This is a genomic window from Gimesia aquarii, from assembly GCF_007748175.1.
In the GTDB taxonomy this organism is placed as follows: Bacteria; Planctomycetota; Planctomycetia; order Planctomycetales; family Planctomycetaceae; genus Gimesia; species Gimesia aquarii_A.
In genome coordinates this window covers 4,995,047-5,225,732 of the sequence record NZ_CP037422.1, presented here as the reverse complement: position 1 = coordinate 5,225,732, position 230,686 = coordinate 4,995,047, and the positions used below count along the sequence as shown (strand labels likewise).

At 44.9% G+C, this 230,686-nt stretch carries 167 protein-coding genes (2 of these 167 cut by a window edge); 90 read left to right on the top strand and 77 right to left on the bottom strand.

Annotation, left to right across the window (positions count from 1 at the left end; genetic code table 11):
• Positions 1–1,191, top strand: the 3' portion of a protein-coding gene (locus V202x_RS19895; protein WP_145178592.1) for a serine hydrolase domain-containing protein. Its footprint begins 60 nt before the window's first position; only the last 1,191 of its 1,251 coding nucleotides appear in the window; its start codon lies beyond the left edge, outside the window; its stop codon occupies positions 1,189–1,191.
• A 25-nt stretch (positions 1,192–1,216) separates the two neighbouring features.
• On the opposite strand, the gene V202x_RS19890 is transcribed toward V202x_RS19895, so the two are convergent.
• Positions 1,217–2,677: a DUF1501 domain-containing protein gene (locus V202x_RS19890; RefSeq protein WP_145178590.1), complete on the bottom strand. Its 1,461-nt coding sequence runs from the start codon at positions 2,675–2,677 to the stop codon at positions 1,217–1,219.
• A 4-nt stretch (positions 2,678–2,681) separates the two neighbouring features.
• Complete coding sequence (locus V202x_RS19885) at positions 2,682–5,738, bottom strand: PSD1 and planctomycete cytochrome C domain-containing protein (protein ID WP_232098588.1); 3,057 nt, start codon at positions 5,736–5,738, stop codon at positions 2,682–2,684.
• A gap of 342 nt (positions 5,739–6,080) precedes the next feature.
• Here V202x_RS19885 and V202x_RS19880 point away from each other — a divergent pair, with 342 nt between their 5' ends.
• The gene (locus V202x_RS19880) at positions 6,081–7,196 is read left to right on the top strand and encodes an alpha/beta hydrolase family protein (protein WP_145178586.1); all 1,116 of its coding nucleotides are present in this window, start codon (positions 6,081–6,083) and stop codon (positions 7,194–7,196) included.
• A gap of 11 nt (positions 7,197–7,207) precedes the next feature.
• Here V202x_RS19880 and V202x_RS19875 read toward each other — a convergent pair whose 3' ends face one another.
• The 4 genes from V202x_RS19875 to V202x_RS19860 form a co-directional block, all read right to left on the bottom strand.
• On the bottom strand, positions 7,208–8,131 hold the full coding sequence (locus V202x_RS19875) for a hypothetical protein (RefSeq protein WP_145178584.1): 924 nt from the start codon (positions 8,129–8,131) through the stop codon (positions 7,208–7,210).
• A 24-nt stretch (positions 8,132–8,155) separates the two neighbouring features.
• Positions 8,156–9,400: an exo-alpha-sialidase gene (locus tag V202x_RS19870; protein WP_145178582.1), complete on the bottom strand. Its 1,245-nt coding sequence runs from the start codon at positions 9,398–9,400 to the stop codon at positions 8,156–8,158.
• A gap of 282 nt (positions 9,401–9,682) precedes the next feature.
• A complete protein-coding gene (gene trhA / locus V202x_RS19865; protein ID WP_145178580.1) occupies positions 9,683–10,348 on the bottom strand; it encodes a PAQR family membrane homeostasis protein TrhA in 666 nt (221 codons plus the stop codon).
• Positions 10,349–10,472: 124 nt separating this feature from the next.
• Complete coding sequence (locus tag V202x_RS19860; RefSeq protein WP_145178578.1) at positions 10,473–13,088, bottom strand: PVC-type heme-binding CxxCH protein; 2,616 nt, start codon at positions 13,086–13,088, stop codon at positions 10,473–10,475.
• Positions 13,089–13,457: 369 nt separating this feature from the next.
• On the opposite strand from V202x_RS19860, the gene V202x_RS19855 reads away from it, so the two are divergent.
• From V202x_RS19855 to V202x_RS19820, 8 genes are all read left to right on the top strand, one after another.
• Positions 13,458–15,131, top strand: coding sequence for a sodium:solute symporter family transporter (locus V202x_RS19855; protein WP_145178575.1), 1,674 nt, complete (start codon positions 13,458–13,460; stop codon positions 15,129–15,131).
• A 307-nt stretch (positions 15,132–15,438) separates the two neighbouring features.
• The gene (locus V202x_RS19850; RefSeq protein WP_145178565.1) at positions 15,439–16,269 is read left to right on the top strand and encodes a radical SAM protein; all 831 of its coding nucleotides are present in this window, start codon (positions 15,439–15,441) and stop codon (positions 16,267–16,269) included.
• Positions 16,270–16,547: 278 nt separating this feature from the next.
• Positions 16,548–18,212, top strand: a complete 1,665-nt coding sequence (locus tag V202x_RS19845) for an AAA family ATPase (protein ID WP_145178563.1) — start codon at positions 16,548–16,550, stop codon at positions 18,210–18,212.
• 87 nt (positions 18,213–18,299) lie between these two features.
• The gene (locus tag V202x_RS19840) at positions 18,300–18,758 is read left to right on the top strand and encodes a DUF1257 domain-containing protein (RefSeq protein ID WP_145178561.1); all 459 of its coding nucleotides are present in this window, start codon (positions 18,300–18,302) and stop codon (positions 18,756–18,758) included.
• An 11-nt stretch (positions 18,759–18,769) separates the two neighbouring features.
• The gene (locus tag V202x_RS19835) at positions 18,770–18,976 is read left to right on the top strand and encodes a DUF2997 domain-containing protein (RefSeq protein WP_145178559.1); all 207 of its coding nucleotides are present in this window, start codon (positions 18,770–18,772) and stop codon (positions 18,974–18,976) included.
• Positions 18,977–19,008: 32 nt separating this feature from the next.
• Positions 19,009–20,019 carry a hypothetical protein gene (locus V202x_RS19830; protein ID WP_145178557.1) on the top strand — a complete coding sequence of 337 codons (1,011 nt, stop codon included), beginning with the start codon at positions 19,009–19,011 and terminating at the stop codon, positions 20,017–20,019.
• Positions 20,020–20,043: 24 nt separating this feature from the next.
• On the top strand, positions 20,044–20,814 hold the full coding sequence (locus V202x_RS19825) for a tetratricopeptide repeat protein (protein ID WP_145178555.1): 771 nt from the start codon (positions 20,044–20,046) through the stop codon (positions 20,812–20,814).
• Positions 20,815–20,917: 103 nt separating this feature from the next.
• Positions 20,918–22,000: a type IV pilus twitching motility protein PilT gene (locus V202x_RS19820; protein ID WP_145178553.1), complete on the top strand. Its 1,083-nt coding sequence runs from the start codon at positions 20,918–20,920 to the stop codon at positions 21,998–22,000.
• A gap of 32 nt (positions 22,001–22,032) precedes the next feature.
• Here the strand turns inward: V202x_RS19820 and V202x_RS19815 are convergent, their stop codons facing one another.
• On the bottom strand, positions 22,033–23,202 hold the full coding sequence (locus V202x_RS19815; protein WP_197992986.1) for a substrate-binding domain-containing protein: 1,170 nt from the start codon (positions 23,200–23,202) through the stop codon (positions 22,033–22,035).
• Between the two features lie 143 nt (positions 23,203–23,345).
• Between V202x_RS19815 and V202x_RS19810 the strand changes: the two genes are divergently transcribed.
• Both V202x_RS19810 and V202x_RS19805 read left to right on the top strand, forming a co-directional pair.
• Positions 23,346–25,931: a PSD1 and planctomycete cytochrome C domain-containing protein gene (locus V202x_RS19810; protein WP_145178549.1), complete on the top strand. Its 2,586-nt coding sequence runs from the start codon at positions 23,346–23,348 to the stop codon at positions 25,929–25,931.
• A gap of 17 nt (positions 25,932–25,948) precedes the next feature.
• A complete protein-coding gene (locus tag V202x_RS19805) occupies positions 25,949–27,355 on the top strand; it encodes a DUF1501 domain-containing protein (RefSeq protein ID WP_145178547.1) in 1,407 nt (468 codons plus the stop codon).
• Between the two features lie 198 nt (positions 27,356–27,553).
• Here the strand turns inward: V202x_RS19805 and V202x_RS19800 are convergent, their stop codons facing one another.
• Positions 27,554–28,459 (bottom strand): helix-turn-helix domain-containing protein, encoded by a 906-nt coding sequence (locus V202x_RS19800; RefSeq protein WP_145178545.1) that lies wholly within the window; start codon positions 28,457–28,459, stop codon positions 27,554–27,556.
• Between the two features lie 140 nt (positions 28,460–28,599).
• On the opposite strand from V202x_RS19800, the gene V202x_RS19795 reads away from it, so the two are divergent.
• From V202x_RS19795 to V202x_RS19760, 8 genes are all read left to right on the top strand, one after another.
• Positions 28,600–29,679 carry an SMP-30/gluconolactonase/LRE family protein gene (locus V202x_RS19795; RefSeq protein WP_145178544.1) on the top strand — a complete coding sequence of 360 codons (1,080 nt, stop codon included), beginning with the start codon at positions 28,600–28,602 and terminating at the stop codon, positions 29,677–29,679.
• Positions 29,676–30,716, top strand: coding sequence for a peptidyl-alpha-hydroxyglycine alpha-amidating lyase family protein (locus V202x_RS19790; RefSeq protein ID WP_145178541.1), 1,041 nt, complete (start codon positions 29,676–29,678; stop codon positions 30,714–30,716). The genes V202x_RS19795 and V202x_RS19790 overlap by 4 nt, the downstream gene beginning before the upstream one ends.
• On the top strand, positions 30,713–31,852 hold the full coding sequence (locus V202x_RS19785) for a malate/lactate/ureidoglycolate dehydrogenase (RefSeq protein WP_145178539.1): 1,140 nt from the start codon (positions 30,713–30,715) through the stop codon (positions 31,850–31,852). The genes V202x_RS19790 and V202x_RS19785 overlap by 4 nt, the downstream gene beginning before the upstream one ends.
• A complete protein-coding gene (locus V202x_RS19780) occupies positions 31,842–32,675 on the top strand; it encodes a cupin domain-containing protein (RefSeq protein WP_197992985.1) in 834 nt (277 codons plus the stop codon). Before V202x_RS19785 ends, V202x_RS19780 begins: the two co-directional genes overlap by 11 nt.
• Positions 32,676–32,683: 8 nt before the next feature.
• On the top strand, positions 32,684–34,156 hold the full coding sequence (locus V202x_RS19775; RefSeq protein WP_232098587.1) for an Nramp family divalent metal transporter: 1,473 nt from the start codon (positions 32,684–32,686) through the stop codon (positions 34,154–34,156).
• A 56-nt stretch (positions 34,157–34,212) separates the two neighbouring features.
• The gene (locus V202x_RS19770; protein ID WP_145178535.1) at positions 34,213–37,179 is read left to right on the top strand and encodes a PSD1 and planctomycete cytochrome C domain-containing protein; all 2,967 of its coding nucleotides are present in this window, start codon (positions 34,213–34,215) and stop codon (positions 37,177–37,179) included.
• Positions 37,180–37,229: 50 nt separating this feature from the next.
• Positions 37,230–38,684, top strand: a complete 1,455-nt coding sequence (locus V202x_RS19765) for a DUF1501 domain-containing protein (RefSeq protein ID WP_145178533.1) — start codon at positions 37,230–37,232, stop codon at positions 38,682–38,684.
• A 129-nt stretch (positions 38,685–38,813) separates the two neighbouring features.
• On the top strand, positions 38,814–39,218 hold the full coding sequence (locus V202x_RS19760; RefSeq protein WP_197992984.1) for a DUF1353 domain-containing protein: 405 nt from the start codon (positions 38,814–38,816) through the stop codon (positions 39,216–39,218).
• A gap of 15 nt (positions 39,219–39,233) precedes the next feature.
• On the opposite strand, the gene V202x_RS19755 is transcribed toward V202x_RS19760, so the two are convergent.
• The 8 genes from V202x_RS19755 to V202x_RS27590 form a co-directional block, all read right to left on the bottom strand.
• Positions 39,234–39,692 (bottom strand): hypothetical protein, encoded by a 459-nt coding sequence (locus V202x_RS19755; protein WP_145178529.1) that lies wholly within the window; start codon positions 39,690–39,692, stop codon positions 39,234–39,236.
• Between the two features lie 196 nt (positions 39,693–39,888).
• A complete protein-coding gene (gene eutB, locus V202x_RS19750; protein WP_232098586.1) occupies positions 39,889–42,201 on the bottom strand; it encodes an ethanolamine ammonia-lyase subunit EutB in 2,313 nt (770 codons plus the stop codon).
• Positions 42,202–42,330: 129 nt separating this feature from the next.
• A complete protein-coding gene (locus tag V202x_RS19745) occupies positions 42,331–43,761 on the bottom strand; it encodes a DUF1501 domain-containing protein (RefSeq protein ID WP_145178527.1) in 1,431 nt (476 codons plus the stop codon).
• Between the two features lie 5 nt (positions 43,762–43,766).
• Positions 43,767–46,727 carry a PSD1 and planctomycete cytochrome C domain-containing protein gene (locus V202x_RS19740; protein ID WP_145178525.1) on the bottom strand — a complete coding sequence of 987 codons (2,961 nt, stop codon included), beginning with the start codon at positions 46,725–46,727 and terminating at the stop codon, positions 43,767–43,769.
• Positions 46,724–47,488, bottom strand: a complete 765-nt coding sequence (locus V202x_RS19735) for an IclR family transcriptional regulator (protein WP_145178523.1) — start codon at positions 47,486–47,488, stop codon at positions 46,724–46,726. The genes V202x_RS19740 and V202x_RS19735 overlap by 4 nt, the downstream gene beginning before the upstream one ends.
• Positions 47,489–47,599: 111 nt before the next feature.
• A complete protein-coding gene (locus V202x_RS19730) occupies positions 47,600–48,376 on the bottom strand; it encodes a hypothetical protein (protein ID WP_145178521.1) in 777 nt (258 codons plus the stop codon).
• Positions 48,377–48,488: 112 nt separating this feature from the next.
• Positions 48,489–51,008 carry a GGDEF domain-containing phosphodiesterase gene (locus V202x_RS19725; protein WP_145178519.1) on the bottom strand — a complete coding sequence of 840 codons (2,520 nt, stop codon included), beginning with the start codon at positions 51,006–51,008 and terminating at the stop codon, positions 48,489–48,491.
• Between the two features lie 371 nt (positions 51,009–51,379).
• Positions 51,380–51,535, bottom strand: a complete 156-nt coding sequence (locus V202x_RS27590) for a hypothetical protein (RefSeq protein WP_197992983.1) — start codon at positions 51,533–51,535, stop codon at positions 51,380–51,382.
• 162 nt (positions 51,536–51,697) lie between these two features.
• Between V202x_RS27590 and V202x_RS19720 the strand changes: the two genes are divergently transcribed.
• Positions 51,698–55,210, top strand: a complete 3,513-nt coding sequence (locus V202x_RS19720; RefSeq protein WP_145178517.1) for a mechanosensitive ion channel domain-containing protein — start codon at positions 51,698–51,700, stop codon at positions 55,208–55,210.
• Positions 55,211–55,219: 9 nt separating this feature from the next.
• On the opposite strand, the gene V202x_RS19715 is transcribed toward V202x_RS19720, so the two are convergent.
• Both V202x_RS19715 and V202x_RS19710 read right to left on the bottom strand, forming a co-directional pair.
• Complete coding sequence (locus tag V202x_RS19715; protein ID WP_197992982.1) at positions 55,220–55,678, bottom strand: YiiD C-terminal domain-containing protein; 459 nt, start codon at positions 55,676–55,678, stop codon at positions 55,220–55,222.
• A gap of 150 nt (positions 55,679–55,828) precedes the next feature.
• Positions 55,829–56,635: a hypothetical protein gene (locus tag V202x_RS19710; protein WP_145178513.1), complete on the bottom strand. Its 807-nt coding sequence runs from the start codon at positions 56,633–56,635 to the stop codon at positions 55,829–55,831.
• Positions 56,636–57,119: 484 nt separating this feature from the next.
• Between V202x_RS19710 and V202x_RS19705 the strand changes: the two genes are divergently transcribed.
• From V202x_RS19705 to V202x_RS19695, 3 genes are all read left to right on the top strand, one after another.
• Positions 57,120–57,854, top strand: a complete 735-nt coding sequence (locus V202x_RS19705; protein ID WP_145178511.1) for an alpha/beta hydrolase — start codon at positions 57,120–57,122, stop codon at positions 57,852–57,854.
• A gap of 210 nt (positions 57,855–58,064) precedes the next feature.
• Positions 58,065–60,374 carry a hypothetical protein gene (locus V202x_RS19700; RefSeq protein ID WP_145178509.1) on the top strand — a complete coding sequence of 770 codons (2,310 nt, stop codon included), beginning with the start codon at positions 58,065–58,067 and terminating at the stop codon, positions 60,372–60,374.
• Positions 60,371–61,297 carry an ABC transporter ATP-binding protein gene (locus tag V202x_RS19695; protein ID WP_145178507.1) on the top strand — a complete coding sequence of 309 codons (927 nt, stop codon included), beginning with the start codon at positions 60,371–60,373 and terminating at the stop codon, positions 61,295–61,297. Before V202x_RS19700 ends, V202x_RS19695 begins: the two co-directional genes overlap by 4 nt.
• 13 nt (positions 61,298–61,310) lie before the next feature.
• Here V202x_RS19695 and V202x_RS19690 read toward each other — a convergent pair whose 3' ends face one another.
• Positions 61,311–62,117, bottom strand: coding sequence for a prolyl oligopeptidase family serine peptidase (locus tag V202x_RS19690; RefSeq protein ID WP_197992981.1), 807 nt, complete (start codon positions 62,115–62,117; stop codon positions 61,311–61,313).
• Positions 62,118–62,481: 364 nt separating this feature from the next.
• Between V202x_RS19690 and V202x_RS19685 the strand changes: the two genes are divergently transcribed.
• From V202x_RS19685 to V202x_RS19675, 3 genes are all read left to right on the top strand, one after another.
• Positions 62,482–65,376, top strand: coding sequence for a HEAT repeat domain-containing protein (locus V202x_RS19685; protein WP_197992980.1), 2,895 nt, complete (start codon positions 62,482–62,484; stop codon positions 65,374–65,376).
• A 122-nt stretch (positions 65,377–65,498) separates the two neighbouring features.
• Entirely contained in the window at positions 65,499–65,864 is a 366-nt protein-coding gene (locus V202x_RS19680) for an STAS domain-containing protein (RefSeq protein WP_144985492.1), read from the top strand.
• 61 nt (positions 65,865–65,925) lie between these two features.
• Entirely contained in the window at positions 65,926–66,987 is a 1,062-nt protein-coding gene (locus V202x_RS19675; protein ID WP_144985491.1) for a TIGR00730 family Rossman fold protein, read from the top strand.
• 104 nt (positions 66,988–67,091) lie between these two features.
• Here V202x_RS19675 and V202x_RS19670 read toward each other — a convergent pair whose 3' ends face one another.
• Positions 67,092–67,712 (bottom strand): RNA polymerase sigma factor, encoded by a 621-nt coding sequence (locus V202x_RS19670; RefSeq protein ID WP_145178503.1) that lies wholly within the window; start codon positions 67,710–67,712, stop codon positions 67,092–67,094.
• A 212-nt stretch (positions 67,713–67,924) separates the two neighbouring features.
• Here V202x_RS19670 and V202x_RS19665 point away from each other — a divergent pair, with 212 nt between their 5' ends.
• A complete protein-coding gene (locus tag V202x_RS19665; RefSeq protein ID WP_145178501.1) occupies positions 67,925–70,162 on the top strand; it encodes a serine/threonine-protein kinase in 2,238 nt (745 codons plus the stop codon).
• Between the two features lie 117 nt (positions 70,163–70,279).
• Positions 70,280–71,293: a hypothetical protein gene (locus V202x_RS19660; protein ID WP_145178499.1), complete on the top strand. Its 1,014-nt coding sequence runs from the start codon at positions 70,280–70,282 to the stop codon at positions 71,291–71,293.
• 100 nt (positions 71,294–71,393) lie between these two features.
• On the opposite strand, the gene eno is transcribed toward V202x_RS19660, so the two are convergent.
• Both eno and V202x_RS19650 read right to left on the bottom strand, forming a co-directional pair.
• Positions 71,394–72,752, bottom strand: coding sequence for a phosphopyruvate hydratase (eno, locus tag V202x_RS19655; RefSeq protein ID WP_145178497.1), 1,359 nt, complete (start codon positions 72,750–72,752; stop codon positions 71,394–71,396).
• Positions 72,753–72,867: 115 nt separating this feature from the next.
• On the bottom strand, positions 72,868–73,914 hold the full coding sequence (locus V202x_RS19650; RefSeq protein ID WP_145178495.1) for a phosphotransferase family protein: 1,047 nt from the start codon (positions 73,912–73,914) through the stop codon (positions 72,868–72,870).
• Positions 73,915–74,312: 398 nt separating this feature from the next.
• On the opposite strand from V202x_RS19650, the gene V202x_RS27585 reads away from it, so the two are divergent.
• The 4 genes from V202x_RS27585 to V202x_RS19635 all read left to right on the top strand — a co-directional run bounded on the left by V202x_RS27585 (position 74,313) and on the right by V202x_RS19635 (position 81,217).
• The gene (locus V202x_RS27585) at positions 74,313–75,200 is read left to right on the top strand and encodes a hypothetical protein (RefSeq protein WP_197992979.1); all 888 of its coding nucleotides are present in this window, start codon (positions 74,313–74,315) and stop codon (positions 75,198–75,200) included.
• A gap of 155 nt (positions 75,201–75,355) precedes the next feature.
• Positions 75,356–76,294, top strand: coding sequence for a PIG-L deacetylase family protein (locus tag V202x_RS19645; protein ID WP_145178493.1), 939 nt, complete (start codon positions 75,356–75,358; stop codon positions 76,292–76,294).
• Between the two features lie 268 nt (positions 76,295–76,562).
• Positions 76,563–79,676: a DUF1553 domain-containing protein gene (locus V202x_RS19640; protein WP_197992978.1), complete on the top strand. Its 3,114-nt coding sequence runs from the start codon at positions 76,563–76,565 to the stop codon at positions 79,674–79,676.
• A 62-nt stretch (positions 79,677–79,738) separates the two neighbouring features.
• A complete protein-coding gene (locus V202x_RS19635; RefSeq protein ID WP_145178489.1) occupies positions 79,739–81,217 on the top strand; it encodes a DUF1501 domain-containing protein in 1,479 nt (492 codons plus the stop codon).
• Between the two features lie 48 nt (positions 81,218–81,265).
• Here the strand turns inward: V202x_RS19635 and V202x_RS19630 are convergent, their stop codons facing one another.
• Positions 81,266–82,633 carry a BBP7 family outer membrane beta-barrel protein gene (locus V202x_RS19630; RefSeq protein ID WP_197992977.1) on the bottom strand — a complete coding sequence of 456 codons (1,368 nt, stop codon included), beginning with the start codon at positions 82,631–82,633 and terminating at the stop codon, positions 81,266–81,268.
• A 302-nt stretch (positions 82,634–82,935) separates the two neighbouring features.
• Positions 82,936–83,493: a TMEM43 family protein gene (locus tag V202x_RS19625; protein WP_145178485.1), complete on the bottom strand. Its 558-nt coding sequence runs from the start codon at positions 83,491–83,493 to the stop codon at positions 82,936–82,938.
• Positions 83,494–83,798: 305 nt separating this feature from the next.
• Between V202x_RS19625 and rhaB the strand changes: the two genes are divergently transcribed.
• The 3 genes from rhaB to V202x_RS19610 all read left to right on the top strand — a co-directional run bounded on the left by rhaB (position 83,799) and on the right by V202x_RS19610 (position 88,229).
• Positions 83,799–85,292, top strand: a complete 1,494-nt coding sequence (rhaB, locus tag V202x_RS19620) for a rhamnulokinase (protein ID WP_145178483.1) — start codon at positions 83,799–83,801, stop codon at positions 85,290–85,292.
• A 128-nt stretch (positions 85,293–85,420) separates the two neighbouring features.
• Positions 85,421–86,359, top strand: a complete 939-nt coding sequence (ftsY, locus tag V202x_RS19615; protein WP_145178481.1) for a signal recognition particle-docking protein FtsY — start codon at positions 85,421–85,423, stop codon at positions 86,357–86,359.
• Positions 86,360–86,777: 418 nt separating this feature from the next.
• Positions 86,778–88,229 carry a porin gene (locus V202x_RS19610; protein ID WP_145178479.1) on the top strand — a complete coding sequence of 484 codons (1,452 nt, stop codon included), beginning with the start codon at positions 86,778–86,780 and terminating at the stop codon, positions 88,227–88,229.
• An 87-nt stretch (positions 88,230–88,316) separates the two neighbouring features.
• Here V202x_RS19610 and purH read toward each other — a convergent pair whose 3' ends face one another.
• Both purH and V202x_RS19600 read right to left on the bottom strand, forming a co-directional pair.
• A complete protein-coding gene (gene purH / locus V202x_RS19605) occupies positions 88,317–89,900 on the bottom strand; it encodes a bifunctional phosphoribosylaminoimidazolecarboxamide formyltransferase/IMP cyclohydrolase (protein WP_145178477.1) in 1,584 nt (527 codons plus the stop codon).
• Between the two features lie 207 nt (positions 89,901–90,107).
• Positions 90,108–91,385, bottom strand: coding sequence for a PQQ-binding-like beta-propeller repeat protein (locus V202x_RS19600; protein WP_145178475.1), 1,278 nt, complete (start codon positions 91,383–91,385; stop codon positions 90,108–90,110).
• Positions 91,386–91,912: 527 nt separating this feature from the next.
• Between V202x_RS19600 and V202x_RS19595 the strand changes: the two genes are divergently transcribed.
• Positions 91,913–93,250 (top strand): HEAT repeat domain-containing protein, encoded by a 1,338-nt coding sequence (locus tag V202x_RS19595; RefSeq protein ID WP_145178473.1) that lies wholly within the window; start codon positions 91,913–91,915, stop codon positions 93,248–93,250.
• Positions 93,251–93,284: 34 nt separating this feature from the next.
• On the opposite strand, the gene V202x_RS19590 is transcribed toward V202x_RS19595, so the two are convergent.
• From V202x_RS19590 to V202x_RS19580, 3 genes are all read right to left on the bottom strand, one after another.
• A complete protein-coding gene (locus V202x_RS19590) occupies positions 93,285–94,634 on the bottom strand; it encodes a tetratricopeptide repeat-containing sulfotransferase family protein (RefSeq protein WP_145178471.1) in 1,350 nt (449 codons plus the stop codon).
• A gap of 53 nt (positions 94,635–94,687) precedes the next feature.
• A complete protein-coding gene (locus tag V202x_RS19585) occupies positions 94,688–96,910 on the bottom strand; it encodes a hypothetical protein (protein WP_145178469.1) in 2,223 nt (740 codons plus the stop codon).
• Between the two features lie 65 nt (positions 96,911–96,975).
• Complete coding sequence (locus V202x_RS19580; RefSeq protein WP_145178467.1) at positions 96,976–97,923, bottom strand: efflux RND transporter periplasmic adaptor subunit; 948 nt, start codon at positions 97,921–97,923, stop codon at positions 96,976–96,978.
• Between the two features lie 681 nt (positions 97,924–98,604).
• Between V202x_RS19580 and V202x_RS19575 the strand changes: the two genes are divergently transcribed.
• The gene (locus tag V202x_RS19575) at positions 98,605–100,626 is read left to right on the top strand and encodes an HlyD family efflux transporter periplasmic adaptor subunit (RefSeq protein ID WP_145178465.1); all 2,022 of its coding nucleotides are present in this window, start codon (positions 98,605–98,607) and stop codon (positions 100,624–100,626) included.
• A gap of 91 nt (positions 100,627–100,717) precedes the next feature.
• Here V202x_RS19575 and V202x_RS27580 read toward each other — a convergent pair whose 3' ends face one another.
• From V202x_RS27580 to V202x_RS19545, 6 genes are all read right to left on the bottom strand, one after another.
• A complete protein-coding gene (locus tag V202x_RS27580; RefSeq protein ID WP_197992976.1) occupies positions 100,718–101,359 on the bottom strand; it encodes a hypothetical protein in 642 nt (213 codons plus the stop codon).
• A gap of 137 nt (positions 101,360–101,496) precedes the next feature.
• Entirely contained in the window at positions 101,497–102,888 is a 1,392-nt protein-coding gene (locus tag V202x_RS19565) for a POT family MFS transporter (RefSeq protein WP_145178463.1), read from the bottom strand.
• A gap of 50 nt (positions 102,889–102,938) precedes the next feature.
• The gene (locus V202x_RS19560) at positions 102,939–103,631 is read right to left on the bottom strand and encodes a DNA repair protein (protein WP_145178461.1); all 693 of its coding nucleotides are present in this window, start codon (positions 103,629–103,631) and stop codon (positions 102,939–102,941) included.
• Between the two features lie 29 nt (positions 103,632–103,660).
• Positions 103,661–103,966, bottom strand: coding sequence for a hypothetical protein (locus V202x_RS19555; protein WP_145178459.1), 306 nt, complete (start codon positions 103,964–103,966; stop codon positions 103,661–103,663).
• Positions 103,953–104,903 (bottom strand): metallophosphoesterase, encoded by a 951-nt coding sequence (locus V202x_RS19550; protein ID WP_145178457.1) that lies wholly within the window; start codon positions 104,901–104,903, stop codon positions 103,953–103,955. The genes V202x_RS19555 and V202x_RS19550 overlap by 14 nt, the downstream gene beginning before the upstream one ends.
• A complete protein-coding gene (locus V202x_RS19545; RefSeq protein WP_145178455.1) occupies positions 104,893–106,236 on the bottom strand; it encodes an AAA family ATPase in 1,344 nt (447 codons plus the stop codon). The genes V202x_RS19550 and V202x_RS19545 overlap by 11 nt, the downstream gene beginning before the upstream one ends.
• Positions 106,237–106,420: 184 nt before the next feature.
• Between V202x_RS19545 and V202x_RS19540 the strand changes: the two genes are divergently transcribed.
• The 3 genes from V202x_RS19540 (at position 106,421) to V202x_RS19530 (ending at position 109,067) form a co-directional block, all read left to right on the top strand.
• Positions 106,421–107,602, top strand: coding sequence for a lactonase family protein (locus V202x_RS19540; protein WP_145178453.1), 1,182 nt, complete (start codon positions 106,421–106,423; stop codon positions 107,600–107,602).
• Between the two features lie 162 nt (positions 107,603–107,764).
• Complete coding sequence (locus V202x_RS19535; RefSeq protein ID WP_145178451.1) at positions 107,765–108,424, top strand: phosphoribosylanthranilate isomerase; 660 nt, start codon at positions 107,765–107,767, stop codon at positions 108,422–108,424.
• A 208-nt stretch (positions 108,425–108,632) separates the two neighbouring features.
• The gene (locus V202x_RS19530; RefSeq protein WP_145178449.1) at positions 108,633–109,067 is read left to right on the top strand and encodes a response regulator transcription factor; all 435 of its coding nucleotides are present in this window, start codon (positions 108,633–108,635) and stop codon (positions 109,065–109,067) included.
• 26 nt (positions 109,068–109,093) lie between these two features.
• Here the strand turns inward: V202x_RS19530 and V202x_RS19525 are convergent, their stop codons facing one another.
• On the bottom strand, positions 109,094–109,588 hold the full coding sequence (locus V202x_RS19525) for a DUF420 domain-containing protein (RefSeq protein ID WP_145178447.1): 495 nt from the start codon (positions 109,586–109,588) through the stop codon (positions 109,094–109,096).
• A 217-nt stretch (positions 109,589–109,805) separates the two neighbouring features.
• Here V202x_RS19525 and kdsB point away from each other — a divergent pair, with 217 nt between their 5' ends.
• From kdsB to V202x_RS19505, 4 genes are all read left to right on the top strand, one after another.
• The gene (gene kdsB / locus V202x_RS19520; protein ID WP_232098583.1) at positions 109,806–110,597 is read left to right on the top strand and encodes a 3-deoxy-manno-octulosonate cytidylyltransferase; all 792 of its coding nucleotides are present in this window, start codon (positions 109,806–109,808) and stop codon (positions 110,595–110,597) included.
• A gap of 240 nt (positions 110,598–110,837) precedes the next feature.
• On the top strand, positions 110,838–112,472 hold the full coding sequence (locus tag V202x_RS19515) for a CTP synthase (RefSeq protein ID WP_144985460.1): 1,635 nt from the start codon (positions 110,838–110,840) through the stop codon (positions 112,470–112,472).
• Positions 112,473–112,534: 62 nt separating this feature from the next.
• On the top strand, positions 112,535–113,461 hold the full coding sequence (gene truB / locus V202x_RS19510; protein ID WP_145178443.1) for a tRNA pseudouridine(55) synthase TruB: 927 nt from the start codon (positions 112,535–112,537) through the stop codon (positions 113,459–113,461).
• A gap of 19 nt (positions 113,462–113,480) precedes the next feature.
• Entirely contained in the window at positions 113,481–114,056 is a 576-nt protein-coding gene (locus V202x_RS19505) for a Maf family protein (RefSeq protein WP_145178441.1), read from the top strand.
• 105 nt (positions 114,057–114,161) lie between these two features.
• On the opposite strand, the gene V202x_RS19500 is transcribed toward V202x_RS19505, so the two are convergent.
• The 3 genes from V202x_RS19500 to V202x_RS19490 all read right to left on the bottom strand — a co-directional run bounded on the left by V202x_RS19500 (position 114,162) and on the right by V202x_RS19490 (position 117,381).
• A complete protein-coding gene (locus tag V202x_RS19500) occupies positions 114,162–114,713 on the bottom strand; it encodes an RNA polymerase sigma factor (protein WP_144985457.1) in 552 nt (183 codons plus the stop codon).
• A gap of 271 nt (positions 114,714–114,984) precedes the next feature.
• Positions 114,985–115,278 carry a hypothetical protein gene (locus tag V202x_RS19495; RefSeq protein WP_145178439.1) on the bottom strand — a complete coding sequence of 98 codons (294 nt, stop codon included), beginning with the start codon at positions 115,276–115,278 and terminating at the stop codon, positions 114,985–114,987.
• A 378-nt stretch (positions 115,279–115,656) separates the two neighbouring features.
• Positions 115,657–117,381, bottom strand: coding sequence for a hypothetical protein (locus tag V202x_RS19490; RefSeq protein WP_145178437.1), 1,725 nt, complete (start codon positions 117,379–117,381; stop codon positions 115,657–115,659).
• Between the two features lie 493 nt (positions 117,382–117,874).
• On the opposite strand from V202x_RS19490, the gene V202x_RS19485 reads away from it, so the two are divergent.
• Positions 117,875–119,161: a hypothetical protein gene (locus V202x_RS19485; RefSeq protein WP_145178435.1), complete on the top strand. Its 1,287-nt coding sequence runs from the start codon at positions 117,875–117,877 to the stop codon at positions 119,159–119,161.
• 175 nt (positions 119,162–119,336) lie between these two features.
• Positions 119,337–120,002 (top strand): hypothetical protein, encoded by a 666-nt coding sequence (locus V202x_RS19480; RefSeq protein ID WP_144985453.1) that lies wholly within the window; start codon positions 119,337–119,339, stop codon positions 120,000–120,002.
• A 22-nt stretch (positions 120,003–120,024) separates the two neighbouring features.
• Here V202x_RS19480 and V202x_RS19475 read toward each other — a convergent pair whose 3' ends face one another.
• Both V202x_RS19475 and V202x_RS19470 read right to left on the bottom strand, forming a co-directional pair.
• On the bottom strand, positions 120,025–121,275 hold the full coding sequence (locus tag V202x_RS19475; RefSeq protein WP_197992975.1) for a PmoA family protein: 1,251 nt from the start codon (positions 121,273–121,275) through the stop codon (positions 120,025–120,027).
• 16 nt (positions 121,276–121,291) lie between these two features.
• On the bottom strand, positions 121,292–122,614 hold the full coding sequence (locus tag V202x_RS19470; protein ID WP_145178431.1) for a Gfo/Idh/MocA family protein: 1,323 nt from the start codon (positions 122,612–122,614) through the stop codon (positions 121,292–121,294).
• Between the two features lie 1,030 nt (positions 122,615–123,644).
• Here V202x_RS19470 and V202x_RS19465 point away from each other — a divergent pair.
• A complete protein-coding gene (locus V202x_RS19465; protein ID WP_145178429.1) occupies positions 123,645–125,120 on the top strand; it encodes a sulfatase in 1,476 nt (491 codons plus the stop codon).
• Positions 125,121–125,237: 117 nt separating this feature from the next.
• On the opposite strand, the gene V202x_RS19460 is transcribed toward V202x_RS19465, so the two are convergent.
• The gene (locus V202x_RS19460; protein WP_145178427.1) at positions 125,238–126,497 is read right to left on the bottom strand and encodes a sulfate adenylyltransferase; all 1,260 of its coding nucleotides are present in this window, start codon (positions 126,495–126,497) and stop codon (positions 125,238–125,240) included.
• 162 nt (positions 126,498–126,659) lie between these two features.
• Entirely contained in the window at positions 126,660–127,481 is an 822-nt protein-coding gene (locus tag V202x_RS19455; protein WP_145178425.1) for a sugar phosphate isomerase/epimerase family protein, read from the bottom strand.
• Positions 127,482–127,627: 146 nt separating this feature from the next.
• On the opposite strand from V202x_RS19455, the gene V202x_RS19450 reads away from it, so the two are divergent.
• Positions 127,628–128,437: an SDR family NAD(P)-dependent oxidoreductase gene (locus V202x_RS19450; RefSeq protein WP_145178423.1), complete on the top strand. Its 810-nt coding sequence runs from the start codon at positions 127,628–127,630 to the stop codon at positions 128,435–128,437.
• A 96-nt stretch (positions 128,438–128,533) separates the two neighbouring features.
• Here the strand turns inward: V202x_RS19450 and rpsT are convergent, their stop codons facing one another.
• The gene (gene rpsT, locus V202x_RS19445; RefSeq protein WP_145178421.1) at positions 128,534–128,803 is read right to left on the bottom strand and encodes a 30S ribosomal protein S20; all 270 of its coding nucleotides are present in this window, start codon (positions 128,801–128,803) and stop codon (positions 128,534–128,536) included.
• 198 nt (positions 128,804–129,001) lie between these two features.
• Entirely contained in the window at positions 129,002–130,402 is a 1,401-nt protein-coding gene (locus V202x_RS19440; protein WP_145178418.1) for a tetratricopeptide repeat protein, read from the bottom strand.
• Between the two features lie 365 nt (positions 130,403–130,767).
• On the opposite strand from V202x_RS19440, the gene V202x_RS19435 reads away from it, so the two are divergent.
• The 5 genes from V202x_RS19435 (at position 130,768) to V202x_RS19415 (ending at position 134,592) form a co-directional block, all read left to right on the top strand.
• On the top strand, positions 130,768–131,778 hold the full coding sequence (locus V202x_RS19435; protein ID WP_145178416.1) for a DUF1080 domain-containing protein: 1,011 nt from the start codon (positions 130,768–130,770) through the stop codon (positions 131,776–131,778).
• A gap of 65 nt (positions 131,779–131,843) precedes the next feature.
• On the top strand, positions 131,844–133,238 hold the full coding sequence (locus tag V202x_RS19430) for an MFS transporter (protein WP_145178414.1): 1,395 nt from the start codon (positions 131,844–131,846) through the stop codon (positions 133,236–133,238).
• A complete protein-coding gene (locus V202x_RS19425) occupies positions 133,238–133,471 on the top strand; it encodes a hypothetical protein (RefSeq protein WP_144985442.1) in 234 nt (77 codons plus the stop codon). The genes V202x_RS19430 and V202x_RS19425 overlap by 1 nt, the downstream gene beginning before the upstream one ends.
• 265 nt (positions 133,472–133,736) lie before the next feature.
• Positions 133,737–134,192 (top strand): Hsp20/alpha crystallin family protein, encoded by a 456-nt coding sequence (locus V202x_RS19420; RefSeq protein ID WP_144985441.1) that lies wholly within the window; start codon positions 133,737–133,739, stop codon positions 134,190–134,192.
• A gap of 16 nt (positions 134,193–134,208) precedes the next feature.
• Positions 134,209–134,592, top strand: a complete 384-nt coding sequence (locus tag V202x_RS19415) for an Hsp20/alpha crystallin family protein (protein WP_144985440.1) — start codon at positions 134,209–134,211, stop codon at positions 134,590–134,592.
• 35 nt (positions 134,593–134,627) lie between these two features.
• Here the strand turns inward: V202x_RS19415 and V202x_RS19410 are convergent, their stop codons facing one another.
• From V202x_RS19410 to V202x_RS19400, 3 genes are all read right to left on the bottom strand, one after another.
• Positions 134,628–135,749 carry a tetratricopeptide repeat protein gene (locus tag V202x_RS19410; RefSeq protein WP_145178412.1) on the bottom strand — a complete coding sequence of 374 codons (1,122 nt, stop codon included), beginning with the start codon at positions 135,747–135,749 and terminating at the stop codon, positions 134,628–134,630.
• A 2-nt stretch (positions 135,750–135,751) separates the two neighbouring features.
• Complete coding sequence (locus tag V202x_RS19405; RefSeq protein ID WP_197992974.1) at positions 135,752–137,290, bottom strand: CRTAC1 family protein; 1,539 nt, start codon at positions 137,288–137,290, stop codon at positions 135,752–135,754.
• Between the two features lie 211 nt (positions 137,291–137,501).
• Entirely contained in the window at positions 137,502–138,305 is an 804-nt protein-coding gene (locus V202x_RS19400; protein ID WP_197992973.1) for a creatininase family protein, read from the bottom strand.
• Between the two features lie 195 nt (positions 138,306–138,500).
• Between V202x_RS19400 and V202x_RS19395 the strand changes: the two genes are divergently transcribed.
• A complete protein-coding gene (locus V202x_RS19395) occupies positions 138,501–139,451 on the top strand; it encodes a DUF1559 domain-containing protein (RefSeq protein WP_145178408.1) in 951 nt (316 codons plus the stop codon).
• A 60-nt stretch (positions 139,452–139,511) separates the two neighbouring features.
• Complete coding sequence (locus V202x_RS19390) at positions 139,512–140,267, top strand: DUF1559 domain-containing protein (protein ID WP_145178406.1); 756 nt, start codon at positions 139,512–139,514, stop codon at positions 140,265–140,267.
• On the opposite strand, the gene V202x_RS19385 is transcribed toward V202x_RS19390, so the two are convergent.
• The 3 genes from V202x_RS19385 to V202x_RS19375 form a co-directional block, all read right to left on the bottom strand.
• A complete protein-coding gene (locus V202x_RS19385; RefSeq protein WP_145178404.1) occupies positions 140,264–141,022 on the bottom strand; it encodes a 5'-methylthioadenosine nucleosidase in 759 nt (252 codons plus the stop codon). The two genes, V202x_RS19390 and V202x_RS19385, sit on opposite strands and share 4 nt — an antisense overlap.
• Positions 141,019–142,104, bottom strand: coding sequence for a 3-phosphoserine/phosphohydroxythreonine transaminase (gene serC / locus V202x_RS19380; protein WP_145178401.1), 1,086 nt, complete (start codon positions 142,102–142,104; stop codon positions 141,019–141,021). Before serC ends, V202x_RS19385 begins: the two co-directional genes overlap by 4 nt.
• A gap of 152 nt (positions 142,105–142,256) precedes the next feature.
• Positions 142,257–142,448, bottom strand: coding sequence for a hypothetical protein (locus V202x_RS19375; RefSeq protein WP_144985433.1), 192 nt, complete (start codon positions 142,446–142,448; stop codon positions 142,257–142,259).
• Between V202x_RS19375 and V202x_RS19370 the strand changes: the two genes are divergently transcribed.
• The 4 genes from V202x_RS19370 to V202x_RS19355 all read left to right on the top strand — a co-directional run bounded on the left by V202x_RS19370 (position 142,447) and on the right by V202x_RS19355 (position 148,767).
• On the top strand, positions 142,447–143,385 hold the full coding sequence (locus tag V202x_RS19370; RefSeq protein WP_145178399.1) for a ribose-phosphate diphosphokinase: 939 nt from the start codon (positions 142,447–142,449) through the stop codon (positions 143,383–143,385). The genes V202x_RS19375 and V202x_RS19370 overlap by 2 nt on opposite strands.
• Positions 143,386–143,412: 27 nt before the next feature.
• Positions 143,413–146,013 (top strand): DNA mismatch repair protein MutS, encoded by a 2,601-nt coding sequence (gene mutS / locus V202x_RS19365; RefSeq protein WP_145178397.1) that lies wholly within the window; start codon positions 143,413–143,415, stop codon positions 146,011–146,013.
• Between the two features lie 139 nt (positions 146,014–146,152).
• The gene (locus V202x_RS19360; RefSeq protein WP_145178395.1) at positions 146,153–146,554 is read left to right on the top strand and encodes a hypothetical protein; all 402 of its coding nucleotides are present in this window, start codon (positions 146,153–146,155) and stop codon (positions 146,552–146,554) included.
• Between the two features lie 212 nt (positions 146,555–146,766).
• Positions 146,767–148,767 (top strand): ArnT family glycosyltransferase, encoded by a 2,001-nt coding sequence (locus V202x_RS19355; RefSeq protein ID WP_145178393.1) that lies wholly within the window; start codon positions 146,767–146,769, stop codon positions 148,765–148,767.
• A 12-nt stretch (positions 148,768–148,779) separates the two neighbouring features.
• On the opposite strand, the gene V202x_RS19350 is transcribed toward V202x_RS19355, so the two are convergent.
• On the bottom strand, positions 148,780–154,965 hold the full coding sequence (locus tag V202x_RS19350) for an alpha-2-macroglobulin family protein (protein ID WP_145178391.1): 6,186 nt from the start codon (positions 154,963–154,965) through the stop codon (positions 148,780–148,782).
• 222 nt (positions 154,966–155,187) lie between these two features.
• Here V202x_RS19350 and cls point away from each other — a divergent pair, with 222 nt between their 5' ends.
• Positions 155,188–156,618, top strand: coding sequence for a cardiolipin synthase (cls, locus tag V202x_RS19345; RefSeq protein ID WP_145178389.1), 1,431 nt, complete (start codon positions 155,188–155,190; stop codon positions 156,616–156,618).
• A 34-nt stretch (positions 156,619–156,652) separates the two neighbouring features.
• Here the strand turns inward: cls and V202x_RS19340 are convergent, their stop codons facing one another.
• Positions 156,653–157,897: a c-type cytochrome gene (locus tag V202x_RS19340; protein WP_145178387.1), complete on the bottom strand. Its 1,245-nt coding sequence runs from the start codon at positions 157,895–157,897 to the stop codon at positions 156,653–156,655.
• Between the two features lie 162 nt (positions 157,898–158,059).
• Between V202x_RS19340 and V202x_RS19335 the strand changes: the two genes are divergently transcribed.
• From V202x_RS19335 to V202x_RS19325, 3 genes are all read left to right on the top strand, one after another.
• A complete protein-coding gene (locus V202x_RS19335) occupies positions 158,060–158,707 on the top strand; it encodes a TlpA disulfide reductase family protein (RefSeq protein WP_197992971.1) in 648 nt (215 codons plus the stop codon).
• Between the two features lie 28 nt (positions 158,708–158,735).
• Positions 158,736–159,770, top strand: a complete 1,035-nt coding sequence (locus tag V202x_RS19330) for a hypothetical protein (protein WP_145178383.1) — start codon at positions 158,736–158,738, stop codon at positions 159,768–159,770.
• A 336-nt stretch (positions 159,771–160,106) separates the two neighbouring features.
• Positions 160,107–160,640 carry an HPP family protein gene (locus V202x_RS19325; RefSeq protein WP_145178381.1) on the top strand — a complete coding sequence of 178 codons (534 nt, stop codon included), beginning with the start codon at positions 160,107–160,109 and terminating at the stop codon, positions 160,638–160,640.
• Between the two features lie 23 nt (positions 160,641–160,663).
• Here the strand turns inward: V202x_RS19325 and V202x_RS19320 are convergent, their stop codons facing one another.
• Both V202x_RS19320 and V202x_RS19315 read right to left on the bottom strand, forming a co-directional pair.
• A complete protein-coding gene (locus V202x_RS19320) occupies positions 160,664–161,557 on the bottom strand; it encodes a uracil-DNA glycosylase family protein (protein ID WP_145178379.1) in 894 nt (297 codons plus the stop codon).
• A gap of 17 nt (positions 161,558–161,574) precedes the next feature.
• Complete coding sequence (locus V202x_RS19315) at positions 161,575–162,903, bottom strand: leucine-rich repeat domain-containing protein (protein WP_197992970.1); 1,329 nt, start codon at positions 162,901–162,903, stop codon at positions 161,575–161,577.
• A gap of 323 nt (positions 162,904–163,226) precedes the next feature.
• Here V202x_RS19315 and V202x_RS19310 point away from each other — a divergent pair, with 323 nt between their 5' ends.
• The 4 genes from V202x_RS19310 to V202x_RS19290 all read left to right on the top strand — a co-directional run bounded on the left by V202x_RS19310 (position 163,227) and on the right by V202x_RS19290 (position 169,553).
• Positions 163,227–167,192: a PQQ-binding-like beta-propeller repeat protein gene (locus V202x_RS19310; RefSeq protein WP_145178375.1), complete on the top strand. Its 3,966-nt coding sequence runs from the start codon at positions 163,227–163,229 to the stop codon at positions 167,190–167,192.
• Between the two features lie 50 nt (positions 167,193–167,242).
• A complete protein-coding gene (locus V202x_RS19305) occupies positions 167,243–168,043 on the top strand; it encodes a TPM domain-containing protein (protein WP_145178373.1) in 801 nt (266 codons plus the stop codon).
• A gap of 38 nt (positions 168,044–168,081) precedes the next feature.
• A complete protein-coding gene (locus tag V202x_RS19300) occupies positions 168,082–168,759 on the top strand; it encodes a TPM domain-containing protein (protein ID WP_145178371.1) in 678 nt (225 codons plus the stop codon).
• Positions 168,760–169,292: 533 nt separating this feature from the next.
• Positions 169,293–169,553 (top strand): hypothetical protein, encoded by a 261-nt coding sequence (locus V202x_RS19290; protein WP_145178367.1) that lies wholly within the window; start codon positions 169,293–169,295, stop codon positions 169,551–169,553.
• Positions 169,554–169,735: 182 nt separating this feature from the next.
• Here V202x_RS19290 and V202x_RS19285 read toward each other — a convergent pair whose 3' ends face one another.
• From V202x_RS19285 to V202x_RS19255, 7 genes are all read right to left on the bottom strand, one after another.
• Positions 169,736–171,316 (bottom strand): right-handed parallel beta-helix repeat-containing protein, encoded by a 1,581-nt coding sequence (locus V202x_RS19285; protein WP_145178365.1) that lies wholly within the window; start codon positions 171,314–171,316, stop codon positions 169,736–169,738.
• A 148-nt stretch (positions 171,317–171,464) separates the two neighbouring features.
• Positions 171,465–173,264 (bottom strand): arylsulfatase, encoded by a 1,800-nt coding sequence (locus tag V202x_RS19280; protein ID WP_145178363.1) that lies wholly within the window; start codon positions 173,262–173,264, stop codon positions 171,465–171,467.
• Positions 173,265–173,314: 50 nt separating this feature from the next.
• The gene (locus V202x_RS19275) at positions 173,315–174,256 is read right to left on the bottom strand and encodes a sugar phosphate isomerase/epimerase family protein (protein WP_145178361.1); all 942 of its coding nucleotides are present in this window, start codon (positions 174,254–174,256) and stop codon (positions 173,315–173,317) included.
• 37 nt (positions 174,257–174,293) lie between these two features.
• Entirely contained in the window at positions 174,294–175,052 is a 759-nt protein-coding gene (locus V202x_RS19270; protein WP_145178359.1) for a phytanoyl-CoA dioxygenase family protein, read from the bottom strand.
• A gap of 62 nt (positions 175,053–175,114) precedes the next feature.
• Entirely contained in the window at positions 175,115–176,443 is a 1,329-nt protein-coding gene (locus V202x_RS19265; protein ID WP_145178357.1) for a Gfo/Idh/MocA family protein, read from the bottom strand.
• 37 nt (positions 176,444–176,480) lie between these two features.
• Positions 176,481–177,044 carry a DJ-1/PfpI family protein gene (locus V202x_RS19260; protein ID WP_144985411.1) on the bottom strand — a complete coding sequence of 188 codons (564 nt, stop codon included), beginning with the start codon at positions 177,042–177,044 and terminating at the stop codon, positions 176,481–176,483.
• Between the two features lie 172 nt (positions 177,045–177,216).
• Complete coding sequence (locus V202x_RS19255; RefSeq protein WP_145178354.1) at positions 177,217–178,374, bottom strand: XylR family transcriptional regulator; 1,158 nt, start codon at positions 178,372–178,374, stop codon at positions 177,217–177,219.
• 199 nt (positions 178,375–178,573) lie between these two features.
• Between V202x_RS19255 and V202x_RS19250 the strand changes: the two genes are divergently transcribed.
• Positions 178,574–179,035 carry a GNAT family N-acetyltransferase gene (locus V202x_RS19250; RefSeq protein ID WP_145178352.1) on the top strand — a complete coding sequence of 154 codons (462 nt, stop codon included), beginning with the start codon at positions 178,574–178,576 and terminating at the stop codon, positions 179,033–179,035.
• A gap of 19 nt (positions 179,036–179,054) precedes the next feature.
• Positions 179,055–180,752, top strand: coding sequence for a glycerol-3-phosphate dehydrogenase/oxidase (locus V202x_RS19245; protein WP_145178350.1), 1,698 nt, complete (start codon positions 179,055–179,057; stop codon positions 180,750–180,752).
• A gap of 324 nt (positions 180,753–181,076) precedes the next feature.
• Here V202x_RS19245 and V202x_RS19240 read toward each other — a convergent pair whose 3' ends face one another.
• Positions 181,077–183,644, bottom strand: coding sequence for a bifunctional serine/threonine-protein kinase/formylglycine-generating enzyme family protein (locus tag V202x_RS19240; RefSeq protein WP_145178347.1), 2,568 nt, complete (start codon positions 183,642–183,644; stop codon positions 181,077–181,079).
• Positions 183,641–184,270 carry an ECF-type sigma factor gene (locus V202x_RS19235; protein ID WP_197992968.1) on the bottom strand — a complete coding sequence of 210 codons (630 nt, stop codon included), beginning with the start codon at positions 184,268–184,270 and terminating at the stop codon, positions 183,641–183,643. Before V202x_RS19235 ends, V202x_RS19240 begins: the two co-directional genes overlap by 4 nt.
• Before the next feature lie 220 nt (positions 184,271–184,490).
• Between V202x_RS19235 and V202x_RS19230 the strand changes: the two genes are divergently transcribed.
• From V202x_RS19230 to V202x_RS19220, 3 genes are all read left to right on the top strand, one after another.
• Positions 184,491–185,414 (top strand): hypothetical protein, encoded by a 924-nt coding sequence (locus V202x_RS19230; protein WP_145178345.1) that lies wholly within the window; start codon positions 184,491–184,493, stop codon positions 185,412–185,414.
• Positions 185,415–185,581: 167 nt separating this feature from the next.
• The gene (locus tag V202x_RS19225) at positions 185,582–187,879 is read left to right on the top strand and encodes an FAD-dependent oxidoreductase (protein ID WP_145178343.1); all 2,298 of its coding nucleotides are present in this window, start codon (positions 185,582–185,584) and stop codon (positions 187,877–187,879) included.
• Positions 187,880–187,984: 105 nt separating this feature from the next.
• Positions 187,985–189,304 carry a 4Fe-4S binding protein gene (locus V202x_RS19220; RefSeq protein ID WP_145178341.1) on the top strand — a complete coding sequence of 440 codons (1,320 nt, stop codon included), beginning with the start codon at positions 187,985–187,987 and terminating at the stop codon, positions 189,302–189,304.
• 8 nt (positions 189,305–189,312) lie between these two features.
• On the opposite strand, the gene V202x_RS19215 is transcribed toward V202x_RS19220, so the two are convergent.
• Positions 189,313–192,567 carry a PAS domain S-box protein gene (locus V202x_RS19215; RefSeq protein ID WP_145178339.1) on the bottom strand — a complete coding sequence of 1,085 codons (3,255 nt, stop codon included), beginning with the start codon at positions 192,565–192,567 and terminating at the stop codon, positions 189,313–189,315.
• Between the two features lie 208 nt (positions 192,568–192,775).
• Here V202x_RS19215 and V202x_RS19210 point away from each other — a divergent pair, with 208 nt between their 5' ends.
• Together V202x_RS19210 and V202x_RS19205 are read left to right on the top strand one after the other, a co-directional pair.
• Positions 192,776–195,394: a PVC-type heme-binding CxxCH protein gene (locus V202x_RS19210; protein ID WP_145178337.1), complete on the top strand. Its 2,619-nt coding sequence runs from the start codon at positions 192,776–192,778 to the stop codon at positions 195,392–195,394.
• A 159-nt stretch (positions 195,395–195,553) separates the two neighbouring features.
• Complete coding sequence (locus V202x_RS19205; protein WP_145178335.1) at positions 195,554–197,335, top strand: HEAT repeat domain-containing protein; 1,782 nt, start codon at positions 195,554–195,556, stop codon at positions 197,333–197,335.
• Between the two features lie 29 nt (positions 197,336–197,364).
• Here the strand turns inward: V202x_RS19205 and V202x_RS19200 are convergent, their stop codons facing one another.
• From V202x_RS19200 to V202x_RS19190, 3 genes are all read right to left on the bottom strand, one after another.
• Entirely contained in the window at positions 197,365–198,645 is a 1,281-nt protein-coding gene (locus tag V202x_RS19200) for a hypothetical protein (protein WP_145178333.1), read from the bottom strand.
• Between the two features lie 56 nt (positions 198,646–198,701).
• Positions 198,702–200,297: a DUF2339 domain-containing protein gene (locus tag V202x_RS19195; protein WP_145178331.1), complete on the bottom strand. Its 1,596-nt coding sequence runs from the start codon at positions 200,295–200,297 to the stop codon at positions 198,702–198,704.
• Positions 200,298–200,597: 300 nt separating this feature from the next.
• A complete protein-coding gene (locus V202x_RS19190) occupies positions 200,598–201,866 on the bottom strand; it encodes a rhomboid family intramembrane serine protease (protein ID WP_145178329.1) in 1,269 nt (422 codons plus the stop codon).
• Positions 201,867–202,055: 189 nt separating this feature from the next.
• Between V202x_RS19190 and V202x_RS19185 the strand changes: the two genes are divergently transcribed.
• The 5 genes from V202x_RS19185 to V202x_RS19165 all read left to right on the top strand — a co-directional run bounded on the left by V202x_RS19185 (position 202,056) and on the right by V202x_RS19165 (position 208,546).
• Positions 202,056–203,174: an FtsW/RodA/SpoVE family cell cycle protein gene (locus V202x_RS19185; protein WP_145178327.1), complete on the top strand. Its 1,119-nt coding sequence runs from the start codon at positions 202,056–202,058 to the stop codon at positions 203,172–203,174.
• 212 nt (positions 203,175–203,386) lie between these two features.
• On the top strand, positions 203,387–204,961 hold the full coding sequence (locus V202x_RS19180; RefSeq protein WP_145178325.1) for a pyridoxal phosphate-dependent decarboxylase family protein: 1,575 nt from the start codon (positions 203,387–203,389) through the stop codon (positions 204,959–204,961).
• 148 nt (positions 204,962–205,109) lie between these two features.
• On the top strand, positions 205,110–205,325 hold the full coding sequence (locus tag V202x_RS19175) for an RNA polymerase subunit sigma (RefSeq protein WP_145178323.1): 216 nt from the start codon (positions 205,110–205,112) through the stop codon (positions 205,323–205,325).
• 80 nt (positions 205,326–205,405) lie between these two features.
• A complete protein-coding gene (locus tag V202x_RS19170) occupies positions 205,406–206,998 on the top strand; it encodes a DUF6798 domain-containing protein (protein ID WP_145178321.1) in 1,593 nt (530 codons plus the stop codon).
• 27 nt (positions 206,999–207,025) lie between these two features.
• Complete coding sequence (locus V202x_RS19165; protein ID WP_232098580.1) at positions 207,026–208,546, top strand: PQQ-binding-like beta-propeller repeat protein; 1,521 nt, start codon at positions 207,026–207,028, stop codon at positions 208,544–208,546.
• A 50-nt stretch (positions 208,547–208,596) separates the two neighbouring features.
• On the opposite strand, the gene murA is transcribed toward V202x_RS19165, so the two are convergent.
• From murA to V202x_RS19145, 4 genes are all read right to left on the bottom strand, one after another.
• Positions 208,597–210,033 (bottom strand): UDP-N-acetylglucosamine 1-carboxyvinyltransferase, encoded by a 1,437-nt coding sequence (gene murA / locus V202x_RS19160; RefSeq protein ID WP_145178318.1) that lies wholly within the window; start codon positions 210,031–210,033, stop codon positions 208,597–208,599.
• Positions 210,034–210,093: 60 nt separating this feature from the next.
• Positions 210,094–211,011 carry a peptide chain release factor N(5)-glutamine methyltransferase gene (gene prmC / locus V202x_RS19155; protein ID WP_232098578.1) on the bottom strand — a complete coding sequence of 306 codons (918 nt, stop codon included), beginning with the start codon at positions 211,009–211,011 and terminating at the stop codon, positions 210,094–210,096.
• A 51-nt stretch (positions 211,012–211,062) separates the two neighbouring features.
• On the bottom strand, positions 211,063–212,145 hold the full coding sequence (gene prfA, locus V202x_RS19150) for a peptide chain release factor 1 (RefSeq protein ID WP_145178316.1): 1,083 nt from the start codon (positions 212,143–212,145) through the stop codon (positions 211,063–211,065).
• Between the two features lie 168 nt (positions 212,146–212,313).
• A complete protein-coding gene (locus V202x_RS19145) occupies positions 212,314–212,601 on the bottom strand; it encodes a type B 50S ribosomal protein L31 (protein WP_144985391.1) in 288 nt (95 codons plus the stop codon).
• A 604-nt stretch (positions 212,602–213,205) separates the two neighbouring features.
• On the opposite strand from V202x_RS19145, the gene V202x_RS19140 reads away from it, so the two are divergent.
• From V202x_RS19140 to V202x_RS19110, 7 genes are all read left to right on the top strand, one after another.
• Entirely contained in the window at positions 213,206–214,897 is a 1,692-nt protein-coding gene (locus V202x_RS19140) for a dihydroxy-acid dehydratase (RefSeq protein WP_145178314.1), read from the top strand.
• A gap of 42 nt (positions 214,898–214,939) precedes the next feature.
• A complete protein-coding gene (locus V202x_RS19135) occupies positions 214,940–216,361 on the top strand; it encodes a UTP--glucose-1-phosphate uridylyltransferase (protein ID WP_145178312.1) in 1,422 nt (473 codons plus the stop codon).
• 79 nt (positions 216,362–216,440) lie between these two features.
• Entirely contained in the window at positions 216,441–217,520 is a 1,080-nt protein-coding gene (locus tag V202x_RS19130; RefSeq protein ID WP_145178309.1) for a mannose-1-phosphate guanylyltransferase, read from the top strand.
• Positions 217,504–217,992: a Holliday junction resolvase RuvX gene (ruvX, locus tag V202x_RS19125; RefSeq protein ID WP_145178307.1), complete on the top strand. Its 489-nt coding sequence runs from the start codon at positions 217,504–217,506 to the stop codon at positions 217,990–217,992. Before V202x_RS19130 ends, ruvX begins: the two co-directional genes overlap by 17 nt.
• A gap of 86 nt (positions 217,993–218,078) precedes the next feature.
• A complete protein-coding gene (locus tag V202x_RS19120) occupies positions 218,079–218,942 on the top strand; it encodes a hypothetical protein (protein ID WP_197992967.1) in 864 nt (287 codons plus the stop codon).
• 311 nt (positions 218,943–219,253) lie between these two features.
• The gene (locus V202x_RS19115; protein WP_144985385.1) at positions 219,254–219,712 is read left to right on the top strand and encodes a hypothetical protein; all 459 of its coding nucleotides are present in this window, start codon (positions 219,254–219,256) and stop codon (positions 219,710–219,712) included.
• 173 nt (positions 219,713–219,885) lie between these two features.
• The gene (locus V202x_RS19110) at positions 219,886–220,665 is read left to right on the top strand and encodes a class I SAM-dependent methyltransferase (protein ID WP_144985384.1); all 780 of its coding nucleotides are present in this window, start codon (positions 219,886–219,888) and stop codon (positions 220,663–220,665) included.
• 73 nt (positions 220,666–220,738) lie between these two features.
• Here the strand turns inward: V202x_RS19110 and pyrH are convergent, their stop codons facing one another.
• The 3 genes from pyrH to rpsB form a co-directional block, all read right to left on the bottom strand.
• The gene (gene pyrH, locus V202x_RS19105; RefSeq protein WP_145178305.1) at positions 220,739–221,506 is read right to left on the bottom strand and encodes a UMP kinase; all 768 of its coding nucleotides are present in this window, start codon (positions 221,504–221,506) and stop codon (positions 220,739–220,741) included.
• 114 nt (positions 221,507–221,620) lie between these two features.
• Complete coding sequence (gene tsf, locus V202x_RS19100) at positions 221,621–222,457, bottom strand: translation elongation factor Ts (protein ID WP_145178303.1); 837 nt, start codon at positions 222,455–222,457, stop codon at positions 221,621–221,623.
• Between the two features lie 149 nt (positions 222,458–222,606).
• A complete protein-coding gene (gene rpsB, locus V202x_RS19095; RefSeq protein ID WP_144985381.1) occupies positions 222,607–223,359 on the bottom strand; it encodes a 30S ribosomal protein S2 in 753 nt (250 codons plus the stop codon).
• A gap of 367 nt (positions 223,360–223,726) precedes the next feature.
• On the opposite strand from rpsB, the gene V202x_RS19090 reads away from it, so the two are divergent.
• Together V202x_RS19090 and V202x_RS19085 are read left to right on the top strand one after the other, a co-directional pair.
• Positions 223,727–225,637, top strand: coding sequence for a GTPase domain-containing protein (locus V202x_RS19090; protein WP_145178301.1), 1,911 nt, complete (start codon positions 223,727–223,729; stop codon positions 225,635–225,637).
• 19 nt (positions 225,638–225,656) lie between these two features.
• The gene (locus V202x_RS19085) at positions 225,657–227,504 is read left to right on the top strand and encodes a GTPase (protein ID WP_145178299.1); all 1,848 of its coding nucleotides are present in this window, start codon (positions 225,657–225,659) and stop codon (positions 227,502–227,504) included.
• Position 227,505: 1 nt separating this feature from the next.
• Here the strand turns inward: V202x_RS19085 and V202x_RS19080 are convergent, their stop codons facing one another.
• Positions 227,506–227,907 (bottom strand): thioredoxin family protein, encoded by a 402-nt coding sequence (locus tag V202x_RS19080; protein WP_145178297.1) that lies wholly within the window; start codon positions 227,905–227,907, stop codon positions 227,506–227,508.
• Positions 227,908–228,208: 301 nt separating this feature from the next.
• Between V202x_RS19080 and V202x_RS19075 the strand changes: the two genes are divergently transcribed.
• On the top strand, positions 228,209–228,976 hold the full coding sequence (locus tag V202x_RS19075) for an undecaprenyl-diphosphate phosphatase (protein WP_145178295.1): 768 nt from the start codon (positions 228,209–228,211) through the stop codon (positions 228,974–228,976).
• A gap of 16 nt (positions 228,977–228,992) precedes the next feature.
• Here the strand turns inward: V202x_RS19075 and glgX are convergent, their stop codons facing one another.
• Positions 228,993–230,686: the 3' portion of a glycogen debranching protein GlgX gene (gene glgX, locus V202x_RS19070; RefSeq protein WP_144985376.1), read on the bottom strand. Its footprint extends 403 nt past the window's final position; 1,694 of the gene's 2,097 nt are visible here — the last part of the coding sequence; its start codon lies off the right edge, out of view — the gene reads right to left on this strand; the stop codon is at positions 228,993–228,995.

Here is a 230,686-nt window from a genome sequence, read left to right as displayed (position 1 = left end):
GGGCTCGATCAAAATCAGGCTGAAGATTTACCTGTCGTTAGTCCCATTGAAGTAGGCATGTCAGCCGACAAGCTTACGAAAGTTGGAACTATTGTCAATGAACTCATCGCCAAGAAACGCCTGGCGGGGGCATCCGTGATGGTAGCACGAAATGGACAGGTTTGTTTCTTTGAAACGTACGGTAAGATGGATGTCGAACGTGATAAAGAGATGCAAAAAGATACCATCTTCCGCATCTATTCGATGTCGAAAGCGATCACAACTGCTGCCGTGATGCAATTAATAGAGCAAAGAAAAATCTCGCCAGATGATCCCATTGGCAAGTACATTCCTGAACTAAAAGCAATGACCGTTTTCACAGAGGAAGGAATCAGGCCAGCGAAAAACCCGATCACTGTCGCACAGCTGATGACGCACACAGCGGGTCTGGTCTATGGGGCAGCTGGTGAATATGGCAAGCTTGTCAAAAAAGAAGATGCCATTAATCGAGACAATACGCTGCAGGAGATGACTCAAAAAATGGGACAAACCCCCTTAATGTACGAACCCGGAACAGATTGGGTGTATGGAACGTCGATTGATGTTCTGGGTCGACTTATCGAAGTTGTGTCCAGACAACCATTCGATAAATACCTGCAGGATAATATTTTTACACCTTTGGATATGAGCGATACAGGGTTCTTCGTTCCGAAAGAAAAGCGAGCTCGGTTTTCCGCAAACTACAAGCCGGGTGGCGAATTAATCGATGATCCAGCGACCAGTCGCTATCTGAAAAAACCGAATCTGCTTTCCGGTGGCGGTGGTCTGGTTGGTACGATTTCCGACTATATGAAATTTCTCATTGCACTGCGTAATGGAGGTCAATTAAATGGAAAACGAATCTTAAAACCCGAAACGGTTAAGCTTATGACTCAAAATCATGTTCCCAAAGAGGTCGGCTGGATTAAATTCGGAAAGTCAGTCCGCGATGGTGTTGGTTTTGGCTATGGGTTTTCGGTTTGTGTTGAGCCAAGTCAGTTTGATTCTGCTCGCAAAGTCGATGATTATGGTTGGGGAGGTGCTGCCAGTACGCACTATTGGTCATCTCCCAAAGACGATCTAATCGTCGTGACGATGGAACAAACGATGCCTTTTTCATTCCTGCTCGAAACGGCTTTGAAACCAGTGATTTCGGCAGCGGTTGAAAAATAAACCAGGTATTTTAAGAATGTAAAAGTCACTGCAGAATATCTTTTACTACGGTTCCATGCACGTCAGTGAGACGGTAATCACGGCCTTGAAAACGATGTGTCAGGCGCTCATGATTGATGCCGAGGCAATGTAGAACTGTGGCGTGAAAGTCGTGTACATGTACGGGATTCTCTGTGATATTATAACAGTAGTCATCAGTTTGTCCGTAGCTAATTCCCGGCTTAATACCACCGCCGGCCATCCAAATCGAAAAACAACGTGGGTGATGATCGCGACCAAACGACTTAGGATTACCTTGCGAATAAACAGTGCGACCGAACTCTCCCCCCCAAATGACAAGTGTTTCGTCGAGCATGCCGCGCTGTTTTAGATCAGCAATGAGCGCTGCAGAGCCTTGATCCGTCTGTTTGGTCAGCGTCGGTAAATGTTTCTGTACATTGCTATGATGATCCCAACCACGATGAAATATCTGAATGAATCGCACACCACGTTCTGCCAACCTCCGGGCCAGCAGACAGTTTGCCGCATGTGATCCAGGCTCCTTGACATCGTCTCCATACAGTTTCAGAGTATTGGCTGACTCATTAGAAATATCAGCCAACTCTGGTACCGATGTTTGCATGCGGTATGCCATCTCATATTGGGCAATCCGAGAAGTAATTTCCGGATCTCCGATCTCTTGTTCTCGTAATTGATTCAGCTTGGAAAGACGGTCAAGCATCATGCGTCGATTCGCATCACTTCCGCCGGCAGGATCGTTTAGATATAAAACCGGGTCTCCCTGACTACGGAATTTCACCCCTTGGAATTTCGATGATAGGAATCCACTGCCCCATAATCGGTCATATAACGGCTGCGCCTGATGAAAAGAATTCTTACTCAGTAACACGACAAATGATGGTAGGTTTTCAGTTTCACTACCCAATCCATAACTGAGCCAGGCACCGATACTCGGACGACCGGGTTGTTGATGTCCCGACTGAAAAAAAGTAATCGCAGGGTCATGATTAATCGCTTCTGTATGCATTGATTTCACAACACAAATATCATCGACCACCCCCTGCATATGTGGCAATAGTTCGCTCAACCACGTTCCTGAGTCTCCATGTTGCTGGAATTTCCAGGGTGATTTGATAACAGGGAATTTCTTCTGCCCCGCTGTCATTCCCGTCAGCCTTTGTCCCTTACGCACACTATCTGGTAAGTCGCTCATGTGAAGTTGATCGAGCGATGGCTTGTAATCAAACAAGTCAACTTGAGAAGGAGCACCTGACTGCAGCAAATAGATCACACGTTTGGCTTTGGAGGCAAAATGAGGAACTCCCGGTAATCCACCTACGCGCATTTGATTGGTGGGTGTCTCTTTCGAAAATAAATCACGATTCAGTAATGATCCCAGCGCCACAACACCAATGCCGGTGCTTGAACGGCCGAAGAACTGCCGCCGGTTTTCGAGAAATTGTAAATCTGAAAGCGGATGAGACATTCTATTATTCCTTGGTAATTGCTTCGTCCAGGTTCAGGAACAAACGAGCGAGGCTCGTGCAGGCAGCCAACTTGGCGGTATTCAATTTCGTATCAAAAGATGAATCACCAACCTGTAGCAGTCTGATTGCTGCTGCCTGATCATTCGTGTAATTTTTCAAATCCGTATCATATGATTCACGGAATACAGCAAGTTCTGCCTTACTGGGATTCCGAGCCGTTACCAGTCTGAATCCGTACTTAATATGTCCATCGATGTGCGAACCACCTTCAGTCAGCATCCGCTCTGCCAATTTTCGAGCAGCTTCGACGAATTGTGGACCATTCATTAACAACAGCGCTTGCAAGGGTGTGTTGGTCCGTGACCGACGGATCGTACAAAACTCACGTTCAGGAGCATCAAGTGTTTTCAACATCGGTGAAGGCACTGTGCGCTTCCAGAATGTATACAGACTCCGCCGATAGAGATCCTCTCCAGATCCCCGCGCGTATTCCCTGGAATAATTAGGACGGTTGTTCAATTCAAGCCAGAGTCCTTTTGGCTGATAAGGGTAGACACTTTTCCCACCCAAGCGTTGCACAAGCAAACCGCCAATCGCTAACGTGGCATCCCGAATCTGCTCGGCATCCAGCCGCATTCTCGGTCCTCGGGCGAGCAATCGATTTTCCGGATCCTGTGCATAAGCAGCCGCACCGACGTGAGAGGTCTGTCGATAGGTCGCAGAATTAACGATCAATCGTTGCATATGTTTGATATCCCAACCACTGCGTATAAACTCCAACGCCAACCAATCCAGCAATTCCGGATGGCTGGGTAATTCTCCTTGCACTCCAAAATCTTCAGACGTTTTGACTAAACCCATACCAAATATTCGTTGCCAGTAGCGATTCACAGCAACACGAGCAGTCAACGGGTGATTGGGATCGACGAGCCATTCGGCAAATCCGAGTCGATTCTTTGCTGCTGTCGTTGGCATTGCCGGGAAAATCGCGGGAACATTGGGAGCGACTTGATCCCGTGGCTCATTATATTGCCCGCGACCAAGAAGGTAGGTCGTGCGCGGCTGGGCCAGATCCTGCATGATCATTGTCTCAGGAAACGCTGCCACTTTTTGTTTTTCCAAGTCAGTGATGCGTTGCTCCAGCTTTTGTTTCGGGCTGTGATGGGTCAGAAAATATTCGCGAATTTGTTTTTGTTCATTAGAACTGCGTTGATTTCGTTTTTTAGCCGCAATTTGCCGAATCTTAGCTGGAATACCATGTAATTCTAGCGTTTTATCGGAATCCCCAGTAATGGAAAATCTAGAACGTCCGATACCGTGTGTTGCAAAACCCGCCTCGTGACGAAGACGGAATCGTAGTTCGGTGCCACCTTTATAGCCAAAAGGAGTGGAGGCAATGAACATTCCTGTCGCTGGTAGTTTACGAGTCGGACCATCCACGGCCCAGCCATTGTTGCCCGCTACACTACCATCAATGGCTTTTGCAATTTCATAGTTTGCTTGTGAATAATCGGCAATGGCGTGATGGAACTTCACTTCTTGCCGTTGCGACGGATCCGCTATGGAAATCGCTGTCAATTCGAATTCACTTAAGACAAAATTAGAGTTGCTGTGCCGTCCTGGGCCTCCGCCAGGGAGTGACTTATGTGTCAGTGCTTCCAACCTGACGGCAGTCATACCAGTTGCATCAGTTTGGGCTGTCAATTCATAGACATCTTTTTGTGGATTCGCTCCGTTGGCGAGAATCGAATGATCGACAAGTTTTGTGAGCGTTGTTCCGCCAGATGATTTCATTGTCAAAGGTTCTACGACAGTCCAACCGCGAACAGACTGCCTGGAGATGTCTTGCGACCATATATCCAATTGCTTGTCGAGATCAATTGGCTTCCTTAACTCTGCCTTGAGACGCGCTAACTTCGTTTCTATTTCTTGCTGTATTGAATTAGCCAGTGGCGAAGGAATACGCTCTTTAGGAGCAAACCCGCGCATGCCTCGTTCTGGGACCTGATTGAAAAAAGCGTAAAGCTGATAGAATTCTTTTTGCGAAATCGGATCGTATTTATGTTCGTGACAACGTGCACAACCAATTGTGAGTGCCAACCACACTTCCCCCGTGGTGACCAGTCGGTCCATCACATACTCAGTACGATACTCTTCATCAATGATCCCCCCTTCGATAGTAATTCCATGATTTCGATTAAAGCCGGTCGCCAACCTTTGCTGACCAGTCGCATTTGGTAATAAATCACCGGCAAGTTGCTCGACTGTAAATTCATCGAATGGTTTATTTTTGTTATAGGCATTAATGACCCAGTCACGCCAGACCCATTGTTCTCGTTCTGTATCATATTGATAACCGTTGCTGTCTGCATAACGAGCTAAATCGAGCCAGTGTTTTGCCATGTGTTCGCCATAAGCGGGTGAATTGAGATAGCGATCAACCATCTTCTCATATGCTTTGGAAGATTTATCAGCAAGTAAGGTATCAATTTCTTTAAGTGTGGGAGGCAGTCCCGTTAAATCAAAGGCAACACGTCGAATCAACGTCTCACGACTCGCTTCACGAGCAGGTTTCAGTCCGGCACGTTCCATTTCCATACATACAAAGAGATCAATCTCATTCTTTGGCCAAGCGGTATTCAGTGGCTTGGGTCTCTCCGGTTGTTTCGGTGCTACGAACGCCCAATGCAGTTGATACTCAGCGCCTTGCGCAATCCATGCTTTCAGTATCGCAATCTGAGCTGCATTGAGCCGTTTAGGTCCGTCAGCGGGTGGCATCTGCTCGTTCTCATCTTCGGTCGTGATGCGGTGGATGAGTTCACTGACTTCGACATTGCCGGGTGCAATTGCTCTTTTGCCAGACTCTGCCTTTCCTGTAGCAGATTCTCGTTGATCTAACCGCAAGCCAGCTTCACGAGTCGCTGAATCTGGTCCATGACAAATAAAACAATGATTGGAAAGAATCGGCAAGACATCACGATTGAATTCGATTTTTTCTTCTGCTGCAGCAACAGATGTGATGAAAGTAGCCAGCGAGGCAATCAGAAATAGCTTTGTCATATTTAACATGAGCACCCTCTAAGCAGCGCATTCTTTACCACTGTCGGCTTGACAGATACGTTTAGACTTCTTACACAACTATATCATGAACACCATGGAGATGATAGCAAAAGTTACACCCTTCAATACACAAACCAATCCACTTCACAAGTAATTCATAAACAATACTAAAAGACTACTTCTTCCAGTTTACATTCCCAAAAACAAAAATGATCTGAGTTCGAACTCTCAATAGACGTAAGGGATGAGCAATGGATAGAATGAACCGTGTTTGAAAAGATTCTGACCTAACAAAAAAATAACTGCTTTAGAAATCAGCGCACATCGAAAGGATAGACCCTCATGAAGTTGGCTCAGATACTCGTCGTGATCAATATTGCCATCCCATCACTGGCAAACGCACAATCAGAACCTGCAAAACCAAAATACTTTAACCAGAACGTTGCAGACTCGAATCCATTGCGCACAGAACAGGCACGAGAACTGGATGAATACATCCAAACGATTGCCGCAGACAGATCACGCTTCCACCAACTTTTTCAACCCGATTACTCAACCACGCAGGCATTCGAGAAATCGGCTGCACCACTCCGAAGCGCATTTTGTGAGAGTATTGGATATCCACCACCTGGCAAACGTCCTACCAAAGCCGCTACATTCCAGCAGATTGGTGAAGACTCTATTGGAACGTATTACAGAGCAATGTTCCCGATCCTGCCAGGAGTTCACTCCGAAGGCATTTACATTGTCCCAAAGTCAGCCAAAGGGAAAACTCCACTTATCATCTCAATGCACGGTGGCGGAGGGTCTCCCGAAGTAGCGTTGTTCAACGGGGGAGCGAATTACAACGATATGGTCCGTGGGGCTGTCAAGCATGGCTATCTAGTTTACGCACCACAGCATCTGTTTCGAGCCGATGGTTATCCCAAAGAGATTCGCAGACAGATTGACGACCGCATGCGTCTCGTTGGAACGAGTATCACAGCAGTGGAAATCGCGAAGATCACATATGCCTTAGATGAACTGATTCAACGCCCGGAAGTCGACTCAAACCGAATCGGAATGGTCGGCCTCTCGTATGGCGGATATTATGCGCAGGTAACTCCCGCAATCGATACGCGCATCAAAGTCTCTGTATCGAGCTGTTACTTTGGAGTACAGGAAGGCCGGTATGTACAGAATGAATTGTCTGTTCCGACAGACTTCCGGTTCATGAATCGTATGACACTGTTTAACGATGCAGATCTCGTTGCACTCATCTGTCCTCGTGCGCATCAAATTCAAGCAGGTTCTAAGGACAAAGCTTCGCATCGGGAAATGGGGAAATCGATAGAACCACGGTCTGCAGCATATTATAAAAAACTTAAACTGCAAGATCGATTCGAACATGTCGTGTTTGATGGCGGACATGAATTCGATGATAGATCGGCTTGGGCGTTTGTCAAAAAACATCTGTAAAAACAGATTAATTAGACATTACTTTTTACTGAGCGACTTACAAACCAACGCATCGAATGTCTGGTAGATGATTTCTCAAATTGCAGTGTATAAGGATTACAGAACCAGCGTGCCAGGTGACCATCGGTACGTGGCATGACCCAACCGAAATCCCAGCAAGAGGTACCGTAACCGAGGGGAATCCTGGGGCGCGTCCTCACTACGGGATTCGCAGAAGCCATGAATTGTTTTCTTTCTGTGTAATAATAACCCGCACCAACATGCACAAATACGTCATGCTCTAGTTGAGTTTCTTCCGGACTACCCAGATCGGTACAGAGATTATGAATGGCGACCTTAATCTCACCCCCCTCGGTAAACGCATCAATTAATACCTCTAACGAGCCAGATTCAATCTGTCCTTCTGCGTTATGTGAGAGAACTTCTTCCCAAGCATCGTGCACGAAATAACGAAAGTATTCAAACTCATAAATAAAATTACTGCTCGGCGCATTCGTGTCAGCATCCCAACTGGCCAGTTCATGACACTTGGGCATTTCGGCATGTGAGGCAACGGGAGATGGTCCGAGTTCACCATGTGCAGGTTGTCCATCCAGATGCGGTCTCGCTATTGCTTGATGCCCATCCTGATTGTAGATAAAAAAAGACATCGATGCCCTTGGTCCAAAACCATCTGGCAATGAGATTGGCATGCGCAACGTTTCGATCCCGGCGACCCAGTGGCTGTCTAACAGATAGGTCACTCGAAAGTCCATGACTTCACGGATGAGTTCATTACTGTCGGAGGTGGTATCGATATGCTCATTGTGCCGAAATCCGGTTCCTACACGCAGGTCCGCCCCGGCACAAATCGATTTCTGCAACGCAACTGTACTGCCTGAGACATGCTGACGCTGACGGTCCAACTCCAGTACACAATTCCATTTTGTTGTCATCAGTGATCTCTTCCTGGGTGAATTCTAGTTCTCACAGTTCGGTTTAGACCATTTGATTTTGACGAGATACACCGAATTGGGCTTCCACTGATCTTGTGGAATCTTTTTAAAGTTGCGGCGCTCTCCTACCGTGACCCAGGATTCCTTTTCATTGATCTTGGCCGCTCCAAAATTACCGAGTAGAGCACCTTCTTCCGGAACGAGTATCTTCTCAGTCTTTTGAAGTACCGTCAGTTTCTCTGGGTCAATCTGAGCCATAAACAGCGGGGCACGATGCCGGACGATGTGATCGTTGTTCGCACCACGCCGCGTATAAACAAGAAACAAACCGTCACTATGGGCGACCCAGTGCTGTTGCGTGTTATAGCTTCCCAGATCTGCTCCATCATCAAAAGTCCAGGCTTTGATTGGTTTGAAATGTAGACCGTCTTTGCTGGTTGAGACATAACTTTTTAGATCGTTTCTGAGTGTCAGAAAATAGCGGTTTTGAAATTGAATCAAAGAAGGTTCGAATAAACCACGTGCGATATCAAGTTCTAGAGTATTTCCCTCATTCTTGAATTGAATCTCTTTTCCATCAAATGTGCATCGCACAACTGTAACAGAGAAGGGAGTTTTGCTGTTTGGGCCGTGATAGAAAGGAAGTAGAAGCGTTCCATCCGGCTCCACTAGCCATTGGGCGCACGCACTGCAGGCATAATTATATTTTTCATCCTGAGGCATTTGTAGAACCTTCCAAGAAGTCCAATCCCTGGTTTCAGGGTCATAAATGGCATACGCGGTTTGGTGTGAACGCGTTTGATCATCCAGTTGATGCCCCTGTTGGTTATACCGAACTTGTGTGCCAACGGCGATCACCTTTTGAAGCTGAGGATGCCAAACGGGTGTAACATCGGCAACAGCGATATCGACATCCCCTGCTCCTTTCTTCCAACCCAGTTCAGGAGGCGTAATCGGTTTGCCCCATTGATTCGATCCCGAAGAGAACAACATCCAACTCATTCCAGAAAAATAGTCAGACACTGGTAACAGTTTCTGTAAAGTCATCAATACCGTTGACAGTTGATTGGAATCTGGTTCTATAATCGCAGCAACACGTGGGTGAAACCAGGTATGATCATTCGGTTTCGATTGCAGCAACACCTGCCGCGAAATGGTATAAGAGAGCGGTTTCTCATCTTCCCCAGCGCAACTGGTCTTACATTGTAAAACCAGGACAATGCCACTCAAACAGCAAAGCATCATCTGTAATCGATTTAATACAAGCATCTTTATTTCTTTCAATTGAGTCAATTTGGAGTTACTCTGCTTCGCATTTACATGCACTTGCTCTTTTGATAATCAGATAGTATGCCCAGAAAATCAAGCATTTGTCTATAGTACGTCCAAGATAAGCATAGCGGCTGCAAAGTAACGATACGAGATCCAAACAATCCTGAAGACGCTACAATAAATCTGGACACAGGCTAAAATCTGGACACAGGCTAACGTGACATGTCTAATTGAAAAATCCGCTTTGATTTCGGTATCTGAATTTCTCTAACAATTGCGTTAGATCACAAATAACAAAAGTGCGATATAGTGGCAGGTACTGCCGGCGATGACAAATGTGTGCCAGAGAGCGTGGAAATATCGAACACGTCGATCGAGCAACAGGAAGACCGCGCCTATAGAATAAAAGAACCCACCAGCAATGATCCATGCAAACACTTCAGATGGAGTCACTTCGTACAATGTTTTTAGAGAGATGACAGGCAGCCAGCCAAGCAAGCCGTAAGTGAGCATCGCGGTCGGTGTCAGGTTCCGCATATATAAAACGAGGAGAATACCAAATAGTGCCAGAATCCACATCACAACGAGCAGAAGCGGCCACCATTGATGCCACAGGAAAACCACAGCAAATGGTGTGTATGATCCCGCGATGAGTAAATAAATACAGACCTGATCCAAGGTACGAAAAAAACGACGCCAGGCGAGGTCGTAAAACATGTGTGAGAGAGTCGATGCCGCATATAACCCTATCAGAGAGCAACAATAGATGCTACAGGCTATGATATTAATCGTCTGATGATCTTTCACTACCAAGGTCATCAGTACAACTGATGCAACGACGCTCAGTAAAAACCCAAGACCATGTGTGATGAGATTAGCGCACTCGTCCACGGGCCGATGCTCAGGCATTCTTGTCGTCGAAATATCGTTGGAGTCCATTACCATGACTTAGTTATGCCAGCAGGATGTTAAAGCGAAGAGTATAGTGAAATACACTAAGATCCCCAACAATCAAAGCATGCGCTATTTTTTTTACTGCTGAATCGATGAGATCTAAAAAAAATAACAGTCACTCTTTCCGATGAGAATTACTCTCGAGATAAGCAATCAAATCTTTCAACTCACGGTCAGTCAACCTATGAACCAGACCAGACGGCATGAAGGAAGTCGGCGATTCTACCATCATCTCAATGTCGTTACGGTCAAACGTGCGATTCTGGCCATTGGCATCTCGTATCGTCTCTTTCACGTAGGACCGGAGTCGAATGCCAGTAAAGGTGCGGCCATCATTGAGGATGATAGTACGTGGCTGGTATTCCGGAGCCATCTCCCGACTGGGCTCAAGGATTGACCTCAGCACCCACATACGGTCTTTACGATTACCCAGGCTACTTAAGTCCGGGCCGACTACATTTCCTCGGCCACCATGTCGATGGCAGTGAGAACAGCTCGCCAATCGGGCATGATGAAAGATACGACGGCCACTCTCCAGGTCTGCCGGATCCTTTACTGCTTCAATTGCCTGTAACCATGCCTGTGTGTCAGTCAGCGCTGGTCGACCAGTGGTGAGACTTTTGGGAGCCAGTGCAGCTTGAAATAGATCCGCAGATTCAGGGTGCTGACTGGCAAGCATTTTCAAAGCCAGCACATCCTCAGACGTGTGTTGAACGGACCTGAGAGAACGTAAAGCTTCCTCCCGCACAATGCGTTCCTTATCACCAGCCAATTTTAATAAAAATGCGCTATTTTGTTCTGCCACAGATGCCAGCCCGGCAATTGCTTCAGCACGTAGTGACACACTTTGCTTTGGATCGGCAGCTATTTTGACTAAAAGTTTTTGAGACATAATCGAGTTAGCAGCCAGAGTGCGAACGACTTCCAGCGAAAGGACCTCATCCCTGAGTTCAAGAAGTTGCTGGAGGAGCTCCAGTGTCAACTCTTTGGGAAAGGAATGTACCGGCTGAACTCCTTCTTTGGGAGCAGAACGTGGCTGAGTTGGTAGTAGACGTAGAGCATAAGCCCGTATTCGTGGTGCACTATTCGCATCCTTGACCTTGGCCAACAGTAGCGTTGGGTTACGGATACCCGCTTCAGGTTTTCCTTTCAGCGTGTTCCAGGTTGCAATGGCAGCTTCGAATCGCCGATAATCGAGGTCACTCTGAGATAGTTTCTGTTCCACTTCTGGCAGAAAAGTTTTTAACCGGGCATCAGAGATCCAGCGTAATGTTTCAAATTGCACATCCACGCTTTTGTCTGACAGTAATAATTTGATCCATTTCTGTGGAGAAGCATTGGCCAGTTTCAGCGCCAGCACCGCCTGAACCCGGTCAGCAGCCGACCAACCAGTTACGTCTTCCGGGGTCCATATTGATGCTTCCCGAGATAGCGAAATTAACGCAGATTGAGCGAGAAACGGGTCTTCATCTTGAGCGAACCGTAGCAGTTCTTTGCGATTATGTTTGACCTTTCCGCTACGTAAGTCCGCCGATAGCTGCGCTTTCTGTGTGGGTGGTTCCAAATCCAAGTTCCCCACCCAGGGAGCCTGTTGCAAATCAACCTCCAGTTTCCATAAGCGTCCATAACCATGTGTCTGATATCGACCATCGACCCAATCGCTTAAGTACCAGATGCGTTTTTGTCCCTGGGCACCAGGGTCTTTAGCGATGCAACTGGGTCGGAAGTAACGTCCTCCTTTGACTAAAGTGATGGGTTTGCTCTCGTAAGTTGCTCCTTTTTGAGTGAGCGGAAAAAAGTCAATGCGGTGATCACTCCACGAAGGCACCAGTAAACCGCGTCCCAGAGGTAACAGCCCACAGGGCGCTTCCCCCGAAGGATGGATCATAGGCAGCGTGCCGCGCAACTCTCCATTCCAACTGACGAAGGGATGATGTGCTTCTGCTCCATAAGACCGTTCATAGCCGTAGTCACCACCTTCGACAATGTGAAGTACTCGACAGGGAGGCCTTTCGCCAGGATCGTTTTCTGCGGCGAAAATCTCACCATCAGCGCGAACACAAACACCAAACGGATTCCAGAATCCAGACGCAATTCGTTTCAGTTTTTTGCCGTCGGCAGTACAACGGAATATCCCCCCCCTACCAGCCCCGTTGATTGAAGTGCCATCGGTTCCTTTCAGTGTCCACGGCTTAGCATAATTCTCACCGAGTGCAAACACCAGATCCCCATCCGGATGCCACGCCATCCCTTCGAGTCCATTGTGTGGATAATTGGCCTCTGTTTTCAGGGTGGCGATATTCTCCTCGATATCGGCCTTTCCATCTCCATCAGTGTCCTTGATACGCAGGATGCGGTCCCGCTCCGCCAGATAGACCCAACCATCTCGGCCAAGTTCAAGATCCATTGTCGCATCGGTCGCATTGTAAAAAACCTGCCGTTGTACGGTGCTACCATCTCCATTGCGATCGGTGAAGACCAGGATCTCATCATGTTCCGGTCCGACATAATCGTCGGGTCGAAAATGAGTATGCGTGGCAACGACCCAGATACGACCTTGTTCATCAACGTCAATGCCTGTCGGTGTTGATAGGTCAGGATGTTCGGCAACAAGTGAAATCCGAACACCCGGCCGTAACGATTTTACCTGAGGCTTCCGCTCGGCAGCGATGAGAGAGCTGACTGCGAGAAGACAACCTGTAGTCAAAGAACAAATTGTGAAATACTTCATTGCTGTTGTTTCTTTTCAAATGGTGAGGCGCTGCATTTCGACTATGTGGTTTTTGAGTTCTTGATTAATCCTGAAGTATAAATCCAGTTAAACATTGATACGTTAAATTTTATCAAAGCTTGCTCTGTCTGTCTTCCAATCAAGAGTTTTAAATTCAATGATGCCACCTGTACTCATTCCGATTAGATAACGATGCAAAAAAGGAAGGTACATACATCTCACATTAGTAATCTAGAATTACAGTTCGTTGTGATTTTGTTTCTGTTACGGTAGGATTTTGTTTTCTTGACTGAAACTTCGAGGATAGGCTAGATCTCAATTTTGCCTTTTATCCATTAATATCAGACTTCCATGAGAGCCACAACAAAAATGAGATTCATCCTGTGTCGAAAATCAATTCTCGGAGTCAAATGGAGTTTACCACTACTTGCTTTTAAGATCTTATTTTTAATTTCATTATTTTGTAGTACATCAGTACTGTTTGCTGCTGACGGAGATAGTACTGCGCCCGAATCTGCGCAAGCGAATTCCGTGGAACCTCCTGCCGGTCTGGAGGCTGTCGACTGGACAATCATCGTCATCTACGCAGCATCGACCATCTTGCTCGGATGGTATTTCAGCCGCAAGCAGGAAGACACTTCTGAGTACTTCATCGGTAGCGGCCAAATGAATCCAATCTTGATTGGAGTTTCACTCTTCGCGACCTTATTGAGCACGATCACCTATCTTTCACTGCCAGGCGAAGTAGTCGGAAAAGGCCCTATCTTCTTAGCCAGTTACCTGGGGCTGCCCATCGTTTTTTATGTCGTTGGTTATTGGCTGATACCAGTTTATATGCAACATCGTGTGACCAGTGCGTATGAACTGCTGGAGACGAAACTCGACTTGAGTATCCGGCTGTTGGGAGCCGCGATGTTCTTACTACTTCGGTTAGTCTGGATGTCACTGCTGATTTATTTATCAGCAAAGGCGTTGACAACCATGCTCAATCTGGATGCTTCCTATATCCCCTGGATCGTCTTAGTAACCGGTGTGGTTTCCATCACCTATACCTCTCTAGGGGGACTGCGCGCGGTTGTCATTACCGATCTGATCCAGACAATTCTGTTGTTTGGTGGTGCCTTGCTGGTCATTGCCACAATTTCCTGGAAGATGGGTGGCTTTGGCTGGTTCCCCACTCAATGGGACACCAACTGGGACACGCAACCCATTTTCGACTTTAATCCAGGCACGCGAGTCACTTTTGTTGGTACAATTATCTCAGTCGTTATCTGGTATATTGCGACAGCGGGGGGAGACCAGGTTTCAGTTCAACGCTTCATGTCGACGAAGGATGCGTCAGCTGCGCGTCGTTCACTTGCAATTCAGCTTTGTATTTCACTAATTGTGGGAATCACATTATCGCTGGTTGGTTTCTCTATGCTTGGTTATTTCCAGGCATTCCCCTCTGAACTTCCCGCATCAATTGACTTAAAACAAAATGCAGACGATATTTTTCCTTATGTGATTTCGTATCAACTCCCAATCGGAGTATCGGGATTAGTCGTCGCCGCGATGTTTGCCGCCGCCATGTCCAGCGTCGACTCGGGAGTGAACTCGATCACGGCAGTGGTCGTGACCGACTTTTTTGACCGGTTCGGAATCGAATTTCAATCCGAAAAGTCACATGTCCTGTTTGCACGTTGTCTGGCGTTCGGAATTGGAGGAATCGTGGTATTCTGCAGTTCCTTTATGGGGCTGATTGAAGGCAACATCACTGCAGTCACTGGTAAAACCGCAAATTTGTTGACGACCCCTATTTTCTGCTTGTTCGTTTTTGCCTTGTTCATACCCTTTGCCAAACCACTCGGAGTTTGGGTGGGTGCCATTTGCGGAACGACAACTGCGGTCTTAATCGCGTTTTCTGGTTTCTTTTTTGGGTTTGATGAAAAAACGAATCTCGATCCAATCAGCTTTCAATGGATTGCTCCCAGTGCCGTGATCGTCAACCTTGCGACCGGAAGTCTGGTTAGCCTGCTGCTACCTGATCAAAACAAAAATTGAGTTGATTGAATCGATCACAGTAAGGTCTTTCATTCGCCTGGAAATTGTAGCCTGTTTGGCCTCACCGCGTAACGTCCTGGATGCAACCTCTATATCGCGTCTGAACTCTCCATGAAATTGAAAATGCATTAATTTTATCATTTTTCAGATTTCTTAAACAAATCTCTTTTAGATTTAGACTCTCTATATCTAGCGTCGTTCTTAAAAGAACAGTCAGACTCACAAATAGAGTGACAACGGCCAGTTTGCCTGGTGGAGTTGAGGCATTTCTTCTTTTGTATTTAATCTCAGGATTGGACTATTGGTCATGCGGTTGCATACGATCAATAAAAATTTAGTTTCTTTGGCTCAACAACAATATTTGCACTGCCATTTGTGTGAACATCACTGCGGATCGAATCGAGCCAAAGGAGAACGTGGAAAATGCAAGGCAAGTGCGGAGGCACGGGTTTTTCGACATCGTGTGGAATATGGCGAAGAAATAGAGCTTGTTCCTTCTCATCTGTTTTACTTGTCTGGCTGTGATTTACGATGTGCTTTTTGCATCGCGGAAGAAAAGGCATTTAACCCTCGTATTGGAACGATTCTTTCAACAGACTTTCTTGAAGCTGCGCTTGAGCAAGGAATATCTAAAGGAGCTCGTAATCTTCAATGGGTTGGGGGTGAACCAACCATTCATCTTCCTGCAATTCTGGAAGCTATGAGTGGCTGTGCTAACTTACCGCCGGTTGTCTGGAAGTCTGACTTTTATGGCACTCCAGAAGCATTCCAGCTATTGGAACAAACTGTCGATGTATTCGTAGCAGATTTCAAATTCGGAAATGATGTTTGTGCCAAACGAATTGCCAAAGTCGACTCTTATGTCAAAATCCTCCAACGCAATCTCAAACAGGTATTTCATTATTCCGATTTGATTGTGCGTCACTTGCTATTACCTGGACATGAGGAATGTTGTTTTCGTCCTATTGTCGATTGGATCGCCTCCACTTTACCTGACGTCAAATTCAGTATTCGAAACGGTTATCTCCCGAGATGGCAAGCCAAACAATATGAGGAGCTTTCAATGCCGCTAGTTAAGGGAGCATCAGAATCAGCGAAAGTTTATGCTGAAAATAAAGGGCTTAATTTAATCACTTGAATTAGAAATCAACCAAGTTGTTTAACAATGAAATTTGGTTAATCCATGCAAGCCGAAGATGAATCAAATATCACTGAATTAGAGATCTTGCCTGACGGACGGATTTGTGTCTTTGGTGCTTCCCGGGAAGTCCTGGAGATCTTTCAAACAATGCAGATCGAGTCTCAGTCAAAGTTGATACAACGCCTGAAACAGGACAGCGTTTCTGGCACTGCTGATATTTCATCAATCATAAGTACAGATCAGCCTGCCATAGTAAAGAAACAAAGGAATCATTCATGAGCGAAGAGCAGCTTAAAAGTGAGATTAAGAATAAAGTTGCAACGAAGAAGATAAAACAAACAGTTTCTTCACCGGAGAAATCCAAAAAACTACCACGTACATCGGAAGCCCAGCAGGAACTGGATGTCCTTATTCGTGCCAGATATCCCATCATTTATGTCGTGACTTGGGAAGAAGAACGGGTGGAAAGGGCATTACGCCACATCGCCACATCGAGAGAAAAGAAGCTCTTTACCTGGACGATCACTCAGGGAATTATCAAATCAGGAGCAGAACCGCAGAAAAGCAAATCGGGCTGTGGAAACACTTCTGATCCCTTGGCAGCATTGGATGATGTCATCCATCAGGTTGAACCAGCAATTTATTTATTCAAGGACTTTCATCGCTTTACTGTAGACGAACGTGCCAATCTTTCAGTTATCAGACGTTTGCGAGATGTTGCCTACCACTTAAGAGATACCTACAAAACGATTGTCATCACCTCGCCTCTGATGCAAATCGCTCCGGAATTGTCTAAGGATATTACGCTGCTGGAATTTGGGCTACCTGAGACAAATGAGTTCAACCAATTACTGGATCGCATAATTGACGACGTTAAGGAGAATCCGAAGGTCTCAATCAACTTAGATGGACTTTCACGTGAAAAGATTGTGAGGGCTGCAAGAGGCTTAACGCTAAAAGAAGCAGAGAATGTCTTCGCAAAAACATTAGTAACCGATGGAAAAATCGACGCGGATGACATCAATATTGTATTCAGTGAGAAAGAACAAATCATCAAGAAAAGCGGACTGCTTGAGTATTGCGACACCAAAGAGAAATTTAATAATGTGGCCGGTCTTGAAAACCTGAAATCCTGGCTGAACAAAAGAGCAATCGCCTTTACCGACAAAGCCAAAAAATTCGGTTTACCGTCCCCGCGTGGAGTCTTATTACTGGGAGTCCAGGGATGTGGGAAAAGTCTTTGCGCCAAGTCGGTATCACAGTTATGGAGGCTGCCGTTACTACGCTTTGATCTTGGGAGAATGTTTAGCAGTCTGGTTGGCTCAAGCGAAGAAAATGTGAGACAAGCGATTCAAATCGCAGAAAGTGTAGCTCCTGTCATCTTATGGATAGATGAAATTGACAAAGCCCTTGCCGGCTCCACTGATTCAGCAGGGAGTGATGGCGGCACCTCAGCACGCGTTTTTGGAACTCTGCTAACCTGGTTGTCTGAAAAAACGTCTTCCGTTTTTGTAATCGCTACTGCTAACGATATCAGTAATTTACCGCCCGAGTTATTACGCAAAGGCCGCCTGGATGAAATCTTTTTCATTGACCTGCCTAACATGAGTGAACGTCGCGATATTTTCAAAATTCATATTACCAAACGCGGACGCGAGATAAAACAGTTCGATTTAGACAAACTTGCAGAGGCGACCGAAGGCTTCAATGGTGCTGAAATAGAAGAATCTGTCGTTTCTGCCTTGTTTGATGCCTTCAGTAATCAGTCGAATTTATCGACAGAACACATTATCCAGGCTATATCCGAGACGGTACCACTCTCGAAAACGATGAGTGAAGAAATAAATGGGTTACGCACCTGGGCATCGGGACGTGCCCGTCCAGCAACAAGAGGCAACACACAAAATAAGAACGAATCACGCCGAAAAATTGAATTTTGAATCGTAGCAAAATAAGCGATCTGTTTTTGAAACGAGATAAAAGGCAAGGAATAAGTATACATCCCGATTAATCCGAGGAGATTTATCATGAGTTCAGTCATTGTTGTGGCTCCCATCATTATCGCCAACTGGCCTGTCATCACGGCAGCGGTAGCGGCAGGTGTGGGCTCTTTAGGATTTTCAGTTGTCAATACAGCTGAACTCGAATCAGCGTTCAGTGAGAACATGACTCGCGAAGAAATTGAAGTCGAAAATAGTGAAGTTCTCGATGGTTCAGCAGGAACGGGAGAACAGATGGTTGTTGTAAAAGATGGTATCAAAGCAACCTTCACACGTGATGCACGAGGAGCACTGAAACTTTGTATGGAAGGCAAAGGGAAGTCTAAATCTGAGCTGCGTCAAATTGGTGAAGAATTAATGGGCCGTGTTACACAACAATACGCCTATCACCGTGTTGTCACAGAATTAAAAGAACGAAATATGACAATCGTTGAAGAAGGTATGACCGAAACGGAATCCGTTAAAATTCGTATTCGAAACTGGTAAAGGACTAAAACATGGCTCAAGAAGAACTTGAGATAGAAATCGATAAATTCGGTAAAGTCACCGTTAAAACAGTTGGTATCAAAGGCCCTCGCTGCCTGGATGTAGCTGAATCATTCGCTCAAATTCTAGGACAGGAAGAATCCCGTGAACTGACTAGTGAATATTATGAAACCGAACAACAGGTGCGATCTCATATCGATGTAAAACGAAAATACTAATTTTTTTTAATCATTAACCGCAGACTTTTTAGATGCAATGTCCAAGCTGTCAATTTGAAAATATGCCAGGGAGCGCCCTTTGTGCACGCTGTCGTACTTCTTTGAAGCTGGCAGACGCGACAATTGATGTAAATCCCCCGCGTGCTAAACCCAATTCGTTGCGCTTACCGGGCTGGGCACGATTAAAAATTGCATTATCAGAACGATTCTCGGGTCAAATAGATACTTCCATTGACTTTTTGTCTTACGGGGGAGCATTAAAGTTCAACAGGAGCATGCTATTTCGCTGGATCATCCCAGGCTGGTTGCAATTGACATTCAATCGCCCTCGACGGGCTTGCTTCTTTTTCTTTGGATACCTCTTCTTTTTATCTTCAGGTATTCTGCTTATGGGAACCCTTTTGGGGGCCTGGTTGATAGGTTTTGCTTTTGCTTTGCATTTCGGATCAATTACTGATGTTGTTTTTGCTGCCAAGACATCAGTCCAAGAAAGAATTAGTTCAGGATTCCTGATCGGCCTCTGCCTCTACTTACTATTTTATCTCCCTGTTGGATGGGGAATATCTCAAATCATACGCCCTCAAACCATGGTGAACGACTATGGCTCCTTTCGAGCAGAAGACATCTTGTGGGTCAGGCAGAACATACAACTAGCTCCAGGAGAATATGTTCATTATGTAAATTCAGAGGCCTTAATAAATAACACAACTCGTGAGCGAGTCCCCCAGTATCGAGTTACCGATACTGGAGTGAGCCGCGTGCTTGCAGGACCGGGACAAGAAGTGACTATCAAAGAAGGTGTTCTCTTTGTCGATGGTGAGATCAGCCCATTTCCAACTAGTAAGCGATTTGCCAAAGATCTCACGATTAGAGTAAGAGTTCCCTCAGATTCCTACTTTATTGATCCGACAGGACGGATTCCCGTAACCAATGCCTTAATCAGAGCGCAGAACATTAGACAAGTGTGTCTGATCCAATCCGGAAATGTGCGCGGCCGTGTGATATACCGTTCTTATCCGTTTTCGCGGATCACCTTATTCTAATCCTCGTTTACGAAAGCTGAAGTAGTGCGATTTGATAAATTGGAATTTGATTCAACTCCCGAAGAATCTGGTCGAGAGAATTCCGCTCCCATTGAGAAAGACTTTTCCCATTGGGTACGAGAGGCTGATCATAATCGTCGCATTGGCCAGTATGAAAACGCGTTACGCTATTATTCCCGCGCGTTAGAAGAAGATAAAACACACGTAATGGCATGGGTGGGACAAGTACAAATGCTGGTTCTACTCTCTGAGTACCCACAAGCCAAAATGTGGAGTCAGAAAGCACTGGAACTGTTTCCCAACAATCCAGATTTATTATCAGGACAATCTCAAGCTGAGTGCCGACTTGGTAATATCAAAGCGGCACATACTTTAAGCGATGCCGCAATCATGCAAAGAGGTGAATCTGCTTATCAATGGCAAGTTCGAGGTGAGCTCTCTGTCGCAACCAAAAAAACAGGTGATGTTATGAGTTTCGATAAGGCTTTTCTTGCCAATAATGATTGGTTGGTTTCTTTGGAAACTGCTCTGATCTACTTGTTTTATCGTTCTTATAGTAAGGCACAACAGCGGGCTAGAGTGGCTGTCGAGAAATCACCTGACTCATTTTATTGTTGGTACATTTTAGGAGTCTGTGGACAGAAGTTGGGATTCACTTCATCTGCCGAAATGAATTTTACACGTTGTTTAGAGCTTTGCCCAAACCACGTTGAAGCAGAACAACGCTTATTCGAGATCAATCAAAGTAGCTGGAGTGTAGGACGATTTCTTAAACGAATGATTGGTCGAAAATAGGAACGCAAAATGACGAACCGATTTTTATTGCATTCGATTCAATAAAGTTATGGCCAATGTTGGCTGAAAAATAAGATATTTGAAAAGCATTAGAAAGAATCCGATGAGTTGGACTCTGGAAAAGATCCTTAAAGGAGCACGCTCTTTTAAAGCAAGCGATATCCATCTGGTACGTGGGTTGTCTCCTTCACTTCGGATTAATGGTGATATCCGACCTCTTGAAGGTCACCCTCTCCTCAAAGAAGACCTGCTTGAACTCTATAACTCAATCATGAACGAGAAACAGAAAAAGTTCTTTGAGGAACACTGGCAAATTTGTTTTTCTGAGTATACCGAAGGTATTGGACGCTATCGTGTGAGTGTTTACTATCACTCTGGAGTTCCCGAGTTCTCGATCCGACTATGTGAATCTGATGTAAGAACAAAGGATGAATTAGGGCTTCCTCCCGTTATCGACGAACTGACGCGGATACCTAGCGGATTAATTCTGGTGACTGGACCAACGGGAATGGGAAAAACCACCACACTCAACTACATGATTCACTCGATTAATCAACAACGTCGCGCTAAAATAGTCACGATTGAAGATCCGGTTGAATATACTCATGACAATATTCGCAGCATTATTATTCAGCAAGAGGTATTAGGAGATGTGCTGAATTTCCAAAGTGCCTTAAGACACGTTCTACGGCAGGATCCCGATGTCATTGTCATTGGTGAAATGCGTGATTTAGAAACGATTGAAACCGCATTGATAGCTGCAGAAACAGGACATCTGGTTATAGCAACTCTGCATACTCCAGACTCAGTGCAAACCATCCAGAGAATTTATAGCGTCTTTCCCGCAGAACAACAAAATTCTATTACAGTCCAATTGGCCAACAGTATCCAGGCAATCATTTCACAAAAACTTCTTCCACATGCGACAGGTTCTGAGCGTTTACTTGCCTGCGAGGTTTGTATCGCCACCTCGGCTATCCGAAATCATATCCGGGAAAGACAGGTTCACCACATCTATAGTGAAATACAGACAGGTCGCAAATTTCAAATGAAAACGATGGACCAGATCTTAATGGAACTTTATCAAAGTGGTGACATCACTTACGACGTAGCCATTTCCAATGCGCGTGAACCAAAGGCGATTATGTCAGCATCAGCTACTTCTAGTGCAGGCGAATTCCATTAAAGCTCTGCCAAACAGCGAAAGAAGGAATTCGATTAAACAACCTTGCCACTTCGTGTCGAACGGCGGTACTGCGTTGGTGTTTGTTGTAGCTCACGGCGAAAGACACGGTTCATCGTTTCGACTTGTGAAAAACCACTCGCTGCGGCGACTTTCGGCATAGACCAATTTGTATTTGTGAGTAAATCTTGCGCTTTGGTAACGCGCAACCAGCGCAGCTCGGCGGCTGGGGAGCGACCAAGCACCTGACGGAATCGTAATTCCAAAGCACGACGTGATAACGGTACCTGACGTAAAACATCACGAACTTGTAATGGACCATAGGCATTTTTACGCAGAAATTCCAGAGCTTGCGCCAGTTCCCGATCATCCATAGCCAGTACATCAGTTGAATGGCGGGCCAACATACCAACCGGAGTGACAAGTTTCGGCTTTGTTTTTAGCTGCTTATTTGCTAAACAACGCGCTAGTAGAGCAGCCGCTTCATAACCAATACGCTCTGGTCCACAATCGACGGCCGATAAAGGAGGGTAAGAAATCTGACAGAAAAGCTCATCGTCTTCCCCACAAACGATTGCCACTTCCTCAGGAATCCGGAATCCGGCTGAGACACATGCTTCACAAAGGAGGTGGCCATGTACGGCATCCCAGGCAAGAATACCAACTGGTTTAGGAAGCGTTTGTAACCAGGCGCCCAATTCTGCAAGTGTCACATTTTGGCTGGAACGTTTACGACGCCACTGTTTGAAGTACTTACAAGTTCCTCCCCAACTGTGTACGACTTCCGCAAAAGTAGGTTCCATCTGATCTTCGTAATGAGGATGCTCTGGTACGCTGTAATATGCAAGTGAGCGAAATCCTCGTTCCAATAGATGTGTCGCAGCCAATCGCGCCGATTCACATTCATCAATCCGAACTTGTGGTATCGAAAATCCTGGTACGACACTTCGAGAAACATTGATTACCGGAATACCCAACCGTTTTAAGGCTGCAGCTTGTGTGCGGTGTGTCACACGTGTAATTACCCCCTCCACTTCCCAATGCCGGGGGACGCTGGAATGTTCACGAACTCCCCGTGGCTGTAAGAAAATCTGCCAGGAAGGTTGTTCGCGTGCAAATTGAGCCACCCCACGAATCACAAGGCTACTGAAAGTAACTGAAGTGTCAATCAATAAAGCAATTCTTTGTGGTTGGCTAGTTGACATACAAAGCTCGACCAGAAAAAAGCGTTTGCGCAAAACATCAAAATATTTGCGCATTATATCCTGTCTGATGTATCAGGTCTACATTATAGTTTATTCAAATGAGTGCTATGCCTCTTTTGACACAATTACTGGAGTAGATTGTCATGACACCCTTTCCCCGCTTTGTATCCAGCCAATTCTGGACTGCCTGGCTCGCCATTGTTGCTACAGTGATGATGGTTTTAATTCAAGACAGATCATCTATCGCTCAAGAAGTGCGATACAATCGAGATGTACTGCCCATCCTTGCGGAGAATTGTTTTACCTGCCATGGCTTTGATAAAACAAAACGCGAAGCCGGGTTACGGCTCGATTCTGAGAAGGGTGCTTTGGCAACGCTGGAATCCGGAGCACGGGCTATCATACCGGGGAAGACAGGTCAGAGTGCGCTCATTCAACGCATTTTCACCAAATACACTGATTTACTAATGCCACCCAAAGAGTCAGGGAAGCAACTCACAGCAGACCAACAGGAAATATTACGCCGTTGGGTAAAGCAAGGCGCTCAATACGAAGCACACTGGGCATTCATTCCTCCCCAATACCAAGAGCCGCCTGTAGTAGCTGGGGTTGATCATGCCATTGATCGCTTCATTCAGACACGTTTGGCGCAGGAAAAGATTACCCCCTCACCGGAAGCAAATCGATCGACGTTAATCCGCCGTTTGAGTCTCGATCTGATCGGCCTCCCCCCTTCACCATTGGAAGTTGACGCGTTCGTTAATGATCGTCGGACCGATGCCTATGAGCGAGTCGTTGACCGCTTGCTCGCTTCCGAGCATTTTGGTGAGCGTTGGGCACGCTGGTGGTTAGATCTCGCGCATTATGGGGACAGCGATGGCTATCTTCAAGATTTCCTTCGCCCTGTTGCCTGGCGATACCGGCAATGGGTGGTGGACGCGTTTAATCGTGATATGCCCTTTGATCAATTTACAATCGAGCAACTTGCAGGCGATCTGTTTCCGAATGCCACCGTTTCACAACGGACCGCTACCGGTTTCTTGCGTAACACATTGAGTAACCGTGAAGGAGGTGCAGGGCTCGAAGAATTTCGTGTGCGGCAAGTAATCGATCGTACTTCGACTGTGAGTACGACCTGGCTCGCACTCACTTTTGCTTGTGCTGAATGTCACGATCATAAATTCGATGCCATTTCACAGCGCGAATTTTACCAATTCTATGACTTCTTCAATAATGCAGATGAAGTAAACTTCAATGCGCCGCTACCCGGTGAACTGAAGCCCTGGCTCAAAGCAAAGCAGGTCTACGATCAAAAGCGAGGCAAGCGACTCGCACCGATTTCTGAGCCCCTTGCCACACTTCAGGCGGACTGGGAAAAACAAATCCTGCATGCCGAAGCACATCCGGGTGATGACTTTTCCTGGGATCGTAAACTGGAACTGTTAGGACTTCAGTGGGGGCAAAATCTGGGTGAAGGACAACTGGAAGGACTCAATATTATAAAGACACCTCTCGCACAAAGGACACAGGATCAACAAGATCGATTACTTGACTATTTTCTGGACAACATCCCTTCTGTTTACAATGCCAAAGCCAAGGAACTCAAACTGAGTGAAGTTCGTGCTCAGATCAAAACATGGAAAAACGAACTTCCAAAACTGACACGTGCTCCCGGGATGATGCAGTCGATCATTCCTAGGGCAACGCACATTCATATTCGAGGAAATTATCGTCGTCATGGTGAAAAAGTGAACGCAGGCACCCCAGCAGCTTTACCTCGACTTAACGCACACAAGAGTCAGCCAGACCGTCTCGCACTGGCACGTTGGCTGGTTTCACCAGAACATCCACTCACAGCGCGTGTCACAGTAAATCGTCTTTGGCAGGAGCTATTTGGTCGCGGTATCGTGGCAACGTCAGAAAATTTCGGGGTGCGTGGAGATCGGCCCTCTCATCCTGAGTTACTCGACTGGCTGGCTCTAAAGTTTCAGCAGCATAATTGGAGTACTAAAGAAGTACTACGTGTGATCGTGACTTCTCAAACTTACAAGCAGTCCTCACGTGCTCGACCGGAACTCGTAACACACGATCCTGATAATGAATTACTCGCACGACAGTCACGACTCCGTCTTTCTGCCGAAATGGTACGAGATTCGATACTCGAAATAAGCGGGCTACTTTCTCATACGGTTGGTGGCCCTAGTGTAAAACCACAACAACCCGATAGCGTCTCTAAAGCTGGCTATAGTAACGAGTGGAAGACAAGCTCGGGGGCAGATCGCTATCGTCGTGGTCTTTACACTTTCATTCAACGTACTTCCCCTTTTGCCCAATTCGTCACTTTTGATCTGCCAGATACCAGTAGCAGCTGCACGCGACGTGAACGTTCCAATACACCGTTGCAGGCGCTTAATCTATTGAACGACCCTGTTTTCCTTGAAGCGGCACGGTCGCTTACATCACGTGTCATGCGTGAGTCAAGAAGTTCCAATGAGAGCCGTCTCAACCATACGTATATGCTGGTCCTTGCGCGTCCTCCGCAACCAGCAGAATCGAAGAGACTACTCAAGTATCTTGAACAGCAGAAAACGCTGTTCAATAACGAACCATCTTCGATGCGCGAGCTACTACTGGAATCGACGCCCCAGGGTGATCCTGTGGAATATGCAGCGTGGATTGCGCTTTCCAGTGTATTACTGAACCTTGATGAAACGATTACTCGTGAATAACCATAGGAACCTAATCGATGTTTACTTCTAATTTCTCGCGCCGCGACTTCCTGACCCGGAACTCCCATGGATTTGGCGCAATGGCACTTTGGCATTTGCTTACGCAAGAAGGCCATACAGTCGCTTCTCAGACACACTTTAAACCTCGTGCGAAAAACGTGATCTTCATCTTCATGATGGGAGGTCCTTCACATATCGATCTATTCGATCCAAAACCAAAGATGGCTCCCTTACACGGCGAGCCGATCCCAGAGTCGCTCGTACAAGCTAAAAAGAGCGCTACCGGGGGAATACTCGAAAGAGTGATGGCCAGTCCCCGCAAATTTCAACGACGGGGACAAAGTGGAGTTGAGATTTCTGAACTGCTGCCACACACTGCGAAAATGGCAGACGAGATATGCCTCATTCGTTCGATGCACAGTGAGCAGAGCAATCATGATCCCGCACAATTATTGATGCACTGCGGTACGCCACTGTTTGGTAATCCAAGCATTGGTTCGTGGGTCAACTACGGACTTGGTAGTGCCTGTAAGAACCTGCCGGGCTATATGGTCCTCACATCGGATGATGGTCACGGCTTGGAAGGTGCTGGCAGTTCGCTTTGGTCCAGTGGGTTTATGTCTTCGACCTATCGTGGCGTCAGGTTCCGTAACTCCGGCGATCCCATTCTCTATCTCAAACGTCCAGATGGCATCAGTGCTTCAACACAACGCGCTCGACTTGACGTATTAAGTGATGTCAATCAAATGCATCAACAGTCTACAGGTGATACCGAGATTGCCTCACGCATCGCCTCCTATGAGATGGCCTTCCATATGCAAAGTGCCGCCCCAGAGTTGCTCGATTTCAGTAAGGAGACTGCTGCTACGAGAACCATGTATGGGATTGATGCTGAAAAAACGCGTTCCTTCGGAACGAACTGTTTGTTAGCACGTCGTATGGTGGAACGGGGCGTGCGTTTCGTGCATTTAGTTCATTCAACATGGGACCATCATAGTTCTTTGGATAAGCGTCTCGAGCTCAATTGCGGTATGACGGATCTGCCTGCCGGTGGCTTGCTCAAAGACCTGAAGCAACGCGGCTTGCTCAATGACACACTCGTTGTTTGGGCGGGTGAGTTTGGCCGTACTCCCATGGGTGAAGTCCGCCGCGGTAGCACCGCTGGTAAAGAAGGACGCGATCATCATCCGAATGCCTTCAGTCTCTGGATGGCAGGCAGCGGATTGAAACGCGGTCACGTCCATGGTCGTACCGATGACTTTGGTTTTAACATCGAAGAGAACCCCGTTCACGTTCACGATCTCCAGGCCACCATTCTCCATCTCCTGGGCGTCGACCACGAAAAGCTGACGTACCGCCACAGTGGTCGCGATTATCGTCTCACTGATGTGGCTGGAAATGTAGTGAAGGAAATCATTGCTTAAATTGAGGATCGCCTCAGAGTGATTTACAAATCACCTACAGTTTTTTTGCAAGAGAATGGATTGTCCAAATACTGTTCCGGTTTCTGATCAGGTAAACGGGAATAGGAATCTGCTACTGATAACATTGTTATCAGTATTTTTTTGATAAATGAAAAGCTTTCCTGAAGAACTGCCGCCTGGCATCATCATTCCAATGACTTACCGCTGCTTGCGAAAGTCGGACGGTGTTTCCCCCGTGTGTTTTCGAAATGTCTGACTAAAGTAGGTTGGTGAAGAAAATCCCAGCTTGCTGCTTACCTGATCGATAGTCAGGTTAGGATCACAGAGCAGTCGTTTGGCTTGCCAGATTTTGAGTTCGTTGAAGTAGGCCATGATTCCACAACCAAATGTGGTTCGAAAAACTTCTTTGGCTTGTGTTGCGCCCACATGAACTGCTGCAGCCACTTCAGCAATTGTTAATCGATCATTCACTCGACTGAGCAAAAGACGCCGAATCTGCTGTGCCACATCATGTTGGGATTCGTTGATTAATTCTGGTGACAAACGTTCGAGAATAATCGATAAAAATGTCCACAGTCGCCCGGTCACTCCCAGCTTTTTCCAGGGACGCTCAATCGTAAGCTGGTCAGCAATTTGCCAGAAGGCATGTTGCAGGTCTGGATCACCCGAGGAACTGAAACAATGAACGTCTTGAACTAACTGACCTAACTCACCACAGGCTTCAACAACACCCGAACCGGCTGACCAGCGGCCTGGGTGATCGGTATCAATCAGAAACGAAATGGTCGCCGCTGTGTGTGTCCCAGAATTAGACCAGAAGTGATGAGTTCCAGGAGCAAGAATGCAGAAGTCGCCGGCATCAAGTGTGTAATCACCAATAGAAGTCTTTAATGTAAGTGGGCCTTGAAGGCTTCCGTGCATCGCCATAATGGAGTGACTGTGTTTTTGAGTGATTGTCCCCGCAGGAAAGTGTCCCGACCTGAAATGGACAAACGGTCGTGTCACAGGAAGTGAGTATGCTAAATAGCTCTTGTCGACGTCAATCAAGAGATCTGCGTGATTTGAAGATTCTTTTTGCGATCCAGAAACGCGTGATTTCTTCATTGTGGTGTGCCTGGGTATTTTATCTCTCGTCCGATTTCAACTGACATTCGGCTGATTCTGATTTCACAGTATATGCTGAGCAGACCTAGAATAACATTCTGTTACAACTTTAAGTATATCAGCTTCCAGAGGACTCCGAAATGCGCTGGATTGTTTTAACTATTACCATTCTGATTTGCAATTGCGTAACCTCACCATTCATTCGAGCTGACGGAATTAAGCAGAACCCTATCTTTCCCGACAATGTGAAACTGGAATTGCTATTTACTCGTCAAGCAAAAATCAACAGCGGCTTGACAGAAGGACCTGCAGTCGCCCCCGATGGGAGCATTTATTTTACCGATATGCCTTTTGGGAAAGCGGATCATGGTATGATTCTCCGCTTTGATCCCAAAACACAACGAACAACAGTATTCACGAATGATAGTGGTAAATCAAACGGACTGGCCTTCGATACAAATGGGTTCCTGATTTCATGTGATGGAGCAGACGGGGGCGGTCGGCGCCTGATTCGCTGGGATTTAAAAACAGGCAAAGGCACAACTCTCGTTGATCGCTTTCATGCAAAACGCCTCAATGCACCCAATGATCTGTGTATCGATTCACAAGGTCGAATCTATTTCACAGATCCCCGCTATATTGGTGATGAACCACGGGAACTTAAATATCGTGCAGTATATCGTCTCAACAAGGATTTAAGCATTATCGAAATCACACGCGATGTGGAAAAACCAAATGGCATCACACTCAGCCCGGATGAACGGACCCTTTACGTGGGAGACCATAATAACGGCAGTGATGGAATCAACGTTGCCCCCAATGCCCCACCACCCACCAAAGGTGCGATGAAGGTTTATGAATTTCCACTCGACAAAAACGGATTGATTTCGGGACCGCGACGCACTCTGGTCGACTTCGGCAAGCAAGCCGGATGCGATGGGATGACCGTCGATGCGCATGGCAATATTTATCTTACGTGTCGAAGTCTCAAAAAGCCCGGACTGATGGTCATTGATCCGCATGGAAAGGAACTTGCATTTCTACCAACCGGACCGACCGACCAAAGCGGTGAGTTTGAAGACTGGAGAGGCATCCCCAGTAATGTCGAGTTTGGAATCGGCGACGAGAAGAATATTCTCTATGTGACAATTGATAAGAGTCTGTACCGAGTGCGAGTAAAAACAGAAGGGCATCACCCTACACTGCGGAGAAAACAATGACGATTGACACATCTAAGGATCAAAATGGCGCGACAGTTGAAGTCGGTGAGAATGCGTTCCGCTATCGGGTCTCAACGAAGTGGCCAAGTTTGCCCTCAGACTTAGATCTGGTCGAAGTCACTGCGGTGGCAACGGATTCACAGGACCAAGTCTATGTGTTTAATCGAGGTAAGCATCCTGTTGCCATCTTTAGCCCGGAAGGCGAGTTCATCGAATCTTGGGGGGAGGAAGTTTTTGCCCGGGCACATGGGATCACGATTGGCTCGGATGACACGGTTTACTGCGTTGATGATCTGGATCATACAGTGAAACAATTTTCAACTGATGGTCAGTTACTGATGACATTGGGAACCAGCGGACTTTACTCTGATACCGGTGCAACCAGCGTCGATTATCGAAACATTCAACGTGCCGGCCCCCCTTTTAATTTTCCGACCAATCTGGCAATCTCTCCCAGCGGCGACCTCTACATAACCGATGGTTATGGTAACGCACGAATTCATCGATTTTCCGCTGATGGTAAATTGCTACTCTCTTGGGGAGAACCTGGAGATGGTCACGGGCAGTTTCAAATCCCACATGGTATCGCCATCGATCGCAATGAAAATGTTTATGTTGCCGATCGAGAGAACAGTCGCATTCAGATCTTTACGGCCGATGGTCAATATAAGGATGAATGGAATGATGTCGCCAGACCATGTGAAGTTTTTATCGGTGACGATTCCAACGTGTATGTTGCCGAACTTGGTTTTCGTGCGGGAATGTGGTCAGGCACACATCCACCAATTCCGAATGCCACAGGCGGGCGAATGAGTATCTTTAATTTAAGAGGAGAGCTACAGTCCCGCTGGGGAGGTGGTAAGACTCCCTGCGCGCCGGGAGACTTCTTTGCCCCGCATGACGTTTGGGTTGACTCGCACGGTGATGTTTATGTTAGCGAAGTGACGATGTCTGCGGGCGGCAATCGTGGACTTGTTTCCCCCAACTGTCATAGTCTCCAGAAATTCATTCATCAATCTAAAAAGGTTCCACAATGAAATTCCAACACGAACAGCTGATAACACTCGCTGAAGAGATTTTTATCAAAGCTGGCTGCAAACACGACGTGGCGCATCAAGTTGGAAAACGCCTCGTCGAAGCCAATCTGGTAGGACACGATTCGCACGGAGTGATTCGGATACCTTCGTACGTGGAATGGTTGCACGATGGCAAGGTTCTTGCGAATCAGTCCATTCGAATTATCTCTGAAAATGATGTGATCGCTGTTGTCGATGGACAATTCGGCCTGGGACAAATCGTCGGCGAAGAAGCGATTCAACTGGGCATCAATAAAGCAGCCCAACATGGTGTCACCGTCATCGCCTTGCGAAATTCAGGGCATCTGGGACGCATTGGCGACTGGGCGGAGATGGCGGCAGAAGCTGGAATGCTCTCCTTGCATTTTGTCAACACCAGTGGTGCAGGGATGTTGGTTGCTCCCTTCGGTGGAATTGACCGTCGGCTCTCTGCGAATCCCTTCACCGCAGGCGTGCCTACCGGAGACAGCAAACCGATCATCCTCGATATGTCAGCGTGTACGGTCGCGGAAGGGAAAATTCGTGTCGCACTCAACCAGGGAACAATGGTTGAAGATGGTTGTTTGATTGATTCAGCAGGAAATCCAACCAACGACCCCAGATGCTTTTATGGAGATCCTCCCGGTGCGATTCTTCCAATCGCCGGCCATAAAGGCTCCGGCCTTTCACTGATTATTGAAATGCTCGCGGGCGCCCTCACTGGCAGTTCCTGCACAAATCCGAAAAATGCTTCGCGCGTAGCCAATGGTATGTTGTCCGTAATCATTGACCGTCGTTTCTTTGGATCTGATAATGAATTCTTTCCAGAAGTAGAGCGTTTTATATCATTCGTAAAGAGTTCACGAACCATCAACCACAATGGTGAAATTCTTATGCCAGGCGAACTGGAACAGCGCACCAAAGCCCAGCGTTTAGAACAGGGAATCGAATTGGATGAGATCACCTGGAAACAGATCTGTACCACTTGTCGATCACTCAATATCGAGCATGGTTTTATTGAGTCCAACGAGACAAATCCAGCATTCCATGACAGTCAGATTTCCATTCCGGGCTGTGAACCAGTTTCGAGCAAGTCGGGGAGTCGAGATGAAAGATAGAACGCTACAACAGGAACGCCTGGAAGCCATTATCTCAAGCAATGAGTCAGCAACCGTTCCCTTGGCTGATGGTGTTGAGCTCAGGCCTCTCGTTTCGAGCACTCTGGGAGCACGAGGACTTTCTACGGGGATTGTTACTTTTCAATCGGATGCGATGCTTCCAGCTCATCGTCACCCAGTCAGCGAAGTCATAATACCGATTACGGGAAATATACATGTCATTGTTGAAGGACGACGTTACAAGATTGGTCGGTATGATGCTTTCCATGTGCCAGCGGGCGTAGCACATTGGGTTCAAAATGATTTGAGTGAACTGCCTGTTTCCTGCTTCAGCGTGTTCGCCAGCGAGGAGCCAAAACGCGAATGGGTAGAAACCAGTTTTATAAACAAAGATTGTACTGAAACCGATTCCTCTGTAACGGAAGACTTAATCCGGTTTGAGTCTGCCCCTGATTATGAATTAGCACAAAACGCACTCTTTCGCGATCTGTTTGCTGGCCGGTTTGGATCACGGGGTATTTGTGGTGGTTACGGTATTTTCCAACCCGGAGCTTCGCTACCCTGCCATATCCATGGTTTTGATGAATCGATTACAATCGTCGAAGGGACGGCCGTTTGTCAGGTAGCGGGACGTGAATATGGACTGTCAAATTGTGATACAGCTTGTATTCCTGAAGGACGACCCCACCGATTTATCAATCGTTCGGATCAAGCGATGGCAATGATCTGGGTCTACGCCGGTGATGAGCCAGATCGGACGGTATTAGAGCAATGTTGCTGCGAAGAATCATTCATCAAACAAGCTTGTGAGTCAGACAATTAGAAAAGGACATGATGAATTCAGATTCTCATCAACAACCGAAATCAATGCGATTCGGGAACCTTGCTCCCTGGAATGAAAGCGATTTGCCTGCACCACCGCCGTTCTCGGTACGCAACCTGTTTCGTACAATTGGGCCGGGAGCAATCTTGCTTGCCGGATCAATTGGCGGCGGTGAGTGGCTCATCGGTCCTACCATTACGGTGAAGTATGGTATGGACATTCTCTGGATCGCAACCGTCGCCATCGCATTGCAACTTCTCTTTAATCTGGAAGCCATTCGTTACACGTTATACACGGGCGAGCCAATTCTGGTGGGAATTATGCGATTGCGACCGGGTTCTAAATTTTGGGCCTCTGGTTACATCTTCGCCACAATTGCTCAACTAGGTGTCCCGGCATTGGCCGCAGCTTGTGCATCGGTGCTTTTTGCCTCTTTTGCAGGTCGTATGGCCGGTGATGGGGATACAACCATTCTCCATTACCTTACTTATACCGTGATTTTGATAACGGTCGGCATTCTGCTCTCTGGCAAAACTATTGAACGCATGTTGGAATATTTTTCATGGATCATGATCTCATTCATTTTTTCGTTCCTCACGCTCGTCAATGTCTTATTTGTACCCTTTGAGCATTGGATGAAGACACTCACAGGATTCTTTCAGTTTGGAAGTCTCCCGGCTGATGTCGATCTGTTATTACTGGCGACCTTTGCCGCAACGGCCGGTTCCGGAGGCATTGGAAACCTAGTGATCACCAACTGGTATCGTGATAAAGGATTCGGAATGGGAGCCAAAGTCGGATCGATTACGAGCGCTTTCAGCCACAGTGAAATGAAACTCTCTCCCGTTGGTAAGGTATTTCCGATCAATAAAGAGAATCTTCATAACTGGAATTCCTGGTGGAAGTATGTCTCAGCCGATCAGATCTGGCTGTGGGGAATGGGATGTCTTATTGGAATGTTTCTGAATGTAAATCTGGCAACAGCAGTCATTCCCGAAAACACGAATATGGATCACATGGCAGCTGGTGCTTTTCAGGCACGCTACATGGCAGATCAGCTTTGGAGCGGATTCTGGATTCTGGCTCTCTTGAACGGATTCTGGGTGTTGATGTCAACTCATTTGAGTAACACGGACGTCCTGATTAGAACGGTTACAGACATCGTCTGGGTGGCGAGTCCCCACTTGCGTGAGCGTCGCAAGATGAGCGTCAGTCGTCTCTATTACTCTTTTCTGGCAATCGCGACTGTCTGGGGCCTCTTTGCCGTCCACTGGGGGCATGCCATTACCTTGTTTAAAATCCTGGGTGCAATTGCTGGCCCGGTCCTGGCAATTGCCGCCATTCAAATCTTGATCTTGAATACAAAACTCCTGCCTCTGGAGTTACGTCCCCCCATTTGGCGTCGATGCGCTTTGGTGGTTTGTGCTCTTTGTTATGGATGTTTGTCTGCTGCACTCCTATGGAATTTGTTTTTTGAGTGAATTGAGTAAATCTTTTTCGTATAATGAGATAGTTCGTAGAGCCTCGGAGAAGAATCATGATTGATAAACTGCTGGCATATTTAGATCGCCCGCTGTTTTTTCATCCTAATATGGTGATTAGTCAGACGATCGCCCTCTGTTTATTTGCATTTAACTCCAGTCACCTCACAGCCAGTGAAGATACAACAATCAGGGACAGCATTTTTTATGAAAGTGCTGTCAAATCAATTATTACTGAAAAATGTCTTCGTTGTCATAACTCAAAAACAAAAAAAGCGGGCCTTGATCTCAGTTCTGCGCAAGGCATTCAAAATGGAAGCGAATCGGGTCGTATCGTGCAAGCCGGAGATCCGGACGAAAGCCTCTTAATCGAAATGATCAACGCAGGCGAAATGCCACCAGATGGGAAAGACCATCTGAGTAAAAAAGAATTGAATGAGATTCGCAACTGGATTTCTGCTGGTGCGAAGTTTCGTGAAACAGTTCAAACCAAACCTTCAGTGACACAACATGATATTATTCCCCTGCTTCACTTACGATGCGTTGCCTGTCATGGAGGCCGACGCAAGGAAGCGGGGCTCGATCTCAGAACAAAAGAGTCGATTTTAAAAGGTGGAAAATCAGGACCAGCAGTTGTTCCTGGTGAACCAGAAAAAAGTCTTCTCATCCAGCGTATCGCGTCAGGTGAGATGCCACCACGTCGGAAGTTGGTCTCAGTCAGTGTCAAACCCATGGAGGTGAATGAGCTGAAACGGCTCTCAAAATGGATTGCGCTCAAGCTTCCGGAAGTAAAGCATCCCTCGGTAGACGATAAAAATCAGTCCGATGCTCTTGTAACTGAGAAAGATCGCGAGTTTTGGTCGTTTCAGCCTCCCTCAAAAGTGAAGCCCCCTCAAGTGAAACACAGTAACCAGGTAAGAAATCCAATCGATGCGTTTATTCTACGAAAGCTGGAACAACGCGGACTCACTTTGTCTCCAGCGGCAAGTAAGAGAACAATGATACGCCGACTTTTTTTCAATCTCACAGGTTTACCACCGACTCCCAATGAAGTCGAACATTTCATCAATGACACTGATCCTTTAGCATATGAAAAGCTGGTAGATCGATTATTGGCATCACCACGCTATGGAGAGCGCTGGGCACGTCATTGGCTTGACGTTGCAGGTTATGCAGATTCGGAAGGGGCTCAAAACGAGGATCGGTTACGTCCACATATCTATCGCTACCGCGATTATGTAATTCGCGCTTTCAATAATGACAAGCCTTACTCACGCTTTCTGATGGAGCAAATCGCAGGTGATGAACTGGTCGATTATCAAAGTAAAGAAGTGACACAAGAGGTCTATGACTGTCTCGTTGCGACAGGTTTTCTGAGAACTGCCCCAGATCGTACCTTTGCCAATATCACCAATTTTGTGCCTGACCGCCTCGAAGTCATTTCTGACGAAATGGAAATCCTGGGGTCGGCAGTCATGGGATTGACCATCAAATGTGCACGTTGTCATTCGCATAAGTTTGATCCCATAGCTCAACGAGACTATTACCGTCTGACAGCCATCTTTAAAGAGGCTTACGATGAACATGACTGGCTGAAATCACAAGGACCACGCACCTTACCGCACGTGACATCTGAAGAACGACGTCATTATGAAAAGCATAACCAGCTCATCACAGCCGATATTGAACGACTTAAACAAAAATTAAAGGAACGGACAGCAAGAGCATTAAAAACACAGCGAGAGAAAGGCATTCAGTCACTTCCTGAATCGGAGCGTGAAACAATCTTAATTGCGTTTTCCACTAAAGCGTCTCAACAGACTGATGAGCAAAAAATACTTTTGAAAAAGCATAAAAGACTGTTAACTCCTTCTCCTGATGAATTAAAAAAACTGGATCAGGAATATAAAAAGAAATCTGATGATCTCCAAAATCAGATGAAGGTTCTCAAATCGAAAATGAAGCAGGAGCCCCGTATTCGGGCACTTTGGTCGCGAGGAAGTCCCTCTCCTACTTATATTTTGAAACGAGGGAATTACCTCACTCCAGGACGCCTGGTTGAACCCGGAGTACCAGAAGTCCTTATTCAAAAAGCGAATCCATTCAGTTCCATCATACCTGAGAATAATCGGAATTCCATTCGTCGTCGACTCGCTTTTGCGAAGTGGTTAACTCGATCCGATAACCCATTGACGGCGCGAGTTATGGTGAACCGTATCTGGTTGCATCATTTCGGGAGGGGAATTGTCAACACACCAGGCAATTTTGGACGCGCAGGAGAAAAACCGTCCCACCCAGAATTATTGGACTGGCTGGCCAACGAGTTTGTACGTCAAAACTGGAGTCTTAAATCCCTGCACCGCTTAATTGTCACTTCAAACACGTATCGACAAAATTCTTCGATCACAAAGAAAGCATTACAACGAGATCCCGATGGAAGCCTCTTGTCAAGAATGCCCTTGCAGCGCATGGAAGCCGAGGTTCTCAGAGACACTCTGCTTTATCTTTCCGGTCAATTAGACGAAACTCCTTTTGGTCCCGCGGATCCGGTTGAAGTTCGTTCTGATGGTCTGGTAACATCAAAGCGGACTCAAAAGGGGTGGAGAAGAAGCATTTATATTCGACAGCGTCGTACACAAATCCCAACCCTTCTGGAAAATTTTGACTACCCACAAATGGGACCAAACTGTATCAGTCGCGGCAAGTCACTTGTGGCGCCACAAGCGTTGCACTTAATGAATGATAAAATGGTTTATCAATTAGCAATAGATTTTGCCTCTCAAATTCAATCTGAAGTTGGACCAGTTCCAGAAGCACAAATTGTCCAGATTTATCGAAAAGCTTTCAGTCGGAATCCCACCGCGGAAGAAAAAACCATAGCTGACGACATAATGCAACAAATGACAAAAACATGGCAAGATTCAAATTATCAGCAAAAAGATCAAATTCCACCGACACAAAAGGCACTGATTAATTATTGCCATGCCGTCTTCAATCTGGCTGAGTTTCAGTACATCGATTGATTGAATCAGGATAACGATTTGGAGATTCATATAAAATTAAGAGCCATCGCATGAAAGATCATTACTCTTCGCAAAAGAACATAACGAGACGCCATTTTTTCCAGCAAGTCTCTACAGGAATTCAAGGGGCCGCTTTGACCTGGCTCCTTAGTCAGGACTTGTATGCGGATTCAAAAACTCCAACTCATAAAGAGGCACCGACACTCGGACCTCACCACAAACCGCGAATCAAGTCAGTGATTCATTTATTCATGAACGGGGGACCGAGTCAAATGGACTTGTTTGATCCCAAGCCGTTTCTGGATAAACATCATGGGAAGGAGCATTTTGACAAAATTGCAGGAGAAGTCGAATTCCCTGAACGAGCTGGTGCCTTAATGAAGAGCCCCTTCAAATTTGCCCAGCATGGTGAATCCGGCATGTGGGTATCTGATGTTATGCCGCATCTGGCGAAGCAAGTTGATGAAATCACCATGATTCGTTCGATGTTCACAACCAATTTGACACACGAACCTGCACTTTACAAAATTCAGTCAGGCAGCGAATTTACAGGACATCCGGCATTGGGAGCCTGGGTCTCTTACGGATTGGGAAGTGAAAATAAAAACCTGCCTGCGTATGTTGTTTTAGATGATCCACTCGGATTACCTGTCAACGGAATCGAAAACTGGCAATCCGGCTTTCTACCTGCGCAACATCAGGGAACTCGTTTTCGTGCGACTGGCTCTCCGGTCTTGAATTTGAAACCGGGCTACGATCAACCCGAAGCAGTCTCAAAACTCGAACGCGATTTGATCTCACGCCTGGATCAAATTCATCAACAAAAACGATCACATTATCGTCAGTTAGAATCTCGTTTATCAACTTATGCATTGGCTGCACGAATGCAAATTTCAGCTTCTGACGCACTCGACCTTTCTCAAGAAACAGAAGAAACGCAAAAGAAGTATGGCATTGATCAAAAAGTGACCGAATCATATGGTCGCAGATGCCTGATCGCACGCCGTCTCGTTGAGAGAGGCGTTCGCTTCGTGCAATTATTTATCAACAGCCAAATCTGGGATACTCATAGCGCGATCGCGACAAATTTGAAAACTGCCTGTCAGCGAACAGATCAACCGGTTGCTGCCTTATTGCAAGATTTGAAACAACGTGGTTTATTAGATGATACGCTTGTGATGTGGGGTGGTGAAATGGGTCGTTTACCCATTGCACAATTGACTGCGGATAAAGATGAACGAAAATCGGGTCGCGATCATAACAAGAATGCTCTGTGTACCTGGATGGCAGGTGGAGGTGTCAAGAAAGGTATGGTTCTGGGAGAAACTGACGAACTGGGCTTTGCCGCCGTGGAAAACCGCGTTAGTGTACCAGACTGGCATGCGACCATGTTACATCTGCTCGGACTAAACCACGAAGAGCTCTTCATCCCCCGGAATGGATTGAATGAACGCCTGACAGGTGTCGGAAACAGTCCAAGAGTCGTCAAGGAAATTCTCGCCTGACATGCATTTTCAGGAGCAATGTGAACTATTACAATCAACAGATCATTTATGAATCGGTAATAAATACCGGTATGGATTCATTAGTGCTGATCTTGAATTTCATTGATCCAGAAATGAAAGGCGACTCTGTTGACAACAACTCCTGACAAAGAATCCGTATTTCTTGTGAGTGGATTACTTCAAACCGAACGACAACCTGATGGCTGCCGCAAGCTGTTACGCGAACTCACAGTCAATGTGCGAGACAAAGTCATTACTGTCCCGGAAAATTTCATTACCGATTTTAGTTCCATCCCCTGGTTTGGTCGTATTCTTGTTCGCTGGTCCAAGGTAGATATCGCAGGAGTTGTACATGACAGGCTCTATGCCACCGGTGAATACACACGCTGTGAATCTGACACGGTCTGGCGTTTGACAGCACTCGCTGGCGAATGCCATGCTAATCTTTTTCAGGCATGGGTAGGTTGGTTCTTTTTAAGAATTGGTGGTTGGATTGCCTGGAATCGTTCCAGAAAAAAACGAGCCAAGAATTAAAACCATATCTATCATTTAAATTTCTGGAGTTGAGTTCAGCGTTTTCATCTTCCACCAGACTAAAACCACTGAAGGTAATTTATCATCACTCGCCATTCCCTCCACAACGATGAGCCTGTCACCTCTCAAACGATAAATACATAGCTGAGGCTTCTTCTGCTTAACGCCTTTCTTCGGACCTTCTAAAATTTCCAATTCGTAGTAGATAAAAAGATTCAGATCGTCCGTACGTTGCAAACGAAATTTTGCCTGTTGTGAAAGGATCAACTTGCCGTGTCGATCATAGGCTTTAACTTTTGCCATCTTCTGTGATAGCTCCTGCTCAATTCGAACGGGGGATCCTTTTCTATCTTTGGCCATCCGAAACCATTTCCCTTCCACAATCTGGTAATCTTCTTCTGGTGCAGGTTCTGCAGAAAATGTCGTTGTACCTCCCCAAATGAGAAATAGAACCAGTAATGCCACTTGTTTCACTTCGATCTCCTTCTCTAGTGAGTTAAGTTGAGCCTCATTATTTGGTTTGCATGCGGAATGAATCTAAAATCATCGATGAATCGGTATTTTAGTATTTAAAGGGAAAATGTTGAATAGTATTTTCTCCAATGATACATTTCCCACGCAAGATTAGGTATTCACAGTTAAACAATTCGACTGGTTCAACACCCATATCTTAGCCCGCATTCATCTGATGCAATATCCGAACCGTCTCATCGGCTCCTTTGCTGGGAATGAGAGCAGTCGTGGCGATCCCGGAGACCACTTTCGTAATATTGTGGTCCACTTTACCTGATTGATTCCAGACGGAACCAAGAGGGGAAGTCATATAAACAGAAAATGTATGGTGGCCGGTACCCGGACGCTCGCCGATGATGTGAAGAATCGCACGATTCCCTGAAAGACCGCCGAAGAGCAATTCACCAATTCGGTAACCCGCACGAACACGCCCTGACTTGATAATGATGTTACGCTTCGCGGGATGGTAGCCCGCAGCTTGCAATTGCTGCCTTAGTTCCTTAAGGAACGGTTCCAGGTGTCCTTCGTCCATAATCGACAGTGCGTTTAGACCATCGGAGATCACCACTTGCACATCGAATTTTTCATCATAACTGTTTCGTAGTTGTCGAATCATTTTTGTAGCGGCTTTGGAAAGTTGTTCCCCTGTTGTCGGATGCAAAATGTATTCAAGGCGATCATTTGACTGAGTTGTTAAAGGGACCGCTTCAGGCACATTGGAAATAAAGTCGGGAGTGAGCTCTGCCCAGATGCTCTTTTTGGCATCATGATAAATCTGATCGATTTCGACTTTCAATGAAGGTTCCAACTCCGAATGCTTTTCCCCATACCCCTCTGCGATGAAGACGCCGCGGCCCCGGACTTCTGATAATTTTTGACGACCTTCTTTTAAAATTGCCCGGTTGGTACGAGAATCTCCTTTTTTTCGGCGGTACAGCAAGTATACCCAAGTAGGATCACCAAAGTGCTCGGTTGGTTTTCCACTCGCGTCAATCACAGCCAGCTTCTGAAAGAAGCCCCACATTTTGTTATTCACACGATAGCCGAATTTCTCTCGCATGCGGACATGGTCCTGAAAACCGGTCGTAAGATAACCCAGCATAGGGTCGATCTTCGTTGGCAACGCCATCAGATACGCCGGATTCGCAGGCATGATCTGATCCAGGCACCAGTCTAAATCATCAAGCGAAACGTCCATATGCAATGTGGAACAGACATCAAGTCCGATTGTCAAGCCATGCAGCTTACCCATGATGATGTCTTCCAGACAACAACGGACGAGTTGTTCGCGCGTCCGAAATACTTCCGGTCCGATAAACCCTGCCACATCGTTGAGATGCACCCAGGGAGCAGATTCTTTACCGGCAGACTTTTGAGCCGCGGCAACATCTTGAGTCAAGGCACGTGCAAAACCATATTTGCGAGATTCATGCAGTACCATATCAAAGCCATGACTATGGCCGTTGGTAAAATCTGCCCCTTGCCCCGTTTCAAAATACAAACCATATTGCCCCGTCCGCGAACGTGCGTAGTCACGCATCTTTTTGACACTGATGTCAAATGTTTCGTTGGCGTCATCACTACCTGCGATACTTTGGAACCAAAGAGCCGTACTGCCTGGGTTTTGTCGCTCGACTTCTGCTTGAACGTCAATATGTGATAGCACACAATGCGGCATAATATCTGCCACACCAAATGTCAAAAGGATATCCTTCAACACCAATTCCACAGCCTCAACCGACTCAGGCGTGCTGGAAACAGGATTTGTTCCCAGTAGAACATCTCCTACTGCATACGACCATCCGTCAAGGACTTGCCAGAAGATGTCATCTAAATTGTCCGTCGGTGAATTTGGTTGCAATCGTGCGCCCAAATAACCTCGCGCACCGATCTGACTACCCGGCAGGGAATTGAAGACTTTGGAACCAACGATAATCAATTCTCCATTAGTCATCAGCTTCACAACAGAGCCAATGACATCACTGGAGAGACCACTCGTAACTTTTTTGATGGTCGCCTCATCTTCAGTGAGTAACAGTTGTTTTAAAGCTCCAAGTGTCAGATTTGCTGAACGTTCCTTTAAAGTAGAACTCTGCCGGTTTGTTATCAGTTGATGAAGTTTATCTTTGAAGACAGGATGTGCGTTGATATCAATAATACGAGTCGCCTCTAACAATGCACGGGCATTCTTGCGAGATTCTTCGTCAGTCGCAGCAACGCCGATGATCTGATCGCCCTCTTTGAATGCATTAGCCGCACCAAGAATTTCGCGGTAAAGTTGTAGATCGAATCCACCTTTGACGCGTTGGATGTACGCAAAAACATCCTCGCCCTCATGAATCTCAGCAATGGATACACCACTGGTATTTGTCTCTTCTGCAGTCACTCTTTTTGCTTGTGACAAAGAGAGAGTTAGAGCAAACGGGCTATACATCATGGCCTGAACGAAATCGCGTCGATTCAACGGCATGGCTCAGTTTCCTTTTTACGAAACTTTGAACTCAATCAGCCGGGGTCAGCGCCGCCCGACTAGACTATCAAGATCATACCATCGGCTCATAAGGAAATTCAAGATGTTCGCACCACGGCATCTAATGTATCAACTCAAAATGTCGTGTATCACATGCCCATGGACGTCAGTCAGACGGCGATCAATACCAGCCGTACGGTACGTCAGCCGTTTGTGGTCGATGCCCAGTAAGTGCAGGACCGTGGCATGCAAATCATAACAATAGGTTTTACCTTCAGCGGTCTGGTAACCAAGATCATCACTTTTACCATGACTTGCCCCTGCTTTGATTCCGGCACCGGCCAGCCAGGTAACAAACGTGCCTCGATTATGATCACGCCCCTGGCTTCCCTGGGCAAAAGGTGTGCGCCCGAATTCCGTCGTCCAGATAATGAGTGTATCATCAAGTAACCCACGCGACTTTATATCTTGAAAGAGAGCGGAAATGGGTTGATCGACACTATTCGCGATCGCAGGCAACTCAGTTTGGATATTGCCGTGGTTGTCCCAGTTATTGACCGCCCCCTGTGGACCACTCCAGACTTGAACAAACCGTGTGCCCCGTTCCAGCAAACGCCTTGCCAATAGACAACGTTTGCCAAAATCTTCCGTCACTTTCTGGTCCAGACCGTAAGCGGTCTGTGTCTCTTTTGATTCCCGAGTGAGATCGAATGCTTCGGGTGCACTCAGTTGCATCTTCGCGGCGAGTTCACCCGCGGCAATGCGTGCTTCTAATCGTGAATCATCCGGGCGAGTTTCCGCATGCTGTCGATTAAACTGTTGCAATAGCGCAAAAGTATTCTTATCCGCTGTATCTCGCGCGAACGTGTATTGCGGATCTGCAAATAGATTCGGAATCGGTGTTTTGCTTGCCGCATTGACGAGAGTTCCCTGGTGTTTTGCGGGCAGGAAGCCACCACTAAAATTTCCTTTTTGATTATAAGGCAGACCTCGCACATCTGGCAGCACTACGAACGCTGGTAGATTGTCGGAAAGGTTACCAAGGGCGTAGGAAATCCAGGCCCCCATACAGGGAAACCCTGGCAACATAAAGCCGGTATTCATCATGTAACTGGCTGGTCCATGCACGTTGGTCTTGGTAGTCATCGCCATCAAAAACGCTAACTCATCGACAATTTTCGCCTGATGGGGAAAGACCGAACTGACCCAACGACCGGTTTCACCATGTTGAGCAAATTTGAATGGACTCTTCATCACAGCACCAGCGGCCGCAGTGAAACCTTCCGGTTTCTCTTTCGGTCCCAGTTTCTGTCCATGAAGACGTTTCAATTCTGGCTTAAAATCAAACGTGTCCATGGGACTGGCGCCGCCGTTCATAAACAGCTGAATGACACGTCGTGCTTTCGCCGGATGATGCAAACCACCGTTCATTTTCCTTGTCGAAGCCGCCGGAACTGATTTGTGTCCCAACCAGTGAGCCAATACCGCAGCGCCAAAACTACCGCCTGACTGCATGAGAAGCTCACGCCGCGAAAGATGATGTTTGATTAAGTTTGACATTGTTGTTACTCAACAAAAAGAAACTCATTGCTGTTCAGAACCAAACGGCAAACGGCTTCCAAACCATGCTTGCCAGCCAAAGTTGTCATTTTTTTCAATTCATCTTCCGCTGGTTCTCGCAACCAGACCCATAAAACGATCTGTTTAATCTGGCCTGGTAATTTGGTTTGTAACTTTCGTGCCCGCTCTGCCAACTTTTGTGACTGATGTAAAATAAAACGATTGTTAAACAGAACCAGAGATTGCAAAGGAGAGGCTGAAAAGCCACGTGTCGGAGCTAATAAACCCAGGTCGGGAAAATCCAACACGTCCATCAGAGGATCAGGGATACCACGCCAGACCACGCGATATATGCTGCGTCGATTGGCTGCCGGACTATCCAGATCAAATTGATCGTAGTGTAACACCGGCGTCACTTGCGGACCGGGAGTCGTTGTAAAATGAGAATCTCCTGGCCCGCCACTCTTCAAGTCAAGTTGTCCGCTCACCAGCAAAACCGAATCTCGGAAACTTCCTGCATCAAGACGTTGCCGCGACATGCGTGCCAGCAATCGATTTTCGGGATCGTGTGTAACCAACTCTGAGCGGTAGGCCGATGATTGTCGATAGGTTTTGCTGTTACAAATCAGACGATGCAGATGTTTCAATGATCCATTTTGATCACGCAGTTCACAGGCCAGCCAATCGAGCAACTCAGGGTGAGAGGGTGTACCTCCCATACGTCCGAAATCATTTGGCGTATCACATAGTCCCTTACCAAAATGATAGTGCCATACGCGATTGGCGATGCTTCGCCAGGTCAGCGGATTCCGTGGGTCAGCCAACCAGTCTGCAAGTGCTGCTCTTCTCGCTGATTCATGATGAGATTTTGGTAGTTCAAACCGAGCTGGCAAAGGAGATAATGCCGTTAAAGCACCAGGCCCAATCACATCGCGCGGCTTTTCAAGATTACCACGCACTAAAAGTCGAATCTCACGCGGCTGGGATAACTTTATCATACCTCTCTCGTTCGCAGCTTCTGCTGCCGCCGCGTAAACCTTGACTTGTGATGGGAGCTTCTCCAGTTCCTGCTCCGCCCGGTGTTGCAAAATAGTGGAAGCGAGCAATGTCTGTTGTTCAGCTGACCGCTGATCAGCGGGACTATTTAAAACCGCCTCGACTTCTATCGGAAGTGCAATCACGTTCAACTTCGGTGCATCAGTAACAGCTAATTTGAAACGCCCGATGACATGTGCACCACCATGTACCTGTTTCAGTGTGACTGATAATTTCGTACCAGGCTCAACAATCAACGGTGTTTTCAAAACAAATACTGCATGATGCGGCACGCCGACTTTCGGGTAGATTCCCCAAGCCGTTTTGGGATTCCCGTCGACGGCATGCTGAATCGTCCAGCCAGCCTGATTAAAGTCTGCTGTTGCCTGACCAATGGGAACCACTTGTCCTTCCACTGCATCGGGTTTGAAAGCACGTAATTCAAACTCGTTTAAATGGAGATTTCCATTGTGTGCCCTTCCCGGCCCTTTGTGGGGCAGCGAGTCATCATTCAATAAATCCAGCCGCACCGCAGTTATTGTTGAGAGCGATGTGTTTGCCGTGACGACAATTGTCTCCTGCTCTGGCGTTTTTCCGCTTGAAAGTATCGATGCATCAGGCTGGCGTTTCAAATTCGCGCGGTTGGTCGAAACAAAGACATCAGGCTCAAGAGGTACCCAACGCGTTTGAGGAGCGCGGGATTGTTCCCATTCCGCAACCAATTTCAGATTATCTGGTTTCAATAGAATATTTGTATTCTTGTTTTGAGCGGCTGCCTTAAGGTTTTTCCAGTGAGATCGCTGACTGGCGACCGCTCGATCCATGTCAAATGCAACATCGCCTTTACCAACGCCAGCAAATACTGCCTGCAGCGCATAATAGTCGGCTTGTGTAATGGGGTCGAATTTGTGTGTATGGCATCGTGCACAGTTTGCTGTGGTGCTGGCGAAGGCCCCCATGGTTTGGGTCACCAGATCATCACGGTCAAGATATTCAAACGACTTGGGTGCAGTGGCAGCTGCGCTTTGATCATAAGGACCTGCCCCAAGAAACCCCAGCGCGACCGTTAGCTCCGATGCCTCAGGAAAGAAAAAATCAGCCGCCAGTTGCTCTCGAATAAACTGTGCCCAGGGAATATCACGATTAAAGCGATCAATAACATAGTCACGATACCGCCACGCGTGAGGCCGAAAGACGTCGTGCTCAAACCCATGTGAATCTGCGAAATGGACCGTATCGAGCCAGTGTCGTGCCCAGCGTTCTCCATATCGAGGCGAGGACAGCAATCGGTCAACTAACTTTTCATAAGCCTGAGGACTTGAGTCTGCAAGAAACGCGTTTGTCTCTTCAACCGTAGGCTGTAGCCCATGTAGATCGAACATCAACCGACGAATCAAGGTGCGTCGATTTGCTTCCGGAGACGGTTTCAATTTTTTCTGCTGCAGTCGCGTTTGGATAAATGCATCAATCGAATTTCTGGATCCATCACCGGGAACATGAGGGCGCAAAAGTGGTTTCAACGACCACCAGTCCGTAGGATCGGTGGCCTTTGACGCGGGCTTCGTCGTTCGCGGGTCCTGGGCTCCGTCTTTGACCCATTTTACGAGAGCAGCAATCTCTTTGTCAGATAGCTTCTGCTCGGGCATCTGTAATTCGGAATCACTGTGACGAATCGCTTTAATCAGCAGACTACTTTCCGGGTCACCAGGAGCGATTGCAGCACCGCGACTTCCCCCCGTTTTCCAACCACTCTGCCAATCCAGTGTGAGGTCTCCCTCCATCACTCCAGAAGCATGGGAATGACACTCGTAACAATGTTTACGAAGAATTGGTTCCACAGTGTCATGAAAGAACGTATCATCAGCAGCAGAAATCCCCCCCACCATCGAGAGCCAACTCAACAAACAAAACCAGGCAGGAAGGAATTTCATCGAATGAGTCTCCCGGTAATTTTCTCTGTACACTGTATAACCTGCTTACCAATGCTGGAAAACAGACTCTTAGGCATTCGTTTGGAAGGAGCGGAGACCCAAACTACAGCAAGTAGGTTTTCAGTTTTACTCAATACCGGAGCAGCGACGCAATGGATTCCTTCATCCGCTTCCGCATAATCGGTAGCGTAACCGCGACTGTGAACTCGTTCACATTCTTCCTGTAACATGCCTGGATCAGTAATGGTGCGCGATGTATCTTGTGTCAAAGGAATGCGTTTGATTGTAGCAGCTAATTCTTCAGGAGTTTGAAATGCCAGGAGCACTTTTCCTGGGGCATTATTATGTAATGGAAAGCGGAGTCCCACATCAACGGCGATCCTGAGAGGATGGAGCCCACTTACCTGTTCAATAATGACTCCTTCATCCCTCACGCGTAAACCGAGTTGTACCGTTTCGCGAGTTTCATCACGGAGATCACGCATGAGTGGCAGCGCTTCTTCAACCAAACTCACATCTCCCACCTGTGGCATCCCTAATGTGAGGAACTTGGTTGAAAGCTTAAACCGCTTCGTCAGTGGATCGCGTTCCAGATAATCGCGATCAGTAAGAGCATGCGTGATACGAAAAATCGCGTTCTTATTGAGAGAAAGCCGTGTGGCCAGCTCGCTGATTCCGAGCCCATCAGGCGCCTGACTCAACGTCTCCAGCACATCCAGCCCCCGCTCAAGTGCAGGAACACTCGTCGTTGTAACACTCATAGGCTGACCCCACTTTGGTTTCACATATGTAACGTGTCACACTATTGTAACAATGCAATTCATCAAGAGTCAAGCATCTTTGTTCATTTTCTCGTTCGACTTAAGACTTGATTAATCGAGAGGCTTACCTGTGAGATAAGGTAATTTGATTTGACCGCAGTTCAGGACTTCGGATTTCCACTTATAGTTCTGCTGTGTATCAGCTTCGTTAGCCATTTCGAGCATTTCATTGACTGTGTAGGTTCGAAGCACTGAAACAAGGCCGTCCCAAAAGACCAACGCCGGAATCAGGGGGATCAGATATGTAAAGATCAGTCGTGAAATACGAAAAGGCTTTATAAACGGTGTCAACAGCAAAACAAATATCGGAGAGAGTGCAAACCGAATCAGATGTTCTATGTCGCGCTGTTGTGCTTCAAAAATGGCAATGGGTTCCTGAGCCGCGATTGCGTTGCGAAGAATGTCTTTTACGTCACTCGGATTGAAGTGGTGCAGACTTAGAAACTGCGTTCGTAGTCCTACCAGATCTTGGGGCACGGCTTTCGCATCGATAGAACGTGACTCAACTTCAACCGTCTCAGGGAACGCTGAAACAATTTCTTGCAAACCAGATTGATTTGGATAATAGTCAGTCAGTTTGACACGTAAACCCGGAACCTGCTCTAGTAACTTCGGAATCAATGTAAACCAGGGACCACCGCCACCAGAGGCAATATCGACAATCTGTGAACGACCAGTCTGTTGCAGGATTTCATTGAGAACCGGCAGCGTTCCACCGAACAGATTAAATTTGCCAGAAACGAAGCGCAGGTAATCTGTCATAAAATCTCTAAGCAAACTTGGAAACCAGCGGCAGTCTTCAAACTCAAACAGTTGTCGTCGTTTCATAGTCATTCGCAATGCTCAAAGTAAGATATCTTTGCATTATTTAAACAACTATGATAGCGAAACGTGCTAGAGAGTGAGAACACTGCCGGTCAAATAGTATCAAACAGAGCACTTAATTACTTTCCACCAGTTGTGGAGTCGATGCGATTGAGGCACCAGATTGTTTCAGTAAGTATTCTTCAAAGACTTCCGAGGTCAATGGTTTAGCAAAGAGAAACCCCTGTCCATACTCGCAGCCCAGTTTCGTGAGTTCGGTCAACTGGTCCTGTTCTTCGATACCTTCAGAAATAAGCATGATCCCCAGGTTTTCAGACAGGACTACCAAAGAATTAATCATCGCGGCCATACCTTTGGTACGTATGACTTGATCTACTAACGAGCGATCAATTTTAAGTGTATCTACAGGGAATTGATTCAGTGAAGCAAAAGAGGAACAGCCAACACCAAAATCATCGATGGCCAACTTGACCCCAATGTTTTTGATTTCTTTCATCGCTTGAATCGCTTCATTCACATCGGAAGCAAAGGCATCTTCGGTCACCTCCAATTGAAGATGTTTAGGATCTAGATTAAATTCCTGGAGCGTGCTTTCCACCATCTGCACCAAATTCGGGCAGATAAATTGCTTACGCGATAAGTTAATGCTGATCATGGATGGAGCGGAATATCCCAGCCGCTCTGACCACTCAGCGTATTGCCGACATCCTTCTCGTAAAACCCATTCACCCAGTTCGATAATCTGTTGCGAATCTTCCGCAATGGGTATGAACTCTCCCGGACTGATGAGTCCCAATGTCGGATGATACCAACGCAACAGAGCCTCTACACAACAAACGGTACCAGTTTCGAGCGAAACGATGGGTTGATAGTAAAGTACCAATTCCTGATTCTCTATCGCTTTTCTGAGATCGTTTTCCAGAATCATCTCTCGAATCACACGTTTCCGCATTGAATCATCAAAAATCACATAACGGCTTTTTCCGGAGCGTTTTGCTTCATACATGGCAGTGTCTGCATCACGGATGATCTCTTCCGGCCGTTTGTAATATTTGTTGCCGATTACGATCCCCATGCTGGCAGTTGAATATACTTCATGCTGTTCCAGGAAGTACGGACGGGCTAATTCATCCAACAGCCGTTCTGCAACAGAGTTCACTTCGTCAAGGCTCTTGATATTATTGATCAGAATCAGAAATTCATCGCCTCCCAGTCGACCTGCTGTATTTCCTGAAACCTGCTGACTGATTGAATCTGTACAGCGAAGATGACGACGCAAGCGAGTTGCAATCTCAACGAGCAGTAAGTCACCGACATCATGTCCTAAACTGTCATTGACCATTTTGAAACGATCAAAATCGAGGAAGATAACAGCATAATTTGCTTCTGATTTCTCCTGGGACTCCAGAATTAATTCCTTTAAACGTTCATGGGATAGCGTACGATTGGGTAAACCTGTCAATTTATCGACTAATGAGGCGCGTTCAAATACTTCTTTACTATTACGCAACTCAAGTTCGGCCTGTTTTCGGTCTGTCACATCAAACATCACACTATCGACCATAGGCACGTTATTGTGATCATGTGAAACTAAACCTTGTTCCCAAACGTATCTTACCTCTCCATCAGCACGTATCATTCGATATCCAACCTGGAATGATTGCGGTTTTTCCGCGGCCGACTGAATAACTGAATGGACTTTAGTAATGTCATCAGGATGAATGACACTGGTAAATGTTCGTACTTTATTCTGTAATAGTTCTTCAGCAGGATACCCCAGAAGCTCTTTGATTGTCTCGCAGACGAATTCAATAGTCCTACTTTCGTCCACATGCGACCGAAATGTCACGCCAGGAATATTATTCATCAAGGTTCGAAACTGTGCTTCACTCTGTTTCAATTCATTCTTTGATGATTGAAGTTTTTCATTGGCGAGTATCAGTTTTTGATTGTATTTACGAAAGAGAAACAGAAGAATGACACTAGGCACGATAGTCAATAAAAGTATAACAATAGCACTGACCCCACCTCGCCAAACTAATATCCCACCATGTTCAGTTGCGTCTTTTGCACTTTCGACCGCATATTTTGACGAAAGAATTGATAGATTTCGCATGTCGTCTTTAAACGGTGTCATCGCCAGATTAGCCTGTTGAGGAGTCTTAATTTCCTCGCGATTTATCTTCTCGACGATATTCAAAAACTGTTTTTGATACTCTTTTACTGAATCGTGCAACAGCATCTGTAAACGTGTCTGTTCCTCATTTGCCATACACTTACTCAAAAATTCCGTATCAATGGAAAGCTTGTTCCAGGCAGTTCGCCACTTCAAGAGATAATCATTATATTCGACCGGATGATTCAGATTGAGGAACACATCTTTTTCGTAGCGGCGACACTCAAGCACATCCTTTGCCACTTTTCCTGCCAATGATTGTCGATTGACATCGACGTAAATCACGTGTTGGGTAAGTGTGACTTGACTTAGTTCATAGATCAGGACCAAAACTCCCAATGCCATGACAAAGGCAATTCCAAACAGCGGCAACCTAGGCCAGATGAAATGAATTGAGTCATTTTGATCGGCAGTTTGCGGACTACCCCCCATCGACTCAAATTCTGAAGACTGTTTCATGTTTCTCACTCTCAACCAATATGGATGTGAAGACTACACAAAACGTAGGTTATTTTTTTAAATCAACGTGTATCCCTGTTACTTCTCGTAATCCAATCAGTTAAATCCAGTCAAACCCCTCCAGAAAAAGTGTACATTATAACACATAGCATTACCCAAAACTTACTGGAAGATGACTTTATCATCAACATGCATAGGGAAAACCCCTACTATACGATTAAGTCTACACCCCGAATATCATGAGTTTGAGCTCACTCCAAGTATCAGCTTGACCATATTAAAACGACTTAAAAGGCGTTATCAGGTACAGAGATGAAACAGTCTCTATTTTCATGCTTACTGGATCAAACCAGGGGTATAAAAAGAACGACTCATGTGATTTTCAGGGCAGAAATCATCGAAGTACGAATAACAACACTGTTGAGAACATAATCATTCTCGGTAGCACCACCTCGCTTAAATGCCATCTGCAAGAAACTGACATTGGCTACGAATGCAGCCGATGATCTCTCTGCAGGATTGATCATATAAATTCTTGAACGCTCGAACGAAGAAAGATCAATTATCTTTTTGCAGAGGGAAAGTACTCCACACCTTGCTGAACAAGGAGCTGAAGAACTAAACTGACGTTCGGAAGCGCCGTTCATCTTCCTTAAGTTCCACGAATCAATTTAACGAAATTGTACTGAATGTTTCTTTGTCACCGAAATACTCAAACGACCGTATGCTCTCTGATCTTTGTGGTTATGTTCTTTTTGTGTTTGGATTTGCAGGCTCAGGTTCCTTCCAAGACACAAACCCCCACTAAATCACCAGCGTTCAACGGAACACAGCAACCAACCGCTGAAGAGATTCAGAAAAAAATCGAACAACTCAAGGAAACCAAAGGCCTGTCTGAAGAGGATCAGAAAAAGGCAGCCAATTTTTATAATCAAGCGATTGAGGACCTTAAGAAAACAGTCGAATTACAAGAAAAAGAAAAAATTGATGAAGTCGATTCGAAAAATGCAGTCCAAAGGCTGAATGATATCAAAGCTAAAATTGAAAGCGAGAATAAAAAATCATCCCCTTCTTATACTCACATCCTCAATCTTCCAAAACTGGAACAGGATCTCGTTCAAGCTGAAGCTGATTTTGAAAAGAGTAAGCAGGTTCTTGCTGACTGGGACACAGAAATTGCGAGCCGCGCTAATCGCCAGAAAGATGCGTTACAACGTGCGAGTCAAATTGATGAAAAAATTAACGAAATCGAAAAGCAATTAAAAGTCCCTGTTCCTGCAGATGAACCAGCGTCGGTTACAGATGCCAGAAAAATGGAGCTTAAAACACGTCTGTTACTTCTCAAAGCTGAAAAACCGGCTCTCAAGAACGAGCTAGCTAAATATGATGTTGAAGCAAACATCGGCTACCCGCGTATCAATCAGGATTATTTAAAGCTGCTCGCTAAAAGAGATAAAGATAAAATTGATGCTATGAAGGCACAGATTAAGAAGCTTCGTAACGTCGAATCTGAAATGCGTGTGAAAGAAGCGCGTCAAAAAGTTTTTGCCACAAATCCCATTCTGCAACCTCTCGCAGCAAAGAACCAAAAATATGCAGAAGAGATTCAAGCGCTCAATAAAAAAGTCGAAATGGTTGATCAAAAATATTCTCAAACAAGCCAACTCTTAGAAGATCTCAAAAAACAATTCGATCAAACAAAAGAAAAAGAAAAATCCGTCGGATTAACCGGCCCGATTGGCTTGTTACTCAGAAATCAACAAGCGGCACTCCCCGTTGTCGAAAGTCTAAAACAAAGTATCGAGAATCGAAGTCAACTCATCAATGAAGTCCATTTAAAAGATTATGAACTGAACGATCTTTGGGATAACTTTCCAACCGTAGAAGAGAAAACCACAGAAATTCTGAAAAGGAACCCAAAACTAACTACTGAAGACAAAATTAATCTCCAGCAGGTCGTCGAAGAAACTCTGACGAAACAAAAAGAATACCTGGACACACTCATTCGGAGTAACAAAAACTACTTCGAGAAGCTAATCAATTTGAATGTCACCGAAAACAATCTTGTAAAACAATCCAAAGCATATTCTGCCTATATCAGTGAACGTGTTTTTTGGATTAAAAGTTCTGCTCCTGTTTCTTTGTCGGAACTCAAGCAGACATCGCAATCGATTCGCTGGTTGTTTTCTCCAAGTCATTGGAAACAATTGATCCAGCAACTCAAACAGGATACTTACAATAATCCGGTCATTTACTTAACTGCTTTCTGTTGTTTCGTGAGCCTTATTTATCTGGCGTATAATGTTCGGATTCAACTAAGAATCATGAATAAAGAAATCATCAGGAGCAATTACCGCAAATTTGGAATGACGGCACGGGTCGCCTTCCTCACTCTGTTTATTGCCATTATCTGGCCAGGCTTTATCTGGTTTCTTGCCTGGAGAATCGGTAGTCATCCCAATGCTCCCGTTTTTGTCAAAGCCGTTGATTCCAGTTTGCGCCAAGTGGCGTGGCTCTTATTTTTCTGGGAACTGATCCGGCAAATCTGCAGACCCTTAGGTCTCGGTGAATCGCATTTTGGCTGGTATAAACAAACCGTTTCCTATGTACGTAGAAATATACGTTGGGTCATTCCTTTTTCTTTACCTCTACTTTTCATCACGCTTCTGCTGCATGGTAAAGAAGTCGACCGTAATCATGACTTGCTGGAACGTCTATTTTTTGTTGCGTTGCTCATTGTCTACACGGTCTTCGCTCGAAGAGTCTTTCATCCCCGCTCTGGTCTCTTTCAATCAATTCTGAATTACAATGAAGAGGTCTGGTACGACCGAGTTAAATTCATTATTTATTTCTTAACGCTACTTGTGCCCTGCTCTCTAATTCTGTTATCGCTCATCGGTTTCTACTTTACGGCGATGAGCCTGTTTCATTTAATTTTCATGACGCTTTGGTTATTTCTGATCGTCATTATTTTCAGGGCGTTGCTGTTGCGCTGGATTTTAATTCACCATCGACAGTTAAGCTATCAGCAGAATCAGCAACGATTAGAGGCTCTTAAAAAAGAATCTCTAGAATCAAGTTCAGAAACGATAGTCGCCGGTATTACAACAGAGGAAGAAAATCCTGCCGATCTTACTAAAATCTCAGCACAAATCAAAAAACTAATTAATGCCACCATGATCGTCATTCTGCTAGTAGGTTTATTATGGATTTGGGGAGATACGCTACCAGCCTTTAACCGACTCGATACAAATGAATTTAAGCTCTGGTCGACGTCGATTCAGACAGTCGAAGAAACCAAAGATGTGGATGGAAACATCACCCAAAAAACCATTGATCGGCTGGAACCCATTACATATTATGATCTCGGATTGGCTCTCATATTTGCCATCTTCGCAATTGTTGCTACGAAAAACCTGCCCGGTCTGCTTGAGTTCCTGATTCTGCAACGCCTCCCCTTGGATACCCCTGTTAAGTATGCCATCACCAGTCTGGCCCGTTATTTCGTGGCACTCATTGGAATTTTCGTTGTGTTTAGTACAATCGGCTTAGGCTGGACGAAATTACAATGGCTGGCGACCGCATTGACTTTTGGACTGGCATTTGGTCTGCAGGAAATCTTTGCCAATTTTGTCTCCGGCTTGATCCTGCTTATCGAACGCCCGATCAGAGTGGGCGACATTATCACTGTCGATGATGTGACAGGCGTCGTATCCCGTATTCGTATGCGAGCCACAACCATCACAAACTGGGACCGCAAAGAGTATATCGTTCCGAACCGGGAATTTATTACAGGGAAGATACTTAACTGGACGTTAACCGACTCGGTACAGCGCATCACAATTACGATCGGTGTTGCCTATGGCACAGACACCAATCAAGCTTCTGACCTTGCCTTAAAAATTGTGAACGAACATCCGTTAATTCTTTCCGAACCAGCCGCAAGCATTACCTTTGAATCTTTTGGTGACAGTACTTTAGACTTAATTATCCGCGCATTTCTTCCAGATTTGGAGAATCGCTTGCAGGTGATTCACGAATTGCATACTTCAATTCACGAACAATTCAATGCAGCAGGAATTGAAATTGCCTTCCCGCAAAGAGACGTTCATCTTTTTACCGGCGATAAATCATTGGCAGAAACAATTCAAAATACGCATCGCGCAAAGCCTGATTCAGAAGATCATTCTCAAAAACCTTGAAAAACCAATTCAAGATCGTTCCAGTTGCTTTGCTACAAAGGTGCCTTTGATGACTGCTGCCACCTGTTGTTTGACTGTCACGGCACACTCCAATTTGATTCGCGCACGCCCCTTCCGCTGTAGGCCCGAATGAAATTGATCCCATAACTTTTGTTCGGGGAAGTGGCATTCCGCTTCGAAATCACTCTCAATTGGATGGAGAAATTCCATCTCACTTTTCTGAATCACAATCTTATAACGCACTTTGTCTGCGCTTAATCGAATGTGGATTAAAGTCCAGCCAGCCAAAATGCCTAAACTGGCAATACTTCCACCAAAGGCTGTCTCCTGATGATTCAGGTTCGGAGCTAACCTGGCCGTCAGCCTGAGAGCGTCTTTCATCTCAGGTAGCACATTAATCTGCATTGCCTTTGTCACCGGAATATGCTGATGTAAGTAGGCAGTCACTTCTTCAGCATCAAATTCCATCAACATACCCTTCCAGCTAAAAGACACAGACTTGTTTTATGATTGCTTAAATCAAAAACAACATAACGCATCATCTGGAAAAATAATAGAGTCGATTGAGAATCGCAAAAAAACTGTTTCGTAATATCAATTATAAGTAGGAGAACATTTTCAGTTGTTCGATGGCAGTGGTGGTAAAACTGCTGGACCTTTTTGTAATGGTTGTGGTTGAGTTCCTGGTGTAACGGGAGGAGAAATGGGAGCTGTCTTACGTGAAGGTTTCCACCCGGAATCATTCTGTTCCGGGAATGGTAATGCCAAGCCTGGAGGTTGTGACTGTCCTCCCCGACCCTGCTTTGAATCAAGTTGTGGAACGGGATTCGGACTGGGAAATAATCTTTGCGCTGGAGGTAACTCAAGCCCTAGTGAATAGTGTGCCTGTAATTGATTAATTGAAGATTGCATATCAGTAAGAATTCCACAAACATCGCGCATAGCCTGTTCTGAAATCATGCGATAAGGAGGGCCGTAGCACTGGAATATACCACATTGAAAATTGGGTTGTGGATATCCATTTCCACCATAGAAAATATATCCGTTTGGTCCGGTTGGCACTGTGACAGGATCTTTGAATACTGGCAACGGCATGGTTTTAAGTGATTGATCCAAATCATCCACTAAGAGACTTAATTCCAATAAAGCCTGGTCCATGCCTCTGGTAGGAGCATTCAGAAGAACCATCCGGTGGATATTATCGGCCATTTCATGAATTTCATAAGCTTTCGCAAAAAGTATTCTTTGCCCTCTAATACCCCGAAATTTTGTCCTTATCTCCCGGCAGAGTGTAAAGGAATCGCGGTTGAGCTTTCCCCCAATCAAATCGAGGTCTCTTGCCTGTGCATACAACGAACCACTTTGTAAGAACACTAAAAACAATAGAATTACGAGTGCTTTTATCGATCTGTTTCGCCGAAACATTATGAATCTCCCTATCATGTGGATAAATTGAACATTCTCCTGAATCATCCTCATTGATTGGATTTCTTTTATGAGAAGTTACTCTGAGCTAATGCAAAAGGTGTTCCTGAAATAGAGTATATTCTATTTGACAATGTTAAACTAAGTGTTGAAAATCACTTATTACAATCCGCTTTGAGCCGATCTTATTTAGACCATTTATTCACCTGCCGCATTTTCGATAACAAATGCATCAAAATGATCCTTGAATCGAATCACTTATGAACACACTCCGGGGAATTCACTCGATAAAACATGTTTAGTACAAATGCCTCATTGCCTCTATTCAGAACTCAAAAGTTAAATCATTTCCTGTTCTTGATTTAGCATTGATAATCAATGGTACTCGATTGCGAAACCATTTGTTCTTCGACACAATAGCCATTCTCGATTTTTAAACAGATCCATACCGTCCATATGGGAACCTTAGGAGATTCAGGATTCAATGCCCCTCACTACAAGAACAATTGGTGCACTTAGCTGCCAGATTTACGATGAATTACCCACGAACCAAAGCCCGGAAGTTATAGCCGTCATCAGTCATGGTTTTGGCGCACCGGGTGATAACTTAGTACCATTGGGACCTGAGATATTGAATAGAAACCCTGCTTTAAAAAACCGAGTTCGATTCGTTTTTCCGGCAGCACCGCTTTCTTCCTTAGAAATAGGAATCCCTGATGGACGTGGCTGGTGGATGCTGGATATCGAGAAATTGAATGCTGCTATACTATCTGGACAAATCCGAGATCAAAGATCAAAGACTCCCGAGGGATTTTTGGAAGCCTCACAAAAACTGAGTGAATTAATTGTTGAGCTCCAAAAGGAATCTGGCTTACCACTCTCTCAATTTGTACTGGGAGGTTTTTCACAAGGATCAATCGTCTCAACAGAGGTGGCCCTAAACCTGCCGGAACCTCCGGCCGCCTTGGTCATTTGGTCTGGTACTTTGCTATGTGAACAAAGATGGATCTCGCTAGCAGAAAAATCAAAGAAGTTCCCCGTGTTACAGAGCCATGGAACACAGGACCCGATTCTGCCATATGAAGGGGGAATCTGGTTAAAAGAGATGTTTGAACAACATCAATTCGAAGTAGACTTCTCTGACTTTATAGGTCCACATATGATACCAAAAATTGCGTTGGAGAAATTTGCAGATCTACTTACTGATCTAAAGGTTTGAAACTGAATGTAGAACAGGTTAATCCATGGAAACTCTTTATTTGTAATGACAATCCATTGAGCCTCGTCTCGGCTCAAGACATAATACCATTTTATACTTATTTTATTATTTCGCTTCAATTCGTGACGATCTCGAAAGAGAAGCGATTCGTCATTTCAAACACTGATTCCCAATTGAACATTTGAACAAATGGAATCAGAGAATAAACACATGAAATCATCGCGGTTTTCTCAATTCAATACGATCCTTTCATTGCTTTTGCTTCTGCTCAATGTGAACCAGCATGCTTTTGCTGAAGGTGCTGATGAAAGCGCTTGCGAAGTTAAACAAATTCAGGTCGGCTTTGACGGGCTTTACAAAATTGGACGATGGGTTCCCGTTACAGTTGAGCTAACGACAACTGCGCCGATTGAATTACAGTTATCCGTGGTGTCCCTCTCTCCTGATGGAAATTCCACCGAGGTACCTTCGGACGTCTACCGATTTCCCAAACCGGGAACCTATCAACTCTACTCGCAATTTAAAACCGGATTGCTTGATAGTCCGTTAAAAATTCGCTTGCGCGATATAGGTACTCAAGCAATATTGCATGAGTACTCCTACTCACCGCAGTCAACTCAGAATCAGTTTACGGGAATCGGTTTAAAACAATCGGTCGAACTCTGGGCTATCATCGGTAAGACTTCCGGATTTGATCCAATCGAGCCTGCTGGACTAGATTCCATTGATAAAAAACTCAACCAGTTTACGACACTGATTTCTGACCAGTCATTTTTACCAGAGACTGACTATGGCTATGACTCACTCGATTCCCTCATTCTTGATTCTGATTATACTGTCAGTGCCGAAAAAAACCGGGCCATACAGAATTGGGTCGCCAATGGAGGCCATCTCGTTCTCTGTGTGGGCCAAGACTTAGAAAAATATCAGAAAAGTGAATTTTCGAAGTGGGTTCCCGTTAAAGTCCTCGGGGAAAATAAAGTCCGTGAGTTAAGCAGTCTGGAATTATTTGCTGCTGTACGTTCACGGATTCGCGGTGTAGCCACTGCTTCTCAAATTGAAATCAATTCGGGAGAAGTTCTGGCCTCTTCCCTCAATGGACCAATTCTGGTAAGAGTTCCTTTCGGACTGGGGGTTGTCACCTTTCTCGCTTTGGATCTGAATACCAGCCCTTTAGTCAACTGGGAAGGCTTAGAGAATCTCTGTGTTAAACTCGCGACTCGAAAAAAGCAGCCCGTCGCCGCAAATGAACAGGAAGCTGCGCTCGGAAAACGGCTTTCCCAAACCGGTATTTCGGAATTAGAAACACAGCTTTTTCATTCTCAGCAAAATTTTCCACAAGCGGAACGATCGTCGCACTGGTGGGTGATGAGTTTAATTCTCATCTATCTGCTACTCATTGGTCCGCTCGATTATTTTCTGGTACATCGAATTTTGAAGAAGCCACATATTACCTGGGTTACATTCCCCAGCATGGTTTTGATCGCAGCTGTCTGGGGGGTGGCTACGGCTCAAAACGATAATGGTCGTTCGCTGCAGTCAACACAACTCAATCTTGTCGACTATGATGTATCTGAAGGCCAACTTCGTGGACGCTTTTATCTCAGCCTATATAGCCCTGAAACGCGTCGATATCAGATTGATGTTCAGTCGAGCATCCCTGTGCAGGATGAAAAAAGGAAGCTTGTTCCAACTCAGATCTGTTGGAACGGACTACCAGAGACAACGTTTGCTGGCATGTATCGCTCGGCAGAAGGAACCATGAGTGCCCCTGCTTACGAATTTTCCCCTCAATCAAAGTCGATTGTGAACCTTCCGATCCTGAAATGGGGCACGAAAAGCTTACTGGCGGAATGGACGCAAAAACAACCAGAATTATTCTCATCTAATCTGACGGGTAACAGTCTCAGTCGACTCTCAGGAACATTTACAAACCGATTAACTGTCCCGCTCAAAGAGTGGGTCCTTGCCTATGGTAACCGTATTTATCTGCCGCTCGTAGATCCAGAACATCTTGAAGACTCCTTTATCCCTCCCAATCAAAACTGGGATATTACTAGCCCTAACATTACTTCGCGTAATATAAAAGGATATTTGACCCGTTCTGTCTCTCGTCGATTACCTAAACAAGGGCAAAATACGGCCAGTGTGGTGACAGAGCAGACCGACTATGATGCCTTTTCCAAAGATGTTTACGATATCCTCAAAATGCTTACGTTCCATGAAATGTCAGGAGGATATGGGTACACAGGACTCTCTAATATTTCAGCAGAACAATTAGATTTCAGCGAACAATTACGTTTAGGAAGAGCCGTTTTGTTTGCCAGACTGGATACACCTCTCAGTCAAGCCTCACTTGATAACAAAAAACTTGATCAGACAAATCAGAGCGCATATATCAGAGTTGTGATCCCTGTAACGAAATCGACAAAAATCCAATACGAATTACCTTCGTTGAAAGAGAAAGATAATCCGCCAAACGATCAGCAGGACCCACCTGCCGGGAGCGATAACAAGTGATTGAAACACGTAATTTAACAAAACGTTACGGCGACTTGATTGCCGTGAATAACATCAATCTTAATCTGGGTGAAGGAGACGTCTTTGGTTTTATTGGCCCTAATGGTTCTGGCAAAACCACCACCATGCGAATGATCGCTACACTGCTCAGTCCCGATTATGGTGAAGCGTACGTTTGTGGAAAATCGATCTATACGCATCCCGAAGAGATCAGAAGACTCGTTGGATTTATGCCGGACTTCTTCGGTGTTTATGATGATATGACGGTGATTGAATACCTCGAGTTCTTTGCATCGGCCTATCGAATCAAAGGGCCTCAAAGACGTAAAGTCTGTGAAGAAAAACTGGAACTAGTTGATATGTCCTTTAAACGAGATGCCATGGTCAACCAGCTTTCCCGTGGTCAAACCCAACGCATTGGACTGGCACGTGTCCTGTTACATGAACCACAGGTTCTTTTGCTCGACGAGCCGGCCAGTGGACTTGACCCGCGTGCTCGAATCGAAATTCGGAACTTGTTGAAACGCCTGGGAGAATTAAAGAAAACGGTGATTGTTTCAAGTCATATTCTACCAGAACTGGCAGATGTCTGTACGCGTGTGGGAATGATCGAAAAAGGAAACCTGATTATCGACGACAATGTCGATGAAGTCATGAAAAAAGCAAGACAACGTATTTTGTTACACGTTTCCGTCAACGAAAATACCGACAAAGCGGCAACCCTGCTCGAAGCTCATGAGCTCGTTTCCAACATTGACATCCAAAACAATGTCATGCTGATCACGCTCCAAAACGACGTCAAGGACTACACCTTTATTCCCACAATATTAATCAATGAAGGCTTCAAACTTCGTTTATTCCACGAAGAAGAAATCAACCTTGAAACCGCATTCATGGAATTAACCAAGGGTCTGGTACAGTAATTCGATCTCCGTTTTATTTCTTCTTTTTTGCAGCGGCTCGTTTCGCTTTACGCTCTGCCGCTTCCTTTTTTTCTGCTGCTCTGACTTCTGCTTCCGGTTTGCGTTTTTGCTGTAACAACCACTCATAGACTTTCGGATTGTTATATGTTTCGGTCCAGGAATCATGTCCAGCCTCCGGATAGACCGTGAAAGTCACATCTGCTTTCGCTTTTTTCAATACATCCACCAATGTTTTTGAGCGACTAAGAGGTACGGCTGTATCTTTTGCACCATGAAAGACCCAAATGGGAACATGTTTGATTTTTTTGACCCAAAATTTTTCACCACCACCACAAATGGGAACCAGAGCTGCAAACCGGTAAGGAGTATAAGCAGCCAACGCCCAGGTCCCGAAACCTCCCATACTCAATCCTGATACATAAATGCGATCTTTATCAACACGATACTTTTTTTCCACTTCGTTCAATAACGCCGTTAATTCAACCGGCTGCCAAAGTTGTTCTTTCGGACATTGAGGGGAGACAACAATGAAGGGAAACTGCTTACCATTTTTAACCAGCTTTGGAGGACCATGAATGGTCACCAGATCAAGATTATCACCGCGTTCACCCGCTCCATGCAAAAATAATAGTAAAGGCCACTTTTCCTTTTGCTCATAATCTTCGGGTAAATAAACCAGATAGTCCATTTTGACTGGAATGGTCGTATTGAGCTCAGCTGCTTGCTGTTTACCAGATCGTACTTTTTCCTCTCCTTGTGCGATCGGAATGCAACTAAAAACAAATACGATCACGGACGCTTTGATCATCTTAGGTAACATCTATCTTGTTCTCCCCAAATTTAAAATGTCATCTCTGCTAGTTTGAGTAAAATAGAACATGAGCATGACAGACTAAAAACAAGACTTCAAGCGAATCAAATTATCTTAACTCAAAACATATATACACCATTCGAGTCCCCAGCAAAGATAAATTACATAAAACAGACAAGCAGGTTTTTGACTCAGATATCAGTTTCCCCTGTATTCCAGTCTCTTCCCACTGATCAGGATCAGAATGCTCTTCTGCCATTTTTTGATTTTTGATAGGATCCTACCCTCCATTCTCTCTGTCTCTCCCACCATTTCTTTCTCTGTCTTTACTCCTACTCCTCAAATGCAGTCTGGCCTTCATAGCAGAAACTGTTTGTCAGAACGACCAGTCACACATCAGCGTCTCTATGCATACCTGATTTTGACCGGTCTATTGAGCTGCTGCGCACTGCTTTCAGGTTGTCAAAAGAATCTGCTCCGAAATGTCCAACAGACATATGCCTCAATACTCAAGAAAGAGACGAAGCAAGTGCCGAAGGAGCTGGAAGGACTCCATACTTATTTATCCCAGGATTTATGGTTTCAAAATCATCATTGGTCTGCATTCAAAGAATGGAAAACTCGACTGGACCAAGCTTCCGATCCCCTTAATTCATCCATAGACGTGCACCGCTGGATGTTTGGGTCATTGGAAAAACAAAAAGTGATCGTCGAGCCCATCAAAAAAGACACTCCTGTCGCATCGCAGGAAACAGTGGATCTTTCGTCTCAAGAAAAAAATAAAACTACTCAGAATTCCCAGCCAGAACCAAATCAGCTCCGTGAAAAAGAATCAGTACAGCCTGAACACTGGTCAGTAAATACACTACAAGATTTTTTCACTAGAACCAGTTTCCAATCTTCAACAAATGAAACGGCATCGGTTCTACCACAAGGAAAATTCGCTGCACTGAAAGCGCTTTCGGAATGGAATTCTCTAGCAGGCTGGAATGCTGCGATCCTTTGGGGGACTTTAGAACCAGCAACTGCTTTAACAACACTTCCGATTTTAGAAAAAGTCGCATTCGATGCTCCCACCCGTAAACCCAAATTAACACAAAATAACCCTGACAAAAAGATTCTCAACCTCGAAAGAATGGCTGAAGGCACTTCACCAAATCAAAAAACAGGAAAAAACAAATCGAAGCCTGAACTACCCCCTCTTTCACCTGCGATGAAACATGCAGCCATCAACGCAATTTGCCTCGTTCTCTCTGAAGCAGACGCGATTCCCTTCAAAACCAAAAACAGATTGACTCAGTTACTCCAAAGGCCTGATATTTCAATCAAACTGCGTGGAGAACTCTACCGAGGATTGGCTCGTTTTGTTCCCCCCGCCGAAATCCCGACACTGAACCAGGCTTTGGATATTAGTGATAACAAAACACTCCCTCCTAAAAATTTACGACGCTCTGCCATGGATGCCTGTCTCATTCACGGACTGTGGTTTTATGCAAAACAGGACCAATTCTTACACCCAGGCTATTCATTAGAGAAATCTTCGGATTTCAAAACGACAGTCTGGCCTGAAAATATGATGCAGGTTCGTTGGGATTCTGACCCGACCATGCGTTGGCATTTTGGTTTTTGGGCTGCTTTGGTACAGCACCCTGACGCTATCACAATACTCATGTCCCAGCTCAGAGACGCTGACCTCAAAGTTCAAAACAAAGCGATTGAATTTATGGGAATCCTGGGAACGGAAACTGCTTTAGAACTGCTCAAACAACAATCAAAGCGACAACACGAAAGTTCACGCGTCTCAGCCGCCCTTGGCCTTACTCCCTGGGGAGCGCACTATCTAGAACCACTGATCAATGATAAATCTTCTTCGGTTCGCCTTACTGTAGCGAAAGGGCTAGGCCAGACTGATTCCCCCGAAGCCGCGTTATTACTTCGATCCTTAATTCGAGACCGTAATTCCGAAGTTCAACTTGCTGTTGTTCAATCGATCTCAAACTGGCCCGACGAGTTGGCAATTCCACTATTACTCGAGGGAATTCAAGAAGGTGTTTACAAAACCCGAAGAGATAGTGTGCTTCAATTGACCGATCGCATCGGCTCCAGTGGTGCGATATCAATAGAAGCTCCCCGAGCTGAACGAATTGTGGCTGTCAGAGAACTGATGCAAACGGAACGACTTCCCGGTGGCTTGTGGGATCAACTCATAAAACAAGGCTTACAAGATCCTCGCGAGAACGATAAGCGTCGACTTGCAGAAATCCAATCTTACTTCCAGGATATTCTTAACTACCCTCGTCAATCGGCAGAATATCACCAGGCTTATCAAGAGCTTTTGAGTATTTCTGCTGAAGAACTCAGTATCTTGGAAAAATTAGTCCTGGAAACATCGATCCAAATACCAAATGAAGTTTATCACGATCTTCTGCCTCAGTTAAATCCCCGTTATGCTGCATTGAATCAACTTGCAAGCGTTCATCTTTCAGATCGCCGCAAAGCAGCTCAACAACTTTTACAAAGTTCACAGCATGTGTCATTAAGTCCGATCATTGTAAAACGACTTCGTAAAATAATGGCTCAAGAACAAGATCGGCTGGTCTGGCGGATTGTGATGTCATCGATTGCCAAAGACAATTATGAAGAAGCAGCTCAGCTTGCTTTACTGGCAATCAATCATAATTGGCCTGATATTCGGATTCTGGGTTGCGAATACTTTGGCACATACGGGTTACCCCAATATGCAATCTGGCTATTACCTCTCTTAAATGATAAGAATGAATCCGTGCAACTCGCAGCCATCAATGCCATTGGTCAGTGCCATAATCCAATTGCGATTACAGGCATTCAAAATTCCTCTGCAGAACTAGATTCTGGCCCCTCTCTGCGTTCACTATTGACACACTCGAATCAGAGAATTCGTTTTCAAACGGTTGCAGCATTGAGTCGATTGGGGGATGTGCAAGGTATGCAGGAACTGGTACGGCTTTCCAATAATACTCTCAATTCAATACGCACTGATGCGATACAGGAAATGGGGAACTCGGGCCAAACTCGTTTTGTCGAACCACTCATTCAATTAGCTTGGACAGAACGCAATCACATCATTATGAAAGAAATTCTCATCAGCCTTAAAAAACTGGTTCCCCCTTCTGAGCAACCAGCAGACCTGAGCTCTTCAATAAAACATTCAGAACAAGCCGAAATCTGGATGAATTGGTGGCAATCCCACCACTCTCAATCAGCTTCCCGCCTGTTTACAGGCCGTTAAGTATGAATTCTTGGTTTTGAGGTCCCGAAAGACTGTTCTCATTTCCTGCTTCACAGTATTATGGAGCGGAATCCTAGATTTCTATTTGCAAAGAATGCTTTAAATCATTGCGGAACAACCAAATGTCTAATTACCACGACGACTTTCAATTGGAATGGCATGGAAATACAGTTGTCATCATTCCAGCAAGTAATGTCGAATCCATGAGTTGGGATCTGATTGAACAGGCAGCTGATATCGTAATGTCTCCTCTGCAGGAAGTAGAAATTCCTATGGTGGTCTTTGACCTGAGTGATGTTAGCTACTTTGGTTCCGTATTTTTGGCACTCTTACTACGTTGCCATAAACATGTCCGGAGTAGAGGTGGTGAACTCGTCTTATGTGGTGCCAGCAAAATGGCTAACGAGTTGTTAAGAATTACCGCACTCGATACTCTTTGGGCAATTTATGAAACTAGAGATGAAGCTCTCGATGCCTTGATGGGGTAGTCAATCATAGCTATCACCCAAAGAGAGATCTCGACCAGTTATGTTAAAGGATTAATGAATCATGTCGAGGAAATATCGAAAAACACGACCTGAAGTCTCCGAATCAGACGTGTTGCCCACAGAACATAGTTCGGAGCTCTATGCGCATGAGTCAATCATTGCCACCATCAAAGAGACTGCAGATAAATTAAAGCAGGATCAGGCAACCCGTGGTGATCTCAAAATACTTGATCGTGCTCTGAAAGAACTAAGATACGCGTTCAAGGTATTCACTCCCTATCGCAAACAGCGTAAAGTAACAGTCTTTGGTTCTGCACGAACACTACCTGACGATCCCGCTTACCAGCAGGCACTTCAATTCGGCCGCCGAATGGCTGAAGAAAAATGGATGACGGTCACCGGCGCAGGTCCTGGAATCATGGAAGCAGCACATGTCGGCGCGGGCACAGATATGTCCATGGGCGTCAATATTATGCTCCCCTTCGAGCAGGAGCCCAACTATGTCATTCACAAAGACGAGAAGCTGGTTAACTTAAATTATTTCTTCACACGAAAACTATTGTTTGTGAAAGAAGTTCATGCAATCGTCTGTTGTGCCGGTGGGTTTGGAACCCTGGATGAAGCATTCGAAACATTGACTTTAGTCCAAACCGGCAAACGCGACCCAATGCCAATTGTGCTGTTGGATACTCCCGGTGATACTTACTGGAAAGATTGGGAAGCATTTATCAAAAACAATCTTCTCAAACAGGAACTGATTTCCGAAGAAGATTTATCGCTCTTTTATATTACCGATAACCTTGAAGATGCGGTCGATGAAATTATCGGTTTTTATAGTGTCTATAACAGTATGCGCTATGTAAGCGGTCGCTTAGTGCTACGTTTGCATGTTGAACCGAGCAATGAATTTATCGAAAAACTGAATGATGAATTCAAAGACATACTTGCCTCAGGTATCATCTCTAAAGTCGATGCACATGAACTAGAAAAAGACGATTCCCACTTGACTGACTTGCCACGTATCTCTCTGATTTTCAATCGAAAGAATCTGGGAAGACTTCGGCAAATGATCGACCGTATCAATACCGAACTGTCGCCCCAACTTGCGAACGAAGCAGAGTAAGCATCAGTCGTACCTAGCCCTGTATCCAGGTTGATTATAGCGTCTTCAGCGCTGTTTGAATTTTGTATAAATGCTATTAAGCCGCTATAGATAAATGGGGCGTGCTAGAGCATACTTTTGAACTCATCTTCGTTTTTCAACTTTTCCTGTAATTTGGCCATCGAACGACTGACCATCACACGAACGGCGACATCTGTTTTGTCCATTTGAGTAGCAATCTCTTTTGTGGGAAGTCCTTCGACATATTTGAGACGTATGGCTTCTCGATTCTCTTCTGGTAAAGACTCCAGCGCCACGAGCAATTTCATTTCCCTGGCACCACGCGAAAACGCCTGACTGGGACTGGTGATACTGGCAATTAGCAAATCCATAAACCCCTGTTTCTCGCCATCACCTGCTGACTGTTGTTTGACCTCACGACCGGCAGCCCGCTTTTGTGCCTGGAAATATTTCCGATGGTTATCGATAATTTTTTGATCAGCAAGATGACAGAGCCAGCTAAAGGGTGGCTTATGTTCAAAATCCATTTTGGATAAGGATTGAACAGCACTGAGGGAAACTTCCTGTAGAATATCTGCTGCTTCTACTTTACTTTTCAGCCCATCGCTCATGTTTTTATTAATAAATGCCATCAGAGGATCTCGATGCATTTCCATGAACTTCAGTAAAGCCGGCTCATTCCCCTCTTTTATCTGGTTAATCAGATCTTCGATATCAGTCGTCATTAGTATTTCATACTTCCTGCAATAAGCTGACAAAGTCCGATAAGCGTTCTACTTTCCACACTGTTGTTGATTGATTACTATACTACATAAATGTGTGGAAAGATAAATGTGTGGAAAGTTTTCTCTTTATACCATCGTCAAAACAAGCCAGCTACTGAAACAGTCACGATATTTTTAGTCGGATTGTCATTCTCCCCCTCAGGAGCTTACTGTTGTCTGAACCATTGCATCAACTGGATTCATTAGATAGTCTGAGCGCGCTCTCTGCATTGACTGAAGTGATGGAACAGTTTGTAAATGACTGGGAAACACAACAAGCGCCTCCGGAAATCAAGCAGTATCAGCAGAACGATGAAACACTCAGCCGTTTCCTGTTAATTGAACTCATTAAAATTGATCTGGAATTTCGTTGGGAACGATTTAACTTTCCCAAGCGCATCAAGGAATATCTCGACGAATTCCCCATGCTGCTGGAGGACACCATTCCCGTTGATCTGCTGTATGAAGAATTCCATCTGCTCCGTCAAAATGGATTTGAAGTGGATCCTGCTGACTATCTCAGTTTATTTCCCACTGTCAGCCCCCAACTGGAGCAGCTATTCGACTTGAATCATGCTTATGTCACCACAAAAATCATCAATCAGTGCCCGCCACAAGCGTTCCATCACTTTCAACCAGGACATACCGTCGATGATTTTGAACTTTTAACTTTGTTAGGTAAAGGTGCATTCGCGAAAGTATATCAGGCGCGTCAAACGTCGATGCAACGTATCGTCGCGTTGAAAATTTCAGAAGATTCCAGTAGCGAACCACAAACACTGGCTCAATTAGATCATGATAATATCGTACGAGTATTCGATCAGCGCATCATGCCTGACAAAAAAATTCGTTTGCTGTATATGCAATACCTTCCCGGAGGAACGTTGCAGTCAGTGGTTGAGATCATTCGAAAAACAGCACCCGCAGAACGCTCAGGAAAAATATTGGTTTCCGCGGTGAACCAATCTCTGGAGTTACGTGGGGAATCTCGGCCTTCCGAGTCTTTAATTTATCAAAAGATAAACTCCCTCACATGGCCGGAAACGATTTGCTGGTTGGGAATTCGTCTGGCAAACGCATTGAATTATGCACATAAGAAAGGGGTTTTACACCGTGATATCAAACCAGCAAATGTACTGCTGACAGCGGAAGGCATTCCCAAACTGGCCGATTTTAATATCAGCTTCAGTTCTGCCGTCACAGGTACCACACCTGCTGCTTATTTTGGGGGAAGTCTAGCGTATATGTCCCCAGAACAACTGGAAGCTTACGACCCCACACATCAACGGCTGCCGGAAAGTCTTGACGAGAAAAGTGACATTTACTCCCTTGGCTTAGTACTCTGGGAATTATTAACGGGAGTTCGTGCCTTTCAAGATCTTCCAGTCAGTTCAGGCTGGTCGACACTCTTAAAACAGATGATTTCACAACGCAAGGCAGGCGCCTCCTTGAAAGCCAGTCCACAACACCTGCCTCCCGACTGCCCCGAGCATCTGGTCAATGTGCTTCAAAAATGCCTGGCTCCCGAACTTGAAGAACGCTGGACGTCCGGAGCAAATTTGGCGAACCAGTTGGAATTATGCCTCAATCCCAGAGCACAGCAGATTTTATTTCCCCCCTCCACAAGTTGGTCCTCACGCCTGAGAGGATGGGAAATTCCCATTGTGGTCTTGATTGTTTTGATCCCCAATCTTTTCGCGGGCCTGTTCAACTTCTTTCACAATCAAAAGCATATCGTTGAACATTTAAAGAACTCACAAGAGGCATTCTGGCAAATTCAATCGGTCATCAATCTCATTGCTTATCCGTTGGGGCTTAGCCTGATTGGTTGGCTAACCTGGACGACACTCCAATTTCGTCATGGGAAAATATCTGAGAACCATAAAGAAAAACAGGATACCAAACTCATTCAAAAGCGGTGTCTACGATTGGGACATTATGCTGCGCTCATCTGTACGACAGAATGGATCATCGCGGGCATTGCATATCCCATCAGTATGCACTATGCCATTGGCGCATTGCCAGCTTCTGCCTATGCACATTTCCTGGGTTCACTCTTACTGTGTGGTCTCATCGCTGCCAGTTATCCTTTTTTTGGAATCACCTATCTCAGCCTGCACGCAATATATCCTCGCTTGCTTAAAGAAAATGATTTCAGTCAACAGGCACCAGATACGTTCAAACAGATGAAACGTCTGACCTGGGTTTATTTGATTATGGCATTCCTCGTCCCCATGCTCAGTATCGCCTCACTGGCGATGATCAATCTGGATGATAAAATTGCAATTGGTATTTTAACTGTGGCTGGAACTCTTGGCGCAGTCAGCATTTTGCGAGTTTTTCAAGTACTTCAGGCTGATTTTGATTCCCTCAGCGCGCTTTACTCTAAGAACCACCGCACAAACCAGTGATCATTTGATTAATGCTTTTTCAATAAAACGTTGTAACAAATTTTAAGCGTTCCCGCTTGGTGGAGTGTGAGACAACAAACTCAACTCTAACCAATCATAACTAAAGGGAACGGAACGATGAAATTTGCAACAACTCTCTTCACGTGTGTTGTGGTCACCTTACTCACTATCACAGAAGACGCTTCAGCCGGAAATCGCTCTTCAGGAAAGTCTTTTGGACGATCATCAGGTCGGTCATTCAGTAATCGCAGCCGCTCATTTTCTTCACAACGAAATCGAAATTCATCCATGAAGAAATTCAGCACCAGGCAAAAATTCCATGCCCCACAGACAAAAAAGTTTGTTCCCAAACAAAATTACCAATCCCAATTCAAAAAGATGACTCCAAAAAATTCAAACTTCAAAGGCTTTCACAAAACCACGAACCATAAGTTTACAAAAGAGATTAAATTTCCTTCGTCACAAAACAATATGAAAAGACCGTTCGTAAAAAGACCAATCACAAATCAGAAACAAGACTTTTCAAAAATTGGTAAAGTAAATACGAAACATCCTTTCAAACCACAACATAAACCAGATCTGCACCGCAATAAGCACATCAAACACAAGAATTTTTTCCATGGTCATCGCATAGGACATCATCATGGTCACAACCTCTGGTATCGTCCCTGGTGTCACATCAACGTCCGTCCCTGGTGTCCACCAGTTTGCCGACCCTGGTATCCTGTTATTTGTGAAGACCCCATTATTGTTCCTTGTCAAATCATCTCTTGTGAGCCAGTTTTCATTAACGAAATTGGGGAAGCAGTTGTCGCAGCACCAGCCAACGCAGAGAAAACTCAACCTGAACGTCTTGCCTTAGTTGCCGGCCAACAATTTCAATTAACAGCCCAGGGATTAGGAAATGAACAAGGGATGGTCATTATTGAAATCAACGAAATGGGTTTGCCCGCCAAGATAGAAAAATGGGAAGATACGAAACTTGGTTTCCAGACTCCTCAAATCGGATTAGGAAAGGCGACTGAAGCCAAAATGCACATTATGAATAAAAAAGGCCAGTTACTGGCAACACTTGATGTTGAACTCCTGCCCGAACAGGGATCAAAAGGAAATCAAGTCGTCGCGAATTAGTTAATGCGGAACTGAGTCTACTCCTTATATTGCAAAAAAGAGCCTCCGAAATATTCGGGGGCTCTTTTTATATCGTAGCGGCCAGCATGAGAAATGGATTTTATTGTTTCAAACAGGAAAAAATACGGCCTCCATGATAACCTGCTCGATCAGATAATTTTTCTTCCAGTCTGAGCAATTGATTATACTTCGCCAGTCTTTCACTCCGCCCGACCGACCCCACTTTGAGCTGCCCCGCCCCTGTTGCCACTACGAGATCGGCAATCGTCGTATCTTCTGTTTCACCACTACGAGCAGAAACAACGGGCCAATACCCATGATCAATTGACATTTTTAATGTTTCCAGAGTTTCAGAAAGCGTTCCTATCTGATTCAATTTGATTAAAACACTGTTCGCCGTCTGAGTGTCAATCCCTTGCTGCAAACGTCGATGATTGGTGACAAAAAAATCATCACCAATTAATTGCACACGATGTCCCAAGCGTTCAGTCAGTTTTTTCCAGCCTTCCCAGTCATCTTCTGCCAAACCATCCTCGATGCTGATAATCGGATACGTATCGACCCACCGCTCAAGCATATCGATCACATCATCTGCCGAGAGTGCCTCATCTCCTGTTGCATTTAAATGATAGGTTCCCGTTTCAGAATCGTAAAAGTGAGTACTGGCGACATCCAATCCGATCGCGACATCTTCACCAGGATTCAATCCTGCAGATTCAATGGCTGCTACAACAAACTTGACCGCTTCACTATTACTGCTTAGCTTGGGACCGTAACCACCTTCATCTCCAATCAATGATCCTTCGTGCCCTGTTTTATTCAAGATCTGACCCAGTCGACGGTAGATCGTCACAATCCACTCAAACGCCTGCCGATATGAAGTCGCTCCTACGGGCAGGATCAGGAAATCTTGAAAATCGAGATTACGCCCTGCATGAAGTCCACCTGAAATCATATTGACCATGGGTAGTGGCAGTAACATTGACTGTGCTAATAAAGAGGTTCGTTGGTCCTGACTGTCCTCGTTATCAGAAACATAGTCAGACCAGATTTCAGCAAAACGCTCAACGGGGCTCTGCTGTTGCGATTCCGCAGCTGCATAGGCGGCTGCCAGGGAGGCTCCTAAGATCGCATTGGCTCCCAACCGCGATTTGTTCTCGGTACCGTCCAGTTCACACAGCTTTGAATCGATCTCGCGTTGGTCGGCGGCATCCTGACCAATTAATGCCTCTGCAATCTCGCCACGGACGTTTTCAACCGCCTGAGTGACTCCCAATCCATCGAAACGCTCTAAATCTTGATCACGCAACTCAACTGCTTCAAATTTTCCTGTACTGGCCCCACTGGGAACAATAGCTCTGCCAGAGCGAGAGTTCGCACAACAGATTTCTACTTCTACCGTGGGATTTCCACGACTATCAAAAACTTCTCGCGCCTGCACATATTCTATTTGCGTCATGACAGATCACTCTCCTGACTGCCGTTGCTAATGTAATGGTTAATAAATCTAAGTGACTCGACCAACTCATCTAATAAGATAACAGGAAATCACTTAACCGTCACCCGATTGGTATTCACGAATTCAACATCTCAGTTAATCGTGAAACTGCTCTTTGTAACGAATCGGGTGGATCCAGAATCAAAGAAAGAGCGAAAGAACGAACCTGGTCTTGTTGATCAGGCTCGGTGAGATAATCGACCGTACTTTTACCATCGACCCGCGATAACATACACGCTGCCAAATGACGAATTGTGCGGCTTCCCAATTCCTGCTCTTCCATTTTGGTTGCCTCTCTAACATCAGGCAGAGACAACTGAGCCCCGTGCTTAACGTACTGCTCCCAGAAACCTTCAGCCAGTTGAATACAATGATTTCCCTGTTCTTGATGAAAAATCGCTTTCAGTAATAGATGACTGAGAAAAAAACCAAGGTCAAACGCGGGATCACCAAAATGAGCAGTCTCAAAATCGACTAAATGAATGCCTTGCTCAGTGATCAAAATATTCTTAGGGCTGAAATCCGCCAAGACGAGACAGATTTGATTGCCAGTCATCTCCTTGATTAAATCTTCAATCCAGGGTTTGATTTCCGAGTGCGATTTCAGGATATAGCGATAAAATGGATCAATTCTGAGTTGATCAAATACCCTTTGATCCCCCCAGCGCGTTTGATATTCTCCGTTCATAAAACTTTTACGGTGAATGGCACTTAAATAGCTTCCCAAATCATGTGCTATTTTCTGATCAAATTTTCCATCTAATAATTCTGCTTTCCAAACTTGATGCTCGGGATCGATTGCCTGCATGGCAAACAGATAGTTCTCTCGATCTTCAAACAGAATACGTGGCACAACTCCTTCTGGTAGCAGGTTCTGCAACTCCTGCATGACTTCTAACTCCCGCCAGATTCGGTCGAGCTCACAAAACCACTGTGCCTGCGTGCGGAGTTGTTCTCGCGACTGTTTGATCACAAAGTCTTCCGAGTCATCCCTATATATACGAATGACTATATTAGAAACCCCCCACGCCAGAGCTTCTGCAGATGCCGTTTCATCAGATTTGAGATGTTGATGGGCCTTTAAATACTCAACGGCATTCTCTGCATTGATTTCCTGGAACATACATCCTTCCTGGCAATTCAAAGTGAATTCGCGTTAACAATCATTAACATTTTCAGGGGTTTAGGAGACTTCTAATGCCAAAATCTCCTATTTCAAAAACGACTTAGCCGAAATTATTACGAACCCGCTAATACTCTGCCACTGATATGTGCCACATAATCCGCACAATCTGGCCCCTCTCATCATTTACCTGACCGGTTTCACATAAACAGCCCTCAAGCTGACTTGTGAAAAAGTTCGTTTCCAGGCAACTTTTTATTGCCAGGACTGTTTTATATGCTGTAAGATGTAGATGACGGGATAGTTGGGAAAAATGACTGCTCCCGTAAGAACGATGAATTCTATTCTTACACCACACTTGGGTGGTATTCTCTAAGTGAACCACAGGAACAATTTCTATGTTGTCCAGAAATCTCACGTCCCGATGCATGATGTTTCTTTCCGTTGGCTGCCTGGCACTCTGTCTGAGCACAAATCTCGAAGCGGCAAAGAAGTCGATTCGACCTCAAAAATACAATCCCTCTGCAGAGAAGATTGATGACATTTTCACCGCTATGGAAGACGGTACGGTCGATGTCAAAATCGTAGCCAAAAACTCAAAAGGTGGAAACGTTTTGATTACGAACAACAATTCGAAACCACTTAATGTAAAACTCCCTGAAACGTTCCTCGCTGTTCAAGTCCTCAAGCAAGGTGCCTTGGGTGGTGGTCTGGGTGGTGGAGGACTCGGCGGTGGACTTGGAGGAGGCTTAGGACAGGGTGGTGGTGCTCAAACAGCCGGTGGTGGTGCTGGCGGTGGATTAGGTGGTGGTCTTGGAGGGGGTGGTTTAGGAGCCGGCGGTGGTGCTGCTGGTGGAGGTTTCTTCTCAATTCCACCTGAAAAAACAGTTTATGTCCCCTACACATCTGTTTGCCTGGAGCATGGTAAAGCAGAACCTGCTCCTCGTATGAAATATCGTATGGTCAAAACAGAAGATATGGTCAAAGATCCTGCACTGCAAGAACTTCTCAAGTTTGTTGCTACAGGTCGTGTCAATCAACAAGCAGGACAGGCGGCAGCCTGGCATTTGGCCGATAAAATGAGCTGGCAGGAACTTGCATCCAAGTCAGTCAAACACCTGGGTGGCTCTCCTCCCACTCCCTACTTCAAGCCAAATGAAATTCAATTTGCAGCTCAATTAGTAGGTATGGCACAGGAACGAGCACGGAATCGAACAGAGACTGCGAGTAGCTCAAAAGAAAAGACCAAAACCAGAAGTGAAACAGCACGCAGCTTTTCACCTTAACACACTATTCGTAGATTATCATGAAACTTCTGAATCAAGGCTCAGTAAACCGGGCCTTGATTTTTTTGTGCGCAGCACTATCACTCACCACCAAACTGAGGTATTTTGAATGGAAGATTCAGAAAAAACCTCAGTGATTACCGGAGCAAAGCACCATGAAAACAAACTTGACAAGTATCATTCGCATAACCTTCGTTTTACTTTTCTCTCTACTCTGCACGTTTTCTGTTCAAGCAGAAGAAAGCGGTTCGTTACGCATCATTTGCTTCGGAGCACATCCCGACGATGCAGAATATAAAGATGGAGGGACTGCTGCCCTGTGGGCGCAACAAGGACACAAAGTAAAACTGGTCTCTGTCACGAACGGGGATATTGGTCACTTTGAAATGGCAGGCGGGACACTGGCGCAAAGAAGGGCCGCTGAGGTCAAAGCAGCGGGTAAAATTCTTGGAGTTGAAACAGAAGTTCTCGATATTCATGACGGTGAATTGCTGCCGACACTGGAAAATCGAAAAAAAATAGTGCGATTGATTCGTGAATGGAAGGCCGATCTCGTCATCTCACATCGTCCCTGGGACTACCATCCAGATCATCGTTATGTTGGGGTGCTGGTTCAGGATGCCGCATTCATGGTTACGGTCCCTTACTTCTGCCCGAATGTTCCACATTTGAAAAAAAACCCGGTCTTTATGTATTCCAGCGACCGCTTTCAAAAGCCCTACCCCTTCCGACCAAATGTGGTTGTTGCCATCGACAACGTATTTGACCAGAAACTCAAAGCAGTCGCACAACTGGTTTCACAATCCCTGGAAGGTGGTGCTGGGGGAAACCCGGAACGTGCCGCTAAAGTTCCTCCTGCCAATCCCCCTGAATTACGAATCGAACACCTTCGCCCCTCCTGGGTACGCAGACAATCTTCTGAAGCAAACAAATATCGGACTGAACTGATTGCTATTTATGGGGAAGAAATTGGGAAGAAGATCAAATATGCTGAAGCCTTCGAATTATGCGAGTATGGTTCACGTCCCAACAGAAAAGCACTTTTAAAACTGTTCCCCATACAGGCATCAATTCCGCATTCCACAAAGAAATAGATTCTCAAATCGATCTCTCAGCTAAACCACTACTACCAACAGACCTTTAGAGACGGCTCTGACTCCCCTTTAAAGTTTTTTTTGATTCTGGCCTAGTCAAAAGCGATCAAGAAGTAAAGAATTGACAAGGATGGTATTCGCAGTTTAGTATATCAATTACAGTGATCATAAAGGGGACTTACCTGTTCTCCCATGTTGCGATGGCGTAACATTGGCCTTCCAGAGACGCACCCAGATCGTTGAATTGCCTGATCATATGAGGCAAAACATGAAGTGTCCTGCAACCCATTTCACTGCCTGGATAATCGTTGCTTTTTATGTCATAAGCCAAATGTCGTTTGTCTTCGCGAAAGACACCACTACCGATTCTCACAAACCTGATTATCTCAAACAAATTAAACCGCTCTTTCAAGCGAAATGTTATTCTTGCCATGGGCGAGAAAAACAGGAAGGCGGTTTTCGACTCGATCTCAAAAGCCGCGCCCTGGAAGGGGGCGACAGCGGAATTGCGATTATCCCTGGTCAAACTGAAAAGAGTGAACTCTATCACCGCATTTCAGGAACGGGTGATGGCGATAAAATGCCCCCCGAAGGTGAAGGAACACCTCTCTCTAAAGCAGAACTGGCACTGGTCAAACGTTGGATTGAAGCAGGCGCAAAGTGGCCAGATTCTGCTGATCAAAATGAAAAACTTCCCGGCTCAGATCATTGGGCGTTCCAACCCATTCAATCAAATCCTCTTCCCCAGGTTCAGCTCAACTCCTGGGTTAAAAATGGCATCGACGCATTCATCCTGCAAAAACTGGAACAGGAAAAAGTACTCCCTTCTGAAGAAGCAGACCGTAATACTCTCGTTCGAAGAGTCTATCTGGATTTAATCGGACTCCCCCCCTCCATTAAAGAATATGAGCAATGGACCACAGACACAGATCCAAACTGGTATGAAAAACTGGTTGATCATCTACTCGCCTCCCGGCACTATGGGGAACGCTGGGGGAGACACTGGCTCGATTTAGCTCGTTATGCGGATAGTGACGGATTTGAGAAAGACAGTAAACGACCGCATGCCTGGCGCTGGAGAACCTGGGTCATCGATGCGTTAAATGAAGATCTGCCCTTCGATCAATTTTCGATAGAACAACTCGCCGGTGATTTATTACCGAATCCCACGACCGATCAACTGGTGGCAACCGGATTCCATCGGAATACTCTCATTAACCGTGAAGGCGGGACCGATCCGGAAGAAGACCGCGTCAAACGAACCGTCGACCGCACGAATACACTGGGATCAGTCTGGCTGGGAATCACTGTGGGATGTGGACAATGTCACACCCATAAGTACGACCCTCTCACTCAACGCGAATATTATCGGCTGTACGCCTTCTTCAATTCTTTGACTGAACCGAATATCGGTGCTCCCCTGCCTGAAGAACGTGCCGCCTACGAAAAGGCGAATCAAATTTATCAAAAAGACCATGGCCCACTCGTCAAAGCGATTCAGGATTTTGAACAAACTCAACTGAATCAATCACTGATAAAATGGGAACAGCAAAATCCGAAGAAAAAGGCAATCTGGACCATTCTGAAGCCCGAGTCAGTCCATGCCAAACAAAATTCAACCCTCAAGATCCTGCCCGATCGTTCTATATTGGCGGGAGGACATAACCCGGGACGCGCAGAAATTTATACGATCACGTTCAAGACGAACCTGAAAAACATCAACGGAATCCGCCTTGAAGCATTACCAGATCCCAGCCTTCCGAAAAACGGTCCCGGACGTAGTCCTTCCGGAGATTTCGAACTGACAATGCTCACTGTGAAAGCTGCGGACCTGGAAACTCCCCAAACAACGACAGAAATCCCTCTCCAAAAAGCTCAGGCCAGTTTTGAGATGGCGGGATATAAAGTTGACCGCGTCATTAACAACAGCCCCCATACCGGCTGGTCGATTAGTCCACAACAGGGAAAGAAACAGATCGCAACCTTTGAAACCAAAACAGCCTTTGGTTCTGAGAAAGGTACGCTCGTTACCGTTTCACTTCAGCACTCAACCACGCGAAAACTGTATCATAACCTGGGGCGATTTCGACTGTCACTGACTACCGGATCCAAACCATTGCCCCTGATAGGCATGACGGATATGATCGTTGATACGCTAAACACACCTCGTAATCAACGAACTGCTTCTCAACAACAGGAACTTCTGGAATACTACCATACAATAGATCCTCAGCTTAAAAAGCTGAAAGAAGCCGAACTCGCCCACAGAAAAAAAGCACCCAAGAATCCGGCTGAAACTACAAAAGCTCAGGTTGTGAGCCACCTCAAGGTTCCTCGCAAAACACATCTTATGGTTCGTGGTGATTTTCTAAACCCGGCTGACGAAGTTCAGCCAAACACACCCGCGGTCCTGCCACCGCTGAACATTCAAAAACCCAATCGTCTTGATCTGGCGCGGTGGTTATTCAGCCCCCAAAATCCGTTAACGGCGCGGGTCACCGTGAATCGTATTTGGAACCATTATTTTGGACGCGGCATCGTGTCTACGCTTGATGATTTTGGTACACAGGGTGAACCTCCTTCTCATCCAGAACTTCTGGATTGGCTTGCAACGCAATTCCGTGAAAACAACTGGAGTTTGAAACAGCTCCATAAATTAATTGTCACATCAGCCACGTATCGCCAGTCTTCAAACAGTAGACCAGAGCTAGCAGAACGCAATCCCTATAATACCTGGTTGTCTCATCAAAACCGTCTACGCGTTGAAGCTGAGATCGTCCGTGATCAGGCGCTTGCTGTCAGTGGATTATTGAAACATAAGATCGGAGGCCGCAGTGTGAATCCCCCCCAACCTGATGGTGTCGCCAGCTTGGGATACGCGAATTCAGTCAAATGGCCTACCAGCAAAGGGGACGATCGCTACCGGCGAGGATTATATACGTTTTTCCAAAGAACGGTTCCGTACCCCATGCTAATGGCCTTCGATTCTCCTGATTCGAATCTGAGCTGTACACGTAGAGAAAGATCAAACACTCCCATCCAGGCGTTGACAATCTGGAATGACCCGGTCTTTTTTGAATGTTCGCAGACACTTGGAAGGCGTATTGTTGCGGAAACACAAAACAAGGGCTCTCAGCTCGATACTCGCATCAAACATGCGTTTCAACTCTGCCTGGCGCGACCACCTTCGGATGAAGATCTCAACATCGTTAAGCAACTTTATCGAGATCAAACTCAAATCCTTAAGTCAGATCAGAAAGCCGTCACTCAGCTTACTAAAGGTCAAAAGATTCCCGCTGGTAGTACTCCACAAGAAGTGGCAGCCTGGATTATTATTGGACGAGTTTTAATGAATCTGGATGAGTTTGTCACACGTGGCTAGTAGCATAAAAAATACTACATGTAATTTTAAAAGATCACTTTTCGATTTGGACAGAAAAAACGATGAATACCTATTCTGATTCTTTAAATCTGGCACGTCGTCGCTTTCTGCTGAACTCTTCCTGCAGTGTGGCTGGTTATGCACTGGCTGCGATGATGGAAAAGGAAGGCTTACTTGCTTCGGATACTAATCTGTCAAATCCTCTCGCCCCCAAAGACTCGCATTTTCCAGGAAAAGCGAAAAACTGTATCTTTATCTTTCTGGCGGGTGGCCCCAGTCAAATTGATCTATATGACCCCAAACCAAAACTCCAGGAGCTAAATGGACAACCTCTTCCTAAAGAGGTCACTGAAAAAGTTCGTTTTGCGTTTATCAACAAAGAAACTGCAACTTTGAGTGGTAGCCCTCGAAAATTCACCAAACATGGTGAATGTGGGACCGAATTTTCCGACTTACTTCCGAATATCGCGTCCTGTGCAGATGATATTGCATTGGTTCGTTCAATGTATACGGAACAGTTCAATCATCATCCCGCTCAACTCATGATGAATACCGGAGTCGGTCGGTTCGGCAGACCCAGCATCGGTTCCTGGTTGACTTACGGACTGGGAAGTCAATCTACCAACTTACCGGGTTATGTTGTACTGACAGCAGGACGTGGTGCAAGTGGAGGTGCATCGCTCTGGTCAAGCGGCTCTTTACCATCGACTTATGCCGGAGTTCTATTCAGAAATAAAGGTGAGCCGGTTCTGAATTTGAATAATCCTCCGGGAATCAGTTCGGAAATTCAAAAATCGGGACTGGAAGCCATCAAGCGTTTAAATCGCAAGCAGCTTGACCAGACTGGTGATGAGGAAATTGCCAGCCGCATCGCCAGCTATGAATTAGCATTTCAAATGCAATCCTCGGCTCCTGAGTTGATAGATTTATCAAGCGAAACCAAAGCAACTCAAACCGCGTATGGAGTCAATCGAAAGGGTGACACCAAAAAAGGGAAACGGGGAGGAGGCTCGGACGCCGAAGCGGCCTTTGCACGCAATTGTCTTTTAGCACGCAGGTTGGTAGAACGGGGTGTTCGATTTATTAATCTCTATCATGCTTCCTGGGATCATCATAGTGGACTTGATGCTGGTCTTACCCGTAATACGAATATCGTAGATCAACCCGTTGCTGCATTACTGAAAGACCTGAAGCAACGTGGATTACTCGATTCCACTCTGGTTGTGATGGCCGGAGAATTCGGGCGAACGCCACTCGGTGAAAATCGTACTGGCTCTAAAGCAGTCACAGGCCGTGACCATCACCCTAACGCGTTCAGTCTCTGGATGGCCGGTGGAGGTGTCAAAGGCGGACAAGTCATCGGTAAGACGAGCGAACTTGGCTGGTCAGTGGAAGATGAGCCGGTACACATTAATGATTTTCATGCAACGCTGCTCCACTTGTTTGGCATGAATCACTTAAAATTAGCTCAGAAGTTTGGTGGCCTCGATATTCGACTGACTAATGTCGGTGGAAAAGTCGTCGAAAAACTGATCGCCTGATTGAGATAGACCTGTTAGTTGATTCTTTCAAGTCACCCATCAGAATTTTTACGGTAAGCGAATTTCGCCACCAATGACCAAACCATGTAGTTTATAGCTCTCAAGACTGTCTTGTGCTCGTAACGATACACCATCAGTCAGGTTAGATGAAGAAACATTGTAGAAAGTCGTTGATCCCGGCCTGGCAATGTGATTCGCCCACAGGAAGTTATAACCGACATTGAATGTGAAATTTTCACTGAGATGTATTCGAGCATTCACACCAAATTCAAATGTGGGTGCAAATCTTGTATTTGAGATTTGTGTTACATGAATCGGATCTGTTGCGCCCAAAAATTGATTCGTCAACACACTTCCGTTATAGTTATTGACACCAAATCCAACCTTTGGCTCTGCTGAAATAGTAAACCAGGGATGCACGAATTCCATGCGAATTCCCGCTTGAGGCACATATAGTTTGTTACTTGTTGCCGAATTGACAGTGGTTTCAAATAGTGGAATCGGAGGAGTTGCATCCAGGTTTTCGAAAGACCCTTGAATGATCATCTCTTCTCCAATTTTTAAGTAACGAAATCCGACTAGAGGACGAATTTGTAAACCGCCAGCACCATAATAGGTTCTAAAAAAGAGACGCTCTGTATTAATCACATAATTACTTTGCGCGCCCCAAGCTGAAGACTGATATTGAATCGCATACTTTTGATTAAAATTTCGTCGAATATCGTTTATTTGACCATCCAGTAAAGTGGTAATCGTAATCTGATTCGTTTGACCAAAGTTGGCACCTAATAGCTCTGCCGCCCCATAGGAAACAGAACTCACATCCGAGTCCATTCCAAAAAACGATGTCTCGATACTCCCATTGTTAAAATCAATTCCAAAAGTCCCCCGGATTCCATTGGAGCCCTCTCGACCAATTGTACTGAGATCAGCCACCTTCGTAGAAAGCGTGGCTCCCCCAGAGGTATCGAATGCTGTAAAAGGTTGTCTTGGGTCAGATGTAGCAGTAATTGGAGCACCAACTAACTGATTTCCGGGAGGTGACTTCCAGAGCAAATATTCAACTCGCATCCAACTGTTAGAAACAATATTCTTAAAGAAGCCATCCGCTGGATGATCATAGGCCCAGCCACGATCGACGGGTAATACACGAGTAATCATTTCTGATTGATCACCGGCTCCATAATAGGAGCCTCTATTATAACCCGAAGCATATTGATCCATGGACTGATAGTATTCCGGATCTGTTCCGTAATTTTGCTCTGGTGAATACTGAGGCTGATAAGGAGCGGATGTAAACATTGTTCCCGGTTGAGCAGGCGTTCCAGTATTATACTGCGCCTGTGCAGAACGAAGCCCTATCCCTGACAGGATCACTATCATCCCAAGCATCAATCGGTAGGCCGGATTTACCATGTTGTACTTCAATCTCATTTTATAGAAGTCTACAAGCCAAGGGACTCGACGAAACTGCCTTCCATGTAAGACAGCTTCAGTAATAAATGACTCTGTAGCGCAGGAATTTCTGCGTGAAGAGTATCAGATATATCAAAGGTATCGGTTATGTGGGTTATTCGACTTGTAGGAATCCTGCGTTCTTGGGCAGAAAGTTGGGAACCCGCAGGCAGACATTCAACACTCTGGGAGAGATAGAACATCAAGGAAAAGACCACATTCTTTTTTATGTAACAATTACAAAAACGTAGTCATCAATCAGTTCAGGTTTGTTTGAGCGCATGTTTCAATCGACCACGCTTACCAGAACGATACAGGATCAAGAGCGGGACGACTCCCAGTAAAAGCAAAACGGCCCCATAGACCGGTCGCGCCACCATCCAGACTGCAGAAACGAGAATGAGCGAAAGACTTAAAGAACTGAGTAAGGCAAAAACAGTAATCCCGCGTCCTACAAAGTTACCCAATAAAGGAATCTTTTCCACAAGCACGACCAAAGGCTTAAAGAGAGTCGCCAAGCCCAGGAATAGTATGATCCAACTGGCAAGCCGAAAGCCCCAGATTAACACTGTTGCTTTACTTAAATGAGAATCTTCTGTTGTTTCATTCTCTTGCTTGTCTGGTGTCGTTTCCTGATTTTCTGAGAGAACAGACTCCGCTTGAGCGATACTGATCTCATGCTCTAGATTGTTTGTTTCGTTATGCCACAGTAAAAATAGCCCCGCGATCACAAATACAATCCCGATACCCAAATTTTTTAAGGCGATTTTAAATCGCGTCCCGAACGAATTTTCTACAGTTTCTTCAGATTTCTGGTTCATTTCATTCGGCTTTTGAAGAGAACAAGGAACCAGGAAAATCGTGCCTGATTCATTTGAATTATTGAAAGTTTCTTAACAATTTGAATAAGTCGAAGAACAACTGTTTCAGTGTCTGCTTGATTCTTATCGTAACACGAAACACGTTGAAACAGATGCTACCATGATCTGTAATTCTTTGTATGGGAACAACCAGTATGCAATGAAATTCCAGTGAAGTTTTTATATTATGTATTTGTATTTGTCGTGGCACTATGATAAATGAGATTCGATCAAAGTATTCATCCTCTGTGGATAAGGATTATTAAATGCCAGAACAGTGTTTTTTGGGAGTTGATTTAGGTGCTGAAAGTGGCCGTGTGCTGGCAGGTTTGCTGGATGGAAAACAGATTCGCCTCGAAGAAATTTACCGATTCAGTAATGGACCGGTTCCGGTGGCGGGTACCCGTCGCTGGAATGTGATTGGCCTCTGGTCATCCATTTTGAAAGGATTATCACTTGCCGCACAAAAATATGGCGATCAAATTACTTCGGTCGGTGTCGATACTTGGGGAGTCGATTATGTCTTACTTTCCGAAAAACAGGAACTGCTGGGACAGCCTTATCACTATCGCGACTCCCGAACGGAAGGGATGCTGAAGCTGGCAATTTCACGCGTTCCACAGGAGGATATTTTTAATGAAACCGGCTTGCAGTTTATGGAGCTGAACACGCTCTATCAATTGTTGGCTATGCAAGAAACAGATCCCGACTTCTTAAATCAGGCGGAAACATTTCTTCTCATCCCAGACTTTTTTCATTGGCTCTTATCAGGTAGTCAAGTCGTTGAATTTACAAATGCCACAACCACGCAATGCTTGAATCCTAAAACGGGTGACTGGGCTAGGGATTTATTTAGTAATCTGGAAATTCCAACCACCATGTTACCCAAAGTTGTCCCTCCCGGAACAAAACTTGGAACACTTCGTGATGAAGTGATGCAACACACGGGTCTTGGTAAAATCGATGTCATTGCACCGGCTACGCATGATACCGCCTCAGCTGTTGCCGCAATTCCCACTTCCCATACCGGAACAGCAGACTGGGCTTATATCAGCTCCGGAACCTGGTCTTTAATGGGGGTTGAAGTTAATTCTGCCGTACTTGGTCAGCGTGCGTTTGAATTGAACTTTACTAACGAAGGCGGGGTCGACGGAACCTATCGATTATTAAAAAATATTATGGGTCTCTGGCTGGTTCAAGAATGCCGTCGCGCCTACGAACGCCGTGGAAAAACTCTGGACTACTCAGAACTGGCAGACGCCGCGGCAACAGCTGACGCTTTTCGATCTCTGGTCGATCCAGATGATCCAAGGTTTCTCAGTCCTGATGACATGCTGGATGCGATCAAAAATTATTGTGAAGAAACCAACCAACCAGTTCCGGAAACCGAAGGCCAGTTTATTCGCTGTGCTTTGGAAAGCCTTGCTTTGAAATATCGAAAAGTACTTGGTTGGCTCGAAGAACTGACGGGCACCCCTATCGAAGTCATTCACATCGTGGGAGGCGGCACGAAAAATAAACTGTTGAATCAATTCACAGCAAATTCCTGTCAGGTTCCGGTGATCACAGGCCCTGTGGAAGCCACAGGTTTGGGGAATGTATTGGTACAAGCCAGAGCTGCAGGTTCAGTGAGTTCGCTGGCTGAAATCCGTGAAATTGTCTTGAATTCTACTGAAACTAACAGATATGAACCACAAGAGAGTGAAATTTGGAATCAGGCAATTCAACGCTTTGACGATCTTTTAAAATCGGCTCCCTAATCAACTGAAGAACTGACTTCCCGCTTTAAGCCACTTGTCGTCTGTACCAGAACACTATATTATCCGGTCCAGGATTCTTCATTCATCGAATTCATAGTTGTCCATTATCAATATAAGAGAGTAGAAAAATGGGTCTGTTTGACCGCTTAAAACGTGGTTTACAAAAAACAAAAGAAGTCATGCGAACAGATGTTCGCGACTTATTTAAAGCAGGTGAGATCCTCGATGATCAGAAAATCGAAGAATTTGAAGCGCGCCTGATTAAAACAGATATGGGTGTGGCTCCCGCTTCTGAAATCTGCGAAGAAATTCGCAAAAAACATGGTGGCCGTACCGTCGTTCTGGATGACATCGAAGAAACGGTCAAAGAGAAGCTGAGATCATTGCTCGAAGGGGAGGGCGATACAAAATGGGATATCGCAGACCCCTTATCTCCGCTCAAGAAGAATCCGAATGGTTTGACCGTGATCCTGGTCGCGGGCGTGAATGGGGTCGGAAAAACGACATCGATCGCCAAACTGGCTAACTTACTGCTCAAACAGAACAAAACCGTCGTGTTAGCTGCCGGAGATACATTTCGAGCAGCCGCTGTAGAACAATTGACGATGTGGGCCAACCGCTTGGGCTGCGAAATTGTAACACGTCCCGATGGCACCGATCCTGCGAGTGTCGCGTATTCAGGCTGTGAAAGTGCATTAGAATCTGGAGCTGACTACTTGATTATTGATACTGCAGGTCGATTACAAACCCATGCGAATCTGATGGAAGAACTGGAAAAGATTAAACGCGTCATCAGTAAAAAGGTCCCCGAGGCACCACACGAAAGTCTGCTGGTTCTGGATGCGACCACTGGACAAAATGGAGTGAGTCAGGCAGAGCATTTTACGAAAGCAATTGAATGTTCCGGACTAATTTTAGCAAAATTAGATGGAACCGCGCGTGGTGGAGTGACCGTCGCGATTCGTCAGAAGATGGGTATACCCGTTAAGTATGTCGGTGTTGGCGAACAAATTGACGACTTGGAACTGTTTAACTCACAGGGGTTTGTAGACGCACTATTTGAATAGTGCTGTGAAACTACGCGTAGCCTAATTCATTTCTATTAAAACACTTTGTTTCTCTGCTCTAATTTATCTTCTCGTAAGTGCTTAAAACTTATGCAAATTTAATAACATTAGGTATTTGGTAAGATATTCTGCTATGAGCATTTAGATAACTAGGCAAACCCCTCCTGATTATACAGCCTTTGCTTACGCTAATTCTTTTGGTCAAAGTGAATAGTAATAGTTCCGATATTCCGAGTTAGAACCATCGTTGCATTAGCGCTCAATTTAGCGACCATTCCAGGTCGCCTAGTTCTAACGATGGAAAAACTAATTTCACCGTCGGTTTAAGCTTTCACATGACGTTTTTGAAAGCATATGCGCCTTCCCGATTGACGGTACGGAGACCAGGCACCTCATAAGTGCACTCAGGAGTTAAAATATGCAAAAACTGAATGAAATTACTAGAAAAGCCAGGCTGACTGGGCTCCTTTTAAGTGGGCTTGGTCTGATGGCAGTATCACCAGCATTTGGTGGTGATGGTAACTGTGCACCAGCTTGCACACCATCTCAGCCAAATGCTTGTTGCACGAAAGTGTATGAAGAAGCCGGTGATAAGCTTGCTGCTGAACTTGATCGTTTAACAGCAGAATGCTGTGCCCCCAAAACATGTACAGATCCGAATAGTTGCACAGACCCCAACACCTGCTGTGGCGAAGAAGAATCATCTGATGATGGTGATTGCTGCAGTGGTCGTCTGACTCGACTGTTTGATGACTGTGATGGTTGCGGAAACTTTCTGGAAGACAACGGCTGGAGTCTGAGTGGTTGGTTAGAATTCGGTATTACCTTCAATGGTAACCGACCTCAAAACGACTTGAACACACCCGGGGTTGGATTCAACCAGGCTGATAGCCAATTCATGTTGAACCAGCTCTACTTTGTCTTAGAAAAAGACGCCGCAGCCAACGAAGACTGCTTCGGTTGGGGTGGTCGCGTTGACCTGCTCGTCGGTTCTGATGCTGCTGATACCGCTGTATTCGGTGGACCTAACAATACTCCGAACTTCGATGGTACATGGTCTGACAACGATATTGCTACCGCGAACCAAATCGGACTGGCAATGCCACAGTTGTATGCATCATTCTATGCACCTGTTGGAAACGGTCTGACTGTAAACGTTGGTCACTTCTATACCGTGATTGGATACGAAGTCGTTCCCGCTCCCGATAACTTCTTCTACTCACATGCTTATACCATGCAGTATGATGAACCGTTTACTCACACCGGTGCCTTAGCCAGTACTGATTTGAGTGACAATATTGCTCTGACAGGTGGTATCACTACCGGTTGGGATGATTTTGAAAATCAAAACAACGAGTGGAGCTTCCTGGGTTCAGTAACCTGGACCAGTGACAGCGAAGATACTTCTGTTGCATTCGCAATCAGCTCAGGTAGTGAAAATGACGCATTTGGCGGAACATCAAACCTGACTGTCTTCAGCATTGTTGCTCAACAAAAACTGACTGATAATCTGAATTACGTGTTCCAACACGATCACATGTTCTACCGTAATGGGGACATCAACGATCCTGGTCAGGATGCGGAAGCTTATGGTATCAACCAGTACTTGTTCTATGAAATGAGTGAGTGTGCTCAAGCTGGTATCCGTGCTGAATGGTGGAGAGACCACAACGGTACTCAATTGGGTAATCCAGGAACAAGCTATTACGAAATTACCGCTGGTTTGAATTACAAGTTGAATTCCTGCATCCGCGTTCGTCCTGAAATTCGTTGGGACTGGGCAGATGGCGCTGATCCTTGGACCACTTCAGATGGGGGAACCAAAGACAGCCAGTTCACAGTTGGTACAGACGTCATTCTCGTCTTCTAATATCAGCAGTGGAATCAAAATATGATAAAAAAGGAGCCTTTCCTGTTGGGGAAGGCTCCTTTTATTTCATGTGAAGTGATTGAGCCATTAATGTTTAAAATGTCGACGACCAGTGAAGACCATCGCAATCTGGTGCTCATTACAGGCTTCAATTACTTCTTCATCCCGTACAGATCCACCGGGTTGAATGATGGCAGTCACACCCGCTTTAGCCGCTTCATCCACCCCGTCGCGAAACGGGAAAAAGGCATCAGAAGCTACAATTGCCCCCTGGCTTCGCTCACCAGCTTTGTAAGCAGCAATATAAGATGAATCGAGACGACTCATCTGACCTGCACCAGCACCGAGCAGCATTTCATCCTTCGCCAAGACGATGGCATTTGACTTTACGTGTCGGCACACAATCCAGCCGAATGACAAATCGTTTACTTCTTGAGCCGTTGGTTCGCGCTTTGTGACAACTTTCCAGTCTGAAGTGTCATCGCGCAATTCATCTTTCTCCTGGACCAGTAAACCTCCCGAGACCCTGCGATAATCAAGACTGGCACAAGCAGGCGATTCCGGCAAAGGACATTTCATCAACCGCACATTTTTTTTCCACTTAGGCTTAGTAGTCAGCAGTTCAAATGCCTCTGGATCATAATCGGGTGCAATAATTGCTTCTATGAATCGGTTCGGTTCACATAATTTTTCTGCCGTCTCTCGATCAATGGGGCGATTAAAACTCATAATAGAACCAAAGGCACTGACAGGATCACCGGCATACGCTTTTTCGAACGCCTCTCCCAGCGAATCGGCGGTTGCACAACCACAGGGATTGGTATGCTTAATTACTACCGCTGCTGGTTTTTCAAAATCACTTGCGATTTGTAAAGCCGCATCCAGATCCAGAAAATTATTATAAGAGAGTTCTTTTCCATTTAGCTGCTCAGCTAACGCGACACTTGCCGCAGGAGGCGTTTTCTCTATGTAAAATGCGGCACTTTGATGAGGATTTTCGCCATAACGTAATTGATCTCGACGTACAAGATTGAGACTCATTTGCGAGGCAAATCGTGAATCTTTATCTTGTTCTGAAGGCAGCACTGAAGCCATATAATTGGCAACCGCACGATCGTAACAGGCGGTCATTTCGAATGCGGCTGCGGAAAGCTCAAGCCGAAACTCGGGAGTCAACGGTCCTGTCTGTAACGCTTCTAATACTCGATGATACTGTGTCTGTGACGTGACGATCCCAATGTAAGCATGGTTTTTCGCAGCAGAACGTACCATACTGGGGCCACCAATATCAATTTGCTCGATTGCTTCTGATAAAGAGACATCAGGTTTGGCAATTGTCTCTTCGAAAGGATAGAGATTGCAGATGACTAACTCAAAAGGAACGATTTCAAATTCCCTGATGGCTTCGGCATCACTGTCTAAGTCAGGCCTACCTAGAATCGCACCATGCACTTTCGGGTGGAGTGTCTTGACGCGTCCATTCATGATTTCGGGAAAGCCTGTGTATTCAGAAATATCAATTACATTGACCCCCTGCTCTTTCAAATAGCGGCGAGTCCCCCCCGTTGATACAAACTCAAATCCCAATTCAGCAAGACCTTTGACAAAAACGTCCAGGTCTGATTTATCACTGACACTCACTAATGCACGACGCGGATGCGAATTACTCATTTGTTTCTAAATCAATCGCCTGAGAATGCAGAAAAGCGAAGACTTCCCTGCCTGGTAAAGATATTCCCCGAGTGCAGGCAGATGTGAGAATCGATTTCGAATCAACAAATCAAGCCGCCAGACACTCAACAAGGAGTCAGTTTAGCTACTCAGAGAGCAGAAAACAAACCTGGGTGAAACTAGCTTTCCGTAAAGTGAAAACACACTTTACGGGTTGGCATTTTCATTCACAGCTTCAGTCGTCTCGGGATCGGTTGTCTCTGTTTCGGGAGTGACTTCAGGCAGAATGGGATAGCGATCCTGGTGTTTGAAACGGATCGGAAATGGAAGGTCACTCTGTTTCAGACACATAATTAAACCGGACTCTGAAGAACAGAAAATACGATCTGTCCGTTCATTCATCAGTTTCACCTGGAACTTTCTGAGGGGAACAGCAGAAAGCACGGCACCATCATTACGGGAAAGAATCAATAAATTTCCAAGTTTATCAGACGCATAAACACGTGTCGGTGACATGGAAACAAAAGTCGATCCCAACGGTTGCCACCATTTTTCCTGACCTGATGTTGCCGAGAGCTGAAAAAGCCCATTCTTGTTTGATGAAAGATAAACTTCATTGTCTAAAACGGTGACTGGTTTACGTAGTGGAAAAGAAGTACGAATTCGCCAGCGTACTATCCCATTTGCTATATTCAGACAGTACAAATTCTGGTCTTCTGAAGCGAGAAAGATACTATTCTCAAATTCGGCTAAGTTTGCAGAGATGGGAGCGTCTGTCTCAAACTGAAATGCCAATTGACGCTCAGTCAGAGTCACTGAATAGAGTGAGCCGTCCTGGCTGGCAAAAATCAATGTACGATTTGTCGCAACGGGAGGTGTTCTAATTGCTGCTCCTGTCTGATAGGTCCAGCGAATGGCACCGTCGCGCCAGGCAGGTAACTTGGATTCACTACTCAACTCATCCAGTTTTTTCAAATCCCAGGCAAACATGCGTCCCTTCAATGTCCCGACATAGATCGAATCTTCATCGACGGTAGGGCTGGTCGAAGCCGAGTTTGGAAGTTGCAATTCCCAGTCAATCTCACCATTTAATCTGTTGATTGAATACAATTTCATTCCAACGGTAATAAAAACATACTTCGAATTTGAAACAGGAGGATAAGTAATTGCATCACCTCTCCCCAGTTGTGTTGCCCATAGTTTTTTTCCTGTTTCATTGTTGAACGCAGTAATAATCCCAGAACTCGCAAGTGCGTATAAATTGATTTCGTCCAATGACAAATGAACAATTCGATCTCGTGACGCATCAACTGTGGCTTGCCCCCACCAGACACGATCCAGATCGTATTGAACCAGTTGCCGATTTGAAAGCAGAGAGATGCCCACTGAGGATTCATTGAGTCTTTGTGCCTGAAGACAATCAGTCAACGAAACCATCAGAACCAACGTCAGAAAACCAGAAACTAATTTCTTCCAACCAGACATATTGCCGTCTTTTCAATTATGATAAGGGAAACAGATTTTGGTAGATGAAAGGAAACAACCTGAGTGGTTGAGATCAAAACGAAATCACTTCTTTTGAAGTCTACATCACTGGAAGACTGTCAGCGAAAACTGTGTTTGAAAACAGACTCGGATCACAGATTCTCTCGATAGAACCTTGTTTCACAACCCCCATTCTACCCACCCTACCAAATAGGAATCCAGCTTTGTTTGGGCTGGATTTCAAGAATATTCACTAAGAGAACTGAACATTTTCACGTCATTCCTGATTTCATTGGAGTCTTAATCAGATTATTTCTATAATTCAGTTTGTATATACTCTCTCGGCAGTGAAAAAATCGGGCTTTGATTCACTAGTAAAACAGAACAGGCCGATTTAAAGAACTATTCAAATCCGGTTAGCAGGTCTACAATAAAAGCAGTTTCGCACAAGCTGAATTTGAATCTCTGAACGTTTTTTGAGTCAGACAAAGACTTCGAATACCATCAATTTCGTAAAGTGGACTGGTATGAGAAATAAGATCACACATCCATTTCAACTCTCGCCAATCAATGTCTCCATCGGTCTGATTTTATGCACATTGATCATTCTGGCAGATCCTTCACGAACCAAAGTGTCGGCAGATTTAATCAAGCTAAAAAATGGTGGTGAAATTCGAGGAAAAATTGTCCCCTTCACAAAAATGGGTTCAAAAGAAACTCGTATCATGAAAACTCTCTCGGGTGGCTCGATTAGTATCGATGCCGAGCACATTGAGTTTATCACGAATCGCCCCCTCGTCATCGAAGAATACGAAACAAAGTCTAAAAATATTGAAGACACAGTTGAAGCACACCTCAAACTAGCTGAGTGGTGTTCTCAAAACCATCTGCGTGCACAGCGAAATCAGGAAATGGAACAGATCATCCGTCTCAACCCTGATCATGCTAAAGCACGTGCCTCACTAGGATATACAAAACGGAATGGCGAATGGACAACCCGTGATGAGGTAATGCGGGGCAATGGTTATATCAAATACAAAGGACGCTATGTTTCCTCTGCTGAACTGGAATTACTGGAAAAAAATGAAGCCGATCTCGAAAAAGAACGCGCATGGATCAAGAAAATCAAGCTCTGGCTGGCTTGGACTAACGGTAATGATCTCTTAAGACAGCAAGCAGGTTTAAGAGAGATTCAAAGTATCTCAGACCCTTATGCTGTGGCTGGTCTGGCTCGGCTAATGGGAAAGCATAAGAGCATCGCCATTCGATCCCTGCTCGTTTCTACACTTACTCAGATCACAGGTGACAAACCATTACGTCCTCTGGCGGAATTAGTGCTTACTGATCCCAATCAGGCAATCCGAACAGCCGCACTGCAAGCGCTCACAAAACGAGACGCGACTAAAGCGATCGCTTATTTCATTCAAGCTTTAAAAAATAAATCAAATGTCATCGTACAACGAGCTGGGAGTGGACTGGAAGCAATTGGTGATCAATCTGTGATCCCGGATCTGATTTCTGCATTGATCACCAAGCATACGTATCGAGTTAGGGTTCCCGATGCGACTTCGACTTACAGTTACAATACGAATGGTACATTTGGAAATTCTGGTGTCGTTCTGCCGCCTGATATTGAAGCAGGATTATTAGCGGGCCGTTATCCTAACGGCGTGATTGTATTGCCTTCACAACAACCAAAGATTCGCATGCGAACGGTATCTGTAAAATATTCTCACCAGAACGAAGCAATCCTGCTGGCACTGCAAAAGATTAGTAAACAAAATTTTGGCTACAATGAACGATTGTGGCGACTCTGGTGGGCATCGACTCAAAACCAAACGGGGATTGTTCCCATTCTTCAATAATGGGCCCTCTCACAAGCCTGAGAATGCAAGTCATTCATTCCGTTTCAGAAATGCCCAAAGCATCTCGAAGGATTCCGAGATGACGATCATAGTTTTTCCAGCGATCTAAGCCTGATCGATTCATGGGACGACGGACTTGCAAATTACTTGCGGTTGTTACTGGTCGAATATTTTCCTGAAAATTCAGACAACGCTCATTCCAGGAAACATCAATAAAATCAATTAAGCTCCTGCTCTGCTCTTCTTGGTTGGCTACCAGTTCCGAATAGTGTAATTCATAAGGTTTTACCGGCAGTACGTTTCGCCAATGTTCCATTAATCGTTCGTATTCCCGATAATAAAGTCCTAAATGCTTCAAATTGAAAGAATAATCATGCCCTCGGCGGAAACGTTGAAAATAACAAGAGAGGCAAGTATCAAGTGGATGTCTCTGGCAATGGATAATCTTTGCTTCAGGAAACATGATCGTAATCAGTCCGAGATACAAAAAATTAGGAGGCATCTTATTAATAATCCTCACAGCCGACTGGTCGAACGTCCGCAAACGGCGCAGATAGGCATCTGCAAATCCTGAAAAGATATTATCAGGGAGATGTGTTACACATTCCGGAAAATTAGATTTCTGAGTCGCATGTTGTCTCATTGTTCCCGCAATGCTCGCGATATCGGGCAACTCTCCTGCTCCATGAACTTCAGGATGACAGGATAAGATCTGCTCCACCAGCGTTGTTCCCGTCCGGGGCATTCCTAAGATAAAGACTGGGATCTGGCTGGCAGATCCCAGTGAAGTACATTGCTGGATGAAACTGGAAGAAAAAACGGAAATGAGTTGATCTATTTCACTCCGAAACTGATTAATATCGAAACGGGCATTTTTGGACCGATTTCCCACCCCATAATAAGAAAATGCTTTGTCGTACTCCTTGATATCATTGAAAATATTGCCAGCAGCAAAACCCAAAAAACAACGGTCTTCATCGGAAAGATCGGATCGTGACAATTGTTGCTCGAGAATGGGAACAATCGGATCATCTTTCGTAAACTTTTTGGCGGCAGAATAATTGAAATAGGCCTCTGCATAATCAGGTTTCAATTGCAACGCTGTCAGATAACATTGCTCTGACAACTTGAACTCACCCAGAAGCCGATAGATGGCTGCAAGATTATGATGAAACTCGGCAATCTTTGGGTTCAAAGCAATCGCTTTTTTCACCCGTTCGATACCCGACTGATAGTCCCCGGAATCTGAAGCCGCCAGTCCATATAAATGTAGGAATTGCGCATTATTTAAATTTGCTGGATAGTAAGTGCTTAAAAGGTCTTCTGCTTTTTTTGCCTGATTGGCTTGGAGTAGTTTGACAGCTTCGGAAAGGATATTGGTCATACGGTTCCTGAGTGCGGCTTTGAAAGACGATTTGAATCAAGCTGGAAAAAAAATCAGAGACGGAAGTGGAACGTTTTTCGGAAGTAGCGCCATAACCACTGACCGGTGGTTAACTGACTCACTTCAAAACGCGCTTTACCGCGCATGTTTGCTCGAAACAACTTGACGTCTTCATCAAGTGGAACAATCGCCTGGTAAGCCGTACTGGTTAATTTTTCCCGACCATCTTTATCTGTCACTGTTGGCACTTCTCCCCCCATTTTGTTTGAGAGTGTTGGGGGTACATAATCAAGGTGCCCATGCGCAACACGTTCAATCTGTGACTGATAGGTTTTTTCAGGTAAATGTTCCAGTTTGAGTTCAACATTTTGATTCAATTTAAAATCATTGCGGTATTCCTGGTCGATAAACAACACCGCCTGGAAACGCGATTCGGGAGCGACACTCAACATGTGAGTCTGTTTTTCGAGATAACAATTGGCATTTTTCGCATCAAGGGGAGTACCAAACCAACCAGATAACTGTTTTTTGGAATCGGACAATTTCGGCTCAGGCCGACTGGCAGGGGCAATCACGATTCCACTGATAGGTGCTACCACTTTCATATTTCGTAATTGCTCTTCGATATCAGCAATTCTTTCTTCAGTTGAAGCCAGTCTTTCTTTGGATACCTTAACTCCGGCCAGATCATCTAATGCCAGATATTTACGGATTTCTCCTTCTTGAACTTTTCGATCTACCTTTAGTTTGTTGAGTTCATCTTCTTTTTCGAGATTCACAATGCTTGCTAATAACTGTCCCTTTTCCACGGTTTGACCGGGTTCGACATAGACTCGGTCTAATCGACCGGTTTCCGTCGTATAAACATGCTTTACTCCGTACCCTTCCACAATAAAGGGTGCCTCAAAATGCATGGGGACTGGAATTAAAAGAATTCCAAGAATCACAGCAGCAGTGACGGTGAGAGTCGCTGTGACTTTGTAGTAATTCATGGGTTCGGTCCTCGGTGCTTTAATAATTTTGTAGATGTTGTGTAAGATGCCACCAATAAATGTCACGACAGAAATGACAGCCAATGTCACTCCAATACTTTGTAAATCGTATGGTTTTAAAACGGTATACAGGAAAAGCGTAATCCCAAACATCACAAACCAGCGATAGAAAGCGGATGCAATTGCGAACAGAATGAATCCAAACTTTCCTGTCTCCGGCATGAAAGGATCACGCTGAGATTCAATCCCCAGGCAATACCAGGCAAATGTATCACGAAGATGCTTATCTGCTTTTTGCCTTAAATTAGGTATTTCAAGAAAATCGCTCATCATGTAGTAACCATCGAATCGCATCAATGGGTTGGCATTAAATATCACGGTGGTAACCGTCGATACAAAAAACAGATTTAACGCTAAGTGATTCAGCAAGCCTGGCTTTGTGAACCACCACACCCAAACGGCAATCGCAGACATGATCACTTCAATATACATTCCCGCGCCACCGATAATGATTCGCTTCCATTTATTCCTCAGCATCCAGGAATCAGAAACATCACAATAGAGGCAAGGGCTAAACACTAAAAACATAATCCCCATACCATGGCATTCGCCGCCGTAATGCTTGCACGACAATCCATGGCCAAATTCATGCACCACTTTAGCAGCCCCGAGCACAAACCACATATACATCAGATTGGGCCAGCCGAAAAATTGCTGAAATTCGGGTAATTTGCTACGAAAGACTTCGAACTGAACACCAATCAGAATCCAGGATGAAACAATTAACAAAGCAAACATCGTCGTTGCCCAGGGACGCCACATCCATTGCACATAAGGATATAATTTCTGCAATGAAGTTTCCGGGTCCCAACCAGGCAACCTGAGATAAAGCAGATTCTTAAACGTGGTAAAGATCTTTTTCTTTTTTTCTTCCCGGTGCTGTTTTATCAGTGTGACCCCTTGCCCGGGGCGCCCGCTGGTCAGCAGACCTTTTCGATACAAGTCAGCAATTAATTGCTGAATCTCTGAAATGGAAAGTAACAAGGTCGGAAATTGCCGATGGACCTCATCTTTGATTTCTTCGGGACTGAGTTCTCCGTTCAACAAATTCAGTATATAGTATTGTTCTGGATGCAATCGTGTGTACTTCAATGAAACCGGATCTTTAATGACCCAATAACCAAGACCTTTATAGTGAATCCACTTGCTGATCAAATCATCGCGCACGCTCAACGGAATCGGTCGTTCCGTTGAGGATGTCATGGATTCGCTTAAAGTACTCATGAGCAAGAAAGGTCTTTAACAGTAATGTGGAGTTCTTTGGTATCAGTCTGTGTCAAACGCAATGATTACTTTTTAACCGATGTTTCCTGAGCGACTTTGCTGTCTGACTTATCGGGCAGGATCTTCATCGTGGCCATATACCCAGCTTTCAGAACATTGTCGAGATTCTCCACTTCTGCCCAAACTTTGATAGACTTTCCATGAATGGGCTCAACTTCGACATCGATAAATGTAATTTTTCCATGATATTTTCGATCTTCGATGGGTAAACGGATTCCGGGAATGTCCACTTCGACTTCAACCGGAGTTCCCTCATGAAACTTCCACGTATCTTGAATATTTACGTAACCTTCGACTTTAACCCGTTTCGTGCTGACTAACTCCAACACTTCATCTCCATGACGTACGACTTCGCCAGTGGAGCGGAATTTTTTAGTCACAACCCCGTCAAAGGGTGCAATAATCTTAGTTTCTTTGAGCTGAGCGTCGATTTCTTCAAGCTGCAATTTATTCATCAGGAATTCCATCTCAGCCTGTTCAATTTGTAAATCGCTCTTTTCGGCATTCAGTTCCAAACGCTTGATATCCAGTGGTGTAATAGTGCCTGGGACGCGTTTGTTAATATCCAGATTGATTTCCAATTCAACATAAGAAGTGTCTCTGGCTTTTTTGGAGTAACGAATCTCAATATCATTTGTGGCACGCGTTTCGGCTGTTTTGCGTGCCGCTTTAAGTGATTCCGTTTTTAACGCGGCAATCTCCTGCCCTTTTTTGACTTTTTCCCCTTCACTGGGCTCTACGTAATCCAAGACACCAGGTCGATCACTACCTAAAATGACGCGATCAATTAACTTAATGCGGCATTCATTGATTGTAATGGCAGAAACAGGTGCTGCTGAATCCGATCTATTCTGCGGTTGTTCACCTGCATTCGAACTGCTTTCGGTCAAGATCCAACTTGTCCCAATTAACAGTATCGCACAGCAAAAAGTCTTCGCTAAGTTTAACTTCATCACTTCATCCTCAATGTGGATCCAAGTAGTTCGGGAAGGTCTCAATACTTCCGTTTATGATTTCTATGTCAACATGCTCCAGCATATATAAATATAGACACTTCTGAGCCATATATCTAACGTCTCTCTGCCCCCACTGACAAGCGATTTTTCATGATGCTATTGTGAATTTTCAGGGTTGGATCGGAACCTAACGCCTGGTTGAGACGAGACACCTTGTCTCTATGAATGACACAAACGGCACAAATCACCCATTCCTGTAATCTGCACACTCAATTTCCCCGCTCCTTTACCCACTGACTCGTTGTAAGTGGCTGTCAGATTTCAAATTATGGTTTGTTTCTTTTATACGCATGTTATACTTTAAATATTTGAGCGTCTCTTCTCAAAGAAGACGTTTTATACGATTCTTTGGTGTTGAAGGGGTTAGACAAATCTTCCGTTTCTTTTACACAACATAGGGAAAAAATGGGAGATACGAGGAAATGGGATTTTGCAAACAGTCACATTTCCGAATAAAATCTGCTTATGTAAGACTGTCCATATCACGAAAAACGGCGAGAAGAGACATCTAAAACTATATATTCTGCCTTTTGTACCGTATAAATTTCAGAAGACTTTGCTTCTTAAGAAGTATAAGAATTGATACTAAAAGAAATAACTAACAGGTAATCAATCTCGATGACAAGCACTCAATCACCCAGCCAGACCCGTGAACGTGTTGTTCGTATCGCACGGGAAATTGAAGAGTTCGCTCATTCAAATGTGGCACCGGAAACATTTTTCCGTGAGTTTCTCCGCAGGGTCGTTGCCGGCCTCGGGGCAACGGCAGGTGCTGCTTGGTTAATTGATGAGAGTGGTCGGCTCGCGATCAAAAGCGAAGTCAATCTGGCTGACACTGGTTTTTATGAAGAGCCGGAAGCCATTCTGAAGAACCAACGATTATTGTCTGATGTCTTATCCACCGCCGAAGCACGCATTTTTACCGCTGATAGTGACACTGATGTGCATTTACCCACGGATAACCTGATTGTCGTCGCTGCCTTATCGATTCGGAAAAAGCCGGTTGGTGTGATTGAAATCTTCCAACGCCCAAATTCTCCCAAACAGGCCCATCCCGGTTATTTGCAATTTGTGGAGCAAATGTCTGGTTATGCGTCGCACTATCTGGCAGAACACGAGAAAGCCAGTAAAACCGATGCCTCACTGGAAGTTTGGGAAGAAGTCGACCAGTTTGTGTTGCAACTGCATCGCAGCCTGGATTTATCAGAAGTGGGCGCTACGGTAGTTAATGATGGCAGGCAACTACTGAATGCAGACCGAGTGAGTCTCGCCATGCAGTACGGTAAAAAAACAGTTATCACTGCCATTAATGGTCAGGATAAAGTAAACAAACGCGCGAACACCGTAAGACTACTCTCCAAGCTCTCGAATAAAGTGCTTTCGATGCGGGAGACCTTTATTTATTCAGGAGCCGTGGATGCAATTCCACCTCAAATTGAGGAACCACTGGCAGATTATCTGCAGGAAAGTGGGACCCGTATGATTTTGATCGTACCACTCTTTGAGCCTGACAAAATGATTAAACATGATGAAGAGGCTTTAAGCGGTCGAAAAAGTGACGTGCCGAAAAAGTTGATTGGTGGGCTGATCGTCGAACAGATTACCGATAGTCAACCAAGGCCACATTTAGAAAATCATGCAGAATTGTTATCCGGCCATATTGCCACTGGTATCGCGAATTCACGTAGTTACGAAAGTATCTTCCTGATGCCGTTCTGGAGATTCATCGGTCGTTGCTTTGCAGCCTTGCGTGGGAAAACCCTGGTAAAAACTCTGCTGATTCTTGCAGTCATCATTGCTGTCGGAATCACACTCGCTTTGGTGCCCTATGATTATCGTGTTTCTTGTGATGGCAGATTGATGCCCACAATCCAACGCGAAGTGTTTACCAACTGGGAAGGTGAGGTGGTTGACATTCATGTGGAAAGTGGCCAGCGTGTGAAAAAAGGAGATCTGCTGGTCGAAATCCGCAATGACGAATTAAAAGCAGAAGTACTAGGTGTAAAAAACGAACTCAGAGGTTTAGCATTACAATTGCAAGCCACGGTCGCAAATTTACAAACAGGAAATGACAAACGGCCAAACAAGGATATTATCGAGTTAACTGGTAAAAGGAATGAACTACGAACTGAAATCTTTGGGCTCAAAAAACACCTTGAGATTCTAGAGGGTCGCCTTGCTAAATTGAATGTCAAAGCTCCCATTGATGGTGTGGTCACCACGTTCCAAATTGAACAACTTTTAAAAGACCGTCCCGTTCAACGTGGTGAATTACTACTGGAAATTATGGACGATACGGGCCCCTGGCAGTTGGAACTCGATGTGGAAGAAAAGCGGATGGGACATATTCTCAAAGCGATGGATCGAAAAGGAGACATCGACTTGCCCGTAGAATTCATTCTGGCCACTTCGAACGAATTAAGCTATGAAGGCGAAGTGACTGAGATTTCGACACGTGCTAATCAATCCGAAGAAACTGGTAGTATTGTGGAAACCTATGCGACATTTGAAAAAGAAAAATTGCCTTCGTTACGCATTGGAGCGGAAGTCAGCGCTAAAATTGATTGCGGACAACGCAGTCTGTTCTACGTTCTGTTTGGCGATGTTGTAGAAACCTGCCGACGCTTCTTCTGGCTATAGAAAAATAGAAGAAACAGCAAAGACAAAATAAAAACTCCCCTACTTTTTTGAGTAGGGGAGTTTTTTATTCAGTCAGTTGAAAGCGATCAACCTATTCCTTATCGTCTGCTTTAGCTTCATCCTTTTTGGGCTCTTCTTTAGCAGCATCGGCTTTTTTGTCTTTATCATCAGCGTGTTCTTTATCATGGTCGTGATCTTTGTGATCATCATGGTCATGTCCATCATGATCATGGTCTCCATGCTTCAGATCAACATGGAAGTGATCTTCGCCAATATCCAGATGGAAGTGGCCATTCAAATCGGATTCCGCCTTGATCGAATCCGGGATGGCTTTCCCCTCTGCGACGAAGCGTGATGACTTGCCCTCTTTTTCACCTTCTAACGGTTTGGCAGCGAGTGGAATCTCGTGCTCTTTGTCACCCACTTCCATATCGAAGTCGATGGTTTCCACTTCAATCGGAAACGGTGTTTTGGCATCAGGTCCCAAAATAAACGCTGTCAATGTTCGACCTTCATTGTCAAACATCACTTCGACATGATATTGTTCTTCGCCTACCTCCAGAAGATGACCGCCGTTGGGACCATGGTCATGTCCATGTTCGTGCTCTGCTTTCGCAGACGCCTCTGAATCCTTATCATCAAAAGTTCGTGTGTCATCTTTCGCTGCACAACCCACAAACAATGCCAACCCGATACTGCAAACCATTACCTGAAACGCCTGAGAGAAACGCATTTTTCATTCCTTGCTTAAACTACATAAATTTTAAAGTACGATTTAACTAGATTGCCCCAGCAGTCACTCACTGCATTGAACAAATCATAACAAAATTGAGCGTAAAGAAAAGCTTCTTGCAATAGATTTGTAAAAGCTTATTGAACCCCTTCTTCCTGAGCCAGCGATGTGTCGGATTCATCGCCCTGAATATAGGTCTTACCACGATAGTGTTTTGCTACAAAGATAAACAGGACCGCCGCCACAAACATGATTCCGGAAAAGAACCAGAAATAGTCGGCCCCTTCCAGATAGGAAGTCTCTTTATCAATTATATTGAATTTATTCACACCCGCTGTCAGTAAATTCCCAACTGTCACTGAGAGAAAATAGAGCGACATAATAAACGATTTCATCGATTTTGGAGCCTGGGTATACGAAAACTCCAAACAGGTGATGGAAACCATCACTTCACCTGCCGTCAGCACAAAATAAGGTACCGCCTGCCAGAGAAGATGAGGAGGGCTTGTCGGATTTGCATCAATTTGAATCTGGATGAGCGCACTGATGGCAAATGAGGCGGCCGCTAAAAAAAATCCAATGGATATTTTTCGCAAGGGTGTCAGTGGGAAAACTTTATCAATCAGAGGATAAACGAGATACGAAAACGTCGGTACTAAAATAAGAATGAAAAGGGGATTGAATGCCTGGACTTTCGCGGCTGTGAGCTCAAAACCTGCGATTTTAGATGAAGTCATCTGCAACCCCTGCAACACCCAGGAAGATCCCGTCTGATCGAATAATGCCCAGAATACAGGTAGGAAAACATAATAGAGGACCGATAAATTCAGTAAGGCCTGTAATCCCTCTTTGCCAAATGTCTCTTTTCGAAACTTTTCCCAACCGGATGGAGGAATATGCACAAATTTATTACGCCCCATCCAGAACAGAATCGTGGCGATGAACATCAACAGTCCTGGGATTCCGAATGCGTAATGTGGACCATAGGTTCTTAAGACTTCGGGAATGAGCAGAGAAGAAAAGAAGGCTCCCAGATTAATGGCCAGATAAAACCAGCCAAAGACTTTACTGAGTAAATGCTTGTTCCCATTACCAAACTGGTCTCCCACATGTGCTGAAACACAGGGTTTAATCCCGCCGGCACCAATCGAGATCAGAATCAGGCCCAGGTAAAGCCCAGTACGAGTCACATCAATGGCTAAAGCCAAATGGCCGAGACAGTAGACAATGGAAAGCACCAATATCGTTTTATATTTCCCCCAGAGCACATCTGAGAGTAGTGAACCCAACAGCGGAAAAAAATAGGCGGCAGCAACGAAGAGATGAAAGATGGCAGACGCATCGCCCTTCGACATATAGTCTGGCTCACCACTGGCATTGAGAATGTATTTGGTCATAAAGACAACCAAAATCCCCCGCATGCCGTAAAAGCTGAAGCGCTCAGCTGCTTCGTTCCCCACAATATAAGGAATTCCGGCAGGCATTTTTGTAGTTGATACCGGGCTCGTCTTGTATTTCGTCTGTGCCATTGAATCTTCTCTGCCCTTCAGCAAAATATCAGCGAAAGAGTTTACTTAATTCAGTCACTCATTTGCCAATCGGTTTCAATCCGTTGAACCTGAACCCCCCCTGCAGAAGGGGTAAACTGGTAAATACAATCTGCGTATCGTTCAAACAGCGTGGGATCATGGTGACTGATCATAATAATTTGAAAACCGAGCGCTTGTCCTGCTTCGTGAATAATTTTTACTAGTCGAGGTACCAGATCTGGTCGCAACCAGCAATCCTGCTCATCCAGCACCAGGACCCGCCTGTGTTCTGACTCATCCAGTGTCATTAAGGCAAACATCCGTAAACCAACCGACAGGATATTCGCAACCGAGCCCCCCTGACCTCTGATAATATCTTCCAGATTCCCATCGCGCTCGATCTGAAATTCAACACTGGCTCCGTTACGTTTCCATTCTGCAACAGCATTTAGCTTCAAAGGTTGTTCTAACACTTCCTGCAGGGCAATCGTCAGCTTTTCCTGTATCAACGCCAATTGTTGTTCAAAGAGCTGTGAACTCAGTGCCTCCAAGGCTTCAGTCACCTCCTCAGAAGTCGCAAGGTATTGCTCTGTTTCCTGCATTTGATCGGAGAGTTGTGCTGCCTCTTTGATTTTCTGTTTACGGACCGCATCCAGTTCCCAACATCGACGCTGCAATGCTTTGGGGGAACGCAACTCCTGTTGGGAGTTGGAGGATTCCGAACTGGAAAATGTTTCGGTCATAAGTTCAGAGTGATTCCAATAGAAAATCGTCAGGATGCATCAGTCGTCTGATGTTCGGTTTCAATTTTAGTTAATTCGGTTTCAATTTGCTCAAGGGTTTGATGGTACTCAGCCCGTTTGCGTTCATTTTCGGTCTTTATCTGTTCCAGCTTTTCCTTCAATTCATCGAGATGATCAGTCCCGTATTCATCCTGCGCCTGCTGTTTGAGATCATTCAGATGTTTTTCTGCATTCACCAAATCGCGTTCGGATTCGATTTTACGTTTGTTTAACTTTTGGAACTGTGCCGTCAATGTTTCGATATCAGGTACAGGACTTTGATTACTCGTTGACATGACTGGAAACCTCACTTGCTAATTTTTGTATCTCATCTGCAACTGTTGAATTGAACTGTTCCAGATTCTTTTCCAGGAAGAACTGTAAACCAGCCCCGGTATCCGTTCTTCTCGATTGTAATTCCGCCAAACCGGAAATAAAGGCAGAGGGCACTCCCGTTTCTGATTCTTCGATGACTTCTTCAAAGAAAACTTCATCAAAAGGCTGATGTGGGACTTCGAGTACGGTACGTTCCCAGCCCTTGTCTGTCACTTCCAGCTTCAGTACAGAGGGAACGTGGGCTCGTGAAGCATCGCTGCGCGATCTGCGAATGATGTTCCCGGGTGTGACCCAGGTGGTCTGCCCTTTTTTCACATCTGCCAGCGAACGGTGAATGTGACCATTGATCACATAATCGACGCCAACCATTTCAAAAGGCTTAAAATGCCCCTGTTCCTCATAACCGGGGACAATCAGATCGTGATGCGTGACCCAAATGATCAAAGGTGAAACATCTTCACTCTGGAACTCCACAGATTTAGGTAATTTCTTACCCCAGGACGTACCCCCGACGATCACCTTGCGGCCCTGCATCGTCCCCTGCCAGGGCGTTTCTTCTGAAAGAAGACGATACTTGCCCGCTTCTACCAAGATACTGAGTGTGTCGTGTTCTGTGAGCTGGTTCTCTCGACAGTCATGATTTCCATAAATCCCATAGACGGGGGGATCAAAAAGTGTCATTAACTGACACAGCAACCAGTTTTGATTGTCGCGCGGTACATGAAACAGATCCCCCAAAATCACAGGCAAGAGCATCTGCTCCTTTGCAGTTTTCAGACACCAGCTGAGTTTCTCCAGTACGACTTGTGGATAGTCATCTTTGCGAAAGCCGGGAACTCTCCCTTCAATATGCGGGTCGCCAATCAACAGCACACCACGGTATGACTCATGTTCCATGTGTGTGCCCTTTCAGTCCCACTTCTGCTGACTGGATGAACTGATCGGGGTCCATTTCTGCTCCACAAGTGGGACAGGTCGGATTTTCTTTCACCCAGTTCACCATTTCAGCGCGAATCAGTTCATACTCTTTCTCACAGACTTGATAGTCCTGCTGCGTGGATTCAAATTGAGATGACGCCTCTTCCCATTGCCGACAGAATTGTTCGATTCTGTCTAAATCTGCGAGTTCAGGCGGCGTGCTGCACTTTTCCAGAATCATAAATTCGATCTGATCGACGCGGACCCTCTCCTCCGCCAATATCATGGTCTCAATCATCGTCTGTAATCGATCTGACTCAACCAACTGGGGAGGATCACTTAACGCCTTCAGACACTCTACTGTTAAATTGTCTCGATCAGATCGCTGTTGTTGAACCTCAATATCATAGATGAGCGAATCCAGAACGGTTACCTCTTCCAATTCAGGAGGTTCATTTAACGTTGCCATTACCGATACATTAAGATGGGTCAGTTCCACTTGCTGCTTTACGGCGACTGATCGCCGAATCAATGATTCTAATGGTTTTTCATTTTTTTGTTCTAACTCTATTGGTAGCTCATTTAACGCAGTAACTGTTTTTCGCAAATTCGTTACCGTCTGAGAGGAAGCCTCTAAATCTTGAATCAAAGTTTCCAGTCGTTGAATCTGCTGGTTCTCCGATTGTAAACGCTCGTATGTCGTTTCTAATGCTTCCAATTTCGATTCCAAAGTGGAAACCGGAGCCAAAGCCTCCAGAATCGCGTTAATTTGCTTTGACTCGGTTTGCAGACGCTGGAACTCCTGTTGCGCAGACTTGACCTTACTGCGATGTAATTTCTGCATCTCGATCAAAACTGAGGCATCGGAAGACGACGCAAAAAAGCGGGCAGCCCGACTGCCACGGTCATTTAATAAAAAGATTGGCGATTTTTGCTCGCCAAAATGGACGTCGAACTGATCACTGTCACCCGACTTGACTTTCGAGAGCCTGAGTAGTGAACGCAGTTTATCGGGAACGTCATTTCTTAACCGATGAAAGTCTTCACCATCAACGCAATAACTGACCGTTTTCTTTTTGCGCTTCCATTCGATGGTATGCTCATCATCCGTTTCGACGATCACCCGACACTCTTTCTCACCATGCCTGACCATAAAATCGCCAGACGTATTCTCAGCAAGAATTTGCAGCGCAGTCACAAAAGCGGACTTACCGCAATTATTCGGTCCCGTCAGCACGGTCAAACCAGCCGACAGATCAATCACGGTATGGGAATGGCTCATAAAATTATGCAAAGTAATCCGTTTTAACATGACTGCAAGTATAATCTCTGCAGATCAGAAATCACAGGATCGGCATCCTTGGTATTTTGGATCCGGCTAGAAACGAACCATTGCATTTCCTGTAGAATTTGAGTCAAATAAATGAGACGGGGCATCTTACGCCCGATTGTGATTGCACTCTGATTCCCATTGATTACTATTTCTAGAGTTTCCCATGTCGATACTAAAAAAAGCACTGCTGAGTCTTGGTTTCATGCTAAGTACCTTCTTGTCTCCTTTTCAAAATCACACAGTAGCTGCTGCTGAAAGCTTCTGGGTCTATGTGGGCACCTATACTCGCGGTAGTGAAAGTCAGGGGATTTACCAGCTTCGTCTGGATGGTGCCAGCGGCGAACTCTCACACGTAGGCATCACTGACAACGTCGAAAATCCTTCTTTTCTGGCCATTCACCCGAGTCGAGACTATCTTTACGCCGTGAACGAGATTGGAGATTACCAGGGTAAAAAATCAGGAGCGGTAAGTGCATTTGCCATTGATGCGAAGTCAGGAAAACTCAACTTCCTCAATCAGGAATCTTCCCAGGGCGCGGCCCCCTGTCATCTCGTTGTTGATGCAACGGGTAACTATGTCCTGATTGCCAATTATACTGGGGGGAATATCTGTTCGTTACCCATTCAAAAGAATGGAAAACTGAGCAAGAGCGCTTCGTTTGTTCAACATACGGGTTCCAGCGTGAATACAGCGCGACAAACAGCGCCTCACGCACATTCAATTAATCTGGATCAACAAAATCGACATGCCGTGGTGGCTGACCTGGGTATCGACCAACTACTTGTTTACCGCTTTAACTCGTCCGATGGTTCTCTGAAACCCAACTCCCCTCCGGGGATTGCTATGAAACCCGGCGCGGGGCCACGTCATTTCACGTTCCATCCTAATGGTAAATGGGGTTATGTAATCAATGAATTAAACCTCACCATTACCGCCATGGACTATGATGCAAAGCAGGGTTCCTTTCAGGAAATTCAAACGATCTCAACCGTACCGAAGGGAACGAACTTCAAAGGAAACTCAACAGCAGAAGTCCAAGTCCATCCTTCCGGAAAATTTCTCTATGGTTCGAACCGAGGTCCAAACACCCTCGCGATCTACAAAATTAATCAACAAACGGGGAAACTCACCTCCATCGGTTTTGAACCAACGGGTGGAACGATTCCACGGAATTTCAAAATAGATCCTACGGGAAATTACCTATTGGTTGCAAATCAAAATACCAACAATGTCGTTGTTTTTAAGATCGACTTAGAGACAGGATTATTAAAAAAGACAAACCAGGAAATCAAAGTTCCCAAACCAGTCTGCATTAAATTCCTCCCAATGCCACCTACCCCTTAATACGCAAGCCGTATATAATTATTATGTACGAATTGGATATTCCTCGCTTCGAATTTTCTTATCAAATCCAGCTGATGCTTTCTTGAAAAGATCAATGAATGTCAATCATCAGATTCATGATCAACGTGTGATGTTGTTTTCTAATAAAAAGTGTTTAATCAAATGTGGGTTAAAATTTGTGGGATTCAAGACGTTGAAACAGCTCACATGATCGCGGATCTGGGTGCATCCGCGCTCGGTCTTAATTTCTATGCCCCTTCGCCACGTTCGATTGAGCTATCAACGGCACGTGAAGTCAAAGCAGCTCTGTCTCACAAAGAAATCTCACTGGTCGGTTTGTTTGTGAAGCACACTTTGTCCGAAGTGACATTCATCTGCCGGGAACTCTCGCCGCATATGGTGCAACTTCACGGCGACGAATCTCCTGAATTCCTGGCAGAGTTGGCTCAACATGTTCCAGACATCGAAATCATTTGGGCCTTCCGCACGCAGGATCCAGACCTAGATCGCCTGTCTGATTTTCTGACCAAGTGTGACCAATGTGGTAAACGTCCGGATTACATCTTAATCGACGCTTATTCACCTCAGGCCTATGGGGGAACGGGGCAGCTTGTTCCCTGGGAGATGATAAAGGAAAACTACTTATATGATGAATGGCCTGCCTTGATTCTGGCAGGGGGACTGACTCCAGAAAACGTTCATGAAGCCATTCAAACGGTCACTCCTTTTGGTATTGATACTGCCAGTGGAGTCGAAAGTGCCCCCGGAATCAAAAGCCAGACAATGGTTGAAGCATTTATCAATCAGACAAAAAAAATATGAAGATTCTACGATTCTAGTGGTATAATCGTACTTAGCACTGTTTCAGAGAGGCAGAATCAAAGCAGTTTTAGATCACTGCCTTGAGAATCGCTTGATCGGGGCATACCATATACCCAAGGACAGGAATGTCGAATGTATGTGACGAAGAGTCACTTTGAAAACAGGAGTTGGGAGAAACAACCGGTTTCTCCGGGGAATAAAGAGAACTATGTCGACTGATTATACAATTCTATTAATTGAAGATGACCGAGAGATTTCAACCACCCTGAGCGGGGTAATTAAGTCAGCCGGTTATAATATTGTTGTAGCCCCGAATGGGATGGAAGGGCAAAAACTCGCCCGAACAACAAATCCGGATCTCGTCATTACTGATATGATGATGCCCAAAATGGGTGGATTCCCCGTTTTGGAATCATTGAAATCACTGCCTTCCCCTCCCAAAGTCATCATGATTACTGCTAACGAAGGAGGCAGGCACAAAGCGTATGCGGAAATGCTGGGGGTTGATGACTACCTCAGAAAGCCGTTCGCAATGGATGTGTTTCTGGAAGCCATTGCCCGTGTGCTGGCGAAAGATAAAAACAGCGATGAGTCAGAAAAGCCTCCCAAAGGACCGCTTTCACGCTCTCGAAAAAAATCCTGATCTTACTTTTTAGATCGTTTTCATTTTCAGACGCTGCTGACAAATGCTGTGTAATACCAATACAAGCCGGTCAGTGAAGTCAGCGTAATATCGATCGTAGAAATCCAACCCAGCTTTTTGTGCAGGCTGCTGTGTGCACATGGAGCCGGTGGATTAGGAATGCGTCGCAAAGCAAGAAACAGAGTCGCTGCCCAGAACAACGGAGTTGTCACTGCAAAAACCAAGTGAACATAGAGCACATTTCGAACATAATTGAATTGTTCCGGAGTCAGCGGGGTTTCGCGCTGGTTGACAATGTTTTCCCAGCCACCATGCATGATCTGCACATCAACTTCAAATGCGGCAACCGCGACCAGCAAAACAGCGCCCAAAAGAATCTGAAGCTTCTTATGCAGTGCAAAATTGCGTTTGATTTTAACCGAGTAGAGACTGAATAATAATAACGGTACGATCAAAATCAGTGCTGATACCACAAAGTCCAACATAAATGTCGAACGATAGCCCAAGAACCCATACTCCATTTGAGAACCCTGCCCTTATTGAATAAAAAGAAATCTAGTCCATCAGCGGCAAACCATATCAAAACTTAAGATCCTGTCCAAGACCATCCTTCTCTAGAATACCTCTGGTAACTGCTGAGATAGAGATTACTTGAGAGAATGCTAGAGTTTTGCCTCTACCCCTCTTGAAGATTCGAGTTGAAAATTGATAAATTGGTTTGAGCGATCATTCATTAAAATGAGCCGTTCATTAAGAAACACAGGAGGTGTTCCCATGCAAGTGTGCGGCGTGATTCCAGCCAGACTGCAATCTTCCCGACTTCCCAGAAAATTATTACTGAATGAAACTGGTCAGACATTAATTCAGCATACGTGGGAGGCGGCGGCACGATCGGAAAAGTTAGACCGACTCATTGTGGCCACCGACAGCCTGGAAATATTAGAAGCAGTTCATGGTTTTGGAGGGAAAGCATGCTTAACCGGTGAACATCCCAGTGGTACCGACCGGATCGCGGAAGTAGCCCTCAAAGAACTGTTAGATGCAGAGATCCTGGTAAATATCCAGGGAGATGAACCTGAAATCTCAGCTGAGTTCATTGACCAGTTGATCGAGATACTAATACAAACTCCTGATGCTGAAATGGCAACGTTGGCAACTCCCATTCGAAACGTCGAACAACTACAGGATCAATCTTGTACCAAAGTGGTCTGCCGTCAGGATGGCTCTGCAATGTACTTTAGTCGCCTACCCATACCGTTTACGAGAGATGTTGTACCTGAAACATTGCTGCCTGAGCAAAGCCCCTGGTTATTACACTTGGGCATCTACGCTTACCGAAGACCGTTTTTGCTGGATTTAACGAAAATACCAGCGACTCCACTTGAGCAGTTGGAAAAGTTAGAACAATTACGCGCCCTGGAGACAGGCGCTCGGATTCAAGTTGCTCAAGTAGCACACCCTTCAGTTGGCATTGATACTCCAGAAGATTATGCTCAATTTGTCATCCGTTATCGCGCAGAACATTCATAAAGTCTGGATTGAGTAAAAGTAGAATACAAATAGCTTCAACCTTAACGTGTTCAGATCACTATCTTTAAACAAAATAAACCGAATTATAGTCCTGAGCGATCAGGTAGGGATCCCGAGAACAAAGAGGCCTTAAATTCATCAACGCTTCCATTTGATTCGAACACTTGAAGCGTGCAAAAACAGTATCGATTGAATATCATAGGTATTTATAAATTAGAACTTAACCAGCAGATATTAAAAATGACCAAACATACAACTAAACATATCTTTGTCACCGGTGGCGTTGTCAGTTCTTTAGGCAAAGGATTAACGTCGGCTTCAATCGGCCTTCTTCTGGAGCAACGAGGATTACGAGTCCGCATGCAGAAACTGGATCCTTATATTAATATCGATCCCGGGACGATGAATCCTTATGAGCATGGTGAAGTCTACGTACTGGATGATGGCTCCGAAACAGACCTTGATCTCGGTCATTATGAACGTTTCACAAATAGCCCTCTCTCACGAAAGTCGAATTACACAACCGGTCAAATTTATCAGCGGGTCATCGAAAAAGAACGTCGCGGTGAATATCTGGGTGCCACGGTGCAAGTCATTCCGCACATCACCGACGAAATCAAAGAATCTGTTTATAACCTTGCCAGTTCAGACGTCGATGTGGTCATTACGGAACTGGGAGGCACGGTTGGTGATATTGAAGGCCTGCCGTTCCTGGAAGCAATACGTCAGATTCCCCTCGATATCGGAAAAGAAAACTGCCTTTTCATTCATTTAACACTCGTGCCATACATCAAGGCGGCGGGAGAAATGAAAACCAAACCGACGCAACACAGTGTTGGTCTATTAAGACAGATCGGTATTCAACCTGATGTTTTGATCGTGCGAACCGAACGCGCGATGGACAAAGATCATGCTGACAAAATTGCGTTGTTCTGTAATGTCGAAAAAGAAGCTGTGATCGAGGAAGTCGATACGGAATACTCCATTTATGAAGTCCCTCAAGGGTTAGCCGATGATGGGCTCGACAAACTCATTACACGTAAACTACAACTTGATGCGGAACCTTTGGATCTTTCCAACTGGCGTTCGCTGCTCAATCGGGTTAAAAACCCGGACCATGAAGTGACCATCGCTGTAGTAGGGAAATATATTGACCATCGAGACGCGTATAAGTCAATTTATGAATCGCTGTTTCATGCCGGGTTCCATCACTCTTCACGTATTCTGTTAAAACGAATCGAAGCTGAAGAAATTGAGCGACAAGGTCCGGAGGTCCTGCTTTCAAACGTCGACGGGATTCTTGTGCCTGGCGGATTCGGCAAACGTGGAATCGAAGGAAAAATTGCGACCGCACAATACGCCCGTGAGTGCGAGATTCCTTATTTTGGAATCTGCCTGGGAATGCAGTGTTCTGTCATCGAATTTGCCAGAAACGTTTTGGAATTATCGGATGCACATAGCACCGAATTCAATAGTGAAACGAACGCCCCCGTGATTTGTTTACTCGAAGAACAAAAAGAAATCACTGAAAAGGGAGGCACCATGCGTCTGGGTGCACAAGACTGTATTATCGCTCCGGACTCCAAAGCTCATACCTGTTATGGTGCTGACTCCATCAGCGAACGTCATCGACATCGCTATGAATTCAATCCCGAATATCGAAAACAGTTGATCGAAGCGGGGATGATTCCCACCGGTACAAGCCCGAACGGAAATCTGGTTGAGATTGTCGAAGTTCCTGATCATCCCTGGTACCTGGCAGTGCAATTCCATCCAGAATTCAAATCCAAGCCGGTTAGCCCACATCCACTATTTGCGGGATTTGTCGGAGCCGCCTTAAATTATCACCAACAAAAAGTCCGCGTCTCAGTTTGATTGGCGAATGATGATTGAAAGTATGTGTTTTCACATACAACTTGCACGGGAAACATTCCCCAATGAGCTCCAATAAAGCTGTCGATCTGAACTTATCAGGCCTGTTGAATGTTCACAAACCGCAAGGCATGACTTCACGTCAGGTTGTGAACCAGATTCAGAAGCGCGTCCGTCCCCTGAAGATCGGACACGCCGGCACACTCGACCCCTTGGCCACCGGGGTCCTGATAGTTTGCATTGGATCTGCGACACGTCTCATTCGTTTCGTTCAGGATCAACCCAAAGAGTACCTCGGTGAATTTATCTTAGGAAAACGAAGCGACACAGATGATATTTCCGGAAATCTCACCGAAACAACTGATTGCCCAACCATCACACGCGAACAACTGGAACGTTGTTTGCCTGCTTTTCAAGGACAGATCGAACAGGTCCCGCCACAATTTTCCGCGGTGCATATCAACGGTCAGCGGGCCTATGATCTGGCACGACGCGGGAAATCTTTTGACATCAAACCGCGTACTGTCGAAGTCTATCAAATTGAATTAACGGCGTTTGAGTTTCCTCGTTTTCAGTTGCGAATTGTGTGCGGCTCGGGAACTTATATTCGTTCCCTTGGCCGTGATCTGGGAGAGCAACTTAAGTATGGAGCCGTGATGACATCTCTGGTTCGTACGCGGATTGGCGATTTTAAACTGGAATCGGGAATGCAACTTGATGATTCGGTGACTCTGGAATCAATTGCCGCCCAACTTCAGCCTGCGGAACGAGCTGTTAAACATTTGCAACATTATCAATGCAATCACGGGGAGCTTGATGATCTCTGCCATGGTCGTGTCATCGAATGCGATCCTGATCGACTCCCCAAAGCTGGTGATCAAGATGAGATTGCCGTCGTGACTTCCGCAGGCACACTCGTTGCGATTGCTGAATGGAAGTGCGATACCAATCAGTTGGCTCCCAAACAAGTCTATTATCAACAGTCTAAATAGTGGCATCATGAGACCTCTTATGAAACTCATTCTGGCGAGTACATCCCCTTATCGAGCTGAGCAATTACGGCGACTGGGACTGGAGTTCGAAGCTCAGGATCCTCAGGTGGATGAGTCAGTCCTGAAAGAAGCGGGATTTTCTCCTGAAAATTTGGCCGAGGTTCTCGCTTTGGAAAAGGCGAAACAGGTCTTTCAACAGAATCCGGATGCCATCGTCATCGGCGGTGATCAACTCGTTTCGTTTGAAAATACCATCTTGGGGAAACCGGGAACTAAAGAACATGCGGTACAGCAATTGATGTCGATGCAAGGTAAAACCCACACGCTCATCACCGCGATCGCTGTTCTGGGGCCTGATTTGATTGAAACTCACATCAATCAGACAAAACTTAAGATGCGATCGCTGAACCAGGGAGCCATTGAACGATATGTGGAATTTGATCAGCCTCTGAATTGTGCCGGCTCTTATAAGCTGGAAAGCCGAGGAATCACACTTTTTGAAGAAATCGACTCCACAGACCATTCGGCAATTACAGGCATCCCGTTAATTGCGTTAACTTCTCTCTTGATCAAAGCCGGAGTCATACTGCCCTGAATCAGCTCATCATGGAATCGAAAGTAAAATATCGTGTCTCAGAAATACACACAGCCCGCAGGATTCTCATCCCGCAGGCTGCGGCGTCTTAACAAAATCAGTTATTCATACCGACTGCAAATCTAACAACGCTTCTCGCAGACGGTTTCGTGCCGTGTGCAGTCGACGCTTAATCGTTCCAATAGGCCGATCAAATTCGTGACTCATTTCCTTCAAGGACTGTCCTTTGAAGTAGAATGAGATCAGTGTTTCGCGGTCAACTTCACCCAGCTGTTCCAGGCGTCCTCGCAATTCGGTAGCCCGTTCGCTTTCCAGCAACTTGTCTAACGGGTTTTCTGGTTCATCATCCAGAACAACAAATGTGTCTGGACTCTGAATGCACTCGTTAGGCCGACGAACAGCACGGTTGATTGACATCCGAACGGCAATCTGCCGTAACCATCCACCAAATCGCTCAGGTGCATTCAACTGAGACAGCTTCCGCATGGCCTGAATGAACACATCCTGTGTGACTTCGCTTGCCTCAGCGTGGTTTCGCAATCGCTTCATGACAATCGCGTATACAGTCGACTCAAATTGAACAACAAGCGAACCGAATGCGTCTCGGTCACCACCCTGAGCAGCTAAAACTAATTGTACTAACTGTGAATCTTCCATTGTAATATCTCTTCTCTATCCTGGATCAAGGACTTTAAATTCAAGGCTGTTCAAAGTGCTTGTGCTCATCATGCTCTGATTGAGAACCGACGTTCCGTCGAGCCAGCTTGTGGAACCAGAGAAAGAGACAAAATCTTTCTGCCAGTAATACAGGAGACTCATTTGGAGCTCTCGCCATCAAACATGGCGGTTCAGTTAAAACTTTGATCAGGCTTTAACCAAACACTTTGAGTAAACGATTTTCTGCTAAAAAGCAGGGAACTGGATCTGCTTAAGTAGCAGTTCCGGTTATGGTGGTCTTGGTACCCGTCATCCGCATCATCAATTGATAAAGCAGATGCATCGATGTTTGCTGATGTTGATAACAACAATGCCAGCTCATCGACGGGGTCCCCGGCATACCACCGGATTCCGAAAATCGTTCTCTACCTAGAGGGCTTAACGAATCTGTTAGGAGGGCGGCACGGACGGCATCAATGGCTTTCACGACAACAGATGTTTTCACACACGCGTTGTTGTTAATTGCTTTGACGACGAAACGACGATTCTGTTTAGAAAAAATCATCAGGCACCTCCTGCGTTAAACCGCAGAGAAAGAGACTAAAAAAAGTGAGGCTCTGGGCCTCGCAAGAAAAACGGATCCACTCCGTTTACAAAAAATGATTTTAAGATTCTCTACTTCACAGGTAAAGAATCTCTCCATACCAGCTAGACAAACCTAATCTGGGTTTGGTTCGCGTATCTTTGACAGTTTTCGGTAAAATGTTGATTATTTCAAGAGAAGTTTTAAGATTTCACGGATGAAATCGGTTAGTCCAGGTAAATTCAGCTATAGCTAAATCAACGTAAGAGTATTATAGCATATAACTTACCAAACTGACAATCACTATCAATCAATTGGAACCTATTTTCAGTGATTTTCAAAAGATTCGGAAAGCAACTTCTATCTTTGCGTGGAAATGAGCATAAATATTTTGAAACCACTCTTCAGATTCTGAACTGGAATATAGGTTTTGGTCTCCAGGGACTGTTTTCCGGTTGATAAGCTGAAAGTCAAATATGAGGGCGAAATCCCCTGTTGCTTCATCAACTCCTCAGTAAACGGCCCTTCTTTCTGACGACTTTCCGCGAAGATGTTATAGCCTTGTGCAATCCCCATCGGCAGATCAAACATCGCTAAGATATTTGCCTTGCTGAGCCCTTCAGTACGGGCGTGCTTAAACGTTGGTTGATTTTGCGAGATCTGCTTAGAAGCGTCTGATGCATTGAGTGCGTCCAGGAATTTTTGCATAGAAGCATTTGCTCCCATGACCTGCAGCACTTTCCCTTTGGGATACGCCATACGATTCGTAATGCCCTCCGAACCATAGAGTACCTCCAGCATCCGTTTCTGAATCTGTAATGGGTCAGATTCGGGATCCACTTCTTGTTTGATCACAGTTAAATCAACCGCTTCATCGCCGATCTTCTGCTCATCAGGTGAAAATGTAATCTGCTGCTTCAGCCCGGGTATCGAAATATTCTGCATGAGCGACATCATTTCTCGCGTATAGTCCCGCATCTTTTGCGAAGGTTCTACTTCGGAAATCGCATACGCGTTGAGAACCCCATCCGAAAGTTTGCCCAGTTCAAAAGAGAAGTAATAGCTCCCAAATTTCAGTTTGTGAATCTCTTTCACAATCTCTTCAAATTTTGTCTTGGCTTCGGCGTTGGGTTTTGATCCATCAAACATCTGAGCGGTAAAATTCATCCCCCACGTAATGAGTGCCTCCGTATTTCCCGCACCCGCAAAATATGCCAACTGATTGGCAGGGAATTTGCCTAATTCTTCAAATTTCCGAGGGGGATTCTTTTGAAAGAGTTGATCCGTCTGCGAATTTTCCCTGACTTCAAACAGACTCTCCAATCCGAGTCCATCACTTCCCAGGTTGAGTGCAGTGGTGTAACTTTTCGAATCTTGAACCGCTTGTAACGCCCCTTTAGCCACTGCCGAATAGATCGACATGATTGGCTTCATATTCACCCCCGGCGCTGTATTCACTGTTTCGGAAAGTCGATTGAGAGTGACATCCACCTTCTGACCAGCCTGTTCCAATTGAGGCTGGTAAATCTGTACTAACTTTCCCGAATTGATATAGAGCGATAAATCCCCTTTGGCAAAGAGATCACGTGATCGCGGGCTCATATGAGTCTGAAAGTTTTGCTGACCATCTTTGATCAACGCCATAGCCTGATCGACGAGGGCCTGATCGCTGCTATAGAGCAGCCAGTTTTCATGTGTGGCGCTATGATACTTCTCACCTAGTGCCTCTTTGAATGCATTCTTATTAGCAACAGGAACTGCATAGAGAAATCCTGGTTGTTTTGATTGACTTAGAAACACCCCAACACACATGTCGCGTGTGGTATCGACTCCTGCAAGATTCGGGTTAGAAATCGAACGTCCCAAAATGGTTCGCAAGTTTAAACCGACGACTCCCGAGAGATTTTCATCGACTTGATTGATTAAACTGGCTACTTTTTGCGACGTCGCCTTGGGATCTTTAAGCCGAATCACAATGCTGGCATCAGAAGAGATTGCCGATTCCGGAATCTCTGCTGCGGAAAGTATCGTCACCGGAAACAAGATTGAAATGATTGCGAGAAACAGATTCCATTTCACAGACATGTAACACTCCATTAATTTGAATTCGTAGAGGCCCGTTTTAAATCCCTATTATAGACATTGCATCACTCGAAGAGGACTCACCCACCGTCCGAAGCTGAAATACCCCTAAACCATTTATAATAAAAACGTTAGCAACACTGACAACAGTTTAACCTTGTAATTATTAAGGATAAAAACCAGCAACAAATTAGACAGTTTAAGACAAATGGAAACTTTAGGTTGAGATTAAGAATCACAGAATGGTTATGAGTTAATCCAAATGCAGCAAACACAACAAACGTGCCTTCCCTCTGACCAAGTAAAATACAGATCCTGACTCGTGTGGGAATTCGCTCCCTACCGATGAGAAAAGAATAAGGTGCCTTTTTTATAAAGTCACATTGGAAATTCACCTCAGTATGGATACTGAGATCGGAAAATCGTTCTTCCCTATCATTTTCCGTAAGATGAAATTGACGACAAAGATCTGGTTGAAGGATCAAACAGAGTTTCAATGTCTACAGGATTTGCTGGCTCCCGATCCATGGATGAACGCCGACGTCGAAGATTAGCGTCGGAATCTTCAGAGTCTCTCAATGACTCGAGTGATGAATCTACATCACACAACATTGCGCGCACGCATCGCTTTGCAGCAGGCCAGTTTCCTTTGCGTACATTGATCTTCCCCAAACGGTGGAAACTCTCTCTGTATTACTTGCCCGTTTTTTTGTGTTTTTCCGGTTTTATTGCCGCTGACATTTATCGTCCTCAATTTTCTGCTTCCGGATCTGCTCTGTCTGAATTTCTGTCACTCGAACACAGTCCGCTTCCTGTGTATCTGACCGGAGCTCTCCTTTTTGTATCAGGCCAGCTTTCACTCTTGATCGGGTCACTCCGTACACAAAGTCTGCATGATTTTTCAGGAAGGCACCGTCTGTGGAAGTGGGTTGCCGCAGGAATCTTTTTGTTCGCGGTTTGCACCACAACTCAATTACATCACGTCTGGGCATCAAGCGTCATTGAATTGAGGCTGTTTGATTGGGGACCACATACTCAACTTTTGGCCTGGCTGATTCCAGCATTATGTATCGGTTTGAGCATTTCGCTAATGGCCTATCTTGAAATGCGGGGAGACCGTGCAGGCCTGAATTTTACAATTATTGCAGTGGCCGCTTACGTATCCAGTCTGACGTTGATGCTGACGGGAAATTTAATCCCCTGGGAAGCACATCATCTTCAGATCGGGGCAGGTCTGCTCTTTTTTGCACATTGGAGCTTATTCACCAGCCTCATCTTACATACGCACCACCTGCTCTACCGATCAATCGATCTTCCAGAAAAGGTTCCCTCACGATCCAGACAGCTGTTTGCCAATTATCTGCATCGTCGACGCATTAAACGCAAAGCCAAGTGCGTTGCGAAAGCACTCAAACAGAAAGAAAAACAATCCCTCAAAGAGATCGAAGTAGAAACAAAAGCAGCTTCTTCTGATCCAAAGCCTTCTCGACCGGCAAAACGTGCGTCGCGCAGCAAGCCCACGCCAACTCCTGAGGCTGTCAATGAGGTGACCACTACTCCCCCAGAGAAAAGATCAGCTCCAAGTTCGTCCCCCAAAACGGTTCAAACCCAACCAACTGGAAAACAAAAACCAAAGGTTCAGAAAAAGAATATCCGCGTCGACTCAGGACATGATCCGGAACTGTTAAAAGGGCTAAGCAAACGCGAAAGACGGAAACTGCAAAAGCAATGGCGTGAAGAAGAACGCCAAAGGGCCGCACAGCAGGAAGAAGATTGGTCATAATTCTCAATTTTTTATGATCCACTTTTGAATTTCGCTCGTTTCTTCAAGTGATTCTTTATAAACTTGCTCTGTTCTGTTAGAGATTCTCAATGTGTACTCCACTCACGACTGATGATTAAGTAGCATTCTGAATACTCAAAATGATCTGCACGCTTGGGAAAGGCCATATCCACTAATGTCAAACGATAATTTTTACTCCGAAGACAATGACTCACAACCAGACGAATTCTCAGCTCAGCCCAAGCCGGGGATGAGCAAGGGGGTTAAGGTCTTATTAATCATTCTTGGTGCTGGTTCTCTGTGCCTGTTACTATGTTGTGGTGGTCTGTTCTATGCTGCCAGAAACATGGACATCAAAATGAAGGTGACGGAGAAAAAAGCTGAGATCATCACCATCCAAAATGAAATCACAGAAATTACGATTCCCGAGACCTTCAAACCCATGGCAGGTGTTACGTTTAGTGTTGTTGGCAAAGGCATGAAAATGGCCATGTACGAGCCTGTATCCAAACAAGGGGTCTTGATCCTAATGAGTCTCTCTGTCCCCGACGATGGCATGATTGATATGGAGAAAGAGTTCCGCGATAGCTTGAATAATCAAAATCAAAATCAGAATCAACGCCAGCTCGATATCACCAAAGAAGAGACACGCGAATTCATGATTAAAGGCAAAAAACTCAATTTCACCTTTGCTGAGGGAACCGATCAAGATAAAACGAAGTTTCATCAGGTCACAGGAGTTTTCCCTGGTAAAGGTGGTCCTGCCTTCATAATGCTACAGATTCAAGCTGACGAATATAACGAAGAAGAAATCGTAAAGATGATTGAATCAATCAAATAGTCGTCAGGCTAAAATTCAAGCGTTATTCAGAAATGATTTTGACTGTCGGTGGGTGTGAATAGTCTTCCCACAAGTGCTGATCTCGTTTTGCACTCGGTTTTCCATCATGCACATAGTAACGATAACGTGAAACGTATGGTTTTCCCGGCTCAATCGTAAATGCATCCACGGCTGCGACAGCAAAACAAAAATAAGGCATACTGGGATGTAATCTCACTGGCTGAGGAAATCGAAAGTTCCCCGGGTGACTTAAAATCGTCACACCAGCCGTTTCAGCACCCAGGGGGCCATACATTTCCACCCAGTGTGGACGGGATTGATTCCCGTTTGTTTTGTTTTTACCTTCGCTGGTGAGGTAATCGTATTGATGATTCTCATGCCATTCTGCAAGACCGCGGATTGTCATTCCGCCATAGTGAACTTTCTGTATGGTAACTGGTTTGTCGGTTGCACAATTCTGTACTGAGTTGATATCAAACAGAAAGTGATCTTTCAAAGCAAACACTCGAACCTGCCACGTTTCTTTCAACATAGTAACAGGGCCTGTTTTTTTCGTCAGATCGATATGATCAATACTTGTTGTGAACGAACCAAACACAGGCCCGCCTGTGAAAGAGTTGATCTGATTATGTTCGACTTTGCCTAACTGTGATTTTTGATCCCAGCCATTATTCTCTCTCCCTTCAAACAATATTTTTCGCCACGAAAACATGATTCCGTGTTGATGCGCGTGGTTGGGATTGAAGTCGTCGGTAATCACTTTGCCGGAGGGAGTATATAAGGGGTGAATGTACCCGCTCTTGTCATAATAAGCCTGATCTCGTTTGGGGGCTTTAACCAGAGCATGATTGTAAGTCAGTACGGGCTTGCCATCGACTTTGACGTTTAAGTGTTTTCCATCATCCTCCACCGTCACTCCTGGTGTTTGTTCTCCTCCCCCTGGTCCTGCCAGCAGACGATACTTTCGTTTCGATCCCGCTGGCAATTGTTCACGTAAAATCCATACCAGTTCTCGCTGTTCTCCTGTCAAACCGATTTGAACGGGTATTTCGGTTCCCGTATCGACTCGAAAGAGTGTCAGATCCTGTTGATTCTCCAACAGTTTTGGTACCGGAATTGACACAACGCAGTTTTGTCGTGCCTGTTTCCCTGCAGATACTTCAAGGAGCAAAGCAGGTCCCGCCTGCAAAGTGGAAGCACCTTCGATAAAAAACAGAATCGCAGCGCAAGTGGTAATCATTTTTTGCCTGAAATTCAAAAGCTGAGTTTTCATGTTGTTACTCGTCATTTTAGAGTGTCCAGCCTGTGCGATATTCCCGTTGAATGTATTGTGCTGCTGCGGTTGTATTCGCCGCATCCATTTTTTCTGCATCCCAGTCAATTTTCTGGCCGACTCGAAACGCCAGGTTTCCCAGAAGAATCGTTTCGGTCAAGGGAGCCGCGTAATCGAAGTGACAGAGCGTTTTTCCATTCCCCTTACAGGCTTCGTACCACTCCATCCGCTGGTTGCCAATCGCGTCGGGGATCGTTTTTTCAGGCGGTTTGAAGCCAACAAATTTTTCTTCGGGCAACAGAATGCGTTTATTGTAGTCGGCGGCCAGCATCCCCTTCTCACCCACAAACAAAATCCCAGCTGCCCATGAGGGTCCTCCCAGGTCCAACACCGGTTGTGGCGTATTACGCCCATGATACCAGACGACTTCAACGGGTGGCATGGATTCACGTGCGGGAAATTGCCAATGACAATCGAGCCAGAACGGTGTTGAATCGGGATGAAGTTTTGGTCCCTTCGTCTCAACTGTCGTCGGATATTTGAGGTTGAGAGACCAGAAAATTAAATCCATATAATGACAGCCCATGTTTCCGAGTGTGCCATTTCCAAAGTCCCACCAGTAATGCCAGTCGTGGGGATGGTAACAGGGGTGAAAATTCTGCATGGGCGCCGGGCCAACCCACAAATCCCAATTCAGGGTTTTCGGAATCGGCTGTGATTCTTGGGGGCGGTCCACGACGCGTTTATAACGTCGCCAGCCTCCGGGTCGTCCAAACCAGACATGAACCTGCTTGACACCACCAATGGCGCCTGACTGAATCAGTTCCACCGTTCGACGATAGTTTTCGCCGGCATGGTTCTGTGTTCCCATTTGCGTGACGACATTTTCTTCATTTGCCACACGATTCATTTCGCGTACTTCATGAATCGAATGCGCCAGTGGTTTTTCACAATAACAATGCTTGCCGCGTCGCATGGCATTGATGGCGATTGTCGCATGGGAATGGTTGGGAGTCGTAACGACAACAGCGTCGATTTCTTTCTCCAGCTTGTCCAACATCAGACGAAAGTCGGCAAATGTTTTCGCTTTTGGATATTGAGCAGCATACTTCGCTGTGCGGGCATCATCGACATCACAGAGTGCCACAATATTCTGACTGGAAACTAACCCCAGGTTGGCATTTCCCTGATTACCCAGGCCGATGCAGGCAATATTCAGTTTTTCGTTCGCAGAACGACTTTCCGCCTGGGTTGAATTCCCTGCAACCCATATTCCGGCAGCGCTCAGTGCCGCTTTTTGCAACATTGTGCGCCGTGTAATTTGATTCGATGAATTCATGAACGCTCACTTTGAATTTATGCCATTTTTTAAATTGACTCAGAACACGCCTTTATTAAACCTTGTTTCTTTATTGAATACTACCCTAAAACCACTCGATGCTCACCCTTAGGCTTGGATTTATTTTTTGCCTGATTGAGTTACCGAGTGCTAGCGCACTTTCGCTCACAGGAATGTCAGGACGGATACTGCTAAATCAATTTGGAAGAGTACTACCACGAAAAACACTAAAGTCACGAAAAGAAAAGACGTGAAGCTTCTATTATCACTGATGTATTTTTAGATGTGGCTGATTTTCAGTTAGGGTTGTCTGGCGCTATTGCCTATGATCTTAGACGGATGTATTTTTCCTGAATTTTTTAGCAGCCAGCATCGGGAGTATTTGAGTTCCCACTCGATCATCGCAACGAATTGCACTGGTATTGAAAGGCTTTGTAATGCACTTGTTTCCCAGTTCGAAATTCCGTTCTTGTGTACCACACTTCTTATATCATGCTAGAAGGCTTGCGGTGGTTAAGAGAAACTTATGCGCCTTAATGTCTCAGATGTGGTATGAAATTGAGGTTTGGTATTGCTTAAGGAGTCAGACAGCGTGCTCAAAAAGAGTAATTCCATACGAGACAGCGAGAACCAGTTCCCATTCTTCAGGTGAAAAGTTGGAAAAAAAGCATGTTTTGGTAGTGCATAAACCACCTTGATTCACATTGTCCAGTTATCCGATTTTTTCTCCTCGCGCGCGCGAGACATAAACAGGGAGTATCGAAATGGGCGTGTGGAAGTCAAGTACAAAACGAACAGTAAAATGGTGCAAAACAACAGTTGTCACTGTCCGATCAGAAGGGCAGATACCTTCAGTTTGTTACATGGGAGCCATTTAATAAACTTTAAATTTACCAAAGCGTAAAAGAAAACAAAAATGGTTAAGAAACAGCCTCATCAGATTGTATTTCCCCTCAAGCTGATAGATATTAGAGCTACCATCCGCATGATTCATTAATCTCATCCGCACCAATTATAAAGAAAGACTTTCATGGCCGTTCGACTTCGACTTTTAATCATCTTCTGTCTTGTCATTTTTTCTGGATGCCTTGCTTCTTCAAATTCTGTCGCTTCAGAAAAACCCAATGTGCTGTTCATCGCCGTTGACGATTTGCGTCCGGAACTGGGTTGTTATGGCGCCACGCATATCAAGAGTCCCAACATCGATCGGTTAGCCGCCAGTGGTCTATTGTTTGAACGAGCTTACTGCCAGCAAGCAGTCTGTTCTCCTTCGCGCACCAGCCTGATGACAGGGCTGCGTCCCGATTCGACAAAGGTCTATGATCTCGAGACGCATTTTCGAAAGACGGTTCCCGATGTCGTCACACTAACACAACAATTTATGAAACATGGATACCACTCGGTCGGCATGGGGAAAATTTATCATGGGAGTTTGAATGATGATCCCTCCTGGGATCGATATCTAAAGGTCAAAGCCAAAGGGTATCAGCTACCGGAAACACAAGCCGCTATCAGAGCTAAAACGAAAGGGCTCAATCTTAAAAAAATGAGTCGAAAAAAACGCTCACGTTTGACACGGGGTCCGGCGACAGAGATGGCTGATGTCCCCGATCATCTTTATCGGGATGGAGCAATTGCGGAACAGGCTCTAAAAACACTTCAGCGACAGAAACAACATCAAAAACCATTCTTTCTGGCAGTCGGTTTTCTAAAACCGCATCTGCCGTTTGTCGCTCCTCAAAAATACTGGGATCTTTACGATCGGTCTGAGATCAAACTGGCGGAGAACCCGTTTCTCCCGAAAGATGCTCCTCAATGGGCGTCTACGAACTGGGGAGAACTCCGTAACTATTCCGATATTCCCCGGAAAGGCGATCTGACTGAGGAACAAGCTTTGAAACTGCGCCACGGTTATTATGCCAGTGTGAGCTTTACTGATGCGAATATCGGAAAAATCCTCGATGAACTAAAACGTTTGGAACTGGACGACAATACAATTGTGATTCTCTGGGGCGATCATGGTTGGAAGCTGGGTGAACATGCCGGCTGGTGCAAGCACACTAACTTTGAACTGGATACTCGGGTTCCCTTAATCATTCGTGCTCCACAGATACAAGCAAGCGGCAAAACAACCCGTGCCCTGGTTGAATTTGTGGATATCTATCCCACACTCTGTGAGTTAGCCCGGATTCCTCTGCCAGACCACCTGGAAGGAACCAGCTTCAAGCCGCTGTTGGAGAACCCCAATCGTCCCTGGAAACCGGCTGCGTTCAGCCAGTATCCACGCGGCTCTATGATGGGTTACTCAATGAAGACAGACCGATATCGATACACCGAATGGCGGGAACGCAAATCAGGAAAAATCGTGGGTCGTGAACTCTATGACCACCAACATGACTCTGCTGAAAACAAAAATATCGCAAATCAACCAGATCAGAAGACCGTTGTCGGCCAGCTTTCCAGACAACTCAAAAAGAACTGGAAAGGGGCAGTCGTTCCCGATTAGTTGACAATTCAAATCTATAGTAACACTTTTAAGCAGAATTGATTTCAGAAATGAAAAACGGCAGACAGAAATGACTTCTGTCTGCCGTTGGTTTATCAGCAATTCACCAGAATTCAATCAGGAAACTTTCATTGCTTCTGAAAGAATCTTGGAAGTACTTTCCCGCATGATGCGTGGGTCGACCATTTCGCCTTCCTGAAGGGTCGCTCGCACCTGCTTCCCTGAAATGAAAACCGGTTTCTCTTCCGAGTGGTTTTCCATGAGGTCAACACGCCCCAATGATTCATAAAAGGCAGCAAAGCCAACGTTAACAGGTTCAATCAACAATTCACCCGCCAGATTATTGAAGATCTCCTGGGCATCGAAGTCGCCCCAGATGGCGGTTCCATCAGCGTAGGGAGCATCGGCATGTTTACGACCAATGACGATGTTGGTGTATCCCATGTTCTGACGGTAGATGCCATGCATTACCGCTTCTTTCGGACCGCCGTAGAACATTTTGATATCCAGGCCGAGCAATAAAACCCGATCTGGAGGACTATCGTCACGTGGTCCCCATAATTCAGGATCACTATCACCGTCTCCGAGTTCCCGGTTCTCGATCAGTTTTTCATAGGTCTCCATCCGAATTTCGGCACTCACATCGTCACTCTTGGTTTCGCCGATGAGCGGATTCAAAACCGCGCCTGCGTTTTTGCCTTGTCGCAACAGAGTTTCCAGGCCGTAAACCAGAGCGTATTCGTGAGCACGGTGCAGAGGGTTTCGAGTTTGAAACGCGACCACGGCTTCCCAGCCTTTATCGGCAATCAGAGCACGTACTTCACGGGGCGTGAGGACATATTTTCCGAATGAACTGTTCTTCGGCTGTGGTAAGACGCGAATCTCTCCACCAATGAGGTGAGAGTTATCTGCATCGCCCTCAAGGACCATGGCAGCGCCCGGATGATCGGTGCGTTCGGTCTGATATACACTCTTCAGATACTTGGGCTTGTCCCACTCATACACATCCGTAATATCCAATGTGGCAACGATGTCCCCTGCGGGATTTGTTAACGCGACTTTTTGCCCACTGGAAAGTGTGCCTGCCAATTCCGATGTGACAGGCAATGCCAAAGGAATTGTCCATGCATATTGCTTACCATTGACTTCGATGCACGCTTCATCGAGGACACGGTTATAAACTTCTTCACCCATTGGACCCGTTAAGGGGCTCAATGTACCATCTCCTAAACGGTAGACGGTTGATAAATCAGCTGCAGAAACAGGGACTTTAGGCAGCGTTGCGGCTTCGGCTTTGAAGCTATCAATTTCCTCAGCAGAAACGGTACAACAGACAGGTTCACTCAATCCGCCATGAGGGGCAATCAGATCAGCCATTGTTTGAATTCTCAATATGTACAAAAGGTTCACAGAATCAACGCCAACCACTGGGCGTTTCTATCAGCGAAATTAGGGAAACAGATTGAAAACTTCAAGCAACTGGCACACGGATTCGACGAAATCAAAAAACTCTCTGGTTTCAGGTCGTTTTCTGCGGTTTTAACCCCTCAAACCTGTCTTTTGCAGCAAAGCGCTGGTCGATTCATAGGCTTCCTGGACCCATTCCTCAATTTTGTCGGGATCAGGAGAATATTCCAATTCCAGCGAAATCGCCCCCTCAATGTTCAATTTTTTGATTTCATCCAGATAAGGTTCGAAAGGAACCACTCCCCGCCCCGGTGGCAAATCGCCGTGTACTTTGCCGTCACAGTCAGAAATATGTACGTGTATCGCTTTGCCCTGTAATTTTCTCAGTTCTTCCGGTTCTACATTCGCTAACACTAAATGGGAAATATCAATATTGGCTTTTAATGCAGGATGGTTCACCTCATCCACAAAACGAACCATCGAATCGACGTCGTTCAATAATGAGAGCGAAAAGGGTTCCAGTTCGAGAGCGATTTTTAATCCCAGAGAATCCGCATATGTAGCGAGCGACCGGCATTGCGCGACCCCCTGTTTCCATTGTTCTTCCGGCGGTATCACTTCCCGGTTCCAGATGTATTCTCCCAGCACCAGCAGTAGATTTTGGGCCTCGTATTCGTAACACAGATCTAGATAGTCTTTTACCCTTTGGAGATGAAAACGTTGCACACTTGGATTGAAGTCGATTAATCCCACTGCCACACAACACACCGAGACAATCGGCAGATCGAGCCGATCGCACGTATCTTTGACCAGTTTTCGTTCACGGACGTCAGCATCAAGTGGATCGATAAAAATATCGACACAGTCAAATCCAAGCGCTTTTGTCTTTTCTAAGCCCCAGACGGTATCTCGGCCTGCTTGGGCCCAGGCAGAATTAATCATTCCAAGTCTCATGGCGTTAGTTTCCCTTCTACTGCGCATCTGCTCCTGTTTCATCATGTATTAAGATAGCAATCGACTTGCAGCAGGAAAAGCCATCGATCAAAATGGAGATACCTCAATTCCAAATACTTCTCTCACAGCTCAGGATAAAATCAGAAATGGATCTCAATTTGTCAGGTGCCACTGTGGTGATTACAGGTGGAGCAAGTGGCATCGGTCTGGTGACAGCGCGTACGTTCGCCGAAGAAGGAGCCCAGCCCATTCTCTGGGATCAAACCGATCAGATCGAGTTGATTGCCAATCAATTAAGTAAAGAGACCGGACAAACTGTGCTGGGGTTTCAAGTCGACATTACAGACTTGAAGGCGGTCGAGGAAATCACTCAACAGACATTGAATCGCACTTCTCATATTGATCACCTGGTACACGCGGCTGCAATTGGCTCAAGAAAGTTTGGCTTTCCGTTTACGAACTTAGAACCCTCTGACTGGCCACGCGTGTTTGAGGTTAACATGCAAGGCATGGTGCATATTGCCCATACATTAGCCCCCGTTATGCAACAGGCTGGCAGAGGAACTATGACATTCATTAGTTCGATTGCAGGTCAAATCGGTTCCCAAACCGATCCCCCTTATAGTGCATCCAAAGCCGCTAACATTAACTTTGCACAATGTATGGCTAAGGATTTAGCCGGGGATGGAATCCGTGTGAATTCCGTTTGTCCCGGAATGGTACAGACTCCCCTGAATCAATCGGTGTGGCAGGCTTGGAATGATCGTCAATCCAAAGAGAACCAGAAAACCTATGAGCAATGGGCAGGAGAAAAAATCAAACAACTGGTCCCGCTACAACGTTGGCAGACGAAAGAAGATATCGCCAATATGATCGTTTTTCTCAGCTCAGTTCGTGCCGCTCAAGTGACAGGACAAACGATTAATGTCGATGGTGGTTTTGTTATGCACTCGTGAAAATATGTGACCATTTATAACTTAAGCCCCGCGTAAAGAATCCTGTGAAAACAGAATCGACTACGAGGGGCCGTTTATGATTTAACCAATTGCCGATTATTCAGCAGTTGCTTTATTAGCAGACTTTGCCAGTCGTGATTTCGTACGAGCGGCAGCATTTTTATGGATAATGCCTTTCGCAGCAGCTTGATCAATTTTTTTGGTTGCAGCCTGAAGGGCTTTGATTGCGTTTTGAGAATCATCACCTGCAATCGCAATACGAGCGTTTTTAATAGCAGATCTTAATTCCGAACGGCTGGAACGGTTTCGAAGACGACGAACTTCACTTTTTCGTAATGCTCTTTTTGCACTATTGGAATTTGGCATTTGTTTGACTTAAGTAATTTCTGAGTAACTGTTTATGACTTACACTGACCACCATCAACGAAGACAGTCGCCACTAAAAATCTCAGGCAGAGTAGAAGCTTAACAACCTGTAAGTCGTTATTCCAGCCATTTTGCGCTGCGAAAAAGAGCTTTTTTCAGGAAAAATGGAATGCGACCGAAGATTCTAACTCTTCCTGATTAAAGACCTTCCAACCGATCTTTGACATCTTTGTAATCGTAATCGACGGCTAAGATCTCGCTATAGTGATCGGCTGCTTTATCTTTCTCACCCGATTCTTGATACAAGCGACCTAGCAGATAGTGTGCTTCTTTATAAATATCGGGTTTGTCATCCGGAGAAAGAGAAGGCAGTGCCTTCTCAAACTGACGTTTAGCAAGCTCTTTTTTCTTTTCTGCGTAGAAACATTTCCCTAACGCCACCAAAGCCTCGGAACTGATTCGTGTATCTTTCACTGACTGTTGCAGTAATGAAATAGCCGACCCCCACTTTTTAATGCGAATAAACCGTTGGGCCAACTCGAATTTAATCCTCAAGTCGGCTGGGTAACGTTCGACCCGTCTGGACATGACATCGATTTCTCGCTTAATTAGCGCTTTGCTGATCAAGGTCACCTGCTTCTTCGCTTCCGCATTTTCGCGGTCGGCATTAAATTGTTCTTTCGCTTTGACCAGTTGATCCCTCAACTTTTCAAGTTCGATATCTTCAATCTGCTCGCCGATGTTTGCGTCTTTCCCGGATAGCTCATAGGCCTTTTCGTAATGCTCTTTTGCTTCGGGCAACTTTCCCTCACGTCGATAAAAATCAGCCAACCTTAAATAGTGGTCCTTATTTTCAGGTTCTTTTCGAATCGCACGCTGGAGGTCTGCTTCGAGCGACTGTCCCGGGCCATCTGGTGCATTTCCTTTTTGGGCCTGCTGTCTCTGCTCGCGTGTCGCCCGTCCTTCATCATAGGCAGACTGCCCCTTCTTCGCGCCACTTGAATTCTCAGCACCCTCATAACCTCCTCGTACCCTGGTCTCTGTGGCCATTAAAGCGGTTACTTTGGAACGGGCATTCCCATCTACCGGATCCAGTTTCAGCGCCATTTCCCAGCATTCTCTGGCCTGTTTGAACTCGCCCTTCTCTTCTAACAACTCACCCAGGTCGGTGTAATAACCTTTGTTTGTCTTATCATTTTCGATGGCCATTTTATATCCGAAAATGGCAGAATCTTCATAACCCTGATTCTTACAGGCCTCAGCCATTTCCGCATTTAAAACAGGATCCCAGGGGTTAATTGACAGGCCTTCTTCTGCATATTGATCGACTGAGACCCAGTCCTTTTTACGGCGCGAGTTTTTGATCTTAGTCTTCAATCCGGTAATTTTCAGAACTCCCATTTTCGAACCGGAATTGTTATCTCCATATTTTTTGCGTTCAGCGCCACGTTTGGTCTGCCGATAAAGAAGCGCTTCGGGTTCCAGCTTTACCGCAGTGGTAAACATATCGATGGAATAATCCCAATTTTCTTTGGCCAAGGCTTCGTTGCCCCTTCGCCAGCAATCTGCTGCAATTTTTTTGTTTTTGTCAGATGTCATAAAGCTCTTCCGCTGTTAACCAATGCTCTCAATCAATCAATACAAGGGGCCGACATCCTCAATGATAGTCTGATATCCGGCATCGCTGTGACAGCCCGTACCCTCTCTCGTCTTTTATTCATACGTTTCTACATACCATCTTACAAAATTTTTTAACACCTTACCATCACAAGTTTTATCAAAAACCAATACACACACGTACCGTACAGTATAAGAAACCTTAGCCGATGTACTTGCATCTCTGAGTATCGATTCGCACAATGAAACTAAATCTTGCAAGTCATAACGACTTGTCACATTCGATTTCAAGTCAGTTTTCTACTGATCCACAACCTTACAGCAAATACGATCCTTGGAGAAATACAATGAAGCGATTCCCTCTCTGCGCCCTGATAATCTGCTCTCTGCTTTTCGTTTTTACTCATGACAGTGATGCCGATTCCAAGTCTCCCAAATGGGCGGCAACCAGTGTTGAAAAGGCAGGCCCTGACTTCCAGATACAGGGAGAGTACTCGGGAGTTTTAGGGGAAGATAGTAACGAACCACTGAAATACGGTGTCCAGGTTATCGCGTTAGGTGATGGGGCGTTTCAGGCTGTCGGTTATCCGGGAGGCTTACCCGGTGACGGTTGGGATCAAAAAGAAAAAGTCTCCGCAAAAGGTGAAAAAACAGGGAATGTAATTTCCTTCACATCAGAGCAAGGCCGTGGAGATCTGGAAGATGGTAAAATTACTATCTTCGACGCAGACGGAAATCAGGTAGGAACAATTAAGAAGGTACATCGAAAGAGCCCTACACTCGGTAAAAAAGCACCTGCCAATGCCAAGGTTTTGTTCGATTCAAATCGGGCAGAGGAAACCGTCAAAAATTTCACCAATGGTAAAATCACAAACGAGGGGCTCTTAAAAGAGGGTGTCACCAGCAAACAGAAATTTAAAGATGGCCATCTCCATTTGGAGTTTCAGTTACCATTCATGCCTCAGGCACGCGGTCAAGGCAGAAGCAACAGTGGCTGCTATGTATTGGGACGTTATGAGGTCCAAATTCTGGATTCCTTTGGCCTGGAAGGTAAAGACAACGAATGCGGGGGGATTTATAAAGTAGGTGCTCCCAGTGTGAATATGTGTTTTCCGCCACTCGCCTGGCAGACATATGATATTGACTTCCAGGCAGCTAAATACGACAAAGAGGGTAACAAGACCGACAAAGCGAAAATCACAGTCAAACATAATGGAGTGACCATTCATGATAACCGCGAAATCGATGGGCCCACACCGGGAGGCACCAATAAAGACGAAACCATTGCCGGCCCCCTATTTCTGCAAAATCACTCGAATCCAGTTCGTTTCAGAAATATTTGGGTGATTGAAAAATAAATCTGTTCGACTTCAATTGAGTTTTAAATCACTCTCTCCACTTTTTTGTTCAGGGCCACATCAGGATGACCGCAATCGACAGCCCGGCTACACAAAGTACAGATAAACTTCTCAAGATGCGTCTTTATCTGATGATGTTTCTTCAGTACTTTGTTCAAGGATGTTATTTACCCATCATCACATTGTATCTTATTGATGCGCTCGGCTTTTCCGCCTGGCAGATTGGCGTCTTCGGTTCCGCATTGGCTGTGGGACCTTTAGTAGCTCCCTTTATTTTTGGACAGATTGTCGACCGCCATTATTCGACAGAACGAGTGCTCTCGTTCTGTCATTTTTCTGGTGGGATCCTCATGCTGGTCCTGTTTGTGCAGCATAGTTTCTGGCCTGTCGTCATTTTAGGTGTACTCTATTCGGTGCTCTATATTCCGACGATGATGTTAACCAATTCACTCACATTTCAGCATTTGAAAGACCGTGAAAAAGAGTTTCCCATGATTCGCTTATGGGGGACGATCGGTTTTGTCGTCCCCGCTTGGGTCGCGGAAGGAGTATTTCTGGCACATCTCAAGGGTCAGGAACTGAATACCGGGCGAGGAATCGTATTGGCGATGGCAGGTGTCGCAGGAATCATTATGGCCCTCTACTGTCTCACGCTTCCCCATACTCCTCCGGTCAAAAGTGATAAAAAAGATCTGGCTCCGGGGAAAGTTCTCAAGATGCTGAAACTGCGTCACTTTCTAGTGCTTGTACTCGTCACATTTATTATCTCCATCGTGCATAAATTTTACTTCCAATGGAACGCACCGTTCTTGAAGGCAATGTTGGGGTTGGGACAGGTGCAGGGTGCCTGGGAGCAGAGAATCAGTTCCATCGGTCAAGTCTTTGAAGTGCTGGTGATGGCGGGACTCGGATTTGCTCTCAAAAAATTTGGATTCAAGACTGTAATGCTGGTTGGTCTCTTATCGTATTTGATGAGATCAGTCATTTTTGCCTACGCCTCGACAATCGAGAACTCTTTTGCCCTCGTTCTCTCGCTCACCTGCCTGGGACAGGCCATGCATGGGCTCTGTTTTGGTTGCTTTCTGGCCGCCGCTTATATCTATGTCGATAAAGTGGCTCCTCTTGATGTTCGAGGGAGTATGCAAACGTTTTTCGGAACGTTTGTGTTTAGTTTAGGAATGTTTGCAGGTGGATTCATCAGTGGAAAAATCGGAGACTTTTTCACTTCAACAGGAAAAGGCACGTTAATCCGATCACAAATGAATGTTCAATCAGAATCTGGAGTCCTGGCTTTCACTCAAAAAAACTTAGACGGCGATGTGATTAATTTATTTCGAGACTGGCCTGGTATCTGGTTGAGTAGTGCCGCCATTGCCCTCTTAGCGACGTTACTGTTCTGGGCTTTCTTCCCCAGAGTCCATTCTGCAACTCCTTTGACTCAGACTGAAGAAGCGACCTAATGCCATTTCACATTTCTGAGAATGCCCTCATCGGTGGAGCCGTTCTGATTTTCTCGTTGTTCGGTTTGATCAAAGAACAATGGTTTCTGGCACACACACGAAAGGGACAGCGTCTTACAGAATGGTTTGGACCGGCTCGCGCGATCTGGGTATTACGCACTATCTTTCTTACCGGAATCGTATTTGGTGCGCTGCTGGCGACGGGTGTGATTCAGCCGGTTCAATGGGAATAAGTCTCACTACCCCTCGCGAGACAGCAAAGAAGCTGCCATTATGACATATTCACTACTGCATAAATCCACTCTATTGACTTGCCAAAATGACATTTCGTTCAAAATTCAATCTGGACTTTTCTGTGTCTGTCAACGATAAAATATTCTATTACAGATACTTACAACATCGATTTTTGATTTGAGTGATCTCATCCTCAATGGTATGACCTTTGCTTATTCTAGAATCACCAAAGACTCGTTTTTTTTAGTTTTAGGATGTTTGGAAATGCCAATTTTTCGTTGGGAACAATCTTGGAACCCGCTCAGAGATTTGGAGCGAGAAGTAGACCGTCTGGTTCAGGGGGTCGAATTCTCAGTTCAAGGGATCCGTATGCCCCGACAATATCCTGCGGTCAATATTTTTGAACTGGCTCACGAATATCTCATCACCGCAGAACTTCCCGGAATGCTGGCAGAAGACCTGGAATTGACGATTGCAAACAGTGTGCTCACTCTGAAAGGCCATCGTAATCCTCCTGAGATCGCCGATGGAGAGATCTCAGAAGAACGCTTCCGTCGTCAAGAACGAACCTTTGGAGAATGGCAGCGATCTATCAGTATTCCTGATCGAATTTCTGAAGAACATCTTTCAGCAGAATTTAACGAAGGGGTCCTTAAAATCCATCTACCCAAACTCGAAGAAGAGCAACCCCGCCAAATTCCTGTGAGCTCTGGGGAATAGATCGAGAGATGATAACATGAATCGACAAGACAGTAATGAAGAACGAGGGGAAATGGCTCATCCCGGTCAATATGTTTTCACTCCCCCGATTGATATCTATGAAACAGAAGCCGGTCTTGTGCTGTATGCCGATCTTCCCGGAGTTTCTGTCGGTTCACTTGAATTACAGGTTCAGGACAACAAGCTCACATTACTGGGTAAAGTGGAACCTCAAATTCCCGAAGGAGCGCAACCACTGCATCAAGAATATGAAGTAGGAAATTATCTGCGTTCATTCATTCTCAGTGGAGAAATTGTGCATAGTGAAATTGAAGCGAAGCTGACAAATGGTGTCTTGCGTATTTTCCTTCCCAAAGCCCCTAAAGCAGAACCCCGTAGAATTCAGGTCAATACTGGCTGATTAAATTTGCTCTCTTAAGACGAGCTTCCTCATTGCTACCGAGATTGCGAATCTTCAATGGTTTCACTTTGTAAAGTGGAAGGTTTTAAATCGTCTTCTTTAATCAGCAACTGATTCTGTCTTTGCAACTGCAAAACTTCTTTACGATTTCCAATCAAACCAGCAGCCCGCGATAATGCCGTGATGTACCGTCTATCGGTTTGATGTTCTAGATAGAGTGGCTTCAGTAAGTCATATGCCTGTTGACCTGCCCTTTGATAAATCAGTAAATCGGCTTTGAGTAACAGGCTTTCAAAATCCTCGGGATCAACCACTAATGCCTGCTCGATATGTGCGAGGGCCTCTGAAATATTCCCTCGGCTTCTATCAATTTGTGCCAGATACCGTAACGCGGTATTCGACAAAGGATTCTGTTTCAGGCACCACAGTGCCTCCCGCTCGGCAGTCTGCAAATCTCCTGAGTAAAGTGCTGCATAAGCCAGATTTAAATGAGCAACCAACGATTCGGGCTCTAAAAACAGAGCCTGTTTCAGGGGGCCACACATTTCGCTGGTTCTTCCTGCTTGTCGTAGAATGTTAGCAACCAACATATGGTTCTCTGCTTGATTGGCACCAAGTTCGATGCTACGTGTGGCATGCTTAAGTGCTCGATCATAGTCTCGCTCCTCAAGTAACAGCTTCGCTAACAGATCCTGGTAACGACTCTGCTGAGGGAACTTTCGAATGAGCGTTAACAACGCCTTTTTTGCTTGTTTGGGTAGATTCTGCTTCAGCGAAATTTCAGCAATCGCATCGACGGCTTCGTAATAACGGGGATGCATGGGAGTGACATGCGAAAAATTTTCCAAGGCCTGGAACGGAGCGCGATCCTTGATTAATTCCCCTAACTGAAAATGTGCGAACTCATCTTGGGGATGTTGTTTTAAATAAGCGATCAATTCGTTCTGTTTGACTTTTTCAGCTTTCTGAACCGTTTTGATCTGATTGATCTGACCAGATTTTTTTGAGCGAGAAGAATCAGTTCCGCCGTAGAAATAAAAAATTAGCAATGCAATGACAGCGACAACAGCCACGATAGATTTGCTTGAAAAAAGAATGCTCTTTTTCTGCATAGGAAATGGCTTGGTCAGCTTATCTTGTTCCGGCAGAGGTTTCATAATCACCGCTGTATTTGAGACAGGTCCTGAGAATCACTTGCGCCTTCTATTAATGTATAACGCCTCCCCGGTCGTAATCCAGACCAGATTTCCGTTTTCCCTTCAGGCCAGATCACTTTTACCGTGACGGGACCTTGATTCTTTCCCACACCTGAAAAAACCCAACGTTCATCGGCCGAAAGATAACTGCTGCTACCTCGGCAATACCGAGTGAGATTTTCGGACGCCACTTTCAGCTCGATGATGGCACCAATGGCACTTCTGTTGGAGGTAGTTCCAATGAGCTGCAAACCAATACTCTGATTGGGAGTCTCAGAACGATTCTCCAGCAGAACTAACTTCCCATTCAAATGTGAGACCGCAACATCAGGTAATCCATCCCGATTGAAATCTGCAACGGCACTGCCTCTCCCCACCTGTTGTTTCTGAAAGAAGGGACCTGCCTGTTGAGACACATTTCGAAACCACTGTCCTGCTTGATTGAGCAGCACTTGCGGTTCCTGTTCGTAAGGCTCATTTCTTCCCAGTTGAGCCAGTCGATCATGAACGTGACCATTCGTCACAAACAAATCTGCCCAGCCATCATTATTCAAATCCAGAAAAGAGGCTCCAAACCCCAGGCGCATGCGGCTGGGCGTTGCCAGGCCGGTTTCGTCGGTCACATCCAGAAAAAAAAGGGCCCCTTCATTTCGGTACAAGGTATTGGTTTCGCCATAATAATTCGTCACATAGAGGTCAAGCTGACCATCGTTGTTATAATCTGCTCCGGCGATACCCATTCCCGCTTCCCGATCTCCCGCACGATTGAACGCCACACCTGCCACTAAAGCCTGATCTGTAAAAACGCCATGACCATTATTCACCCACAACTGGTTAGCAACTGAGTCATTGGCAACATACACGTCCATATCACCATCGCGGTCGAAGTCTGCAGCAAAGACACCAAGCCCCTGGCGGGCAGGCTCACTATGTAAACCCGCTTTTTTCGAGACGTTCAGAAAAGAACCATTCCCCAGATTCCGATAGATCACATCATATTGCCCACGTACGTAACGCGGATGACAAATAAAATAAACGCGGCTTCCGTCGACCTTACGGCTGCAAAGAGGATAATTCTCTCGATCAATTTTCAGATAATTGACGACATAGAGATCCAGCAATCCATCACCGTTCAAATCAGCCCAGGTACAACTGGCCCCATAACCGGGATCATCCACACGCGCCACCTGTGAGACATTCGAAAAGGTGCCGTCTCCATTGTTCTGATATAAGAGATTCCTGCCGAACTGACTCACATAGAGATCTTCAAAGCCATCATGATTATAATCCCCGACCGCAATCCCCATCGAATAACCGATCGAAATTAAGCCTGCGAATGTCGTTACGTCTTGAAATTGACTTTTCCCCTGGTTACGAAACAAACGGTTCGATAATCCGATTGCAGAATCATCACTCTTTTTTTTCTTAGATCTTCGCCACTCCTCGCCTTGGCCACAGTACAAATCAGGCAAGTCATCATTGTCATAATCAAGCCAGCCCACTCCTGACCCCATCGTCAAGTGTAAGTGGCGTTTTGTTGTTGCAGGAGACTGATGCTGAAATTGAAGCTGAGCGTTTTCAGTAATGTCTTGAAATTTAATAACAGAGTGCTGTTCTTCAGCCCGAACGCAAGTTCTCTGATCAATTGCAAATACAGAGCCTAAGCAGAGTACCAATATCCAGGATCTCAGGCATGGACTTCCTGAGACACTATTAGAATGGAAATTGATCATCCAGTTTTGCCTCTGAGAGTTCGACCAGAAATTGTGATAACCGCTCGACAAGCACCTGCATTAATTTCTCGCCTTTCTCGGCGGACGCCTGATGAGGGTTACCCGATCCGGAATTGGTAGTCAATAAATGCCAGGGTCGTGTGATACTGACCCAACCAGAATTGACCGCTGCAAATCGCGTCGCGTTGGTCGCCCCCTCATCGGCATGTAAAGCGTCTGTTTCTGGATCACGGGAAACAAACTGCGGAAAATAAGCCAGTGCCAGTGAGGTTTCCATTTCTCCTGCATGATCATCCGGGTTCTCGAACAGCTCTGCTTTCACATCGGCGGAAGTCCCGCGAAACCAGTCCGCCAGAAAGATTTGTACCGGCGTAGAACCATGTAGTTCGCGCAATAACGGTTTAAAATCATTTCCACCATGACTATTCAGAATCAACAGTTTATGTACGCCATGATTTGCAAGTGAATCAACCAGATCTGCAATGATTTGTCCTAACGTGGAAGGGTTCACATTCATTGAGAGAGGAAACTCAGATTGATTGGTTTCTGTTCCGTAAGGTATCGGAGGCAACATGACAACTTTCGCACCACGTTGATAAGCAGCTTCACACACGCGAGAGCCAATTGCGTCTGCTTCATAAGTATCCGTTCCATAAGGCAGGTGCAGGTTATGCGGTTCCGTAGCCCCCATTGGCAACACCGCCACTTCATAGGGGTTTTCTTTTACATGGGCATAATTGGTCTCGGATAAAATCCAGGGACGCATCACAGGTTCCGCTGCCACTCGCACATCTCCTTAATGGGATAAACAGATTTCACAGCCAACAGACTCATACTAACAGATTAATGAGCGAACCTCATTCACCACTAAACAGATATCTGAAGAATATACATTCTTCCCAGATGTTTCTCTGTATTCTAATGAGCCCTTATTGTATTCTAGGTTACTGAATCATTACTTTACGTAAAGGAATCCCTCATGGCCAATTGGTATGTTAAGCGTGGTAGTCAAATCGCTGGCCCCTTAACTGTTCAGCGTCTGAAAGAATTAGCAGCCGAAGGCAAGGTCCAGGAATCTGATCTTGTCCGGAAAGGTGAAGAGAGCGACTTCGTTCCAGCAGCCCAGATTCCAGGATTAATTCCTGAATATACCGATAACTTTCTGGAAGACGATTTCCAACAAGAAAGCCAATCTCAAACGACATCACCTAAAAAAAGTAATGCCGTACTTTGGATTGTTGTTGCTGTTGCCGGCGGCGGGTTTGTTTTGGTGATTCTAATTTTGATGGCCCTACTCTTACCAGCGGTGCAGCAAGCTCGCGATGCAGCACGGCGTTCTACGTCGAAAAATAATATGAAGCAAATTGGTCTGGCGCTACATAATTATCACGAAGTTTTTTCGCAATTTCCTCCCGGAGGGACTGCGACCACAGACGGGAAACCCTACCATAGTTGGCAAACTGCTATTCTCCCCTTTGTTGATCAGGCGCCACTTTATAATGACATCGATTTTGACGTAGCCTGGGATGATCCCAGCAACCAAATCATTTTTGAACAGGTAATTCCCACATACTTAAACCCGTCAATTGAAGAAAAGATTTCACCTGATGGATTAGGTCTTTCCCATTATGTCGGCAATGAACTCGTCATGAAGAAAAACAGAGGCAGTCGCATACGAGATATCAAAGATGGTACATCGAATACCATTCTGGCAGTCGAGACAGGCCAAAACTTCAAGCCCTGGGGCGACCCGACTTCGATTGCAAAGCCTATCGAGATCATGGGTCAAGGAAAGAAGTCCTCTTTCAGAGGAGGCAATCATGTCCTCATGGGTGACGGCAGTGTGCGCTTCGTTTCGGAAAACATTGACCCTGAGACATTAAAAAACTTGAGTATCCCCAATGATGGGAAAGCGATAGGAGAGTTTTAGCATTTCGAATGGTTAACTAAAATTTGAATTCATAAATAATAATTGAATCAGGAAAGCCAGATGGTTAACCAACCTCAAAACGTCCCAGTCTCCAAAAACTGCTTTTGGCTTTTCATCAAAATCACAATCGCAGAAATTTGTCTTGTTTTACTAATATGGTATTTAACGCGGCCTGTGTATAGTATTGCACCAGAAGCAGCAAGGCGTGCTCAATCCAAATACAATTTATATTCTATGGGTATAGCGCTACATCTCTACCATGATGCACATCGTATTCTGCCTCCCGAAGCTCCCGTTACTGAAAGCGGAATCCCCTACCATAGCTGGCAAACTCAAATCCTCCCCTACATGGGTGAGGCTGTACTTTATAGTAAAATTAATTTCGCCAAACCCTGGAATGATCCCAGCAATCAAGAATTCTTTCGGGAGAATCTCGAAGTCTTTTTAAATCGAACTATCCATGATAAAAACTCAAATGCTAAAGACTCTTTAGGGGCATATGGAATTTCACATTACGTGGGCAACGAACTTGTGCTGAAGAAAAATCAGTTTTCTCGCCTCACAGATATCAAAGACGGAATGTCAAATACTATAATGGCTCTAGAGACAGCAGAAGATTTTCAACCTTGGGGTGATCCGACGTTTTTAGCAGATCCAATGCATATTATTGGACCTGACAAAAAAACTTCTCAAAGAGATGGTAACCATATACTGCTGGGTGATAATAGTGTGAGATTCATTTCAAAAGACATTGACCCTGAAATACTCAAAGCATTGAGCACACCCGATGGTGGCGAAGAGGTTGGCGAGTATTAGTGCCGGGCTTCATAGAGCTGGGTCACCACACCTTCCAGGAAACTACCCAGACGTGTTGCCGCCTTTGAGGCATCGCCGCGCATCTTCCACATTTCCTTAATACTTTCAGGACGCTTGAAGATGGCTCCTACCGCTGCCCCTGCCCGCCCGGCTCCGGTTTCCCCGAGGATTGAAATTACTTCGGGAGGAAGATCTGTAGAGCAATCGTCGCTAATCGCGCGAATTGCCATGAAGCCTTTCTTCTCAGCCTGACAGACCTGTGCTACCGCCAGGCTTTCCAGATCGACAGCGAGCGCTGCATATTGTTCAGCAATTCTGAGTTTTTCTTCAACAGTACGAACGATCTCATCAGCATTGATGAGCTTCCCCACATAGAGCCCGTGCTCCGGGTCTTCCGGAAATTGAACATCGTTTTTTAATTCCTGGCCATGCAGGTCACAGACGGAAGTACCGACGACAATATCTCCGACCTTCATTTTTGGGTCCAGGGCTCCCGAAAATCCAACCGATAAAACCCAGGGAGGCGAATGCGCGTCAATCAGTGCCTGAGTTGCCGCTCGGGCGCGAGCGAATCCCACACCCGTTTGCACAACGGCAACTTTGACTTGATCAAGAAAGCCTCCCCGAAAGACATACGAACCGCCGGTATATTTCTTGACGTGCTCACAACGATCCAGAAATTGCTGAATCTCCATGTGCAAGGCACAGACCAGTCCTATATCCGCATGTGCTTTATCGACTTCGGGCTGATTCAAGAGGCGTGCTCCTGTTCGAACTCATTCATCATGGAGAGTAACTTGTCAATGCCGGCTTCCGGAAACGCGTTATAAATACTCGCACGCATTCCACCCACACTACGATGGCCTTTCAAGCCATCCAAACCGGCAGCAGTCGCCTGAGCAATGAACTTCGCATCCAGGTCGGCATCGCCGGTCACGAATGTCACGTTCATTAAGGAGCGATCCTGTTTCGCAGCCGTGGGCTTGAAGAGCTGGCTTTGATCCAGGTAATCATATAGCTTACCCGCTTTGGCCTGATTCTTCTGCCCCATCGCCGCTAACCCGCCCTGATCTTTCAACCATTGCAGGACGCGTCCCAAAACATAAATCCCAAATGTCGGTGGCGTGTTAAACATGGAACCCGCTTCTGAGTGAGTGCGATACTGCATCATTGTTGGTATGTCGGTCGGTCCCTGCTCGATGAGATCATCCCGAATGATGACGACAGCCATACCACTGGGTCCCAGGTTTTTCTGAGCACCGGCGTAAACAATCCCATATTTAGAGATATCGATGGGACGCGAAAAGATATCGCTACTCGCATCACAGACTAAAGGCACTCCCGCTGGAACTTCGGGTTCTGATGCGAACTCAGTACCATAAATCGTATTATTTGATGTGAAGTGCACATAAGCGGGTTGCTCACTCAAAGCGACTTCAGAGGGAATGTAGGAAAAATTTTTGTCTTCGCTATTACAGGCGATATTTACATTTCCAAAGAGTTTGGCTTCTTTGACGGCCTTCTTGGACCAGGAACCGGTAACCAAATAGTCGGCTGTCTGATCTTTAGAAAGCAGATTCATGGGGATCATGAAAAACTGAGTCGAAGCCCCTCCCTGCAAAAACAGAACTTTATAGTTATCTGGAACGGAAGCGATTTCCCGGCACAGGCCTTCAGCTTGCTCATAAACGGCGAGAAATGCTTTACTCCGGTGAGAATGCTCCAGAACCCCGATTCCCGTATCTCCCAGTGAAATCAGATCTTGTTGTGCCTGTTCCAGAACGGGCAAAGGAAGTGCAGCGGGGCCTGCAGAAAAGTTGTAAATTCTTTCTGTCATTTTAGATATCTCAACATCAATTGCAGGTTGAAAATTGAATTCAACCCTAAGTAAACGATTTGGTGTCAATAATAGGGGTAAGGCGAATCCACTTGGATACATCCTTCAGGATATTGGCTGGCGTTCGCTTGTTTTGCGATTCAGCATCGATATTATGGAGTCTGCTTTTCTTCGTGAATGGAGTAAAGTGAAATAATCCAGAATTCCCAAGAATAGTAATGTTTTCCGGCATAAAATTGCCCTGTTTGATTGATCTGTTTATTAATGGCTAATTCTCCGAATCCACTCTCCAGAGGCCCCCGAGTCCAGCCCTTCCAGCCTCCACAAGGTGATCTGACCATCATGGCTGGTTCCGGTAATCCCATCCTTGCGCAAGCCATTGCCGATGAGTTGGGCATCCGTTTGACACCGTGTGAAGCGCACCAGTTCAGTGAAGGTAATATTTTTGTTCGTATTAAGGAAAATGTTCGAGGGCGCGACGTCTATCTCATTCAAGGCGTCCATTATCCGGTGAACGATAATTTTGTTGAGCTCATGTTTTGGATCGATGCTCTGAAACGCGCTAGTGCACAGCAGGTTACGGCTGTGATCCCTTTTTTCAGCTATGCAAAAGGAGACAAGAAAGACGAACCTCGCGTTTCAATCCGTGCCCGGGTCTGCGCTGACGCAATTGAAATAGCTGGAGCAGACCGCGTGTTAACCATGGATCTACACAGTCCACAAATCCAGGGATTTTTCAGCGTTCCCGTTGATCATCTCTACGGCCGCCATGTCATCGGCGAACATATTCAAAAAATGAATATCGAAAATCTGGTTGTTTGTAGCCCCGATGTTGGATTTGCCAAAGAAGCTTCTGATTTTGCTAAACTACTGGGAGTCCCAGTCGTCATTGGAAATAAAGCCCGCAAAGACCATTCAGAAACCGTGGAAGTATTGGAAGTCATTGGTGAAGTGGAAGGCAAAAATGTGATCCTTGTCGATGACTTCACAATAACAGGCCGCACTTTGATCAGCATGGCTGAGACCTTGAAACAAAAAGGAGCCAACGATATTTATGCCGCGGTCACACACGGTGTGTTATCCAAAGGAGCAGCAGAGCGAATTGGCAATAGTCCGTTGAAGAAAATGTTTATGACCAATACGATTGAAACCTTAGCTGATCCTCTGCCCGATAATCTGGAGGTCATTTCAGTGGCTCATTCATTCGCTGCTGCCATTCGATCCATTCACGACCGCACCAGCGTCAGTACATTATTTCCGGAAAAGAGAACGAAAAAGTAAACCAATCGTCAGAGAAAAACAGGACGCATGACTAAAACAGGCAAGAAGCTAACCCCCATGATGGAGCGGTATCTGGAAGTCAAACGCCAGAATCCGGGAACTCTGCTTTTGTTTCGCATGGGTGATTTCTATGAACTCTTTAATGAAGATGCCGAAATCGCAGCGCGTATTTTGGGGATCACTCTCACCAGTCGCGATAAATCTTCCAGTAATCCCATCCCGATGGCGGGCTTCCCACACCATTCGCTGGATAATTATCTCTATAAATTAATTCATGCCGGCTACAGGGCCTCTATCTGCGACCAGGTAGAAGATCCTAAAAAAGCCAAGGGGATGGTAAAACGCGAAGTCACACGAGTCGTCACTCCGGGCACACTGACTGACGACGCCTTACTCGATCCCCATGAGAACAACTTTCTGGCAAGTATTCACTTCGGAAAATCAAGTATTGGCCTGGCCTGGCTGGAGCTATCTACGGGACGTTTCCTGACTTCGAACACGACAGCAGAGCATTTAATTGACGAACTGGCCCGCATCCATCCGGCAGAATGTATTTTTGCAGAAGGAAATTCAGCACTGCAAAAAGCGGTAGGGCACCTCGATACAATGCTGACTGAACGCCCTCCATGGTCTTTCGCAGAGGATGAGTGTGAAAAACGTTTATTATCACACTTTGGTACTAAGACGCTGGAAGGCTTCAACCTCGAGCAGGGATCTCCTTCCATCACAGCCGCTGGTGCTCTGCTTGAATATGTGGAAGAAACACAGAAAAGTGCGATTCCACATATCAATCAGATCGAACCTTATGAACGCGGTGATCGCTTATTAATTGATGAAGCAACAAGACGTAGTCTGGAATTGACGCGCACGATTCGTGAAGGGAAACGAGAAGGTAGTCTGATTTCGGTTCTCGATGAAACTGTCACTTCGATGGGTGCTCGTTTACTAACAGAATGGATTGCAAACCCATTAACAAACTTGAATGAAATTCAGAAACGGCTAGATTCGGTTGAAGAACTCTTACATAACCCGGTACTGGTTAATGATATTCGAGAAGAACTCGCCAAGACTTATGATCTGCAACGACTCACCGCGCGCATCGCGACCGGGAGAGCCAGTGCCCGTGATCTGAGTTTTCTGGCACAGACGTTAGCATTACTACCTAAACTGAAAGCGAAACTTACCGGTAGAAAGTCAGTTCTGCTCCAATCACTTGAAACCAGCATTGATCTCTGCGCCGAAGTGCGTGCGGATATTGAATCGATGATCGTGGAAGATCCCCCACTGACTCTCAATGAAGGAGGTGTAATCTGTCCTGGATTTAACGAAGAATTGGATGAACTCCGCTCACTATCACGTGGAGGGAAAGAATGGATTGCCAGCTATCGTAATGAAGAATCCGAACGCATCGGCATCCCCAATCTCAAAGTCGGCTATAACAAAGTTTTCGGTTATTATCTGGAGGTTTCAGCCGCTCATGCTACTAAAGTACCAGAGCATTATATTCGCAAACAAACTCTTAAGAATCAGGAACGCTATATCACCCCTGAACTGAAAGAGTACGAAGAAAAAGTGCTCAAAGCAGAAGACCGGACCATAGAACTGGAACAAACTCTGTTTGACGAATTGCGGGAACGTGTTGCCAAAGAAGCACCACGTACTCAAAAAACGGCTGAGGTACTAGCACAAATTGATGTGCTCTTCGGTTTAGCACACCTTGCCACTCACGCTGGTTATTGCCGTCCCGAAGTTACGGAAGAGCCAGTGCTGGATATCAGAGAGAGTCGGCATCCCGTACTCGACCGTCTGCAGCCGACAGGTGAATTTGTTCCCAATGATGTTTTACTCGGCGATCCATATGGACGCGTCCAGATCATTACTGGTCCCAATATGGCAGGAAAGAGTACTTATATCCGTCAGGCAGCTCTACTCACGTTAATGGCACAGATTGGCTCATTCATTCCTGCCAGTGAAGCCCGTATCGGAATTGCGGACCGTATTTTTGCACGCGTGGGAGCCAGTGACGAATTGAGTAAAGGGCAAAGTACCTTTATGGTCGAAATGACAGAAGCGGCACGAATCCTCAATTCCGCTTCTGAACGCAGTCTGGTCATCCTGGATGAGATCGGGCGGGGAACCAGCACGTATGATGGAATTTCTCTGGCATGGTCGATGACGGAACATCTACATGACCAGATAAAAGCCCGTACACTGTTCGCGACTCACTACCACGAGCTCACAGAATTAACACAATCCCTGAAACAAGCCAGTAACTGGAATGTCGCAGTACATGAGCAAGATGGCGAAATTGTGTTTCTTCACAAAATTATTGAAGGCTCCGCGAATAAAAGCTACGGAATCCATGTCGCCCGCCTGGCAGGTATTCCAGAACAAGTCATTCACCGCGCTAATCAAATTCTTTCCACACTCGAAAAAGATCATATTGATGCCAGTGGAAAGCCAACCATTCCACCTCGACCTCAAAAAACATCCTCTCAACAACAACTTTCTCTCTTTGGAAACACCCCTCATCCCGTGCTCGACGAAATTAGAGATTTGAATGTCGATGAGCTTACTCCCCTGGCTGCTCTTGAAGAATTGTACAGAATTCGTGAACAACTGAAATGAATATATAATTAACAAATTTTCAATATATTTCATTCTGTCAGTTGAATCACAGACACACATATGTACAAAATATTCTTATTCTAAAGGCGTGTTCGTTGCCTTTTACTGACATGAGAATCTTTTTTTAAAGAGGGCCATTATGCGCACCAATAAGCTTACTAACTTAATTGTCGTTTTGTTCACAGGAATTGCTTTGACCATTTGCACAGCTGACTCAGTACCAGCCCAAAAGAAAGAAACGAAATCCACAGAAGCCACCGCCAAAGAAACCAAGACAACTCGTAAGAAATCAAAAGTTCGCGTTCCCCCTCACTATGGAAAACTGAACCTCTCAAAAGAACAGCGCGACAAAATCTATAAAATACAAGCAAACTACAAATCCCAGATGGATAGTCTTAGAAAGCAACTTGCTGAACTGAATTCAAAACGAAAAGCGGAATGTGAAACCGTTCTGACAGCTTCACAAAAATCAATTTTAGATAAAATCCTGTCTGACATTGCCAGTAAGAAGGAAACCAGTAAAAAAACGGTGAAAAAATAATATCGAATCGCTTTGATTTGCTAGCCGATAAAACATGTACAAGGGCGTGGTTTAACATAAAACCACGCCCTTTCTTTTGAGTACTCTGCAAAGTTATACTGTGAGAAATAATTAAAACTTCTTCGATGTCCTTCATTTCTATTCTTAGTCTTCGAAATGTATTCCCGGCTGAGTTAAAATTTATAAAGACATTCAGAAATTAGTATTGGCTCATGGATTCGGAAAAACCAATTTCATCTAGGTCTAAAGCACCCCATGAAAGTCTTCCAGACCAACCATCGCACTCTCGTTGGATTCCCCTGCTCCATCTGTTATTTGTAGTTCTGCTGTTTTGCTTCTTAACCCCCTACGAATGGGATCGAGTTCAATCCGAAGACCAGAACCTCCCCTTTCTCACCCGTTTCTTTTTACAGATGAACGTCGATACCAGTCCGTATTTTATTCTACTACTTCTGAGTCCCATCTGCTGGTTTATTCGCCCTTACTTTAATTTCAAGTTTTTCTCGAAGGTTCTTCTCCCCAAGCTCTCTGAAGAATGGGTCAGAGCAAACCAAGCTTCAGGAAAACTGGATTTTATGGCGATCTGCCTCTGTCTGTTGGTTTCATCCTGTTCATTATTCATGAGTGTCTGGACAGCCTCTCACATCGTGAATGACGAACTTAAGCTCGCAATGGGTGATTTACCACCTGCATATCATGATGAGTACAGCTACCTGTTTCAGGCCAAAACGTTTCTGGAAGGCCGCACTTCATTTCCCAGTCATCCCGATGCGCCTGAGCTTTTCGATCAGATGCATGTACTGAATGAAGGTAAAATGGCCAGTCGTTATTTTCCAGGAACCGGAATCTGGTTAGCGCCCTTTGTCTCCTGGGGACATCCCTATTCCTATTGGGGCCATTGGCTGGCAGGCGCAATAACTACGTTCTTCATTTTCTGGACAGGCAGGGAATTAGGTGGAAATGGAGTTGGTTTTCTCGCCGGTTTCGTGATTGCACTTTCACCGGGCATGGCGATCTTTAGTAACCTGCTTTTAGCACATCACCCCACTTTAGTTGGCCTTGCTCTGTTCCTCTGGTCATTTTTAAGAATGCAGCGGACTTACGCACTACGAGATGCAATACTGGCTGGAATCGGTTTAACGTTCGCGATGCTTTGTCGTCCGATGACAGCGGCAGGCTTTGCACTCCCCTTTGGAATTTGGCTGGTATTCCTCCTCATCAAGTCCTGTCTTAGTAAACAAGATCACTCGACAAAGCCAGAAGCACAAGACTCGAAACCGAAACGTCCTGCCTGGGTATTGACCACTGGTTTGGCAATTCCATTAAGCTGTGGTTTGCTCGGCTTATTTTTTTACAATCAATCCATCACTGGTAGTGGCTGGAAAATGCCTTACCAGCTTTATACTGATATATATACCCCCCGCCATGTCTATGGATTCAACAATGTGATTCGGGGAGAGCAAAAACTCGGGCCGAAAGTATTAGAAAACTATGATAAATGGGCCGAAAACCTGACTCCAGCATTAGCCCTGCAAAATGTACAAAACCGATTTCTGGCCAGCCTGCAATGGACCCTCGGAATCATTCCCCTCGGACTGGCAGGACTGATTTTTCTGATCACAGAGTGCAGACACAGGAGCCGATGGTGGTTGATCTTTGCCTCCATCATCTCACTGCACTTCGTACATATCCCCTACTGGTATGATGGCATTATGCACTGGCACTATGTATTTGAATCTGGACCGCTCTGGGCATTGGTTTTCGCACGAAGTACCCAAACCTTGTTTAGAATCTGGAGGCAAATTGGTCGGCCTTTGATGTTTTTACTCTGGATTTCTATGTTGTTGGTCGCAGTTTTGACCAATCTGACATCGATTTCCCCTCTATGGACTTCTTCGAAGTTGGAAACCATGGTCAATAATGTGGCTTTTTCAAAGCTAAAACATTTCCAGCTACAAAAAATGATACAGCAGTACCCAAAGATAGAAAAACCGGCGCTCATACTCATCGCACATGATCCGGCAGATCGACACATTGATTTTGTGATTAACGAGCCTGAATTAAATCAGTCGGTTCTACTGGGACGTTATCGTGCTGACCGAGACGAGCCAGCAAAATTACAATCCATATTTGCAGATCGGCAGATCTACCTCTTTGATGTATCCCAAAATCGGCTCAGCAAATGGAATGGCGCTTTCTGGGAACGCATCTAGCACCAAATTTCCTTAATCGCTGATTTTGACTTTGATTTCATCCGAATTCGCTTTCAACTCGGGGGCATACATGCCGTAACCTTGAGTGGGCAAGCCACTGAAAAGCCCCGGTATTTCTGCCCGCAATCGATACGTGAGACTGTGTTTCCCACGTGCTAAACGTCTTACATAAAACACAACGCGATCGTCACGATATTCGCGGTAAGCCCTTAATCCAATGCCGGCATATCCGCTGCGAACTCCAACAGGCTCAAATCCTGCTACTTTATAATCCTCAAAAACCAGGTACTCGTAATCATTTTTGCTCTCAAGTACGAGCTCGACTTCTACCAGGTCACCACTCTTGAGGGCCGTTTCTGAATCAATTAACTGGCGTTGATATTTCTCGACTTTCTGATCAACCGCCTGACCGCGCGAACCAGACACTTTCGCAGAGGCTTTCTCTTGAATTAGCTGGTAATATTTTCGTTGGACTTTAATTTCCAGTCCCGCTTCTGTGATGAAATTCTCTTTGGTGAAGTTGGTCACATAGGCATTGTAATACAAGGGGCTTGAGCCTGTCTTCCGAATCTCTAACCGATGAGCGCCTGCAGAAAGGGCATCTCCCTCGATCACCAGCTTATTGTCAAAAGTAAAAAGGTTCTCTGCTGTAATTGTTGCTTCTTTCTGCTTTTGACCATCGAGATAAATTTCTAAAGTTAAGTCGGGTTGATTTTCTCCACTGGCAGACCAGTATTCCGCAAGTGCTTCAATTGCAATCGCAGTATCGGAAACAGAATTCCAATAAGTGGAATGCTTACGATTATTCAACAGATACTTAACTAATTGAGCCGCTTTGGGGTTTTTAGGATCGGTTTTCGATAACAACTTCAGATAGTAAGCATTCGCTTCCACTTCACTACCATACCAATACCACCAGTAATTACTTTCAGGAAGATTCAGATAAGCAGTCTGATTTTCTTCATCCTGAACTAAATACTGGTCCATATTCTCAACAATCATCTGAAGCCGATCCTGACGATTCAATTTCTCTGAAGCCAGCCCCAACATTCCCAGAGCATAGACCGATAGTTTTGTCCGATCTCGATACAGAAAGTCATACATTTTTTCGTTCACGACTTTTTGATTGACCAGCACCATAAAGATATAAGCATCCAGATTGGAAGCAGTCAGTTTATATGGTTTTGTTTTACTAGGCGCATTGAGTAGTTTCTGTACTTCTTTCTCCTGATACTGTTTCAACCAGTCAATTCCTCGTTCCAATGTCCCGGGTACCAGTGCCACTCCATTTTGTTTAGCCAAATTCAATCCCTGCACAACGCGAACAGTAAAGTATGGCGATGAGCGTTCCTGCCAACCGGAAAACCAGCCCCAACCTCCGTCTGTCAACTGCATACTGGTTAAGTCAGCCACACCCTGTTTCACAATTTGGCTCACTTTTGCTTCACTAAATACGGGATTTTGATCATACCGTTTCCATTGTTCGAAGCGTTTTTTATCCTCGCCTATTTCCTGCGCATTTAAGTTCGTTCGTTTCTCTTCGATTTCATTCAAGTTCAATCCCATACGTTTCAGAATATTCTGAGTGATTACCGTAGGAAGAAATCGATACAAAGTGGTATCGGTCGTTTTATGAGGTGAATAAATCAGGTAAGGCAGCGCATCCACCATCGCTCCTGCCAAAGATGGCGAATAACGCAATTCCAATCGAGATAGCTCTGATTTCCGCTGACTCGGAATCTGGAAGCTAATCTGAGCTGATTTATCATCAGCAGGAATGGAACCGGTATACGACTCCGTTTTTAAGATACCATGTACTTTAACCGGAAACGTCATCTGCATCGCATCTGATTCTTCATCCGTTAATGCTTTCATACGAATCACTGCAAAACCGGGACGCACTGCCTTCACCCGCCAATCGATTCGTTTTTCACCATTCGCGGGAATTTCGACTGTCTGTGCTGCTCCGATCAAAGGCTGTAATGTATCGCCATCTAATTCCAGAACGACTTTCACTTGTTTGGATGTTTTCAGATAATTATGCACATTCGCACTGAGAACCACTTCATCCGTCTCTGTAAAAAAGCGGGGAGCCTGTAAACGGAGAATCAAATTCTTTCTGGTCACAACCAGATCCTCTCCTTCTCCCACACGAGTGCCTTGTCCCATGGCCCAACTGCGAATCTTCCAGCTTGTCAGGTTTTCCGGCATTTTCAAAGAAATTTCTGCCCTGCCTTCTGCATCTGTTGTGATGTGCCCGTTCCAGTAGGCAGTATCAGCGAAATTTTGCCTGACCACAGGTTCGACCACAGCCGAAACTTTTGCAAATGCCCCTGCCGACTCTGCATCTGCCATTTCCATCGCAGGACTGTTTGAAGGCATTCGACTCTGCATTACACTTTCTAACCTGGTGATCGATTTACTCAAATTGCCACGGCCATTCCGAGCCCCGAAAAACCCATCGGTTTTCTGCGTTTTATCTTTTGATTCGCCGACAAGATGACCAAATGTGCCAATCACGCGCATCGGGATTTCTTTGGGTCGTAACAAATTACGAAATGTTTTATTCAGACTACTATAAGTTAATGGATAATGTGAACGTTTCCATTTCCAGAAGGCATCTTTAATATTGGGAACATTGGAACCTCCACTGATATATTCCACACTCTTATCGTACATACTCACGACAAGTGAACCCTGCATTGGCTGGCCTTCAGCGTCAGTAACTTTGAGTTTGACTTGTGCATCTTGCCCTGGAAGATATTCCTTCTCGGAAGGTTCAACTTCCACATTGACCACCCGTTTTTCCGGAGGAACTGCAATCTGGCGTGCCACCGTATGGACTCTACCCTGGTGGATTGTAACCGCTTCCACAAAGATATTCGGCATATCACTCTTACTGACATCCAATTCGTATTCCATACTTTTTCCAGCAAGCTTAAGAACATGTGGTTTTGAATAGATTCCATTAACTGGTCTGAGGAAAAGTAAGACTGTACTATCTGCCTGATTGGTATTGATCAGAAGTCGAACCTTTTCATTTGGACGATAGGTTTTCTTCTCAACCACAATTTCAAGATCGTTAAAGCGATACTCCTTGCCATCAAATCCTTCGCCACGAATCGAAAATAGATACCCACCTTCGATTTTATTTCCTGCTTTATCAGTCACCGTATACGCGACACGATATTGTCCCGTTTGGGTAGCTGACATTTTCTGAGTGGCCGTTCCATCATCGGCTGGATTTAGTTCCCAATCCTGAACAGCAGTCTCTTTTGGCGTCCCTTGATCATCGTATGTCACACGATAGAGAATAACTTTTCCTTTGCCAGTCACCGGTTTTGAATCCAGCGTCTGCGCCTTGAACGAAGCGGTCATTGTATCTCCGACCTGATAATAGCCGCGATTCATCCAGGCAAAGACTTTAAATGGCTTTCTAGATACAAGGACCGTTCCCTTACCCACAATGGTCCTTCTCGACTCATCAACTACTTCAGCAGTAATTTCATACTTATGATCTTGATCGCCATGAATGGCTTTCGCTAAAGCAGTCTCAATTTTAATATCGACTTTGCCATCCGGTTCGATATCAACCGTATTTGAAAGAACCAACTCAGGGGGAGCGGAGCGATGGGGAATCCACCATGGGCCTGGCGCTCGACAACCCCAAATCCCCCAGCCGGGATACCAATGGTAATCACTGACAAACCACCAATATCCCGTTCCATACAGCCAATCCCAGCGGCTAAAGGGGTACCAGCGTTGCTCATAGGCGGTTCTAGTGACTTTATATTTAACCTGCCCCTTCGTCACGGGACTGCCAAAGTAATATTTGGCATTAATTTTCGCAGTGATTGTATCTCCTAATGCAACGGGCTCTTTGGGAGCCTCAACAAGAACTTCAAATTCCGGCTTTTTGTATTCCTCGATCCGAAATGAAATATTTGACCGAACTGTTGATTTTCTGCTTGCCCCTTGAGAAGCGAGATATTCTGCGCGCAATTGCAGATAGTACACACCAAGTCCTGCATCTTTGGGAATCTCCCAATCGGAATTGACACCACCAAATGCATCAGTGGTGAGAGACTTTTCAAAAATTGTTTTACCTTTATTGTCTCTCAGTTTGATGCTCACTTTATAATTAGCAAACTCGGTTGTATCCTTTAAATCATAACCGACACGGCGTAACCAGAATTTATAGTTAACGGTTTGCCCGGGTCGGTATACAGGACGATCGGTAATCCCATAGACTTTGGGTCGCTGAGGGTATTTTTCATTGATTGACCGCGAATACCAAAATCGTTCAAAGCCGGAATAGGCAAACCGCCCTGATTTAGTTCTGGCAATTGTGATCCATTGATATTTTGCCTTTAGCAGAGTCGCGTCAGGAAATGCCTGACCATTTTCATCTGTCTGCTCTGCAAAATTGGACGTCAGCATTTGATACTGGTTTCGTCCTGTATGTTTTTGCCAGTAACCAAAAAACTCCAGATTCGCATTAGGAATTGGTTTACCGGTACGAGAGTCAGCAACGTAATAATAAGTACGCCCCGCTAACTTTTTATGAATGATCGCTGTGTCATCCAGCCAAACAATAATCCGACTGGTATTACCGTTTTTCATCTTTCCAATCAACAAATATGCTCCTGCATTCTGCAATGGTGTATTGATTGTAATCAGTCGATCACGGTGACCAGAAAGTGGGTCAAGATCAAGCTCCCACTGAGAAACCAGTTTGCCTTGGTATTTTTTCTGCTGTTCACGGACGAGACGATATCCCAGGTTTGAAATATTAATCGCATTCCAATTCAACTGTTTGGGATGTGTCTTCAAATAGTCTTTGACATCATTTAATAATTTTTCTACATGCACTTCGTACGCTTCAAACTGAACCTGTTCTGCATTTCGAAAACGGAAGCCTACTTTAGCTCCCGAACCGGCTGCCTGCGTTCCAATCGGTTCAAATTGCCCCCAGTTTTTAATAATCTGGTCAAGTCGCTTCTGTTTGTGTTTGTAAGGGTCACCATACTTTTGAATGCTCTCTTGAATATACTTTACTGCAGTCGGATATTGTCGTCGGTTTTCAAAGATGCTTGCCAATTGAGACAATGCATTTTCCGCAAAAACGCTCTTCCCCATTTCAACAATCTTTTGGTACAAGCGAATAAAGTTGACGTCGTCTGGAAGATTGAGCCGTTTAATTCCAGTGGCCAGTCTGGTTAGCGTCTCTGTTTCTTTAAGGCTTTCCAAAGAAAATGGATTGACTTGTTCATTTTCTGCTTCACTTTGATCGAGATTAATCCGCGAAAAATACCCCATATAACTCTGCAATGTCTGAACGCCAAATTGACTACGATAAAAGTTTGCAATTTGAAGTGATGCATCCTGCCGGCGAGCTGGTCCCAGTAAGATCACTCGGTTCAACATCCAGCGCCAGCGTTCTCCGTCGTTGGCAGCAGCCTCGAAGGATTGAGGAACGCGATAAAATATCGGATTTCCCTCTTCATCGACGGGCGCTCCTTGTGGCCCCTCACTCAGATAGCCTCGGTAGAATCTTCTGGAATTTTCGCTGACGTCGAGATAGTCAGGTACTTTGTTCAAGTCCGTCAGAATCTGCAGCTTCCAGGCATTTCCTCCTTGACGACCATTCATAAAATAGACTGCGAAGTCATAATAAATATCTCTCGCCAACACAGTATCATCGCTATTTTTCAATTGATCGACTGCCTGGGTCATCAATTGGAGTGCACGTAAACGGTCTTGCTCCTGAGTATTGATATACTGTGCTGCTCCTCTGTGATTCCCGCGAATAAATTTTCGATCTACGATATATCCATAATGCGGTCCTTGAATCAGACTCTCAGCGATTTTCCACAACACACGCGGCTTGTCAGAATGTACCTTTAAAATCGATTCACGAAATTCATCAATCTCATTCACGCGATTCAACCGTTTGAGACATTGAATCCCTCCAAGCAGATCATTGGTAATGCCTAAACCGGTATTATTGCGACGAGTCGCCAGCTTCTGATAGATTTGATAGGCATCTCGATACTTTCCCTGCTTTTGAAACGTTTGAGCCAGGGCGCGTTCATCGGGAATCTTTTTCTCTGCGGCAAAGAGATAGACTCCCAGGACACTGGAAAAGAGAAGAATAAATGACCATTGAGCACTTTTCTTCATTCTAAGTAGAAACATTGCTTAACCTGTATGTAAAGATGGGATTGGGTTTGAGAGTATCAGACGAGGATCATAGTAATTTCTAACATTGAGACGAGATAATTCTGGTGTTCAGTTCCAGGAATTATTGAATTTTTCAATCAACTCATAAAATTCAAGGTATGAGATTGAGAAAAATTCCTGCATAATCTGACTTTTATTTAAATTATACACATTTGAGAGATGTAAAGAGACGAATCTATGGATTGGATAATGGGCGTTTTGTCACTCTGTGGCTACCTGATCACTCTGGCTCTGATTCCGACGATTCTTTTACAAAAAAAACGCCACCCCTCTGCTTCAATTTCCTGGATCTTAACAATTATTTTGTTACCTGGTCTGGGTGGGATCTTGTATCTCTTTTTTGGAATCAATCGCGTACAAAGGCGTTCTCTTTCAAAAGAAAGGTCTAACCAGTCTCTTGCCCCCAAACTTCCACAAGTCATCCAGAATCAATTACTTTCCATGGATGGCTACCTGCATTTCAATCGGATCATGATGCGATTAGCCAAAAACGTCGGTCACACCGTCCCGACTTTTGGTAACCGTGTTGAACTCGTGACAGATACCAATCGTACCTTGGGACTGATTAAACAGGCGATTTTAAATGCCAAAAGTTCTATTCATCTTGAATACTATATTTGGCAACCTGATCGCTCCGGTACTCAGATCAGAGATTTATTAATCGAGAAAGCGAAGGCTGGCATCGAGGTTCGCTTTCTATACGATGGTTTTGGCTCACTAAAGTTAAGACATCGCTTCTTTAAACCGATGCTTGAGGCGGGAATTCAAGTAGCACCTTTTCTTCCAGGTGCCACTTTTCGCGAACGCTGGTCGATCAATTTAAGAAACCACCGTAAGATCGTAATCGTCGATGGAAATGTGGCATTCACCGGTGGAATGAATATTGGTGATGAGTACCTGGGACAAACCATAGAACTTGGTTTTTGGCGAGACACACATTTAAAAATAGAAGGGCCTGAAGCGTTACAACTACAACAGGTCTTTGCAGAAGACTGGTTTTTTGCTACAGGCGTAGCGTTGACTCAATATCATTACTATCCCCATCCGGAGCCAACAGGAAATGTGACCGCCCAAACCCTCTTATCTGGCCCGGAAAAAGATGCCGATGTTTTCCTGACGATTATGTTTGCGGCGATCAATGAAGCACGGGAAAGTATTCAGCTAACCACATCTTATTTTGTACCACCTGAATCCTTAACAACCGCTTTGGAGTCAGCAGCTCAGAGAGGAGTACATGTAAAGCTATTACTTTCCGGTAAATCAGCAAATCCATCTACGGTATATGCGGGTCGTTCTTATTATGATTCTCTACTGGATGCCGGAGTAGAAATTTTTGAATACACGAAAGGGATTCTACACTCGAAAACCTTAGCAATCGATGGCTGCTGGTCTTTGGTAGGAACAGCTAATTTTGATTTTCGAAGTCTAATACTTAACTTTGAAGTCGGTCTGGCAATTTACGATCGAAAATTTGCACAAAGACTAATGGAGTCAACCGAAAAAGATATTCTTACTGCAACAAAAATTACGAAAGTCGACTGGGCCAAGCGTAGAAAAATCACAATTTTAAAGCAGAATCTCTGTCGCCTCTTCGCACCTGTAATGTAGAAATGTAGACAAGTCATTCAAACTAGTAATTTAGTCAAGGACTTTTATGGCGGTAAGTCTGAGGAGCCCCGTCTGGTAACGTTGCCAAAAAGCTGATTAATTGTAAAACTTCCTCTTTTGATAACAAGTTCAACAACCCTTCTGGCATTGATGATTTTTTTACTGGAATAATTTCATCGATATCTTTTTTATCAATCAGATGTTTTTCGCCTTTACCAGTTAAAATCAGTAATTGATCTCGGTTCGCTGTCGCTCCCATCATTCCTGTAAGCACCTTTCCCTGTATAGTGACAATAGTAAAGGTGGGGTACTCTTCAGGAATGAAATGCGAAGGAAACATTGTCGCCAACAAAATTTCCTTCTGTTGAAGTCTGCGGCTGACACTCGTCAGGTCTGGGCCGACCTTCTCGCCCAGTTTCCCGAAACGGTGACACTTGACACAAGTTGCTTTTACAAATGATTGCTCACCCAATTTTAAATCGATCTTGTCTTTCGACCGCTTTTTCAACTCACTCATTAAGTTAGTAAATTTCCAACGACTCTCTGCATCTTCTATGGGAAAAACGGGCTCTAACTCATCTGGATATTGCTCTGTAAACCACCTTTGCCACACCAACATGGGGGAGTGTTTTTCTACAGTTGATTGATCGAATTTTACTCCTGTCCAATGAGATAAGAGTTGCGAAGCAATCTCCTGCCCCAGAACATCCTGCGCCAGACCTACCAAAATAACTTGTCGAATCCATTGCGCTTTGTTGGAACGACGACGAAATTTTGTAAGCACACTCATCACTGTTTTTGCCTGCTCTCCTTCAACCACGTTAAGAGAGCGGACCAATATTCTCCAATCAGCATCTCGACGCTGATTCTCCTTGGAGTACCAACTGATCGCCTCTGCCACATCATTTCGACGTTCTGGATAGGATTCGAAGAGTTCATGTAAATACATCAATGTTGGTTTATCAGCAATCCGAGCCATTGCAATCAACAAAGCGTTTAAATGGCGCTTCGATTGTGTGTCTGAATGCTTCTGGTTCCGTAAATCAATCTCAAGATCACGTAATGCAGAAAATTCAGCTCCCGTCATACGACTTAATGGCTCTCCCGCAATGACAATTTGAAATTCTCCTTGTGAGTTTTCTTCAAGAAATGCTTCATCCAACCCATCAATTTTCAAGGAACGTATGGGCTCTTTTGCATGCAGGATCACCAGTGTCCCGAAAATCATTGGAATTAAGACGATAGTCCCAATGCTGGATAAGATCCTCTGGATGATCATGTATCAGTTCCTGTTGTTGGCTACTTCATTTGATTTATACTTAAACAATCTCAATCTAAATCTTACAGAAGATAATACTCTTCACACTATGTTCTTTTATCAGTTTTGTATAATATTTATCGAGGTATGTTAGTTTTATTTCTTCATTTCAGGGACGATGACATGACAATTTCCTATTCAATCTATAAGGATATGATCAGCACCTGCTGCCTGCTCTCAATCTCGCTAAGCCTGGTTTTCTGGTCAACAGGGTGTTCATCAGACCAAAGCTCGCAGTCCTCCAACCCAACAGCAGAAACACAAGCTCAGTCCACAAAACCTGAAGTTGATGAAATCAAGCCAGCTGAAACCATTGAGATTACATTGACATTAACTGATCTTAAAGGCTTTCAGGAAATCTTGGACAAACAAAAAGGGAAGGTTGTGTTAGTTGATTTCTGGGCAACATGGTGTATTCCTTGTGTGAAGAACTTTCATCATTCTGTTGAATGGAACAATGAATATGCTAACCAGGGACTGAGCGTTATTTCCGTGAGCATGGATGATTCGGATGAAGACACAGAAAAAGCAGTGTTAAAATTCCTGGAATCTAAAGACGCACAAATGATTAACTTGCTGGCAACGGCTGCCAAAGATCAGGACCCGATGGATACTTTTGGAATTGAAGGTGGAGCCTTACCAAATTACCGAATTTATGACCGATCAGGAAACCTCGTTGAAACATTTGCATCTGACAACCCAGACAATCTCTTCACACAAGCCCAAATCAAAACTGCTTTAGAAAAAACATTGAAGCAAAAGCCAAACTAAACCATACCCTCATTTTTGAGATTTGAACATGTTCCGTAGGCTCTGGTCGACTTGCCTCGATGAGTTTCTTGGCTTTTATTTATTACACCGGTTTTTCTATTTTAAAAAGCATCCCCTGATTATCTCGAATGCGGGAGAGTCATCGCCTGAGTTATATAGTAGCGATCTCACAACTTTCTTTTCACCAGTCCCTGCGCCAGCTAAATTGGAATTTCAACCTCAACTGAAACCGTTATCCAATTCTGTTATTCCCACTGCGAAAGTTGAAGATTTTCAATTTGCCAGTTCCATCCAAACTGGTTTTCCTGAAAATGATCTCGTAAAGGGGAGGCACTGGAAATCAACTTCCATACCTACCGAAAAAGAAGAAACACGACAATATACCGTAGTCGCCGTCGATGGAATCGTGCAACTGGGGGTGCGCAGCTTTAACAGACTCGCCCAGCGATTAACCCCTTTTGGTATCGATGTCATCATGATGGATAGCCCCTTTAATTTCAGACGGACTCCGAATGGCTATCGTCCAGGTCAATTAATTGCTGGAGGCAATTTAGATCATCAGTTAACCGTAGCACGTCAGGGAGTACTGGACCTCTGGAGCCTGATTCTCACGTTGCAGGAAAAAGGTCATCAAATTGGTCTGGTGGGGATCAGTCATGGGGCCTGGATGACATTGACAGCCGCTCTATTAGTTGAACAGCTAAATTTCGTCATGGCAATCACACCGCCTGTTGACTTGTTTCATATCCTCGATGAAGGAGGTGCGGTGGTAAATGCAATTCGTCGTGGAGTGGCTCATGAAACAATTGATCGGGAGCGTTTGAAATCCCTTATCAGTCCACTCATTGTCTCTAATTGGGAGCCTTTACTGTCACCTGCATCGATTTATCTTCATGTTGCCGACTACGATCGTTTTGTTCCGTCATTCCGAATTGACAAGCTGGCTGAACAATGGCAGGCACAATCATTCCATCACAAACTTGGACACATCGAAGCAACTACCGGCCCCAAAGTGGTTTCGCAGGTTGCCTCAAATATTCTTGATTTTTGGGATGTCAGTTAAAATACTCCCAAGTTCCTGAGCACATTTGCCTCACTTCTACAACTTGATTGTGATCCACCACAAAATTCAATCGTTACAACCTGTATGACTGATATCATTTCATACATGATGACTTTTTCTACCAGATCATGATGAAAAAAAGCATCATGTTGTCCTTTCGCAACTTATTCTTGGAATAGAGCCTCAATCGAAGAATTCAGTGATTATCTTCGACAAATTATTGATGCTTCCAGTGGGCCACTACGTTTATCATGTGTTAGATAAAAGTATTTAATTCGTCTTTATAGTTAACCTTTTTTGATTAAAACAAAAAAGGAAGCTGCCAAGGGAGCAACTATGCAGGTACGAGTTCGCGATCTAATGACCGTCAATCCCACCAGTGTGCTGATGGGCACAAGTCTGCAGGAAGCTGCGGAACAAATGATTCTCGCAGAGTCTTCTGAAATCTACGTTACTGATCTGCAAATGCGGTTAGTTGGCGTTGTTCCGGATTATGAAATCCTCAAGCATAAACTCATGCATCAAAATCTGGACGCCCCCATCAATTCTATTATGAACGTGCAAATTGATGCCCTCTCTCCAGAAGATGATGCGATACAACTCGCCTTTTTGTTTCGTGACCGACGTAACAGCTGTATGGCCGTTACGGAGAATGGTCGACTTGTTGGTAAACTGAGCTGCAGAGACGTATTTCGCGTGATCATGGCATTGGATTCCATTGAAATGGCAGAGGAACAGACACAAGGAGAACCAACTTCCTCAATGACGAGTGCACCTGTCCCAGCCGTTTCAACAATCAACCCACCTCACTTAGCCAAAAGCAGTCTCAGAAAACATTTCCTGCAGCAAAACGCTCCCCAGGCTAAATAATGGGCCACTCATTTTTTGATCTGTCAGCTTTGGGCTTTTAAATCAATACCCATGTCCTGAAATAGATCGATCATATCTTCCCACACATTTTTCTTCGCTGAAGGATTTCTTAGCAGATAGGAAGGATGATATGTGCAAATGACTCGGGCGCGGCCATATTCATAAAATCGGCCCCTCATTTTACCGATTGGTAATTCTGATCTCAGCAAATTCTTAGCTGCTACTGACCCCCAGCAAACGATATAGTCAGGATCCACAATCTCAATCTGGGCATCCAAAAACCCACGGCAATTTGCGGCTTCCGTATCAGAGGGATTTCTATTTCCAGGTGGACGGCACCTGAGAATATTGGCGATATAGATATCACTGCGTTTTAATTGGCAAGCCTCGATAATCTTATCGAGCAATTTTCCCGCACGCCCTACAAATGGTTCGCCTTGTTTATCTTCATCAGCCCCGGGTGCTTCTCCGATGAACATGATCTTTGCAGCTGGGTTCCCTACTCCAAATACAGTTTGTGTGCGCGTCGAAGCTAACTCAGGACACTTTTGACACTGAGCAACCTGATCAGCAATAATATTTAACTCTGCTTGTCGATCCGCCTTTTTCAGTTTTGATTTCGTGGTTCGAGTCACACTCATTTCCTTTCGAGGTTCTTCAGTCTCAATTACCGTATTGATGGGAGACGGATCATTCTCTCGGAATAGTACCCCCTGATTAGCAGAACTCTGTAGTTCCTTCGAAGATGTTCGTGGCTTTGCTCCTGACGGATTGACCTGTAGAGATTCTTCAACTACTGTTTTCTCTGGCATGACGGGAACAACACGTTTGATATGTTTTACCCCAGATCTTTGCCAGCTTTCGATTAATTGGCGGGCAGCCCTGGTTTGCGAATGATTGTTCTTATTGTCATTCATCCCACGAACACCTGACTTTATCGTTTCACCTTACAACCCGGTACTGCTGCTTTGAACTTTTCGACTCCCTTATCGGTAACTTGTGTAAAGCTGAGCAGGAGTTCTTTCAAGTTTTTCAAAGCGGTCAGTTTTTGTAAACCTTCATCCGTAATTTCTGTTTTGCTTAAGTTGAGATACTCCAGCTTTTTTAGCGGAAGTAAATAATCCAGTCCCTCATCAGTGATTTTCGTGCCTTCCAGATTGAGGCGTGTGAGATTGGTCAAGCCCGAGATAATTTTCAATCCCGCATCGGTTGTTTCAGTACCCCATAATCCGAGACGTTGCAACTTTTTCATGTTTTTAATCTGCTCAAGCCCTTTGTCACCAATCATCGATTCATCCAAATCGAGATAAGTCAGTTCGGTTAAACCAGACAAATACTTCATACCTTCATCCGTAACCACGGTGTCGCGTAAATGCAAAGTCTGAAGTTTTTTCATCCCCTGTAAATTCGCAATTCCAGGATCGCCCACAAAATCCCGCCGTAAATGCAAGGCTTCCATGTTGGTCATATCTTTAAGATGTTTCAGTCCCTCATCCGAAATTTCCGTATCATCCAGTTCCAGTGATACCAGGTTTTTATCTTTTAAGAGTTCTAAAGTTTTATCTGAAATATTCCTCCCCCAAGTGTTCAATCTTTGCAGATTCGGTAATTCGGCCACATTCTTCATTCCCTCGTCAGTCACTTGTGTCGCCTGTAATTTGAGAACTTTTAAGTTCTTCATGCCTTTAATCAATGGCATTCCTTCGTCATTGATTTCCTTGTTGAATCGCAAATCGAGGTCTTTCAAATTAGGAAACTCGGCAACGACTTTTAGCGCATCATTGGTAATATTAGTCGCCCGCAGAGAGAGTACTTGCAGATTTTTTAAATCGGCGAGGTTTTTGACACCTTCGTCACCGATGGCGGTACTTTCCATATTCAAATACCATAAATTTTTCTTCTTACTAATCTCTTCGGTAGCAGTATCTGTAAAATCAGGTCCCCAGATCGTCAGTCGTTCCAGGGATGGCAACCCAGCAAGGTGCTTCAAATCTTCATCCTTAGCCGTTGATCCTTTCAAATCCAGGATCAGAACACGTCCATCATCCGACAGTTTCATCGTTGCTCCCAGATCCTTAAAAGCTTGCACTGCCTCAGGAGCGTCTGGTTTTGGTTGAACTGCCTCATTTGTTTGTTTGTTGGAATGACTCTCTTCCGCTGAAGTCGATTTTGCTTTGGAATCAGGCGTTTTGGAGGTATTCGAATCAGGACAACCTGATAACAAACATAATCCCAACAGAGAAAGAATCGCTTTCATTTTCATACTGTCATCCCTTGTTATGGGCGATAATGCTCGAAAATACATATTTGTGATAAAGGGAGGATTCTTGGATTTGGAAGCTTTCCTATTTTCTCATCGAATAATCAATCGACATGAAACATTCACAAAACCATCCTCTTTTTCTAACAATGATCCCCAAAATAGAGCCCTTGCAGAAACATTGCAATTCAAAGCATCTCTTTTCTGCAACTACTTGCGATTCCCCGCTCATAGAGGGTATACTCAAAGCATAAACAAACTTCTATACGTCGACCTGATAACAAACCTGAACTTATTAAGACGTCCAATTAATCAAGGATCTTGCAGTGAATCATCGCCTCCCCTACATTGTCCTGCCACTATTAAGCCTCACTTTCATTTTCTGTCTGATGAGTGATCAATCCCAGGCAAAAGACTGGTCTACTTACCTGGGTGATAAAGAACGATCAGGAGCTACTTCCGATTCATTCCAGCTTCCACTCACAAAAGCCTGGAAATATACAGCTCCCAGTAAACCAAAATCAGGTCAAACAGATCCCGGCGAACGTGTGATTGAAGGACATGACTTGGAATCACGAGTTGATTTCGATGATGCTTTTCATGTCACAATCGCAGGAGGCCGTGCGTATTTCGGGTCTTCTGTCGATCATCAACTACGGTGTGTTGACTTAAAAAGTGGTAACGTCATCTGGAAATTTTTTACAGGAGGTCCCATCCGATTAGCCCCGACTCTTAATCAATCTCGAGTTTTCTTTGGTTCCGATGATGGCTTTGTCTACTGCCTGGATGCGAATTCTGGAAAATCGCATTGGAAGCTACGAGCAGGACTCAACGAAGAGATGATTATCGCACGAGGTGAAATGGTTTCAAGATGGCCTGTGAGAACAAATATTCTGGTTGATGAGGGAGTGGCTTACTTTGGAGCGGGTATTTTTCCTCACGAAAATATCTATTTGTATGCGGTCAACGCGAAAACCGGCAACGTCATCTGGAAAGTAGACAACCTCAGCCAGACAAGTGCGGGTCGAAATGAACTTTCGCCACAAGGATATCTTTTAGCAAATGACGATATCTTAATCATTCCTTCAGGTCGGTCTCTCCCAGCCGCCTTTAATAAAAAAACAGGCCAACAGGAACACAAGCGTTCTTATAGTTGGAGAAGTACAGCCGGTGGTGTAGTCGGTGGAACACAAGCATTACTCGCCGATGGGCAAATTTACTCGATGGGTGCCCATCATATTTTAGCATTATCTCAAGATAAAGGAGACGTTGGATTCGCCTGGCTGAACGGTCAACAAATGGCGGCTCAAGGCGACTTCGGATACATTGCAACAGGTAGCTCCGTACTAAAAGTCAATCGAAAGGAATACGCAGCTGCCTCTCAAAAAACACATAAAAATGATATGACGATCAATAGTTTGTTACGCAAACTACGCGGTTTGAAAGATAAAAAAGCAGCTGAAGTACGTGATCAAATCAAAAAGCTGAAAGAGGAAAATAAGACATACGCAAAGATAGGAGTCATTTGGGAACAGAACTCCGATGCCCGCGATGCACTCATCGTTGCTGGCAACAAAGTGGTTATCGGCGGTCAAGACAAAGTAGTCATTCTAGACGAAAAAACTGGTAAAATCCTGGAAACATTGAAAGTCAACGGCAAAGCGCGCGGTTTGGCTGTATCTGATGGTAATCTGGTTGTGAGTACGTCACTTGGTGATATTGTTGCCTTTCAATCATCTGACAACTCTAATCCGTCGAATTCAACAGTTGAATCGATCACTCAAAAATCCCCCTACCCTGAGGACAAATGGACGCCCCTCTATCAGCAGGCAGCCAAAGATATTTTAACGAACTCACAAATTACAAATGGGTTCTGTCTGGTGTTGGGAAGTGAAGAAGGAAGGTTGGCTTATGAACTGGCTCGCAACAGTGATCTAAAGATTTATTGTATCGAACCTGATATTACCAAAGCCGAAGCATCTCGCCAAAAACTGAGTGAGGCAGGTTATTACGGGCATCGTGTCACCGTTCATCAAACGGAACTTTCCCCTCTCCCCTACTCGCGTTACTTTGCAAACTTGATTGTCTCAGACACATTCCTCAAAACAGGTCAAGTACTTGGAATTCCCAAAGACATCGCTAAACATGTGAAGCCGCTGGGCGGAATCATCTGTCTTGGTATGCCTGCAAATTCTAATACTGAACATGCTTCATCTGAAAAATTGACAGACTGGCTTAAGCAGACAAAACTCGCAAAAACATCCAAAATCTCAAGCAAGAATGGTTATACCATGCTCACTCGCGGTGCATTACCAGGCGCAGGCAGTTGGTCACACCAATACGGCGACCCGGGAAATACCGCCAGCAGTAAAGACCAATTAGTGCGCGGAGGTCTCGGAGTTCTGTGGTTTGGTGATCCTGGCGAAAAGAAAATGGTCAACCGTCATGAAGGTGCCGTGGGACCATTGGCAATTAACGGTCGATTGTTTATCCAAGGCGAAAGTACCATTATGGCCTTTGATGCCTACAACGGTCTCTTTCTTTGGGAACGCGAAAATCCGCAAGCGATTCGTACAGGGGTCTTTCAAAATCAAAACCCGGGAAATTTAGTAGCCAGCAAAGATAGCCTGTTCTTTATGATGAAGGAGTTCTGCTATCAGCTCGATGCAGCCACAGGCAAAACCGTTCGCAAAATTCCATTACCAGAGAAACTCAACGATGGAAAACATGAATGGGGTTATTTGGCTTATCAAAATGGAATGATCTTTGGAACTGCTACCACACGAAATGAACTCGAAAGTCGACTAAGACGCAGAGGAAGAAAGACAGAAGATTCAACAGATGCTTTGTTCGCAATCGATGTAAAAACAGGTAAACCAGTCTGGAGTTATCAAGGCAAGAACATTGCACATCATACCATTGCCATAGGTCCAGAAGCCGCTTATTTCATTGACAGCTCTATCACCAGTGAGCAACGTGCAAAAATTCTAAGACAGGATAAATCACACTTATCAAAACTGACTGGCAAAGAAAAAGAAATCGCCGAAGACCGGCTTAAAAAACAAGACCTTCGATTAGCCGTTGGCTTGGATCTTAAAACAGGTAAACAACTCTGGTCCAAACCCGTCGATGTGACAGATTGTAGCGAGATCGGGATTGGGGGTGGCAAGCTCACATTGCTCTATCAGAACAATGTTCTGCTGCTATGTGGTGCGAATGCGAACGGTCATTACTGGAAACAGTTTATCGCTGGTGATTTTTCTCGCCGTCGATTAGTGGCATTAAATGCCACTGATGGTTCAATTTTGTGGAAAAAAGATGCAAACTACCGACACCGTCCCATCATTGTTGGTGAAAAAATTATTGCAGAACCCTGGTCCTATGACCTTTACACGGGTATTCAACATACACGCAAGCATCCTCTTACCGGACAACAAGTCCCCTGGAGTATTATGCGAGAGGGCCATCACTGCGGTATGCTTGCCGCATCAGAGAACATGCTGATGTTCCGTTCCGGCTATACTGGCTTTTACGATCTTGAAAAAGATGGCGGTACACGTCACTTTGCCGGACATCGCACGGGTTGCTGGATCAATGCGATTCCTGCCAATGGTCTGGTAATGATTCCTGAATCCAGTGCAGGCTGTGTTTGTTTATTCTCGATTTCTTCTACAATCGTTCTTGAGCCACGTGAAGAGAGAACCCACTGGACCATCTTCAGTTCTGTTGGTCCCAAAACACCAGTCCAACACATGGCTTTAAATATGGGTGCTCCCGGGGATCGACGAGATGCACATGGTACTGTCTGGATGGCCTATCCCCGTCCTCGTCCCAGTCGTGAAACAGGTCTTGATTTTAAATTTGATATCAAACCAAAATTCACAGAAGGAGGGGGATATAACAGTATTAATGAGATCACAAACCCCATTAAAGAGGCAGAGCCCTCTTGGGTTTTCACTTCCTGGGCTCGTGGTCTCAAGGAATGCACCATTCCACTATTAGGCAAAAAAGATGCACCGGCAACTTACAGCGTAGAATTATCCTTCTCTGCTCTGGAGCCAGTTTCGTTGAATCTAAGCCAAAAAGGAGAGCCTCTGTTTGACATTAAGCTACAAGGGAAAGTGGTTGAAAAAAGCTTCAATCCCTACGCAGCAAAATCTACACTGGTTCGAAAATTTGAAGGCATTCCTGTGAAAGATAATTTACAACTTGAATTTGTACCACTCAACGACAGTGCAAAGCAAATGCCGCCTTCACTAAGTGGAATTGAAATTATTCGCTCAGACTCATAGACTGGTATCAGTATTAAACAGCTACCAGCCTTTTTTCTAAGCGAGATCGTGTGAAATATTTACTTAGTAGCAAGCGAATCACAGTTTGGCTGGTATTGCTATTCATTCTCGGCATTAAAGGATTATCCCCCGCAAATGCCCTGGAACTAGCTCTGGAACCCCCGGGAGATCGTGAATTTGTTCGTGACCTCGCAGGCATGCTTGATGAAAAGACTACAAAACAGATTAAAGAGATCTGCGATAAACTGCTCACAGACAAAGCAACACCGATTATTGTGGTCACAATCGATTCAATGGCAAAATATGGCGGGGCCGATATGCGAATCGAAACCTTCGCCACTATTCTGTTTAATCAATGGCAAATCGGCCATGCCAAACTCGGAGATCAAGATTGGAACACGGGAATTTTATTATTAGTTTCCAAAAATGACCGTAAAGCAAGAATTGAACTCGGTGCAGGTTGGGGACGTCGCGAAGATGCATTGTGCCGTCAAATCATGGATGATTACATGATCCCTCAGTTTAAACAGGGTAAGTTCTCAGAAGGAATCTTGCTCGGAGTTGAAGCGTTGGACAAGATGGCACGGAAGCTCGAATTGCCAACCAAACCACGTTCTGCCTGGTCGTATGTCATCGTCGCTGTTGTCATCGGACTGGGAATTTTCACAGTGATCTCATTGATCCGTCGCGGTTCCAGTGGCTGGGCCTGGTTATTTTGGGGTGTCGTTTTTGCCGTGATTGGTACGATTCTCTACCAGATGTTAAGCAATCGTGGAGGTGGCGGAGGCTTCAGTGGCGGTTCGTTTGGCGGCGGATTCTCAGGCGGCGGTGGGGCGACCGGTTCCTGGTAACCAATGTCTCACTCATATAATAATGAAAGTATCGATTCATGCAGAGCGCCTTTGATTTCTTAAATGAAGAGCAACAGAAACAGGTCGAGCAAGCTGTTGTAGACGCAGAAAAACGTACTTCCTGCGAGATCGTGCCTGTCGTGGCGACCTCTTCAGGCCGTTATGATCGCCCGGAAGATATCGTAGGTCTCTGGCTCACCATTATCACAGCACTTTGTCTCTGGTACTTTTTTCCAAGAAACGCGGGACAAGGTGGTGACTGGAGTGGCTTGCCGCTTGGTGTCGAATTGATCTTTGCTACATTATTGTTAATCATCGCTTTTATCATCGGTGCGGTAGCTGGCAGCAGGATCGGGTGGCTCAGAAGACTATTTACACCCCGCCAACAAATGCAAGATGAAGTCGCAGCTCGAGCACGCGAGATTTTCTTCGACAAACGAGTTCACCATACTGAAGGCGGAACGGGCATCCTGATATACATCTCCCTGTTCGAGCACATGGCAGTCGCATTAGCCGATCAGGCAATCATCGATCAATTAGGACAATCATTCATAGATCAGATCTGCCAGCAATTAACGAAAGGCTTACACACCGGCGATGCAACCACAGCAATTTGTGATGTCATCAAAGAGATCGGCGACCAAGCGGCAACACCTCTTCCCCGCGCTTCAGATGACCAGAACGAACTACATGATGTCCTGGTTTTGATCGACTAAGTTATGCACTTACTATGGCGACCAAAACATTCAGATTGCTCGCTATGGTTTAAAAAGTTTCTAAATTAAAAATGGCGTAATATGTTTTTTTGATGCACGCTTTGCCCCGCATTGAAAGTCCTGAGACCTACCTTTTTCTCACACCTCGCCTAGCTCCTCGCCAACTACTGCAATATCTTCACTATTTGAGCGTGAATTGATGCCAAAACAAACCACTTTTGCGTCATTCGTAGACCATAATCGTACCAAATCAGGACATAAAAATGCATTATATTCATGATCGATGGCGTGAAACTGATAGTAAATACGCGCCACTAATTCTGTTTTCAAAGTCACATTCAACTACTAATGGCTCATCTGCACTGCATGTAAGTGCAATGGAAAACCAGTTTTGTTTCCGATTTTCATTACTGTCAACTTCCCCGGTGAATTGTTATAATAGTATAGAAGCGTTACTGGATATTTAGGCCCTGAAAATATATCAGATATGGTTATAGCAAACCTTATTGTCAAACTAGTTGAAAGGGAAAATCATGACGAACCGAGACCGACTAAGCGAGTTGATCAGTGCATTAGAACAACAACGTGATGAACTCGCATTGAAAATCCACCTTGGAAAAAAAGAAGTCCAGGACGAATGGGAACAGGTCACAACCAAATTAGATGAGTTAACGAAAGACTACGAGCCAGTCAAAACCGCAATGAAAGAGTCTGCCAGTAATCTGGTTGAGTCGCTAAGTTTGGTAGCCAGTGAAATCGAGCAGGGATTCCAGCGCATTCGCAAGTCGCTCTAAATATCTGAGGCCTCCAACAATTAATATCGGAGCGAGCTTGCATCCGTTAATGTTTCAGGGAACGACCATCATTCTCGGGGGGGAAGGCAGTTCTCTTTTCAACCAGTTGACTCATAGAAATCAAAATGGCAATTCATTTTTTATGACAGGTTTTTAAAGAGCAGTGGCCTCTCAGAATAATGTTACCACCTGGGTTGTGGAATGTTCTCAAGTTTCCATGGTTCCACTCCGAATTCAAAAGCACCGATGTCCGGCTTTTCACCCTCAAATGGCAACCCAACATTCACACCTCGATCCACCACGAAACTCTCCGCATCTTTCGACGTCCAGAAGGGGCTCGGTTTCTGCCCCTCTCGTATCAGTCCCGGATCTTCATTTTCTAAATTTCCCTGCGGGACGGCCAAACAGTTGACAAAAAGATTGTGCTTCACATCCATTTTTGCCAGGATCTCAGCATGCTCCTTCCAGACAATGCGACGTGGCTGACTCCAGGCCGCAATCACAAGATTATTTTTGAAAACCCAGTTATTTAACCGCTCAGGCTTGCTAACGCCAAGCAATGTCCCCGTTCGATTACCCGCATCTGCACAAAAAATCGAATTGTTATAGACAAAAATATTTTCGGCAAGTCCGTTATTCATCCAAATCAGTGCACGATCCACATTTTCAATTACGTTGTATCGAATGGTGACGGGGCCATGATTAATGCCACCATGATGCGTATAAACCCGACCATTGGGGCTTGAAGTATTCACATAATTGTGTTCGAAAATCAGATGATTCCGAGGTCCCTCAATTGTATAACTATGACTGAGAAAATTATGGTGAATCCAAAACGAGTACTCAAATTCTCTCGTATTAGGATCAGCTGCCTGCCCCCCTTTAGGAATGGAAATGCACTGATTGATCCAGTTATGGTCGATCTCAACGCCATATTCATTTTCATGGGCAGACTCGATACCAAATCCACCTTTGATATCAATGAAATTGTGATGGATGCGTGCATTCGTATGTCCTCCGGCTTTATAGCCATAGCCACCACCAGTGCGACCTTTGATTCGGTTATGATGAATGTTCGCATTTGTTAAATACCGCGATCGAATGTGCCCACCCCAATGACGCATCTTATTTGTACTACAGTCCTCGAATTGGCAATGTCCCAAATCGATTTCCTGGCAAACATTCAGATAAATGCCATTCCAGCGAAAGTCTTTAAAAGCAACTTGTTCAATTTTAAGCCCCTTCGAAGCCGTAGCCCATATTCCGCCCGTAATGCGATGTTCCGGATTAGACGATATTGACAACTTTCGGATTGCGATGTTCTCTTTATCGCGAAATGCAATGACATGTTCTTGTGCGGGTGGCTGATCTGGTTTGAATTCCTCACTCAGTTTCCATGTATTCGAAGCAATTAAATGTGAGCCTTTTTTGCCTCGGGCTCCTTCGCCCACAATGGTCGTATTTGATTTTGGAAATGCAGTCCGAGTGACGTGGTAGGTTCCCGTGCGAATCACAATCTGATGTGGCTGTCCATCAGCGGGTGTCTGCTCACAAGCAAAGGCAAGCGATGCCCAAGCGGTTTCCCATGTTTTCCCATCGCGTGCTGGATCGTCTCTGCCGTTCATTTGAACGTGATACTTTTCTGCAAATACAGAGGAAGTTCCAAAGACAACCATAATGATGAAAAACACAAACGACTGGAATAAACGGCGACTTGCTGGAGTGTCAACAATAAGAGAAGTGCTTCGAGTCATATGATGCATGATAGCCCTGTCAAATCACTGATGATTGGACTCTGTGTTTCACAGTAGCCCGGGAATGTTCGATCATTCCTATTTTAGACACAAAGCAAACATCAACCACACTTCTCTCAACTTTCTACGGATATTATGAGAAGTTCAGCGTTGATCATCATTTATCTGATATGTACTTCAACCAGATCGAATTCAGACGCAAACCCTTTAACCCAGCAACTTTGGTCGCTTGAACCTTCAATGCCTGCCGTCCCTGTTTCAGTTGCAGAGTTCCAGCCGTTGTTTTGAAAAATACATTCTGACTCGTACTCATGGGAAGCTGACAAAGAATTTTTTCCTGGCCCACTGAGATTTGTAGTTGCCCTGTTTCTGGTTGTGCTGATCGATACCCATAGCTCATTTCCAGAGCATACCGGCCCGCTTTTAATACATCGAGCTGCCAAACGGCAGTCCCCTGATTCGACTGCCAATTGTCAATGGTATCCCAGTCATAACCATCAAAGGAATATTCGAGGCTGCCCCCTTTTAAGATGGCCCAACTAGGTTGCAGTTCGACTGCAGGCTCCTGATCATCACCTACTGGAATGGGCATTGGTTGATAAACCTGCCCGGCTGTCACATCATCAAACCAACGCAGAAACTCAGTACGCAATTGTTTCGCTTCTTCCGGATATTGTTTCGCAAGATCTTGTGTCTCACCCGAGTCGGCACTTAGATCATAAAGTTGTCCCATGGGCTCTATTTTTTTCTTTTTCCCCTTTGAATCATGTAACACCAATTTGAAACGCTCACCGTGAATCGACCAGCGGTGATAGGGATTCGGCGTATACCGATCCCAGGTATGATAGAGATATTTATGCGGCGACTTTCCCCCTCCCTGTTCCATTAGAGAAAGAATTGACTTTCCATCCAACTTGAGTTTCGCGGGGACTTGAATTCCTGCCAGCTCACAAAACGTAGGGAAGAGGTCCGTTTGTGCCGCCATCGCACCCGTGGTCTTTCCTGCTGGAAAATGCCCCGACCATCGCACAACAAACGGCACACGAATACCGCCTTCATAGGCACTCGCTTTACTTCCTTTAAGACCTGCCTTGTATCCTCGGCTGACCCCACCATTATCACTGGTAAATATGACTACCGTTTCCTGATCAATCCCGAGATCGTGAACCGACTGCAGCAACCGTTTCAGATTCTCATCGATCCGCTCAACCATGGCGTATATCCGCGCTTCCCGCAAAGGCAGTCCCTTGTCAAGATATTTTTTAATCAGTTGATCCCCTTTCGGCTGACCGTAGTGCGACGTATCCAACAAAAAGGGAGAATGCGGTGCGTTATAAGCCAGAAAACAAAAGAATGGTTGTGTTTTGTAACGCTTTATGAAATCAATGGCTGCATCGGTAAATAGATCGGTAACATAACCACGCGTTTCTACAGGCTGACCATTGACAACCACCTGATCCGGGTTCGTATAGCGTTCAATGTGACCATGATAATGACCAAAAAAATGATCAAAGCCACGACGATGTGGTTGATACTGCGCATATCGTCCCAGATGCCATTTCCCGAACAATCCCGTTTTATAGCCGGCTGATTTCAAGACTTGGGCAATCGTTGTCTCTTGACTCCCCAGTGTATCACCGCCAAAACGAGTGTTATACAAACCGGTACGAAGATAATGGCGGCCCGTCATTAAACCAGCCCGTGTGGGAGCACAGACCATATTCGCATAAAAACGGGTAAACGTCACCCCCTCAGCCGCCATTCGATCTATGGTTGGGGTCTCAATGTGTGGATTACCGGAAATTCCCGTATCCCAATACCCCTGATCGTCGGTCATCACCAGAATGATATTGGGCTGCCCGGATCGTTCTTTCGCTTGAATGGACTGCCAGCCACCACGTATCAAAAAGTAGGAAAGAAATACAACGACAACTAAAATATTTCTTCGCGCGTTCATAGATCTTCTCAACCTTAACTCATTCAGGAGTAACCAAAGTCAGAGTGATCTCAGGCTTGCTTCAAACAGTTTTCGAGATAAGCGCGTGATCGATTGATTTCGGCTGTGACTTCGTCGGTAGTTGGCAAAATTGGAATGCCCCGTGGTACAGGGTGCATAAAGATTTCCGTTCGTCCCGGATAATTGATTTTTTTCAATGCGGCTAAGATCGGAACGAAATTCAGATCGCCTCTACCCGGTAATTGCATTAGTTCCTGTTCTTTGGGAAGTTTCTTCATGCAGCCCATACCGTGTTGCCAGGCTTGAAAATGCACCAGCCGCTCATCCAGGTCTAAAATTAACTTGGCTATCTTTTCTGGATCCTGTTCCAAATGATAGGGTGCCAAGGCGATGCCAAAATGTTCGGAAGGCAGTGCATCCATCAACCAGCGCTGAGTATCCGGATCATTAATTAAACCACCTCCATGATTCTCCAGACCGATAATGATACCTTTCTCTTCCGCTGCACCTACATGCGGTTTTAGTTTCTCGGCAAAGACTTTGATTGCCGACTTGAGTTCGCCTCCCTTCAAACCTTTCGGTCCTCCACTATTGCAGATGACCATATCACCACCCAATTTTTTGACCAGATCCATCTCTCCCTGCATATTGAAGAGACCATACTTGAAGCAGGTAAAACTACCGAGCTTGACTTTGTATTTATTAAAGAGCTGTTTGGTTTTGTCGATGCCTAATTCATCAATTTGTTCGCGTTGATTTCCATGTCGCTTCGCCCAGATTTCCAGATATTGTGCGCCCGTTTTGGGGGTCTCCTGCAAAATGGTTTCCAGCGGCAATGTCCCATACATACAAGAAGCTACGATGTAATTCAATTGGAATGGTTTTTGATTACCATCTGTGCCCGCGGCGAACACGTTTCCCACCAAACCTGCTGAAAGTGCGCTACCCAGAAGTTGTTTATTGAAATCACGACGATTAAGCGAACCGGACATGAGCTTGTTTTCCTATTACTACAAAATTGAGATCCGTTTAAGAAACGACTCTGTCACCATCCTTTAAGAAAGGCACCACCAGATGTTTGGGTTCTTGAGTCTCAGGATCAATAATCGGTGCGGGAGAGTATTGCGTCACGTAAGCCCGGCGCATCTTATCTGTTGTATTCGCGCCGCTCCGATGAAAGGTAAGCGAACTGAAGACAGCGAGACTACCCGCCGGTACTACAGCAGTCACTCCTGGCTCTTTACCAAAGTAACCGGTTTTATCTCCGGTTTCCGGATCTTGAATGTGCTCGACCAACGAACGAACACCGATGGTGGAATAAGGTAATACATCGACGGTTCCATTTTCGACAGTCATATCGTCAACGGCCGCCCAACATGTCACATAAGGGCGATGACGAAAGCCCAGATAACCGGAGTCCTGATGCCAGGAAAACTTAATCCCCTTCTCAGCCGCTTTGACCACATATTGATCGTAAAACAGATACGCAGTATCACCGATCGTGGCTTTGCAGATTTCGGCCATCAGATCGCCAAACACATACTCATCCAGTCGAGGCGCCTGATCATATTTCTTAGCGATATGATAGCGTTTGCCACGATGGCTGATATGAATGTGATCAGTCCCCAGACGATCCATTTCCTGATGCATTAAATCGATCAAGTGGTCACACGCATCCCGGATGATCTGCAGGTGCTCTTCAGAAATCACCTTTTCCAGAATGAAATAACCTTCCTCGACAAATTGTTTCTTATGATCTTCGGTGATGATTCCCGTTGAGACAGTCATATTTTTTCCTCACAACTATAAACACAATCAATGTAACAATCACTTCAATTGAGCGACAAATCTTAGGTGTCTTTGATTTCATAGCCGGCCCGCTGTTCGCGTTTGAGCCAGGTATTCGCTTCGGCATCGCCTACAAACTGTTCCTGTTGTGGATCCCAAGTTAGTTTTCTGCCTAAGCGTTGTGAAATATTCCCAATATGACAGACAGTTACAGAACGATGTTGATTTTCCACACTGGAGATCGGTGTTTCACGAGATTGAATACAGTCAAAGAAATTCCCCATGTGATTGACAATCGCATCCAGCTTGCCCATACGAGGAGGTCGCGAAAGGTTGTCGTGACCATAAATCTTGAATGCTTCACGCGGCAAAGGCCTCTTCGCCAAGTCCTCGACAGGTTTACCGGCAATCGTCCCCCGGTTCACAAAGATTCGTCCGCGGTCTCCTTCAAACATCACACCTGTACGGCCAGTGTCATTCACTTCCAGAATCACCCCGTTGGCATAGCGGGCCTTTAAATGATAATCGATGGCGACATTATAACCATTTTTGACATTCGGGAATGTCGCCGTTCCCTCGATATCAACGGGACCGGAGTCCTGCATACCAGCCCCCCATTGTGCGATATCGATGTGATGTGCGCCCCAGTCTGTCATCTGACCGCCAGAATATTCATACCACCAACGGAACGTATAGTGACAGCGTTCTTTAATGTAAGGGACATCAGGCGTCTGTCCCTGCCAAAGATCCCAGTTCAGAACCGAGGGAACAGGCTCTGGTTTAAACGAACCACTGGTTTTATTCTTACTGAGCGTCACAGTCACTTTTTTGAGATTACCAATGCGGCCATCGTGGACCATTTCGACAGCTTGTCGAAAACGGTGATCGCTTCGCTGCCACGTTCCCACCTGCACTACCGCTTTGGTTTCTTTGACAACCTTGTTGAGGATCTTTCCTTCATCTACTGTCAAAGTTAACGGCTTTTCACAGTAAACATCCTTGCCGGCCTGGCAAGCGTCGATCAACATCTTGGTATGCCAATGGTCGGGAGCACCAATGGTTACCACATCAATGTCTGCCTTTTCCAGCATTTCCCGATAATCTTCGAATAGCGTTGCCTTTCCCCCAAACTGCTTGCGGGCTTTCTCAGCAATCTCCCGATCCACATCAGCGATGGCAACAATATCACCGTATTCTTGAGCTTTATCAGCGATGACGGACCCTTGATACCGCATCCCAATCGAACCAATTTTTAAGCGTTCGTTCGGACTACGTGGTTTGTCGGCCGCGCGTGCTGTATTCACAAAAACTCCTGGAGCAATACAAGCCATGGGAAGTCCGGACGCAACCGTTTTAACAAACGTGCGGCGAGATAGTTTCTGTGAAGTCATCGAGCTCTCCTACTTTTTGAAATTGAAAAGTAACTTTCTAATATTGATTTCGTGCTTCATCGAGCAGCTTCATCCAGGGACCAATGTATTGACCATGGTCATGATAGGTGCGGCCACTTACCAGATTGCCGTCGATCACACAGGCCTCATTCACAAAGGTACCGCCGCATACTTCCAGATCAAACTGGCATTTCGGTACCGTCGCCATGCGACGCCCCTTAACACAACCTGCACGTGCTGGTATTTCTACGCCGTGACAGACCGAAGCAATGGGTTTATTTTTTTCGAAGAAATGTTGTGTAATCCGAATCAGATCTTCATCATCGCGAATATATTCCGGAGCGCGGCCCCCACTGAAAAAGATACTGAGATATTCCTCAGGATTGATATCCTTGAAAGCGATATCTGCTTGAATCGTGTACCCTTCCCACTCTTTGGTGATGGTCCAACCTGGCTTTACTTCGTGGAGAACCATCTGATAAAGACGCTTTTCCGGTGCAGCAACAACAGGCTCATAGCCCCCCTCGATCAATCGATAATAGGGGTAAAGTGTATCGACAGTTTCAGTTGCATCCCCAACGATGATTAACACTTTGTTCATTAAAACGTTCTTTCTGCGTAAAATTCAAATCATTGAATTGGATCCATTTTACAATTGAATCCAGACGGGTCATTACGGAAATTCATAAACATTCTCAGGTTTTGCGTATATTATAGAATGTTCTTCAAATAATGCCTCTTTTTTTCCTGGCATTGTGTGAGAACACTTCAGATTAACGCATTTTCGCGCGATAGGCTCCCGGTGTTTCGCCTGTCTTCTCTTTGAATAAGGTACTGAAGTATTGAGAGTGGCGAAATCCGATTCTCTCGGTAATTTGGGTGAGTGAAAAATCGGTCGATACCAATAATTCCTTGGCACGTTCAAGCTGTGTTCTAATAATCTCCGCCTTGGGAGAACGACCGATGGCTGCCTTCATCTGTCGCTCTAAGGCGGTTCGTGACATCGGTACTGCTTTGAGAATATCATTCACTTGAATTCCCTTGCAGGCATTTTCTCGAATGAATCGTAGTGCCGATGCCAGTTCAGGATCATCAACGGCGACAACATCCGAAGATTGTCTGGTCACGATTCCCAAGGGAGTTACCAGAAAAGGTTCTTGAGGAACCGGAGCTCCTTTCATCAAACGACTGAGTAATGCAGCTGCCTCAAATCCGATGCGAGTCGAATTAAAAGCGACACTCGATAGTTGGGGACGGGCCATCATGCAGAGAATATCATCATTTTCGACACCTACGACTGCCACTTCGTCGGGTACAGAAATCCCCGCTCGATCACAGGCATCTAACAGCCAGAATCCGAGTTGGTCAGTGCATGCCATAATCCCGACCGGCTTGGGTAACCCTTTGACCCATTTCACCATTTGTTCCTGATGTTTTTCCCATTCGCGGGGAACTTCAGAATCTTCGGCTGCTGAGAAGACGCTCACTTTGTAACCAGCATTCTCTACTGTTTGAATATAATTATCACGACGCTCTTCAAAATAAACTTCAATCCCAATTTCATAAACGCCAAAGTGACGAATGCCACGCTCCAGAAAATGTTCGGCCACCATTCGTCCCATAGCCCGATTATCAATTCCCAAAAAGGGAAACGCATGTTTTAGCTTGGTAGAACGCAATTCTACTGTTGGTATTCCCGACTGTGTAATCGCATCTGCCATTTCCTGACTGGAAGTGCGACTGATAATCCCATCACCCTTCCAGCGAGAAATCCAATCGGGAATTTGAGAATCCAACGAACGCGGCATCATAAAAACCGACCATTCCTCGTTTTCGGCAATGAACTGACGAATTCCATTCAGCACTCCACGACCATGAGAGCGAGACGTTTCAATAAACAATGCGACATGAGGAATCGAAGATTTAGCCATAAGTCGTGATTCAACCGATTCGTAATTAGCGAAAGGTAAGACAAGTGGAGGGACCGTTTCATAAGTTTCAGCGTATTCTTTTACAGCAAGTTTGATTTCTCTTCAATCATGATCGAAACAGATTGCATGAGTTCTTACAATACAATCCGACGTTGTCATCAAGCTATCAATCTACAACAACTTATTATGAAAGACTTTCGTGGACTACATTATCAAACAGGCCCGATCTGAAGATTTTCTTGAAATTGCAGCTCTGGACCGAAGCGCCTGGCCTCAAGAACCGGATACATTTATTCCCGATGGCGAACACGCCTGGCGACTGTGGTGTGAGTATGCCACCGTCTTGATTGCTGAAATTGCCAATGAAAATCATCGACACACAATTGCCGGCGTACTTTTAATGTTCCCTACTAAGACGGGAGAAATATTCTTGCATAAAATCATGGTCCACCCGGACTTTCGTGGGCAAGGCATTGGATCGGCGCTTATGAAACAGGCACTTCAGGCTGCGAAATCGGTTGTATTACTGACAGTAAACCCCGACAATGCTCCTGCAGTCCGACTCTATGAAAGTTTTGGGTTTCGTACAAGAACTCGGATTGAAGGCTACTATCGACCACATGAACATCGACTGTTGATGGAATATCTACCCGCACAATAACTCATATACTGGATTTTTTATGAAACAATCTCAGCGGGTTTTAATCCTGGGCGCTGGCATTAACGGAGTTGCCATCGCACGTGAATTGCTCCTGAACGGTGTTTCGGTCTGTATGATCGATCAAGGTGATCTGTCTCAGGGAGCCACTTCCAAATCCTCAAGATTAATTCATGGTGGCTTGCGTTATCTCGAATATGGAGATTTCTCACTCGTGAGAGAATCAGTTCACGAACGGGGAATTCTTCTGGAACTTGCACCTCATCTTGTCAAACCACTTCGATTTGCGATTCCACTGGCCCATCGGGCAACTGGTGTCATGTCTTCGGGACTCCGTTTTTTGAGTGGTTTCAGAGTCCCCGGTGCGCATTGGCTTTCATCCCGATTTCACTTTTCATCCGAGCGCGGGCTTTACTTGGTGAATATGGGTCTGACACTTTATGACTGGTTCGCCTCACGAGGAAACCTTCCTCGACACTCCATCCACGATAGCGGAGAAGAAGGACTTCCCCAAATCAATTCTAATCAATTTCATTGGATGGCTTGTTACTCCGATGCACAAATGCGTTTTCCGGAACGGTTTGTGGTCTCTCTACTGCATGATTGTCAAATGATCGCAAAGGAAAAGAATCTGCAATTTGATCTCCACACATACCATAAAGTGTCACTAAAAGATCGAAAAGTTGCGCTCTCTCCTTTACAAGACCCCAACTCCATTCTCGAGGAATTCGAACCAACGGTCATCATCAATGCCTCCGGCGCCTGTGGAGACTTAACACTACAGCAAGTCGAAATCACATCCCCCCGATTAATGGGAGGCACCAAAGGTAGTCACATTGTCACGTTCAATCCAAAACTAATCGAGGCGCTCGGCGAAAAGGCGATCTACTCGGAAGCCAGCGATGGAAGGCTCGTTTTTATTCTGCCTTTCGGTGACTGTACTTTGATCGGCACAACCGATGTACGGGAAGAGGGGAATCCGCTCGAAGCTGTCGCCAGTCCCCAAGAGCTGGAATATCTGGTAGGCATGGTCAACCTTGTATTTCCACAGGTTGAGTTAACGACAAACGACATCAATTTCCATTACAGTGGCGTGCGTCCTTTACCTTACCAGCCAAAAGGGAAAGCGGCTTCCATCTCTCGCGATCACTCGATCAAAGAATATGAAGGCCCTGCAGGTTGGATTGTGACTCTGGTCGGAGGAAAATTAACTTCCTGGCGCGCCTTTGCGGAGAAAGTAACAGACCGTATTTTGAAAAAACTCGGCATGAGCTATTTCTCTGATTCGAAGACGCGCATCATCCCTGGCTCGAAGGATTACCCCAAAACCGAATCAATTAGGCAAGCGGAACAAAGCCGTCTGTGTGAGAAATTCCAATTGTCACTGGAAAGCATTCAATATTTATGGGGGCTGCATGGCACCTATCTGGAAGATATTCTAGATTCGATTCCTGACTTCTCAACCGAACTGATCACGGGGACTCACTTTCCACGAAAATATGTGCTCTGGACAATCGAGCATGAATGGGTAGAAACGATCGGTGATCTTGTTGAGCGCCGTCTGATGCTGGTCTTTGAACAGACATTACAACGAGAAACGCTGCAGGAACTTGCCCAATGTCTGGTTGAATCCGGAAAATTATCTTCAGAAGAGATTTCAGGTCAGATTGAGTCTTATAAAACGCATCTACAACACTTTTATGGAAAAGCCGTTAGTTAACTGACAGTTCATCAATAACCAGCCTTATAACATTTTGTTTTGAAAATGAGTTCATTCGCGCAAGCTTCGTTGTTTTTTACTACCACCAAATGCACGAAAGTCACGAACTTAAATTGAGATCTCACTCATAGAGGGTATCCAGAAATTTGGAATAGCATACATGAGTTTTACTGATAATTGCAGCTCATCCCAATTCTCTGAGATTTGTTAATCTAAAAGAAATAGTTGATTGAGAGATTACGTCTCGAATTGCCTCAACATGTTTCGTGTTTTTCGTGGTAGTAAAACGCGAAAATCACGTAAACCTGCATATATGAAAAGTGCTTAGTCCAGTTTTAATTCACGGACAATGCGAAATGAACCATGAAGTGGGGCTTCAGGTATTCCATTCTCACGAGCATAGGACGTCAATTGATCAGACGTCTGCCCAAACCCACCTCCACGGCGGACCCTACCACTCCCTTGCTCAGGGCCTGTGGGATCTTCCCGAGTAGACTCAGTAAAATAGTCCTCACGATAAAAATCCTGGCACCATTCCCATTCATTGCCATAGATGTCATACAGTCCAAATGGGTTAGGTAACTTCTGTTTTACGGGATGAATTCGATTTTCAGAATTATTGCGGAACCAGGCGTAGGTCTCCAGTTCTCCTGGATCAGTGCCAAAGAACCAGTCTGATTGAGTTCCCGCACGACACGCATATTCCCACTCCGCCTCAGTTGGCAAGCGATAACGATCACCCGTTTTGTCAGAAAGCCACTTACAAAAAGCGACAGCATCATTCCAACTGATACTTAGAACGGGCATCTGATCTTTGATCTCTAATTCACCGACATATTTCCAGGAGTAGTCGCTGGATTGGCGCCAACCCCCACCTTCCATTCCGTATCCACCACTGCTGCTGCGTTCTGCATCCGTTTGGTACTTTGTCTCGTCCACAAAAACACGATATAGTCCAGTCGTAATCTCGGTCGTACTCATATAATATGGCTTGGTAAGTTTGACGAGATACGCATCTTCAGCACCAGCTGTTAGTGATTGGGAAGGATTCCGCATGGTAAATTTACCAGGCGGAATCAATGTCAGTTCCAGTTGTTGTTTCTTCCCCTGATCACCTAGAGAAACATGCTTTATGACTGGCAGCTTGAGTTTTTTTGCATACTCCTGCTGATATTGTTTCGCCTCAGCTGGTGAGAACGGACTTGCCGGTGGAGTACCAGTGTTACTAAGACCTGACTCAGATGATAACGAACTCTGATTGGAACGATTCCAAAAAAAGATGCCAATCAAAATCACAGCAGCGCTGGCAATGCTTCCCCAGAAAAGCACCTTTTCTTTTGCTTTATTTTGATTCTGATTTTCCTGCGAAGTTGCTGTTCCCAAAACGGTGAGATCTGAAACGGCCGACTGGATTTCTGTTGGAGTACTGGCCCAGTTATTAGCAGATACTGTATTCGACTTGCCATCAACAACAGGTAAAGTGAAAGTCTGGTCCTGCAAATATTTCGAACTGAACTCTTTGAGATCAGCGATCAACTCCGTCACAGTGTTGTAGCGATCGTTGGGCTCTTTCGCTAACATCTTTGCAAAAATGGTATCAAATTCTGTTGGAATCTGCAGACCAAGTCCGGAGAGACAGGGTATAGGCTGTTCCTTGTGTGCCAGAATACGTTCGACTGTTGTTTCTCCTTCATAAACTGGCTTTGCTGTTAATAGAAAATACAGTGTGCAACCCAGACTATAAATATCGGAGCGATGATCAGCCAACTTGGTATTTCTAGCTTGTTCAGGAGCCATATAATCGATGGTGCCCATGAAAAACTGACTAGTTGTTAGTTCTGTTTGTGAACCATTGGCGAGCAGATCTTCAGAAGATTGCTGAAGACGGGCCAACCCCATATCGAGAATTTTGAGATCGCCTTGATCATCAACAAGAATATTCGCCGGTTTGATATCACGATGTATCACACCCTGACCGTGGGCATATTCTAATCCTTGTGCGACCTGCAAAATGCAATTCAGCGCATCAGAAAAATCGAGGGGTCCTGAACCACGTACCAATTCGGTCAGACTTTCACCATCAATATATTCACAAATCAGGTAATGCACCCCATTTTCTTCACCTGCATCATAAGCAGTTACGATATGAGGGTGTGAAAGCCGGGCTGCGGTCTGTACTTCTCTCTCAAACCGTTTCAGTCGATCGGGTACTTGATTCATATCAGCGCGAATTACTTTGAGAGCGACGACTCGTTTCATGCGTTGATGAATGGCTTTGTAAACCGTTCCCATACCTCCCGAACCAATCGGTTCAAGAATGAGATAATCACCTATTAACAGGGGATGGTCTTCAGCAGAAGAGAGTACACGCGCTTGATATTTTGTCAGCTTACCTTGTTGGATCAGTAACTCTGACAAATCTATAATCGTTTTAGGCTTTTTGCTTTTATCAAATTTTTGTATTAAATCATTCAAATCGTGCTTTGAGATAATTCCCGACTCAGTTAACTCAGAAAGATACTCTTCAAATGATAATTCGCGAGTTTTGTTTTGATCAGTGTTGTGTTTTTTGTTTGCAGAAACGGTATTACTATCCGCACGTGCGTTACGGATTACCGTCAATACCCAGTCCTGATCCAGAGCCGGAAACTGTTTAAGATACTCGCTTGAATCTGGTTGCTCTCCTTGTTCGAAGCGATGCTCTACCTCTAATGGAATGAGCTCCTTCAAAATCACATCTCGATATTCCACAGCGACATCATCAAGATAAGCACTGATTGAAGGTAGATTCTCCTGCTTCAACTCGGACTCAAACTGATCACACAATTGATTAATTTTTAGCATCAAGTCTGAAGGAAGCTGCTCGAAATCTGTTTCATTTCGTGAGTTCACAAATTGCAATCCTCTTGCCACAGACGTGTAATTAACTGAAGTTTTCTTTCAACTGTGCGACGGGCACAGCCAAGATTCTGCGCAAGTTCAGTAGTAGTTTCCCCTTCCATTTTGCCTAATGCAACCTGTCTTAATGTCGAATCACCGGTTTTATCCAATAAAATCAAGAGCCGTTCTAATTCTTCTGCCAATTGGACGGCAAATTCGGGTGAAGGTTGTTTTTGAATGATTTCTTCAAAATCCAAAGGAATTGATGTCCACTTCATCTTTTCTGAAGCCCCACCACTCTTACCAGTTCCCCCTCGCTTTTGTCGGTTCTCATTTCGAATTAAGTCGACAGATTTGTGAGATGTAATAGCAACAAGAAAAGGCCATAAATTGTCTCGATCAGTCACCTGAGGAAATCGGCCCTTCTGCGCACCCAGACAAAAACTTTTAAACGCGCTTAATGCAACATCTTCTTCATCTGCCATTGCCTTGGGAGCCCCCTGCAGTTTACGTCTGGCAACTTCAACCATTTCCAGAAAATAAGATTCCCATAATTTCTGCGCAGCTTGAGTGTCACCAGTTTTCAACTGGTCAATCCATTGCGTAACTGTCTCTTCAATCAAAGACATTTGAGGCATCTTTCTTGAAATTCTCCTCCACCTAGCGTCTCTTCTATTATAGCTTAAATCCTGTTCATTCTACAGCTTAGGTAGTTTTAGCCGCAAAGTATAATTTTTTCGTTTTTTTTGTCGTAATTTAACAGAACTTGACGAATCCTCTGAGAGTGTTCCCGCTAATCAATCACCCCTAACCTGAACTCAATACAAAATATACGCAAATGTAAAGAAAGAGAAAAATATGTCCCCTGCCATGTCCAAGAAATTCTATTTCCTACTATGTCTATTTCTTTTGTCGGGAGGAGCTGGGGAATTTCCTGACGTAGGAAAAGCACAAGAGAAAAATGAGTCAATAAATGACCTTAGCTCACTGAGTGACGAATTTGCTGATCCTGCAACCCTGAAACAGTGGTTTCGCATCTATCAAACAGAGAAGACAGATGCTGATCAACTGGAACAGTTTGATATCAGTAAGACCCGTCAGGGCTGGATGGTAATGATGCCTTATACGAGCACGTGGTACATGGACTATCGAGGCGTACTGGCTTACAAACTAGTCAAAGGTAATTTTGTCGTCACTTCCAATATTCGAGTTGCCAGACGTAATGGAGACGGAGCACCACAAAGCAATTATTCACTAGCAGGTCTTATGATCAGAACCCCTCGCCAAGTCACACCTCAGACATGGAAACCCGGTGGTGAAAACTACATTTTCCTTTCACTTGGTTCTGCTAATAAACCGGGGACATTTCAATTTGAAGTCAAAACAACACGAAACAGCCGCTCCAACCTTTCTGTGACTGATGCCAACACCCCAACCGCTCTGATTCAGATTGCACGAATTGGTAATGAATTTATTCTCTTGAAGAAGTCCCCTAACAGCAATTGGAATATTCATCAGCGGTATCGACGCACAGACATGCCAAAAGAACTGCAGGTTGGCTTAACAGTTTATACCGATTATCGAACTGCGTCTCGTATGCAACCTGCGCAACAAAATACAAGAATCATTAAGCAAGGCCGTCCTGACTTAGTTGCAGGTTTTGACTATGTCAGATTCAAAAGACCGGAGATTCCCCCTCATCTGACTGGTAAGTCCTTTTCAAATCGTAAGGAAGTTCCCGATTCAGAATTACTTCAATTTCTGGGGAATAATGCATATTAGTTAATAAAGTTATGTATCAGATACGCGCAATAATTTAAAAGACTCCTCTGTTTGCAATTGGCTTTACTTCGCGCTTATAATTATATGAAAGTTGAAGCTATTGTGTTTTTAATAATTGATCATGTTCTCTAAGCTAATAAGCTAAGTAATCACAGGAGTCAGTGAGAATGCGTTTCACAACTCAGTTTCTATACGTACTCGTAGGACTTTCGCTCTGTCTATTCTCATCAAATAGCTTAGCTGACTCGAAACCCACTGAGGGAGTTCTGGTGGAAGCAGAAAGTTTTCAGCAACAGGGAGGCTGGAAACTGGATACGCAGTTTATCCATATCATGGGCTCGCCCTACTTACTGGCACACGGTTTGGGACAACCTGTTGAAGACGCGAAGACGACAGTCCAATTTCCTTCCACAGGAAAGTATCGTCTCTTTGTTCGCACCAAAGACTGGGTCGCTCCCTGGAAAGCACCTGGTACTCCAGGTCGGTTCCAATTACTGGTCGACGGAAAACCAATCAGCGAAACATTTGGAACCAAAAGTCCCACCTGGTTTTGGCATGATGGAGGAACCGTCGAAATCACCAAGCCAGAGGTTGAGCTTACATTACACGACTTAACCGGATTTGCGGGCCGTTGTGATGCAATTCTATTCACAAAAGACCTTTCCTATAATCCACCAAATGACATGGCTCCAATGGACCAGTGGCGCAAAGGAATGTTGGGACTTCCTGATCAACCTGAAAAAACAAAACCGTATGATCTCGTTGTCGTAGGTGGTGGATATGCTGGTATGGGGGCAGCCATCTCTGCCGCACGCATGGGCTGCAAAGTCGCATTGATTCAAAACCGACCTGTACTGGGGGGGAACGGAAGTTCTGAAGTGCGTGTCTGGGCACAGGGCCTGGTACGCCGAGGCAAATATCCTCACATTGGTGAAATCATTGCAGAATTTGCCGACTCAGCGACTGCTTCACCGGGAACCTATGAAGAGTTCGGAGATCAGACCAAAGAGCAAATTGTGAAGGCAGAACCCAATATTGATTTGTTCTTAAATACGCATGCTTACGCTGTCAAAAAAGAGGGCGATAAAATTCGAAGTGTGACGGCATTTAATACCAAGACCGCCAAGCGTACCGAATTTCTCGGCACTCTGTTTGCTGATTGTACCGGTCACGCTGAAATCGGCTTTCTTGCTGGAGCAGACTATTACACTCACGAAAAAGGCCACATGGGCATGAGCAACATGTGGACATGGAAAGAGACAAAAGAATCTCGCCCCTTCCCTAATGTTGAATGGGCATTAAATCTTGATATGGAAGACTTTCCTTATCCGCAGCGATTTCATGGACAATGGTTCTGGGAAAGTGGCTTCGACAAAGATCCGATTAAAGATCTCGAATCAATGCGTGACTGGAATTTCAGAGCCGTCTATGGTGCCTGGAATGCGATGAAAAATAAAGGAGGCAAAGACAAGCATGCCAACGCAGTCTTAACCTGGATGGCATATATTGGAGGGCCGCGTGAATCCCGCATGTTACGTGGTGACGTCATTCTCCGCAGAAAAGATATCGCAAATAAAGTTGCGTTTCCTGATGGCTGCGTTCCCAGCACCTGGTCCATCGATTTACATTACCCCAAAAAACAATATATGAAAAAATATCCGGAGGATCCTTTTATCTCCAAAGCAGTGTTTGACAGAAGTGTTGATCGTAAGCGAGGCTACCCGATCCCTTACCGCTGCTTTTATTCTCGAAATGTTCCCAATCTATTTATGGCCGGCCGTTGTATTAGCGTGACTCATGAAGCACTCGGCACCGTAAGAGTCATGAAGACAGGTGGCATGATGGGTGAAGTCGTAGGAAAGGCGGCTGCGGTCTGTATTGATCAACAATGCAATCCCCGAGCAGTGTATACAGATCATTATAAAGAACTTGAAAAACTATTAGCAAGAAAAGGGATCGAACGGCGCGACACAATTGAAGGAAGTTTTTATATCCGTAAAGATTCCAAGCAACTTCCTCCCGTGATCGACGCTTATATTGATCCGGCAACGCTACCGGGATTGGTCATTGACGATGAACATAATAATGTTCAATTCGTTGGAAAATGGACCAAAGGCGAAGGGCTCAAAGGTTACATTGGTAATCATTACGTTTATCATGGTAAAGGAAAAAAAGCAGAAATCCATTTCAAATTTCAGGTGGATCAATCTGGTAAGTATGAGGTCCGTCTCGCTTATGGCCATCATAAAAATCGTGCCACGAACACACCGGTAACGATTCGCTCATCACAGGGAACGAAAACCGTGAAAATCAACCAACGAGTCAAGCCTCCCTTAGCTCACGGTTTTATATCACTGGGAACATTTAACTTTGAGAAAGACCAGCCGATCGCAGTGATTATGTCAAACAGTGGCGTGGACGGTAATGTGCATGCAGATGCAATTCAAATCCTCCCCAGCGAATAATCATAAATACGCCCCTAGTTCAGCTTGCAGGTTTTTCTTTCGCAATTTTGTATGATGAAGATCAACGAAATCAAGACGAGATTTGATTGATTTATTGAGAACAGGATGACAGAGTTACCGCTAGCTGCCGAGCCTCCTCATTCTGCCCGTCCGGTGAGTCATCTGAAATCAATTGCTTTAAAAACTTATCGCATGTCGGTCTTAGTTCTCATCGTATTCCTGATTCGGGACTATTATGTTCGCACTCGTGTGCAGGGAAAGTCCCCCATCGAACTACAAGAAGTGCAGTCATTTCTCCCACAAGCGCATTCTTTGAAAATAGACCATTCTGATCGTATGGGACTGTTCATTCTGGACCAGAACCAAAAACAGATCGGTTATGCCATTCGGACCTCCCCGATCGCAGATGAGATCATTGGCTACTGTGGCCCTTCGGACACTCTTCTCGTTTTTGACGAGACAACCGAAAAAGTGATTGGTCTATCAATTCGCAGTAGTGGTGATACAACATCGCATGTGAAAGATGTGCGTAATAATCAATACTTCATGAATCTATGGAAACAATATTCATGGGATGAATTAGCGAAACTGGATCTACAGCACGGAGAAATCGAAGGCGTTTCAGGAGCCACCATGACCAGTATGGGAATTGCCCATACCATCGCTTTTCGCGTTCAATATTCCAACGAGAAATCGCAGATCGTTCAACCTTTCCAATTTCAGATGAAAGATGCAATTCTGATTCTTTTTTGTGCAGGAGCATATCTCATCACTTTTACCCGCCTCAAACATTACCACTGGCTTCGAAATCTGTTTAAAGCTACAGCGTTCGTCTATCTTGGGTTTTTGAGTGGTGATCTATTGGCAGAATCACTCTTTGCCGGCTGGGCGAAATATTCGATACCCTGGCGTCAATCTTTCGGTCTCGTCGTCCTGGCGGTGCTTGCAATCTTCATACCTTGGGCAACCCGTCGAAATCTCTACTGTCAAAGTATTTGTCCGCATGGAACTGCGCAAGAGTTTCTAGGAAGAATTGTGCCTGCAAAGCGTAAGTGGAAAATTAGACCGGATGTCAAAAAAGCACTACGCTGGATCCCAGTTTTATTGCTGGTTGTGGTATTAACGGTGATTTTTATAGATCTCCCGATTGATTTGGCTGAATTGGAAGCATTTGATGCTTATCTGCTAGCATCTGCTGGGATTGCTTCGATTTTAATAGCCATCATAGGACTTTTCGCATCATTGTTTGTCCCTCAGGCATACTGCCACTATGGTTGTCCGACTGGAACTATTTTTGATTTTGTCAGATCACATGGAAGAGCAGATCGTTTTGGCAAAGGCGATTATGTTGCCATGCTTTTCCTGGCGATGGCCCTTGCTTTCAATCAGTATGCAGAACTGATCAAACAGTCTTTGTTCCTCTGACTCAAACCCTAGTAGTAATTACTCGATGAATCTTCCTGTATCTGATGTCTCAACAATGCCCGACTCACAACATTGACCAGCTTTTGTGGTTTATAGGGTTTCTTGAGAAAGTGAACAAATTCAGACTTTTCAATTTGACTGGCAACATCGGTTTCACTTAAACCACTCGTCAGAATCACGGGAACAGTCATTCCTTTATTTTTCAGCAAATTGAGTGTCTCTACTCCACTCAATCCTGGCATGGTCATATCCAGTAATACGACATTGATCAAATTACGATTTTGCTCAAAGATTTCAATTCCTTCACTTCCTGAGTTTGCAACTAATACAGAAAATCCAAAACGCTTTAAAATATTGTTGACCACATTTGACACTGCTTTATCATCATCGATCACCAAAACAGAACCAACATGAGGAGCCACCAGAGAATCAACACTACTATCAGATTTTATGTCTTCAACAGAGCTATCAGCGACAGGTAAAATTACTCGAAAACATGACCCTGAATTGAGCGCTGACTCAACATAAAGCCCTCCATGATGCCCACGAATGATTCCAGAGACTCCTGCTAACCCTAGACCTCGTCCAGTGAACTTTGTGGTAAAAAAAGGATCAAACATTTTAGACTGGCAATCTTCATCCATACCAATTCCGTTATCTTGAATTTCAAAATAGACATACATTCCAGGATGAATATTTTCACAAAAATAATAGTTTGCCAATTCTTCCTGAGTTAGTTCCTGTATATCCGTTCGAATACAGATCTCACCTGCCCTACTTTGATTCTGAATTGCTTCAGAAGCATTGGTCAATAAATTCAGAACCACTTGTTCAATTTGACCTGTGTCTCCATGAATCAATAATTCCTCTTCAGAAAGATTCAACTCAATGATGGCATTGGGAGAGACAATGGTTTTTAAAATTTCAACTGTCTCCTGAATGATAAGATTGAGATTAAAGGTACTTGAGGCAAAAGTGCGCCTACCCGAATATGCTAAAAGTCGCTCACAGATTTTTGCAGCATGCTTAGCTGCAATTTCAATGTTTTGAACATTCTGGATAACGGGGGAATCGTCATTTAAATCCAGAAGCGCCAAATTAGTATTTCCTAAAATTGCCAGTAATAAATTGTTGAAATCATGTGCAATTCCACCTGCCAGAACCCCCAGGCTTTCCAGTTTCTGCGCATGTAACATTTGCGCATGCAATTGATCTTTTTCTTCTTCGATCTGAATCCGGTCGGTTATGTCCCGAATTACCTGAATATAACCGGTGATTTGATTATCAGACCGTCTTAAAGGAGTCACAATAGTCTCACCCTGAAAACAAGATCCATCAGCGCGTTGATACTCTAAAATGAAAGGTTTCAAGACACGGGAGTTCGGATAGGAAACTCTTAAATACTTATCATCATATTGTTCACCAGAGGCAATGATTTCCCGAATCGGTTTTCCCAAGAGATCAGCCTCTTTACACCGAAAATAGATTTGTATCGATTCATTACACATGACGACATTATGACTGCGATCGGTCACAATCATCGCATCCGTGACAGAATGGAAAATCGTCTGAAGTAAAATCCGTTGACGATTTACTTGTTCTACTGTGTTCTTTCGCACGGTTACATCGATTGCCAAACCAATGCAGCCGATAATTTCATCATTCGAATTTCTTAAGGGTTCAATGTGAATATCCAAAATCGTATTTTGCAATCGCTGCTCAAACCGGACAGACTCCCCTTTTAGCGTCCTGTCGTGCATGGCGATCATATTTTTAGAAGCATCATGCGACTCATGAAAACCATAAATTGCCTGTCCCACAGTTTCATTAGGCTGAATCCCAAACTGATTGAGCCCAGCACCTACAATTGAGGTATATTGGTTATGACAATCCGTTGTCCATAAAATGGCGGGAATTTGATCCATAATGATTCTTAAACGCGCTTCATTTTCTAACCGGATCTGTTGAGAGCGTTTGAGATCATCAATATCGATATGTGTACCAATAATTTGCAATGGAGTCTTATCAGGACTATAAGAGGAAATTTTTCCTCTCGTAAAAATCCACTTCCAGTCGCCATCCTTTTTCTTCATACGAATTTCTGCTTCGTATGTAGTTGACTTTCCCTGAATATAATCCTCCAGCAGTTTTAATGTGGGTGGTAAATCATCGGCATGCACCAATTTTTCCCAGGCTTCAAATGTGGCTGGAAATTCCTGTGGTTCATATCCCAGCATGGAATACCAATGATCATCGAACTTAACTTGACCAGTCAGGATGTCATAATCCCAAAATCCCATAACTGATCCACGAGCAGCCATGGTAATACGAAGTTCACTATCTTTTAGTCGCTTCTCAGCGCGTTCCCGGCTTAATTCCGTTGCTGCCCGAAAAGTATAGTTTTTGATAGCTGGAATCTCGGCCAGATTCTCATAAATCGGTCGATCACCAAGTAGAATTAGATGACCGTGAATCTCCCCATTCTTATTGATCATGGGAATGCTGAAATATGATTCAATCTGATTTTCAACTAGAAAATAATCTTCAGGATACTTTGCGGCTACACCACTATGTACGACATAAGGCTCATGCCCGACAGCACTCTCACAAGGCGTCCCAGCCACTTCATATTCGAAATCAGGAATCAATGTCTCATTCAAATAGGCAGCAATCGTCCGACACTTTTCCACTTGTCGACTTGATTCTAGATGTTGAACTAAAAAGACACCTTTGAGTTTGAGGGCATCGGCTAATTCCTTAACCAAACGTTTGTAAAACTCATCTCCGGTCACACCACTGGTCGCGTGAGAAAGTAACCGCAGCAAGCGTTCATTTTGTCTTTGTGCAGTAATATCATCGATCAGCCAAAGTTCTTGTTCCGCATTATTCGGAAGTGTAACCTCGCATAGATGCTGCATTCCATTACTCAGTTGAAAACTGATTTCTGCTTGTTCAGAATGCTGCGACATCTTAGATGTGGTAGCAAGTTTCGTCCTCAATTCAAATAATTGCTTGAGGTTTTCCTCAAAGACAGCAAGATGCTTTTCAGAACCACCTAAAAGATCGTCTGCCCGTTGATTGACAAACAGCATTCCTTCGGAACATAAAACTACACCTGACGGAATACTTTCGATTATTAATTTAATAGAGGAAATGTCTGCCGGCTGAGAATAAGATTCTGTTAGCGGTTTCTTTATCTTTGACGTAGAATCAATACGGAACTGCTTTATATTCCCTCGCGTTGAACTTAAATTGGACTCCATTCAAAGTTCCTCATAGTTGTATCACTGATGTTCAAAAAACTAAACAATATCAGACAACTTAGCAGATTGATTTGACACAGGTAGTACTATGCTACAAAATTATAGTTTGGATCGGTATAGCAAGCCCCCCATCCAAATCATTTGACTCAAAAAAATACCTTCAGAGTCTCCTGCCTCTTTTGCCTATTTAATAAGAAAGCTTACTGCAGTGAAGAAATCCCTACAAATTGCTTTATGCATCATCTCAGTAACCATCTTTGCGGCTGCACATGGCCACGCCCAAGAAGGGCAACAACATCTGGAGGTAAAACCCCATGATCGTATTGTTTTAATTGGAAACACATTTTTCGAACGTATGCAGGATGCAGGGTATTTTGAAACCCTATTACATAGCCGTTTTCCGGAAAAAGAACTAGTTGTGCGTAATCTAGGCTGGTCAGCCGATGAATTGACTCTGCGTCCTCGCTCAAAGGATTTTCAGGATCATGGTCACAACCTGGAAGACCACAAAGCAGACGTGATCATAGCTTGTTTTGGGTTTAACGAATCTTTCGCTGGCAAAAGCGGTATTCCCAAATTCGAAGCCGATTTAAAGAAATTTATCGACACGACGCTTCAAGCGAAATACAACGGAAAATCTCACCCACAACTGGTGCTCTTTTCACCAATTGCAAATGAAGATTTAAAACGTCATGGTTTGACTGACTGCAAAGAAAATAACCAGCGGATCAAGCTTTATACTGACTCGATGCAGAAAATGGCGAAAGAGAAAAATGTTCTGTTTATCGACCTGTTTACTCCGAGTAAAAAGTTAATGAAAAGTGGGGACCAAGATTTCACTTTCAACGGAATCCACTTGACTGACTATGGATATCAACAATTGGCTCCTATCATTGATGAAGCTTTATTTGGAACCAACAATAAAACCGGCTCGACGGTAGACATGAAAAAGCTGAGAGCCGAAGTTCTGGAAAAAAATCGACAGTTCTGGTACGACTATCGAGCCGTCAACGGTTACTACATTTACGGTGGTCGAAAAAAGCCCTTTGGAGTTGTCAACTTCCCGGCAGAATTTGCGAAACTTCGGAAGATGATAGAGAATCGCGATAAACGAATCTGGGCAGTGGCTCAAGGAAAAACCGTTCCTCACAAAATTGACGACAGCCAGACAGGTGAATTTGCTGATATTAAAACCAATGTGAAAGACCCCTCATCGATACGCATCACTTCGCCTCAAGAATCACAGAAGAAATTTGAATTACCGGAAGGATTTGAAATCAACCTGTTTGCTTCAGAAGTTGATTTTCCTGAGCTGAAAAACCCGGTTCAATTTACCTTTGATAGCCAAGGTCGTTTGTGGGTTTGCACAATGGAATCTTACCCACAATATTTGCCCGGTAAAGACGTGGATGATAAGGTTTTAATTTTTGAAGATACGAACGGCGATGGTCGTGCCGACAAGCAGACTATTTTTGCTGATGGCCTGCATTTACCAACGGGAATTGAACTTGGAGACGGGGGCGCGTATGTCGCTCAACAACCCAATTTAGTATTTCTGAAAGATACCGATGGCGATGGTTACGCAGACCACAAAGAAATCGTGCTACATGGCTTTGACTCAGCAGATTCGCACCATGCTATCAGTGCTTTCACTTGGGGTCCTGGCGGAGACTTATACTTTCAGGAAGGGACATTCCATCATACACAAGTAGAAACTCCCTATGGTCCCCGCCGCGTGAAAAATGCAGGTGTCTTTCGTTATGAACCGCGCACAGAAAAATTCGACATCTTCATTTCATACAGCTACGCCAACCCTTGGGGGCATGTCTTTGATCGATGGGGCCAGAACTTTGTGGCTGATGCCTCTGGAGGAGCGAACTATTTTGGTACCGCCTATTCTGGTGACTTGGACTACCCTCGTAAACACGCAGGAATGAAGCATTTCCTTAAAAAACAATGGCGGCCAACTGCAGGATGTGAATTTGTTTCCAGCCGACAGTTTCCAGAAGAAATGCAAGGTAACTATCTCTTAAACAACTGCATCGGATTTCATGGCGTATTGCAGTACAAAATGAAAGAAGATGGATCTGGATTCGCAGCAGATCCTGTGGAACCACTCGTAAAATCTACAGACACCAACTTCAGACCCGTTGATCTGCAATTTGGACCAGATGGTGCACTGTATCTGATTGACTGGTTCAATCCACTGGTAGGTCACATGCAACACTCGATTCGAGACCCCAATCGGGATGCCCAACACGGACGCATCTGGCGCGTGACCTATTCTAAAAAACCTTTATTGAAAGATCCGGAAATTGCGAAGGCATCGATTCCTGAACTGCTCGATCTTTTGAAGACTTATGAAGATCGGGTACGTTATCGCGTTCGCCGTGAATTACGAATCCGCGATACCCAGGAAGTGACCTCAGCAGTCAACAAATGGGTTGCGACTCTTGATCCGAAGGACAAAGATTACCAGCACCATTTACTCGAAGCGTTATGGGTACATCAGAATCTTGATGTTGTCGATGTCCAATTTCTGAAGAAGATGTTACGCTCACCCGAACCACGCGCACGGGCTGCTGCCACGCGTGTCTTGTGTTATTGGCGTGACCGAGTGAATGGCTCTCTAGAATTACTCAGAGCTCAGGTTAATGATGAACACCCCAGAGTCAGACTGGAAGCAATTCGCGCACTGAGCTTTTACCATGATCCTCAAGCACTCGATATCGCTGTCGAATCGTTGATTCATCCTCAGGATTACTACCTTGAATACACTTTAAAAGAGACAATGGATACACTCGAAAAAAGAATGAGTAATAAATAATTTATTGAGTGCTTTCCAAAACTTATCAGACATTTTATCCAGGAGAAAAGTGTTGATTTTCTCCTGGATAAGTTTGATCTCGCCCCTTGCATTTCCATCTGTACCAATTAACGTCTTAACCTACAATTTAGACGACTTTTACGCTGAGTCAGTTTCAAAATGAGAAATCAACCACCCATTTATTCAATCCTGTTACTTTCAGGGCTCACCTTATCTTTCGTCTTGCAGCATTCAGAGCACGCTGTTGCCCAATCAAAGAGTAGCGTTGCTCCGTTGATGAAACTCTTGAAAAGTGGTCGGGTTCCTGCGCAACGCCAGGGAACGCTTATTGAACTCATCTGTCGTAAAGGGAACAAAGAAGATCTGGGATATATTTGGGGACAAATTACCACAAATGCCTTCAAAGGTGACTTAAAGGAAAAATCACTTCTTGCATTGAAAGAAGCATTTCAAAATCGAAAGATCATTCCCGCAGGTTCGCTGCAAGGTATCTCTACTCTGATCAATGAAAAACCTCCCATCAATCTAGTCGCAGTCGAATTAGCAGGTTTGTGGAAAGTCACTTCTGCAACGGAAAAGCTACAACAATTAGCATTGGCAACAAAAACGAATGAGAAATTACGAACCGCCGCCATTGATGCTCTCGTTTCCATTGGGGGACCTGAAAGTATGCAAGCGATGAACGAACTCACCGGCGAAAATTCACCACAGGAGATTCGCTATCTCGGAGCAGCAGCCTTGGTGACATTAAATTTAAAACAGGCCATTAAAGCTGGCATCAAAATCATGTCATCGGGACAATCGGGTGATCCCACACCATTTATCGCTGCAATTCTGGAGAAACAGGGGGCTGCTGACCAATTGGCGGCTGCCATTAATTCGCAGAAGATCCCTGAAGATATTGCGAAAAAACTTCTGCGTTATATGTATTCTGTAGGCCGGAGTGACAAATTGTTAAGCGATGCCCTCAGTAAAGCAGCAGGGATGTCGGGCAAAGAAAAGAAACTGACTGATGCGGAATTTAAACAACTCGTGGCAGATGTGATTGACCACGGAAACGCGGAACGAGGAGAAAAAATCTTTCGCCGTTCTGATCTCAGTTGTATGAAATGCCATGCAGTCAGTAAAGCCGGAGGCGAAGTCGGGCCGGACCTGAGTCCCATTGGTGCCAGTTCTCCTGTAGATTACCTGGTTCGTTCTATCCTTTATCCTAATCAAGCTGTCAAAGAAGCCTATCAGACCTATGTGATCGTCACATTTGAAGGCAAAATCATCCGTGGAATCATTGTTGATCGCAATGAGGAACGAATCATTCTGAAAGATGCGAACGGAAAGCAAATTGTGATCCCCGTTGATGACATTGACGATGAAGCAGAAGGCGGCTCTTTAATGCCTCAAGGACTGACCAAATTTCTGACAAGAGATGAACTCGTCGATATCGTGAAATATTTGTCTGTTTTAGGTAAGCCAGGTCCATACGCGATTCGTTCCAAACCTACTGTACAGCGCTGGTTACTAATGCGAAATATTCCTGATCTGATTTTGTCAAATGAAACTGTGGATGAAGAGTTGTTTGAAGAACATGTACTTCGCGCTCCCAGTACAGATTGGACACCCCAATATGCGATGGTGGCAGGTTTATTACCTTACGAGGAATTGAAGACGTTAACCACTGATTCATCTGTCCTCTTACAGGCAGAAATTAATGTAACGGAAGCAGGCAAAATTGGCTTTCGGGTCAATTCGGCACAGGACACCAAAATCTGGATCGATGCGCGTCAATTAAAATCAGAGTCAGAAAATCAATTCGATTTGGAAAAAGGCATCCATAAACTGACTCTATTGATCAACCTGGCAAATCGGAACGAGGAAGGAATTCAAGCAGAATTCTTCAAACCGGCGGGCTCAAAAGTATCATTCACAGTTGTCGGTGGTAAGTAGATTACTTCACCTGAAATGAGGTATCAGATCTACAGCTTTGGCTTACGCGCTTCAATGCCATCATTGGCTCCCTGAAGATCGTCTGCACCTGGAACGTAAGGGTGTGTTTTCTGCCAATCCTTCCAGAATGTCGCTGGATGCGTTTTTCTCCATAACGCTAACGCATTCCCAACATGACTGTAAAACGTATACTTTTGCAATATCTCCTCTTCGGTATGCGAAGTGGTATTATTAATGACCCATTTTGCCGCTTTGACAATCATCTCATGCGGCGGGTGCAATTCTTTAGGGGCAATCGCCAACCATTCCAAATGGTGTCCTGTTGCAATAACATTCTTGTAATCAGGTATCTCTTGCGGATCAGTCAGAGCACTTTTTCCATCCATCCAGTTGGCAGGCCAATGACCATCTTCAAACTGACAGACACTGATCAAGTCTCGGACACGTTCCAGATAGGCATAAGCTTCTGCCCGCACTGGTTTCGATAAAATATGAAACTCGTCATCAAGACGAATCAGTAACATCAGCGAATAAACTCTATGTGTTCCGACGCAAACACCAAAACGTTTATGCCCTCGAATCAATCGTTTTACGATCTGATCAAACGAGACAACACGACCATCTACCGTCTTCCACTGTTTCACAGGAGGAATCCAGAGCCCGAAAGCCATCGCCGACCATTCCACTTCTCGCTCATCCAAACGAAAATCGCGAAGTGATTCCTGAATCACATCATTAATATCCATATCACGCCGTGACGGACCAAAAACGGGTTCATCTAAATGAATACCAGCTTCTGTCAACGAAGCGAGCCAGTGGTCATGATGCACTGATCCTCCTGCCTGACTGCCCCAACGAATCGAAATCCCCGCTGGTTCCTCTACAAGCAGTGGAGAGATCTCATCTCCCCATGAAGTCAAAAAACGAGCATGATCAATTAAAAAATCTCTCATTTCAATTCCTGAAACAATACTCGGATCTTGAAATGTAGATTGAATACTCCAGGTACGCAGTGCATGCTCGACATGATTGGGCTTCATGCGTTTCCGTGGAAATTTAGGCCGCACTTGTTTCAATACCGCGGCTAATTCATCATCTGTCACAACGGAAGGATCATCATAAAACGGCTCCACTTGAAGTGGAACCTTTCGATCAATTTTGACTTCCGGATATGAAATTTGCTTCAGAAAAACATTGTTGAATTCTTGTTGCGACTCTTTGGAACCAAGGGTATAAGCTCCACAAAAAGCGATCACAACCAGAATTTGTACCGTAATTATCGTTTTCAATGTCAATTTGCGTGACTTCATAGCTGAGCTCGAAATGAAAGAAGTATTTTAGTAATTGATAAAAGAACAGAAGTTGATCACTCAATGGGTTCATTTCGTAGTAACACTACTGACCGACCGTCTTTGTATCCCACACGCCAATCTCCACTACGTTCCAAACGACGCAACAAATTGCTTCGACGCGGTAAATCCAACACGATTGTGTTGACGCCATATCTGTCCAACAATTCCTCACCATCACTCCCGAGATTGATTATGCGTAAATAATGATCCCATACTTCCTGTGGAAGCAAATGGACGTGGGAATTTGCAAATACAGAGGCGTTCTCGGGGCCATCCCACAATAAATAATCGCCGAGCTCCATCGAATTGAAGAGCTGGCCTTCGATTTTCTTTTCTTTTAGATAGTTCACCGCACCAATCGGCGTCGTTGAAGAAACACTCTTCTCAAAATCAACTTGCTTACCGTGCAGAATTCTAGACCCAATCGGAGTAACGGCAAAGCAGATCCAGATCATACCTACAGAAACAACGGTCCATTTCCCCGCATAATGAACCGCATTCTCTTCGGCCTCATCTACCAGGCCTTTCCGTTTATGCCCCCAAATCGCCGCCCCGTGTAATGCCAGATAATAAGCGGCGACTGGTGCCCACCAGATTATCATCCGCGAACTCCACAAGGCCGCAGTTCCCAGTCCCACAAGAATCAGAACTTCAGCCACAGAAATTCTGCGGGGAGTCAAACGGTAAGCAATGACAATCAGTAATCCAAGCAAAGCTGCTGCCTTACCCTGGTACATCCGCAAAGTTAAAGGGCTCCATTCGACCAATTCTGCCAGATTAGGATGAGACGAGAAAGCAAATGCTTCTGTATATAATCGCAAGCCATAAGGGTTAACTAATACCGCAATGGCAGACAGCTCTAGCAGCAAGAAATATCTACGAGTCACACTGTCTCGAAACATTGCTTTCCATGTTCCAGATTTCCTCCCGACATCAACGGCACGACCGACTAAAAAACAGCCGATTAAACCTAATCCAACGGGAAAGGAACCATGCAGATTCGCCCATAAAACAAAGAGCGCTGGAATCGCAAACCAGTAAAATCTGCGCCATTGACGTGCATTAAGTGTTATAAACAGTAGAACAAAACAGAGTAAACCTGCTAATTGAGGGCGTACTATTCCCAATTGCTTCCAATCACACAAGAGAAACCCGATCACGCAAAGCAGACCCCACAAAAAACTATCTGTTCTTTTTTGAATACGATAGAGAAGCAAGCCCAGACAAGCTGTGATAGCAGCCGCATACAGGAATTTAATCCCGGCGACTCCAAATAACTGGTAAGCCTGAAAACTAAAGATTTGACTAAGCCAGGCAGTATCGATAAATGGGATTCCCGATGAAAGGGGAACCAATGGCTCGAAGGCAGGAATACCGCCTGATTGCCAGATCAACTCTCCATAAGCTAAATGTCCCCAGATATCTGTGTGCCAGAGCGGAAGCGAGCTAAACAGTAAAAAAGATAATGACAGAATACATACAGTAAAAAATGTAAACCGGGATACTCGCAATGCTTCAGGAAAGCGATCAACCAGTATCGACTCCTCGGAGTCTTCCTCGCTGGGATTCCCATTTGTGGATTCGTTTTGGTTTTCCAAAGCAGTGGCCATAATAAACAGATCGATATGAGAGATTACTTTTAAACATCATATGCTGTTTTGTAGAGTCAAACGAGTTCGATCAAATGATTATCTAGCAGGTTTTTGTATGAAACAGAGCGAGTGACATTCTTGACCGAACTCTTTAGTACAGCATAACAATAGATTCGTTTACGTTAAGCGTAGTTCAAGCACAGACTCTGAGTAAAATTCACTTAGTGGAATCATGTCTGTAGATAAAAAACAACAGGCATTTATGAATTTTGAAGCAAATGTATCAATTTTGCCAATTCTGTCAGTCGTCCCTATCCATCATAGTGTGACCCCCTCAACGGCACTCTGAGGTGACCGGGGATCAACCGGAGGGGCATATAAATCTTTTGGTTTTGCTGGTTTCACCTGCTGGTCTGCTTCTTTTAAAAACAGAAATTCCTCTTTAGGAAAACCAGATTCCCCTGTTAATGGCACATCTACCTGTGCGATTGTCTCTGAGTCAAGATTGAGCCGTTCCAGCCAATCATCCGATTCATTGCCAAAAACATTTCTCGCAATTTTTAACGCGTTTGCTTTTTGCTTATCTGAATCAAATTGGCCCCAAATTAATCGAGCAATTTGAACTCCCTTATCATAGGAACGATTCTTATTTAAAGATTGAAGAATAATCTTCCAGGAATTCATGGGCACAGTTTCTGTCTGGTAAAGACTTAATGCCAATTCCGCTCCAATTTTTGGCTCCCCAGGAGCCAATTCCATCCCCTGCTTTAAATAAGCAATACGTTGCTCAAGGTTATTCTCATGGCGTGCCAGATACCAGTAATATTTGCCATTCCAAACGGGATTGCAAATCAAATAGGTACAGGGAATGATTAATAAATGTGCAGCAATAAATGTAAACCGAAATGTTCCCGCAAATCGGGAACGACTGATCAATACGGCTCCTGCGAGTAAACCATAAAGAAAGCCAGCAAGATGTGCTGCGTTAGCAATATGCATGATATTGAATTTCGTTAACACAAAACACAAAATCAGCCAGCCACACCCCCAGGTGATCTCTCTCTCAGTAAATACGGCAGCGATATCTGCATTGGTCTTTCTGAGGTAAATCAGCAATCCAAACATCGCGTAGGCGCCTCCCGAAAGCCCTACTGGATAATGAGCAAAATAATATTCCGGGAGTAAAGAGATAAACGTCGCCAGGATCAGAAAAGCGGCATAAACCCAGAATCGCATTACCGGTTCGATTAAGCGCCCCAGAAAACCGATGGCAAGACAATTCATCAACAGATGCAAAATACCACCATGATGAAAGCCACTAATGAGAATCCGCCACCATTCCCCTGCCCATAGATCAAAGGGTCCGCCTGTAGGATAACCCTTCTCTTTGATCAAGGGGTGATCATGCACAAATACTAAAGGCTGAACCGCCCCCAATTTCCATAAGGCGTCATCAAACGCCTCTGCTCCGTAAGAAGTGTTTTTGACTCGATATATCTGAACAGCAGTAAATAACCCGATTGCCACCGCAATGTATGCTGCAGTTACCGGATATTTCGCACAGATTTTTCTAAATGAGTAAAACATGGAATTGAATTCAAATGACAACGATAGTCTGTTTACCGTAGGAAAGAATAGCTGATTTCTCTTGATTTGACACCAGTAAAGGGAACCGACTCTGTTGAACTGAGGCAAAAAAGATTTCTCTTTCCAAAATAGCGATTTTTCGTTAAAAATCGCTCACAATTGCTTCATAAATCCTTAAATGATCTTTTAATGAGTCACGCAAACATTCACAAAATTCCCTGGTCAATTTTATGCTGTATTCTTTTACTTATAGGATGCGGCCTGGCTGGAATAGCGCGTGGTGACGAACTATCGGGCCAAGGACAATTTTTTCAGAAACAATGCGTCTGGGCTTTCATCTCTTTGCTGGCACTCTGCAGCACAATGGTTTTCCCTTATCGAAATTTACGAGGTATCAGCTACCCCCTTTTTTTTGTAACCCTACTATTTTTAGTTGCCGTCTTTTTTATCCCTGCAATTAATGGTTCACGCCGCTGGATTCCATTAGGTTTCTTTAAATTTCAACCATCAGAACTAGCCAAAATCACTTACATCCTGGCGCTAGCACATTACCTCATGCACCGTAAAAATTATAGACGGATCCCGGGACTAATCATCCCCTTCATTTTGACATGCCTGCCTGTTTTTCTGATTTTACGAGAACCAGATCTGGGAACTTCGCTCTTATTCTTCCCCATCTTATTCGCGATGTTGTTTTCCGCAGGAGCGAGGCCAAGACACCTTATCACAATTCTCGTTCTGGGAATCTGTACTTTACCATTACTTTGGCTCGAGATGAACTCGGAACAAAAATCGAGAATTGTTGCGTTGTTTACCCAACGCGATGGAGGAGAATTACCCAAGGGAGATGGTTATCATCTCTATCAGTCGAAACAGATGTTGGCGTTGGGTGGTGTTTGGGGAAGTGAGATTGCTGGCATGCCCATTGATGATCCCGCTGCTTATCACCTTCCTGCAGGACGGACTGATTTTATCTTTTGTCTGGTCGGCGAACGCTTTGGGATTATGGGCTGCCTGTTTTGCCTGGGAGTCTTTACGTTTTTGTTTGTCAGAGGCTTACAAATCGCTACTGCAACACGCGAGCCATTTGGTCGACTTGTTGCAGTGGGGATTGTCACGCTCCTGGCTTCACAGACAATTATTAACACCGGCATGACAGTCGGACTGATGCCCATTACGGGCATGACTCTCCCCTTAATGAGTTATGGTGGTACCAGTCTGCTGAGCACATGCCTCGCACTCGGTTTGCTGATGAATATCTGCATGCACCCGGGCTATGAGATGAATTCTGAACCCTTTCGTTTCTAAAATGTCTATCATAATAGAACATTCACAACCCACATGCTCGGCTCTTTTCTAAACGTATTTAAATACGAAATTAAGAGTTCTCAATTAGGACCGGCTCATTTATATTCAGCCGTCCATGTTTTCGGTATGATCTAAGCGAATACAATTAATCGATATCCAGCACACTTTCGCTTGCTAAGTTGTTTTCCCTTTTCGCAGGTAATGAGAATTCCATGTCAATGACAGCCCCTGAATTACAATCGGCAAGAACAAGAATTCATGCTGCTTATTCTCCCGATTTATTGTCTGCAGCTAGCCAGACTTTATCTGAAGCACTCACACAACATGCGCGTTCCCTGCAAACTCCAGACGGTCAAGTTTTGAACTGGAATCCACCGCTTGAAAACATCCAACTGGCATTGCGAAAGTTAAACTCACATGTAACTTCAAGTACAGAACCGGAGGTCCAATCACAACAGCCTAAAGTCCAGGAATTTCAACAGCTCACACAATTGATGTTAGAGAAAGGACACAACTTACAAAACCCCCGATATATTGGTCATCAGGTGCCTGCCTCTGTTCCACTGGCTGGATTGTTTGACGCAATTGCTTCAGTCACGAATCAGGTAATGGCCGTCTATGAAATGGGACCATGGGCCACAGCAGTCGAAATTGCATTAATCAAAATGATCGGTAAAGAAATTGGATTTCCAACCGATAAATTCTCTGGCCTTGTCACACACGGGGGATCACTGGCAAATCTCACTGGTTTATTGGCGGCTCGGAATCTGACGTGCCCCGAAATTTGGCAACAGGGAGCATCAGCTAAGAATGAACTAATGCCTGTCATACTCGCATCCAGCGATGCCCATTATAGCTTGACCCGCTCTGCTGGTATTCTCGGAATCGGTACCGAAAATATTCTCAAAGTCTCTCTGGACCAACAACGCAGGATGAATCCGCTCGCTTTGAGAGAAATAATTTTAAAGTGCCAGAGTGAAAACCGAAAAATCATTGCTGTCATCGCCTGTGCCTGTGCCACACCCATTGGCGCATTTGATCCCCTGAATGAGATCGCTGACTTGTGTGAACAATTTCAAATCTGGTTACATGTAGATGCAGCACATGGCGGTCCAACTTGTTTTTCTCAGCATCATCATCATCTTACTGCAGGACTCCATCGGGCAGACAGTGTGGTCTTCGATGCACATAAAATGATGTTCATGCCCGCGCTATGTGCGTTCTTGTTTTTTAAAGATAAAGCACATCAATCTGCAGCGTTCCAGCAACAGGCTCCCTACTTGTTCGATCCGTCTGCACCTGAGATTGCAGAATATGATTTAGGATTAAGAACAATTGAATGCACCAAACGCGCAAACAGTTATGGCCTTTGGGGAGTCTGGTCACTGTTTGGAAAAGGTCTCTTTGCAGATCTTGTCGATGTCACATTTGAAACCGCACAAATATTTTATGAAATGCTGGAGCAAACGACTGATTTTGAACCTGTACATAAGCCAGAGTGTAATATTCTCGTTTTTCGTTATCAACCAGACTGGTTACAACAACTATCTATAGAACAACAAAACTTGTTTCATTTCAAGTTGAGAAGAGTCATTATCGAATCCGGAGAATTTTATATCGTACACTCGGTCATTGATGGTCAGGCAGCGTTTCGGATTACCGTCATGAACCCACTCACAACCGACACTCATTTGACAAAGCTCTTAGAAACGATTCGTCAAAAAAGTAACGAATTACGAACTTCTTTTCCTGCCTCAGTTCAACCAGATCATTGTGAGCAGACTTGACAATTCAGTGTCAGATCGAAAGAATCATCGCTCGGAAATAAGACAATACCAGTATCAACTGATATAATGACTATCTTATTGGTAACTAAATTATATTGCGTTTGAAATGATATCCTGAAATTTCAAATATTTATGGAGAAGTAAGCTTATGAGTGGCCCGATTGTTCGCACAGGTACCACACCACAGTTCTGGGAAAATTACGACAAAATCTTCGGAGACTCTGCCAAAAAAGGGTCTAAAAAGAAAGCCGCTGCCAAAAAGGGGAGTGCAAAAAAGAAAGCTGCCAAAAAAACACCTGCAAAAAAATCACCTGCGAAAAAGACGGCGAAGAAGAAAGCGGCCCGAAAAAAATCTAAGAAATAATCCACTCTTATTAGATTTTAAGTTCTCTACCATGCATTCTTACGGTTTATTTTTATGGCTTAACAATGTGCTCAAGTTCAGTGAACCCTGAATCCAAAGCTTCTAAAATTCCTCCTCAAGCCATACTCATGATTCTGTTAATCGGCGGTTCCTTCGCCGCCGATTCTTTTCTTCGCTTCCCTATCCCGGGAATCAATGAACCGCATTATCTAAGTAAAGCAAAACATTACTGGAACCCACAATGGGGTTCTGGTGATTTTTTTCTGGAGTCATCCAACGCGCATTCCTTTTTCTATCAGGTTATGGGGAGCCTCACTCAATGGCTTTCTCTTCATAACACAGCACTTCTCGGACGTCTTGTAGCGTTCCTGCTGTTAGCAATGGGCTGGTATCGGCTAGTCAAAGTATTAGTTCCGGGAATCTGGTCCCCCTTAATCACAGCTTGGATCTATTTAGGAATGGTTGCGATAGGTAACTTTTCGGGTGAATGGATCATTGGTGGAATCGAATCTAAGGTATTTGCATACGGTTTTCTTTTTTTGTCACTCGCCAGTGCCTGTGAGCAACACTGGAATCGAGCTGCGATCTATGCAGGACTCACCATAAGCTGGCATCCTGTCGTAGGAATTTGGGGCGTACTTTGTGGTGGATTCTCACTTGTCTGTGATTGGTATCGGAAAAGAAGAGACTTTAACAAAGCCACATATAGACAGACATTGCGATCAGTGATTTCGGCTACCGGACTGTTAATCCTCTGCTCACTTCCGGGACTGATTCCCTCAATAGGGCTCTTGGCCCAAGGCAATTCAGAACAGAACTTCGCAGCGAATTATATTCAAGTCTTCTACCGCATTAAGCATCATCTTGATCCGATGGATTTTCATTTAAGCAGTTATGTATTATATGCGATTCTATTGGCAGTCTGGTTGATCTTGAAGCGAAATGAAGGACCATCGTTTCCGAATCGCTTTTTTCAACTTTTTATCGTAGGAACAATTGGTCTTGCATGCATCGGATTACTATTGGGTGCCGGCCCACGACCAGCCAGCGAAATGCCGTATTATGCGTTTCGCATGTCACTGTTAAAATTTTATCCGTTTCGTCTATTTGATGCCTTACTCCCTATCGCTGTCACAATTTCGATAGTCAATGCTTTTCAATACTGGATTTTTCAAAACGAAAACACAGATTTAAAATTACTTCTAATCAAAAAAACATCTCTCAAACAAATGATCCCCTTGTTCAGTTTCTGCATCTTCATATCAGCGATTTATTCTGCCTGGACCTTTCCTCCGATTCATAAGATGCCACCAGCTCAGCGCACTGACTGGATTGACGCTTGCCGCTGGATCAAAAACCATACTCCTGAAACCGCACTTTTTCTGACCCCCACCCACCAGTCTGACTTCAAGTGGTATGCACAACGACCGGAATACGTCACTATTAAAGACTGTCCACAAGACGCAGCCGGCCTCATTGAATGGAATCGACGACTAAAATACCTTCGAAAATGGGGCCAGAACTATTATAATAACGGTTTTGACGAGAATGCGATTCGTGTCCTCAATAACGAGACAAAAATCACGCATCTCCTGGTAAAACGACTTGGTCCCTTTACAACACTCAAACCCATTTATCAAAATCAAACCTATAAAGTATACGAGCTCCCCTGATCATCTTCCCTTGAATGGTTAATCCTTATGAAAGACACAGGCAACTCTCGCCGTTACATGAAATGCTTGTCCGCACTGATTTTCACAAGTTGTGTGCTGCTGATTACTCCGTTACCAACTCCTCAGAATGGTACACAGGATTCGAGCATCAACGCACAATCGATCGCTGTCAAACCAGATGACTGGCCTTACTTTCTTGGACCGTTACAAACCGGGATTTCTGCGGAAACCAATTTAATTGACGAGTTTCCAGAAGAAGGTCCCGCACTGTTGTGGGAAAAAAAGATAGGTACTGGCTATAGTGCACCCTCAATTCTGGGTAATCAATTAATCATTCATCACCGACCAGACGCCAATCGAAAAAGTAAAGAAGTCATCGAATGCCTGACAGCAGATACTGGTAAACTCTTATGGAAGTATGAATATGACTCTGATTTTCGCGACCCCTATGGATATAACAATGGCCCACGTTGCTCTCCACTTTTGACTCCCAAATACTGTTATACATTTGGTGCTCAAGGCAAACTGTATTGCCTAAATCTCAAAGATGGAAAACTCGTCTGGCATCGCGATTGTCTCAAAGAGTTTGACGTTCCTCCCGGATTTTTTGGAGTCGGTTCCACTCCCATACTGGAAGGAAATCAATTGATTGTCATGGTAGGTGGCAAACCAAACTCCGGGATGGTCTCGTTCGATGCATTAACTGGGAAAACGCTTTGGGAAAACGTGGGAAAAAAAGTCTGGGACGGAACATCAACAGGTTGGGAACGTATGCCCGTTTATCAATGGCGCGGTGCAAATATAAAACTTTCCAGCTATTCGTCTCCCCTCGCTGTTACGATACATGGAAAACGTCATTTGCTGTGCCTTATGCGTCAGGGACTTGTTTCATTGGATCCTAAAGATGGTTCCGTCAATTTCAAGTATTGGTTTCGTTCCATGATTAATGATTCCGTAAATGCGGCCCGTCCAGTGGTTGTGGATGACAAGATCTTTTTGTCTGCCGCATATGAAGTTGGGTCTGCGCTACTGCAGGTAAACCCGGAAGGGAAAAGCTACAAAGAGCTTTGGCGTAACCCCACCAACATGATGACTCACTGGTCAACGACCATTCATCACAAAGGTTATCTCTACGGCTTCAGTGGTCGGCATGAACGAGGTGCTACAATGCGCTGTGTGCGATTGTCGGATGGAAAAGTCATGTGGGAGACTGATGGGACTGCACCTGTGATCGGAAAAGTAAAACGCAATCAACTAACAGGGCAGTTCCAATGGATTAATTCCGGTAAACCAGCGCCCTGGCCTTTTTACGGACGTGGTTCTGCAGTTCTAGCAGATAATAAATTCATCGTATTAGGGGAACGTGGAACTCTCGCGATTGTGAAGGTCGATCCAGACCAATTTCATGAGGTTTGTCGTACTTCATTTCCACAAATCAAATATCCATCCTGGACAGCACCGGTTCTAGCTCACAAAAAACTCTATCTTCGGAGTGAATCACATGTACTTTGTCTGGACTTTGACAAAAATTCGCAAAAAGATAAATAACCTGTGATACGACTCTTTAATACCAAATCAGCTCGTTGAGATTCGCAATCTTATCTCATGTTCGACTTCTTTGATTGGTGAGCACGTTGGTCGCTCTGGTTTTGATTCCAGTGGGGGCCAGTTAATGCATCCAGTAACTCCGAGTGACTGGGTCGGCTCTCATTATCGGTAAGCTTCAAACTTTCCGGCATATTTTTTGGTTCATCGCGCACTCTTTGGACATTGGCTCCTAATGCGATGAGTTTCTCTTCCAAACGTTCGTACCCACGATCAAGATGATAGATTCGACGAATCACAGTCTCTCCTTCCGCTGCCAAACCCGCCAAAACCAACGCAGCACTGGCTCTTAAGTCCGAAGCCATTACACAAGCACCACTGAGTCTGGAAACGCCATTGAGAATGGCACTGGCAGATTCACGACGGATCTTAGCCCCCATACGAGCTAGTTCTGAAGCATGCATGAATCGGTCGGGAAATACCTTATCGGTCACAATACTGATCCCTGAGATACCGGAAAGTAATGACATTAGTTGTGCTTGAACATCAGTGGGAATTCCAGGATAAGGTAAAGCAATACAATCGACCGATTTAAGCTTTCCCGCTACCTTTGTGAGAACCGATTGAACTCTGCCAGGCTGATCCGGAGATTCCAATACGACTGTGACCCCCACATCCCTTAGCTTTTCAATGACAGCTGTTACATGGTCAGGACGAACTCCATCCAATCGAACTTCACCTCGCGTCATTGCTGCTGCAATCATCAACGTGGCGACTTCAATGCGGTCAGGTATCACTTCATGCTCGACTGCTTGTAGTGCTTCTACTCCTTCAATTCGCAAAAATGGAGTACCTAAGCCTTCAATCTTTGCTCCCGCAGCGTTGAGAAAATTTCCAACATCTACGACTTCCGGCTCACAAGCCGCCGATTCGATCGTAGTAACCCCTTCTGCTAAAGCAGCAGCTGTCATCACATTACAAGTACCAGTGGCAGTGCTTCCAAACGCGCCTCCTAAAAAAATGTTGGCCCCACGTAATCGTTCGGCCCGTGCGATGACATATCCACGCTCAACGCGAATTTGTGCTCCTAAAGCAGAAAGGCCTTTGAGATGTAAATCAATGGGCCGATCACCAATATTGCATCCCCCCGGTAATGAAACACAAGCCATGCCCCGTTTAGCCAATAAAGGGCCCAAGACACAAACGCTGGCACGCATCCGTCGTACAAGTTCATAGTCGGCAATGCAGGCAGTTTCATCTATGGTTTTTAGGCGCAAAGCACCTGAATCATCTCGATCCACCTGCATTCCCAGAGAACTTAGCACCTGTGCTTGAGTTGAGACATCAACCAGATTGGGTATCGAGTGCAGGATGGTTTCGCCTTCACAAGCCAGAGCGGCCGCCATGAGTGGCAAAGCCGAATTCTTGGCACCACTTACGGAAACGCAACCTGAAAGCCGTTCGCCTCCGCGAACGATAAACATATCCATCCCTGGAACTCCCCGAAACTTTTAGTCAGTAAGCTTTTAAACGGAGTATATGCGATCTGATTATTTCAAGATAGGCGATTTTTTGCCAATAATGACCCTGGCACGGCCTGCCAAATCCGCTTTGACTTTCACATCAGTATACTTCTCAGATCTATCAAATAGCGATTTTAAAGCCACTTCCTGTTCGGGAGAGAATTCCAGCATTAAAACACCTTCTTCATTTAGGTACTGATGTGCTTCCTGAATAATTCTTCGATAAAAATCTAAACCATCTTCACCACCTGCTAACGCAAGCCGAGGCTCGTGTTGTCTGACATCTGCCTCCAGTAATTCTATTTCAGAATCAGGAATATAGGGGGGATTACTTACAATGAGATCGAATAGAGAATCGTGTGGGATTGATTCAAAACAGTTACTCTTTAGGAATCGAATCTTTTGAGATAAAGAGTTGGACTCAGCATTTTTCCTGGCAACCTCTAAGGCTGCCTCACTAATATCAGTTGCAAGAAATTGTGCATTAGAGCAATTAGCGGCAGCAGCGATAGCAACACAACCACTGCCCGTACACAAATCAAGTATCGAAGAAGAAGCTCGTTTTTGCGTTTCCTCAACTAATTCCATTACCAGAGTTTCAGTATCAGGTCGAGGAACCAGTACACTACTGTCGACATAAAAATCCAGGCCGAAGAATTCCCGTTTCCCTACAAGATAAGCAACTGGCTCTGATTTCGCTCTTCTTTGAACAAGTTGTCGCATCAGTGTGCGTTCTGCTTCAGTGACAACATCATCGTAGTTTGTGTAGAGACGAATTCGTTCACATTTCCGAGCAAACGCCAGTAACACTTCCGTGTCTAAACGGGGAGAATCGCTTCCATGTTTCTCCAAATGAGCCGTCGTCCAATCGAGAATACGACGTACCGTCCAAGGTTCTGCAGAAATCTTGGAAGGACTCTCGGATGCTTCTGGATTTTCTTTCACAACACGATCCATCGATTTATCAGCCAACAGAGAAACAGCAAACAAAAGCGATTAACTTTCAGAGCTATTTCCTAATAAACGCTCTTCACGATCAAACTGTAACAAGGCTTCAACCAGTTCGTCCAGGTGTCCCTGCATAATCTGATCTATTTTGTAAAGTGAAAGGTTGATGCGGTGGTCTGTTACTCGGCCTTGTGGGAAGTTATACGTTCGAATCCGTTGGCTGCGATCTCCCGAACCAATCAATGTGCGACGTTGATCGGCACGTTCATCCGCCGCCTGCTGCTGCATTTGTTCTAACACGCGGCTACGGAGTACTCGCATAGCCTTGGCTTTGTTTTTATGCTGGCTTTTTTCATCCTGACATTGTACGACAGTCCCAGTCGGTAAGTGTGTTATTCGAACAGCACTCTCAGTTTTATTGACTTTCTGGCCGCCAGGACCACTGGCATGAAACGTATCAAGGCGGATGTCATCCGGTTTAATTTCGACTTCAATTTCGCTCGCTTCCGGTAATACAGCGACTGTTGCGGCACTGGTATGCACGCGACCTTGAGTTTCAGTCTCTGGAACACGTTGAACCCGATGACCACCACTTTCGAACTGAAGTCGATGATAGGCGCCTTCACCAGAAATTGAGAAGGTTACTTCTTTGATGCCGCCCAGCTCAGTCGCATTTAAGTTGAGAGTCTCTGTTTTCCAACCTTTTTGAGCTTCTACATAGTGCTGGTACATGTCAAACAGTTCGCGCGCGAATAAGGCAGCTTCATCTCCACCTGCTCCCGCACGAATTTCCATGATCAAACCACCGCGCGTGATAGAGTCTCCTGCCACGACAATGTCTTCGAGCTCTTTCGTATGCGCCTCATGCTTTTCACAAAGCTCGTCAAGTTCCTTCTGCGCATATTCTTTGGCAGCAGGGTCTGTTTCTTCTTCGAGCATCTCGCGTGCGACTTCAATATCCTCGGCTCGCTCATTAAACTCACGAATTTCTTGAGCAACTTTACTAAGCCCGCCATACTCACGCTGGATCTCGACGAGCTTTGCATTATTGGTCAGAACGTCAGGATCTTGAAGTTGTTTTTCCAACTCTTCAAAACGCTCTAACTTTACTTGCAGGGTAGGAAACTTCATTTACCCAAATCCACGAATAAGCCAGCCAGGTTTCTCTTTTCCAAAGAAATAAATTGATATCAGGAATGAGAAAAACCAGACATAAAAAAGAAAGACACCACTGTTCACTAAATGAGGCTCTTACGGAAAGATCCGTAGAGCCTCGATAAAAAACCATTCGTAAATTTGCTACTCGCCTTCTTTTTTGGCGTCCCCTTCTTCGCCTTTTCTCTTGTCCCAATTGTATTTCTTCTGGAACTTTTCAACACGCCCGGCACTGTCAACAAACTTCATCTTACCAGTGTAGTAAGGATGCGAATGGGAACTGATTTCCACAGTCACGAGAGGATAAGTATTTCCATCTTCCCACTCGACTGTCGTCTTGGATGTGGCAGAGGAACGAATCATAAACGAATCACCAGTCGAAGTATCCTTGAATACAACTGGGTGATAGTCGGGATGAATGTCTTTTTTCATTTTCTCAGCTTCTTTGTATTACCTGATAAACTTGTCAATTTCATGAGTTGATTGCTGGCAAGCTCATGCTGGAGGGAGTATGAAAACACACCTAACCCAGATGCGATTCCCCCCTATCAATATTAATGCCTATGAAAGTGTGTCTTTGCTATAACCAAGATCCACAAGGACAAAACGGGATCTACACTTAAATTTAGGAAGCAAAACACCTTATAGAAATACTAGCTCATTGAACCATCACAGTTTACGTTTCTCTGCACGAATGAGCAAGCGCAAAGCCCCTCGACTTTATTTTATCGCAAACTATTACAATTAAACAACATACAAAGAATTTACCAAGTTAGATTCAGACTGATTCGATCAATTTTTTATAATTTCCTCAATCGCAGTCAGTTTACCTTGAGCCAATTCTGACTATAAGTCACCGATATATCTTTTCAGAACCTAAAGTTGTGAAACTAGTTCCGGATTTCATCAGGACTCTGGTTCTCTTTTTAAAATCAAATGTTGAGTAACTTGGACTCCTGATGCCGACCGTTTAGAGTGAAAGAAAAAGCAAGACAGCGAACTTAATCTCATATTTTACCGATTTAGGAACATCAAGATGGCACAGGCATTAAATTGGAATAGCCAAAATTTGACTCATGGTTGGCAGCGCGGGGTGACTGCCTTTTATTACGGTCTTGGCTTTTCTGATGAGGATTTTAACAAAGCGCAGATCGGAATTGGCGTGCCATTGCTGGATGGAAACCTCTGTAATGTCCATGCATACGACTTAGCAAAAGAAATTGCCAGAGGCTGCAAAACCACTTCCATGATCGGCTTACCTTTTGGAGTTCCCGCAGTCAGTGATAATATCACGCAAGGTCAAGAAGGAGGTAATGCGAGTCTTCCCTCGCGAAATATGATCGCCAATGCAGCCGAATGTGTTGTGAGTGCTCACTCTTATGATGCCTTGATAGGCCTTCACCACTGTGATAAAAATGGTCCTGGTTTTGCTATGGCGCTGGCACGACTCAATTACCCAGGCTTAGTGGTCAGCGGCGGTAGTATCATGCCCGGCTGCCATAAAGGACAAGATATCTCCATTTTGGATGTCTACGATTCACAAGCTTCTGCCGCCGTCGGTGCGATGGAACAATCGGAAGCCGATCAGATCCTGAAAACCGCCTGCCCGGGACCAGGCGGTTGTGGAATTGCCGCATCTTTCAATACCTGGGGCATCGCATTGGAAGCGATAGGACTGATGTTGCCTTTTAGCAGTTCAATCCCTGCCATTGATGATGCCAAAAAAAGCGAGTGCCAGAATGTCGCCTCTGCAGTAAAGAATCTGCTAGAACGAAATATTCGCCCTCGGGATATTCTCACTCGAAAAGCCTTTGAGAATGCAGCAGCAACCATCGCCGCTGTCGGTGGATCAACCAACGGCATTCTGCATTTGTTGGCTTTGGCAAGAGAAGCAAAAGTCGACTTTCATTTGCAAGACGTTCAGGAAATATTGAGAAAAACTCCCGTCTATTGTAATTTTGCACCTCGCGGAAAAAAAACAATGGTCGATCTCCATCATCTGGGCGGCACTCCAGTTCTATTAAAACATCTTCTGAAAGCAGGAATCATTAATGGAAACTGCTTAACAGTCACTGGAAAAACGCTAACAGAAAACCTGTCAGGAATTGAGGATGTCATCCCAGATCAGGAACTGATTGCCCCGCTCGGCCAGCCGTTTAAAGATTATGCCGATATTCAAGTTTGTTTTGGTAATCTCGCTCCCGGTGGCATTGTTTTTAAAGTTTCCAGTATGCAAGAATCTCATTTCAGCGGCACTGCCTGCTGTTTTAATGATGCAAAAGCTGTTGTTGAAGCAGTCGAAGCAAAGAAAATCAAACCGGGAAATATTATTGTGTTAAGAAATCTGGGCCCCGTCGCTTCGGGCATGCCCGAAGTTCTTGTTGCCACTTCCGCTCTTGCCGTTCCGGAACTGGATGGTAAAGTGGCCTTTATTTCTGATACGCGTGTCTCAGGTGTTTCGCATGGTGCTATCGGTGTGCACTGCTCTCCTGAAGCAGCCGTCGGTGGGCCTATCGGTCTTGTTCAAGATGGAGATCCCATTTCGTTTGATCTTTTAAAAGGACAAATCCAATTGGAAGTCAGTGACTCGGAATTACAACAACGTCGGGACAACTGGTCTTTGGCTCCTGTAGTTCATTCGAGAGGTTATCTGGCTGATTTCGCAGCGACAGTGTCACAGGCTCACCACGGATGTGTGAGTAAAGCGTTAATCCAAACATGTGAATGAGAAAGAAGCCTCAAACTGAAATCAGAGGAACAACATAATAAGATGACAACTCCCATATCTAATTCAGCGAAACTTTTAAAAATCTTGAAACCAAATCAACAAACACATCTGCTGCAATGGTGGAATGAATTGAATGCAGCCCAGCAGAGTGAATTAGCATCACACATTGAATCGATCAACTTTGAGCAAATAAAAGGTCTCTATTCCCCAACCAATTCCCAAATGCAGGGAGAATCGTCAGCTGAGAAGGCAGAACGTGCGACTCGTCCCGCAACGTTGATTCGTTTAGAAGATCGCATCCAGGCAGAAAACGAAACTTCACAGGCAGTCGAGGCGGGCGAGCAATTGCTTACAGAAGGTAAAGTCGGTGCCATTTTAGTTGCAGGAGGACAAGGCTCACGTCTCGGTTTTAGTCATCCTAAAGGCATGTACCCCATTGGTCCGGTCAAACAAACTTCCCTCTTCCAAATGCTGGTAGAACAATTAATCGCCAGATCCCGTAAAGCGGGAAAGTCCATTTGCTATTTCATCATGACCAGTGATGCCACACATGCAGAAACAGTTGCCTACTTCAAAGCACATCAGAACTTTGGCCTGCCAGCAGACGATCTTTACTTCTTTAAGCAGGGAACCATGCCAGCAGTCGACGCTGACTCAGGTCAGATTTTATTGGAAGAAAAGCATCGGATAGCAGTCAGCCCGGATGGCCATGGTGGTACTCTGGCAGCACTCAGAAGTTCTGGACTGTTTGAAGTGATGCGAAATAAGGGAATTGAATACCTCTATTATCATCAGGTTGACAATCCGACAGCCATTGTCTGCGACCCGGAATTTCTGGGATACCATCTACGACATCAAGCGGATGTTTCCGTGAAGGTTGTTGCCAAACGAACTGCCGACGAAAAAATGGGGATCGTCTGTGACGTAGACCAAAAAACTCAAATCATCGAGTATAGCGATCTTCCTGCACACATCGCCGAAATGAAAGACAAGGAAAACAATTTATTGCATTGGGCGGGCAGCACTGCCATCCATATTTTCAACCGTTCATTTCTGGAACAAATCGCCAACAATGATGACCTGCTCCCGTTCCATCTGGCCCATAAAAAAGTCCCGTTCCTTGATTCAACAGGTAATCAAATTTTCCCCACAGATCCCAACGCGATCAAATTTGAACGCTTTATTTTTGATGTCCTGCCTGTAGCTGAAACTGTACTCGTTTATGAAATTGACCGTCAGCGTGAATTTAACCCTCTCAAAAATGCAGAAGGGGCAGATTCACCAGAAACGGCTCAAGCAGCGCTTTGCCAGATTTATACACAGTGGTTAAAATCCTGCGGTGTGGACGTTCCCGCAAACACACCTATTGAAATCAGCCCACTGGTCGCACTGGACGAAAGCGAATTAAAATCAAAAATCTCATCGGATACAGTTTTTAAAGGCCCCATCTATTTAGGAGAATAAGACATTGTCTCTCTTGAAAAGTATCAGTTTAGTTCCTCTCATCACGTGAATCTCAACTCTAAGGCGGAGAATTAACATTATGCTCCACACTGTTGTTATGGCGGGTGGGAGCGGCACACGTTTCTGGCCGCAAAGCCGAAACACCATGCCCAAGCAACTACTCAAGTTGGTAGGGGATCGCACAATGATTCAAGCAACTACCGAACGGTGCAACCATCTGACAGATGATCAACATACCTGGATTGCTACGAATAGAGTTCTGGCTGAGGAAATCCAAAATCAACTTCCCAAGATCCCTCCAGAGCAGATTCTGATCGAACCAGTACCAAGGAATACTGCGCCTTGCATCGGACTGGCGGCGATTCATTTATTGAAACAAGATCCAGAAGCAATCATGCTGGTTGCCTCTTCAGATCAGATTATCCAACCAGAATCTGGATTTCACAGTACGATTAAGCTGGCAACCACTCTCATAGAAGCAAAACCTGACACCCTGGTATTAATTGGTGTTCCCCCGACTCACCCTGCGACAGGCTATGGATATATCCAATGTGGTCCACCTATAGAACCCCTAAAGCTGAATGGCTATCAAGTACAGGAATTCAAAGAAAAACCAGATCCCCAAACGGCACAGCGTTATTGGGATGAGGGAAACCACCTTTGGAACTGTGGGATCTTTGTCTGGAAAGCGCAAGCGATACTCGAGTCTTTCGCTCGCTTTGAACCGGAAATGCATAAGCACTTAATGCTCATCTCGGATGCCATTCAGACTCCACATTATGAAGACATTCTGAATCAAAACTTTCCCGCAATGAAATCGGAGTCCATTGATTACGCAATCCTGGAGAAATCAAAAGACAACGTCGCAGTCATTCAAGCTGATTTTGAATGGGATGATGTGGGAAACTGGATTAATTTGCAGAAATATTATCCGGCCGATTCTGATGGAAACACAATCATTGGGCTGCATTGTGGTATCGATACCTCTAACAACATTATTCGTACAACAGAAGATCACCTGATCGCTACTATCGGTGTGGAAAATTTCTTAATCGTACACACTCCCGACGCCACATTAATGGCCCCCAAAAAGGACGAGTCTGCCATAAAAAAACTGGTAAACCTGCTCAAGGAACGTGGCTATGAACGATTCCTCTGAAAACCTGGAACCACCAGATAATGAATTTCCTTCTGAAGGCCGCTTACTTGGTCTAGACTATGGAACAAAACGTGTTGGCGTCGCGATCTCCACGTTTGAACAAAACATCGCCAGTCCATTAGAAAATTATACGAGACAGTCAAAAGAAAAAGACGAAAGCTTCTTCACAAAAATAATCCATGAATATCAATGCAAAGGCTTAGTGGTCGGCTTGCCCGTTCATATGAGTGGCGATGAAGGACAAAAAGCAAAAGAAGCCCGCCAATTCGGCAACTGGATCAGTCAATTCGCCCAAATCCCAGTCCGTTTCTGGGACGAACGGTTTTCGTCAGCAACAGCCGAAGAGTTCTTAGTAAATGTCAATGTCAGTCGTAATAAGCGAAAGGCGTATCTCGATAAGCTGGCAGCTCAGATAATTCTACAGTCCTTCCTTGAGAGTTCAGACAGAAACCAAATTCCCAAATCTTTTTAAATCGATTTTGGTGCCAATTCTGTATAATAGTTTAATGCTATATCTTTTACTGAATTTCAGAACTAAATGATTTCGAACGAGAATCAATGAAGCATTTGCCCCTTGATCGTGAAGAATACATTGAACAAGCTTACTTCTTCAAAAACTATCGTGAGCGTTTGGAAGACGCCATTCCTTCACAGGTTGTTCTTGCTACGATCTATGAGGAAATACTTGCCACAACAAAACTACCAATGGCAATCGATTTTCTGAAGGGTGAGCTGCTTTTGACAGGCAGAATTTCAGATGGAATGGAAAAACTATCTCATTATTTCACCCCATTCCAAACCTTCATTTTGAAAAACGCGGAAGATGATAAATCAAAATTCGATCAGAAAACGGGTTTAAAAATTCTGGAACGCGAAGCGGAATATCGATCAGAGTCGCCCAGCAGTTCCGGGCTCTTTATTTACCAATTTGAATGTATTGCCCGCAACAGATTGGGATATCAGGCTGGATTAGATGCCATTTCAAAAGACACGATATATGATGATGACTGGTCAAAATGGATTCGAAAACTCAAGATACAACTGGGATCCATCGACTTCGCTGACTTACTGTATCTTCGCTCTCAGCATTTTGTCGATGAACAACAAAGACTTCCGGGAAATGAGAACTTTGTACCTCAATTTCCTGTTTTATTCACAAAACAAGATGGTCGAATTGCGAAAGCCAATCATAACCGTGATCCCTTATATATGTTCGCGGCACTCCAACGGCAATTGGGATATCCAGAAGTTCCCAGGCCCCTGGCAAAACCAGATAAACCAATATTCCATCCTGCTTTAGAAGCACGATTACATAAGATTGAAATGAGGCTGCAGTTGATTGATTCAGAACTAAAAGGTGAATTTGACTTGAATCAATTTATCATCAAAGAGGTAAAACTTGACGATGACGAAATGGGATAATGACAAAACATGTAACCATATGACCACACATCATATGCAATTTCTTAAATATGACTTGCCAAGCCCTTATCGATTCTCATAACATAGAATGACAGTCAGCCTACTTTCTTATTCAATGGCCTTATCAGCTGAATTGTAATTCGAAAAGTCAGGTCAATCACCAAAAATTAACTCGTTGACATCGTTAAATTAACCAACAGGAGGTAGTATTCACCTGCTTTCATAAACCAACCTAAATCAAATTGAAATGCCTTGATTTCCCACCCCATGCCTACACCCACCTTTAGTAGGATATTTAGAAAGGCTCAAAAATGTCTACTATTTCATTCGACGCTCCTGAAGCGCGTTCCGGCTATCCTTCAAGCAAATTTTTAACAACAAACTATTATCAAACAGGAATTAAAATCACAGTTTGGACGTTAGGACTCATCGTTCTCTGTCTGGCAATGGTTGATTTTTATGCCCAAACTCATGCCAATGAAACAGGAATTGCGCTGCAAAGTGCACAAAACGAAAAACTGGAAATCAACGAAGATTTGCGTATTTCGGACATCGACAAATACATTGTAGGATCTCCTGTTGTTCGAACCCGTCCCGCTGATAAATACACAAATATGTGTAAACAAATGAAAGAATACACCTGGAAAGGGTTCTTTAAAAACTATTCCATTTCTGTTTATCTCGGACTGGGAAACGATCCCTCGGTAGACTACGTTCACGGTCCTGGTGATCTTGTCCAAGAATCAGATCAAAAAAGTTCATCACTCTAAGTAACTCGAATCACTTTGATCATTCATTTCTAGTTGAACATCGGCCTTGAGCAGGCTATAACATCTGCTCAAGGTTTTTTTGTTAGATTCATTTCTAAAAGCCTGGTGCATTCAAATCTCTTTGTTCTATAAACATCTCAATGAAGTCCTGTGCAGATTAGTTAGAAAGAATTATGGAAACCATCAAAGGACATCTTTATGACTATCCAAAATACTATGACTTAATTTTTGGTGATGATTGGAAAGCTGAATTTGATTTCTTACAAAACTGTTTTGAAAAACATGCTACGAGAAAAGTAAAAAAAGTATTCGAACCCGCCTGTGGCACTGGGCGTTTGCTGATAAAGCTTGCGCAAGCGGGCTTTAAAGTCGCCGGAAATGACCTGAATGAACATGCCATTAAATACTGCAACGATCGCTTAGAACGGTCTGGTTTTCCTCGTTCTGCCGTACTGGGAGATATGGCAGATTTCAAATTAAGAAAGCCGGTTGACGCTGCCTTTAATACCATCAACAGTTTTCGACATCTTCCTTCAGAAACTGCCGCAGAGAATCATTTGAAATGTGTGGCTGATGCACTTTCACCCGGCGGACTTTATATTTTGGGAATCCACCTAACCCCGACTGTGGGTGAACCAATGCAAAGTGAAAGCTGGTCAGCACGCAGAGGCAATCTTTCGATTAATTCACATATGCAATCGATTGAGACCGATCTCAAGAAAAGAAACGAGCATCTCGAAATGACGTTTGATGTTTATACACCAACTCGTCAATTTCAACTATTTGATACGATGGACTACAGAACTTACACGGCACCACAATTCAAAGCATTGCTCTCGAAAGTACCTGAGCTAGAATTAGTCGAGCTTTATGACTTTATGTACGAAATGGACTTTGTCATTGAACTTGACGCGCAAACAGAAGATGTCGTATTTATCTTACGCAAGAAATAAGCATAGATTCTTAGAACATTTTAGTATTTCTGTAGAAGCGATCCAAAACATCATTCCGATCCGGAGACTCCAATTACCCTTCAGTCCGGGATTCCTCAGTAGGTAGTACACGCGTTCCAATATTCTCGCCGCCTACCGCTTTTTCGATGTTTCCCACTTTACGGAAGTTAAAAACCAAAATGGGAATGCCGTGTTCCATACAATGATGTAAGGCCTGAGCATCCATTACCTGGAGATTCTTATGCAGCACATCCTGATAACTGATCTCTGAAAAGCGAACTGCATGCGGATTTTTCTCCGGATCATCTGAATAGATGCCATCTACTTTGGTTGCCTTTAAGAGAATATCTGCGTCAATCTCACGGGAGCGTAAAGCAGCCGCTGTGTCAGTTGTTACAAAAGGACTACCTGTTCCCGCTGCCAGAATGACAACACGACCTTTTTCCAGATGACGAATGCAGCGTCTCCTGATAAATGGTTCTGCCACACCTTCCATTCGAATCGCTGTTTGTAAACGTGTGGGCACGCCTGCCATTTCTAACGCATCTTGTAATGCCAAACCGTTAATCACTGTAGCCAACATCCCCATATAGTGAGCTGTTGCTGGATTACTGGCGACACTTGAAGAAGAAAACTGTTTACCTCTCAGAATGTTTCCACCACCACAGACAATCGCCAATTCGACTCCTGAATCAACGAGTCGTTTAATTTGAGCAGAAATCGACTCCAGTTCAGACATACTAATTCCACCTTCTCCATCGCGGCAGAATACTTCACCACTCAGCTTGAGCAGAACACGCTTATAAGCAGGCTTAATTAAAGGAGCGGGAGAATCAGTCATCCGTGGAATCCTCATGGTTTGTAGAATTTAATGTCAGCACAAAAATTATTACATTGTAAATATAAAAAACGCATGCGCGATATCAACACACATGCGTCCTCTGTTTTCATAAGACTAATCGCCGATGCTTGAACGAGTAAACGAAACAGCCTCCAGCCCTTTTTCAGCTAAAGCCTGACCGACTGTTTTTGAATCATCAACTGCATAAGGCTGATAAACCAATACCCCTTGTTCAACAAAAAATGTTTTCATACGACCATCAACAATTTTGTCAATGATATTATCTGGTTTGCCGGTTGCTTTGGCTTCGGCAACCAACCTATCTCGTTCTGCTTGAACCAATGCTGAATCTAATTCGTTTTCATTAACGGCAACTGGTTTTAAGGCGGCAATATGCATTGCAACTCCTCGTAACAAATCATCATCAGCTGTTTCTCCGGATGCCTGAAACAAGACTCCTGTTTTGCCATCGTGATGAACGTAGCCACCTGTCGGACCTTCAGAACGAGCAATACGAGAAACGACAATTTTTTCACGGATTTTGTTGAGCATATCCATGAAATCATCATTCAATGTTTTTCCAGGTGATTTTTCAGATGGTAACGTCATCAGCTCTTCGACCGAGTTGACATTAGGATTTGCGAGCAGCTGGTTAGCACAAGCATTCGAAAAATTGACTAAGTCTTCTCCTCCCGCCACAGGAGCAGATTCACAGACAACTTCCAGCATTACGGTCTGAGACCCATCTTCACTGGAAAGAACAGTAACCCGACCTTCTGTCGTGTCATTTCCACTACGTTTTAGCTGAATTTTACCCGCTTCTTCACGCAAAATTTCAATCGCTTTTTCCTGGTCGCCTTCGGCTGCCTGCAACGCCTTCTTACAAGCCATCATGGGCAAATCAGTAATCTCACGTAATGCTTTCACGGCTGCAGCTGTAATTTCAGCCATCTCTCTAATCTCCTTTGAAATCAATTGAAAGCTCAATTGATTCTAATGCTAGACTGGTTTCTATGTTTTCTGTTCGATGCTTCTCTGTTTACCATTTGCTCAATCTGGTCAGAAGAGATCAACATCACAATTTGTTAATGGCATTTCTACTATATTGAAGGAACTGGTTTATGCTCTTCATCACCGGACTCGCCATCGTCTTTTTTACCAGTATCAGGAAGCTTGCTTTTACCTTGAATAATAGCAGATGCCAATTGATTCATCACCAATCGGATAGACCGAATGCTATCATCATTGCCGGGAATGGGCAGATCGACTTCATCAGGATTTGAATCGGTATCAATTAGCCCCACCACCTTGATTCCCAAGATGTGTGCCTCATGGACAGCATTTTTCTCCTTGGTGGGATCAACCACAACCAAAGCTTCAGGTAAACGGTTCATCGTGCGAATCCCGTTCAGATTGCGAAATACCTTTCGCTTTTCACGCAGCAAAGTAGACTGCATCTTTTTGGAATAGGAATTAATTTCGCCTGTTTCGTCAAACGATTCCAATTCTTCCAGGCGTTTCAACCGACCACGAACTGTGCGGAAGTTTGTTAAAGCCCCTCCCAACCAGCGTTCGGTCACATAAGGCATTCCACTGGCGATTGCTGCTTCCTTAATGGGACCCTGTGCCTGCTTTTTGGTTCCTACAAATAGAATTAAGCTACCCTGAGAAGCGACCCGTTCCAGATAGCGTTTCCCGCGCATAATGCCACGCACGGTCTCTTTTAAATCAATAATATGAATTTGATTCCGACGTCCGTAGATATAAGGACGCATTTTAGGGTTCCAACGGCTGGTCTTATGGCCGTAGTGGACACCCGCTTCAAGAATTTCTTTCACAACTAAATCTGACATTTTCAAACTCCTCTTTTTAAATGGGCACATGACCTTCGATGGGCCACGTTCTTAAATAATTACAATCAATAGACTTAGCTATTGAAGGCGTCAAAATATCCTACAAAGATAGCTATGCGCAACCCGAGCGACAAAACGCAAAGAACTGCTCACAGCAGGATAGTATCGGAGTTATTTGCACCCGTCAAACCTTGCGACCGTTAATTCATTGAATTGAATCGAATTTGGAGCCTGCGAATGGCCAATTGGACTCATCCTGAATCCAGGGACGCGATATACTGAATTACCTTCGATTTTTGTAAGAAATGACTCCATATAACGAATCTATTAATCAAAAACTCCCTTTTATTTGTGATCTCTTTTCGAAATGTCATCTACCCTGCACGAATTTTCCAATCTCACCCAACAGCTCAGAGACAATCTGATTGCGCTCGAAAGGGAAACCAACCGGCTTGATCTCTCAGGCCTCAATGATCGTGAATGGTTTGAAATTCTGCAACGAAAATTGATCCCACAACTCTCCGACCATGTCTATCTGGTCGTTGCTGTCGTAGGTGGTACCAATATCGGCAAGAGTGTGATCTTCAATCATTTGGTGAATCAACAAAATAGCGCCATTAGTCCCCTGGCATCTCAGACAAGACACCCAGTCTGTTTAGTCCCTAAAAACTTTGAACAAAACCATAATTTGGACAAAATTTTTCAGGGGTTTGAGATGACTCCCTGGTCATCTCCTGAAGATCCCCTCAAAGTAGATGAGCAACACTTGTTATTTTGGAAAAGTAGTGAAACTCTGGCCTCTAATTTACTTGTACTGGATACACCAGACATCGACAGCGATGCGGAAGTGAATTGGGAACGTGCAGAACGAATCAGACAATGCGCGGATGTATTGGTCACAGTGTTAACACAACAGAAATACAATGATGCCGCTGTAAAACAGTTTTTTCGTGAAGCAGCTCGCGAAGACAAAGTCGTCATCACCATCTTCAATCAATGCGAACTGCCAGACGATGAAGTTTATTGGCCTTTGTGGCTTAATACTTTCAGCCATGAAACCGGAGTACGGCCTGAATTTGTTTTCATTGCTCCCAATGATCGTCAAGCCGCTACCAGCTTGCAGTTACCTTTTTATGCTCGGTCATTTGAACCAACAAACTCTCAAACTGATCCAGTCAACACTAATACCGCTCCTTCTGATGCTCCCTGCGATTTGATGGAGGTATTATCTCAACTGCATTTTGGGGAGATCAAAGTTCAAACACTGAAAGGCGCTTTAAACTATCTCGTCGAACAAGACACCGGGGTTCCCGCCTATCTCCGGGAGATCAAAACTCGCAGTAATGAGTTTCGTTCTGCTTCTGAGTTACTCTCGGAACATGAATTGGCGGAAATCGAAAATTGGCCTGCGGTACCGAATACTGTGATCATTGATGCTGTCCGCAAGTGGTGGCAATCTCAAAGAGAAGGTTGGTCAGCTCAGGTACATGGTTTTTATAATACAATTGGATCGGGAGTGCTGTGGCCGCTTCGCTATATCAAATCCTTACGAACCGAAGAAAAACGCCCTCCCATGGAACTTTATCGCGAACAAGAATGGTCTGTCGTGCTACAAACGATTGAACGAATTTATGACCGCCTTATGCTCGTCAGCGAATTAGGAAACGAATTATTAACCAATCGACTGAAAACATTACTTAGTGGCACCTCGCGCGAACAACTACTGAAGACTCTGCATCAAGAGCATTCTGATTTAGATCTCACTGCTCAACTTCAAGAGTTAATCAATAGTGAAATGGCATTCTTTAAAAATGAAAGCCCACAATATTATACGTTTTTGAAACAATTAGACAGAGTTGGAGCTGTAGCGCGACCTGCCTTGAGCGTCGGTTTATTTTTTGTTGGTTTTGGCGCGGTTGGCGATGCGGGTACCCAGCTCGTAACTAATACCATGATTCAGTCAGTGGTAAATGTAGCCGGTGATGTTGCCGGAGGGGCTGCGGCAACCACCGTGGGAGAGACAGCAGTTAGTAGCACTGCGTCAACAGGTATAGGATATCTTGAAGCAAAATTCCGAAGATTTCACGCAGTATTTGCACAACGACGCACGGAATGGCTGGCGGACGCTGTTCGAGAACACTTATTGAAAACACTTCCAGAGGAACTAAAATCAGCCGTTGACCTTCCCGATTCTGAAGTTTATCTGACAGTACAGAATTCGGTATTGGAACTAAAAAAACAGTTAGGCCAACTTTCTGTAATAGAAACAAGAACTTAAAAACAGGAATTCATTCCTAATGCCTACATCTGAGTTAGCCCAAATTGAAATGCTGGCAGCCGTGGATCGTTTAATTCACCAGCTCAAATTATGGAGTGAGCAGAAAACCGGCTGGAAAACAGCAAACCACTGTCAGACAGTGATTCGCCAATTACTACCCCGGCTGGATATGTTACGCGTACGTCTTGAATCCCCGCTGGTCATTGCGACCTTTGGTGGAACAGGTACGGGTAAAAGTAGTTTGGTCAATGCGTTAATTGGTTCTTATTGCACAACATCAGGCCGACAACGTCCGACCACGACAAAACCAGTCCTCATTGCTCATACAGAAACAGACCTGGATCGCCTAGGATTAAACTTAAGTCAATTTCAGGTTGAACAAAAGAAAATTGATGAACTACGTAACATCATTCTCATTGACTGCCCAGATCCTGACACCTCTGAATCCACGGGAGAGGAAAATAATCTCACCCGCTTGCAACATATCATCCCGCTGTGTGATATCCTGCTTTACACTTCAACTCAACAGAAATATCGATCATCGCGTGTTTCAGAAGAACTAAAAGAGGCAGCCATTGGTCGCCGTCTGATCTTTGTACAAACTCATGCAAGTTTAGATGAAGACATTCGAGACGATTGGAAACAGCAACTTTCGCATCAGTTTGAAGTTCCAGAAATTTACTTTGTCGACTCCGTACGAGCCCTGGAAGACCAACTGGCTGATCGACCATTACAAGAAGAGTTTGCTAATCTACAAAACATCTTAAGTACACAACTTGGGAAATCGGAGCGTTTGCAGGTAAGGCGTGCGAATTTGCTCGAATTAATTCAGAATGCCATCGATCATTGTTCACAAAAAATAAACACCGCTTTACCAGCCATTCAAGAACTGGAATCATTTCTAAAACAACAACAGGCAGCACTCACGACTCAAATGTCTCAAGAACTCCGTAAAGAGTTACTCATCAGCCGTAATCTCTGGGAACGGCGATTACTCTCCTGCGTCTCTGACTCTTGGGGCTTCAGCCCGTTTTCTACAATGCTACGTGTTTATAATGGCTTGGGAAATCTATTTGCTTCTGCCAGCTTATTTCGAGCAAGAAATTCTGCACAAGTCGCACTGATTGGAGCACTTCAAGGCGCGCGGTGGATTGGAAACCGTCAAAAAGAACACGCGACAGAAGACCGCTTAAAGCGAATCGGATCTTTTGGGTTGGATGACAATAAGCTGAGAGAATCTCAATTATTAATCGATGGTTATGCACAGGAAGCAGGTCTTGAAACAACCCAGGCACACCTTTCCGGCTCGCTGGAAAATATTCAATCAGAGGCCGCTTCCGTCGAAGAACAGTTTCTGAATGATGCTGGCACAAAGATTGACGGTATTATCACAAAGCTAGCGCATAAAAACTCGGGATGGTTCACTAGAATTTTGTACGAGACTCTGTTTCTCTCATTGGTTATTTATGCATTGGTCCGAATTGGAAAGAATTTTTTCTACGATTCGTTTCTGGATGAAACACATATCCTCGCCATTGATTTTTATGTCACAGCGGGCGTGATTTTTCTAATTTGGTCTGGTTTTCTGGTGATGATGTTTACCAGAAAATTGAAACGAGGCCTCGAACAGGAAATCAACCAGCTTTCTGACAATCTCGCAAAAGCAAAATTATCCCACGGACTTTTTCCGCATTTAGAAAGAGAATGTCAGCAAGTCCACTTTCTACAACACTCACTCGAACGCATGAGAAGTGAAGTTCATCAACTACGAACTGAGGTTGCTACTTCCAAAATCCTGGGTGCCTGGAAAGTAACTGAGGCTATACCAGGTAGTGGCTCTGAAGCACCGCATATGACTTCACAATAATTTATTTACGATTGTAGAACATCTCAGCAATACTATAAGCATTAAGTGCTCCCGACCGGCTGACTTCTTTGCCATCGATTAATAATATCAGAGTCGGTAAAGATTGCACACCATACTTGTCGCTTAGGTCCTGATGCTGGTCAACATCGATGACTCGAATGTGGTTTGACTTGTCCGAACCAATATCCCAGTTCTTTTCTTTCAGCGCGGGAAATTCGTTTGTTTTCATCTGCACACAAGCAGGGCACCAACTAGCAGTAAACAGGAGTATTTGATGATTGGATACATCTTTCTCCATTTTAAATAATTCAACGACATGCTCTGGCAGTTGAGGCATTTCCACTGTTTTCATCGGCGCCAAAGAAAGAGATAACACCATTGTCACAGGTATGAGCGTATTCATTGTTTTCCATCACAATCAAAGAAACAGATTGAAAGCACTTTTGACAGTAGCGAGCCACGATAACGACTCTCCCCAACCCATTCAACCGTCAAAGTCGACTCAAATTGACAAGATTTAAATTCCTCGTTATAGAGTCTCTTGAATAGCCTCTCATGGTTTCTACCAACAACGACACGCACAATCACATCTCAAACCTCTAATTTCATTACACTTACGACACATCTCCCATTCAGCTATAATTTCATCTGAATTGCCCATAGAAGAATAGTCACACACGCCTTTCCCTGGGAACGATTTCAAAATGACCTGGTTAAAAATGACCCTGCTCTCAATCATTCAGGGAATTAGTGAGTTTCTTCCGATCAGTTCTTCAGGTCATTTAGTCATTGCCGAGAACCTACTTGGTATTCAGGCAGATCAGACCGATGTCAACATTGTCCTACATGCGGGGACTCTGCTTTCAATACTGATTTTTTATCGCAGAACAATCATATTACTAATGACTCAAGACCGAAGAGTCGTTCCACTTATGATTGTGGGCACACTTCCTGTGGTCGTGATTGGTTTGGCTGCAAAAAAATTTGCTGAGCACATGCTGGAAAGCGCATTACTAGCAGGTTGTATGCTACCCATTACAGGGCTCTTTCTGTTATTAATTCCCCGCATTCCCCCGACAAAACAAAGCTACACGGAAATATCTTACAAGCAAGCGTTAGTTGTTGGTTTCGCGCAGGCAGTAGCGATTCTGCCAGGCATTTCTCGCAGCGGTAGTACGATCGTGGCAGGTTTGCTCACAGGAATGTCAAGGCAGTCCGCAGCCACATTTTCTTTCCTGCTAGCGATTCCCGCGATTCTGGGCGCCACTATTCTTGAGGTAATCGAAATGCTAACGCATAAACACGTCAGCACGCCGTTAAGCCTATTGGCTATGGGAGCGGTAATCTCTGCCATTATTGGTTTAATCGCACTGGGATTACTGGTCCGTTGGCTAGAGAAAGGAAAGCTACACTACTTCGCATACTGGTGCATCCCGCTGGGAATTCTCATTGTCATCATGCAGTTAGTTTGAAATAGCGCATTTAATTTCATCGACGTGTGTCACGTCGCACATAACAACGTAATGAACGAGCAGGTAGTACTGAGACTCTTGGATGTAATGTTGCTCCATCTCGCTTGGGGAAAATGTCAAGCGGAGACTGCGCGGAAGTATCAATTGTCAAATTCCATTCCTTGGGTTTGATACCAACTGGCAACTCAAATGCCTGTGCATCAGGAGAGGAATTCACCAAGATCATGATATCAGAACCATCGCGAACCCGACGCGAAGAGTGTCTTGCTCCAAGAATTGACAAGAGGCAATGCGTATCTTGCTTCCAATCTACACTTTGCCCCATCACATTGAACCAACTGATATCAGGCAGCTTTTCAACACCATCTGAGTGTCCTGTGAGAAATTTTCGCTGTCTTAATGTCGGCTCACAAAGTCGGAAATGAATCAACTCTTTGCAAAATCGATATAAACCGTTGTACTTTTCGATTAACGACCAATCGAACCAGGAAATAAGATTATCCTGACAATATGTATTATTATTCCCACGTTGCGTCCTGCGGCATTCATCGCCAGAGAGGAGCATTGGAACGCCCTGGCTCAGGAACAGAGTCGCGAGCATGTTCTTAATCTGCCGCTCTCGCATTCCGTTAATGGCTGGATCATCAGTAGGTCCTTCAACACCAAAATTCATACTGATATTATTGTTTTCGCCATCCTGGTTGTCTTCGCGATTCGCATAATTATGCTTGTGTTCATAGCTCACGAGGTCATTTAAAGTAAACCCATCGTGGGCCGTGATAAAATTCACACCATGAAACGGTTCACGACCAGTTTGTTGATAGAGATCGCTCGAACCAGAAAGCCGAGTGGCATAGTCTCCCAATGTCGGAACATCTCCGCGCCAAAAACGCCGAATATCATCACGGTATCGCCCGTTCCATTCAGCCCAACGCATGTGTGAGAACGAACCCACTTGATAGGCACCGGCCGCATCCCAGGCTTCTGCGATGAGTTTTGTATCTGCCAACAAAGGATCTTCAGCAATAGCTTCAACCAGAGGAGGACTTGGCACAAGATTTCCACTTCTATCACGGCTTAAGATAGAGGCCAGATCAAAACGGAAACCATCAATGTGATAGTTGCAAGTCCAGTACCTGAGGCAGTGAAAGATCATCTCTCGGACAACTGGGTGATTACCATTGATCGCGTTTCCACAACCAGAATAGTTTTTATAGTATTTCCCACCTTGATCAAGATGGTAGTAAACTTGATTTTCTAAGCCTCTGAAAGAAAGCGTGGGGCCATTCTCGTTCCCTTCAGCCGTGTGATTGAAAACGACATCCATAATGACTTCGATACCAGCCTCGTGTAAAGCACGAACCATCTCTTTGAATTCGCGAACCTGAGCCCCAGGTTCTGGATTAGTTGCAAATCCTCGATGAGGTGCAAAGAAAGCCAGAGTTTCATAACCCCAATAGTTTTGATGATCTGTAAAAGAACCATCTGGCTCGTTCATGGGAAATTCATGAACCGGCATCAATTCGACAGCTGTTACTCCCAGATCAATCAGGTAGGGAATTTTTTCAATTACACCTAAATAAGACCCAGGATTTTCAACGCCACTAGTGGGTGAATTGGTAAATCCACGCACATGCATTTCATAAATGACCGTATCAGCCAAGTGATGTCTAACGTGTCGATCACCGTGCCAGTCAAATTGATCATCGA

Bases quoted from the DNA above. Each gene is read 5' to 3' on its own strand.
- V202x_RS19890 (WP_145178590.1), bottom strand. From the start codon at position 2,677: ATGTCTCATCCGCTTTCAGATTTACAATTTCTCGAAAACCGGCGGCAG.
- V202x_RS19885 (WP_232098588.1), bottom strand. From the start codon at position 5,738: ATGACAAAGCTATTTCTGATTGCCTCGCTGGCTACTTTCATCACATCT.
- V202x_RS19880 (WP_145178586.1), top strand. From the start codon at position 6,081: ATGAAGTTGGCTCAGATACTCGTCGTGATCAATATTGCCATCCCATCA.
- V202x_RS19875 (WP_145178584.1), bottom strand. From the start codon at position 8,131: ATGACAACAAAATGGAATTGTGTACTGGAGTTGGACCGTCAGCGTCAG.
- V202x_RS19870 (WP_145178582.1), bottom strand. From the start codon at position 9,400: ATGCTTGTATTAAATCGATTACAGATGATGCTTTGCTGTTTGAGTGGC.
- trhA (WP_145178580.1), bottom strand. From the start codon at position 10,348: ATGGTAATGGACTCCAACGATATTTCGACGACAAGAATGCCTGAGCAT.
- V202x_RS19860 (WP_145178578.1), bottom strand. From the start codon at position 13,088: ATGAAGTATTTCACAATTTGTTCTTTGACTACAGGTTGTCTTCTCGCA.
- V202x_RS19855 (WP_145178575.1), top strand. From the start codon at position 13,458: ATGAGATTCATCCTGTGTCGAAAATCAATTCTCGGAGTCAAATGGAGT.
- V202x_RS19850 (WP_145178565.1), top strand. From the start codon at position 15,439: ATGCGGTTGCATACGATCAATAAAAATTTAGTTTCTTTGGCTCAACAA.
- V202x_RS19845 (WP_145178563.1), top strand. From the start codon at position 16,548: ATGAGCGAAGAGCAGCTTAAAAGTGAGATTAAGAATAAAGTTGCAACG.
- V202x_RS19840 (WP_145178561.1), top strand. From the start codon at position 18,300: ATGAGTTCAGTCATTGTTGTGGCTCCCATCATTATCGCCAACTGGCCT.
- V202x_RS19835 (WP_145178559.1), top strand. From the start codon at position 18,770: ATGGCTCAAGAAGAACTTGAGATAGAAATCGATAAATTCGGTAAAGTC.
- V202x_RS19830 (WP_145178557.1), top strand. From the start codon at position 19,009: ATGCAATGTCCAAGCTGTCAATTTGAAAATATGCCAGGGAGCGCCCTT.
- V202x_RS19820 (WP_145178553.1), top strand. From the start codon at position 20,918: ATGAGTTGGACTCTGGAAAAGATCCTTAAAGGAGCACGCTCTTTTAAA.
- V202x_RS19815 (WP_197992986.1), bottom strand. From the start codon at position 23,202: ATGTCAACTAGCCAACCACAAAGAATTGCTTTATTGATTGACACTTCA.
- V202x_RS19810 (WP_145178549.1), top strand. From the start codon at position 23,346: ATGACACCCTTTCCCCGCTTTGTATCCAGCCAATTCTGGACTGCCTGG.
- V202x_RS19805 (WP_145178547.1), top strand. From the start codon at position 25,949: ATGTTTACTTCTAATTTCTCGCGCCGCGACTTCCTGACCCGGAACTCC.
- V202x_RS19800 (WP_145178545.1), bottom strand. From the start codon at position 28,459: ATGAAGAAATCACGCGTTTCTGGATCGCAAAAAGAATCTTCAAATCAC.
- V202x_RS19795 (WP_145178544.1), top strand. From the start codon at position 28,600: ATGCGCTGGATTGTTTTAACTATTACCATTCTGATTTGCAATTGCGTA.
- V202x_RS19790 (WP_145178541.1), top strand. From the start codon at position 29,676: ATGACGATTGACACATCTAAGGATCAAAATGGCGCGACAGTTGAAGTC.
- V202x_RS19785 (WP_145178539.1), top strand. From the start codon at position 30,713: ATGAAATTCCAACACGAACAGCTGATAACACTCGCTGAAGAGATTTTT.
- V202x_RS19780 (WP_197992985.1), top strand. From the start codon at position 31,842: ATGAAAGATAGAACGCTACAACAGGAACGCCTGGAAGCCATTATCTCA.
- V202x_RS19775 (WP_232098587.1), top strand. From the start codon at position 32,684: ATGATGAATTCAGATTCTCATCAACAACCGAAATCAATGCGATTCGGG.
- V202x_RS19770 (WP_145178535.1), top strand. From the start codon at position 34,213: ATGATTGATAAACTGCTGGCATATTTAGATCGCCCGCTGTTTTTTCAT.
- V202x_RS19765 (WP_145178533.1), top strand. From the start codon at position 37,230: ATGAAAGATCATTACTCTTCGCAAAAGAACATAACGAGACGCCATTTT.
- eutB (WP_232098586.1), bottom strand. From the start codon at position 42,201: ATGCCGTTGAATCGACGCGATTTCGTTCAGGCCATGATGTATAGCCCG.
- V202x_RS19745 (WP_145178527.1), bottom strand. From the start codon at position 43,761: ATGTCAAACTTAATCAAACATCATCTTTCGCGGCGTGAGCTTCTCATG.
- V202x_RS19740 (WP_145178525.1), bottom strand. From the start codon at position 46,727: ATGAAATTCCTTCCTGCCTGGTTTTGTTTGTTGAGTTGGCTCTCGATG.
- V202x_RS19735 (WP_145178523.1), bottom strand. From the start codon at position 47,488: ATGAGTGTTACAACGACGAGTGTTCCTGCACTTGAGCGGGGGCTGGAT.
- V202x_RS19730 (WP_145178521.1), bottom strand. From the start codon at position 48,376: ATGAAACGACGACAACTGTTTGAGTTTGAAGACTGCCGCTGGTTTCCA.
- V202x_RS19725 (WP_145178519.1), bottom strand. From the start codon at position 51,008: ATGAAACAGTCTTCAGAATTTGAGTCGATGGGGGGTAGTCCGCAAACT.
- V202x_RS27590 (WP_197992983.1), bottom strand. From the start codon at position 51,535: ATGATCAATCCTGCAGAGAGATCATCGGCTGCATTCGTAGCCAATGTC.
- V202x_RS19720 (WP_145178517.1), top strand. From the start codon at position 51,698: ATGTTTCTTTGTCACCGAAATACTCAAACGACCGTATGCTCTCTGATC.
- V202x_RS19715 (WP_197992982.1), bottom strand. From the start codon at position 55,678: ATGGAATTTGATGCTGAAGAAGTGACTGCCTACTTACATCAGCATATT.
- V202x_RS19710 (WP_145178513.1), bottom strand. From the start codon at position 56,635: ATGTTTCGGCGAAACAGATCGATAAAAGCACTCGTAATTCTATTGTTT.
- V202x_RS19705 (WP_145178511.1), top strand. From the start codon at position 57,120: ATGCCCCTCACTACAAGAACAATTGGTGCACTTAGCTGCCAGATTTAC.
- V202x_RS19700 (WP_145178509.1), top strand. From the start codon at position 58,065: ATGAAATCATCGCGGTTTTCTCAATTCAATACGATCCTTTCATTGCTT.
- V202x_RS19690 (WP_197992981.1), bottom strand. From the start codon at position 62,117: ATGTTACCTAAGATGATCAAAGCGTCCGTGATCGTATTTGTTTTTAGT.
- V202x_RS19680 (WP_144985492.1), top strand. From the start codon at position 65,499: ATGTCTAATTACCACGACGACTTTCAATTGGAATGGCATGGAAATACA.
- V202x_RS19675 (WP_144985491.1), top strand. From the start codon at position 65,926: ATGTCGAGGAAATATCGAAAAACACGACCTGAAGTCTCCGAATCAGAC.
- V202x_RS19670 (WP_145178503.1), bottom strand. From the start codon at position 67,712: ATGACGACTGATATCGAAGATCTGATTAACCAGATAAAAGAGGGGAAT.
- V202x_RS19660 (WP_145178499.1), top strand. From the start codon at position 70,280: ATGAAATTTGCAACAACTCTCTTCACGTGTGTTGTGGTCACCTTACTC.
- eno (WP_145178497.1), bottom strand. From the start codon at position 72,752: ATGACGCAAATAGAATATGTGCAGGCGCGAGAAGTTTTTGATAGTCGT.
- V202x_RS19650 (WP_145178495.1), bottom strand. From the start codon at position 73,914: ATGTTCCAGGAAATCAATGCAGAGAATGCCGTTGAGTATTTAAAGGCC.
- V202x_RS27585 (WP_197992979.1), top strand. From the start codon at position 74,313: ATGTTGTCCAGAAATCTCACGTCCCGATGCATGATGTTTCTTTCCGTT.
- V202x_RS19645 (WP_145178493.1), top strand. From the start codon at position 75,356: ATGAAAACAAACTTGACAAGTATCATTCGCATAACCTTCGTTTTACTT.
- V202x_RS19640 (WP_197992978.1), top strand. From the start codon at position 76,563: ATGAAGTGTCCTGCAACCCATTTCACTGCCTGGATAATCGTTGCTTTT.
- V202x_RS19635 (WP_145178489.1), top strand. From the start codon at position 79,739: ATGAATACCTATTCTGATTCTTTAAATCTGGCACGTCGTCGCTTTCTG.
- V202x_RS19630 (WP_197992977.1), bottom strand. From the start codon at position 82,633: ATGGTAAATCCGGCCTACCGATTGATGCTTGGGATGATAGTGATCCTG.
- V202x_RS19625 (WP_145178485.1), bottom strand. From the start codon at position 83,493: ATGAACCAGAAATCTGAAGAAACTGTAGAAAATTCGTTCGGGACGCGA.
- rhaB (WP_145178483.1), top strand. From the start codon at position 83,799: ATGCCAGAACAGTGTTTTTTGGGAGTTGATTTAGGTGCTGAAAGTGGC.
- ftsY (WP_145178481.1), top strand. From the start codon at position 85,421: ATGGGTCTGTTTGACCGCTTAAAACGTGGTTTACAAAAAACAAAAGAA.
- V202x_RS19610 (WP_145178479.1), top strand. From the start codon at position 86,778: ATGCAAAAACTGAATGAAATTACTAGAAAAGCCAGGCTGACTGGGCTC.
- purH (WP_145178477.1), bottom strand. From the start codon at position 89,900: ATGAGTAATTCGCATCCGCGTCGTGCATTAGTGAGTGTCAGTGATAAA.
- V202x_RS19600 (WP_145178475.1), bottom strand. From the start codon at position 91,385: ATGTCTGGTTGGAAGAAATTAGTTTCTGGTTTTCTGACGTTGGTTCTG.
- V202x_RS19595 (WP_145178473.1), top strand. From the start codon at position 91,913: ATGAGAAATAAGATCACACATCCATTTCAACTCTCGCCAATCAATGTC.
- V202x_RS19590 (WP_145178471.1), bottom strand. From the start codon at position 94,634: ATGACCAATATCCTTTCCGAAGCTGTCAAACTACTCCAAGCCAATCAG.
- V202x_RS19585 (WP_145178469.1), bottom strand. From the start codon at position 96,910: ATGAGTACTTTAAGCGAATCCATGACATCCTCAACGGAACGACCGATT.
- V202x_RS19580 (WP_145178467.1), bottom strand. From the start codon at position 97,923: ATGAAGTTAAACTTAGCGAAGACTTTTTGCTGTGCGATACTGTTAATT.
- V202x_RS19575 (WP_145178465.1), top strand. From the start codon at position 98,605: ATGACAAGCACTCAATCACCCAGCCAGACCCGTGAACGTGTTGTTCGT.
- V202x_RS27580 (WP_197992976.1), bottom strand. From the start codon at position 101,359: ATGCGTTTCTCTCAGGCGTTTCAGGTAATGGTTTGCAGTATCGGGTTG.
- V202x_RS19565 (WP_145178463.1), bottom strand. From the start codon at position 102,888: ATGGCACAGACGAAATACAAGACGAGCCCGGTATCAACTACAAAAATG.
- V202x_RS19560 (WP_145178461.1), bottom strand. From the start codon at position 103,631: ATGACCGAAACATTTTCCAGTTCGGAATCCTCCAACTCCCAACAGGAG.
- V202x_RS19555 (WP_145178459.1), bottom strand. From the start codon at position 103,966: ATGTCAACGAGTAATCAAAGTCCTGTACCTGATATCGAAACATTGACG.
- V202x_RS19550 (WP_145178457.1), bottom strand. From the start codon at position 104,903: ATGGAACATGAGTCATACCGTGGTGTGCTGTTGATTGGCGACCCGCAT.
- V202x_RS19545 (WP_145178455.1), bottom strand. From the start codon at position 106,236: ATGTTAAAACGGATTACTTTGCATAATTTTATGAGCCATTCCCATACC.
- V202x_RS19540 (WP_145178453.1), top strand. From the start codon at position 106,421: ATGTCGATACTAAAAAAAGCACTGCTGAGTCTTGGTTTCATGCTAAGT.
- V202x_RS19535 (WP_145178451.1), top strand. From the start codon at position 107,765: ATGTGGGTTAAAATTTGTGGGATTCAAGACGTTGAAACAGCTCACATG.
- V202x_RS19530 (WP_145178449.1), top strand. From the start codon at position 108,633: ATGTCGACTGATTATACAATTCTATTAATTGAAGATGACCGAGAGATT.
- V202x_RS19525 (WP_145178447.1), bottom strand. From the start codon at position 109,588: ATGGAGTATGGGTTCTTGGGCTATCGTTCGACATTTATGTTGGACTTT.
- kdsB (WP_232098583.1), top strand. From the start codon at position 109,806: ATGAGCCGTTCATTAAGAAACACAGGAGGTGTTCCCATGCAAGTGTGC.
- V202x_RS19515 (WP_144985460.1), top strand. From the start codon at position 110,838: ATGACCAAACATACAACTAAACATATCTTTGTCACCGGTGGCGTTGTC.
- truB (WP_145178443.1), top strand. From the start codon at position 112,535: ATGAGCTCCAATAAAGCTGTCGATCTGAACTTATCAGGCCTGTTGAAT.
- V202x_RS19505 (WP_145178441.1), top strand. From the start codon at position 113,481: ATGAAACTCATTCTGGCGAGTACATCCCCTTATCGAGCTGAGCAATTA.
- V202x_RS19500 (WP_144985457.1), bottom strand. From the start codon at position 114,713: ATGGAAGATTCACAGTTAGTACAATTAGTTTTAGCTGCTCAGGGTGGT.
- V202x_RS19495 (WP_145178439.1), bottom strand. From the start codon at position 115,278: ATGATTTTTTCTAAACAGAATCGTCGTTTCGTCGTCAAAGCAATTAAC.
- V202x_RS19490 (WP_145178437.1), bottom strand. From the start codon at position 117,381: ATGTCTGTGAAATGGAATCTGTTTCTCGCAATCATTTCAATCTTGTTT.
- V202x_RS19485 (WP_145178435.1), top strand. From the start codon at position 117,875: ATGTCTACAGGATTTGCTGGCTCCCGATCCATGGATGAACGCCGACGT.
- V202x_RS19480 (WP_144985453.1), top strand. From the start codon at position 119,337: ATGTCAAACGATAATTTTTACTCCGAAGACAATGACTCACAACCAGAC.
- V202x_RS19475 (WP_197992975.1), bottom strand. From the start codon at position 121,275: ATGAAAACTCAGCTTTTGAATTTCAGGCAAAAAATGATTACCACTTGC.
- V202x_RS19470 (WP_145178431.1), bottom strand. From the start codon at position 122,614: ATGAATTCATCGAATCAAATTACACGGCGCACAATGTTGCAAAAAGCG.
- V202x_RS19465 (WP_145178429.1), top strand. From the start codon at position 123,645: ATGGCCGTTCGACTTCGACTTTTAATCATCTTCTGTCTTGTCATTTTT.
- V202x_RS19460 (WP_145178427.1), bottom strand. From the start codon at position 126,497: ATGGCTGATCTGATTGCCCCTCATGGCGGATTGAGTGAACCTGTCTGT.
- V202x_RS19455 (WP_145178425.1), bottom strand. From the start codon at position 127,481: ATGAGACTTGGAATGATTAATTCTGCCTGGGCCCAAGCAGGCCGAGAT.
- V202x_RS19450 (WP_145178423.1), top strand. From the start codon at position 127,628: ATGGATCTCAATTTGTCAGGTGCCACTGTGGTGATTACAGGTGGAGCA.
- rpsT (WP_145178421.1), bottom strand. From the start codon at position 128,803: ATGCCAAATTCCAATAGTGCAAAAAGAGCATTACGAAAAAGTGAAGTT.
- V202x_RS19440 (WP_145178418.1), bottom strand. From the start codon at position 130,402: ATGACATCTGACAAAAACAAAAAAATTGCAGCAGATTGCTGGCGAAGG.
- V202x_RS19435 (WP_145178416.1), top strand. From the start codon at position 130,768: ATGAAGCGATTCCCTCTCTGCGCCCTGATAATCTGCTCTCTGCTTTTC.
- V202x_RS19430 (WP_145178414.1), top strand. From the start codon at position 131,844: ATGACCGCAATCGACAGCCCGGCTACACAAAGTACAGATAAACTTCTC.
- V202x_RS19425 (WP_144985442.1), top strand. From the start codon at position 133,238: ATGCCATTTCACATTTCTGAGAATGCCCTCATCGGTGGAGCCGTTCTG.
- V202x_RS19420 (WP_144985441.1), top strand. From the start codon at position 133,737: ATGCCAATTTTTCGTTGGGAACAATCTTGGAACCCGCTCAGAGATTTG.
- V202x_RS19415 (WP_144985440.1), top strand. From the start codon at position 134,209: ATGAATCGACAAGACAGTAATGAAGAACGAGGGGAAATGGCTCATCCC.
- V202x_RS19410 (WP_145178412.1), bottom strand. From the start codon at position 135,749: ATGAAACCTCTGCCGGAACAAGATAAGCTGACCAAGCCATTTCCTATG.
- V202x_RS19395 (WP_145178408.1), top strand. From the start codon at position 138,501: ATGGCCAATTGGTATGTTAAGCGTGGTAGTCAAATCGCTGGCCCCTTA.
- V202x_RS19390 (WP_145178406.1), top strand. From the start codon at position 139,512: ATGGTTAACCAACCTCAAAACGTCCCAGTCTCCAAAAACTGCTTTTGG.
- serC (WP_145178401.1), bottom strand. From the start codon at position 142,104: ATGACAGAAAGAATTTACAACTTTTCTGCAGGCCCCGCTGCACTTCCT.
- V202x_RS19370 (WP_145178399.1), top strand. From the start codon at position 142,447: ATGGCTGGTTCCGGTAATCCCATCCTTGCGCAAGCCATTGCCGATGAG.
- V202x_RS19375 (WP_144985433.1), bottom strand. From the start codon at position 142,448: ATGATGGTCAGATCACCTTGTGGAGGCTGGAAGGGCTGGACTCGGGGG.
- mutS (WP_145178397.1), top strand. From the start codon at position 143,413: ATGACTAAAACAGGCAAGAAGCTAACCCCCATGATGGAGCGGTATCTG.
- V202x_RS19360 (WP_145178395.1), top strand. From the start codon at position 146,153: ATGCGCACCAATAAGCTTACTAACTTAATTGTCGTTTTGTTCACAGGA.
- V202x_RS19355 (WP_145178393.1), top strand. From the start codon at position 146,767: ATGGATTCGGAAAAACCAATTTCATCTAGGTCTAAAGCACCCCATGAA.
- V202x_RS19350 (WP_145178391.1), bottom strand. From the start codon at position 154,965: ATGTTTCTACTTAGAATGAAGAAAAGTGCTCAATGGTCATTTATTCTT.
- cls (WP_145178389.1), top strand. From the start codon at position 155,188: ATGGATTGGATAATGGGCGTTTTGTCACTCTGTGGCTACCTGATCACT.
- V202x_RS19340 (WP_145178387.1), bottom strand. From the start codon at position 157,897: ATGATCATCCAGAGGATCTTATCCAGCATTGGGACTATCGTCTTAATT.
- V202x_RS19335 (WP_197992971.1), top strand. From the start codon at position 158,060: ATGACAATTTCCTATTCAATCTATAAGGATATGATCAGCACCTGCTGC.
- V202x_RS19330 (WP_145178383.1), top strand. From the start codon at position 158,736: ATGTTCCGTAGGCTCTGGTCGACTTGCCTCGATGAGTTTCTTGGCTTT.
- V202x_RS19325 (WP_145178381.1), top strand. From the start codon at position 160,107: ATGCAGGTACGAGTTCGCGATCTAATGACCGTCAATCCCACCAGTGTG.
- V202x_RS19320 (WP_145178379.1), bottom strand. From the start codon at position 161,557: ATGAATGACAATAAGAACAATCATTCGCAAACCAGGGCTGCCCGCCAA.
- V202x_RS19315 (WP_197992970.1), bottom strand. From the start codon at position 162,903: ATGAAAATGAAAGCGATTCTTTCTCTGTTGGGATTATGTTTGTTATCA.
- V202x_RS19300 (WP_145178371.1), top strand. From the start codon at position 168,082: ATGCAGAGCGCCTTTGATTTCTTAAATGAAGAGCAACAGAAACAGGTC.
- V202x_RS19290 (WP_145178367.1), top strand. From the start codon at position 169,293: ATGACGAACCGAGACCGACTAAGCGAGTTGATCAGTGCATTAGAACAA.
- V202x_RS19285 (WP_145178365.1), bottom strand. From the start codon at position 171,316: ATGCATCATATGACTCGAAGCACTTCTCTTATTGTTGACACTCCAGCA.
- V202x_RS19280 (WP_145178363.1), bottom strand. From the start codon at position 173,264: ATGAACGCGCGAAGAAATATTTTAGTTGTCGTTGTATTTCTTTCCTAC.
- V202x_RS19275 (WP_145178361.1), bottom strand. From the start codon at position 174,256: ATGTCCGGTTCGCTTAATCGTCGTGATTTCAATAAACAACTTCTGGGT.
- V202x_RS19270 (WP_145178359.1), bottom strand. From the start codon at position 175,052: ATGACTGTCTCAACGGGAATCATCACCGAAGATCATAAGAAACAATTT.
- V202x_RS19265 (WP_145178357.1), bottom strand. From the start codon at position 176,443: ATGACTTCACAGAAACTATCTCGCCGCACGTTTGTTAAAACGGTTGCG.
- V202x_RS19260 (WP_144985411.1), bottom strand. From the start codon at position 177,044: ATGAACAAAGTGTTAATCATCGTTGGGGATGCAACTGAAACTGTCGAT.
- V202x_RS19255 (WP_145178354.1), bottom strand. From the start codon at position 178,374: ATGGCTAAATCTTCGATTCCTCATGTCGCATTGTTTATTGAAACGTCT.
- V202x_RS19245 (WP_145178350.1), top strand. From the start codon at position 179,055: ATGAAACAATCTCAGCGGGTTTTAATCCTGGGCGCTGGCATTAACGGA.
- V202x_RS19235 (WP_197992968.1), bottom strand. From the start codon at position 184,270: ATGCCTCAAATGTCTTTGATTGAAGAGACAGTTACGCAATGGATTGAC.
- V202x_RS19230 (WP_145178345.1), top strand. From the start codon at position 184,491: ATGTCCCCTGCCATGTCCAAGAAATTCTATTTCCTACTATGTCTATTT.
- V202x_RS19225 (WP_145178343.1), top strand. From the start codon at position 185,582: ATGCGTTTCACAACTCAGTTTCTATACGTACTCGTAGGACTTTCGCTC.
- V202x_RS19220 (WP_145178341.1), top strand. From the start codon at position 187,985: ATGACAGAGTTACCGCTAGCTGCCGAGCCTCCTCATTCTGCCCGTCCG.
- V202x_RS19215 (WP_145178339.1), bottom strand. From the start codon at position 192,567: ATGGAGTCCAATTTAAGTTCAACGCGAGGGAATATAAAGCAGTTCCGT.
- V202x_RS19205 (WP_145178335.1), top strand. From the start codon at position 195,554: ATGAGAAATCAACCACCCATTTATTCAATCCTGTTACTTTCAGGGCTC.
- V202x_RS19200 (WP_145178333.1), bottom strand. From the start codon at position 198,645: ATGAAGTCACGCAAATTGACATTGAAAACGATAATTACGGTACAAATT.
- V202x_RS19195 (WP_145178331.1), bottom strand. From the start codon at position 200,297: ATGGCCACTGCTTTGGAAAACCAAAACGAATCCACAAATGGGAATCCC.
- V202x_RS19190 (WP_145178329.1), bottom strand. From the start codon at position 201,866: ATGTTTTACTCATTTAGAAAAATCTGTGCGAAATATCCGGTAACTGCA.
- V202x_RS19185 (WP_145178327.1), top strand. From the start codon at position 202,056: ATGAGTCACGCAAACATTCACAAAATTCCCTGGTCAATTTTATGCTGT.
- V202x_RS19180 (WP_145178325.1), top strand. From the start codon at position 203,387: ATGTCAATGACAGCCCCTGAATTACAATCGGCAAGAACAAGAATTCAT.
- V202x_RS19175 (WP_145178323.1), top strand. From the start codon at position 205,110: ATGAGTGGCCCGATTGTTCGCACAGGTACCACACCACAGTTCTGGGAA.
- V202x_RS19165 (WP_232098580.1), top strand. From the start codon at position 207,026: ATGAAAGACACAGGCAACTCTCGCCGTTACATGAAATGCTTGTCCGCA.
- murA (WP_145178318.1), bottom strand. From the start codon at position 210,033: ATGGATATGTTTATCGTTCGCGGAGGCGAACGGCTTTCAGGTTGCGTT.
- prfA (WP_145178316.1), bottom strand. From the start codon at position 212,145: ATGAAGTTTCCTACCCTGCAAGTAAAGTTAGAGCGTTTTGAAGAGTTG.
- V202x_RS19145 (WP_144985391.1), bottom strand. From the start codon at position 212,601: ATGAAAAAAGACATTCATCCCGACTATCACCCAGTTGTATTCAAGGAT.
- V202x_RS19140 (WP_145178314.1), top strand. From the start codon at position 213,206: ATGGCACAGGCATTAAATTGGAATAGCCAAAATTTGACTCATGGTTGG.
- V202x_RS19135 (WP_145178312.1), top strand. From the start codon at position 214,940: ATGACAACTCCCATATCTAATTCAGCGAAACTTTTAAAAATCTTGAAA.
- V202x_RS19130 (WP_145178309.1), top strand. From the start codon at position 216,441: ATGCTCCACACTGTTGTTATGGCGGGTGGGAGCGGCACACGTTTCTGG.
- ruvX (WP_145178307.1), top strand. From the start codon at position 217,504: ATGAACGATTCCTCTGAAAACCTGGAACCACCAGATAATGAATTTCCT.
- V202x_RS19120 (WP_197992967.1), top strand. From the start codon at position 218,079: ATGAAGCATTTGCCCCTTGATCGTGAAGAATACATTGAACAAGCTTAC.
- V202x_RS19115 (WP_144985385.1), top strand. From the start codon at position 219,254: ATGTCTACTATTTCATTCGACGCTCCTGAAGCGCGTTCCGGCTATCCT.
- V202x_RS19110 (WP_144985384.1), top strand. From the start codon at position 219,886: ATGGAAACCATCAAAGGACATCTTTATGACTATCCAAAATACTATGAC.
- pyrH (WP_145178305.1), bottom strand. From the start codon at position 221,506: ATGACTGATTCTCCCGCTCCTTTAATTAAGCCTGCTTATAAGCGTGTT.
- tsf (WP_145178303.1), bottom strand. From the start codon at position 222,457: ATGGCTGAAATTACAGCTGCAGCCGTGAAAGCATTACGTGAGATTACT.
- rpsB (WP_144985381.1), bottom strand. From the start codon at position 223,359: ATGTCAGATTTAGTTGTGAAAGAAATTCTTGAAGCGGGTGTCCACTAC.
- V202x_RS19090 (WP_145178301.1), top strand. From the start codon at position 223,727: ATGTCATCTACCCTGCACGAATTTTCCAATCTCACCCAACAGCTCAGA.
- V202x_RS19085 (WP_145178299.1), top strand. From the start codon at position 225,657: ATGCCTACATCTGAGTTAGCCCAAATTGAAATGCTGGCAGCCGTGGAT.
- V202x_RS19080 (WP_145178297.1), bottom strand. From the start codon at position 227,907: ATGAATACGCTCATACCTGTGACAATGGTGTTATCTCTTTCTTTGGCG.
- V202x_RS19075 (WP_145178295.1), top strand. From the start codon at position 228,209: ATGACCTGGTTAAAAATGACCCTGCTCTCAATCATTCAGGGAATTAGT.